Below are 227867 nucleotides of genomic sequence, written 5' to 3' on the forward strand. Positions count from 1 at the left end.
CAGGGAGGCGGCTCACAGCCAGTTCGCCTCCGGGGTGGATGTGGTGGTGCATCTGCGGCGGCGTGACGGCCGCCGGGTGCTGACCGAGATCGCCGTCCCGCTTCGCGGGGCGGACGGACTGGTCCGGATGGAGACCGCCTGCTCGGTGTCCGCCGACGGCGACGTCGTCGCCGGGCCGGCCTCAGGCCGGCTGGAGGCGCTGCTGGGAGCCGACCGATGAGCGGGATGGCCCTCGGGCTGGTCGCCTGCCTGGCAGGTGCCGCGGCAGCGCTGATGATCCGTCCACGGTCCGTGGTCGGATCGCGGACGCCTGGGTGGCGGGTGCCGCGGTGGTCGTTCCTCCTGGTCGCCCTCGTCCCCATCGTCTTCCCGGGCAAGGCGGTCGTCGCGGCTGTCTTGCTCGGGATCGCCACCTTCGGCGGCGTCGCCCTGTGGCGGCGCCGCTGCGAACGGATCGAGGCGGGACGTACGGCTGAGCGGGTGGTCGAGGCCTGCGAGCAGATGGCCGCCGAGCTGGCCGCCGGGCATCCGCCCGGACCGGCGCTGTCGCAGCTCGCGGCGGAGTGGCCGGTGATCGAGCCGGTCGCGGAGGCTCAGCGGATGGGCTCCGACGTCCCTGCCGCCTGGCGGGAGGCCGCCGAGGTGCCCGGGGCGGGTTCGCTCCGGGTCGTCGCCGCGGCCTGGCAGATCGCTCATCAGACCGGCAGCGGTCTGGCGGATGCGCTCGACCGGGTGGCGCTCGACCTGCGGGCGGCCGCCGCCACGCAGCGGGTGGTCGACGGCGAGCTCGGTTCGGCCCGCTCCACAGCCCGTCTGATCGCCGGGCTGCCGGTGGCCGCCCTGGCGATGGGCAGCGGAGTCGGCGGCGACCCGCTGGCATTCCTCTTCGGCTCGCCCGTGGGCCTGGCCTGCCTCGGTCTCGGCCTGCTCCTCGGCTGGCTGGGCCTGTGGTGGATCGAGGGCATCGCGCGTGGGGTCGAGGCGAGATGAGCACCTGGCTCGTGGCGATCGCGCTCGGGCTGGCGGCGGCGTTGCTGCCGGCGCCGACCTCGCCAATTCCCGCACGCGTCGCGGTGCTCGAGGACCGGGGCGAACCCGGCGATCCGGGCGGCTGGATGATGCGTTGGCGGCCGTTGCTGGTGCTCCTCGCCGCCGGCGCCGTCTACACCTTCGTCGGGGGCACCGTAGGCGCTGTGCTCGCGGCCCCGGCCGGCGTCGTCTGCTGGGTCGTCATCGGCCGGGTCGAACCCGCGGAGGTCCGGCGTGAGCGCGAGGCGGCCAAGGCCGACCTGCCGGCGCTGGTCCGCCTCCTCTCCGCCGCGCTGTCCTCCGGTGCGGCGCCCGCGGAGGCGCTGGTGGCGGTCGCGGCCGCACTGCCCGGACCGGCGGCAGCCCGGCTGCTGTCGGCGGCCTCCCGGCTCCACCTGGGAGCCGACCCGGAGAAGACCTGGCGCACCCTGGTCGACGATCCCGCGCTCGCGCCATTGGGCCGCGCGTTGGCTCGGGCCCAGGCGACCGGTGCCCCGGTCGCCACGACGGTCGAACGTCTTGCCGACGACCTCACCAGGAACGCACGCGCCGAGGTCGAGGACCGAGCCCGCTCGGTGGGCGTCAAGGCCGCCGTCCCCCTCGGCATCTGCCTCCTCCCCGCCTTCCTGCTGCTCGGCGTCGTCCCGGTCGTCGGCGGGCTTCTCTCCAACCTCGGCATCTGACCCACCGCCGAGGCGTCACCCGCGTCGGCCGAGGCGTCGCCTGCGTCGGTCGAGCTGGCACCCGAGTGCCGACTCGACCGACGTACGTGACGTCTCGGCGCTCCTGTTTTCCCTGATCAGCGGGCCGATTGTCATCCACAGGGAGGGTTCGGGAGCGGGTTGTCCACAGCCGACGACAAGGCGGTCGCGAATGTCGGCGGAGCGGGTCATTGTCGTCCGTGAACGGCCGTACGGACGGCCATCGATCAGAGGAGACCAACCATGGCCAAGGCACATCTTCGTAAGAACGAGAAGGGGATCACGACGGCTGAGTACGCCGTGGGCACGGCGGCCGGCGCGGGGCTCGCCGGCCTGCTCTACAAGCTGCTCACCGGTGGCTTCGGCAACGACCTGCTCAACAGGCTGTTCCAGCACGTGCTCAGCCTCCTGGGGATCTGAGCCATGGTCCGTGGGCAGCGAGGCGAGCGGGGTGAGCGGGGTGCCGCCACCGCAGAGCTGGTCATGGTCATCCCGCTATTGGTGGCCGTGACCATCGGCCTGGTGTGGCTGCTGTCGGTGGGAGCGGCGCAGATCCAGGTGGTCGACGCGGCCCGGGAGACCGCGCGTGCCGTCGCCCGAGGTGATGACAGCGGCTCTGCCGCCGCCCGCGGACGTCGGGTCGGACCTGCGGGCACCCAGGTGAGCGTGAGCGCCGGCGCGGAGGAGGTCGTCGCCTCGGCGCAGGCCCGGGTCACCGGGCCCGGCGGGATCTTCGGCTGGATGCCGGGCGTGACGGTGCGCGGCGAGGCGGTTGCCGCGACCGAGGCGACACGGGGGGAGCAGTGAGCGCGATTCGAGCCGGGCAGGACGAGCGTGGATCGGCGGCACCTTTCGCGGTCGGCGCGATCGGGCTGCTGCTGTTCCTCGGTGCGGCGCTGGGTGTGGTGGGCGCGGTCTTCGTGGCCCACCGCACCGCGCAGTCCGCGGCCGACCTGGCAGCGCTGGCGGGCGCCAACGCGCTCCAGATCTCCGAGGATGCATGCGCGGCAGCGACGACGATCACCGAGCGCAACGGGGCCAGGTTGGAGTCGTGTGAGGTCGCCGGAGAGGACGTCACGGTCACGGTGCGGGTCGAGGGGCCGCGCTGGCTCGGTCAGCCGGGGGATCCGGTCGCCAAGGCGAGGGCCGGCCCGACAGGGCCGGACTAGTTGGTGGCGTCGTCCTTCGACTCGGGCGCGGCGTCCTGCAGCGACTGGGCCAGCTTCCGCAGATGGCGCTTCTCCTTCATGTTCTTGGCCTGGAGCTTGCCGCCCCACTTGGTGAGCCAGAGACCGAGGAGGAGAAGCACACCGGCGACGAGGCCGATCACGAAGATCGTGGTCGCGCCGACCGGAAGACCGAGCAGAGTGGCGGTCGGGTCATCGAGGTCACCGTTGCCGGTGGTGAAGAGTCCGAGAACGACGAGTGCTGCGGCAACGACGATCAGCACGAGTCCCAAGATCAGCATTTCCCCAGGGTATGCCTATTTCTGCAGCAGGAGACGCAACAACACGATCGCGCCATGCTTGTCGAGGGGGTTGTTCTGGTTGCCGCACTTGGGCGACTGGACACAGGAAGGACAACCGTCGTCGCACTCGCACGCCTCGATGGTCTCCAGGGTGGCGCCCAGCCACTCCCGGGCGGCGCGGAAACCGCGCTCGGAGAACCCGGCGCCGCCAGGGTGACCGTCGTAGACGAAGACGGTGAGCATCCCGGTGTCCGGGTGGGACGCGGTGCTCACGCCACCGATGTCCCAGCGGTCGCAGGTCGCGATCAACGGGAGCAGGCCGATCGAGCAGTGCTCGGCGGCGTGGGCGGCGCCCGGGATGTCCGCCTTCTCCAGGCCAACCGCCTCGAGAGCCGAGGCGGGGACGGTCCACCAGACGGCGGAGGTGCGCAGCGTACGTTCGGGGAGGTCGAGGAGCTCCTCTCCGAGCACCTCGCCGCTCGGCTGCCGCCGGCGCAGGAAGGAGACGACCTGGTGGGTGACGTCGACGTCGCCGTACGCCAGCCGGCACTCTCCCCAGGCGACCTGCTCCCGCTCGGCGACGATCGAGATCTCGGTGATCTCCCGGGCGGACGTGGAGTAGCCGGGGTCGTCGCGGGAGATCACCGCGACGTTCTCCTCCAGGTCGAGCTCGTGCACCAGATAGGTCTCGCCGCGGTGGACGTAGACCGCGCCGGCATGTGCGCTCGCGTGCGAGCTCGCGGCGTCGACCGTGCCGACGACCCGGCCGGTCTCGGCCTCGATCAGCTGCACCTGGGACCCGCCCGAGGAGCGGATGTCGGCGAGATCGGCGGCACGCCGACGGTCGGTCCAGTACCAGCCACGAGGCCGCTTGCGCAGCAGCCCCGAGGCGACCAGGGTGTCCACGATCTCCCGCGCGCCCGGGCCGAAGAGCGGTAGATCCGGCTCGGTGAGCGGAAGCTCCTGGGCGGCGGCACAGAGGTGGGGGCCGACGACGTACGGGTTGGCCGGGTCGAAGACGGTGGCCTCGACCGGCTGTCCGAGAAGCGCATCCGGATGGGTCACCAGGTACGTGTCCAGCGGGTCGTCGCGGGCGACGAGGATGCCGAGGGCGTCGCCCGCACCGCGTCCGGCGCGGCCGATCTGCTGCCAGAAGGCGGAGCGCCTGCCGGGATACCCCGCCAGTACGACCGCGTCCAGTCCGCTGATGTCGATGCCGAGCTCGAGGGCGTTCGTCGCCGCCAGCCCCAGCAGCTCGCCCGACCGCAGTGACGCCTCGATCGCCCGGCGCTCCTCGGGCAGATATCCACCGCGGTAGGACGTCACCCGTCCCGGCAGCGACGGATCGACCTCGGCCAGCTCGGTCGCCGCGGTCATCGCCACCTGCTCGGCGCCGACCCGGGAACGTACGAAAGCCAGGGTGCGTACGTCCGAGGAGACCAGGTCGGCGAGGAGGTCGGCGGTCTCCGCCGAGGCCGCGCGGCGCACGGGCGCGCCGTTCTCGCCGGCATGCGTCGTCAGCGGGGGCTGCCACAGCGCGATCGAGAGCTCGCCGCGCGGTGAGGCGTCGGCGGTCACCGGAAGCACCGGGAGGCCGATCAGCCGTTCGCCGGCGGTCGCCGGCTCGGCGACCGTTGCCGAGGCCAGGATGAACGTGGGCGAGGAGCCGTAGAGCTCACAGATGCGGCGCAGCCGGCGCAGTACGTGCGAGACGTGCGCCCCGAAGACACCGCGGTAGTGATGGCACTCGTCGATGACGACGTAGCGCAGCGACCGGAAGAAGGCCGTCCACCGCTGGTGTCCGGGAAGCAGCGACCGGTGCAGCATGTCGGGGTTGGTCAGGATGTACTCGCCGTAGTCGCGGGCCCAGTCGCGCTGCTCCCGGGTGCTGTCGCCGTCGTGCGTCACCGCACGGACGTCGACGCCCAGCTCGCGCAACCCGGTGAGCTGGTCCTGGGCGAGTGCCTTCGTGGGCGCGAGGTAGAGGACGCCGGCGCCGCGCTCACCACGTGGACCGCGTCCGTCTCGGATCGCGGTCAGCGCGGGCAGCTGGTAGGCCAGCGACTTCCCGGAGGCCGTGCCGGTCGAGACGATCACGTGGCTGCCCTCGTGGGCGGCCTCGGCGGCCACCGCCTGGTGCTGCCACGGTCGCCGGACCCCGCGGGCGACGAACGCCTCGACCACATCTGGCGACGCCCACGTCGGCCAGTCGGCGAAGACGGCCTCGCGGGGCGGTACCTGCTCCAGGTGAGCGAGGCGGTCCTCGCGGCCCGGGACGTCAGCGAGTCGGCGTACGAGATCACCGGTCGCTGTCGTCAACACCTTCATATTCTCCCAGAATCCTGGTGGTCGTCACGCTTGCGGCCCCGCATCCGGCGCACGACGTTGCGAGTTTCTTGCGCGCATCCTGGTGAGCCGTGGTTACATTACGATCGACTCCGGGTATCGGACGCGAGGATGCTCGATACCGGAGTCAGTTGTCTCACGTTCCTTGGCAGGAGAACTTCGAAGTGGATCTGACGCTTGCGACTCGCGAGCTCGACTCGGCCACCGTCGTGGCCGTGGGCGGCGAGATCGACGTCTATACCGCGCCGAAGCTGAGGGACAAGATCACCGAGCTGGTCGCTCGGGGTCACTACGACATCGTCATCGACCTCGAGGCCGTGGAGTTCCTCGACTCGACCGGCCTCGGCGTCCTGGTCGGCGGCCTGAAGAAGGTCCGCCAGCACGACGGCATGCTGCGCCTGGTCTGTACGCAGGAGCGGCTGCTCAAGATCTTCCGGATCACCGGCCTCGCCAAGGTCTTCGACATCCACGCCAGCGCCGAGGGCGCGGCAGCAGGCTGACCCGGCGCCACAGACGACTGAGCGAGGTCGAGCGGCGAGCTTGCTCGTCCGCTCGCGCCGAGCGAGGGAGTGAGCGCGCGAAGCGCGCACTAGGCTCCAGGTGTGAGTGACCTCCCGCACCGGCTCCGTGACGCCCTTCAGCAGGCTGACTTCTCCTACGACTCCGTCGCCGAGCTGCTCGGCCCGATCGCCCACTCCGCGCTCAGCCGCAACGAGACCCTTCCAGGCCGGCGGCGCACTCACGGCGGCTCTCCGCTGGAGACCCTCGTCCGGCTCTTCCTGCTGCAGACGACCGTCTCCCTCGACCACGCCGAGGCGGCCCTTCCCGGGCTCGTCGACCGGCTCGCCGTCGAGGGCATCCTGGAGCAGTCGGTCGGCGAGGTCGCGGCCCGCCTGGACGTGCGCCCGTACGCCACCGATGACACCACCCTGTGGGTCGTCTCCGACCTCACGCCGGGCCTCGATGGCCGCCCGCAGCGCGTCGGCCCCGAGCACGTGCTCGGGATCAGCCCCGCCTCCACCTCCCTCGCCCAGCTGACCATCCGTGACGAGGTCGGCACCGCCCTCGACCTCGGCACCGGCTGTGGCGTACAGGCTCTCCATCTCGCCACCCACAGCGACCGGGTGGTCGCGACCGACGTCAACCAGCGAGCCCTGTGGATCACCGCGTTCAACGCCGCGCTCAACGACGTGGCGGATCGGATCGACGTACGCGACGGGTCGTTCTTCGAGCCCGTCGCCGGCGAGCGGTTCGACCTGATCGCCACCAACCCGCCGTTCGTGATCAGCCCGGCGACCGGCGAGCGCCTCGTCTACCGCGACTCCGGCCTCCCCGGTGACCGGGTGGTCGAGGACATCGTCAGGGCCGCTCCCGGCATGCTCACCGAGGGTGGCTGGTGTCAGATCCTGGGCAACTGGATCATCTCCGAGGAGCAGCCCTGGGACGACCGCCTCGAGGGCTGGCTCGGTGACGAGGTCGACGCGTTCGTGGTGCAGCGTGAGGTGCTCGACCCCGCGGCGTACGTCGAGCTGTGGCTCAAGGACTCCGGCCACCACGGCGCCGAGGACTACCTGACCCGCTACGACACCTGGCTGTCCTGGTTCGAGGAGCAGAAGATCGAGGGCGTCGGGTTCGGCTGGATCAACCTCCACCGCACCGACAGCGCCGACCCGAAGCGCGAGCTGCTCGAGTGGCCCTACGACGTCGAGCAGCCGATCGCGCCGGCGCTCAAGGCATGGGGCGACGCCGCCCGCGTCGAGGTCACCGAGGACTCCACGCTGGTGCTCGCCGAGGACGTCCAGCAGGAGACTGTCGGCCAGCCCGGCGCCGAGGACCCGAGCACCGTCATCCTCCGCCAGCAGCGCGGCCTGCGCCGCGCCCGCCAGGCCGACACGATCGAGGCGGCCTTCGCGGGCGCCTGCGACGGCGACCTGGCCGTCGGCCAGATCCTCGACGCGCTCGCGCAGATCCTCGACCGCGACCCCGCGGTCGTGCGCAGCAGCTATCTGCCGATCGCCCAGGAGCTGGTCAGCGAGGGGTTCCTCCGTCCCGCGCCAGGCACGCCTGGTCCCGCAGCCTGATCAGGCGGCGGCGCACGCTCGAGACGAGCAGATCGGGATAGCCCAGGGGCTCGAGATCGGGCAGGTCGCGCATGCCCCAGGGCCGCTGCGTCCGCCACGGCCAGAAGCCACGGAGCGCGGCCGCCAGCTGCTTGCCGTAGGCCGTCGGCATCCTCGTCAGGCCCAGCCGCTCCTTGAGCGCGGTCGCGGTGACCAGGCCGTTCGGTCCGGCGAGCCCGTTGGCGCCCAGGATGGTCCACACGATCCCGGCGGCCACCTGGGCCGGCTGCGTGGGCCGGTCGACGACCAGCGGGTCGATCTCCCACAGCCGCAGCAGCGCCCGCCGCAACGCGAAGCCCACCTCCTCGACCGGGAAGCCGGCCGCGACCTCGTCGAGCAGCCCGGCCACCGCCTCCAACTGTGTGCGCCCCGCAGCATCCTCCACGACCGGCAGGTCCAGCCCGTCCTCGACCAGCGGGGCGGCATCCAGCGCGGCGACCGCCTCGTGGCCACCGCAGAGCGCGGCCAGCCAGTCCAGCGCCACCTCGTGCTCGGGACGCGGTGGCGTGACCGGCCGGGTCAGCTCCGCCTCCAGTCGCTCCAGGATCATGTTGGTCCTGGTGAGCAGCTGGGCGCACTCGGAGCACACCAGGTGCTCCGGGGGCGTGGCCATACCCTCGATGTAGTCGATGTATTCGGTGTCGATCATCAGCAGAGACCTCTCGGTTGGATGGGTCTCGCCGTCCTCGAAAGACACCCTACGGACGACCACCGACAGAATCGGCGGGGCGACTTCCGGTGGTCGTCGCGGTGACCACGATGAGACACGGATTTCACGCTCCCACTCCCCAGCGTGCTAGGTATTGTCATCGCGGCGCCCAAGGCAACACGCCATGTTGTCCGAGAGCTCAGCGCCGCATGAACCGCGGTGACTGGACCCATGCCGGCTGGAGACACGCGCTAACGTGTCTCGCCAGAGCTTGTCAGTGGTGCCAGGCTCTGCTGCAGTGAGATAAGGACGTCAGTGGCACACAAGTTGGTGATCGTCGAGTCCCCGGCGAAGGCTCAGAAGATCGGCGGATACCTCGGACAGGGGTATGTCGTCGAGGCATCCGTCGGGCACATCCGCGACCTTCCGCAGAGCGCGGCAGACACCCCCGCCAAGATCAAGGACAAGCCGTGGGGGCGCTTCGGCGTCGATGTCGACAACGGCTTCACCCCTTACTACGTCGTGCCCAGCGACAAGAAGAAGCAGATCGCCAAGCTCAAGTCGCTCCTCAAGGACGCCGACGAGCTCTACCTCGCCACCGATGAGGACCGCGAGGGCGAGGCGATCGCCTGGCACCTCCTCGACGAGCTGAAGCCGAAGAAGGACATCCCGGTCAAGCGGATGGTCTTCCACGAGATCACCAAGCCCGCGATCCTCGCCGCCGCCGAGAACCCCCGCGAGCTCGACATGGACCTCGTCGAGGCCCAGGAGTCCCGCCGCATCCTGGACCGTCTCTACGGCTACGAGATCTCCCCGGTGCTCTGGAAGAAGGTCATGCCCCGGCTGAGCGCCGGGCGGGTCCAGTCCGTCGCCACCAGGCTCGTCGTCGACCGCGAGCGCGAGCGGATCGCCTTCCGCACCGCCTCCTACTGGGACCTGGCCGGCACCTTCGACGCCGGCTCCGACCACGACCCGCGGATGTTCCCGGCCAAGATCACCTCGATCGACGGCAACCGCGTCGCCCGCGGCACCGACTTCGGTCCCGACGGCCTGCTCAAGAGCGACAAGGTCGTCCACCTCGACCGCAGCCGCGCCGAGGCTCTCGTGGCCGCTCTCGACAACCAGACCTACGAGGTCCGCAGCGTCGAGTCCAAGCCCTACAAGCGCAGCCCCTACGCCCCCTTCCGCACCACCACGATGCAGCAGGAGGCCAGCCGCAAGCTCGGGATGAGCGCGTCGACCACGATGTCGGTCGCGCAGCGTCTCTACGAGAACGGCTTCATCACCTACATGCGTACCGACTCCACCACCCTGAGCGGCGACGCCATCAGCGCCGCCCGAGCTCAGGTGAGGGAGCTCTACGGCGCCGAATACCTGCCCGATGCTCCGCGGACGTACGCCTCCAAGGTCAAGAACGCGCAGGAGGCCCACGAGGCGATCCGGCCCGCCGGAGACTCCTTCCGGACGCCGGCGCAGACCGGGCTGACCGGCGACCAGTTCCGCCTCTACGAGCTGATCTGGATGCGCACCGTCGCCTCCCAGATGAAGGACGCGGTCGGCAACTCGGTCGCGATCCGCCTCGGCGCGACGGCGACCACCGGCGAGGACGTGGTCTTCTCCGCCACCGGTCGCGTGATCACCTTCCACGGCTTCCTGAAGGCGTACGTCGAGGGCACCGACTCCGCCGACCAGACCTCCGACGACCAGCAGACCCGGCTTCCGAACCTCGCCGAGGGCGAGACGGTCAACGCGGCCAGCATCACCGCCGACGGTCACGAGACCAAGCCCCCGGCCCGCTACACCGAGGCGACCCTCGTCCGTGAGCTCGAGGAGCGCGAGATCGGCCGCCCGTCGACCTACGCGAGCATCATCCAGACGATCATCAACCGCGGGTACGTCTTCAAGAAGGGCACCGCGCTGGTGCCGGCCTGGGTGGCGTTCTCCGTGGTCAGGCTGCTCGAGGAGCACTTCCCCCGGCAGATCGACTACCGGTTCACGGCGAGCATGGAGGAGATCCTCGACGAGATCGCCAAGGGCGCCAAGGACATGACCACCGAGCTCGGGGAGTTCTACTTCGGCTCCGAGCGGGTCAAGGGCCTCAAGCCGCTGGTCGACGGTCTCGGCGACATCGACGCCCGCGAGCTGGCGACCTTCCCGGTCGGCGGCCCGGAGTCCGGCGTCAACCTCCGGGTCGGTCGCTACGGTCCCTACATCGAGGGCCCCGGCGACGACGGCACCCCGTTCGCGGTCCGTGCCAATGTCCCCGACGACCTGCCTCCCGACGAGCTCACCCTGGAGAAGGCCAAGGAGCTCTTCGCCAACCCGGCCGGCGAGGAGCTGAACCTCGGCGTCCACCCCGACACCGGGCTCACCGTCGTCGCGAAGAGCGGCCGGTTCGGTCCGTACGTCACCGAGCAGCTCCCCGAGGACGCCAAGAAGGGCGCCAAGCCCCGCACTGCCAGCCTCTTCAAGAGCATGAACCTGCAGACCATCACGCTCGAGGACGCGGTCAAGCTGCTGACCCTGCCCCGGGTCGTCGGCACCGCCGCCGACGGCGAGGAGATCACCGCCCAGAACGGCCGCTACGGGCCGTACCTGAAGAAGGGCACCGACTCCCGCACCCTGAGCTCCGAGGACCAGCTGCTCACCATCACCCTCGAAGAGGCCGAGCAGATCTACGCCCAGCCGAAGCAGCGGGGCCGCGCCGCCGCCAAGCCGCCCCTCAAGGAACTCGGCCCCGACCCGGTCTCCGGGCAGCCGATGATCGTCAAGGACGGCCGCTTCGGTCCCTACGTCACCGACGGTGAGTACAACGCCACCCTCCGCGCCGCCGACGACCTGGAGACCCTGACGGCCGAGCGCGCCGCCGAGCTCCTCGCCGAGAAGCGCGCCAAGGGCCCGGCGAAGAAGACGACCAAGCGGACGACGAAGAAGACCGCCAAGAAGTCCACGGCGAAGAAGTCGACCACGAAGAAGTCCACGGCCAAGAAGACGACCAAGAAGGCTGCGACGAAGAAGTCGTGATCAGGTCGATCTGAGCGTGGTGCGAAGCGAACGCCTGACTTCTCAGGCGTTTCCTACGCCCGTCAGCCGAGCGCCCCGGCGACCTCGTCGTAGTCCAGCCGGTCCGAGGCGATGTAGAAGAGCCGGGCGCCGGGGGAGACGGGCAGATCCCACGACGGGCTGACCTGGATGCCGTCGACGGTGCGGACGGCCAGGAGAGTGGCACCGTGGCCGCGCCCGAGGGCTCCTTGCCATGCCTCGACGGTCGCCGTGGCACCCCCGGAGGGGACCGTGAGCGAGTAGGTGCCCTTGCCGCCGGCGGTGGCGAGCTCCTGGTAGACCTCCGCGATCCCGGGGTCGCTGAGCTCCTCGGCGATCAGCTGGGTGTTGTGCCACTGGATGCAGTGGACGGTGGTGTCGATGCGGAAGATGGTGCGCTGCACGCGCAGGTCGCGCAGGGCGACGATGGTGTGCACCGAAGGAGCCGACGTGTGGGCGGCGACGGTGAGCGTGACCGCCTCGTTGTCGTCCCGCGCGTCGATCAGCACGCTGTGCGCACCGGCCAGCCCGGTCCGGCCCAGCACGGAGAGGTCGGTGAGGTCGCCGCGTACGAAATGGAGCCGCTCCTCCCCGGCCAGCGGGTGCTCGGAGAGCTGGTCCTCCCAGGTCGCGAGCACGACCTCCCGTTCGGGCTCGGAGAGCAGCTCGGTGAGAAGCCGCTCGGTACGGCCGGCGGTGTAGCCGAGCAGCACGATGTGGCTTCGTCCGCTGAAAGAGATCTCTCCACGCATGCGGCGTCCTTTGGCGTTCTCGATGATTGCCGAGATCCGGCTGAACAAGATGGCGAGGGTGGTGATGGAGCCGAAGACGACGTACGCCCCGACGAGCCGGCCGCCGGTCGTCTCGGGGAAGAAGTCGCCGTAGCCGACGGTGGTCGCGGTGACCAGGAACCACCACCAGTAGTTGGCGGGGTGCACGATGTCGCTGCCGGGCTGGGCCACGGCCATCGCGATCCAGCCGGTGACGAATACGAAGCAGATGATCGCGAGCGGGAGCACCCAGGCGGAGTGTCGCGAGGTGCGCCGGACGAGTCGGATCAGGAAGTACATCAGTAGCCCACCCAGCCGTGCCGGGCGTAGTCCAGGATCGCCGGATCCAGCAGCGTGGTGACCGAGGTCGGCCGCTCGGCGCGGTCCGGCGGGAACGAGGAGGCCGCCGCGAGCACGGCGTCACTGGCGTAGCGGAGCCCGCCCGGTGCCTCGTCGTCGAGGGCGAGCTCGGGGGCTGTGCCACCGCGGGAGGCGAGGACGTAGCCCCAGTTGCCGAAGGAGGGTACGTCCGCCTGGTAGGGCGTGGTCCGGTAGCCGGCCTCGGCGAGGGTGTGCCGTACGGACCAGAACGCGTCCGGCGCGAAGAACGGGCTGCCCGACTGCACGACCAGCCGCGCTGCCGGAGCCATCAACCGGGAGATCATGCTGTAGTTCTCGACCGAGTAGAGCTTGGCCAGCGCGGTCGAGTCGGGGTCGGGAAAGTCGGCGATGACCACGTCGAACGGCGCCCCCGAGTAGTCACGGACCCAGGAGAACGCGTCGTCGGCGACGTACGTCAGCCGGGGGTCCTCCAGGGAGCCCGAGGTCAGCGACGAGACCGGGTCGTAGGAGCGCGCCAGCGACACCACCGCCGGGTCGAGGTCGACCAGGGTCACCGACGACACCGACCGGTAGCGCAGCACCTCGCGCGCCGCGAGCCCGTCCCCGCCGCCGAGGATCAGCACCCGCTGGTGGGTCCCGTTCATCGCCGGATGGACGAGCATCTCGTGGTACCGGTATTCGTCCAGGGACGAGAACTGCAGGTCACCGTCGAGAAAGAGGCGTACGTCGTCGAACTCCGGCCCGAACGGAGCGCCGCGGGTCACCACGATCTCCTGGTAGTCGGAGCGCTCGGCGTGGATGATCGGGTCGCGGTAGAGCGCCTGCCGGGCGTTGAGCTCGAAGGCGTCGGCCGTCACCGCGGTCGCACCGAGCGCGACGGCCAGAGCGCCGCAGACCGCCGTGACGAGCCCCCGGCGCCGCCGGGTCCCCGCCAGCGCGACCCCGACCGTCCAGGCCGCGAGCACGTTCAGGGCAGCGGTGGCCACGGTGCCTACCAGCAGCCCCAGCGTCGGCAGCAGCACGAACGGGAACGCCAGCCCGCCGATCAGCGCCCCCACGTAGTCGACGGCGTTGATGTCGGCGACCGCGAGCGAGGCCTGCTGGCGCCGCAGCCGCTGGAGAAGCTCCATCAGCAGCGGGATCTCGGCGCCGACCAGGGCGCCGATCAGGAACGTCACCAGCAGCATCATCGGGGTGTAGAGGTGCAGCCACGCGAACGAGGCGTACAGGGCCGGCACCGAGGCGCCGCCGACCGCGGCGAGCGCGATCTCCACGCCCACGAACGCCCGCAGCGGCCGCGCGGTGAGCGGCTTGGCGAGCACGGCGCCGACGCCCATCGCGAACATCGACACCGCGATCACCAGCGACGTCTGCGCGATCGAGTTGCCGAGCAGATAGCTCCCCAGCGTCACCAGCGCGAGCTCGTAGACCAGCCCGCACGCCGCGCAGACGAACACCGCCGCGAGGACGAGCAGCCGGGCCGCCCGTCCCGCCGGCAGCGCAGGCAACGAAGGGAGGGACAGGCTCACGTGATCGAGGCCGCCACGATCACGCCGACGGAGAGCTGCACCGCGACCGCGACCCAGATCGCCGGGTCGTCCTTGTCGTCGGTCATCAGCTCACCGAGCCGACCCGGGGTGAGCAGGTCGAGGATCACGAACGCGACCGCGAGCAGGGCGATCCCGATGAGCCCGTACGCAGCGGTCTCGGCGAGCCCTTGGAACGTGTCCGCCTCCGCGGTGTAGATCGAGGTGGCCACGATCGTGGCGATCGCCAGGACCGAGGAGCCGAGCAGCAGCGCGGGGTCGCGGCGGTGCTCCACGAAGATCAGCTGGCCCAGCTTGCCGGGCGTGAGCAGGTCGATCACGTAGAAGCCGATCACCAGCAGGACCAGCCCGAGGGCGGCGAAGGCGACGGTGGACAGCAGTCCGCTCATGAGGTCAGTCATCGGTTCATCTCCAGGTCTGAGGTGGTCACTTGCCGAATCCGCTGCCGCCGCCGCGGAAGGAATCACCGCTGCTGCCGCCGCTGCTGTTGCGGCCGTAGTAGCTGTTCCAGCCCCACAGGCCGATCACGGTGCTGTGGTGCCGGTAGCCGCGGTCGTACTCGTAGAGGGTGATCGTCGATCCCGAGGGCGTACGCGGCTCCACGACCACCAGCCAGTCGTCGTCGTAGCGCAGGTAGTGGTTGAAGCCCTCGGCCCGGTTCTCGTCGGCGTCGGTGCCGCTCGCGATCTGGTTGGCGACCGAGGACACCGAGCCGTCGTCCTCGAAGACGATCCCGGCATCGCTGTCGGGGTCGGAGCCGCTGACGTGGTCGAAGTTCTTGCGCAGGTACTTCTCGGGGTTGTTCCCGTCGCCCGCCACGACGATGGCGATGATGATGGCGATCACGACGCACACCGCGACGATCGCCCAGCCGATCAGCTTGCGGTTCGATCCGTTCGATTCAGACACGTGCGACCTCCTCGGGCCGGTAGCTGGTGACGGTGGCGACGATCTCGCCGGTCTGCGGGTAGGTGTGCCAGGTGCTCCAGGAGATCTGCTGCTCGCCGAGCTCGTCGATCGCCAGCGCGGTCACCGCGTGCGGGTCGCCCGGGAAGTGCGCGACAACGGCGTCGGTACGTCCCTCCAACCGCTCCACGAGCTCCGACGCCCGCTCGGCGAGCTCCTCGGGCTCCAGCTTGGCGACGTAGGAACCGAGGCTGTAGCCACCCTCCGCGTGAGCCGCGGGAAGAAAGGTGGCCTCGGCGATCCCGCACGCGACCGTCTCGTGCAGGAGCGGGCGGTCGTGGCGGCGTACGACGACCTGGTGGCTGGCGCCCAGGACGCTCAGCGTGACGGTCAGGCCGCCCCCGAGCTGCACCGAGCAGGAAGCCAGGGGAGTGCAGGCGACCGGTGCGAGGGTCCAGCGCAGGGTGTCTCCGCGTACGTCCGCGAACGGGACGTCGAGGAGGGTCACTCGTCGTCCAGGGTCGCGGGCCGGTCGGTGGAGGGGTAGACCGTCAGCTCGAACGGCTGCAGAACCTCGCCGAGGGAGGGCTCCCAGTTGCTGCCCCACTTCTCGAAGCCGAGCAGCTTGCCGTCGACCGACTTGTAGTCGGCGTACTCGGCCGTGCCCGACGGCGCCGTGCCGGTCGCGCCGGTGGCGGTGAAGGCGGCCGAGCCCTTCTCCTGCAGCCGGTAGGCGACGCCGCCGACGATGACGTCGCGGTCACCGACGGTGCCCTGCTCGATGTCACCGAGCGGGATCGCGTGCCACAGCGAGACCTCGAAGCTCTCGTCGTCCTCGATCGAGAGCCACTTCTTGCCCTCGGCGTCGTCGATCATGTGCTCGGTCCAGCGGTAGCCGTCCTCGTCGAAGTCGATGCGCCCGCGGACGAACCAGTTGTGGCCCAGGTACTCGACGACGTCGCCGTTGCGCAGCTGGCGCAGCTGGTCGGAGGCGTGCTTGTGCTGGTCGCCGATGAAGTCGTCGGGCTCCCGCTGCGCCGTCGGCTGCTGCCTGCTCCTCCAGAGCAGATAGGCCGCGACCGCGAGCGCGGCCAGCAGCAGGACGATCAGGACGTAGATCACCAAAACTCCTTGAGGTCAGCGTGAGGACGACCCGAACCTTAACCTGGCTCAGGGGCCTTCGACAGCCTCAATCGCCGCACCTGCGGGCGGCGTACCTCGGGCTTGTCGGTCCCACCCCGTAGGTTGGGTGCGTGAGGTTTCCCGGTGTCTACGCCGAGCACGGCGTGTTCGTGTGTTTCGAGGGCGGCGAGGGGTCGGGCAAGTCGACCCAGTCGCGGCTGCTCCACGAGGCGCTGACGGCCCGCGGCCACCGCGTCCTGCTGACCTTCGAGCCGGGAGACACGGCCGTCGGAAAGGACGTACGCCGCATCGTGCTGTCCCCGGAGACCGGTGATCTCGACGACCGGACCGAGGCGCTGCTGTTCGCCGCCGACAAGGCCGAGCACATCGAGTCGATGGTCCGCCCGGCGCTGGAGCGGGGCGAGGTGGTGATCACCGACCGCTACGTCGACTCGATGCTGGCCTACCAGGGCGCCGGCCGGGTGCTGGACGCCGCACAGCTGGAGGAGGTGGCTCGGTGGGCGACCGCCGACCTGCGCCCCCACCTGACCGTGCTGCTCGATCTGGACCCGACCGCAGGGTTCACCCGGTTCGAGGAGCGCGACCGGATGGAGCAGGAGTCGCAGCAGTTCCACGAGCGGGTGCGGTCGGCGTTCGTGGCGCTCGCGGAGCGCAACCCCGACCACTATCTGGTGCTGGACGCCCGCGCTCCGGTCGAGGAGATCCACGCCGCAGTGCTGGCGCGGCTCGAGCCTCTTCTCGCCCAGGCGGTGACGGCATGAACGTCGCCACCACCTCGGTGTGGGACAACCTCGTCGGCCAGCGCCACGTCATCCCCACGCTGCAGACCGCCGCGGCCGGCCACGGCATGACGCAGTCGTGGCTCTTCACCGGCCCACCGGGCTCGGGCCGGTCCAACGCCGCGATCGCCTTCGCGGCCGCGCTGCAGTGCCCTGACGGCGGCTGCGGCCGGTGCCACCAGTGCCACACCGTGCTCACCGGCAGCCACGCCGACGTCAACCTGGTCCGCACCGAGAAGCTGACGCTCGGGGTCGACGAGATCCGCGACCTGGTGCGTCAGTCCGCCCTGAGCCCGGCCGGAAGCCGCTGGCAGATCCTGATCATCGAGGACGCCGACCGGCTCACCGAGCAGGCCAACAACGCCCTGCTCAAGGCGGTCGAGGAGCCCGGCGCCCGCACGGTGTGGATGCTCTGCGCGCCGACGGTCGAGGACGTCCTCCCGACCATCCGGTCCAGGTGTCGCCTGGTCACGTTGACCACCCCGACCGCGCCCGACGTCACCGCCTTCCTGCAGCGCACGCTCGGTGTCGACGAGGCACGAGCCGCCTACGCGGCGCGCGCGAGCCAGGGTCACATCGGCCGCGCCAAGGCGCTGGCCCGCGACGACGACACCCGGCGCCGCCGTGAGCAGGTCGTCGCCTACCCGGCCAAGCTGAGGACCCTGGCCGACGCGCTCCGGGCCGCCGGCGAGCTGGCCGCGGTCTCGAAGGAGGAGGCCGACGCCGTCACCGCCGACCTCGACGCGCGGGAGAAGGCCGACCTCGACGCCGGCTACGGCGTGGTCGACCGGGGCCGCCGTCCGCGTGAGTACGGCCCCGCGCTGGCCGCGCTCGAGAAGGACCAGAAGCGCCGTGCCACCCGCCGTCACCGCGACGTGATCGACCGCGGGCTGATGGACCTGGTCTCCGTCTATCGCGATGCGATCACGCTCGCCGCCGGTGCGCCGGTGACGCTGGTCAACGAGGAGCACCGGCGCGAGATCGAGCAGATCGTCGCGTCCTCGACCCCCGAGCTCAACCTGCAGCGCATCGGCGCCGTCTTCGAGGCCCGTGAGCAGCTGCTGGAGTTCAACGTCCAGCCCCAGCTGGTGCTGGAAGCCATGATGGTGGCGCTGCTGCCGCCCGGAGGAGATCAGTGAACCGCAAAGCCGCTCTCGTCGTGATGTCAGCGCTCGCCCTGACGGGCTGTGGAGGCGGTGGCGGCACCCCGGATGCCGACCGGGTCAGTCCGAGCGCCGAGGCGACCGCGGCCCCTGCGGAAGGGTTGCAGACCTTCTACAGCCAGAAGCTGGACTGGAAGGACTGCAACGGCGCCTTCGAGTGCGCGACCCTCGAGGTGCCGCTCGACTACTCCGACCCCACCGGTCGCACCATCGACATCGCCGTCATCAAGGACCCGGCCAACAAGAAGAAGATCGGCTCGCTGGCCATCAACCCCGGCGGCCCGGGTGGCTCGGGCATCGACTACGCGCTCTACAACAACCAGTCCTTCAGCCCCGCGGTCCGGAACTCCTACGACATCGTCGGCTTCGACCCGCGCGGTGTCGGGCAGAGCACCCCGGTCGACTGCCTCGACGACGACGCCCTGGACGCCTACGTCGCGGTCGACCCCGACCCGGACACCCCTGCCGAGGAGAAGGCCTACGTCGACACCGGCGTGCAGATGGCCAACGGCTGCGCCGCCCAGAAGGACGGCATCTCCGCCCACGTCAGCACCGTCGAGGCGGCCCGGGACATGGACGTACTCCGGGCGGCGCTGGGTGAGGACCAGCTCGACTACTTCGGTGCCTCCTACGGCACCCAGCTCGGCTCGACCTACGCCGAGCTCTACCCCGACCGGGTCGGCCGGTTCGTGCTCGACGGCGCGATCGCCCCGGGCCTGAGCGTGCTCGACGCCAACCTCGCCCAGGCGAAGGGCTTCGAGGTCGCGCTGCGCTCCTACGTCGAGAGCTGCGTCGACGAGGGCAGCTGCTTCCTCGGTGACTCCGTCGACGAGGGTGTCGAGCGCGTCCAGAAGCTGATGGCCGACATCGACGCCGAGCCGCTGCCCGCCGGTGATCGTGAGCTCACCGCGGGCAACGCCCTCTACGGCCTGATCACCCCGCTCTACGTCGAGTCCTACTGGCCCTACCTCACCGACGCCCTCGAGGCGGCGCTGAAGGGCGACGGGTCCCAGCTGATGAGCCTGTCCGACAACTACGCGGGCCGCGACCCCGAGGGTGGCTACATCAACAACACGATGGAGGCCAACTGGGCGATCAACTGCCTCGACGACTCCTCCGGCCTCAGCCCGGAGGACGTACGCAAGCAGCTGCCCGCCTTCGAGAAGGCCGCCCCGACCTTCGGTGCCGCCCTCGCCTGGATGCTCAACGGCTGTGCCGCCGAGAAGTTCAAGGCCACCGAGCCCGAGCCGGAGATCGACGCCGAGGGTTCCAACCCGATCGTCGTCGTCGGCACCACCCGTGACCCGGCCACCCCCTACGAGTGGGCAAAGGAGCTCGCGAAGGCCCTCGACGCCGGCGTACTCGTCTCCCGTGACGGCGACGGCCACACCGGCTACATGCAGGGCAACGGCTGCGTCGACGACGCCATCGACGGCTACCTGGTCGACGGCAAGGTCCCCGACGACGGCTTGGAGTGCTGAGACCGCTCCACGAGCGGATTTACCCGATGTGGGGTGGGTCTTCGTCATGACGCCACCGGCCGATCCCGCAGACTCAGAGGATCACTTCTCGAAAATTCAACGTCGAGAAGAAGGGTCACGAGCACGTGATCATGAACCAGCGAATCCGTTCGATGACGAGAGCTTTCGCTGCCACCGCCGTCGCTTCACTGGCGGTCGCGGTAGCGCCCGTAATAGGTGCCCAGCCGGCGCAGGCAGATACGGCCCCGCTGCCGTACATCGGTGGCTCCGCCACCCTCACCGTCAACGACGTGACGAAGGCCCAGAACTGCGACCTCTACGGGGTCAAGGGCACGAACATCCCGGTCTCCGTGGACGTCTCGTTCGGCGAGAACTACAGCGACGAGTTCACCAACCCGACCGTGAGCTGGGAGGTCACCGTCTTCGACTCCGACGGAGAGGACGTGACCAACTACATCGAGGGCGGCGGATTTTCCGAGGGAGCGGCCGACGGCAACCTCTGTTCGTTGCTTCCCGTCGGTAGTTATCGGGCGGTCGCCTACGTCTTCACCTCGGATGCGGAGGGCACATATACCGACGCTGCCGAGGTCACCGATGCGTTCACGATCCGGGCCGCTCATAGCTACACCCTGTCGGCCAGCCGGTCGGGTACGACGATCAAGGCGCAGGTGAAGGACTACGGCAAGCCCGTGGTCGGCAAGTCGGTCGCGATCCAGCGGAAGTCCGGGGGCAGCTGGAGCACCGTCGCGCACCGCACGACCAGTTCGACCGGCTGGGTCTCCGCTACCGGCGTCCGCGGCGCGACGTACAGGTTCGCCTACGGGGGCAAGTACAGCTCGGCCGTGTACGTCCCGAAGATCACCACCTCCGTCGTGAAGGTGTCGGTGAGCAAGTACGGATCGAAGTCGTATCGCGTCGTCGGAAAGCTGACCGCGGGCGGCAACGCACTGAAGGGCAAGCGGATCTACCTGCAGAAGCAGGTCAGCGGGAGTTGGAGCAGCGTGACGTCGTGCGTGACGAACAGGTACGGAAAGTGCTCGGTCATCACGACGCCGGCCGCCAGCCGCTACTACCGCTGGAAGTTCCGCGGGGACGCCACCAGAAAGGCCGATGTCTCCGCGTCGTTCTACCTGAGGAAGCGCGGCTCCACCAGCACCACCACCTCGGGCTTGGACTACACCTACGCCAACGGGGCTACGGTCTACAACGCCACCTCGGCCAACGACCTCGACTGTGGCCAGATCCCGGCCTACAAGAAGCCGGTACGGATCAACAACAGCTCCGACCCGTGGGGTCTCGACCGGGACAACGACGGCTACGGCTGCGAGTGACCTGAGCCTTCGAAGGGCCGCGCGCTAGCGCCGGTGGACCGGGTCCGCGATGGCCTGGATCCGCTTGGTGGCCAGCTCGATCATCAGCGTGGCGGCGGGGGAGAGGGTGGCGTCGGTGCGATGGACGATGGCGAAGGTGTCGTACGTCCGGGGTCGCAGTGACACCCAGCCGGCCTTCGGCGCCAGCCGGGGGAGCAGCTGCTCGGCTGCTCCCTTGGCGATGACGCTGTCGGCGTAGCCCATCCCGACCAGCTCGACCGCCGTCTCGATGTCCTCGACCTCGATCCGGCTCGGTGGGTTGCGGCCGGTCTCGTGGAGGAGGTTGCGCAGGGTGACCCTGGTGGGGTCCTCCGAGCTCCAGGTCGTGTCGGCCATCACCAGCGTGGCCAGCGAGAGTCTGTGGGGCGTGACCGGCGTCGCCAGGTGCGCCGGATCCGCCGAGATGTAGACGAGCTCGTCGCGGGCCACAGGCGTCACCTTCAGCCCCGGGCCGGAGACGCTGCCGACCAGCAGCATCGCCGCCTCGAGCCGGCCGCGTCGCAGGTCTTCCTGGACCTCGGTGGAGTTCTGCCCGATCAGCTCGACGCGTACGCCCGGGTATCGGTCGAGCACGTCGGCCACCAGCCCGGCCCCGCCGTAGAGCCGCGCGATCCCGAACATCCCGAACCGGATGGTTCCGGTCTCGAACTGCTTCACCGCCTGGACGGCCTTGCGCGCGTCCTCGGCGGCCGCGACCGTACGCTCCGCGTGCGGCCTCAGCTCGTCGGCCACCGCGGTCGGCACCACCCCGCGTCCGACGCGTCGGAACAGCTGGACGCCGAGCGTACGCTCCAGGCCTCTGACCTGCTCCGAGATCGACGGCTGCGCATAGCCGAGCTCATCGGCCGCCGCGGTCAGTGAGCCATGCTCGTAGACCGCGAGGAACACGCGGAGCTGGTGCAGCGACAACATAGAGACATCCTATGTCTTTTCAAGGAAAGATCGTCTACCTCTATGAGTCGCCGACGGTCATCATTGACTCTGGCAATTGACTGGCCACCACTGCGTCCGCAGTCGGTGGTTGATACATGTTCATAGGGGAGTAGAGCAGTAATGAAGCACGGCGTTCGCCGCCTGGGCCGCCTGATCGGCAAGGGGAAGCCCACCCGTACGACCATCGACGAGCACGTCGAGGCGCACCGTTTTAGTGTCGAGCGCGCAGTCTCGGTACACTCATCCGGTCCGCTCAACCAGAGCCGCTTCATGCGGTAACGGATGACGGTACGCCGCCTTAGCTCAGTCGGCAGAGCGTCTCACTCGTAATGAGAAGGTCGTCGGTTCGATTCCGACAGGCGGCTCAGCAAACCCCGGTCTCACCAGCGAAAACGCTGGCCGCGAGACCGGGGTTACTTGATTTTCGACCGCCCGATCGCCGCCTCTACCGCCTTCGGGCGGCGTGGCCGAACGTGCCCGTTACCAGTTGGTGATGTTTGTCAGCGCTCGACCGCGGATGCGTGCTATCACTTCCGTGTGCGGTCCGGGCGCCCACGTTGCTGGAGTACCCCCCACTCGGTCGCGAGGGCGTCCAGGACCGCACGCCAGGCTCGGCTACGCAACGATTTCCCGGGCAGCGACCGGATGTGTCCGGCAGGATGAGGCCATGACGATTCCGGAGTCCGGTGCGGCGGACGCGGCACCTGGTCGCGATCGACCGATCGAGACCCGCAAGCCGCTCGGATATGGGCTGTTCGCCGTTCTGGTGGTCACCTACCTGGCGATCATCCAGGGCGGCGGGATGCTGATGAAGGCGCTGGTCGACGTCGGCGACGACCCGCTGACCACGACGAAGGGCGTCGTCATCACCATGGTGATCCCGCTGGGCGTCGCCCTCGCCTTCGTCTACGGGGCCGCCGCGGCGCTGGGGCGTCTGCGACCGGTGATGCGTGACGACCGACCCGTCAGCCGCTGGGTCATCGTCGTACCGGTCATCTTCGTGGTGTGCATCCTGCTGGCCATCGACTACGGCGCGCTGTCGGAGAAGACCGGCGGATACATCGTGGTCCTGCTGCTCGCGACCCAGCTGGTCGGCTGGGGCGAAGAGGGCATGTTCCGTGGCATCGGGGTCACGACGCTGCGCGAGCACGGGCTGACCGAGGGCAGGGTCGCACTGTGGTCCAGCCTGATCTTCGGCGTCGTCCATCTCTCGAACGCGATCGGCCGAGGTGTCAACGCGATCCCGCAGGCGCTCATCGTGAGCCTGGCCGGCTACTTCTTCTACCTGACCCGCCGCCGAGCCGGCACCAACGCGGTCAACTCGGTGATCCATGGTCTGTTCGACTTCTCGCTGCTCACCGGCACCGCGATCCTCGTCGACCAAGGCGCCTACCTCGGGTCGCTCGCCGGGATCCTGGCCTACGTCGTGACCGGCGCCGTGCTCCTGGTCCGGCGTCACCACATCGACCCGAGCCGCACCTGAGCACCCCGGCGGCTGCAGACTGGGAGTCAGGCGTGATCCGCGGACACGGGCTCGACCGACGGCTCGGTGTGGGGCCCCGCCCACCACACGACGGTGGTGATCACGCCGATCACGAGCAGCGCGCTGGTCAGCCAGAACGGATAGGTGCGGTCGATCCCGGAGAGCCAACCGGAGATCCAGCCGAACGGCGCGGCCGCGAGCATCACCGCCGTGCGCTGCAGCGCCATCACCCGTGACCGCTCGGCCTCGTCGACGTGGAAGGCGACGAGCGACTCCGAGAGCATGAAGAGCATCCCGGCACCGAAGCCGTCGAGGAGGAGGCACACCCCCAGAAGCGCGTACGTCACGACGTCGGCGTCACCCTCGGCGGCGGGGATCAGGACGAGGACCAGCTGCCCGGCCAGATAGATGCCGAATCCCCACAGGGTCGCCTGCTTGAGGTCGTGGCCCGAGGTCAGCCGGCGGATCAGGGTGAAGAGGAAGAGCACCGACAGCAGGGAGCGCACCATCGGGAAGAACGGCAGCACCGGGTCGGGCACGTGCAGGTGCTGGTTGACCATGACCTGCCAGAACGTCCCGTTGACGAGGGTGACCGCCGCGACCAGGGCAGCGATGGCCAGCGCCAGCAGCGAGCCGCGCGAGCGGCCCAGCAGCCTCGCGGCCTCGCGGTAGCCGACGAAGAGCCGCCAGAGACTCTCGTGGCGGGTCTCCTCCATCCGGATCAGCCCTCGGCGGGTCTCGGTGGACGCGGCGTACAGCAGGATGATCTTGGCCAGCATCACCACCGCGGCGTTGATGAAGAGCACCCGCACCGCCGGCTCCAGGCCGAACTGCGCGACCATGAAGGCGGCGATCGGGGCGAAGAGCGCCGAGCAGTCGGCCGCGACCCGCACGAGGGAGTAGATGCCGGTGAGCTGGTCGCGCTCCGCGTCCTCGACCATCAGGCAGTCCCAGGCGTTCGCGGTGACCTGCAGGGCGCCGTTGAGCAGCGAGGCGGCCAGGAAGGCCCAGAAGTCCTGGGCGAACGCCCAGATCAGGCACGGGATCACGAAGGCGATGACGTCGAAGACCGCGTTGGTCAGCCGGCGCCCCATCCGGTCGGTGATGATGCCGCCGGCGAGCCCGAAGAACACCTGCGAGATCATCCCCGCGGTCGCGAGCAGGCCGATCTGCGCGTCGTGCAGGCCGAGGGCGAGCATGAAGACGGAGAGGTAGGGCAGCACCAGCGCCATCGACAGGCCCCACATCGGCTCGGTCCACACGCAGGCGCGCGGGTTGCCGCGGAGATGGATCAGGGTGTGCCACAGGGAGCCGGGGGAGGATGCCACCGGGTCAGTGAACCAGGTGTGATGTCGAAGCCGAAAACGATTTCGCGATGGACGATCCGGCGACGTCCGATTACCGCCGGATATGCAGGTCGGAGCCCCGTTGAGCATGCGTCCGAGACGGGTCGGTGTCACCTGGTTCTCTTGACGACCGCGTCAGCCGCCTGCTTATGTTAGCGCTCACATTCCGTGTGACTGAGGTCACATCGAATGGTGCCCCGGCCCAACGACGACCCCTGGAGCGCGCAGATGGACCTGTCGAAACCGACCGCATACGACCGGCGCCGGAGGCATCTCGCGCGCACCGTCACGGCGCTTGCGTCGCTGCCCCTGATCCTGGCCGGCCTGGTGACCACGGCCCCGGCGCAGGGCGCGAGCGATGCCGGGCTCGTCGTCCACTACCCGCTCGACCAGACCAGCGGCACCACGGTCGTCGACGCGTCGGGGGCCGGCCGCAACGGCACGGTCGCCGGCGGCACGACCTGGCTGGGCGGTGAGGGGCTCGCCCTCGGCGGCACCGACGGGCACGTCAGGCTCCCGAACGACGTGATGGCCGGGCTGACGTCGATCACCGTCTCGCTCGAGGTGAAGATCGCAGCGGACCAGGCCACCCCCTACTTCATCTGGGGCCTCGGCAACACCGGCTCCAACGGCTCGGGCAACGGCTACCTGTTCACGACCGGCAACGCCTACCGGACGTCGATCGCCACCGGCAACTGGAGCACCGAGCAGACCGTCACGGCCGGCCGGAACCTCGCCCGAGACACCTGGAAGACCATCAGCTACACGCTCGCGGACGGCACCGCGGTGCTCTACGAGGACGGTGTCGAGGTCGCCCGCCGCACCGGTGTCACCATCACGCCCGGTCAGATCGGCAACGGGGTCACCACGGCGAACTACCTCGGCCGATCCGTCTACAGCGCTGACCGCCACCTGAAGGGTCAGGTGCGCGACTTCCGGATCTACGACCGTGCGCTGACGGCGGCAGAGGTCCACGACCTGGGCTACGTCACCGACGAGCAGCGCGTCGAGCGCGACCTGGCCTGGCTGGACCTGGGCGACACGTCCCGCGTCGTCAGTGACCTCTCGGTCCCGAGCGCCGGCCCGAACGGCTCCACCTTCTCGTGGGCCTCCTCCGATCCTGCCGTCGTCTCCGCGACAGGTGACGTCACCCGCCCGCCCTACGGCAGTCCCGACGCCGCCGTGACGCTCACCGCCACCGCCACCCACGGCTCCGCCAGCCGGTCCGAGGAGTTCACGGTCAACGTACCGGCCGACATCAGCGACGCCGAGAAGGTCACTCGCGCCACGGCTGCGCTCCGCGTCTGGGACGCCGACGAGATCCGCGGCAACATCACCCTGCCGACCCAGGGTCTGCACGGTACGACCGTCAGCTGGACGTCCAGCGAGCCCGCCGTCGTGACCCCGACCGGCGAGGTCCACCGTCCGGCGTACGGGAAGAACGCGGTCCGTCTGGCGCTCAACGCCACCGTGAGCCTCGGCAAGGTCAAGGAGAAGCGGCAGTTCCGGCTGACCGTCCTGCCGCTGCCGAGGAAGGAGCCCCTCGAGGGCTACACCTTCGCCTACTTCACGGGTGAGGGGACGGCCGACGGCGAGCAGGTCTACCTTGCCGCCAGCAGGGGCAACGACCCGCTGCACTGGGACGAGCTCAACGGCGGTCAGCCGGTGCTGCGGTCGCAGTACGGCGACAAGGGTGTACGTGACCCCTTCATCATCCGCTCCCCGGAGGGCGACAAGTTCTACCTGATCGCCACCGACCTCAAGATCTACGGCAACGGCGACTGGGACGCCGCTCAGCGGCGGGGTAGCCGCTACATCGAGATCTGGGAGTCCACGGACCTGGTGAACTGGTCCGAGCAGCGACACGTCCGCGTGTCCTCGCCCCAGGCCGGGAACACCTGGGCGCCCGAGGCCTACTACGACGAGGGGATCGGCGCGTACGTGGTCTTCTGGGCCTCGAAGCTCTACGACGAGTCCGACCCCGAGCATGCCGGCAACACCCACAACCGGATGGTCTACGTCACCACCCGAGACTTCCGGACCTTCAGCGAGCCCGAGGTGTGGATCGACCCGGGCTACTCGGTGATCGACTCCACCGTCGTCGAGCACGAAGGCACCTACTACCGGTTCACCAAGGACGAGCGGAACAACACCTCCACGACGCCCTGCAGCAAGTTCATCGTCGAGGAGAAGGCGACCTCGCTGCTCGACCTGGACTGGAGCTTCGTCGCGGAGTGCATCGGCAAGGCCACCGCCGAGAACCCGGGCGTCGACCGGGGCGAGGGGCCGACGATCTTCAAGTCCAACACCGAGGACAAGTGGTACCTGTTCATCGACGAGTTCGGCGGCCGCGGGTACGTGCCGTTCGAGACGACGGACCTGGACTCGGGCAACTTCTCGATCTCCAGCGACTACCAGCTTCCCAGCCGCCCCCGCCACGGCACCGTCCTCCCGGTGACCAAGGCCGAGCTGGACCGCATCCGCACCGCCTACCGCGCGTTCTGAGGAGACCATCGTGCAGCGCATCCGCCTACTGACCGCCCTGTCCGCCGCCACCGTCCTGGCCCTGCCCCTGACCTACGCCACGCCCAGCCTCGGCGCGGACGGCCGAACCGCTGCGGCCGAGCCCGACTACACGATCACGGCCCACGCGGGTCAGTCCGGGCCGGAGATCAGCGACACCATGTACGGCGTCTTCTTCGAGGACATCAACTACGCGGCCGACGGCGGTCTCTACGCCGAGCTCGTGCGGAACCGGTCGTTCGAGTTCCTCCCGGTCGACAACCGCTCCTACACCGGCCTGACCGCGTGGACCCCGCGAGCCGTCGGCGGCGGCGCCGGGACCGCCACCCCCGTCAACGACGGCTCCCGGCTCAACGAGCGCAACCGCACCTACCTCCAGCTCTCGCTGGCCAACGCCGGCGGTGGGACGTACGGGGTCTCCAACAGCGGCTGGAACAACGGTGTCGCGCTCGAGGCCGGGAAGCGCTACGACTTCTCGGTCTGGGCACGCTCGGACACCGCGGGCGGTACGCCGCTGACCGTGTCGCTGCAGGACGAGGCCGGCACCACCGCGTACGCCGCTCCGGTCCGGCTCCAGGTGAACGGCGACACCTGGAAGAAGTACGCCGGCACCTTCACCGCGAGCGCCACGACCGACTCCGCTCGGCTGTGGCTGCAGGGCGAGGGTGTCGGGACGCTGCGCCTCGACATGGTCTCCCTGCTGCCCGAGGACACCTTCATGGGCCGGGAGAACGGGCTGCGCAAGGACCTCGCCGAGAAGATCGCGGCGCTGAAGCCGGAGTTCGTCCGCTTCCCGGGTGGCTGCCTCGTCAACACCGGCAGCATGGCCGGCTACGACGCGTCCTCCGACTGGCAGCGCGCCCGGTCGTACCAGTGGAAGGACACCGTCGGCCCCGTCGAGGAGCGCGCGACGAACGCCAACTTCTGGGGCTACAACCAGTCCTACGGCCTGGGCTACTTCGAGTACTTCCAGTTCGCCGAGGACATCGGGGCGATGCCGCTGCCGGTCGTGCCGGCGCTGGTCACCGGATGCGGCCAGAACCGGGCCACCGACGACGAGACCCTGCTGCAGCGTCACATCCAGGACACCCTCGACCTGATCGAGTTCGCCAACGGCCCGGTCGACTCCGAGTGGGGTGCGCTGCGGGCGGAGATGGGGCACCCGGCGCCGTTCGGGCTCACCCACCTCGGCGTCGGCAACGAGGAGAACCTGCCGACGGAGTTCTTCGAGCGGTTCGAGAAGTTCCGTGCGGCCATCGAGGCGCGCTACCCGGAGGTCACGATCATCAGCAACTCGGGCCCCGATGACGAGGGCGCGCTCTTCGACCAGCACTGGGCCCAGAACAAGGCGGCCGGTGTCGACATGGTCGACGAGCACTACTACAACTCTCCGACCTGGTTCCTGCAGAACAACGACCGTTACGACAGCTATGACCGCAACGGGCCGAAGGTCTTCCTCGGCGAGTACGCCTCGCAGGACAACAAGCTCTTGAACGCGCTGTCCGAGGCGGCCTACATGACCGGTCTCGAGCGCAACGCCGACGTCGTCCGGCTGGCCTCGTACGCCCCGCTGCTGGCCAACGTGGACCAGGTGCAGTGGCGCCCGGACATGATCTGGTTCGACAACGACCAGTCCTGGGGCTCCGCGAGCTACCAGGTCCAGAAGCTGTTCATGAACAACGTCGGCGACCGAGTTGTCCCCAGCGAGGCGACCGGCAAGGTGATCCAGCCCCAGCCCATCACCGGCGGCATCGGCCTCTCCACCTGGGCCACCTCGGCGGCGTACGACGACGTGTCGGTCACCGCGCCCGACGGGACCGGGCTGTTCGCCGACGACTTCGCGGACGGGGACGCCGAGGGCTGGAGCTCGCTGGCCAACCGGGGGACCTGGTCGGTCGTCGACGGCGCCTACACCCAGACCGACGCAGCTGCCCAGGACACCCTGGTCAGGGCCGCGGACATCACCGCGAGCGACTACGACCTCGAGCTCGAGGCCAAGAAGCTGTCCGGCTCCGAGGGCTTCCTGATCGCGTTCGGGGTGAAGGACTCCGGCAACTTCTACTGGTGGAACATCGGCGGCTGGAACAACACCCGCACGGTCGTCGAGAAGGCGACCAACGGTGGCAAGGAGACCCTGATCGCCCGGGAGGGCCACTCGGTCGAGACCGGACGCACCTACGACGTACGCATCGAGGTCCGCGGCACCCACGTCCGGCTCTTCCTCGACGGCCAGCTCTTCCAGGAGTTCGACGACGACCAGGTCACCGAGCCGTTCGCGCAGGTGGTCACCCGTGACGCGGCGACCGGCGACCTGATCGTCAAGGTGGTCAACGCCCAGGCCGAGCCGGCCGTCACCCGCGTCGACCTCGGCGTCAAGGTCGCCTCCCGGGCGCAGATGACCGTCATCAGCGGCGACCCGGAGGAGCAGAACACGCGTACGGCGCAGCCCATCAAGCCGGTGACGAGCACGATCCGCGGCGTGGACAGCACCTTCACGCGCACGTTCGCGCCGTACTCCGTGACCTTCATCCGCATCCAGACCCGGTAGGGGAGCATCCATGTCCGACCACCTGAACCACCTCGCCCTCCGAGCCGGCCTCAGCAGGCGCCACCTCCTGCAGGCCGGGGTCGGCCTCGGGGCAGCGGCCGCGCTTGCCGGCTACGCAACGCCCGCCGCCGCAGCACCGGCGGGATCGATGCCCAGTGACGCCGAGATCTGGGGCGTGCCGACCCTCAGCCCGCTGGTCGAGCGCCAGGCCGACCCGTTCGTCACCCGGCCCGTCGACGGCATGTACTACCTGACCGGCTCCGTGCCGGAGTACGACCGTCTGGTGATCCGCGGGTCGGCCTCGCTGGCCGGGCTCGCCACCGCGGCGGAGTCGGTCATCTGGCGCCGCCCGTCCAGCGGGAAGATGGGCGGCCACATCTGGGCGCCGGAGCTGCACCGCATCGACGGCCGCTGGTACGTCTACTTCGCGGCCGGCGACTCCGACGACGTCTTCCGGATCCGGATGTACGTCATGGAGTCGACGCTCCCCGACCCGCGCGACCCGGCGGGCTGGGGTGCGCCGCGGCAGATCATCACGCCATGGCTGAGCTTCGCGCTCGACGCCACCACGTTCGAGCACGCGGGCCGTCGCTACCTGGTCTGGGCGCAGAGCGAGCCCGAGATCGCGGTCAACACCAGCCTCTACATCGCCGAGATGAGCTCCCCGTTCGCGATCAGCACCTTCCCGGCGCGGATCGCGACCCCGACCCGCAGCTGGGAGGTGCAGGGCTACAAGGTCAACGAGGGCCCTGCCGTGCTGGTCCGCAACGGCCGGGTCTTCATGACGTTCTCGGCCAGCGCCACCGACGCGCGCTACTGCATGGGCCTGCTCACCGCCCCGGCGGACGCCGACCTGCTCGACCCGGCATCGTGGACCAAGAGCCCCGAACCGGTGTTCACGACCAACGAGCAGACCGGGCAGTACGGGCCCGGGCACAACTCGTTCACGGTGGCCGAGGACGGGGTGACCGACGTCCTCGTCTACCACGCCCGGGACTACCGCGACATCACCGGAGACCCGCTCTACGACCCGAACCGGCACGCGCGCGTGCAGAAGGTGGTGTGGCACGAGGACGGCACCCCCATGTTCGGCGTTCCGGTCGGGAAGGGCGGGCCGATCGTACGGCTCACCCCGCTGGATGCGCCGGGCTCGTTCGTACGCCACTACGAGTACACCGTGCGGGTGGACCGTGCCCCGAAGGAGCTCGCCGACAGCCAGTTCCGGTTCGTCCCGGGGCTCGCGGGCGACGGGTCGGAGTCGCTGCAGTCGGTCAACTTCCCCGACAGGTACGTCCGGGTCGCCGGTGGCGCCGTCCGGATCGAGCAGGTCCAGCCGGGCCCGGCGTACGCCGCCGAGGCCAGCTTCCGCAGGATCCCGGTCAGGGGCGGCATCTCGCTGCAGGTGGCCACGGACCGCGGCGACTACCTCCAGCACGACCGCGGTGCGCTCACCGTCGGTTCCACCCCCGGACGCCGCTCCAGCACCTTCGCCCTGACCTGACGTCCGCGGCGCTCGTCAGCCGGCCGCGATCTCCACGAGGAGGTCGGCGGCCGGCGCGGGGTGGACGAGCCAGCGGAGGTGGCTGGAGGCGAGGGTGTGGACGGCGTACGGGTTGTCCGGGGTGAGGGCGTCGCCCTCGCGGATCAGCCGGTCCTGCATCGCGGGCGGCAGGCTGACGTCCTCGCTGAGTCGTACGTAGGCACGGGGGACCGTGCCCCACGTCGTGGCCTGGGCGCGGTCGTCCGGCCCGCCGGCGTCGAGGTTCTCGTCGGGCTGGAAGGTGTTGAGGAACGTACGGAACTCGTCGTCGGTGCCGTCGGCCATGAAGGCGTGCTTGAGGCCGGCCAGCACCTCGGGGGAGGCGGTGCGGAAGTTGCAGCGCAGCAGGCCGACGTCGGCGGGGTTCGCGGCCGCGGCTCCGATCAGCACCGAGGCGTCGAAGGAGGCCATCTCCGGCTCGGCGTTGTACGCAACGGCGTCAAGGGACACCGGGGCCCAGGCCGACACGTAGACCATCCGGTCGATCAGGTCCGGGCGGGCGTTGGCGGTCGCGGTCAGGGTGATCCCGCCGCGGCTGTGCGCGACCACGACCACCGGGCCGTGCGCCTTCGCCCGCTCGAGCACGGAGACCAGGTGGGCGACGTTGTCGGCGAGCGTGACGCCCTTGATCCCGCCCGGCGCGGACGCGAGCGCGGCGAGGTCCTGGGGTGCCTGGTAGGCCGCGGGGAAGGTCGCTCCGAAGCCGTGGCCGGGGAGGTCGACCGCCAGCGAACGGAACCCGCGCAGCGCCAGCTCGGCCTGGAGCGGGGCGAACGAGAACGAGTTGGCGAAGGCGCCGTGGACCAGGACGAAGGTCGGCTCGGGGGAAGGCATGGCCGAGACACTAGCGCCGACTCGGCGCGAGCCACCGGTCAATTTCCGAACGGCGCCGACCGTGGTGCGCGGCCCATCGGTGTGCCGCCGTAGACGACCGATCCGTCGGCCTGCTGGTAGGTCAGCCAGGGCTCGGTCTCGGTGAAGCCGACACCCGGCTTGCTGTAGTCGCAGACCCCGTCGGGGAAGACCGCCGCGAGGCGCGACCACTGGGCATCGGTGAGGCCGAACGCGCCGTAGTCGTCGGTGCGGCGCAGCGGCTTCAGGTGGCACTTGGCGTTGTCGGAGTAGTTGTTGTCGCCGGCCACGATCCGCGGGGTCGCGAAGTCGGTCTTGACCAGGTCGCTGACCGGACCGAGGCCGCACACCAGGTCCGAGACCGGATCCACGACGAGGTTGAGCGCGGGATCGAGGACCGGGTTGACGGCACCGTTCAGGCCGTCGAGAGCACCGCCGGTCAGGTCGTCCAGGAGCGGGTCGGCGACCGGCAGGAACAACCCGTCCTCGCTGGAGACGCCCTGCGTCTGGGTGCACCGGTCGTGCAGGTCGCCGGGGCGGTCCTGGACGATCTTGTCCGCCAACGCCACCGTGCGTTTGTCGGCTTCGACGGCCGACAGCCACCGGTCCATCGCGAGCAGCGCCTCCTTGGAGTAGCTCGGGTCGCCGATGAGCGGCGTCACTCCGTACCAGATCACCTGGTTGTCCGCGTGGCCCTGCTCCCGGGTCAGCCGTTCGCGCATCGCCCACGCCCAGCGGGCGTCGTGCGCGACGCCGGGGTCCGGTCCGCGATGGTCGATGATCGCCACCCCGGACAGGTTGCTGGCGGTGTTGACCATGCCGCTGCGGTAGGCGTTGGTGAGCGCCGCCGGGTCGGCGGTGGAGCGCTCCGCCCGCGGCTGTACGTCGATGTCGAGGCCGCCGATCTTCTCGTTGAGATCGACGAACTGCTCGGGCGTGATCGCCCCGGACCGGAGCGCCTCGAGACCGTACTGCACGCCGGTGTTGTCCAGCGGCGAGCCCGCGAAGCCGCGCCCGATCTGCTTCTCCTGAGGTGTCCACACGCTCTCCGGCCGTGGGCCGAAGACGTTGATCGCGCCGTCGATGATCGAGCAGCGTACGCCGCCGGGGTTGCGGGCCGCGTCGTAGCGCTCCTGGTCCCTGACCCCGGCGCAGGGGTGGGTCGGCATGACCGCCTGCTTGAACAGGCCCTCGTCCGCGGTGACGGCGTTGAGCGGCAGCAGGTGGCCCTCGACCGCCGCCCACTGCAGCGGGTTCCAGAACTTGCCGTCGGTGAGGCGCTCGGAACTCTCGAAGTACTTGCGGAGCAGGTGGTAGTCGGAGAACTGCAGGCCGGGCGAGAGCGAGTCGGGGTAGGAGCAGGTCACCACCAGGCCCTGGTAGATCCCGGGGTAGGCGTTGGCGATCGTCTGCTGCGCGATCGAGCCGCCGGAGCAGCCGCTGCCGATCGTGTAGCGCAGGTCGCCGTACGTCTCGACGAGATGCTCCTTGGCCATCATCAGCGACTCGGCCTCGGTGGTGACGTTGCAGTTGTGACCGGTGTTGGCCAGCGCGGTCGAGAGCATCGCGAAGCCACGGCCGAGGGCGACGGTCGGGCTGTCACCGAGGGCGTCGGCGACGACGGGGATGCCGAGGTCGAAGGTGCCGGCGTAGTCGGTGGTCGGGGCGGTGCCGACCTCGTGGTCGACCCCGCAGCTGCCCCCGTGCGGGATGAAGAGCTTGTTGTTCCACTGCTCCTGCGGGCGCCAGCGCTGCCAGGGCTTTCCGGGCTGCCAGAGCACGGCGATCCGGTACTGGTCGCGGTTCTGGTAGCCGGTCTCCACGCGTACGACGAACGGCACGGTCACGCCCTCGTCGGTGGTCGTGGATGCGATGTCACGAGGCGGGTTCGCCGGGTCGTAGGGCTGGAGACTGTCGAGCAGCGGGTTGGTGGACCGGTAGAGCCAGCTGATCGTCGGCTCCTGGTTGCACTGCGCGTCCTCGGCGGTCGGCTGGCAGCGCCACGGCTGCAGCTGCGGCCCCGAGAAGATCGGCCCGCCGCGCGGGTGGTTGGTGATCGTGAGCCAGGCGCCCCGACCGTCGGGAAGGCGGGCGGTCAGCTCGTTGGTGCCGAGCCGCAGGCCGCGTACGACGCCCTCGATCTCGCCGTTGGGCCGCTCGGCGAAGGCGTCGGTGACGTCGCGGTCACCCGTGCGGCTCGAGGCGTGCCGGCTGTCGCTGAGCCACACCCGCAGGTCATCCGGGTCGGCCCCCTCGGGGAGCGTGACCCGCACCAGCGCGTTGTCGTCGAAGACCAGGTCGGCCCGGTTGGAGAGGGTCTCCAGGACGACGTCCTCGGCCGGCGCGGGCGCCGCCGACGCCGGCGTCACGCCGAGCAGCAGGCCGGCGACGAGAGCGGACACCGTCGCGATCGAGGTGGGCAGAGCGCGAGCGGCCATGGCGTGCCTTTCCGAGAGCTGCGCACGTCCCCCGAACAGACGCTCGCCGTGACAGGAGAATGCCCCGTGCCACGGCGAGCGTCAAGGAAGCTGCCGAGGCAGCCTCAGCCGGCGACCGCCTCCCCGCGGGCGACCATGCCGGCCTCGTTGGAGAGCTTGACCTCCTTGAGGAACAGCGCGAGCGCGAGGCCGAGGAGGACCAGCGGCACGAGGTACCAGAACGCGGGTGCGAGCGCCTCGGTGAAGGCGTCGACGACCCAGCCGTGGATCGGCTCGGGCAGCTGGTCGACCGCCGCCGGGGTGAGGCTGTCGCCGGAGAACCCGGCGCCGTCGGCCGGCATCAACCCCGAGGAGGCCATCTTCGCGGCCAGCCCCTCGAAGTTGTCGGTCAGCCGCGTGGTGAACACGGTCGTGAACAGGGCCGTGCCGACGGTTGCGCCGATCTCCCGGAAGAAGTTGTTCGCCGAGGTCGCGGTGCCGAGCTCGTGCGGGTCGACGGCGTTCTGCACGGCCAGGACGATGGTCTGCATGACCAGGCCCATCCCGGCGCCGAGCACGAAGATCATCAGCCCGAAGACGACCATCGACATGTCGCCGGTGATCGTGGTCATCCAGGCGATCCCGGCTGCGGTGACGAGCAGACCGACGATCGGGAAGATCTTGTAGCGACCCGTCTTCGAGATCGCGACACCCGAGCCGATCGCGGTCAGCATCATGCCGGCCATCATCGGCAGCATCAGCAGGCCGGAGCCGGTGATCGAGGCGCCCGTCGACATCTGCAGGAACGTCGGCAGCATCGCCATCGCCGAGAACATCCCCATGCCGAGCACCAGGCCGATCAGCGTGGTCACGGTGAAGGTCTGGTTCTTGAAGAGGCGCAGCGGAATCAGCGGCTCGGGCGCGAGGGTCTCGGTGACGATGAACGCGGCCACCGAGGCGAGCGTGCCGACGAGCAGGCCGAGCAGCTGCGGCGAGGACCAGTCGTAGCCGTCGTGGCCGAGCGACTCCCACGAGGTCAGCAGCACGATGCCGCTGGTCGAGAGCACCATGAACATGATCCCCAGCCAGTCGACCGGCCGCCCGGAGCGGTGCGAGGGCAGCTTCAGGGCGTACCAGGCGACGACGAGCGCGATGATGCCGACCGGCACGTTGATCCAGAAGGTCCAGCGCCAGCCCGGGCCGTCGGTGAGCCAGCCACCGAGGAGCGGCCCGATCACCGCGGAGATGCCGAAGAGCGCACCCATCGGACCCATGTACTTGCCCCGCTCGGAGGCCGGCACGATGTCGGCGATGATCGCTTGCGACAGGATCATCAGGCCACCACCGCCGAGACCCTGGAGGCCGCGGGCGGCGACCAGCTCGGGGAACGTCTGCGCCATCCCGCCGAAGAGCGAGCCGAGCGTGAACAGCGTGACCGCGACCAGGAACGGCCAGCGGCGACCCCACAGGTCGCCGAACTTCCCGTACAGCGGCATCACGATCGCGATCGCCATGATGTAGGAGGTGATCACCCACCCCTGGTGCGCGACCCCGTCGAGCTCGCCGACGATCGTCGGCATCGCCGTGCTCACGATCGTCTGGTCGAGGGAGGAGAGGAACATCGAGGCCATCAGGGCCCCGAAGATCAGCCAGATCGTACGCGGCGTCAGCACGACCAGCGGCTTGTCGGGCGCGTCGGGCGCGACCGTGTGGCTCATGGGTTGGACCTTCCAGGCAGGAGTTGCAGAGGTGAGGACACACGTGTCCCGTGTGCCGTGAGAATCCCGAGAGGTGCGGCTGGTCGTTCTAGTCGTCGAGGAGCAGGCGGAGCTGAGCGACCGCCTCGGGCAGATGCGCCGCCGCATCTCCCGCGTAGCCCGACCGCGCCCAGGCGAGCGCGCTCGACCGCATCAGCAGCCCGGCGACCATCCCGATCGTGTCGTCGTCGACAGGGGAGGGCCGTGCCTTGCGGCGCTCGGAGAGCAGCTCCTCGAACTCGCCGACGACGCGCTGGTGCCAGGCGACGTGCCGTTGCATGAGGCGGGGTTCCGAGGTCAGCAGCCGCATGGCTCGCTCGACCTGCTCGATGTTGGGGGCGGCGTCCTTGAGGAAGCCCGCCACCAGCGTCTCCAGGTCGGTCATCAGCCGTCCCGACGGCCCGCCGGAGACGAACTGCGCGCGCACCTCGGCATCCAGCTCGATCTCCTGGATGCCGAGAACCGCGTCGTCCTTGGAGTCGAAGTAGTTGAAGAACGTACGCGTCGACAACCCCGCCGCGGAGCTGATCTCCTCCACGGTGACGTCATCGAGCCCACGCTCGCCGACCAGTCGCTGAGCGGCCTCGATCAGCGCCAGCCGACGCTCCCGCTTCTGACGCTCGCGGGCGTTCGGAGGCGGGGCAGAGGTGGGCACGGCACTATTCTTGCATTGAGTGCAAGTTGCAGTCAATGCAAGAAAGGTGTGCTGGGGGTTACACCGAGATCAGACTCCGGCGGCCGCCTGGTGGAGCGCGTGGATCTCCTCGACCAGCTCGGGGACGGGCCCGATGACCTCGACAGCCGGCGCGACCTCCTGGATCGGCAGCGCCCGCACCGGCGACTCGCCCGCGCCCCAGCCGGCCCGCCACTGCGTCAGCTGCTCGGAGGACGCGATGTAGACGATCCGCCCGACCCCGGACCAGCCGTGCGCCGCCGAGCACATCGGGCAGTGCTCTCCGGAGGTGTAGACCGTCGCTCCGGCCCGGGTCGCCGGGTCGAGCTGGACCGCGGCCCAGCGGGCGAGCTCGATCTCGGGGTGCGCGGTCGGGTCGCCGGTCGTGTGCTCGCGGTTGCGGCCCTCCTGGAGCGCGTTGCCGGCGCTGTCGGCCAGGACGGACCCGAACGGCCCGTCGCCGTCCGCCAGCGCCTCCGCCGCGAGCTCGAGGCAACGTCGCAGGTGGGTCATGTCGGTCGGGGTGAGTTCGGTGGTCACCGCCCCAGTCTGCGGCCCGGCGCTGCGTACGTCCCCTTATTTCGGGACGGTCAGCCGGCCTCGATCACGGCGCAGGCGATCCGGTCACCGGCGTCACCGGTCTTGGTGGTGTCCTCGTCGGGACCCTCGGGGGCGTAGCGCTCCGGGACGTTGGCGTAGTTGTCGCGGCCCGCGTGGATCATCACCGCGCTGCCGTCCGCGTCCCGGAGGTCGTCGAGGGTGAAGGGTCCGGTGAACTCCAGGCTGGCGGTGCCGTCCTCGGTCACGAGGAGCGCCGGCAGGTCGCCGAGATGCTCGCCGTGGGCGCTGTCGTCGGGGTTGAGGTGGCCGCCCGCGGAGAGGAAGTCGCCGGTCTTCGACGGGTCGTCGGGAGCCGCGCTGTCGGCCTCGCACTTGCCGGTCGTGTGCACGTGGAAGCCGTGGTAGCCGGCCGACAGACCGCTCACCCGGACGCTGATCTGGGTGGCCCCGTCGTCCTCCTCGATCTCGACCGTCCCGACCTTCTTCCCGTCGGGGCCGGCGAGCTCGGCACTCACCTCGTTGCGGTCTCCCGGGTCGGGGTCTGCGTCCTCCCCGCAGGCAGCGAGAGTCAGCAGACCACAGGCAGCGAGCACGGCAGCGGTTGCACGGCGGGACATGGGACACCTCCACGAGAACGGAATCCGGTCACCCCCACCGTACGTCGAAGGGAGGTGACCGGAGCGCAGGGATCAGCAGCCGTCGCGGAGGAGGCCGGGCTGGCGGCCGACGGAGACCTCGATGAACTCGATCTTCGAGTCTCGGGAGTCGCCGGTGAGGAGGAAGCCGATCCAGCGGTCGCCGTCCTGGACGACCCAGGTCGTCTGGCCGTAGTCGTTGGTCTTCTGGGTGCCCGTCCCGTAGGTGTCCTTGAGGACCATGAGCGTGTCGCCGATGGTGATGCCCCGGGCGGTCTCGAGGACGGGCTTGCTCATCCCGAAGGAGCCGATGTTGCCCTGCTGGTCGTGGATGACGTCGATGCCGTCGCCGAGCTGGTCGGCCCACCGCCAGTGCTTCCCCTCGCAGACGGCCTCGCGCTTGGTGTCGCGGGTCATCCAGCCCTGATCGACCAGGGTGCGTACGTTGCCCTCGGCCTTGATCTTCCCGAAGGCCCCGGGCGCCAGCGGGCCGCCCCAGTCGAGCTTCGGCGTCGGCTCGGCCGACGGGGTCGCGGAGACCGGCACCTCCGACGGAGCCGGGGTGGGAGTCGCGGACGGCTCGGAGGACGGAGCCGAGGACGGCGCCGAGGACGGCACGGGCGAGGGCGATCCGGCAGTCGGGGCGGCGTCGCTCCCGCACCCGGCCAGGCCGAGCAGCCCGACCACGGCGGTCGCCGCGAGCGCGGCACGGAGCGGGAGGCGGGATGTGGTCATGGGTGGCTCCTCGTCGGTCGTACGCCCCGAGTGGGCGTTCTGCCGATCCAGACGGTTCACGGCCCGTCCCGGTTGCAGCCGGGACGGGCCGATTCCGTCCGCCTACGCGGAGGCCACCTCCGGGACCGGCCGAGCAGCCCGGCCGGTCCGCAGGAAGAGCAGCGCGACGGCGGAGAGGGCGACCACGACGGCGGCGCCGACGTACAGGTTGACCGGCGTCCACGAGGCGTCGAGCAGGCGCCCGGCGAGCATCGGCGACAGGATGGCCCCGATGCGGCCGATGCCGATCGCCCAGCCCATACCCGTGCTGCGGATCTCGGTGCCGTAGATGGCCGGGGTGATCGTGTAGAGGCCGGCGATGCAGCCGTTGATGAGCGCGCCGACGACGACGCCGATGACCAGCGCGACCGTGAGCAGTGCCGTGCTGGTGATGAACACGACCATCGTCAGCGCCGACAGCACGGTGAAGCCGATCAGCACGACGCGGCTGTCCAGCCGGGAGGCGACGAGGCCGTAGAGCACCGAACCGGCGGTGCCGCCCAGGGCCAGCATCATGCCGGCGGTGACCGCGTCGGCCTCCGACATCCCCGAGGTCACCAGCAGCTGCGGGGTCCAGCTGTTGACGAAGTAGAAGCCGAACATCGTCGCCAGGAAGGCCACCCAGACGAGCAGGGTCGAGCGGCGCAGGTCCGCACCGAGGAGTACGCCGGGGTTGCCGCTGCGACGCCGAGCGGCCGGGCGAGGAGCGGATTCCAGGACGTCCGAGGTGACCGCGGGCTGCCCGAGCCGCCCGAGGATCCGGTTGACCCGCTCCAGCGCCTGCCGCGGCCGGCGCTGGACCAGGAAGTCCACCGACTCGGGCAGCAGCACGACCAGCAGCACCAGCGCGATCCCGGTCGCGACACCGCCGGCGACGAAGACGCTGCGCCAGCCGAGGTCGGCGAGCATGCCGCGCGCGGCCACGCCGCCGAGGGTGGCGCCGATGCCGTAGCCCGCCGTGTAGAGGCCGATCGCCAGGCCGCGCCAGCGCGCCGAGGCGTACTCGCTCGCGATCACGTTGGTGCTGGCCAGGATGCCGCCCACGCCCAGACCGGTGACGACCCGGGCGAGGCCGAGCAGGAGAGCGGACGGGGAGGCGGCGGAGAGCAGCATCCCGGCGGTCGCCAGGCCGACGCTGATCAGGATCAGCGGCCGGCGGCCGATGACGTCGGCGACCGGGGCCAGCGCCAGCGAGCCGACCGCCATGCCGACCAGCCCGGCGCTCAGCAGCACGCCGAGCTCCGAGCCGCTCAGCGCGAACTCCTCGGTCAGCGAGGAGGCGGTGAAGGCCATCGCCATCACGTCGAATCCGTCCAGACAGTTCAGCAGGACGCAGAGCGCGACGACCATCCACTGGTAGGGAGTCATCGCAGCGGCGTCGATGCGCGCACGAAGGTTCATCTCGGGTCTCTTTCGGGGTGGGGGTTCACGGAAGATGCAGGGTCACGGCCGCCAGCTCGGCGGCATCCGCGTCGGCGGAGTCGCCGCGGGCGGCGCGGGCGACGCAGAGGCACAAGGACGCGTACGTCTCCTTCTGCTGCTGGCTCAGGAAGACGTCGCGGTGGTCGATCCGGCCGCTGACGTCGAGCACCTTGACCTGGCAGATCCCGCACTCGCCCTTGCGGCAGTCCCACATCACGTCGACACCGGCGTCCTCGAGCGCGTCGAGCATCGAGCTGTCCTTGCCGACGCGGACGGAGCGGTCGAGCTGGGGGAGGTGCACGACGAAGTCCTCCGCCGCCCAGGCGCCGCTGCTGCCGAACGTCTCGAAGCGCAGGTTCGGCTCCGGCAGCTCGTGGGCCGCCCAGGCGCGACGGATCGCGTCCATCAGCCGGATCGGTCCGCACATGTACATCTCGGTCCGCGTCGCGGCCGGGGAGCCGGCGATCTCGCCGACCAGCGCCTCCACGTCGAGGCGTACGTCCTCGTCGTCGACGAACACCCGGACCCGGTCGCCGTGGGTGTCGGCGAGCTCGTCGAGGTAGGCCATGACGGCACGCCGCCGCCCGGCCAGGACGAGCGTGTAGTCGGCGCCGCGTCGGCGGAGGGTGTCGGCCATCGCCACCAGCGCGGTGACGCCGATGCCGCCCGCGACCAGTACGTAGCGGTCGGCGCCGACCCCGAGCGGGAAGCTCTGGACCGGCCCGGTCATCTCGACCACGTCGCCCGCCTCGAGGCCGTGCATGTGGCGCGACCCGCCGCGAGATGACGGGGCCAGCTGGACGCCGAGGGTGAGCCGGCGGCCGCCGTCCTCGGAGCGGACGACCGAGTAGGACCGCTTCCGGACGTGCCCTGCGAGGTCGAGCCGGAGGTCGACGTGGGTGCCGGGGGCGGCGTGGACGGGGCGGTCGGGGGCGAGCACGATGCGGCGTACGCCTTCGGCGAGGTCGGACGTCTCGACCACACGGCCCTGCTGCCACCAGGTCTGGGTGTTCACTGCCATGGTGGCGGCCTCACTTCGCAGCCGCGGCGGCGGGGAGACCCTCCGCCTGCAGCATGCGGTCCAGGATCCGGCGCACCCACATGCCGCCGGCGTCGATGTTGAGGCTGTAGAACTCGTGGTCCGGGTTGGCGTCGATCGCCCGCTGCTGGGCGGCGAGCATCTCCTCGTCCTCGCCGAAGACGCCGTGGACGCCTTGGCGCAGCTGGGTCGTGATGGTCTGGCTCTCCAGGCGGTAGTTGCGCATGAAGGCCCAGAAGTAGTGCGACGTCCGCGCGGTCTCCGGGGTGATCGTGTTCATCACGAAGCCGTTCACGCCCTGGCTGCGGTCGCCCTCGGGGGCGCCGGTGCCGGCCTTGGCGACGCCGACGTCGATGCAGATGGTCGAGGGGGCCTCGAAGTGGATGATCTGCCAGCGGTCGACCTTCCCGGTGAAGCCGGGGAACTTGTCGCGCATGTTCTTCAGCCAGAACGGGGGCGCGTCGATGTCGCGCATCCAGCGGGTCACGGTGACGTGGCGGTCGTCGTGGCTCACCTCGAACTCGGCCTCGGAGAGCTCGTCCTGCCCGATGCTCGAGCTGTGCACGAATTCCTCGTGGGTGAGGTCCATCAGGTTGTCGAGCACCAGCTGGTAGTTGCAGGGCGCGTAGATCGTCTCGCCGTCGCCGGCCCAGTCCGGTGAGTCCATCTGGTGCATGTCGGGCACGGTGGCGGGGTCGGCGAGGTCGGGGTCGCCCACCCAGACCCACACGTAGCGGTAGCGCTCGACGACCGGGTAGGACGGGACGATCGCGCTCGGGTTGATCGTCTCCTGCGCGGGCATGCTCGTGCAGCGGCCGGCGGAGTTGTAGCGCAGCCCGTGGTAGGGGCACTGGATCTCGTCGCCGAGCACCTTGCCCTTCGAGAGCGGTGCCAGCCGGTGCCAGCAGGCGTCGGCCAGCGCGACCGCGCGGCCGTCGCTGTTGCGCCACAGCGCCAGCGGCACGCCGGCGATGGTGCGGGCGAGCGGCTGCTTCGCGGTCACCTCGTGGTCCCACGCGGCGACGTACCAGGCGTTGCGGGGGAAGTTGAAGATCTTGCTGGCCGCGGTGATCGGCGGGGAATCCAGGATGGTCATGGGGAACTCCCTATGGAGATAGGTGTTGTGCTCGTCACAAACTACCTATCTCTATAGTTAGTGGCAAGGGGCAGGTACGCTCGCCGCACGGTCGCTGCGTGGAAGAGGGGGTCACGATGTCGCTGAGATTCGCGCTGCTCGCGCTGCTCACCTCGCGCCCGATGACCGGCTACGACGTCTCCAAGCAGTTCAGCCAGTCGGTCGCCCACGTGTGGCACGCGCCCGACTCGCAGATCTATCCGGAGCTCAACCGGATGGAGCGCGACGGCCTGCTCGAGTCCGCGGTCGTGCCGTGGGGCAAGAAGGGCACCAAGAAGGAGTACGCCGTCACCGAGGCCGGGGTGCAGGCCTTCCGGGAGTGGATGGACGCGCCCATCGAGATCCGCCGGCAGCGCGAGCCCGCCTACCTCAAGGCGGCCTATCTGGAGTGGGCCGAGCCCGGCGCCGCGCGCGCCGAGCTGGAGCAGTTCCGCGACTACTGGACCGAGCACCTGGCGATGCTCGAGGCCACCCGCGCGACGCTGCTCGACCGCAGCCACCCCACGCTGGCCCGGCGTCTGGAGCACTACGACAAGAGCCAGTGGGACCGGATCGTGCGCTACAAGGTCTTCGCCTACGACGGCCTGATCGACCAGGCGCGCGCCGCGATCGCCTGGGCCGAGCGTGGCCTCGTGCTCGTCGACGAGCTGGAAGGCTCCGCGGTCGAGTCCTAGGCGGGCAGGCGTACGTGGAACCGGCAGCCGGTCGCGGCCGGAAGGTTCTCCACCCAGACCCTGCCGCGGTGCGCGTCGACGAGGCCCTTGACGATGGCGAGGCCGAACCCGGCGCCCTGGGCGCTGGTGCCGTCGGCGCCCTCTGGCGCGGCCGGGGTACGGGCGGAGCTGCCCTGCCAGCCGAGGTCGAAGACCCGCTCCATGTCGCCGGGATCCAGGCCGCCGCAGCCGTCGCTGACGCTGAGGTCGATGCTGCGTACGTCTCCGGGGGCCAGCTGGCAGCGCACCTCGACCGTGCCGTCGGCGGGGGTGTGGCGGATCGCGTTCATCAGCAGGTTGGAGACGACCCGGGACAGGCTGGCCGGGTCGGCGGTGATCTCGAGGCCGTCCTCGACCTGTCCGCCGAGCCGGACCCTGCGCTCCCGGGCCACCGGGTCGGCCCCGGCCAGCGCCTCGCTGACCAGGTCGCCGAGCAGGACCGGCTCGGGTGTCAGGGTGAGCGCCCCGGCCTGGATCCGGGAGAGCTCGAAGAGGTCGTCCACGAGCCGGGCCAGCCGCTCGACCTCGACGCGGATGCGCTGGTGATAGCGGTGCGGGTCGGCCGCGATCCCGTCCTCGAGCGCCTCGGCCATCGCGCGCAGCCCGGCCAGCGGCGTACGCAGGTCGTGGGCGACCCAGGAGATCAGCTCGCGACGGGACTCCTCGAGCCGTGCCTCCCGGGCGCTCGCCTCCTCGAGCCGCCGCTGCGTCTCGGCGAGCTCGGCCGACAGCGACCGGAGCTCCCGTGGCCCCCTCTCGGAGGGCTGCTGATGTCCGCCGAGAGCCATCTGCCGGGCCTGCAGCTGGACGGCTCCTGACCAGCGGACCATCGCGGAGCCGATGACGAACCCGACCAGGATCGCCACGACCACGGCGATCGAGGTGACCACGGTGATGACCAGGAGGTCGTGGCCGGAGAGGAACATCAGCCAGGCGACGGCGAGCACGCCTCCGAAGACCGTCAGCACGGCCACCGTGGCGGCCAGGGTGAGCTGCCAGCGGATCGACCAGCGCCGCGTCAGCCAGGCGACGAGGAGCCCCAGCAGGCCGACGGCGAGACCGGCCCCCGCGGCGACGAGCGAGATCAGGACGGCATCGGCGAACTTCATGCACCCACCTCCGCGGGCTCCCAGCGGTAGCCGACGCCCCAGACCGTGACCAGCCGCTCCGGCCGGGTCGGGTCGGACTCGATCTTCTCCCGCAGCCGGCGTACGTGGACCGTGACCGTCGAGCGGTCGCCGATCGTCCACCCCCAGACGTGCTCGAGCAGGTCCTCCCGGGTGAAGGCCTTGCCGGGGTGGGCGATCAGGTAGCGGAGGAGGTCGAACTCGCGCGTGGTCAGCGCCAGCTCCGCTCCGCCGTTCGTGGCCACCCGACGGTCGGCGTCGACCACGATGGAGCCGTCCGAGACCACGCCGCCCTCGCCGGAGTGGCCGGTGCGCTTGAGCACCGAGTCGACCCGGAGCACCAGCTCCCGCGGACTGAACGGCTTGCCGACGTAGTCGTCGGCTCCGAGCTCGAGCCCCATGATCCGGTCGGCCTCGCTGCCGAGCGCGGTGAGCATGATGATCGGCACCTCGCCGGCCTGCCGCAGACGCCGGCAGACCTCCAGCCCGTCGATGCCGGGCAGCATCAGGTCGAGGACGACGATGTCGGCGGGTCGCTCGCTCATCGCGCGTAGCGCCTGCTCGCCGTCGCCGGCCTCGACGACGTCGTGCGAGCCCGCGCGCAGGTAGGAGGCCAGCACCTCGCGTACGGTGAGGTCGTCGTCGACCACGAGCACACGTGCCATCGGCCCTACTCCTCCTCGGCGATCCGCTGGGGTGAGCGTAGTTCGCCGAGCGCCACGGCGACACCGGCGCACACGCACAGCAGCGCGAACGCCAGCAGCCCCTGGGTGTAGTCGCGGTCCAGCAGCGTCGGGTTGTCCGGCTTCGCGCCGAACCGGCCGAGGACCGGGATCGCGACCAGGACGGTCGGCCCGAGCAGCACCAGCACCGTCACCGCGCCCCGCGCGACCGCCCTCGGCAGCAGCCGGCCGCCGAGCCACCCCAGCGCCAGCACGGCCGGAGCCAGGATCCCGTCGTGGATCACGACCGCGGCCGCCAGCCAGACGACGACCTCGACGATCTGGTCGAGGTCCTGCCTGCTGAGCAGCAGCCAGGCGCCGTACGCCATCCCGACCGTGCCGAGGCCGATCAGTCCACCGCGCAGCCCTCTCATGCCAGCACCTCGATCCGGGATACCCACTTGGTCTGCATGACGCCGGGACGGTCGGGGGCGATGAGCCGGACCGGGTAGCCGTGGTCGATCGAGAGCGTGTCGCCGTCGAGCTCGAGGGCCATCAGGGTCCGCTCGTCGTCGGCGAAGTTCGCGGGCAGCACGGTGTCGGAGGAGGCGCTGAAGGTCTGGATCGACCGGATCCGCACGTCTCGCCCTGGCGGGGCGCCGACCAGGTCGAGCAGGTCACGCAGGCGTACGCCTCGCCACTCGCCCGTCGCGCTCCATCCCTCGACGCAGGCGATCGGCAGGGTGGAGGTCCGCTGCTCCATCGCGACCAGGTCCTGACGGGACAGGGCCAGGGACGTCGCGCCGTGGACGAGCTCGAGGCGGTAGGCGGAGCTGCTCGCCTCGGCCACCACACCGGCCGAGTGGGCCGTGCGGTTGATCGGGATGCCGTGCTTGCGCGAGCGTGGGGAGAGAGCCGCGATGCGGCCGACTCCGGGGACGGTGCCGGCGGTGTAGAGGAAGGCGGCGGCCAGGGCCGAGGTCCCGGCCAGGATCAGCACTCCGCGTCGGCTGACCGGCCCCTGTCTGCGTGCGTTCGGGCGGTCGTGGGCGGTGTCGTCGACGTCGCCGGTCAGGGCGTCGCGGATGATCGGAAGCTTCACCGCGATGTGGACCAGAAGCGCCCCGACGGCGACGAAGGCGAGCGCGTAGTGGGTGGCCCGGAAGCTGAAGCCCCAGGGGTACCACTGCGCGACGTTGAGCAGGCCGGTCGTGAGCTGGACCAGCGAGGTGCTGACCAGGATCGCGATCGAGCCGCGCTCGAGAGCGGTCGGCAGGGCCTCGCGGACCCGTCGCGGCACGGGCTGGAAGAGCTTGGGGAAGACGACCCACAGCTTGATCAGCAGGAGCGGGATCGCGGCGGTCCCGGCGACGACGTGCAGCCCCTGGGTGACCTGGTAGAGCCACGACGGGCTCGTCGGCAGCGGTACCGGCTGGCTGTCGTTCTGGGCGTAGTGGCTGATCAGCCCGGTCGCGAGCGCGACCCCGAAGCAGATCCCGAGCCACAGCCCCACCCGCGCGGCGACCGCGGCGCTGCGCAGGCGCGAGGTGAACGAGTCCTCGGACGGGATCCTCATGACGCCTCCTCGACGAGCACGGCCACCCACCGCTCACCACCGGGCGTCAGCGCCCGGGGTCGCGCCCATGCCGTGCGCAGGGGTTCGGCCTGGCCGAGCTGCGGCAGGGGCGCCAGCCGGGTGACCGCGAACCCGGCCTCGGTCGCGATCGACCTGATCGCGTCGGCGCCGACGGTCGCCCACGGGAACTGGGAGGAGCCACCGCAGTCGCAGACGAGCTCGGCCAGCAGCGGGCCGCTCGGCGTTCCCGGCGGGTGCACCTCGGCGACCACCCGGCCGCCCGGGACCAACAGCCGGCGTACGCGGGCGAGGAGGGCCAGCGGGTCCCCACCGATCCCGAGGTTGCCGTCGGCGAGGAGGGCGGTCGCCCACCACCCTTCGCCGGGAAGGGGTTCGAAGACGTCGCGGCACACCGCGCGACCGCCGCGTGCCTCGGTCTCGGCGACGGCCTCCGGGACGACGTCGACGCCGAGCGACGGCAGGCCGCGAGCCGTGAGCGCGGCGGTCATCCTGCCGGGGCCGCAGCCGAGGTCGATCGTCGGCCCGGCGCAGTAGGAGAGCAGCGCGAGGTCCGCCGCGTCGGCGGTGCGGGTCCAGTCCTCGACCGGCAGCCGCGAGGCCCTGCCGTCGACGTTCACCACCCGGCACCGCTCGCTGGCGAAGGCGTGCCCGAAGGCCGACTCCACCACCGCCGCGGTCATCGGGTCACTCGCGCGATCTCGGCGGCGATCTCGGCGGCGGCCGCGGCGAAGCGGGTCCCGGGGGCGGCTGCGGCGACGGGTGCGACGTCGGCGAGATGGTCGACGTCGCGAAGCCGTTCACCGGCAGCGACCCGGAGACCCCGTGCTTCGAGGGCGGACCGGGTGGCTGCGTACGTCTGGGGGGTGGACATCGGCACGTCGCGCAGGACCGTGGCGGCGGAGGGGTCGCGGAGCGCCAGGGCCCACCAGCCGCCGTCCTCGGCGGGGGCGAGCACGGCGTCGGCCGCGTCCAGGCCGGCGGCCACGGCCAGCAGGCTGGCCGGCGTCACCTGCGGGGTGTCCATCCCGATCTGCACGACCGGGCCGGCGACGTCGGCGTGGGCGTTCGCGAGCCGCTCGCCGAGTCCGCTCCCGCGCTGCGGGGTGACGGTCCAGCCGGCGACGGCCGCCTCGATCTCGTCCGCCCGGAACCCCACGGAGACGTCCCCGGACAGCGACAGCCGGCACCGGTCCGTCCCCACGGCCAGCGCGCAGGCGTCGATCGTGTCGAGCAGCGCGGCCGCCGCGACGGCCGTCGCGGTCGTCTCCCCGACCTCGGCCGCGAGCCGGGTCTTCACCAGGCCCGGAACCGGTGCCTTGGCGACGAGCAGGAGCGTCGCGGTCGTCATGCGAGCACCCGCCAGAAGTCGTACGCCGCGCGCAGGCTGCCGCGCACCGAGCCGGAGACCTTCGAGCGGGTCCCGGCGGTGCGCGGGTGGTAGTCGACGTCGATCTCGTGCACCCGCCAGCCGGCCCGGGCCGCACGATCGAGGAGCTCGACCGGGTAGCCGGAGCGCCGGTCCTCCACGCCGAGCCCGAGCAGCGCCTCGCGGCGGGCCGCGCGCAGCGGGGCGATGTCGCGCACCCGCAGTCCGGTGCGGCGCCGCAGCGCGTTCAGCACGATCCGGTTGCCGACCCGGGCGTGCCACGGCTGGGCGCCCGGGGTCACCGGCCGGCGGCAGCCCAGGGCGAGGTCGGCCTCGTCGCGTCTGATCGTCTCGACCAGCGGGAGCGCGGCCGCGGGATCGAAGGAGCCGTCGCCGTCCATCACCACGACGTAGGGGGCGGTGGCGGCGAGCAGACCGGCGTGCACCGCCGCCCCGTATCCGGGCTGCGACTCCGACACCACCCGCGCCCCCAGCGCGCGGGCCACGTCGGCGGTGCCGTCGGTCGAGCCGTTGTCGACGACGATCACGGACAGCTCCGCCGGCACCCGCGGCAGCAGCTCACGCAGGGCGGCGGCCTCGTCGCGGCAGGGCAGCACGAGGTCGGTCTCGGGATGGTTCTGGGCCATGGAATCGACTCTAGGAACGCCTCGCCCTCGATGGGGCCGGCAGATCTTACGGTCCGATGACGGGGCGCCTCCTTGGCGCTGACCGGGCCTACATCCACCTACGCTCGCAGTCGTGAACTCCTCAGCTCACCGCGCCACCCTGGTGGGGCTCCTCGCCACACTGACTCTCGTGGCCGCGGCCGTCCTCGTGCCGCCGCTCCTCGGCTGGCAGGTGTGGACCCGGGTGCACATCGAGGACGGCACCTTCCCGCCGCTGCACGGGTTTCCGCAGGTCAAGGTCGGGATCGGCACGGTACCCGCAGTCCTGCTCGCCCTCGCCTCGCTGCGCTGGGCCGACGCCGTCGCGACGCGGTTGCCGTGGCGGCGCCTGCTCGTGGTGGCGTACGCCGCCGGGCTGGTGTGGCTGCTGTCGCTGGCGCTCGTGGACGGCGCCGAAGGCATCTCCGGGGTGCTCGGGAGCCGGTCCGAGTACCTCGGCACCGCCCGGGCGGTCGACGACGTGGGCGGCCTGCTGCGGGAGTACGTCGCCCGGATCCCCTACGACGCGTCCGACGGCAACTGGCCGGTCCACATCGCCGGCCATCCGCCCGGGATGGTGCTCTTCTTCGTGCTCCTGGTGAAGGTGGGTCTCGGCGGCGACCTGGCCGCCGGGCTGGTCGTCACGGTGATCGCCGCGACGCTGGCGCCGGCGGTCATGACCACGGTCCGTGTCCTCGGCAGCGAGGCCGGGGCTCGCGCGGCCGCCCCCTATCTCGTCCTCACCCCGTCGGCCGTGTTCCTCGCCGTCTCCGCCGACGCGGTGATGGCGGCGACCGCCGCCTGGGGGATGTGCTGCCTGGCCCTCGCCTGCCGGGGCGGCTTACGCCGCGGCTGGCCGGCGGCAGTCGCGGCCGGGCTTCTCCTCGGCTACCTGGTGATGATGTCGTACGGCCTCCCGCTGGTCGGCGTGCTCGCGCTCGCGGTGCTCTGGCTGGGCAGCGGCCGGCGGTGGGGCTGGGCCCGCGGATGGTGGGTGCTCCCGGCCGCTGCGGTCTCGGCGCTCGGGGTGGTTCTCGTCTTTGCCGCGGGCGGGTTCGCCTGGTGGGAGGCCTACCCGGTGCTGGTCGACCGCTACTGGGACGGTCTCGCGAGTCAGCGTCCGGGGGCCTACTGGACCTGGGGGAACCTGGCCGCGCTCGCGATCAGTGCCGGCCCGCTCGTCGGCGCCGGGATCGGCGCCGCCTGGGCCTCCCGGCGCAACATCGAGGACCGGGTGGTCGTGGGCCTGGTCGCCGCGGCGCTGATCATGGTCGCCCTGGCCGACGTCTCGCAGATGAGCCGGGCCGAGGTCGAACGGATCTGGCTGCCGTTCATCCCCTGGCTCACCCTCGGCTGCGCGCTCCTGCCCGAGCGGTGCCGACGGCCGGGTCTCGTGCTCCAGCTCGCCACCGCGCTGCTCGTCGAGCACCTGCTCCACACGAGCTGGTGACTCACCCCGCGGCGGGGCGCAACGGGGCGGTGGCGAACGCCGGCAGACCGATCTCCGGTAGCACCTCGGCGCGGAAGCCGAGCTCCTTCTCCGCGAGCACCGGTGAGGCGACGACATGGCGTACGTCGCCGATCCGGTAGCGCCCGGTGACCACCGGCGCGACCTCGTGCCCGGCACCTCGCGCGATCAGCGAGGCCACCTCGCTGATCGTGACCGGGTTCCCGGACGCGACGTTGTAGGCCGCCAGGGATCCGGGTGACCGGTCGGCTGTCGCCTCGAGCGCCGCGAGGTTGGCCCGGGCGACGTCGTCGACGTGGACGAAGTCGCGCTGCTGGCCGCCGTCCTCGAACACCTGCGGCGCCTCACCCCGCTCCAGCGAGGACCGGAAGATCGCGGCCACGCCGGAGTAGGGGGTGTCGGCGGGCATGTGCGGCCCGTAGACGTTGTGGTAGCGCAGCGCGATGGCGGTCGCGTCGGCCTGGCGTGCCCACGCGGAGGCGTAGTGCTCCTGGGCGACCTTGCTGGCTGCGTACGAGCTGCGGGGGTCGAGCCGGGCCGACTCGGCCACCGTCGCCCAGGCCAGCGCGCCGCCGCAGAGGTCGCAGTGGTTCTCGAAGTCGCCGGCGTCGAGCGCGGCGCGCGAGCGGGCCGGCGGCACCCGGTCGCCGTGGGCCTCGCAGACGTAGCGGCCCTCGCCGTAGACGACCATCGACGAGGCCAGCACCAGCCGGGAGACGCCGTGCGCGCTCATCGCCGCCAGGAGCGCCGCGGTGCCGAGGTCGTTGTGGGCGGCGTACAGCGGGAGGTCGGCCACCGTGACCCCGGCACCCACGACGGCGGCCTGGTGGCAGACCGCGTCGACGCCGTCCAGCAGGTCGCCCCATGCGCCAGCGTCGCGTACGTCGAGCAGGTGGGTGTCCGGCGGCGCCGGGGCAGAGGAACCATGTGCCATCGGAAGCAGCGCATCGACGCGTACGACCTCGTGGCCGGTCTTCTCCAGAAGGCTGCCGATGGCGGTGCCGATGAAGCCGGCCGAGCCGGTGAGCAGGACCCTCATGGGATCTCGTAGGCGAGCTGCTTGCCGTCGGCCCAGGTCGAGCACGAGCAGCCGGCCGGGTCGGGCAGACCGGCGATCGTGTCGGTCAGGACGGTGCGCATCCGCTCCAGGTTGGCGGCGAAGAGCGCGTAGACGTCGTCCTCGTCGACACCCTCGCCCTCGGCCGCACCCGCGTCCATGTCGGTGACCAGGCACAACGGCGCGTAGCACATCCGCAGCTCGCGGGCGAGCGCCGCCTCCGGCGCCCCGGTCATCCCGACCAGCGTCCAGCCCTGGGCCGCGTGGTGGATGGACTCGGCTCGCGTCGAGAACCGCGGACCCTCGATGACGATGAGCGTGCCGCCGACCTTCACCGACTGGTCGGCGGCCACGTACGCCTTGGCGATCCGCGCGCAGTAGGGATCCGCGAGAGGTACGTGGGTGGCGCCCGTCTCGACATAGCTGGGGATCCGGCGCCAGGTGCGGTCGACGAGCTGGTCGGGGGTGACCAGGTCGCCGGGGGCGACGGCGTCGGGCCGGAGGCCGCCGACGGCGCTGGGGGAGAGCACCTGGGTCACCCCGAGCGACCGCAGCGCCCAGAGGTTGGCGCGGTAGGGGATGGCGTGCGGCGGATACTCGTGGGAGCGCCCGTGTCGGGGCACGAAGGCCACCGACCGGCCGGCGACCGTGCCGACCGTGATCGGCGCCGACGGTGCACCGTAGGGTGTCTCGACGACCACCTCCTCGGCGTCGCTCACGAACTCGTAGAGCCCGGTCCCGCCGATGACCCCGACCTCGGCGCGAGGTGCCTGTCCCTTGTCCAGCCCAGTCATGCCTTCACTCTGCCAGCGCCGAGACACTCGGCAACAGGGCACGATGCATCCGTCACCGATCGGTAATACCTCGCTGGTGCTGTAGGTCTCGACCCGCTTCGCGGGTTCGCAAGCTCACCCGCTGCGCTCGCTCGACCTCCTCCCGTTGCGACCGCGCTCGTTCCTCGCGCGGTCGCAGGCTCGGATGTCGGTGGTCACGGGCACAATGCGATGCCGTGGGGAGACGTACGTCGCTGGGAGTCCTGGTCGTGCTGCTTGCGATCGCCGGCTGGGCGGTCTCGCTGTGGCTACCGGAGGAGGCGCCGGCGACGCGGCATCCGGCGCCACCCGCGACCGAGACCGCGACCGCGGGACCGCCGCCGGGGCCGGCGAGTGTACGCGCGGTGCGCGGTGAGCTTGCTTCGTTGGCGACGGTCGCGAGGCGACCGGAGGGGCTGGTTGCGTACGAGCGCTCGGTGTTCGGCGGAAGCTGGGCCGACAGCGACGGCAACGGGTGCAACCAGCGTGACGACGTGCTCCTGCGTGACGCCCTCGAGGTGCGGACCGGGCAGCAGGGGAGGTGCGACCACGACGTGCTCGCCGGGACGTGGGTGGACCCCTACACCGGCCGGCGCCTGACCTTCACCGACCTGAAGGAGCCCGGTCAGGCCCAGGCGATCCAGATCGACCATATCGTGCCCCTCTCCGAGGCCTGGCGCTCCGGGGCGAGCAGGTGGCCCGAGGACCGGCGCCGCGCGTTCGCCAACGACCTGGACAACCTGCTCGCCGTCGACGGCCCCACCAACATGAGCAAGGGCGACGCCGACCCCGCGGGCTGGCGTCCGCGGAAGGGGTTCCAGTGTGCGTACGCCACCCGCTGGGTCGAGTCCAAGGCACGCTGGTCGCTCGCCGTCGACGACAGCGAGCGACGCGCGCTCGGCGAGATGCTCGGCTACTGCTGAGGGCGGGCGACTCAGACCGCGCGGCGGTAGGCGGCCATCGCGCGGTCGTAGGCCTCCCAGGCCCGCCAGGACTCCAGCGCCCGCTCGCCCTGGGGCTTGAGGCCGTCGACCTTGTGGTAGGAGTCGCCGCTGGCGTACTGCGACTCGCGGCCGGTCACGAGCGAGAGCAGCATCGGTAGGACGCTCTCGTCGGTGACCGTGATCGTGGCGACCCGGAAGGTCTGCCGCACCCACTCGGCGCGCTGGTCCGAGCCCAGGACGAGCACCACGGGCAGCTGCGACGCCCGCGCGATCGCGTCCAGGATCGGCCCGAGCCCGTGCGGGACCCACCGCTCGCCGGGCGGCGGGGTGGGCGCCTTGGGGATGCTCATGGTCGAGGGGGCGGCGGGGACGACGTAGGTCGAAGACGTGTCCGGGAGGATGTAGGTGGATGAGTACGCCGGGATCTGGCCGGTCATCGGGCCGGCGATCTTCTCGACGGCCGGCGCGGTCGCGTCCGGGGCGATGCCAGGCGCTACGTCCGGAGCGACGACCGGAGCGACCTCCGGAGCAGCGACCTGGTCGGAGGTCTTCTCCGTCGCCCTCCGGCGCGGCCTGATCGCGGGGATCTTAGACGTGAACGTGAAGCCGCCCGTGCGGGTGGGGTCGATGTGCTTGCCGGGGACCGGCTCGGGCGCCCGGCCGATGACCGGCGGCGCCGGAGCGGTGGCCGTGGCGACCAGCTCGGCGGCGTGCTTCCCGTGCGGCCGGATCGAGCCGTCGGCGGCGAACTCGAACAGGGCCACCCGCACTCTGTCGGCCCACTCGACAGCGTCCGGCGTGAAGCCGGCCCGGCTGAACAGCGCGACCGTCCGGGCGTCGTAGGCATAGCCCGCGCCGCGTACGGCACAGACGCTGCGGGCGTCGGTCGGAGCACGGGTGAGCACCACCTGCGCGACGATGACGTTGTCGGGCCGGCCGCCGATGATGTCGACGTCGGCTGCGGCCGTGCTGCCCGAGGGGGCGGCGTCGGGCCAGCCGAGCGAATGCAGATGCTCCGCGGCGTACTTCTCGGCTTCTTCGCCCGTTCTGGGCTGCCTCGGGGATGCCAACGTAGGTCCTTCCTCGATCCTCCACTCGGGCCTCCCTGCCCGATCGAGATTGGGGAGGATGATAGGCCCGCGGCGTACGCCCTGTCCGGCGGGGTGGCGAATCGGGTCGCGGTGTTCGCTCCTGGCGGATCGGCCGCGAATGTCGGCGCTCGCCGCTAGCGTGATGTTCATGAGGCGCCCGCATGAGAACGTCGCTACGGTCCTGGTGGATCCGCGCATTCTCGGCGACATCGAGATCGAGCTGATGTCGCTCGACATGCCGCTGTGGCGGGTGTGTGCGGCGCCGATCGTGAAGGACGGGCAGCGGCTCGCGTTCCAGGTCCGCAACAAGCTGCTGATGTCGAAGCGGGGCGAGTGGGACTGCGCCAAGGACTGGGTCCCGGTCTGGATCGGCTTCGGCTCGACCTGGGCGTTTCCCGGTGAGGCGATCCCGTGGCCGGCCCACAAGGCGCTGTGGACGCTCCTGGAGGGCTACTCCGACCACGTCCGCTACAACAAGCGGCTCGGCGGGATCCCTAGGATCCCGCGGTTGCGGGAAGCCTGCTAGCCGCCGGCTCCGATCGCCGTTCGATCTGCTTCCAGGTCGGGTCGATCGCGGGGAACATCGTGACCACGAAGTAGGCGATCCCGCAGGCCACCAGCGCCGTGGTCAGGCCGAACGCGGAGACCAGGCCGCCGCCGAGCAGCCCACCGAGCGGCATCAGCCCCCAGGCGAAGGCCGAGATCAGCGACATCACCCGGCCGAGCACATGCGCGGGGATCCGCTCGAACTGGAGCGATCCGAGGATCGGGTTGATGAACCCGCTGGCGGTCCCGCCGATCGCGAACACCACGAAGACCACCCACAGCGGCGCCCCGAACGCGATCACCAGGAACCGGGGGATCCCGGTGATCAGGAAGCAGACCAGGTACGTCGGGTAGCGCCGCATCCGGTCGCCGATGGCTGCCGCCACGGCCGAGCCGACGGCGGAGAAGCCGGAGAAGGTGGCGAACAGCAGACCGATCGTCTCCGGGCCGGCGTGCTGCTGACCCCATACGGGCATCAGCACGCTGCTCCAGGCCAGGTCGATCAGGTTGGTCAGCGCGACCATGAACGCGATTCCGAGGAGCACCCGGTCGCGGCGGAGGACGTGCCAGCCCTCGGCGAGCTGGGCACCGTACGAGGCGGGGTCCTTCCTCGGCTGCTCCGCGGGTCCCGGGGAGCGGTGCCCGGTCAGCCCGGCCGTCGTCGCCGCGAGCACGAGGGCACCGAGCGCGAACGAGGCGGCGTCGATCACGATCGCGTTCGTCGCGCCGACCAGCCCGATCAGCAGCCCCGCGGCGGCGGCGCCCAGCATCGAGGCGGTGCGCTCGACGAACGAGTGCAGCCCGGTGGCCCGCTCCGTCGAGACGCCGGCCGCCTCGACCAGCTGCGGGATCATCGACGACTTCGCGGCGTCACCGGGGCCGCGCAGTGCGCCGGCGAGGGCGACGAGCGCGAGCAGGATCGAGAGGTGCAGCAGGCCGGCTGCGTACAGCAGGGGGATGAGGCCGACCACGACGGCCGAGCCGAGGTCGCAGGCGATCGCGACGCGGCGTGGGCCGATACGGTCGATGACCGGGCCACCGAAGATCTTGCTGAGTACCAGCGGGGTCATCTCGAAGAGCGCGATCAGGCCGGCCTGGGCGGCGCTGCCGGTCGTCTCGAGCACGAACCAGGGCAGCGCCAGCATCGAGATGCGGGTGCCGACCAGCGAGATGGTCTCGGCGGCGAGCCAGCCGTAGAGGGGGAGCTTCATCGTCAGTCCTTCTCGGGGCCGAGGTGTCCCGGCAGGGCGAAGGTGTGGAACTGGACCGCGACGGGCTCGCCGTCGGGGTCGTCCTCGAACCCGAAGACGACCTCGTTGACCTGCTCCTGCAGCCGGCGGACCTGGCTCGGGGTGAGGCGCACGACCCGGTCGTTGAGGTTGAAGACCTCGCGCCATTCCTTCGAGATGAGCTCGCGCTCCTCGAGCGCCTTCTGGAGCTGCTGGGTGTAGATGGTGACGACGGTCTGCAGATAGGCGCCGAGGGTCTCTTGTCCCTCGGCGGTGTCGGGCACGTCGCTGTCGCCGGTCACGGTCATCTGGTGGGCGGCCTTCCACCAGCGCTCCCGGGCGTTGCCGCGGCTCTCGTCGTCCTCGATGAACCCGTGCTGCGCGAGCTGCCGGAGGTGGTAGGACGTCGCGCCGCTGTTGATCCCGAGCCGGGCGGCCAGGGTGGTCGCGGTCGCCGGGCCGTCGACGCGGAGCATCCCGAGCATGCGCACGCGCACGGGGTGGGTGAGGGCCTTGAGCTGGTCGACTCCGGGGACGATCTCGCGTGCTGCCATGGGTCAACCGTAGACCGCAAAGAGATCTTTGCAAATGGAATTGTGCGATTTCCCTGATATACGAGTAACCCGGTGAACAATGCCTGGAAAGCGCCGTTACCCTGTCGGAGTGACGACAGATGCCGCGCCGCCGACGCCGACCTCCGCCCCGACGGTGGCGATCATCGGAGGAGGAGCCAGCGGTACGCTGACCGCGATCAACCTGCTCCGCCGAGGTGCGTCGGTCACGCTCTTCGAGTCACGGGGAGAGGCCGGCTACGGGGTCGCCTACTCGACCACCGACGCCCGCCATCTGCTCAACGTCCGGGCCAACAACATGTCGGGTTTCCTCGACGATCGTGACGACCTGCTCAACTGGGCGGCGGAGGTCGGCATCGAGCTCGGCCCGATCGACTTCCTGCCCCGCCGCGACTACTCCCGCTATCTGCGCGACCGGCTCGCTCAGGCCGCTGCGGCAGGTCCCGGGGCGTTGGAGACGGTCGGGGAGACCGTCGTCGACGTGGAGCCGGTCGGCGCCGGCTTCCAGGTGCTGACCAGCGACGATGGTGAGGGCCATGTCGCGGACGCGGTCGTCCTGGCGTACGGCAACCCGCCGCCGCAGCCGCTGGCCGGGCTGCCCGAGGCACCGTGGAACCTGTCGGATCCCTGGGACGTCGCCCGGATCAGCGCCCTGCCCGGTGATGCGACCGTGCTGGTCGTCGGCACCGGCCTGACCGCCGTCGACACCACGGTCACGCTCCTCGACGACTCCCCGGCCCGCCGGGTGATCATGGTGAGCCGCCACGGCCTGTTGCCGAACCCCCACGTCGACGACCAGTTCACCTCCTGGGTGACCCCGATCCCCGACGGCCCGCTCACCGCCGACGGCATCGCCGGCCTCGTCCGCGACCAGATCGAGCACGCGGCCGCCCTCGGCGTCGACTGGCGTGCGGTCATCGACGGCCTGCGCGGTCCGACCCAGTCGATCTGGCGCCACCTGCCCGAGCCCGAGCGCCGTCGCTTCCGCGAGCTCTACGCCCGCGAGTGGGAGGTACGCCGCCACCGCATGGCCCCGCGCATCGCCGCCCTCCTCGACACCTACCGGGCCGAGGGACGCCTGGAGATCCTCGGCGGCGGGGTGCTCGGCTGCCGGGCGAACGCCGAGGCGGACGGCGCCGAGAAGCCGGTCGTCACCCTCGCCGACGGCGACCGCGAGGTCACCGCGGTGGTCAACTGCACCGGCCCCTCACCCGACATCACCCGCACCGACAACCCGCTCCTGCTCGCGCTCCAGAAGCGCGGCCTGATCGCCCCCGACCCCCTCCGCCTCGGCATCGACGTCACCGAGGACGGCCGCGTCATCGGAGCAGACGGCAGCGTCGTACCCGGTCTTGTGACCGTCGGCCCGCCCTGCAAGGGCGCCCTCTACGAGGCGACAGCCATCCCCGAGATCCGGGTCCAAGCCGCAGCCGCGGCCGCCCACCTCGCCGCCGAATAGGTGGTTCTGGCGGCCGAGAAATCAGTTGTGGGCGACGAAACTGTCGTTTCGTCGCCCACAACTACAGACTCGGCGCCCAGAACCACCGATTCGGCGGGTGGTCAGCCCAGGTTGAGCTGGCGATCCGTGCGTGCGAACGTCTCGGCGGCGAGCTCGGGGTCGGCGCTGAGCTCGGCACCGGTGGCCGGGATCATCGTCTTGAGCTGGGGCTGCCAGTCGTCCCAGCGGTCGGGGAAGCAGCGGCGCAGGACGTTGACCATGATCGCCGGCGCCGTCGAGGCGCCGGGCGAGGCGCCCAGCAGGCCGGCGATGGTGCCGTCCTCGGCGGTGATGACCTCGGTGCCGAACTGCAGCACACCGTCGGGGCGGATGACCTGCACCCGCTGGCCGGCGATGATCCGCTCCCAGTCCTTGCGGTCGGCGGCGGGGAAGAAGTCGAGGAGGTCGTCGAACTTCTTGCGCGGGGAGCGCAGCAGCTCCTTGACCAGGTAGACGGTGAGGTCCATGTTGGTCAGCCCGGCGCGCAGCATCGGCAGCAGGTTGTGCGGCCGCACCGAGAGGAACAGGTCGGTCAGCGACCCGGTCTTGAGGAAGCGCGGGCTCCAGCCGGCGTACGGACCGAACATCAGGTGCGTCTTGCCCTCGACGTAGCGGGTGTCGAGGTGGGGCACCGACATCGGCGGCGCGCCGACCGCGGCCTTGCCGTAGGCCTTGGCGCGGTGCTGGGTGACCAGCTCGGGCTTGGACGTACGCAGGAACTCACCCGAGACCGGGAAGCCGCCGAAGCCGCGGATCTCCGGGATGGCGGCCTTCTGCAGCAGCGGCAGCGCGTAGCCGCCGGCGCCGACGAAGACGAAGCGCGAACGCAGGTGGTACTTGCCGGACTCGTTGCGGCCGTAGATGTGCCAGAAGCCGTCCATGGTCTGGTGCAGGTCGGTGACCTCGGACCCGGTCTCCAGGTCGGCACCCTTGTCGACCAGGGTGCGGGTCAGCATCGAGGTGAGCGAGCCGAAGTCGACGTCGGTGCCGGCGTTGGTCCAGGTGGCCGCGACGGGCTCCTCGGCGAGCGACTTGGCCGAGCGGCCCTCGAGCAGCAGCGGCGCCCAGCCCCGGATGACCTCGGGGTCGGTGGAGAACTCCATCCCGGCGAAGAGCGGGTGCTGCGACAGCGCCTCGTGGCGCTTGCGGAGGTATTCGACGTTGTCCGCACCCCACACGAAGGACATGTGCGGGACGGTGTGGATGAACTTGTCGGGGTCCGGGATGCGGCCGTTCTCGACCAGGAAGGACCACAGCTGACGGGAGACCTGGAACTGCTCGTTGACGTTGACGGCCTTGGAGATGTCCACCGAGCCGTCGGCCTGCTGCGGGCTGTAGTTGAGCTCGCACAGCGCGGAGTGACCGGTGCCGGCGTTGTTCCACGGGCCGGAGGACTCCACGGCGAGCGAATCGAGCCGTTCGATCATCTTGATGGACCAGCTGGGCTCGAGCTCCTGGAGGAGCACGCCCAGGGTGGCGCTCATGATGCCGCCGCCGATCAGCACTACGTCAAGAGGTTCGTCCACAGGTCTTTTGTCTCGCTTTTGAGGCCGCAATGGTTAATCGGGGTCCTTAGATCGGTCTAACTTGTGGGCAACTTCACTGCCCTGCCCCCGGGATGAGTCCAGCGTGATTCCGTCCTTCATTGTGGCTCACCGCACATGCCGGTGGTAGTTCAGGGTGGAGTTACGCTCGGCCGGTGCCACGCCTCTCTGACTCCCATCGCGCCTGGATCGACGAAGCCGTACGCCGCGTCGAGGCCGACGCCCAGCGCTCCGCCGACACCCATCTGCACGTCGTGCCGCTGCCGGGATGTCCGGGCATCGACCTCTATCTGAAGGACGAGTCCGTCCACCCCACCGGCTCGCTGAAGCACCGCCTGGCGAGGTCGCTGTTCCTCTACGCCGTCTGCAACGGCTGGCTCCACGAGGGCGCGACGGTCGTGGAGGCGTCCTCGGGGTCGACCGCGGTCTCCGAGGCGTACTTCTCCCGGCTCCTCGGTCTCCCGTTCGTCGCGGTGATGCCGCGCTCGACGTCGAAGGAGAAGGTGGCGCTGATCGAGTGGTACGGCGGCACCTGCCACTTCGTCGACCGCGCCGCGGACGTGTACGCCGAGGCCGAGCGTCTCGCCCGCGAGTGCGGCGGCCACTACATGGATCAGTTCACCTACGCCGAGCGGGCCACCGACTGGCGCGGCAACAACAACATCGCTGAGTCGATCTTCGACCAGATGTCGCAGGAGCGGCACCCGGTACCGACCTGGATCGTCGTCTCGGCCGGCACCGGCGGCACCTCGGCCACGATCGGCCGCTACCTCCACTACCGCCGGCACCCCACCAAGCTGATGGTCGCCGACCCGGAGAACTCCGCCTTCTACGGCGGCTGGGAGATGGACACCTCCGACCACGCCACCGGGATGCCGTCGCGCATCGAGGGGATCGGCCGACCGCGGGTCGAGCCGTCCTTCGTCGGCGGGGTCGTCGACGACATGGTCCAGGTGCCCGACGCGGCCTCGATCGCGACGATGCGCTGGCTCTCGAACCGGATGGGCCGCTCGGTCGGCCCCTCGACGGGCACCAACGTGTGGGCATCGCTGGGTGTCGTACGCGAGATGGTCGACGCCGGTGCCCAGGGCAGCGTCGTCTCGCTGCTGTGCGACTCCGGGGATCGCTATCGCTCGTCCTACTACGACGACGGCTGGGTGAGCGAGAAGGGCATCGACCTGGCGCCGTACGCCTCGGCCCTCGCCGACTACGAGCGCACCGGCATCCTCGTCGACCCCTCCTGACGCGCCCAGACCCGCATCCCCGCGGTGACCAGCGCCCACACGCCCGCGACGAGCACGATCTCGCTGAGGATGTAGAGCGGCCACGGCCCGAGCACGTCGAGCAGCGAGTCCGACGGCGGCTTGTAGCGCAGGTAGCCGTAGTTGGCGTCGAGGACGAGGTTGAGGACGTACGCCGCGGCAGCCCATGCCGCCGTGGTCACGACCGCCCAGCCGTAGTCGCGCCAGCGCGGGAGCAGCTTGAGCCCGAAGACCAGGTAGACCGCGGCGAGCACCACCATCAGGTGCATGACCCAGAAGGTGATGTAGCTGACCTCCGGGAAGTCCCTCACGTCCGGGGTGAACACGCCCTGGGTGGTCAGCGTGAGACCCCAGAAGCAGGTCAGCGCCGTCGGGTAGGGATGGTGGGTCCACAGCGCGACCGTCGCCGCCATCCACGCCATGTCGCACAGATGGATCGGCAGATCGATGAACAGGTCGAAGTCGGTGACCCACTCGTGAGCCTGCAGCGGGATGATCGTCAGCGGGATCGCGAGCGCGAATGCTCGGGAGAATCTCGACGGATCCAGGTCGTCCCGCTGCCGCCTGCCCAGCCAGACCACGGCCACGATCCCCGCTGTGAGCAGGGACAACGGCACCAGATGGGTCAGACCGTAAGCCTGCATATCGGAAGTCTGACGCGATTCCCGAAGAAATTCTTCCCAACCCGCGTCATGGGTCGGCGGGTCGTCCGTTTCATCGGCGAGAAGGTCGTCCACCGGTGGGGGGTGGACGACCTCTCACACAAAGTTGGTGGCTGATCCGGGGGGATTCATCAACTGGGTGGAGGTCCCTCTGAATGCACACTGCGGGGGTGGTGTGCAATCAGAGGGACGCCTCGCTTTTGTGGTGTCTCAGCGGGCTGTTCCGGTCACCGCCGTCGCGTAGAGCTCCTCGTCGTGATGGATCTGCGCGACGAGCCCCTGCGCCCGCATCAGGCTCGCGGTGACGGGCGCCTGCTCCTGGCCGGCCTCGATGACGAGTACGCCGCCGGGTGCCAGATGCTTCGGAGCCTGCTCGATCACGCGCCGCTGGACCTCGAGCCCGTCGGCTCCGCCGTCGAGCGCCACGTGGTGCTCGTGATCGCGCGCCTCGGGCGGCATGTTCCGGATCTCGTCGCTCGGGACGTAGGGGGCGTTGGCCACGATCACGTCGAACTCGAGGTCGCGGGGGAGCGGGGCGTAGAGGTCGCCGAGGAGCACCCGGTCCGGCGGCAGGTTCCGCCTGGCACAGGCGACGGCGGCCGCGTCGATGTCGGTGGCCCAGACCTCCGCGCCCTGGACCCGGGCCGCGACGGCCGCGCCCAGCGCTCCGGTCCCGCAGCCGAGGTCGAGAACCCTCCGGGTCGTGCGGTGCGCAATCCCCTGGACAGCGAGGTCGACCATCAGCGCCGAGCGCTGCCGGGGCACGAACACCCCGGGCGCGACCCGGATCCGGAGCCCGCAGAACTCGGCCCAGCCCAGGATGAGCTCCAGTGGCTCACCGGCCACGCGGCGTACGACCATCGCCTCTCGTTCCTGCGGCGAGACCGGTGCTTCTTCGAGGAGGGCCGCCTCCTCCTCGGCGAAGACGCAGCCGGCGGCGCGGAGGCGGGCGACGAGCCCCGAATCGGGAACGACGGAGGTCATCAGAGAATATTGGCACGTGGACGCCCTGACTCCGATCGGAATCATCGTGGCCGCGTACGCCGCGTTCGTGACGATCGCGGCCGTCGTCGGCCTCGTCCTGAAGGCTCCGCGTCCGCGGTGGCTCGATCAGCTAGCGTGGATGCTCGAGATCCTCGCCGTCGTGCTCGCGATCGGGGCGCTGGCGGGCTGGTCGGCCGGGCGCAAGCCGGAGTCGCTGTCGACCTTCCTGGGCTACGTGGGCGCGCTCGTGTGCCTGATGCCGCTGGCCCTGCAGACGATGCGTGAGGACCGCTCGGCCTGGTCCTCGGGCGTGATCGCGGCGGCGGCCCTGGCGACGGGGGTCGTGGCCGTACGCGTCATGATGGTCCGGTGACCGAGACCGCTCCCGCCAAGACCCGTTCCGGTCCACACCTGGTGCTGCTGACCGTCTACGCGATCTTCGTGCTCGCCGCGGGCGCCCGGTCGCTGGTGCAGGTCCTCACCCGCTTCGACGAGGCCCCGATCGCCTACTCGCTCTCGGTGGTCGCGGCGGCGACGTACGTCGCGGGCTGGTTCGCGATCCGCCGGGCTGCTGCCGGGTCGGCGGGCTTCGCGAAGATCATGCTGTGGGTCGAGCTGGCCGGCGTGTTCGTCGTCGGTGTCCTGTCCCTGGTCGTGCCGTCCTGGTTCCCGGATGCATCGGTATGGTCGAAGTTCGGGAGCGGATACGGTTTCGTTCCTGCCCTGCTGCCGATCCTGGGTCTCCTCTGGCTCTGGAAAGGTCGAACTCCAGGGCCGACCGAAGGAGCCTGATGAGTCAGTCGACAGCCACCGCCATCTCGCCTGACTCGGGGGAGCACTGGTCCGCTCCGGGAGCATGGACGGTCGCCGACGGCGTACATCGGATCCCGTTGCCGCTGCCGATGGACGGGCTCAAGGCGGTCAACATCTACGTCCTCGAGGGTTCTGACGGCCTTTCGTTGGTCGATGGTGGCTGGGCGATCACCGAGGGGCGCGCCGCGCTGGAGAGCGGGCTGAAGAAGCTCGGCTTCGCGTTCAGGGACGTCCGGCGGTTCCTGGTCACCCACGTGCACCGCGACCACTACACGCTCGCCTCGGTGCTGGGTGAGGAGTTCGGCGCCGACGTGCTGCTCGGCGCCGGCGAACGGCCCACCCTCGAGCTCACCAACGGCGACCTCGACGGCTGGATCTCGACCGACCGCCTCCTGGCTCATGCCGGCGCACCCGAGCTGGCCGAGAAGTGGGCCGCCAACCCGCCTCCGCCGCCCGATCTCTCGCACTGGCGGATGCCTTCGCGTTGGCTGGAAGGGGACGTACGCCTCGACGTGGCCGGCCGCGACCTCGACGCCGTGCACACCCCTGGTCACACCCAGGGTCACTACGTCTACGCAGACCTGGCCGGCTCGGTCCTGTTCGCCGGCGACCACGTGCTGCCCACGATCACCCCGTCGATCGGCTTCGAGCCGGTTCCGGTCATCGACCCGCTCGGCGACTTCATGGCGTCGCTGACCAAGGTCCGCTCCCTGCCCGACCTGCAGCTTCTGCCCGCTCACGGCCCCGTCGCGACCTCGTCGCACGCCCGCGTCGACGAGCTCCTCGCCCATCACGAGACCCGGCTCGCCCAGTCGCTGGCCTCCTTGCGTCTCGGGCGACGTTCGGCCCTCGAAGTCGCCAACGACCTCGGCTGGACCCGCCACGAGCGCGCCTTCGCCGAGCTCGACTACTTCAACGCCGGCCTCGCGGTCATGGAGACCAAGGCCCACCTCGAGCTGCTGGTCGCTCGCGGTCTCGCGACCCGCGAGGAGACCGAGGCGAGCGTGCTGTTCGCCCCGGTCGACGCCGTCAGCGCCTGAGCCGCATCGGGGTGTGCGGGATGCCGTCCTCGAGGAACTCCTCGCCGTCCTTCACGAACCCGAACTTCGCGTACCAGCCGGCCAGCGGCGACTGGGCGTCGAGGACGATGTCGCGGTCGGTGACGGCCTCGACGGCAGCCTTCATGATCACGTCCGCCAGGCCCTGGCCGCGGTGGGTGGGGGCGAGGACGACGCGGCCGATCCGCCACACGTCACCGTCGTCGAGGATGCGGGCGGTGCCGGCGAGCCGGTCGCCGTCGGTCAGCACCACGTGACGCGTCCCGGGCTCGAGGTCACGGCCGTCCAGGTCGAGGTAGGGGCAGTCCTGCTCGACGACGAAGACCTCCTGGCGCAGCTGCCACAGGGCGTACGCGGTCTTGGGGGTGAGGTCGTCGAAGGACGAGATGGAGACGTCGGTCATGGGTGGATTCTCGCAAGCAAGTAGTGTTGCCCGGAACAGACAGGGGAGGCCGGGAGGCCTGAGAGTGCGGCGAACAGCGCCGCAGACCCTCCGAACCTGCTCCGGTTGACACCGGCGAAGGGAGTCAGAGTGCGCATGCGTACGCCTGCCATCACTGCCACTGCGATCACTGCGGTCTCGGCGCTGCTGCTGTCCGCGTGCGGGGGCACCCCCGCGAAGCCGGACGCCGAGAAGTCGAGCGGCGCCGACGACAAGACCGTGGTGCTGCTGACCCACGACAGCTTCACGCTGCCGAAGGAGGTGCTGGCCGAGTTCACCGAGAAGACCGGCTACACCGCAGAGATCCGGCACGCGGGCGACGGCGGCGAGCTGACCACCAAGATCGCCCTGGACACCGGCAACCCCGACGGTGACGCGGTCTTCGGCGTCGACAACACCTTCGCCAGCCGGGCGATCGACCAGGGCGCGCTGGAGGCCTACACGCCGTCCGAGATCCCCGAGGGCGTCTCTGATTTCAATCTCCCCGGCGACGAGGAGCACTTCCTCACCCCCGTCGACAACGGCAGCGTGTGCGTCAACATCGACACCGAGTGGTTCGCGGCCAAGAAGCTGACGCCGCCGAAGTCGCTCGACGACCTGGCCGAGCCCGCGTACAAGGACCTGCTCGTGACCCCTGGCGCGGCGACGTCGACGCCCGGGATGGCATTCCTGCTGGCGACCGTCGCCGAGTACGGCGAGGACGGCTGGGCCGACTACTGGGGCAAGCTGATGGACAACGGCGCCAAGGTCGTCGACGGCTGGGACCAGGCCTACTACTCCGACTTCACCCAGGGCGGCGGCAAGGGCACGCGTCCGATCGTCGTCTCCTACGACTCCTCGCCGGCCTTCACCGTCAAGGACGGCAAGACCACGACGGCCGCTCTGCTCGACACCTGCTTCCGTCAGGTCGAGTACGCCGGTGTGCTGAAGGGTGCCGACCACCCCGAGGGCGCACAGGCGCTGATCGACTTCATGCTTTCCGACAGCGTGCAGGGGGCACTGCCGGAGAGCATGTACGTCTTCCCCGTCTCCTCCGACGTGAAGCTGCCCGCCGAGTGGGCGAAGTTCGCCCAGCAGCCCACCTCGCCGCTCTCCGTCGAGCCGAAGGAGATCGAGGAGAACCGGGAAGCGTGGCTGGCGACCTGGAGTGACACGATCGCGCAGTGAGCTCCACCCGTCGCGTAGGCACCCTGGTCGCGCTCGCCGCCCTCCCGGTGGCCGTGCTGGCGGTCTTCTTCGTCCTGCCGGTCACGGGGATGGTGCAGCGCGGACTGTTCTTCGGTGGCTCCTTCGACCCGTCCGTGGTGTCCCGGGTCGTGGGGCGCCCGGAGATCCAGCGGGCGCTCTGGTTCACGCTGTGGTCCTCGGGGCTCGCGACGGTGCTGAGCATCGCCCTGGGGCTGCCGGCTGCGTTCGCGCTGCATCGACTGGCGTTTCCGCTGCAGCGCGTCATCCGGGCCGGGCTGCTGGTGCCGTTCGTGCTCCCCACCGTCGTCGTGGGCGTCGCCTTCCGCGAGCTCATCGGCGAGGCGGGGCTGCTCGCATCTCTGGGTCTCGATGGCACGCCGACGGCGATCATCCTCGGGCTGGTCTTCTTCAACGCCTCGGTGGTGATCCGCGCGGTCGGGGCGGCCTGGGAGTCGCTCGACCCGCGACCCGGTGAGGCCGCCGCCGCTCTCGGGGCGTCGCCCTTGCGGGTCCTGCTGACGATCACCCTGCCCGCGCTGCGTCCCGCGATCGTCTCGGCGGCGTCGGTGGTCTTCCTCTTCTGCGCGACCGCGTTCGGGATCGTGCTCACCCTCGGCGGGGTGCGCTACAACAGCATCGAGACCGAGATCTACAAGCTCACGTTCACCCTGTTCGACCTGCCCGGTGCCGCGGTGCTGTCGGTGCTGCAGCTGGTGGTCGTCGTCGGGCTGCTGGTCGTGGCCGGTCGGCTGCGTTCGGTGCCGGATCCCGCGCAGTCCCGGGTCGTCGTACGCCGCCGGCGGGTCTCGCCGCGGGACCTCCCGGCCCTGTTGTCCACGTCGGTGCTGGTCCTGCTGGTGGCCGGTCCGCTGCTGGCGCTGCTGCTCGGGTCGCTGCGGGTCGACGACCGCTGGAGCCTCGGGAACTATGTCGCCCTGCAGACCCCCGGGTTCGACCCGCCGCTGCCGGTGCCGGTCACCACGGCGCTGATGACGTCGCTGGCGGTCGCGGTGCAGGCGACGCTGGTCGCGCTGGTGCTCGGGCTGCTGGTGGCCTTCGCGGTGACCCGTCGGTCCCGGACGCTTGCGGAGCGTCGGGTGCGCGCCGTGCTCGACGGGCTGTTCATGGTGCCGCTCGGGGTCAGCGCCGTCACCCTGGGGCTGGGGCTCTATCTGACGCTCGGCTCGGGCGTCTTCGACTTCCGTGACGAGCCGTGGCTGGTACCGCTGGCGCAGGCGCTGGTCGCGTTGCCCCTGGTGGTGAGGACGTTGGTGCCGGTCCTGGGATCGGTCGACGACCGGCTCCGCCAGGCCGCCGCCGGGCTCGGGGCCGGGCCGCTGCGCGCGGTGATGACCGTCGACGTACCCGCCGTCTGGAAGCCGCTCCTCGCCTCCTCCGGCTTCGCCTTCGCGGCCTCGCTGGGGGAGTTCGGCGCGACGTCCTTCCTCGTCCGCGAGGAGCGCCCCACCCTCCCCGTCGTCATCCTCCGGTTGCTGTCCCGTCCGGGCTCCGACAACTACGGCATGGCCCTCGCCGCCGCCTGTGTCCTCGCCGCCGCCACCGCCGTCGTGATGCTCCTCGTCGAGCGTCTCCGCGTCCCTTCGATCGGAGCACTGTGAACACCGCACCGCCGAAACCGCACCTTTGGGGGCCGAGTCCGCACTTGTGGCGGACGAAACGGCAGTTTGGTTCGCCAGAACTACCGATTCGGCCACCAAAACCACCGCTCCGGCAGGATCGAGGTTGCGATGCTGTCGCTGCGTGAGGTGTCGGTGGCGTACGACGGGAAGCCTGCCGTCGAGGACGTCAGCCTGGAGCTGGCGGACGGTGAGGTGCTGGCGCTGCTGGGGCCTTCGGGCTCGGGGAAGTCGACGCTGCTGCGGGCAGTGGCCGGGCTGGAGCCGGCGACGGGGGAGATCGGCTGGGACGGGCGGTCGATGCGCGGGGTGCCGACGCACAAACGCGGGTTCGCGCTGATGTTCCAGGACGGGCAGCTGTTCCCGCACCTCAGCGTCGCGGGCAACGTCGCCTACTCGATGCGGCTGCGGCGGATCCCGGCCGCCGACCGCGAGAAGCGGGTCGCCGACCTGCTGGAGCTCGTCGGTCTGGGTGGCTACCAGGATCGCCTCCCGGGCACGCTGAGCGGTGGCGAGCGGCAGCGGGTCGCGCTGGCGCGGGCGCTAGCGGTCGAGCCGCGGCTGCTGCTCCTCGACGAGCCGCTCTCCGCGCTCGACGCTGGCCTGCGGGAGCGCCTGGCCGGCGACCTGCGACGGATCCTGCACGAGGCCGGCACCACCGCGCTCATGGTCACCCACGATCAGGAGGAGGCCTTCGCGGTGGCCGACCGGATCGCGCTGCTGCGCGACGGGTGCCTCGTGCAGGAGGGGACCCTCCGTGACGTCTGGGCGAGGCCGACCGACACCTGGGCCGCCCTGTTCCTGGGGTACGCCCGCGTGCTCGAGGGGCCGGCGGCGTACACGGTCCTGAAGGCCGCCGGGCTGAGCCCCGCCGGCGCGGTGGCGCTGCGCCGCTCCGCCTTCGTCGCCGACCCGGCGGGGCCGCTCACCGGCACCGTCGTCTCGGCAAGGGCCACGCCGGAACAGCACCGGCTCGTCGTACGTCTCGACGACATCGGCGAGGTCGACGCGGTCGCCGACTCGGCGCCGGCACCGGGGGAGTCGGTCAGGCTGCGGGTGGAGCCGAACCGGCTGGCCATTCCAGAATCTGTTGTCCCCGAATCGGCAGAGCAGCCACCCGCCATTTAAACTTAGCGGCTATGTATCGCCGCGCTCAGATCTTCCTCGTCAGTAGCGCGCTGATCTTCGGCCTGATCGCAGTCGTGACCGCGCAGATCGTCGACAAGCGCATGCTCGACCCGGAGGGCTTCCTCGGACCGTCCTGGCTCCGGTTGCCCCTCCTCGTCGGAGCCGCCCTGCTCGTCGACCTCGTGCCACGCACGCTGTGGTTGGCGAAGTTCAAGTGGAAGGACATGGGCCCGATCTTCAAGGAGCGGGTCCGCACCCACTGGACCCGTGAGCGCCTGACGCTCGTGGCGATGGGCATCGTCTGCTTCTACCTGGTCTACGTCTGCTACCGGAACCTCAAGTCCTTCCTGCCGTTCGTCGTGCCGGAGACCTACGAGTTCGACCACGAGCTGCACCTGATCGACAAGGCGGTGCTCTTCGGCGCCGACCCGGCGATCCTGCTCCACGACCTCCTCGGCACCGGCTGGGTGGCCTGGTTCCTCTCCTACATCTACATGTGGTTCCTGCCGCTGGTGCCGTTCGCGGTCGCCGCGTGGCTGGTCTGGTCGCGCAACCTGGCCTACGGCTACTGGTTCGTCGCCTCGCAGTGCATCGCCTGGATCCTCGGCACGGTCTCCTACTACTGCCTGCCGACGGTGGGCCCGGGCCTGCAGTACCCCTATCTCTACGCCGACCTGCCGGACACGCCCGCGAGCAGTCTGATGGAGTCGCTGGTCTTCACCCGGCAGCATGTCCTCTTCGACGTCGACGCCAACGTCGTGCAGTCGGTCGGTGGCTTCGCCTCGCTGCACTGCGGCATCACCCTGCTGGTGGCGCTGATGATCCACGCCACGATCAACAACAAGATCGCCCGCTGGGCCGGCTGGATCAACTTCGGCATCACCGTCGTCGCGACCGTCTACTTCGGCTGGCACTACCTCGCCGACGACGTCGCGGGCTGCATGATCGCGCTCGTCGCCTACTACTTCGGTGGCCTTGCGGCCAACCAGAAGTTCCGGCGCAAGGGCGTACGCCGCCTCGTCGCCGAGTCCGAGGCGATCGCCGGGGCCGAGGCGAAGGTCGCACACGAGCTGACCTGATCCGGGCATGATCGGGGCTTAGTCTGGTGGCGTGACCGCCATCGATGCAGCCTCACTGACCGCACTTCTCGACGGGCGATACGCGGGAGTCCGGGAGGACGTACGCAAGTCCCTGATCGAGCGCGCCGACTTTCTCGGCGAGGTTGAGGAGCTGCCGCGGACGGAGTACCGCGAGCGGGTCCGGGAGGTGCTCCTCGACGTCTCCGCGACCGGTCTGACCGGGCTGGGGTTCCCGAAGGAGTACGGCGGCGGCGGTGACGTCGGCGCCTCCATCGCCGCCTTCGAGGAGATGGCCGGTGGGGACCTGTCGCTGCTCGTGAAGTCGGGCGTGCAGTTCGGCCTCTTCGGCGGCGCGATCCTGCAGCTCGGGACCGCCCGTCACCACGACCGCTATCTCGCCGACATCGTCTCCGGGCGCCTGCTCGGCTGCTTCGCGATGACCGAGCACGGACACGGCTCCAACGTGGCCGCCGTCGCGACCGTGGCCACCTACGACCCGGCCACCCAGGAGTTCGTCATCGAGACGACCCGGGAGGATGCGTACAAGGACTACATCGGCAACGCCGCCGCCCACGGCGAGCTCGCGGTCGTCTTCGCGCAGCTGGTCGTCGGCGGCGAGGAGCGCGGGGTGCACGCGTTCGTCGTGCCGATCCGGGTCTCCGGTGCTCCGGCGCCCGGCGTGCGGATCGCGGACGACGGGCCCAAGATGGGGCTCAACGGCGTCGACAACGGGCGACTGTGGTTCTCGGGCGTGCGGGTGCCGCGTACGTCCTTGTTGAACCGCTTCGCCGACGTCACCGAAGCGGGCGAGTACGTCTCCGAGATCGAGTCGGCCGGGCGGCGCTTCTTCACGATGCTCGGCACGCTCGTGCAGGGCCGCGTCTCGGTCGGCGGCGCCGCGATCCGGGCCTCGGAGGTCGCTCTGACGATCGCGGTCCGCTACGCGCTGCGCCGGCGGCAGTTCGAGGCCTCGGCGGAAGCCGAGGAGTCGCTGCTCATCGACTACGGCCAGCACCAGCGCCGGCTGCTGCCGCTGGTCGCGCGGACCTACGCGCTGCGCTTCGCGCAGGAGGTCGTACGCGACGACCTGCACGACGTCTTCTCCGGCGTCACGACCTCCGAGCACGCCCGGCGCGAGCTCGAGTCGCGGGCCGCCGGCACCAAGGCCCTGGCGACGTGGCACGCGACCCGAACCATCCAGGAGTGCCGCGAGGCGTGCGGTGGCGCGGGCTACCTGGCCGCCAACAGGTTCGCGGCCCTGAAGGCCGACACGGACGTCTTCACGACCTTCGAGGGCGACAACACCGTGCTGCTGCAGCTGGTCGCCAAGGGCCTTCTCACCGGTTACTCGAGCGAGTTCGAGGAGATGGACCAGCTCGACCTCGTACGCTTCGTCGCCGGTCTCGCCGTCGAGACCGTCCTGGAGCGCACCGCCGTGCACAAGCTGCTCGAACGGGTCCGCGACGTCGTCCCGATCGCGGGCGAGCGCGAGCCGGACATCCTCGACGCCGACTACCACCTGGCGATGCTGCGCTTCCGCGAGGAGCACATGCTCGCCGGCGTCGCCCGGCGCCTGCAGTCCGGCGTGAAGGCCGGCCGCGAGCCCGGGGAGGTCTTCTCGACCGTCCAGGACCACGTCATCGGGGTCGCTCACGCGCACGTGGAGCGGCTGATCCACGAGGCGTTCCGGGAGAAGGTCCGGGTGCTGCCCTCGGGGCCGGTGCGGGATCTGATGGACACCGTCTGCGACCTCAGCGCCCTCTCGGTCATCGAGGCCGACCGCGCCTGGTTCATGGAGCACGGCCGGCTCTCCTCCGAGCGCTCCAAGGCCATCATCGGCGAGGTCAACCGCCTCTGCCGCGACCTCCGCCCGCACGCGCGGCTGCTCGTCGACGGTTTCGGGGTGCCCGAGGAGCTGCTGCGGGCGAAGGATCTGATCGGCTGAGGGTTGGCTGGGGTGAGCATCCACCGGCACGTCGTACGTGACATAGGCCGCTGACAGTGCGGATCGCCAGCTGAACACCCGCGGGTGGTTGACTGGTCCGGTGGCCAGGCTGATCCTCATCAACGGAATGCCCGGGGTAGGAAAATCGACACTCGCCAGGCGCTTCGCGGCCGACCACCCCGGCACGCTGGTGTGTGACATCGACCTGCTGCGTACGTTCATCAGCGGGTGGAGAGACGACTTCCTCGGTGCCGGTTCCCGGATCCGGCCTGCGGCGCTGGGACTGATTCGCGGATACCTCAGCGAGTCCGGCGACGTGGTGCTCCCACAGCTGTTCGCCAGGGTCAGCGAGCTCCAACGCTTCGAGCGGGCGGCGCACGACGCCGGCGCGGAGTTCGTGGAGGTCATGCTCGAGGCCGTCGAGGACGACGCGCTACGCCGATTTCACGGACGCGATGACGGCAACGATCCCTGGCATCCGATCGTGCGGGAGATCGTGGCGGAGTCCGGTGGCGACGAGCACCTGCGTGCGTACGCCTCCAAGCTGGCCGAGCTGGTGGCGGAACGCCCCGCGACGAAGGTCGTCCCGAGCGTTGCGGGCGAGATCGACGCAACGTACGAATCCTTGCGCGCCGCGCTCGGCGAATGCTGACCGAGTTACCTCGGTGAACATCCACGCCCGCCGACCGAGTCCCCCTTCGACAAGCTCAGGACATCGCCTCGGTCAGCAGACGGACTCAGTGAGCGGTGTTCTTGAACCGGTCGACGGAGGCGGCGATCTCCGACTCCGCGGCGGCCTTGCCGACCCAGTCGGAGCCCTTGACGGTCTTGCCGGGCTCGAGGTCCTTGTAGTGCTCGAAGAAGTGCTTGATCTCGTTGAGCGTCCACTCGTCGACGTCCGCGAGGTCCTGGATGTGGTCGAAGCGGGGGTCGCAGGGGACGCAGAGGACCTTCTCGTCCTGGCCCTTCTCGTCCTCCATGACGTACATCGCGACGGGGCGGGCCTGGACGAGCACGCCCGGGAAGAGCGGGTAGGGGGTCAGGACCAGCGCGTCGAGCGGGTCACCGTCCCCGCCGAGGGTGTCTTCGATGTAGCCGTAGTCTGCGGGGTACATCATGGAGGTGAACAGAACGCGGTCGAGACGAAGCCGATTCGACTCGTGGTCCACCTCGTACTTGTTGCGGGATCCCTTGGGGACCTCGATCAGTACGTCGAACTCCTGCGTCACTTCTCTGCCTCCAGACAAACCCAAAAACGGAATGCCGGACAGTCTGACACCGATCGGCGTCAGACCCGGCATCGAGGAGGATATCCGTGGAGCCTGACACCCCGCCGAAGTGGCCGTCAGAGGAGACGGACGAGGCCCGCGGGAAGCTCGCGGTCGTGGTGCCGCTGGTGCTCGCGCTCCTGGTGGGAGCGGCGGCAGCGGCGTACGCCCTGGGGTGGGTGCGCTATGCCCAGGGAAACGTCGCGCCGACGCCGCCGCCGGCACCGCTGAGCATCGCCACGGTCAGCCCCGCGCCGGTCGCGGGCCAGCAGTCGAGGACCCCCGGAAAGCCTGATCAGGCCGCGCTGCAGCGGGTGATGCGCGAGATGGTCGGCGACAAGCGTCTCGGCCGGCACCTCAAGGCGGCGATCGCGCCGCTCGAGGGCGCGCCGGTGGTCACCCACGGCACCGGAGCCGCCACCCCGGCCAGCGTCACCAAGGTGCTGACCAGTGTGGCGGTGCTGGAGGCGTACGGCCCCGAGCGCAGGTTCGAGACCAGCACCACGCTCCAGGGGAGCACCGTCACGCTCGTCGGGGGAGGTGACGCATCTCTCACCAGCAACGACCTCGACACGCTGGCCGCCGAGACGGCCCGGGAGCTCGGCGCCACCAAGACGGTGAGCCTGGCCTACGACGACAGCCTGTTCGCCGGGCCGGTGCTGAGCCCGACCTGGCGACGCACCTACCTGGGGGAGGAGGTCGGCGGGATCACCGCGCTGCTGGTCGATCACGGCGGGTCCCAGGCGACGGGATACAGCCGCGATCCGTCCCTGCAGGCCGCCGAGCAGTTCAAGAAGGCCCTGGCCAAGCACGGGATCAAGGTCGACGGCAAGCCGGTGCGGGGGACCAAGGCGGGCACCCAGCTCGCGGTACGCCACGGCGACACCCTCCGCGAGATCGTCGAATACACGCTGCAGCACAGCGACAACCAGCTCGCCGAGGTGCTCGCCCGCCACGTCGGGCTGGCAGCCGGCGAGCCGACGTTCGACGGCTCCACCGCGGCGATCACGGCCACGCTGAAGGAGCTCGGCATGGACACCACCGGCCTGGTCCTGCGCGATGGCTCCGGCCTCTCCCGGCAGAACCGGATCCCGCCGACGCTGCTGGTCAGCGCGCTCCAGACCGCCGCCAGCCCCCACCGGCCCGAGCTCGCCCCGGCGATGACCGGTCTCCCGGTCGCCGGCTGGGTCGGCTCGCTCTCGCGCCGGTTCAACTTCGACGCCGAGCCGGGGCGCGGTCGCGTCCGGGCGAAGACCGGCACCCTCACCGGCGTCTCCGGCCTCTCCGGCATCGCGGTCGACGCCCGCGGCACGCCGTTCGTCGTCGTACTCATGGCCGACGGGTTCAAGCCCGAGCAGACCCTGGACGTACGCGACGCCCTCGACGATGCGATGGCGTCGGTCGCGACGTGTCGATGCTCGGCATAGGTTCGGTCGGCTACGGTCGTAGGCATGACCCATCGAGCTGAGGAGCCCAGGCCGTCCGGAGCGACCATGGTCGACTGGGACCTGGCCGTGCGCCTCGGCGCGAAGGTCGCCGGAGACGGCCCGATCGTCTCGCGCAACGAGGCCCGGCAGGCCGTCGAGGAGCTGCGCGAGGACGCCGCGAAGGCGACCGAGTTCGTGCGCGAGTTCACCGGCCTGGACGCGCCCCGCGACACCGCGCCCGTCCTCGTGGTCGACCGCAGGGGCTGGATCCAGGCCAACGCCGACACCTTCGCCCACGTGATCTCGCCGGTGGTCGACCGGATCACCGCGAAGCGCGCGCCGGGTGCCCTCTCCCTGGCGGTCGGCTCCAAGATCAGCGCCGCCGAGGTGGGCGGTCTGCTCGGCTTCATGTCCTCGAAGATCCTCGGCCAGTTCGACCCGTTCTTCGGGCCCTCGGGCCGGCTGCTGCTGGTCGCGCCCAACGCCGTCCACGTCGAGCGCGAGCTCGGCCTGGACCCGACCGACTTCCGGCTGTGGGTCTGCCTCCACGAGGAGACCCACCGGGTCCAGTTCACGGCCAGCCCGTGGATGCGCGACCACCTCTTCGCGCAGATCGAGGGCCTCTCCGAGGCGATGGACCCGTCCTCGATCTTCGACGGCGGCCTGCAGCGCGTCTCCGAGGCGCTCAAGGGCAACGGCAGCATCGTCGACGCCTTCGCCAAGCCCGAGCAGAAGGAGATCATCGACCGGGTCACCGGGATGATGTCGCTGCTCGAGGGCCATGCTGACGTGGTCATGGACGACGTCGGCCCCGGCGTGATCCCGAGCGTCACCACGATCCGCAAGGCGTTCAACAAGCGCCGCCAGGGCATCGGCGTGCTCGACCGCCTGCTCCGCCGCCTCCTCGGCCTGGAGGCCAAGATGGCGCAGTACCGCGACGGCGCGAAGTTCGTACGCCACGTGGTCGACCGGGTCGGCATGGACGAGTTCAACGCCGTCTTCGCCGGCCCCGAGAACCTCCCGTCGAAGGCCGAGATCGTCGAACCGGACGCCTGGGTCACCCGCGTTCTGGCATGAGTCTCCACCCCTCGATCGCAGCCGTACGCCGCCCCGTCCGCGCCACGCTCGAGCAGCTGGAACCGGGCGACAAGGTGATCGTGGCCTGCTCCGGGGGAGCGGATTCGCTGGCGCTGGCGTCCGCGGCGGTGTTCGAGGGCCACAAGCTCGGGCTGCACGTCATCGGTGCGACCGTCGACCACGGGATGCAGGAAGGCAGCGACGCCCAGGCGAGCAAGGTCATCGCCCAGCTCGCCGAGATGGGCGTCGACGAGACCGTCACCGCGACCGTCGAGGTGAAGGCCGACGGCGAAGGCCCGGAAGCAGCCGCCCGGCAGGCTCGCTATGCGGTCCTCGACCAGCTCGCCGAGCGCCTCGACGCGAGCGTGATCCTGCTCGGCCACACCCGTGACGACCAGGCCGAGACCGTGCTGCTGGGGCTGACCAGGGGCTCGGGCGCCCGCAGCCTCTCCGGGATGCGCGCCGCCTTCGACCGCTATCGCCGTCCGCTCCTCGGGACCACCCGGATCGACACCGAGACCGCCTGCCAGATCGAGGGCCTCGACGTCTGGCAGGACCCGCACAACCGCGACTTCGCCTACACCCGCGCGCGCATCCGTCACCGGGTCCTGCCCACGCTCGAGGAGGATCTGGGGCCGGGGGTCACCGAGGCGCTGGCCCGCACGGCCGAGCAGCTCCGCGAGGACGCCGACTTCATCGACGACATCGCCGAGTCGATGCACCGCGAGCTCGGCGGAACCCTCCCGGTCGAGACGCTGGCGCAGTATCCGGCCGCCGTCCGCACCCGAATCCTCCGGATCGCCGCCCTCGCGGCCGGCAGCCCGCCCGCGGAGCTCACCCGCGACCACGTCAAGGCCGTCGACGAGCTGATCACCGGCTGGCGCGGGCAGCGCTGGATCGACCTGCCGGGACACATTCGGGCGCGTCGTACGAACTCTTCGATCGTCTTCGAATCAGGCCCTTTCCCCACCAGCATTTAGAGTGGCGCTCATGGACACCGAGTACGTCGGCGACGACCTCGTGAAGACCCTGTTCACCCACGACGAGATCCAGGCGAAGGTCGAAGAGCTGGCCCGCCGGATCGAGAAGGACTACGAGGGCGAGGAGCTCCTGATCGTCGGCGTCCTGCGGGGCGCGGTGATGATCATGGCCGACCTCGCGCGCGCCCTGAACCGCCACGTCGAGATGGACTGGATGGCGGTGTCGTCCTACGGCTCCGGCACCAAGTCGTCCGGTGTGGTGCGGATCCTGAAGGACCTCGACACCGATGTCACCGGCAAGCACGTGCTCGTCGTCGACGAGATCATCGACTCCGGCCTGACCCTGACCTGGCTGACCTCCAACCTCAACAGCCGCGGCCCGGCGAGCCTCGAGATCGTCACCCTGCTGCGCAAGCCCGAGGCGGTCAGCATGCCGGTCGACGTGAAGTACGTCGGTTGGGACATCCCCGACGAGTTCGTGGTCGGCTACGGTCTCGACTTCAACGAGAAGTACCGCAACCTCCGCGACATCTCGACCCTCGCCCCGCACATCTACAGCTGAGCGGGGCCGATCGGTCCGTCAGCGCGTGGGCCGGATGCTGGCGATCACTCTCACCAGGGTCGCGTCGCTGTCGGCGCCGTCGACATCACGGCCGGCGACCATCACGAAGAGCGCGGTCTTCCCGGCTGCGCGGGGCACCGACACCACGGTGACCTCGAGGGTCGGCACCGCGCACTCCGGGTCCACCGGGGTCGTCGTGGCGGTCACGGCCGTCGCGGTGGTCCTGCCGCCGTCGACCTCGACCGGTCGGGGATCGCCCAGCGATCCGGTCGGGGTCTTGCCGTCCTCGCTCTGACCTGCCGAGACGGCCCAGTGGGTCGCGGTGGCCTCGATGGTCCCCTTGTCGGACCTCGACCCCGGCGTGACGAAGCCGACCAGGGTGTGCGAGCTGCCCGGACCGCACCAGTCGTCCCCGCCGAAGGCGACCCCGTGCATGATCGCCTGCACCTCGCCCTCGCTCGACTCGAACCCGGCGAGCGTCTCGGGGCCCGGCCTCCAGCTGCCGGGTACGTCGTACGCCATCGCGTCCTTGGCCGAGGTCACCGACTGCCACGGACCGGTGGGCTGGGCCATGCTCGGGGTACCCGAGGGACCGGCGGGACTCGGCGTAGCGGCCGCCGAGGTCCCCGGCGCCGCCGACGTGCTGGGCGCCGTCGGAGGTGGTACGTCGCCCGCCGGCTGCGCCACGAGCCGCCAGGCGAGCACGCCGGCAGCCGCCACGAGAACGACCAGGAGCACGAGCAGCGCTACGACGATGATCACGGCGAGACGGCTGCCGGAGCCACCGGTCGGACCCGGTGTCGAGGCTTTACTTTCGGCCATGGCGACACAGTAGGACGGTTTCGCCCCGGCGCCTCGCCGGATCGCCGCTTTCGCTGATGGCAGAACCGCTCAGGTGGGTTCGGGCACGATTTGGCGTGTACCGTCGTTCTAAATGACGAGCACGCTCCCCGGCGTGCGATGTCTGACCCCGTAACGGTTGAAAGAAGCCTGTGAAGCGCATATTCAAAGGTCCCTGGCTGTGGATCATCCTGGCAGTGCTCGGTGTGATCCTGGCTCTGCAGTACCTGGCCCCTCGCAACGGCGGCGACGAGATCACCACCAGCGAGCTGACTGAATACATTCAGAAGGACCAGGTCAAGGAGATCACGTTCGTCGACGGCGACCAGGAGATCAAGGCGACCCTGACCAAGGACGCACGCAAGGGCAGCGCCGAGGTCACCACGTCGTGGGTCGACGGCGACCAGGAAGCGCTCATCGAGATGGTGCGCAAGACCGAGGCCGAGGGTGACAACCTCAAGGAGTTCAACTCCGAGGTGGCCAAGCCCTCCGTGCTCGGCTCGATCCTGAGCTTCCTGCTTCCGTTCGTGCTGATCATCGTGCTGTTCCTGTTCCTGATGAACTCGGTCCAGGGCGGTGGCGGTCGCGGGGTCATGCAGTTCGCCAAGTCCAAGGCGAAGCTGATCACCAAGGACATGCCGAAGACGACGTTCGCCGACGTCGCCGGTGCGGACGAGGCGGTCGAGGAGCTCCAGGAGATCAAGGAGTTCCTGCAGGAGCCGGCCAAGTTCCAGGCCGTCGGCGCCAAGATCCCCAAGGGCGTGCTGCTCTACGGCCAGCCCGGAACCGGTAAGACCCTGCTCGCGCGAGCCGTCGCGGGCGAGGCCGGGGTGCCGTTCTACTCGATCTCCGGTTCGGACTTCGTCGAGATGTTCGTCGGTGTCGGTGCGAGCCGTGTCCGCGACCTGTTCGAGCAGGCCAAGGAGAACGCTCCCGCCATCGTCTTCATCGACGAGATCGACGCCGTCGGCCGTCACCGTGGTGCCGGCATGGGCGGCGGCCACGACGAGCGCGAGCAGACGCTCAACCAGCTCCTCGTGGAGATGGACGGCTTCGACGTACGCGGCGGGGTCATCCTGATCGCGGCCACCAACCGTCCCGACGTGCTCGACCCGGCGCTGCTGCGCCCGGGCCGCTTCGACCGCCAGATCCAGGTGGACGCTCCCGACCTCGCCGGTCGCGAGAAGATCCTGCAGGTCCACGCCCGCGGCAAGCCGCTGGCCGGCGACATCGACCTCGACTCGGTCGCCCGACGGACCCCCGGGTTCTCCGGTGCCGACCTGGCCAACGTGCTCAACGAGGCCGCGCTGCTGACCGCTCGCAGCGACCAGAAGCTGATCACCAACAAGGCTCTCGACGAGGCCATCGACCGCGTGATCGCGGGCCCGCAGAAGCGCACGCGCCTGATGAGCGAGCAGGAGAAGCTCATCACCGCCTACCACGAGGGTGGCCACGCTCTGGTCGCCGCGGCGCTGCCGGGGCCGGACGTGGTCCAGAAGATCACGATCCTGCCGCGCGGCAAGGCGCTGGGCTACAACCTGGTCATGCCCGACGACGACCAGTACAGCCAGACCCGCTCGTCGATGCTCAACAAGCTCTCCTACATGCTCGGCGGCCGTGCCGCGGAGGAGCTCATCTTCCACGACCCGACGACCGGCGCCGGCAACGACATCGAGAAGGCGACCAACCTCGCCCGCGCGATGGTCACCCAGTTCGGTATGACCGAGCGCCTGGGTGCGATCAAGCTCGGCGAGTCCAACGGCGAGCCGTTCCTGGGGCGCGACATCGGCCACCAGCGCAACTACTCGGAGGAGGTCGCGGCCATCGTCGATGACGAGACCAAGAAGCTCCTCGCGACCGCTCACCAGGAGGCCTTCGACATCCTCGAGGAGAACCGGGACGTCCTCGACAACCTGGTCCTGCAGCTCCTGGAGAAGGAGACGCTCTCCAAGCAGGAGGTCGCTGAGATCTTCGAGCCGCTGCGCCGCCGCGACCCGCGTCCGGCCTGGACCGGCTCCGACACCCGCCGCCCCTCGGACCGCCCCGCGGTCGAGATCCCGCAGTGGATCGTCGAGCGCGACAAGGCCGCGGTTGCCAAGGCGATTCGTTCCGCCTCACAGAAGTCCGCCAACGGTGTCGACCTCAGCAAGCCGACCGAGGCCGGCTCGCCCGAGGCCACCCCGCCCGCCTGATACGGAACACATGTCCGAGACCTTCGATGATGTAGCGCCCGTCCACGTCCCCGAGCGGGACGTGGCGGACGTTCCTCCGTTCGACCAGAAGCGGGCCGAGGCGGCCGTGCGCGAGCTGCTCTACGCGATCGGGGAGGATCCCGACCGCGAAGGGCTGCTCGAGACCCCCGCCCGGGTCGCCCGCGCCTACCAAGAGGTGACCCGAGGGCTCCACCAGGAGCCCAAGGACGTGCTCACCACGACCTTCGACCTCGGCCACGACGAGATGGTCCTGGTCCGCGACATCGAGCTGTGGTCGATGTGCGAGCACCACCTGGTGCCGTTCACCGGCGTCGCCCACGTCGGCTACATCCCGGCCGAGTCCGGCAAGATCACCGGCCTCTCCAAGCTGGCCCGGCTCGTCGACGTCTACGCGAAGCGACCGCAGGTGCAGGAGCGGCTCACCACCCAGGTGGCCGACGCTCTCACCGAGATCCTCGAGGCCCGCGGCGTCATCGTGGTGATCGAGGCCGAGCACCTGTGCATGACGATGCGCGGCGTCAAGAAGGCCGGCGCCCGCACGATCACCAGCGCCGTACGCGGCACGATGCGCTCCAACGCCACCACCCGGGCCGAGGCGATGGCCCTGATCCGGGGCGGAACCAGGTAGCAGCCCCTGGGTAGGGTCGTCCCCGTGAACGAGCGCCAGCGAGTGAATCATGAAGTCATCACGCGGCCGCGTCCGTATTCTGGCGCTTGCGCTACGGAGGTGGCCGCGTGAAGGTCATGGGGATCGTCAACGTCACGCCCGACTCGTTCAGCGACGGCGGACGGTTCTTCGCGACCGATGATGCGGTGGCCCATGGCCACACGCTCCTGGAGCAGGGCGCGGACCTGCTCGACATCGGCGGCGAGTCGACCCGGCCCGGAGCGACCAGACCGCTGGTGGCCGACGAGCTGGCGCGGGTGGTGCCGGTCATCGAGACGCTGGCCGCGGAGGGGGCGACCCTCTCGGTCGACACGATGCGTCCCGAGGTCGCGGAGGCGGCGCTGAAGGCCGGGGCCAAGATCATCAACGACGTCTCGGGCGGTCTGGCCGACCCGGGGATCCTGAAGGTGGCGGCCGACCACGGTGCGACGTACGTCGTGATGCACTGGCGCGCGCACGGCGCGGAGATGCAGCACCAGGACCATCTCGTCTACGCCGACGGCGTGGTCGCCACGGTGAAGCAGGAGCTGGAGCAGCGGATCGAGGCGGCGCGGGCAGCGGGGATCCAGGACGACAACATCGTGATCGACCCGGGCCTGGGCTTCTCCAAGACGGCCGACGACAACTGGCGGCTGCTGGCCGGGGTGGAGGAGTTCCACAAGCTCGGCTACCCGGTGCTCATCGGAGCGAGCCGTAAGACTTTCCTCGGCCGCCTGCTGGCTGCCCCCGACGGCACGCTGCGTCCGGTGACCGAGCGGGAGAGCGCTCATGACGCGATCACCGTGTTCCTGGCGCAACGCGGTGTCTGGGCGACACGTGTTCATGACGTACGTGCTGCCAAGGACGCCCTTGCGGCGGCAGCGAAATTGGGGAGTATTCGATGAACATTGAGGAACCTGCCGACGAAATCCAGATCCTCGGTCTGGAGTGCTACGGACACCACGGGGTGTTCGACTTCGAGCGCCGTGAGGGGCAGAAGTTCATCATCGACCTGGTCATCGGCACCGACTCCCGCAAGGCGGCGGAAACGGACGACTTGCAAGACACCGTGGATTACGGAAGTCTCGCGATGGCGGTCAAAACCAATGTTGAGCGCGACCCGGTGGACCTCATCGAAACGCTTGCCCAGCGGATCGCGGACATTTGCCTTGCAGACATCCGCGCACTTTGGGTACGTGTTACGGTTCACAAACCGGGGGCGCCTATCGAAGCGACGTTCAAAGACGTCACCCTGACGATCACCCGGAGGCAGAGCACGTGACAGAGGTACCCAACCCGTACATCATCGACGCCGACACGCTCACCGGGGAGATGCGGCCGATCCGACGGGCGGTGCTGTCCTTGGGCTCCAATCTCGGGGACCGGTTGGCAAATCTGCAGGACGCGTTGAACACGCTCGCCGAGACCCCGGATGTCTGGGTGACCACGATCTCGCCGGTGTATGAGACCGAGCCGGTCGACTCGCCCGAGGGTTCCGACCTCTATCTCAACGCCATCGTCCTGGCCGACACCACGCTCACCCCGACGCGCCTGCTCGAGCGTGCGCTCACCATCGAGGACGCCTACGGACGCTCGCGCAGCGGCATCTTCAACGAGCCGCGCACGCTCGACATCGACGTCATCTCGGTCGGCGACAAGATCCTCGAGGAGGAGTCGCTGACCCTGCCGCACCCGCGTGCTCACCAGCGTGCCTTCGTGCTCAAGCCGTGGCTCGACCTGGAGCCGAGCGCCGACCTTCCGGGCGTCGGTCCGATCGCCGAGCTGCTCGAGCAGTCGGACCAGACCGGCATCACCCGCCGCGACGATCTCGTCCTCGAGCTCTGAGCCGGATCTGAGCACGACACCGGAGGACCCCGACCGGGGTCCGGAGAAGGATCCCGTCGACGACGAGCGCCGGCTCCGCCCGATGTCGGGCGGAGCGATCACGGCATGGGCGGTCATCGGAATCGTCGGCGGCTGGCTGGCCCATCCGGTGCTGGAGGCCTGGCTCGGAGTCGCCCCGGTGGTCACCTGGGCGCAGCCGTTGGTGCTGCTGCTGATCGCCGGAGTCCTGGGCGTGACCGCCTGGATCACGCACCGTCAGCTGCAGGTACGCGGCGAGCGGATCGAGGCTCATCAGGCGGTCAACCGGCTGGTGCTCGCCCGTGCCTGCACCCTGGTCGGTGCGCTCCTCGCCGGGGGCTATCTCGGCTACGCGGTGAGCTGGCTGGGCTACGACGCCAGCACCGCGGCGGGCGAGCGACTGGTGCGCTCGGCCCTCGCGGCGGTGGCCGGCATCGCGATCGTCATCGCCTCGCGACTCCTCGAACACGCGTGCCGGGTCCGCAAACAGGATGAAAACTAGCCGTACCGTGGAAGCATGCCATCCCCATCCGCAACTTCAGTCACACGCAGGCGTCAGCGCAGCACACGCCTGACGGTCGCTGTAGCCCTGCTGGCGCTGGCCGCCATCACGATCACCGCCGCGGTGGCCTCCGGGTCCTGGCTGGTCGTCGTGCTCGCTGCCGTTCTCGGGCTCGCCTGTGGCGCTGCCGCTACCAAGATCACCCACTCCGAGCTTCTCCAGACCCGTCGCGACTGGGCGCGTGACCGCGCCGAGCAGGCCCAGGCCTACCGCGTCGAGTCCGAGAAGCGCGCCGAGGAGAACGCCGAGTTCCGCGCGCACATGGACGCCAAGCTCGCCGACCGTGTCCAGGCCGTCGAGGAGCTCGAGGCCGCTCTGGCCGCTGCTCACCAGCGTGCCGCCGACGCCGTCCGCCGTCGTGGCGAGGAGGCCCGCCGGGCCGCCCAGGCCGAGGTCCGCGGTGAACAGCTCGAGGCCCGCCTCCAGGCGGTCGAGGCCGACGCCGCCGAGGCGGCCATCCGGGTCGCCGAGCTCGAGTCCGAGCTGGACGCCGTTCGCGCCGAGCTGGAGGCCGAGCGCACCAGCTGGACCCGGGCTCAGTCGGCCTGACCGGCGCCCCACCCACAGATGTACGGATGGTGACGAAGCGCCAACATCGTCACCGCCCACCAGCCTCCCCACGCGTGAAAGAACGCCGCGACGGCCAAATCGATACTCGGGCGGGTAACTGTCGGGCTGCTCGCTCGTTATGATTTTTCCGAACGGGTAACGCGACCGTCGGGTCTCCGCGCTCTGCGGCGACACTTCGACACGGGTCGCTGGAAAGGGGAAGCCGGTGACGTTGATCGCCGAACGGGCAGTCACGATCACTGAAGGCCTCGCCTACCTACGCGATCTGATGGCCACGTACGCGAAGAGGACGCCGGTGACCTCGGTCGCCGTCCTCGGGAATGCTCCTCTGGGGCCCAGCGACGCCCGGGCCGACGCGATCGACGACTCCGATCTCGTCATCCGGGTCAACAGCTTCGTGCTGGACGTCCCCGGTGAACCGCGCTGTCAGGGATCGCGGGCAGACGTCGTGATCTGGAACCGGATCACCCGCCCGACCCGGTTCACCTTCGACCGCTACCGCGAGCGCCTCTATCTCCTCGCGGAGCCCATGCGCTTCCACGGCCGCCCCGAGGTGTGGCCGATGTCGTGGCCGCCCGACCTGGGTTTCCTGCCTCTCCCCAACGCGGAGGTGCTCCCTCGTATCGGTGACGAGCTCGACATCCCCTGGCGGACCGAGAAGCTGGCGCCGACCACCGGCTTCACCGCCGCGTGGCTGGCCTTCCACCTGTTCCCGGAGTCCGAGATCAGGATGTCCGGGTTCTCGTTCATCGACAATCCCGGCCAGACCGAGTGGATCTACCAGGTCGGCGGGTCCTCGCCGGTGGCTCCGGAGCACCGGATCGAGGCAGAGGCGCGTGTGATGACTGACTGGCTCAAGGAGGAACGGGTGTCTCTATGGCGTTGAAGCGACTGCGCGGCGAGGTCATCAAGAAGGTCCGGTCCGCTGCCGAGGCGGAGGAGTCGCGGGCCATCATCGAGGAGCTGCGCGCGATCACCGATCGGCAGCGGGTACGCATCGGAGACCTCGAGCGCGAGCTTGCTCGGGTGAGCCCGCAGGTCGCTGCTCTCGAGGCGCGCCTGGAGACCCTGCGCGACACCGTGGAGCGGGGCAACATCGCAACGACCGCCGCGGCGGGCGGCGACGTCGACACCGCCGCGATCTGGGCCGAGATCCAGCGTCAGCAGGAGCAGGTGCGCGCCCGCATCACCGCAGCCATGCGTTTCGAGGAACGGCTGCGACGGCTCGAGGACGGCAACCGCGTTGGCTGAGAGCATGTCGCAGGCTGCCCTGAGCATCGTCATCCCGTTCCACAACGTGGCGCCCTACTTCCAGACCTGCTTGGAATCGCTTCGCACCCAGACCTTCTCGGACTTCGAGGTGGTCATGGTCGACGACGCGTCCACCGACGGATCCGCGGAGATCGCGGAGCGGTTCGCCTCGATCGACCCCCGGTTCCGGGTGGTCCGTACGCCGAAGGTCGGTGTCGGCGTCGCGCGGAACATCGGCATCGAGAACAGCCGGGGTGACCTGCTCGCGTTCGTCGATGCCGACGACTACGTCCCGGAGTATGCCTACGAGCTGATGACCGACACGTTGGCCGAGACGGGTTCGGACTTCGTCGCGGGCAACGCTCGCCGCTTCGACTCGGTGTCGGTCTGGCAGTCGTGGTCCCACCGCCGCCCGTTCGTCACCGCCCGGAAGTCGACACACTGCAGTCGCACCCACATCCTGGGCATCGATCGCTACATCTGGAACAAGGTGTACCGGCGCGACTTCTGGGACTCGGCCGGTCTCAGCTATCCGGACATGCTCTACGAGGACTACCCGGTCGCCCTCGCCGCCCACATCCGCGCCCGACAGGTCGACATCCTCGCCGACCCCGTCTACTACTGGCGGCAGCGCGACGGTGGCGAGGCATCGATCACCCAGAGCCACTGGCATCTGGACAACCTCGAGGACCGCGTACGTTCCGCCGAGATGCTCTTCGACATGGTCGAGGAGCAGGCTCCCTACCTCTCCGACCTGGTGAAGTCGCATCTCACCGCGACCGATGTCCAGGTGCTCGCCCGATCCATCGAGGACCATCCGGCCGAGGAGGCCGGACGCATCTTCGACCTCGCCGGGCGCTACCTGGCGCGCATCGACGATCGGATCCTCGATCGGCAGGGCCCGTTCGAGCGACTCGTGTTCGACCTGCTGCGCCGCCGTCAGCGGGACGCGCTGACGGCGCTGACCCGCTACCGGGCCGAGAACGGCACCCAGGCGCCGCTCGCCCGTCGCCGGGACGGCTGGTACGCGAAGCTCCCGTCCTTCGGGGACGCTGCTGTCGGCGTCCCCGACTCGGTGTTCCGCCTGTCTCCGGCCTACATGAAGGCCAAGGCCGTGGCGACCGAGGCCTGGTGGAGCGGCTCCCGGATCGAGGTTCGGGTCAACATCGGTGCCAACACCCTCGCGCTCGCGCCGCGTACGCGCTTCAAGGTGTGGTTGGAGAGTCCGGCCGGCGTCAGGATTCCGGTGGATCACGTCGCCCGGCCGCGGGCGATCGCGTTCGGCCAGGTGGACAGGTCCACGCTCGAGCTGAGCATCGATCCCTCGCGCCTGGCGGGCGATCGCCAGTGGCGCCTCATGATCGGCATCCGCAACCGCGATCTCCGCGACGTGATCCAGGTGACGACGTCGGGCGACGGACGGGAACGCTGGCAGGGCTGGCGCCGCATCGGCAACCGCTGGTGCCGCCCAGGACGCCTCCCCGGGGGCTTCGGGCTCACCGTTCGCGACCTGCCGGACGCCTGGGTGGACCACGCCACCGACCTCGGCGACGAGATCGAGATCCGGGGTGCGTTCCGGGGCGCTGCTCCCGCGAGCGCGGAGCTGACGCTCACCGGTCGCGGTGGCTCGGTGGTGACCCACCCGTTGACGATCGGCGAACGCGGCGAGCGGGGCATCACCCCGTGGCGGGTGACGGTGCCCGTCGGCGCCGTTCTCGAGCGGTCCGGGCTGGACATGCCCATGGAGGAGATCGTGCCGACCCGGGTGAAGCTGACCCGGAAGGGACGTACGTCTCCGCTGCCGGTGCACCCGGACTTCCTCGGTTCGCGATCGCTGATGAAGGGGCGGGCGGTGAACGCCACCCGCGACCCGAACGGCTCCTTCGTCATCACCGCGACGCCCGACCGCCCGGTCGTGCACGACGCCTGGTGGCAGGGTGAGGATCTGGTCCTGCGTGGCCCGGACGGTCCCCGGCTGGAGTCGACCGGTGCGGTGCTCCGCACCTGGCCGACCCCGGAGAAGCCGCTCGACGTCCCGCTGGACGTGGTCGATCGCGACGGGGTCTTCCTGATCACCGTGCCCGCCGGTACGTTGCGGAGCACGGCGATCGAGCACGGTGCCTGCGAGACGGCACCGTGGTCGCTGCTGGACGGCCGCGAGCACAAGCCGATCGTGGTGGCCCGCGAGCTCAGCGAACGGGTGCCTCAGCCCGCCGCGAACGAGGCGGCGAAGCTCGAGTTCGGCTGGTCGGACGAGATCCACCTGCGGCTCGCGCCGGTCACGCCCACCGCGTGACCGGCTGACGCCTGGTCGGGCCGCTAGCGCCTGGCCAGGCGTCGGAGCGCGGCGCGAACCCTTCTCAGCACACGGGCCGCGCGCCGGGCCCCGGGGACGCGCCCGAAACCGGCCCGCGCCCGCCCGGGGACGGCCGTCGCGCGCCGGGCGACCCGGTTCATGGACGTGGCCTGACGAGCGCTCAGCTGGTCCTCCAGCTCCTTGATGCGACTGTTCAGGGCCGTGACGTCGCGCCGGGCCGCCGTGCGAACCTCGTGGGTCATCGTCTGACGCTGACGCATCTGCTGCTTGAACCAGGTCACCTGACCGCGCAGCGCCTCGTTCTCGGCCATCAGCTTCCGCAGCTCGCTCGGGTCGGCGTCCTGCGGCGCCTGCCGGCCCGCGACCACGGGTGCCATGCCGTTCGACGAGAGCGAGGACTCGCGGCGCTGACGCACGCGGCGGACCTCCGCCGGAGTCACCGAGAGATCGACGGTCGCCGCGAGCAGGACGGCGAGCTCGTCCCGGCCGCGACCGGCCGGCCACGGGTGACGCCACCCCGCCACGCAGAGGTACGCGGCGAGCTCGTCCAGCAGCCCCAGCAGAATCTCGTCAGCGGACTCGCCGAGCTTCACCGTCGACTCGTGAACAGGGACGACCTGGTCGGCGTCGAGGCCGATCTCGTCGACCTGAAGACCGCACCATCGCTCGGGAGCGCCGGCCACGGCGTCGCGCAGCCGGCGTACGTGATGGCGCAGGCCGGACGCGTCCCGGCGGGCGGAGTCGCGCATGGCCTCGATCAGCCAGGACCGGTCGGCAGCCGTCCAGGACGTCTCGTCACCGGTCCGGTCGACACCGAGGACGGACGGCACCGGGGCGAGACCGCGCGCGACCAGCCAGCCACCGGCAGCCGCCGCGGCCCCCAACGTGTCCAGCGTCTGGCCCAGCGCCGGCTGGAGCTCACGCAGCGTGGGGGTGTCGGCGGGGCGGCCGTGAGCGACCGCGAGCGCCACCGAGCAGGCCTCGGGAGCCGCGGCCAGGGTCGGAGAGTCGACGTCGGGCCACAGCGTGTATCCGCGACCCGCGAACCGTGCGCTCGCGTCCGCGAGGCTCAGCGGGTTCCCGCGATCGTGGACGGGGAACGACCAGTCGGCGTTGTCGTCGGAGGCCTCGGGGGTCACGGCCCTGAGCTGCGCGAGCGGCGATCCCGGGTTGGGCACGACCAGCGCCAGGCGAGAGCCGCCCGGTGCGATGCCGGCGAGGTGCTCGGCGATCGCCTGCCAGTCCGCGGGGTCGGCGTCGATCGTCGCGACCCGGCCGAGCCCGTCCAGCGCGAGCACGGCGTCGACCGGCCGATCGGGGGTCCACGCCCGCAGGTCACCGCAGACGACGTCCACGGACCTGGCGGCGTACCGCTCGGAGACGAGGTCGGCGTCGGCGTGCGTGCGCACCACGACCGTGGTCGTCGCGGCCGCGTCGACGGCCGCGTCGAGCAGGTCGAGGTCGTGCGGGCCGACGACGAGCAGGTGCGACGCTCCGCTCGCCGTCGCCACGGCGAACCGGGTCAGGACCGGTCCGCGGGGGAGCGGTCGGGTCCCTGTCAGGTCGGACCAGTCGTACATGTCGCCGGGGACGACGCTGTAGGCGGCGGTCTTCGCAGGCGTGTCGGTGTCGTTCATGCAGTGATCTCCCATCCGAAGAGCGCGCGCAGCTCAGCAGGCGACGCCATCGCATCCAGCCCGAGCTCGCGCACGGTCGTGGCGCGTACTTCCTCTGCGTCGGTCTCCACCCCGTGGAACTCGGGGAACAGACGCCTGGCCTGCTCGTTCCCGTCCCTGACGCTGGCGTCCCGGACGTCGGCGAAGGTCATCGGGTCACCGTAGACCGCGACCTCGGAACCGACCGAGGCACCGTAGAAGATCGCCGTGGTCAGCCGGTTCGACGCGACCCGGCGGTGACGGATCTGCTCCGCGTACTGCTTGTGGAGGAAGCGGATGTCCGTGCCCTGGCGCAGCGTGCCTCGCTTGCCGTGGCAGATGACCCGGAAGCCGGCGTCCTCGTAGCGGCGGCGGATCTCCGGCATGTCGTACTCGATCCAGTAGAGACAGACGGTCACCGGGCCGTCCTCGGTGTCTCGGATCTCCGCGATCAGCCGGTCGTGGTCGCCGCTGACCTCGCCGTGGTCCCAGGTGTGGAACGGGTAGAAGATCGTGCCCTCACGCTCGTCGGCCGGCGGGATGGGCTCGACGTCCTTCTTGAGCTCGAGCAGGTAGTTCCACGGGGCGCCGATCACGGCGTAGTCGCGCCAGCCGGCCGCCTGACCGCGGCGCAGGTTCGCGTGGGACCAGACGAACTTGGGGAAGCCGTAGGGCGGCGCGTGACCCGGGCCGAAGCCGTGCAGGAGGTTCCAGCCGTGCTGGAGCACTCCCCAGATCGGACGCGGCTCCTCGAACGGGAGGCCGCAGTACTCCGAGAGGATGTGCGCATGTCCGTACCAGTGGTTGCTCGTGTCCAAGTCTCAGTCTCCGAGAGGTAGCGAACGGATTCGGTCGGTCTTGACCGCGACCAGGAGCACCGAGGACCCGAACGGCAGGTCGAGCCGGGGCAGCATGCGCTCGTCGATGCGGGTGGCGCCGAGCAGCACCTTCTCGACCCCGGGGGAGACCTCGGGGAGCGGTGCGACGCCGCCGTCGGGAAGCTGCCGGGCGCCGGCCGCACCGCGCTCCTTGAGTCGGGTGACCAGGCGCTGAGCGGCGAACATGGGGAACGTACCCGCGAAGCCGTACGTCGCACGCACCGGCGACAGCCCGGCGGCCCTGACCGCCGCCACCGCCCGCCGCCGGGTGTAGCGCCGGTGGTGGTGGTTGTGGTCGTCGTGGCTGGTCCAGGCCCAGTTGTACGCCGGCACCGACATGAGCAGCCGCCCGCCGGGGGCGAGCACGCGCTGGATCTCGGCGAGGGCGGTGGCCTCGGGCTCGCAGTGCTCGATGACGTCGAAGGCCGCGACCACGTCGAAGGAGCCGTCGGCGAACGGCAGTCCGGTCGCGGAGCCGCACACGCCGCCGTCGACCAGGCCACGTGGGTCGACGTCCAGCGAGACGTGGTGCTCGGCGGTGCCCCGGAGCCAGGTGACGCTCGGCCCGTCGGCGCTGCCGACGTCGAGGAGGCGGCGTGGTGCCCCGACGTACGGCTTCATGACGGTCTCGAGGATGCGGGTGCGCGCCCGGTACCACCAGTAGTCGCTCTGGGCGATCGAGGGAGAGCCGCCGGACCTGGTGCCGAGCAGCATGCCCATGTCGGTCATCGGATGGAGATCTCGCTCACGTGGGTCGGAAGTGCGGAGGTAGCAGCAGAGTAGGCCAGTGCGATCTCATCGGCGATGCGACGCACGCCAACGGCGAAGGGCGTTTGCGTCCGTTGGTCGAGCTCCGGCCACACGACGCTGCGGACGCGCAGGTCGCGCACCTGGCCGGGCGTGCCGGCCCCCGGGATGCGCAGCCTCGCCCGTCGTCGGAAGACCCGGTTGATCTCTCCGATGACAGCCGCGAGGGTCACCCCGGTGCCGGTGGCGAGGATCTTGACGACGGCGTTCGATCCGGAGCGTTCGACCTGCTCGTGGAGCCCGTCGAGGGCCTCGACGACCATCTCGGCGCAGTCGCCGACGTAGAGGTAGTCCCGGATGGTGTCGAAGGAGACCCAGACCGGCAGCGGTGTGCCGCGCAGCTGGGCCAGGCACAGCTGAGAGACCAGGCCCTGGGGCTTGGAGAGCTTCTGGCCGGGCCCGTAGAGGTTGGTGATCCGGCCGAGCAGCGCCACCGACCCGGTCTCGGCGCAGAACTCGGTCAGTGCCTCCTCCATGGCCAGCTTGGCCCTGCCGTACGCCACCAGCGGGCGAGCCTCGGAGACCTCGGTGAACGGGGGCTCGGCCGAACCGGCGTAGACGCCGCCGGCGGAGGACGCGAAGAAGAACGCGAGCCGGGTGGTGGGCAGTAGCGCCGCGCGCAGGTCGGTGAGCACGTCGCGGAAGAGCGACACCTCGGTCTCGAGCTCGTCCGCCGGGGTGGCCACGAAGCCCGCGCCGGCGCACCAGGCGATGTTGACGCGGCCGTCCGGCGCGGAGCCGAGGAAGGCGGCGAGCTCGGACCTCAGGACGGAGCGGGCGGCGACCGGGTCGTGCCAGGGCACGCTCGCCGTGCGGACCGGCGCCCCGGAGCGCTCGAACGCGGTGCGTACGTGGCGGCCGAGCAGGCCGCCGCCACCGACGACGAGCGTGGGCGGTCCGGACGGGCTGACGGCGCCGGTCACTCGGGGCGACCGGGCCGGGGTCCCTCGCGAAGCGGGCCGTTCGCGGGGTCGCTGACGATGACGTAGAGCGGCTTGCCCATGGCCATGTTGACGGAGACACCGAGGTATTCCGCGATCACGCCGAGGGTGAGCATGATGGCGCCGGAGCAGACCAGGACGGCCGCCATCAGCGAGGTCCAGCCCTGCACCGGGACCCCGCCGGCGAGACGGGCGACGACCAGCGCGACCGCGAGGACGATGCCGGAGGCGGCGAGCAGGGCTCCGCAGATGCTGACCGCACGCAGCAGCCGGGTGCCGCCGGTGAGCACCATCCGCCAGAAGTGCGACATCAGGGAGCGGTAGTTGTAGCCGGAGGGCCGCTCACCCTCCTCGCGCAGCTCCACCGGGCAGGTCGCCACGTCCGAGATCACCCAGCTCAGGGCGACGTCGAGGTAGACCCCGTTGGCGGCGTAGGCGGACACGCTGCGGCCGTACTCGCCGAGGATCAGGCGGAAGCTGTTGAACTGCCGGGCGCTGCCACCGGGCATCAGGCGGTCGATGACGACCTTAGAGCCGCGCGACGTCAGGTTGCGCAGCGGACCGTGGGGTGCCGCGTTGGTGGGGCGGGCGTAGACGAGGGCGGCCCGCTCCTGGAGCGCGGTGTCGAGCATCGGCCGGATGTAGGCCGGGTCGTGCTGGCCGTCCTCGTCCATCGTGACGATCCAGTCCGATCCCGACGAGGCCAGGCCGGCGAGGGTCGCGGCGTGCTGGCCGAAGTTGCGGCTCAGCCAGATCGGCCGAACGATGTCGTACTTCTCGGCGAGCTGTCGCATGGCGAGATCGGAGGCGTCCGGGCCGTGGTCGTGGACCAGGAGGATCTCGGTGACACGTCCCTGGTGCCCGTCCGGGGTCACGAACGGTTCGGCGAGATCGACGATCTCGCTCACCACGTCCGGAAGCGTCTCGGCGCCCCGGTAGACCGGGATGACGACGGAGACGGTGTGGGTGAGGGACATCGCTAGGAAAATAGCGCATCCGGAGGGTCTTGGGTGTACTCCATGTAGGCGTTTTGTTGGCATGATCGCCCGCGTGACTGCAGACCCGGCAACCGTGGGCGTCGCACCTGACGCAAAGCCCTCCTCGGACCGCACGTTCTCGGGCCGTGCGCGCTCGGGAGGGACGTGGTCCGGTCTGCTCCCCGGGGTGCTCGTCGTGGGCATGACCCTCGTCCTCGCGATGGTCGTCGCCGGCGTCGCTCTCGGCGACGCCCTCCTCTTCACCGGGTACGTCCTGGCGTTCCTCACGTTCCCCGGCACGGTGGTGTGGCGAGCGGTCGCGAAGCCGGGGCCGGGCCTCGGCAACGACCTGGTGCTCGGCACCATCCTCGGGTTCGTCCTCGAGGCGCCGCTCTACGTGCTGCTGCGAGCGATCGACCTCCCCTCGCTGATCTACGGCTATCCGGTCGCGGTGCTCGTCGTGACGCTGGTCGTCGTCCGGCGCCGTCGACGGGTCGGTCCGGTCGTGGTCGGACGGGCTCACCTGTGGTCCTGGGCCGGAGCGGCGGTGGCGTGCGTGCAGGTTCTTCTGGTCACGAACCAGATGTGGTCCTACAGGCCGCTCGACGCGTTGCGGGCGCCGTACGTCGACGAGCCCTTCCACCTCGCCATCGCCGGCGACCTGCTGCACCACTTTCCCGGCCAGATGCCGTGGGTCGAGGGCACCCCGCTCTTCTACCACTGGCTGGTCTACGTCCACCTGGCGTCGGCGGCGACGGTCACCCACATCGAGCTCATCGTGCTCCTGCGCAGCCTGTCGATCGCGTTGCTCGTGCTGCTCACCGTCGGCGGAGCGTACGCAGCGGCCACACGCCTCACGGGACGGAAGTGGACCGGCTTCGTCGCTGCCCTCGTGCTCGCCATGGGTGCCACTCCGGACTTCTTCGGCTGGACGAGCCTGGTCAGCCCGGCGGAGCTCGCCCTCGACTCCGTCACCCGCGCGTTCTACAGCCCGACGCACGCGTTCGTGATGCCGCTCCAGATGGTCCTGATGGTGCTGGTTGTCGAGATGATCCGGGGTGAGCGGTGGCGGTGGCGGCCGTGGCTGCTGACGGTGGTCGTCATGGTCGCGGTGGCCGGCGCGAAGTCGTCCGCCCTGCCGACGGTGATCGCCGCCCTGCTCCTCGCGCTCGTGGTCGCGGCCGTGCTGCGCCGCTGGCAGGCGGTCCGCACGCTCGCGGTCCTGTTCGGGTCGGCCGTCGCCGTCTTCCTGGTCGCGCAGCAGGTGTTCTACGGCGGCGGCACCCGGGCGACGACGATCGATCTCAACGGAAGCACCGTCCAGCGGCTGGGGATCCTGATGCTGCCGGAGGGGGAGACCCTCCCCGGGTCAGCGCCGGTGTCGATCTGGATCTGCTTCACCGTCGGGTTCGTCCTCGGTGCCGTGCCGCTGATCATCGGCCTGGTGCGCGGCGGCTGGCGCCGCCCCGACTTCGTGTTCCTGATCGGCCCGTGGGCCGCCGGGGCCGGTGCGTTGATGGTCCTGAGCCACCCGGCGCTGAGCCAGGCCTACTTCCTCCTGGGCGCCGCCGGGTTCTTCGCCGTGGCCACCGCCGTCGCGCTCTCGGACCTCCTCCCTGTCGACCTGCCACGGCGCGACGTCGTGCGGATCCTCGGCTGCGCCGCTCTGGGCTGGCTCGTGCTCGTGGCCGTGAGGCTGATCGTGGGCGGCAAGATGCCGGCCACCGGCTCGGTCTTCACGCCGACGTTGCTGACCCAGCTCGCGGTCGGGTTGCTGGTGCTCGCCGTCGCGGTCGTCCTCGTGCTCGTGTACGCCAAGCGCACGACGGTCGCGGCGATCCCGGCGGTCGTGGCGCTGATGCTGGGAGTCGTGCTCGCCGGCGCACCGCAGACCACCGCGCTCGCGGTCGCCGGCCCCTGGCTTCCCAAGGCTCCCGCCACGGACATCATCGGCCCGGGTGGGATCGCCGCCGCACGGTTCGTCCGCGAGCACTCGCAGCCGGACGAGCTGATCGCGACCAACGCCCACTGCATCGGGCTGCCCGTGCCCGACTGCGACCGCCGGAACTTCTGGATCGCGGGTTATGCCGAGCGGCGGGTCCTGGTGGAGGGCTGGGCCTACATCGACCCGACGGTGGTCGGGCAGCCGTCCACGGACCTCAACAACTCCGCCTACCTGCCCTTCTGGGACCCGCAGCTGCTCGAGGCCAACGACGCGGCCATCACGCGTCCCTCACCGCAGACGATCGGCACGCTGCGTGACGAGTACGGGGTCGACTGGCTCGTCGTCGACCGCCGCTACCTGGCCGACCTCCCCGGCATCCGCCGCGAGCTCGGCCAGCCGCGCTTCAAGGGCGGGCTCTACTCCGTGTTCGACCTGCGCTGACCGGTCACGCCGGTCAACGGCGCAGGAGGCGACGCAGCCGGCCCCGCTGTCGGGCCGCCTCCGCTTCCCTCCTGCGGGCGCGGGCGGCTTCGACCTCCTCTTGGATCTCCTCCGGGATCGTGTGCAGGCCCTGCATGACCAGCTTCACGACCTGCAACACCTCATCGCCCGGGATCTCGGAGTAGTCGCCGATGTTGTAGTCGGGGAAGGTGCTCCGCTCGATCATCTCGGTGAAGGGGAAGCCGCCGAGCTTGCCGATGAGGAGGTTGTCCTCGCGGTAGTCGTCGAGGAGCTCCTGGCGGAACTCGGGGGTCATGTAGACCGCGCTGGTGTTGTTCCACCCGAGCTGGGTGGTCAGGGTGACGAAGTCGCCACGGATCATCTGGATCCACCGCAGCCGGGTGGCCTTCCAGGAGTCGGCGCCCCGGAGCCGGCCCCGCATCGGCGCGGCCGCCACGATCGGAGCCAGGTGCCGTGCGGTCTCGACGGTCCGCCAGCCGGAGCCGACGTTGCTCGAGGCGGCCCCGGTGGCCTTGATCGGGAGCTCGCACGTGCTGAAGAAGTCCGCCACGGCGTTGCCGTCGCGGAGCTCCTTGCGGATGAAGGGGCGCAGCCGGAGGTCGACGTCCGGGATGGCGGTGGTGATGGTCTCGGCGAACTGTCCGTAGTGGAGGAAGCTCATGTCGAGCGGTGACCACTCGCGGAACTCCTCGAAGGGGAGATCGACCAGCTCGGCGTGCTCCGGTCGCATCACCATCAGCCGCTCGACGTAGAAGGCGTTGTAGAACGTGGCCTGGTCGCGGACGTAGTGGACCCAACGGACCTGCGCGCCGGCCTGGCGCGCGTACTCACCGATCGCGCTGATGTGCTCGGGCGTGAGCAGCGAGAACGACTCGCACGAGATCACGGTGGTCTCGGCGCTGCCCGAGGCGATCGACTCGACGAGCTGCTCCCAGGTGCCGAGGGCCGGCATGAAGAGCACCTCGCCGACCAGCTGGGAGTAGAGGTTCTGGTGCTGGATGCTGTGCTCGCCGCGGCCGATGGTGGGGTAGACCACCTCGGGCGGGAGGCTCCCCTCCTTGTTGGCGCGGGCGAGGAAGGACTGGATCGCCGTGCTCCCGGTCTTGAAGGTGCCGGAATGGACGATCAGAGTCTTCTGCATGCAACGCTCCAATTGTCGCTGCTGGGATGGGGTGCGGCGCGACGTCCCGCGTGGTCACGAATCCTACTGGCCGAGGCTCACTGACCGAGCTTCTTCTGCTCGATCTGGGCGTTGATCTCGACCAGCTCGGGATGGGCCTCCAGGAGCGAGACGAGGCCGGCGGCGTCGAGACGAAGCGCGTCGTGGTCCTCGATGAGGATCCGCAGGAGCTGCATGTCCTCGGGGGTGTCGAGCGTGATCCGGTACGCCGAGGCGTCCCGCTCCCACGGCAGGTTGAGCTTGGGCCGGGCGCTGTCGGTGTAGAGCCACGGGGTGACGTGCTCGCGGTGGGGAGTCTCGGTGGCGTTCCGGTCGGCCTCCAGCAGCGCCTCCGCGGAGAAGACCTCGAAGTCGAGCCCTCGCGGATAGGTGCGCTCCAGGGCGTTGCTGGCATAGAGCGCGGGGTCACCGGCGGCCACCCAGGCGTCCACGCCGCGGCGTACGACATCGCCGTCGATCAGGGGGCAGTCGCTGGTCACCCGGACGACGACGTCGGGCTCGAACTCTCGCACCGCCAGCGCGAAGCGGGACAGCACGTCGTGCTCGCTGCCACGGACCACCCCGGCGCCGAGCTTGTCGGCCAGGACGGCGACCGGATCGTCGTCGGCGTTGGTGGTCGTCGCGACGATCACCGCGAGTCCGGCCGCGGTGAGCCGGGTGAGGTGGTGCTCGAGCATGGTGATGCCGGCCGCCTCGCGCAGCACCTTGCCGGGGAGGCGGGTGCTGGTCATCCGGGCCTGGGTGATGACGGCGGTCTTCACAGGATGCCGATCAGGGTCTCGACGACCTGGTCGACCTGGTCGTCGGTCAGGTCGGGGAACAGCGGCAAGGAGAGCTCCTCGGCGTAGAACGCCTCCGCGTTCGGGCACATCCCGCGCCGGTAGCCCAGGTCGGCGTAGACCGGATGCCAGTAGACCGGGATGTAGTTGACCTGTACGCCGATGCCGGACGCCCGCATCTTCTCGAAGACCTCGCGCCGGCGGTCCTCGAGGATGCGCACCGGGTAGAGGTGCCACGCCGGGTCGACGCCCTCGCGCCGGACCGGCAGCCGCAGCCCCTCGACGTCGGCGAGCGCGGCGTTGTAGCGGGCGGTGATCTCCGCACGCCGCTGCTTGAACCCGGCCAGCCTCCTGAGCTGGGAGAGGCCGAAGGCGCACTGCAGGTCGGTGAGCCGGTAGTTGAGCCCGAACTCGTGGACCTCCTGGTGCCACGGCCCCTCGTCCTTGATCCGGAACCGGTCGGCATCACGCATCAGCCCCACGAAGTGGAACTCGTGGGCCCGCTGCGCGATGGCGGCGTCCTTGGCGACGACGGCGCCGCCCTCGGCGGTGGTGAGGTTCTTGGTCGGGAAGAACGAGAGCGTGGTCAGGTCGGCCAGGTCCCCGACCGGGCGTCCGCCGGCGGAGCCGCCGATCGAGTGGGCCGCGTCGCCGAGCGTCAGCGCGCCGACCCGGTCGGCGATCGGCTGCAGCGCGGCGTAGTCGGCCGGATGGCCCGCGTAGTCGACGGCCGCCACGACTTTGGTGCGGTCGGTGACGAGGGCGTCGACGGCGGCCGGGTCGAGGAGGGCGGTGTCCTCCTCGACGTCGGCGAAGACGACCTTCGCGCCGAGCAGCGAGGCCCCCGACGCGGTCGCGACGAACGTCATCGGCGTGGTGACGACCTCATCACCGGCACCCACCCCGGCGGCGGCGTAGGCGATGTGGAGGGCAGCGGTGCCGGAGGTGCACGAGACCGCCCGGTGCCCACCGACCAGGTCGGAGAGCGCCTGCTCGAACGCATCGACCGTCGGTCCGGTGGTGAGCCAGTCGCCACGCAGGATCGCCGTGACGGCCTCGATGTCCTCCTCGGAGACCGACTGGCGGCCGTAGGGCAGCATGCTCAGATCCCCGACTCCAGAACCGCGCGGAGGTCGTCGGCGTCGTACCAGATGTCGTTCTTGTCCGAGGCGCAGTGGAAGCCGTCGGGAACCGGCACGGCGTCCATGATCGGCTTGTAGCCCCACTGCGGGTTCTCGGGCTCGATCACGTAGTACTTCCCGTCGCGGATGCTGACCGCCCGGCGGCCCTCTTCCGGGCTGATCATCTCCTCGTGGAGCTTCTCGCCGGGCCGGAGGCCGATGTCGACGAAGGTCGCGTCGGGGGCGACCGCCTTCGCCAGATCGACGACCTTGTGGGAGGGGATGTGCGGGACGAGCAGCTCGCCGCCCTGCATGAGCTCGAAGGTGTCGAGCACCATCTGCACCGCCTGCGGCAGCGTGATCAGGAACCGGGTGCACCGCATGTCGGTGATCCCGAGCGGCTCACCGCGCTCGGCCATCGCCTTCCACCTCGGGATGATCGACCCGCGCGAGCCGGTGACGTTGCCGTAGCGCACCACGGAGAACCGGGTCTCGTAGGAGGCGGCGTAGTTGTTGCCGAGGATGAAGATCTTGTCGGCCGTCAGCTTGGTCGCGCCGTAGAGGTTGATCGGTGAGGAGGCCTTGTCGGTCGAGAGGGCGACGACCTTCTTGACGCCGGCGTCGATCGAGGCCTCGACGACGTTCTGCGAACCCAGGACGTTGGTCTTGATGAACTCGAAGGGATTGTACTCCCCGGTGTCGACCTGCTTGAGCGCCGCGGCGTGGACGACGTAGTCGACGTCGTGGAGCGCCCGGTGCAGCCGGTCGCGATCGCGGATGTCTCCGATGAACCAGCGAAGCCTCGGGTCGTTGCCGAACAGCTGGCGGCACTCGTACTGCTTGAGCTCGTCGCGTGAGAAGACGATCACGCGCCTCGGGTTGAGGTTGTCGAGGACGTTGCGGATGAACGCCTTCCCGAACGAGCCGGTCCCGCCGGTGACCAGGATGCTGGCGCCATCGAGAGGATGGTTGGCGGGGGACTCTCGGACTTCCGAATTCGGCACGGTCACAGGGATGCTCTCTAGTCTTGACCTCATCTGCAGCGCCAACGATACGGCGCGCAAAAGGTGACAGATGCCGTTCGCCAGAAACGGACGGATCCGGGGGGTTGCACAGACATGTCCATGGGATCGCCCGACGACGAGCGTCTCCGGGTGGCGATGGTGTGCGACGCCGGACCCGGTGTCGGGATCGGGCACGTCATGCGCTGCCTGGCGCTCGGGGAGGAGCTCGTCGCGCGCGGAGTTCCCGTGGTGGTGGTCGCGGACCTCGACGAGGTGCCCTGGGCTGCCGAGCAGGTGCGGCGGCGTGGGATCGAGATCGCGTCACCGGGATCGGGCGATCTCCGCGACGTCCTCGACGCGCTCGCCGGCATCGAGCCGTCGTCGGTGGTCGTGGACTCCTATCTCCTCCCGGTCTCGGTCTACGCCGAGCTGCGGCAACGCTGGCCGCTGCTGGCGCTCACCGACGGCGACCCCGGTGGCCGGGTCGCCGACCTCTTCCTGGACCAGAACCTCGGTGCGGAGTCCTCCGCGTGGACGCTCCCCGAGGGGGCCCGGCATCTCGGTGGGCTCGACTACGCCCAGCAGCGGCGCGACATCGTCCGGCAGCGTCCGAGCGTGGCCAAGGCCGCCGCCGACGAGCACACGCCTCTGCGGGTGCTGGCGTTCTTCGGTGGCACGGACGCCTTCGGGGTCTCGCCGCGGGTCGTGCGCCTGGTCGTGCGCACCGGCATCGCCGTCGACCTGACCGCCATCGCGGCCACCCCGGAGCTGGCCGAGGAGATCGCCGGCATCGAGCCGGCGCCGGGGCAGACCGTCCACGTGATCGGGCCGACCGACGTCCTGGCCGAGCTGGTCGCCGACGCCGACGTGGTGCTCAGCGCCGCCGGCACCTCGGCCTGGGAGCTCTTCTGCCTCGGCGCTGCGGTCGGATTCGTCTGCGTCGCCGACAACCAGCGGGAGGCGTACGTCCGGATGGACGAGGACCGGCTGGCGGTCGGGATCGCCACGCTGGCCGAGCTCGACGGCGATGCCGAGGCTGCGGTGGCCCGGATGCGTGACCTCCTGGGCGACGTACGTCTGCGGGAGCGGCTGCGCGCGGCCTGCTGGGCCACGGTCGACGGCCGGGGGCCGGAGCGCGTCGCCGACGCCCTCCTGGCCCTCGAGCGCGTCTAGACCGATCTAGACCAGGTCCCAGCTCAGCGGCGTGCCGGCCGGGACGTCCTGGGTGAAGGAACGGCCGAAGACGATGTCCACGTCGCCCGGCGGAAGCCCGTCGGCAGGGCGGACGGAGCGTACGTTGTCCGGCCCGACCTTCTCCCCGGCGCGTACGTCGCGGGTGACGAAGAGCGAACGACGGAACCGCAGGCCCTCCCGCTCGGCCGACTTCGGGCCGATCCGGGCCTCGCCGAGCGCCTGCCAGGCGATCCTGGTCTCGCTGACCAGCGAGGCGAACTCGTGCGGCTCCAGGGAGAAGTCGGAGTCGACGGCACCGTCCGCGCGGGAGAGCGTGATGTGCTTCTCGATCACGCAGGCGCCGAGGGCGACGGCGGCGACCGAGGCACCGATGCCGAGCGTGTGGTCGGAGAGGCCGACAGCGACGTCGAGCCCGTCGCGCAGCACCGGGATCCCGCGGAGGTTGGAGGCCTCCGGAGGAGCCGGATAGGACGCCGTGCAGGCCAGCACGACGAGGTCGTCGTTGCCGGTCGCCCGGGCCGTACGCACCGCCGCGTCGATCTCCGCGAGCGTCGCGGTGCCGGTGGAGATGATGGTCGGCAACCCGGTCTCGGCGATCGCCCGGACCAGCGGCAGGTCGGTGATCTCGGAGGAGGCCGACTTCAGCATCGGGACACCCAGCTTGACCAGGAAGTCGACCGCGGTCGGGTCGAAGGCGGCGGAGAAGGGGACCATGCCCAGCTCGGAGGCGAGCGCGAAGATCGGCTCGTGCCACTCCCACGGGGTGTGCGCCTCCTCGTAGAGCTCGTGGAGGCGGCGGTTGGGCCACAGCGGGTGGTCGGCCGAGAGCCGGAAGGCGGGGGTGTCGACGTCCAGGGTGATGGTGTCGGCGGTGTAGGTCTGGATCTTGAGCGCGTGCGCGCCGGCCTCGCCGGCGGCGCGGACGATGTCGAGCGCCCGCTCCAGGTCGCCGCCGTGGTTGCCGGACATCTCCGCGATCACGAACGGCTCGTGCCCGGGACCGATTGTGCGGCCCCCGACGGTGATCTCGTGGGTGGTCATCACTGCTCCTTGCCGGAACGTCGGGTCGGTCGGTCGTCGCGGTGCAGGCTGACCGGGATGGCGGTCACCACGCCGCCGTCGACGGTCTGATCGTAGGGCTCGCCCTCGGTGAACCCGAGCCGGCGGTTCATGGCGCGGACGGACTCGTTGTGGGGGAGCACCTCGCCCTCGAGGAGGTCGATGTCGAGACCGTCCGGCTCCGGGGCGAAGGCGTACGCCACGGCCTCACGCATCACCTTGGTCCACGCCAGCAGCGCGGTGCCGTCGGCGGTGGTGCCGTCGTGGTCGAGGTAGAACCCCCAGGACGCGGACCGGGCGACGGGATCGTGGTCGAAGAAGGTCACCACGCCGAGGGGGCGGTCGGCGTACTCGAACATCAGCACCCGGCGGGTGGGGTCCCGGGCGACCCGGGACCACCAGGCGGCGTGCTCCTCGGCGGTGATCAGATGCTGGTTGATGCTCACCGACCGGTTCGCGTCCTGGTTGCGCCACGTCAGCATGCTCGTCAGGTCGGCGTCGGTCGCCGGTCGTAACATCGGTCTCCTCGGACGTCATGGGATGCGCCCTCACGTTATATGGTCCGAGGCCATGGAGACTCTTGACCGACCGGCGGTCCGCAAGCTCATGGGCGAGGTGCTGGCCGTGCAGGGAAAGACCCTGCCCGCTGACGACACGGCGAAGCTGGCCGACATCGGCTTCCGCTCCCTCGACTTCTCCGAGCTCGCGCTCCGGGTCGAGGACGAGATCGGTGACGAGCTCAACTTCGAGGCGGCCGGACTCCGCTCGATCGAGACGATCGGAGACGTGCTCGACCTGCTCGTGGAGATCCAGGGGCAGTGATCGCCGACAACCTCGTCGTCGACGCCCGGACGGGGAGGCGTACGACCTGGGGTGAGCTCGTCCAGCAGGCCGGCCCACGGCCCTCGCCGACGGCCCACGTGGTGGAGCACAGCGTCGACGCGCTGCCAGCGGTCGCCGCGTTGGAGGACGGCGGCGAGCTGCTCGTCGTGGCCGCCGGACGGCTCGACGAGGCGCTGGCCGAGGAGCTGCGTGGGGCGGGGTTCGACCTGGCCGCCGGGGACGACGTCCAGGCGGCCACGAGTCACCGCGCAACCGAGGACGGCCGGGTCTGGCTGCTCACCTCGGGGTCGACCGGCCGGCCCAAGCGGGTCGGTCACACCCTGGCTTCGCTCTCGACCGTGACCGGCGAGCTGGCTCCGCGCACCTGGCTGTGCCCCTACTCACCTGGCACCTACGCCTGGTGGCAGGTGATCACCCTCGGGCTCGGTGTGCCCGGTCAGGACCTGGTGCTCGTCGATCCCGCCGACCTGGACGACTGGGTGACGCCCGCGCTCGAGCATGGTGTCACCGCGGTCTCCGGGACCCCGACCTTCTGGCGGCGTACGTTGATGCGCCACGGCGCCGAGCTGCGCAAGCTTCCGCTCGAGCAGGTCACGCTCGGTGGTGAACCGGTCGACCAGGCCGTGCTGACCCAGCTCGGCGAGGTCTTCCCGGACGCGCGCGTGTCCTGGATCTACGCCTCCTCCGAGGTCGGCGCCTCGATCGTCGTCCACGACGGCCGCGCCGGGTTCCCGGTGGAGTGGCTGGGTCGCGAGGTCCCCGGCCGCCCACGGCTGGCGGTGGCGGACGGTGAGCTGGTGATCACCTCGCCGCACCACGGCGTCGACGCCTCGGGCACCGAGCTGGCCGGCGCCGTACGCACCGGCGACGCCGCCCGCATCGAGGACGGCCGGGTGCTGGTCACCGGTCGCCTGGACCGGGACGAGCTCAACGTCGGTGGCTCCAAGGTGTCCGCCGGTGCCGTCCGGGACCTGCTGCAGTCCCACCCGGACGTGGCCTGGGCCTCCGTACGCGGCCGGAAGGCGCCGCTGGTCGGCACCATGGTCGTCGCCGACGTGGTCGCCGGCCAGGGCTCCGACGTGAACCCCGACGACCTGACCCGCTGGGCGGCCGAGCGGCTGCCCGAGTACGCCGTGCCCCGGCGTATCAAGATGCTTGCCGAGATCCCGGCCAAGGAGACGCTGAAGAGCGATGTCTGACTTCCCACCCATCCCGCCGGTGTCCGTGGTGCTGGTCTCCGGTGCCTCGCGCGGCCTCGGTCTGGCCATCGTCACCGACCTGCTCGAGCGCGGCGTCAAGGTCGCGGCCTTCGCGCGCACGGTGACCCCCGAGCTCGAGGCGCTGGCCTCGAAGTACCCCGACGCCACCCATGTCGGCTCGGTCGACGTGACCGACGAGAAGGCGGCCCAGGCGTTCGTCAAGGAGGTCGAGGGAAAGCTCGGCGTCATCGACGGCCTGGTCAACAACGCCGCGATCGGCCAGGACTCGCTGCACGTGCACACCTCCTCCGACCGGATCGCCCAGATCATCGAGACCAACCTGACGGCGCCCCTGGTGCTGACCCGGTTCGTGCTGCGGCGGCTGATCGGCAAGGGCCTGAAGGGCCGGGTCGTCAACGTGACCTCGATCTGCGGCCAGCGTGGCTATCAGGGCCTCGTGGCCTACTCGGCCACCAAGGGCGGTCTCGACGCGGCGACCCGCTCCCTGGCCCGTGAGCTCGGTGGCCGGGTGCTGGCCAACGCCGTCGCTCCCGGGTTCTTCGCCTCGGAGATGTCCGCGGTGCTGGGGGCGAACCAGCTCGAGTCGATCGCGCGACGGACGCCGTCGGGTGCGATGACCACTCCCGAGGACGTCGTCCCGACCGTCCGGATGCTGCTGCTCGAGCAGACCAACATCAACGGCCAGTCGATCGTCATCGACGGCGGCGGCTCGATCTGATGCTCCGCGACCAGCTCAGCGTCGGCAGCGATGCCGAGCTGGCGGGATATCGCGCCCGCAGCCACCTCCACGACGGCCGGGTGGTCGCCTGGACGGGTTCCTACGACGTCCCCGTGGCCGTCGACGGCGAGGTGGAGCGTACGGTCCCGGCGGCCCTGGCGCGGCGGTTCGGCGCCGATGGGTTCTGGGAGCGATGGACCCGGGCGGAGTGCGTCGCGAAGCTCACCGGCCGCGGCGTCGTCGACCTGGTCGACCTGATGGCGGCCGAGGTGCCCGGCACCGGCGTGCGCCTGAGCACCCTGCGTCTACCGGGCGGGATCGTGGTGTCGGTCGGTCGGCTGGGCGATGCCCCGAATTCCTGATCCGTTCACGGAATCGCCATAATCCTCCGGGTGATTCGCACCGAGATCCAGGCGCTGAGGGCGTTCGCTGTCAGCGCTGTCGTCCTGTTCCACCTGTGGCCCAACCGACTTCCCGGGGGCTATATCGGTGTGGATGTCTTCTTCGTGATCTCGGGGTTCCTGATCACCTCACACCTGCTGCGGAGCCAGGAGAAGGGGCGCCTGAGCCTGGCCGACTTCTGGGCCAAGCGGGCGCGGAGGCTGTTGCCCGCGGCGTACCTCGTCCTGGTCGTCACCGCGATCGGGACGCTCCTGTGGGTGCCGAAGGTGCAGTGGCAGACGTTCTTCCTCGAGATCGGTGCGGCGGCGATCTACATCGAGAACTGGGAGCTGGCACGCAACTCGGTGGACTATCTCGCCGCGCAGCACGCCGCTTCGCCGGTGCAGCACTACTGGACGCTCTCGGGCGAGGAGCAGTTCTACCTGATCTGGCCGCTGCTGGTGCTGCTCGCCGGCTGGATCGCCGCGCGCAGCGGTGCCGACCGGCGCCGGATGACGGCGATCATCCTGGGCCTGGTCACCGCCGTCTCGCTCGCCTTCGCACTCTGGTGGACCGTCGCCTCGCCGGAGACCGCCTACTTCATCACGCCGGCACGTGCCTGGGAGTTCGGGCTGGGCGCAATGCTCGCCTTCGTCCCGGTCGTCGCCGGCCGCGACAACCTCCGAGCCGCGGTCTCGTGGGTGACGCTCGCGGTCCTGACGGCGAGCTGTTTCGTGCTCGGCCCGACGACGCCGATGCCGGGCTTCGCCGCGGTCGTGGTCTGCGTCGCCACCGCCGCACTGATCTGGGCGGGCAACTCGGCCGCTGCCTGGTCGCCCACCCGGATCGGTGACCTGCGGCCGGTCCAGTGGCTCGGCGAGATCTCCTACTCGCTCTACCTGTGGCACTGGCCGCTCATCATCCTGACTCCCTACGCCCTCGGCGTCGACCACCTGGGCCTCGTCGAGCGGCTCCTCGTCGGCGCGGCCTCCGTCCTGCTCGCGGCGGCGACGAAGTACTGGGTCGAGGACCCGGTCCGTACGCATCGCAGGCTCGTGCACCACCCCGGCCGCAGCCTGGCCGCCACCGGTATCGCGGCGGTCCTGCTCGTCGGCGTCAGCAGCGCGGGGTGGGGGTACGTCGAGAAGCAGAACCGCGAGGACGCGGCCCTCGCCGCCGAGATCACCGAGGACGCCCCGCGCTGCTTCGGTGCGGCCTCCCGCGCGCCGGGTGCGAAGGACTGCCCCAACCCCGAGCTCGATGGCGTGCTGATCCCGACCGCGGCCGGCGTACGCGAGGACTGGCCCGACTTCCCGGGGTGCGACGAGCAGCTGCTCCAGCGGCCGTTGAAGGGGTGTGCCGTCGGCGAGCGAGCGCCCGGTCGCCCGCACATCGCCGTGATCGGCGACTCGCACAGCCGGGTGCTGATGTCGTCGCTGGAGACGCTGGCGGACCGCGGCATGCTCTCGGCCGAGCTGTTCTGGGGCAGCGGTTGCTCCTGGACGGCTGGAGAGCCGTACGTGAAGACCACCGAGTTCAAGGACCAGTGCCGTTCGCTCAAGAAGGACCTCGGCGCCAAGCTCGAGAAGAACGCCACGGACTACGACTTCGTGATGACCACGGCGTGGTCGAAGCTGATCACCGGTCCCAAGCCGGAGCGGGTCAAGGCGGTCAAGGACGCCTGGAAGCCGGTGCTGAAGCAAGGCGTGCCGGTGGTCGCGGTCCGCGACAACCCCACCTCCGGTGAGACCCGCGAGGATCAGCCGGCCTGTGTGGAGGAGGCCGGTGTCGCGCGCGCCAACGAGGAATGCAGCCTCGACCGGAAGAAGTCGTACGACTCGATCTTCGACCCGTTCGGCCCGGCGGCGCGCCAGTCCAAGAACGCCCATTTCATCGACCTGACCCGCTTCTACTGCGACGAGGACAAGTGCCCCGCGGTCATCGGTGGGGTCAACGTCTACCGCGACCGCGACCACATCAGCGTGACCTACGCCGAGACGCTGGCGCCCTACATCTACCGCGAGCTGCGCGGCTTCGGGTTGATCGACTGAACCGACGGGCGGTTCGGCAGAACCGACGGGCGAGGCGGTTTATCCTTAACCGTCGCGACCGGGTCGGGGCCGGCCGATGAAGCCGCCCCGCACGTCATGGAGCGACGGGTAACCGGCACGGCAGCTCGGACGCACGGCCACTGGGTACGAAGACGAGGTGGCTGTGCACAACCCTGATCGAGCAGCGAACGACGTGGCCCCGGCGGGCGGTGGTCCTGTCCTCGCCAACCTATTTCCCGATCCGGGCCTGCGCGGATCGCCGGTGCTGACCGCCGATCTCGCCCCCGACGGGCATCACCGCCTCGGGCCCGGCGACTGGATCTACGTGCACAAGCACGGCCGCGCGAGCCTGGTCGACGACGGCGACGTGCGCGCGGTGCGTATCGAGGGCAACGGCGCCAGCAACGACACCCACATCAGCCCGGGCGGGCGTGACGGTGGGCTACGGCTCGGCATGTCACCCGGGCGCACGTACACGTTCGCCGCTGATGTCGAGCTGGAGGCACCGCTCGGGGGCGTGCTGCATCCCGACGCGCTCCGGATCGTCGCCGGCTGGGAGGCGGACGGACAGCGGACCTGGCGCGGCGCCCGGTCCGCCGCCGCACAGAACGCGCCTGGGCGCACCCGTCTCGCGGTGACCTTCAGGCTGCCTCCGGAGGTCGACGGTGCCTGGGTCCGGCTGTTCTGCGGTGCGGCCAAGGGCGCCGTGCAGTGGTCCCGCTTCCAGCTGTCGGAGGGGGCGAACGGACGCGTCTTCCTCGATGCCGCCGCTGCGCCGCCCGCCGGCCTGATCGCCCGCTGGGATGGAGAGCCAGACGCCTCCGCCTCGGAGCTGGTCATCCCGGACACCCTCGCCCCGGATCTGCTGGACGACCTGCTTGCCGGGTGGGTGCAGCTCGAGGCCTTCGAGGCCTCCGCGCGTGCCGCGGCCGCGGTCGTTCCCGGCTCCGACCTCGCCTCTGCGCTGGGGCAGGCACGGGAAGACGCGTGGGCCGAGGCCCTCGAGCTCAGCGAAGCGGCCGTGGACAAGGAGCCGGAGGCGCTGGCGCCACGGCTGCTGATGGGCGCCGCCGCCGCGAGACTGAAGAAGCCCGAACAGGTCGTCGCGGCGCTGACCCCGGTCTTCGAGCGCCCGGCCGTCGATGCGACCACCTGCTACGCCCTGGGTCGGGCCTGCCATCAGCTCGGCCGACTCGACGAGTCCGCCGAGGCCAGCCGGGTGGCGATGTCCAAGGATCCGAGGATCGACGACGGTGCCGCCGCGGAGCTGTTGGCGGCGTCCCCCGGTACCGTGCCGGAGCGGGTCGCCGTCCGGAGGTTCGTGAGCGCGCATCTCGACCAGATCAGGAGGATGGCGCGAGCCAGCCGTGCCGACAAGAACGGCGACATGCCGTACGTCTTCGTCTACTGGGCACAGGGCATGGAGGCTGCGCCGCCGATCGTCCGGGCCTGCTACGAGCGGCTGAAGCGAGTGCCGGGGATCGAGCTACGGCTCATCACCGAGGCGAGCGTCCCGTACTGGGTCGATCTCCCGAACCACGTGAAGCAGCGCGTGCCGGCCACGAAGGCCGCGTTCTCGGACTGGCTGCGGATCGCGCTGCTGAAGGAGTACGGCGGCATCTGGGTGGATGCGACCTGCTACGTGACCGGTGACCTGGACGTCGTCGACGAGCTGGTGGGTGACCGCCGCTTCTTCGCCTTCAGGTACAACGATGCCCGGATCTCGAGCTGGTTCCTCGCGGCTCGCAACAACTCCTACATCGTGCACATGATGCACGCTGCCCTGGAGGTCTACTTCCGGTCGCACGACAAGGTGACCCACTACTTCTTCTTCCACGACCTCTTCGAGGCCTTGGCCCAGCTCGACGACCGGTTCGGCGAGATCTGGGAGACCAAGGGGCAGCACCGACCCACCAGCGTGCCCCACCAGCTGCAGGGTCTGCTTCGCGGACCGTCGGGGACCGGCGAGGACATCGCCGCGATCCATGGTTCGTTCGTGCACAAGCTGACCTACAAGCTCAAGGCGCACGAGGTCGGTCCCGACACCGTCGCCGGAGCGCTCGTGAGGGGTGACTACGAGGGGAATCTGGTGCGAGCGGAGGAGCCGAGAAAGCGTCGGTTCCCCGGGCGGGGGTGAGGCGACGCACAGGTGAACGCGGGGAATCCGCCAGGGGACGCGGGGTTGGACGATGAGTGGGCCGCGTGGAAGAATCCGCCCCTATGTCTCGCACAGTTGTCACCTTCGGAACCTTCGACGTCTTCCACGTCGGTCACCTTCGAATCATCGAGCGTGCTGCCGAGCTGGGTGATCGACTCGTGGTGGGGGTCTCGGCCGATGCGCTGAACTTCAGCAAGAAGAACCGCTATCCGGTCTTCAGCGAGGACGAGCGGCTTGCGATCGTCTCCGCGCTCAAGCCGGTGGACGAGGTCTTCGTCGAGGAGAGCCTCGAGCTCAAGCGTGACTACCTGATGAAGTTCGAGGCTGACGTGCTGGTCATGGGGGACGACTGGGCCGGCCGGTTCGACGAGTTCAAGGACATCTGCGAGGTCGTCTACCTGCCGCGCACCCCGGCGATCTCGACGACGGCGCTGATCGAGAAGATCAGCACGACGTAGTGCGTGGGTCGATGGCGCTGCACCATCGATCGTCCGTCCCCCCGACCTGAGAGTTCCCATGGTTTCCACGACCTTTGCGGCGTTGGCACGTCGATTCCGTACGCCGCTCCGCGATCTTCCCGGTACCAACGTGCTCTTGCCCTCCCTCGGCTACTTCGGCGGCATCGAGGCGAACCGGCTCGCCATCGGCGTCCGAGGACCGGTGTCGTCGATCCGGATGCACGTCCCCGACGACGTCGAGGGACAGGTCGACCTGCGGGGCATCGAGCTCTACGACGGAGGGGTGCGCGTCCCCGTCGAGCGCGGGAACGCCGAGATCACCCAGAGCTCCGTGGCGCCGACCCAGCCTGCGGGTGCGGACCCGTTCACCTACGGGACGCTGCGGACCACGAAGGAGAAGGGCGCGTGGTGGTCGGTGACCTTCCGCGAGCCGATCGCTGCCGACGAGGTGAGGGTCTACAACCGTCGCGACCGATGGGGTGACCGCTCCCGGCGCCTCTCCGTCGAGGTCACACCGGCGGACCACGGCCAGCCGACCGTCTTCACGGTCGACTCCGACGCGGTGATCGCCGACACCTTGCGAGTGCTGAGCCGGATCACGGGCCTGCGGGTGGACAAGTCGGTGCTCCGGACGGCCGACGGCGCCCGAGCGACGAGGCGCGAGATCCTCGATACGCTGGCGCGCCGGGCGGGCGAGGGTCTGCTGACGGCGGACGCCGAGGAGCAGCGCCTGCTGGCATCGGTGCTGCCGACGAGGCTCCCGGCCCAGCGGACGCTGTCGGATGCCGCCTGGCAGCTGCTGGGACACCTGCTCGCGGCGGAACGACTCCGCGTGCACGGCACGGCGACGTCGATGATGGCGTTCTCGGGTGTCCTGCGCAGCCGCGACGAGCTGGGCCGGCTCGAGCGCGAGGTCAATCGGGCCAGCGAGATCCTCGGCGGCGAGCAGTCGGTGGTGACCCGCCACGGGCTGCGCGACCTCGGGCTGCTTCGCAAGCGCTCGAAGGAGTACGTCACCGCCATCGTCCGCGCGACGGAGATGCTTTCCGGCCTCGGCCAGGACGCGATGCTCGCCTACGGCACGCTCCTCGGCGTCGTACGTGAGGGCGACTTCCTCGCCCACGACGACGACGTGGACATGCTGACCCCGATCCATGCCCCGTCGCTGGAGGAAGGCCGGGCGATGCTCGGCGACCTCCACGAACGGATCACCGCCCAGGGCTGGAGCGTGCACCGGCCGGGCGGGGGGATGAACTTCCACGTGCGCGACCCGGAGACCGGGCTTCACATCGACGTGTTCCCGATGATCGTCGGGGGTGAGAAGACCTCGCTGCACATGGAGCAGATGGTGATCCGGCCCATCGACACCACGCTGCTGCTGCCCTCGGTCGGGCAGACGTTCAAGGGCGCGGAGGTGCGCGTCCCGGCCGACCCCGAGGGCTTCCTCGAGGAGCGCTACGGCACGACGTGGCGTACGCCCGACCCATTCCATGACTGGCCCTGGACGCTGACCGACTAGATTCTGCTAGGACCCCACGTGATCGACGCTCTCGAGGCCACGGCCTCCAAGACCGACGCTTCCAAGACCGACACCGCCAAGCCCGACGCGACCAAGCCCGACGCTGCTCCGAGGACGCCTGCCAAGGCGCCCTCCCTGGGCCGGATGGCGGCCCTCGACGGCCTCCGCCTGCTCGCCGCGGTCGCGGTCATGCTGTATCACTTCACCGCCCGCGAGAATCCCGCGTGGGGCGAGGGGACGGTGCCGCCGGACATCTTCCCGGAGCTCTCCCGCTACACGATGTTCGGCCAGTTCGGTGTCGATCTCTTCTTCGTCATCTCAGGGTTCGTGATCCTGATGTCCGCCTGGGGCCGGCCGGTGTCCGCCTTCGTGACCTCGCGAGTGACGAGGCTCTTCCCGGCCTACTGGGCGGGGGTGCTGCTGACCGCGTTCCTGCTCGTGGTGCTCTGGCCGGAGCGCAAGGAGGTGCAGCTCAGCGACATCGCCACCAACCTGACGATGGTCCAGAGTGCCTTCGGGGTGAGCAGCGTCGACGGCGTCTACTGGACGCTCTGGTTCGAGCTCCGCTTCTACGTGATGATCGGTGTGCTGCTGCTCGTCGGGCTCACGGGTGCCCGGGCGCTCGCCTTCGCCGCGCTGTGGCCGACCGCTGCGGTGATGGCCGACACCGCCGGGTCCGGGTTGCTGGCCAACCTGCTGCTGGCCGAGTACGCCCCGCTGTTCGCCTGCGGGATGGCGATGTACATGGTCGCCCGCGACCGCAGCTCGATGCTTGCCTGGCTGGTCCTGGCGCAGAACGTCGTGCTGAGCGTGACCTGGTGCGCCGGAAACACCCGAGACCGGTTGATCGGGTGGACCACCCTGGAGCCGACGGTCATGCAGTGTGTCCTGATGACGCTCGGCTGCATCGGACTGGTCGCGCTGGTCACCCTGACCCCGCTGCGACGGCTGAACAGCAGAATCCTGACCACGGCGGGCCTGCTGACGTACCCGCTCTACCTGATCCACCAGTACTGGGGCTGGTGGATCATCAGCGGCCTCCACAACGACCTCCCGCCCTACGCCGTGCTGGCGATCGCAGGGGGCGTCGCGATCACTTTGGCCGCGCTGGTCCACGTCCTCGTCGAGCGGCCGTTGGCGCCGATCCTCAAGCGCGGGATCGCCCGATCCTTCGCCAGCCTCGCCGCGCAGGAGCGACAGGTCTCGACCCGAGAGCGGGTGTGAGCTCAGACCCGCAGGACGTACGGGTCGACGCCGCTCAGATCGAGGTCGGGGATCTCGATGGAGGTGCCGTCGGCGCTCCGCGGGACGCGGCCGTGCTCGGCGATCCAGGCCGCCACATGCTTGGCGACATCGTGCCGGTCGTTCTCCACGAGCCAGCCGAGGAGACGCTGGCCCGGCGGAAGGTGGGTATCGGCGAGCGACTGCCCGGACCAGATGTCGCGCACCATGGCGACGAGCAGATCCCACCACTCGTCCGAGGCGGTCGGGATCGCCGCGAAGTAGCGTCGCAGGTCGCCCGGCAGGGTCTTGCTCAGGAAGGTCTCGAGCACGGCAGGAGAGCCGCCGTCGGCGACGTACTTCTCGACGGTCGCCAGCGACATCCTCTTGGTGGTGTGACGATCGCGCAGGTCGGCGACGGTCGAGCGCTGCTGGGTGATCGAGGTGCCGTCGGTGCGGATGCGCCAGTGGTAGACGAAGTCCGGGATGACGTCGAACGCCCTCGCCCTCAGGTAGGCCTCGGTCAGCGTGGGCTGGTCCTCGTAGCGCAGCCCTTCGGGCCAGGAGAGCTCGGCGTCGTCCCAGAACGTACGCCGGTAGACCTTGTTCCACGCGAAGACGTCGCCCAGGATGCGCGGGTCGGCGTCGATGGTGGTGCGTAGCCGCGCCGGGTTGTGGAAGCGGTGCATCCAGGTCGGCTCGGTGTAGTCGCCGTCCTCCCACCGGTAGATCGACCCGGTGACGAAGTCCGATCCAGTCCTCTCCAGCGTGTGCACCATGGTCGCGTAGGCCTTCGGCGGCACCACGTCGTCGGAGTCGGCGAAGGTGATGTAGTCCGCGCCCGCCAGGTGCCGCAGACCGATGTTGCGGGCGGCACCGAGGCCGTGGTTCGCGGTGCGGCGGACGCTCACGCGGGGGTCGCGCTCGGCGTACTCCTCGGCGATCACACCGGTCATGTCGGTCGAGCCGTCGTCGACGACGACCACGTGCAGGTTCTTGTAGGTCTGGCCCAGGATGCTGTCGAGGGCGGCGGGGAGCAGCGGCGCGATGTTGTAGGCGGGTACGACCACGCCGAGCATCGGCCGGCTGCGCCTCAGTCGCATGCCTCCGCCGCGGACAGCAGCGCGTCCACGGCGCGGGAGGCGGCGGCGCCGTCGTCCCAGGGGGCGAACTTCTCCCGGAAGGCCGCGCGCGCTCCGGCGTAGGCCTCGTCGGCGGCCGGTCCGGCGGCCAGGTGGGCGATCAGGGACTCGTTGTCGCTGAACAGCGGTCCGGGAGCGGCCTCGGCGAAGTCGAAGTAGAACCCGCGAGAGGCCTCGTACTCGGCCAGGTCGGGCACCAGGAACAGCTGCGGTCGGTCGAGGATCGCGAAGTCGAACATCACCGACGAGTAGTCCGTCACCAGGACGTCCGCGGCCAGGAACAGGTCGTTGATGTCCGGGTAGAGCGTCACGTCGCGGATCCGGCCGGCGAGCTCCGGGGCGACCGAGGCGCCGCCGGAGGTGTTGACGTGGCCACGCACGAGCACGGTGACGTCGGGCAGGGCCTCGACGACCTGCGCCGGGTCGAGGTAGAGCACCTTGGAGAAGGTGTCACGCCAGGTCGGGGTGTAGAGCAGCACGCGCTGGTCGTCCGCGATGTCGAGACGCCTCCGGATCGCCGCCCGGGCCTCGTCACGGTCATCGGCGGCGAGCACGTCGTTGCGCGGGTAGCCGGACTCGAGCACCTCGCCGTCGAACCCGAAGGCCCGCGGAAGGATCTCGGAGCAGTAGGGGCTCGGGCTGATCAGCCGGTCCCAGGCGCGTGCCTCGGCATCCATCGTCTTCATGTAGAGCACCGAGAGCCCGCCCTTGGGGTCGGTGATGTCCTTGGCGATGCGCTTGAGCGGAGTGCCGTGCCAGGTCTGGATGTACGCCTGACCTGCTGCCTTCCGGAAGAAGAACGGCCAGTTGTCGTTCGTGACCAGATAGCGCGCGCGAGCCAGCAGCTCGAACCACTCCTCCGAGAAGCGGACGACCGACCGGATCCCGTCGGGGACCAGAACCGAGCGGTCGTTGATGCTGTAGACCGGCTCCGGGCCGTCACCTGCGCGGTGACGGGCGAGCAGCTCCCGCGCCATCGCCGCGGGGGAGTCGCCGGCCATCTTGCCCTTGAACGTCTCCAGCAGGACGACGGGAAGGCGCGAATCGAGACGCTGCTCCAGGTAGCGATCGCGCAGCTGCTGCTGCCTGCGTCCGGCGCGTACGTCCACGGGCAGGGCGTGCGAGATCACGATCAGGCCCCACGAGTTGCTGATGCCGATGCGCACCGGAGCGCCGTGGATCTCGATGTCGATCGGGCCGTCCGCGCGCAGCGAGGTGGCGACCTTCAGGTGGGCGAACTCGCGCACCGCACCGGTCGCGTCGAGGAGCTGCAGCTCGTAGCGGCCGGTCGGCAGCGCGGTGCGACCGAGCTGCCAGGCGTTGCGCGCGACCGGGAGCTCGATCTCGAACTCTCCGGCCGGAAGGGTGGCGCTCGCGATGGCGTCGGCGCGGCCCGAGGTCAGTTGCAGACGGTGGTCGGCGGCACCGAGGCTCACGCCGCGGAGCACCAGGCGCTCCTCGGTCGCGTCGATCGCGGTGATGTGCACCGACGGCTGGCGGTGGGTCACCCGGACGGTGTTGCCGCCGCTGCGCACGACGTACGCCTTTCCGGGGGCGGCCCCGGCCTCGGAACCGAGGACGTTGGCCTCCTCCGACCAGCGGACCGGGACGTAGGCGCCGGAGGTCAGCTTGACCTCGAGCTCGCGCGAGCGCCGCGGCTGGAACAGGACGGTCAGTGCGCCGTCAGCATCACGGCCGACCACCTTGCCGAAGTCGGGAGAGACGATCGGGTTGCGCGCGGGGCCGACGACGGTGAGCTCGACGGAGCCGTCGGGAGTGATGCGGTGGCCGTCGGTGCGGGCCCAGTCGTCGTAGACGTGCACGCGGAACCCGTTGGCACCGCTGCCACCGAGACGGACCAACCGGTCGGCCAGGACCCGACCCTCACGGAAGCCGGCCGGGCCCGACGGCACCTGGCCGGTGATGCCGGAGACCCGGGTGAAGTCACCCTGGGTGTGCTCGAAGTCGAACACCAGGTCCTGCTGGCCGGCGGGGGTCACCTCGGCGAGCTTCTGGGCGTCGATCCGGGCCTCGAAACCGGAGCCGGCGCGGTCCTCGTAGGCGCGGTTGGCGACTTCGTCGAGCCACGGGTCGGTGAACCGGGTCACCGGGACCTCCACCTCGACGCCGTCGCCGTCGCCGCCGTCGCCGCCGTCGCCACGCAGGTGCAGCCGGAGCTCGTGCGGGGCGTAGTCGTCGGTGAGGTTCTGCAGGAAGGCGGCGCCGCGCAGCACCAGGTCGGAACCGTCCCAGGCGGCCGAGGTCAGCTGCACGCGGGGAAGCAGATCGACCTCCTCGACCCGGAGCGTCTCGGGCGGGAGCGTGCCGCGCTTGTCGAGACCCTCGGGGAGCACGAAGACCGGTCGGCCGTCGGCGACCCCGATCGGACGGCCCGACTGGAACTGCTGGAACCATCCGCGCAGGTCGTCGACCAGCTCGAAGTCGTCGTGGCTCAGGGCCCAGGAGACGACGCGGTTGCGGAACTGGAGGCGCGCCCAGGTCTCCTCGGGGATCTCGTCGCGCAGGAACGCCAGGCGCTCGCGTACGGCATCGGCGTACTCGGCGTTGCCGGCGCCGATCGCGGCCTCGACGTAGTTGGGGAAGTCGTAGTCGAGCAGCTTCACGAACCAGGTGTTGCGCACCTCGGTCGGGGCGTCGTGGACCAGCTCGGCGCAGCGGTCCTGGCTGAGGATGCGGTCGGCGAGGTCCTGCAGCGTCGCCTTCTGCTGGGTGATCGAGGTGCCGTCCTCACGCGTACGCCACAGGTAGACGCAGCGGTCGAGGATGTCGAAGGTGGCGTTGAGATAGGCACGGGTGATCGGGACCTGGTCCTCGTAGCGGACGCCCTCGCTGAACTGCAGCCCGTGCGACTCCACGAAGCTGGTGCGGAAGACCTTGTTCCACGAGGTGATGTCGAGCAGCGCCCAGGGCTCGTCCTCGATGGTCAGGCCGGTGCGGGTCTTCCGGGTCAGCTTCTTCACCCAGTTGGGGCGGGTCGCCTTGCCCTGCTCGCCACGCTCGAAGGCGGCGGTCACGAAGTCGGAGCCGGACTGCTCGAGCAGCTCGACCATCGCCTCGTAGGACCCGGGGAGGATGATGTCGTCGGAGTCGGCGAAGGCGACGTAGTCACCGCGGACGTGCTCCAGGCCGGTGTTGCGGGCCGCGCCCAGGCCGCCGTTCACCTTGGTGACGATCTTGACCCGCGGATCGCGACGGGCGATGCGGCGTACGACGTCGGCGGAGCCGTCCGGGGAGCCGTCGTCGACGACGATGACCTCGAGCGCCTGCAGCGACTGGGTCAGGATGCTGTCGAGCGCAGCGCCGACCCACTGCTCCACGTTGTAGATCGGCATGACCACGCTGAGGACCGGCTTCGGGGCGAGCCCGACGGCATACCTCGCACGGCGCGCCTCCTGGCGGGCAACGCGGGCCACGCGCCTGGAGTCGACGTTCATCGTCCGGTCGATCGCGTCGGCGACGCGATGGGCCGCACGGCGGCGCGGGCTCATGGCTGACAAGGAGGGGGACCCTTCCCACAGGGATACAAAGAAGTCGGCTGATGAGTGTAAGCGTTCAGTTCCCGTTCACCTGAATCAGTGGGGGTGGTCATCGTGTCGTCTGAATCACCCTCGTGTCCGGCGTGGTGCCAGGACGGGTATGGGTGTCGGCAGGAGGGGTGACGCGTGCCACACCCGCGAGATGTTTCGGAAGGGTGACCGGCGGCGTACCTTTGTTTCGGCTCGGTCACGGTGGCCGAGCACGCAGGCACAACGTCTGGTACCCAACCCGGCTCCGCTCACAAGGGGGAGTGGTCGGAGGGACTGGAACGAAAGGTCTACCACCATGAACCCACTCAGGGTGGGCGTCGTCGGCGCGGGTCGCGTCGGGGCCGTCCTTGCTGCAGCGCTTCGCTCCGCGGGTCACTCGATCGTCGCGGTGGCCGGAGAGTCCGACGCCTCTCGCGCACGCATCGCCTCGCTTCTCCCGGGGGTCCCGGTCGAGAAGCCGACCGCGGTCGCCCGTGCGTGCGACCTCCTTCTGCTCACCGTCCCCGACGACATGCTCGGCAACGTCGTCCGGACGATGACCGACGCCGGCGCGATCCGGCCCGGGATGTACGTCGCCCACACCTCCGGCCGCCACGGCCTGGCCATCCTCGAGCCGGCCGCCGCGATCGGCGCCCACGTGATGGCCGTCCACCCGGCGATGACCTTCTCCGGCACGTCGGTCGACCTCGCCCGGCTCTCGGGCTGCGTCTTCGGCCTGACCGCCGCCTCTCCCGCCGACCGGGCCTTCGCCGAGGCGCTGGTCCACGACCTCGGCGGCAACCCGATGTGGGTGCCCGAGGAGATGCGGACGCTCTACCACGCCGGGCTCGCCCACGGCGCGAACCACCTGGTCACCCTCGTCACCGAGGCGATGGAGATCCTCGCCGCGGCCGGCGCCACCGACCCCGCGGGGACGCTCCGCCCGCTGCTGACCGCCGCCCTCGACAACGCCCTGGACCACGGCGACGCGGCACTGACCGGCCCGATCGTCCGCGGCGACGCCGGCACGGTGGCAGCCCACCTCGACGACATCCGCACCAACGCGCCGCAGACCCTGGCCTCGTACGTCTCGATGGCGCGAGCCACGCTCGACCGGGCCGTCTCCGACGGGCGGCTGCTGCCGATCCGGGCGCTCAAGATCAAGAACCTCCTCGACGAGGCCGACCGCGCCGCCGTACAGCCGCTGCCGCGTCCCGCCCACCTCTGGAACCAGTGATGACCGAGATCGCATCCACTCGCGAGGAGCTCGCGAAGCTCCTCGACCCTGCCCGCCGCGACGGCGCCGTCGTCGGCTTCGTGCCGACGATGGGCGCGCTCCACGAGGGGCACGCCTCGCTGATGCGGGTCGCCCGTGAGCGGGTCGGCGGAGGTCCGGTCGTCGTCTCGATCTTCGTCAACCCGCTGCAGTTCGGCGCCGGTGAGGACCTCGACCGCTACCCGCGCACGCTCGAGGCGGACCTGGAGGTCTGCGAGCGCGAAGGCGTCGACGTCGTCTTCGCGCCGTCGGTCGACGAGGTCTACCCCGGCGGGCTGCCGCAGGTGACCGTGGCCCCCGGCGAGCTCGCCGAGGTGCTCGAGGGCAAGACCCGGCCGGGCCACTTCGCCGGCGTGCTCACCGTCGTCGCGAAGCTGTTCGGTCTGGTCAAGCCCGACGTCGCCGTCTTCGGCGAGAAGGACTACCAGCAGCTGACGCTGATCCGCCGGATGTCGGCCGACCTGTGCCTCGGTGTCGACGTCGTCGGCGCGCCGACGCAGCGCGAGCCCGACGGCCTGGCCCTCTCCTCGCGCAACCGCTACCTCTCGCCCGAGCAGCGGGAGGAGGCGACGACGCTGTCGCGGGCGCTCTACGCCGCGCAGCGTGAGGCCGCCGCAGGTGTCGAGTCCGCGCTCCAGGCGGCGCGCGCCGAGCTGCGCCGGACGAAGGGGGTCGACCTCGACTACCTCGTGGTCACCGACCCCGCGCTGGGGGCGCTGCCCACCGACCCGGAGCCGGGCACCGAAGCCCGGATCCTCATCGCCGCCCGGGTCGGCACGACCCGACTCATCGACAACATGAGCCTCACGATCGGAGCATCCCGATGACTCGTCTGCGCACCATGATGACCGGCAAGATCCACCGCGCCACGGTCACCCAGGCAGACCTCCACTACGTCGGCTCGGTGACCGTCGACGCAGATCTCCTCGACGCCGCGGACATCCTCCCCGGCGAGCTGGTCTCCATCGTCGACATCACCAACGGTGCCCGCCTGGAGACCTACACGATCGCGGGTGAGCGCGGGTCGGGCGTCCTGGGGATCAACGGCGCCGCCGCCCACCTGGTCCACCCCGGCGACCTCGTCATCCTCATCGCGTACGCGCAGATGACCACCGAGGAGGCCAAGGCGTTCGAGCCGCACGTCGTCCACGTCGACGAGGCCAACCACATCGTCGCGCTCGGCTCCGACCGGAGCGAGCCGGTTCCAGGGACCGACCAGATGCGTGGACCGCTCGTTCTCACGCAGTAGCGTGCCGCTATGAACATCGAGCTGCTCTCCGCCCGCGATCCGGGCTGGACCGAGTGGGCGGACGTGATCGTGGTGGGCTCGGGGATCGCCGGGCTCACCGCGGCACTGCGGCTGAAGGACCAGGTCGAGCGGGTCGCCGTCGTCACCAAGGACGTGCTCCAGGCAGGCTCGACGCAGTGGGCCCAGGGCGGCATCGCCGCCGCGCTCGGCGAGGGTGACACCCCCGCTCAGCACGAGGTCGACACGCTCGTGGCGGGCGCCGGGGCGTGCGACCTGGAGGCCGTACGCGTCCTGGTCGGCGAGGGCGCCGAGGCCGTCCGTGAGCTCATCGAGTGGGGCGCCGACTTCGACAAGGACCCCGAGGGCAACCTGTCGCTCACCCGGGAGGGCGGCCACCGCCGCGACCGGATCGCGCACGCCGACGGCGACGCGACCGGAGCCGAGATCCAGCGCGCGCTGATGGAGGCCGTCCGGCGGGCTCCGGAGATCCTGGTCTTCGAGCACGCCATGGTGGTCGACCTGCTGACCGCCGCCGACGGCGGCGTCGCCGGCCTCACCATCCACGTGATGGGCGAGGGCGACCCCGACGGCGTCGGGATCGTGCGTACCCGGGCCGTCGTGCTCGCCTCCGGCGGCCTCGGCCAGGTCTTCTCGCAGACGACCAACCCCGCGGTCGCCACCGCCGACGGGATGGCGATCGCGCTGCGGGCCGGTGCGACGCTGCGCGACCTGGAGTTCGTGCAGTTCCACCCCACGGTGATGTACCTGGGTGAGGACTCCCGTGGCCAGCAGCCGCTGATCTCCGAGGCAGTACGCGGCGAAGGCGCCTTCCTGGTCGACTGGGACGGCAACCGGCTCATGAAGGGTGTCCACGAGCTCGAGGACCTGGCGCCACGCGACATCGTCTCCAAGGCGATCATGAAGCGCATGCTCGAGACGGGCCGCCCCAACATGTGGCTCGACGCCCGTCATCTGGGCCGTGAGTTCTGGGAGAAGCGGTTCCCCAACATCCTCGCCTCCTGCGAGCAGCACGGCGTCGACCCGTCTGTTGATCTGATTCCCGTCGCCCCGGCGTGCCACTACGCCTCCGGTGGTGTGCGCACCGATCTGTGGGGCCGTTCGGACGTGCCCGGTCTCTACGCCACCGGAGAGGTCGCGTGCAGCGGTGTCCACGGCGCCAACCGGCTCGCCTCCAACTCGCTGCTCGAGGGGCTGGTCTTCTCCCGCCGGATCGCCGAGGTGCTGCCCGGGGAGCTGCGCCAGCTCGAGGATCCTGCCCCGGGTGCCGGCCGCGTGCTCGTCCCCGGCACCACCCTCAAGCAGCTGCAGGAGACGATGACGACCAAGGTCGGGGTCCTCCGCAACGCCACCGGCCTCGCTGAGGCGATCGACGAGCTCGAGCAGCTCGGGAGTGAGCCGGCGACCGAGATCGACCCCGCCGCCTGGGAGGCGACCAACCTGCTGACCGTCTCCCTCGCCCTGGCGAAGTCCGCGCTGCTGCGCAAGGAGACCCGCGGGTCCCACTGGCGCGAGGACTTCGCCGAGCGCGACGACGCCGGGTTCGCCGGCCACTTCGACGTTCGGCTCCGGGACGGCGAGACTGTCGTCAGCTTCACCCCGGCCCCAGCGACCGACCGCACCACCACAACCATGGCAGGAGCCTGATGACCATCCGACGCGTGCCCTTCGACGAGATCCCGCAGTCGCTGCGCGAGGAGCTGACCAAGGCCGGCCTGGACGCCGGCGAGGTCTACGACGCCGTCGAGCTCGCCCTCGACGAGGATCTGCCCTCGGCCGCTCCCGGTGAGATGCCCAGCGAGGACGTCACGTCCGTGGCCACGATCGCCCCCGACTCGACCGGGATCGGCGTCTTCGCCGCCCGGGAGGACGGCGTGGTGGCCGGCCTCGGCGTGGCCGAGCTCGTCTTCGCGTACGTCATGGGTGACTCGGTCACGGTGACCGAGCGCGTCAAGGACGGCTCCAAGGTGAAGGCCGGCGACGTCATCATGCGGATCGCCGGGCCGACCCGCGGGCTGCTGACCGCGGAGCGTACGGCGCTCAACTACGCCTCCCACCTCTCCGGTGTCGCCACCGGTGTCGCGGCCTGGACCGAGGCTCTGGAGGGCACCGGCGCGCAGGTCCTCGACACCCGCAAGACGCTGCCGGGCTTCCGGGCCCTGGAGAAGTACGCCGTGCGCTGCGGCGGCGGTGCCAACCACCGGATGTCGCTGTGCGACATGGCGCTCGTGAAGGACAACCACATCGTCGCCGCCGGCGGCGCGGTGCAGGCCTACGAGGCCGTGAAGTTCGCCTACCCGGACGTGCCGATCGAGGTCGAGGTGACCACGCTCGAGGAGCTCAAGGCGCTGCTCGACGCCGGGTGCGGCCGGATCATGCTCGACAACATGTCGACCGCGATGATGAAGGAGGCCGTCGAGATCACCGCCGGACGTGCGGTGCTCGAGGCGTCCGGCGGCCTGACTCTCGACCGGGCCCGCGAGGTCGCCGAGACCGGTGTCGACTATCTCTCCGTCGGTGCGCTGACCCATTCGGTGAAGGTCTTCGACATCGGCTTCGACCTGTCCGAGGGCTGAGGCGCTCCGCCATGTCCCTGCTCGCTGTCAACATCGGCAACAGCCACACGGTTCTCGGGCTGATCGCCGATGGCGTCGTGTCCGCGGACTGGAAGGTCTCCACGCTCGAGCACCGCACCGCCGACGAATGGTGGGCGCTGCTGCGGGGGATCCTCGGCGATGCGTTGGTGGCGAGCGTGGACGGCGTGGTGGTGTGCGCGACCGTGCCCTCGGTCCTGCACGAGTGGCGCGAGATGCTCGCCCGCCATCTCGGCTCGGTCGAGAGCGTGGTGGTCGAGCCGGGCGTACGCTCCGGTATCCCGATCCTCATGGACAACCCGCGCGAGGTCGGCACCGACCGGATCGCCAACGCGGTCGCGGCCGTGGCGCTCCACGGCGGCCCCGCGATCGTGGTCGACTTCCGCGGCACGGCGACGACCTTCGACGTGGTCAACGCCTCCGGCCAGTACGTCGGCGGCGCGATCCTGCCGGGGATCGAGCTGTCCCTCGAAGCGCTGGGGCGGCGTGGCGCGCAGCTGCGGAAGGTCGAGCTCGCCCGGCCGCGGTCGGTGATCGCCAAGAACACGGTCGAGGCGCTGCAGTCCGGAATGGTGTTCGGAGTGGCCGCGCAGGTCGAGGGTCTGGTCGCCCGGATCATTGCCGAGCTGGGTGTCTCCGCCGACGAAGTGACGGTGATTGCGACCGGCTATCTCGCGGAGTTCGTTCTCGATGAGAGTAAATGCTTCTCGGTGCATTCTCCGTGGCTGACGATGCAAGGTCTGGAACTGATATTCCAGAGGAATGTCGGCCGTTAGCGTTTTTCGGTATGCCACCCTGTTGATTCATCTGGATGATATGTAATGCTATGCGCATCTCGCTTAACCGCGGGGCCTATATTCGGCCCGTTTCCGGGTGAAGAGCAGTGAAGGTAGGAACATGGCTAAGAAGGTTCAGATCATCCTCGAGGATGACATCGACGGCTCGGAAGCTGCGGAGACGGTGTCTTTCGCCCTGGACGGCACCTCTTACGAGATTGATCTCAGTGACGCCAATGCGGCAAAGCTCCGTGATTCTCTCGCGCTCTTCATCGGTCACGCCCAGAAGGTGAGCGGCCGTCGCGGCAGCGCCAAGAAGGCTCCCGCCGCCGGCGGGTCGACCCCGAAGGTCATGCGCGAGTGGGGGAAGGCCAACGGTTACACCGTGCCCGACCGTGGCCGCATTCCGGCCGAGGTCCGGGCTGCTTTCGAAGCGGCTCACTGAGCGGCTGATCTCGCCGCACCGAACGACCGGCTGCCGTGCCCTCCGGGGCGCGGCAGCCGTCTTTGTGTCGTCGTCCGTGTGGGCGGCGCTGTCCGGCGTACGGAACGCGTGTTCGCTCTCAGCGCACGGATCGCGTTGTGTTGTCGGGAACGCGTAGGCTGTCTGCGGGGTTGAATCTTGGTGACGCCCCAGAATTCTTAGGAGAGATGCGTACATGTTCGAGCGGTTCACTGACCGAGCCCGCCGGGTGGTCGTGCTGGCCCAGGAAGAGGCCCGCATGCTCTCCCACAACTACATCGGGACCGAGCACATCCTGCTCGGCCTGATCCACGAGGGCGAGGGCGTCGCGGCCAAGGCTCTCGAGTCCCTCGACATCTCGCTCGAGGCGGTCCGCAACCAGGTCGAGGAGATCATCGGCCAGGGGCAGCAGGCACCGTCCGGGCACATCCCGTTCACGCCGCGTGCCAAGAAGGTGCTCGAGCTGTCCCTGCGCGAGGCGCTGCAGCTCGGCCACTCCTACATCGGCACCGAGCACATCCTGCTCGGCCTGATCCGTGAGGGCGAGGGCGTCGCCGCCCAGGTGCTGCAGAAGCTCGGCGCCGACCTCAACCGGGTCCGCCAGCAGGTCATCCAGCTGCTCTCGGGCTTCCAGGGCAAGGAGGGCCAGGCCGGCACCTCCGGCGCGACCGCGTCGACCGGCACCACCTCCACCGAGGCTCCTTCTTCCAGCCTCGTGCTCGACCAGTTCGGCCGCAACCTGACCCAGGACGCCCGCGAGGGCAAGCTCGACCCGATCATCGGTCGCGAGGGCCAGATCGAGCGCGTGATGCAGGTGCTGTCGCGGCGTACGAAGAACAACCCGGTCCTCATCGGTGAGCCCGGCGTCGGCAAGACGTCGATCGTCGAGGGGCTGGCCCAGGACATCGTCAAGGGCAACGTGCCCGAGACGCTCAAGGACAAGCAGATCTACACCCTCGACCTGGGTGCGCTGGTCGCCGGCTCGCGTTACCGCGGTGACTTCGAGGAGCGCCTCAAGAAGGTGCTCAAGGAGATCAAGACCCGCGGCGACATCGTGCTGTTCATCGACGAGATCCACACCCTCGTCGGCGCCGGTGCGGCCGAGGGCGCGATCGACGCCGCCTCGATCCTCAAGCCGATGCTGGCTCGTGGTGAGCTGCAGACCATCGGTGCGACCACGCTCGACGAATACCGGAAATACCTGGAGAAGGACGCCGCTCTCGAGCGCCGTTTCCAGCCGATCCAGGTGCCGGAGCCGTCGATCGCCGTCGCGATCGAGATGCTCAAGGGCATCCGTGACCGTTACGAGGCCCACCACCGGGTGACGATCACCGACGAGGCCCTGGTCTCCGCGGTGACCCTGGCCGACCGTTACATCTCCGACCGGTTCCTGCCCGACAAGGCGATCGACCTGATCGACGAGGCGGGCTCGCGTCTGCGCATCCGCCGGATGACGGCCCCCGCCGACCTGCGGGAGTACGACGACAAGATCGCCGACGTGCGCCAGCGCAAGGAGGCCGCGATCGACGGCCAGGACTTCGAGGCGGCCGCGCGTCTGCGCGACGAGGAGAAGCAGCTCATCGCCAAGAAGGCCGAGCGTGAGAAGGCCTGGCGTGCCGGCGACATGGACGAGGTCGCCGAGGTCGACGAGGAGCTGATCGCCGAGGTTCTCGCCGTGGCGACCGGCATTCCGATCGTGCAGGTCAACGAGGAGGAGTCCCAGCGCCTGCTGCGCATGGAGGACGAGCTCCACAAGCGCGTCATCGGCCAGGACGAGGCGGTCAAGGCCCTGTCCCGCGCCATCCGACGCACGCGTGCCGGTCTGAAGGACCCGAAGCGCCCCGGCGGTTCGTTCATCTTCGCCGGTCCGTCTGGTGTCGGTAAGACCTGGCTGTCCAAGACGCTCGCCGAGTTCCTCTTCGGTGACGAGGACGCGCTGATCCAGCTCGACATGTCCGAGTTCGGCGAGAAGCACACCGTCTCGCGGCTCTTCGGTTCGCCTCCGGGCTACGTCGGCTACGAGGAGGGTGGTCAGCTCACCGAGAAGGTGCGCCGCAAGCCGTTCTCCGTGGTCCTCTTCGACGAGGTCGAGAAGGCTCACCCGGACATCTTCAACTCGCTGCTGCAGATCCTGGAGGAAGGTCGCCTGACCGACTCCCAGGGCCGCGTGGTCGACTTCAAGAACACCGTCATCATCATGACGACCAACCTCGGCACGAGGGACATCGCGAAGTCGGTCAACCTGGGCTTCTCCCAGGCCAGCGACGCCGCGGGCTCCTACGAGAAGATGAAGTCGAAGGTCTCCGACGAGCTCAAGCAGCACTTCCGTCCGGAGTTCCTCAACCGTGTCGACGAGGTCATCGTGTTCCCGCCGCTGTCGCAGGAGCAGATCATCTCGATGGTCGACAACATGATCGGTGCCGTCGAGATCCGCCTGAAGGACCGCGACATGGGCATCGAGCTCACCACGGCCGCGAAGAAGCTGCTCGCAGAGCGCGGTTTCGACCCGGTCCTGGGCGCCCGTCCGCTGCGCCGCACGGTGCAGCGCGAGATCGAGGACGTGCTCGCCGAGAAGATGCTCTACGGCGACATCGGCCCCGGCTCGATCGTCGTGGTCGACGTCGAGGGCGAGGGTCCGGCCGCGAAGTTCACCTTCGAGGGTCAGAAGCGCTCCTCCATCCCGGACGTACCTCCTCTCGAGGGCGCGACCGTGACCGATATCGAGCTCCCCGACCAGGATGAGCCGATCAACATCGAGAAGCCGAAGCCCGACTCGGAGTAGTCGGTCAATAGCGACGCCCCGGCCGTTTAGGCCGGGGCGTTTGCTTTATCCCCCGCCGAGTCGGCAGAAATGCCGGCCGAGACGTCAGTTGTGGTGGCCGAGACGGCAGTTGTGGCGGACGAAAGTAGAGTTTCGTCCGCCATTTCTGCAGTTTCGGCTGGAGGTGGGCTGGAGGTTAGGGGAGGGCGAAGAAGTCCGGCTCCACCTCGGCGGCCAGATTGTCCTTCAGCAGGCCATCCAGGGCTCGTTTGCGTTGGGCCTCGTCGGACCAGACGACGTCGAGGCGGCTGCGGTGGACGGGGGAGTCGGCGTCGCGGAGCACGGCGAGAAGCCGGCCGCGACACTGGCGGTCGGTGCCCGCCCAGGTCTGGACCTTGCGAGGAGGGCCGTCGTACGCGGGGTGGCCGGCGGCGCGCCAGGCGCACTGGTCCGTGACGGGGCAGCGGGCGCAGGACGGGTTGGCGGCCGTGCAGACGAGGGCGCCGAGCTCCATCACGGCGACCGACCAGGTGGCGGCGGTGGGCTCGTCGTGGGGGAGTACGCCGGCGGCGAGCTCGCGCTCGGCCTTGTTGACCGACTGGGCGGGGAACTCGACACCGCTGAGCGTCCTGGCGAAGACGCGGCGTACGTTCGTGTCGAGGACGACGTGGCGCTTGCCATAGGCGAAGGTGGCGATGGCCGCCGCGGTGTAGTCGCCGACGCCCGGGAGTGCGATCAGCTCGTCGTAGGAGTCCGGCACCTCGCCGCCGTGCTGCTCGACGATCGCGGTGGCGGCGGCATGCAGGCGCAGCGCGCGACGGGGGTAGCCGAGGCGCCCCCAGGCGCGTACGGCCTCACCGGTCGGCTCCGCGGCCAGGTCGGCCGGGGTCGGCCAGCGCTCCAGCCAGGCCTCGTGGATCGGCAGCACGCGGGAGACCGGGGTCTGCTGGAGCATGAACTCGCTGACCATCACCGACCACGGAGTCGCGGTGGCGGATCGCCACGGGAGGTCGCGGGCGTTGGCGTCGTACCAGTCCAGAACGGCGTCATGGAGTTCGGTCACACCCCGATTGTGCCGTGCGACAGGTATTGCCACGGAGTGGCACCCCGAAACCTGGGCGAAGGGTCATTACGGTGTCGCCTATGGCCCGTGCGAGAAGGAGTGGAGGACGACTGCCGGCCTCGGTCTACTGGCGCCGGCGGCTGGCGGTGCTCGGCATCGTCATGCTCCTGATCGTCGGGATCTCGCGCTTCTTCCTCAACGGATCCGACGCGTCGGACGACACCGCGACCCCGGTGGCCGACGAGCCCACCGCGACGGTCACGGTCACGCCGACGCCCAGCGCGGAGCCGTCGAAGAAGGCGGGGAAGGTGGGCGGTGGCAACAAGCCCGCGAAGCCGAAGAGCAGCGCGCCGCCCGAGCCGACCGGCGAGTGCTCGCCCTCCGACATCGTCGTCGAGCCCGCCGTCACCAACGGCTACTCCTACGACAACGTCACCATCCCGCTGCAGCTGCGCACCGTGAAGGCGACCGCCTGCACCTGGAAGCTGTCCGCGGACGCGCTCCAGGTGCGGATCTCGCAGAAGGGTGGCGACCTTGTCTGGTCCACGGTCGACTGCCCCAAGGCGGTGCCGACCAAGGAGATCGTCGTACGCCGCGACGTCGTCACCACGCTGCCCCTGACCTGGACCGGCCGCCGGGTCGTCGCCGGCGAGTGCACCGGTCACGGCCCGTGGGTGAAGCCGAACTTCTTCACGATCGTCGCCGCCGCCCTCGGTGGCGAGCCGTCATCGGCCACGTTCGGCCTCTATAAGCCGGGCACCGCCCTGTCGCGTACGGAACCGGACTCCCCGGTCAGCCGATAGCCGAGACGTCGGCCAGGTCGGCCGAGACGTCACTGACGTCGGCCGAGTTGGCAGCGCGTGCCAGCTCGGCCGACGCGACTGACGCTTCGGCCGACCGGGCCGACGCCTCGGCCGACCGGGCCGACGCCTCGGCGAGGGGTCAGACGTAGCGCTCGAGGATGGTGGACTCGGCGAGGCGGGAGAGGCCCTCGCGGACCGAGCGGGCGCGGAGCTCGCCGACGCCCTCGACGGCCTGGAGGTCGTCGACGCTGGCGGAGAGGAGCTTCTGCAGGGTGCCGAAGTGGTCGACGAGGCGGTCGACGACGGCGGGTGGGAGCCGGGGTACCTTCGCGAGGAGGCGGTAGCCGCGCGGGGCGACGGCGCCATCCAACGCGTCCGATGTGGTCAGGCCCAGGACGCGGGCGGTGGCGGCGGGGTCGACGAGCTCGGCGGAGTTGAGCGCCTCGAGCTCGGCGAGGAGCTCCTCGGGCGAACGCGCGCGACGGCCGCGGGGAAGGTAGTCGCGGATGACCATCTCGCGCTCAGCATCGACGCCGGTGATGAGCTCCTCCAGCTGGAGGGACAGCAGCCGGCCGTCGGTGCCGAGCTCGAGCACGTAGTCCTCGATCTCGCGGGCGATACGGGTGACCATCTCGAGGCGCTGGGCGACGACGGCGACGTCGCGCACGGTCACCAGGTCCTCGATCTCCAGCGCCGACAGGGTGGAGGCCACCTCGTCGAGCCGCAGCTTGTAGCGCTCCAGGGTCGCCAGCGCCTGGTTGGCGCGGGAGAGGATCTGGCCGGAGTCCTCCAGGACGTGGCGGGTTTCCCCGACGTACGCAGCGATGATCTGCATCGACTGGGACACCGAGATCACCGGGTGACCGGTCTGCTTGGCGACCCGGTCGGCGGTGCGGTGCCGGGTGCCGGTCTCGGTCGAGGGGATCGTGTGGTCGGGCATGAGGTGGACCGCGGCCTGCACGATGCGGCTCAGCGAGTCGTCGACGATGATCGCCCCGTCCATCTTGGCGAGCTCGCGCAGGCCGGTGGAGGTGAACGGCACGTCCAGCGTGAAGCCACCGGTCGAGATGGCATCGACCATCTTGTCGTGGCCGAGCACGATCAGCGCGCCCGTGCGGCCGCGAAGGATGCGCTCGAGCCCGTCACGCAGCGGTGTTCCGGGCGCGATCAGAGCGAGCGTCTCGCGCAGTCGGATGGAGTCCGCGGTGCGGTCGGCGGGCACGAGATTCCTTTCGGAGTGGGATGGGGTGATTCTAACCGTGGATCCAACCGTAATGCCGAGAACGATCGGCCACGAGTCACCAAGCCGATCACACCAAGCGGAGGAATTCCAGCGCGGCACTGATGCTGTGGACCTCAAAGACACGCATCCCGTCGACTTCACGCTCATTCGGGCGATTGGGCACCGGAGTCCCGGGATCGGCCGGGACGACTGCGACCGTGAACCCCAGCCGCGCCGCCTCGGAGAGCCGCTGGTCGAGGTCGCGCACCCGTCGCAGCTCGCCGGCCAGGCCGATCTCACCGAGCGCCACCACGCCGCGTGGCGTCGGCGTGCCGGTGTGGCTCGAGGCGACCGCGAGCGCCATCGCCAGGTCGGCGGCCGGGTCGCTGATCCGGGCCCCGCCGACGGTCGAGGCGAACACGTCGCGGCCCGAGAGACCGACCCGCGCGTGGCGCTGCAGCACGGCGAGGATCATCGCGAGCCGGGAGCCGTCCAACCCCGAGGTCGTACGCTTCGCCCGCTCCTCCGCACCCAGCACGGTCAGCGCCTGGATCTCGGCGAGCAGCGGCCGGCGACCCTCCATCGTCACGGTGACGCAGGTGCCGGGGACGGAGACGTGATGGGTCTCCACGAAGAGACCCGACGGGTCGGTGACAGCGACGATGCCCTCCGAGGACAGGTCGAAGCAACCCACCTCGTCGACCGGGCCGAAGCGGTTCTTCATCGCCCGCACCATCCGGAACCGTGAGTCCCGAGCACCCTCGAAGTGGAGGACCACGTCGACCAGGTGCTCCAGCACCCGTGGCCCGGCGATCGCCCCGTCCTTGGTCACGTGGCCGACCACGACGGTGGTGATGTTGCGGGTCTTGGCGACCCGGATGAGCGCCGCCGCCACCTCGCGCACCTGGGTCACGCCACCGGGGACGCCCTCGACCCCGGAGGCGCCGATGGTCTGCACGGAGTCGACGACGATCAGGTCGGGCCGGGTCTCCTCGATGTGGGTCAGCACGGCGCCGAGGTCGGTCTCGGCGGCGAGATAGAGCTCGTCCTGGATCGCGTTGGTCCGGTCGGCCCGAAGCCGCACCTGCGAGGCGGACTCCTCACCGGTCACGTAGAGCGCCCGGCGCCCATAGCGTGCCGTCTGCGCGGCCACCTCCAGCAGCAGCGTGGACTTCCCGACGCCCGGCTCACCGGCCAGCAGGATCGCGGCTCCCGGCACCAGCCCGCCGCCGAGCACCCGGTCGAGCTCCGGCACCCCCGACGTACGCCGCTCCGACTCGGTCACCGACACCTTCCCGATCGGCACCGCCGCGGTGGAGACGGGGGCCGCCGGCGTACGTCCGATCGGGGCCGCCGTCTCGGCGACCGACCCCCAGGCCTGGCACTCGCCACAGCGACCGACCCACTTCCCGGTCTCCCAGCCGCACTCCGAGCAGCGGTAGGTGGCGCGTTTGGACGAGCGTGCGGTAGCCATGGCCAGCAACTTAGACCAAGGCACCGACATCCGATCCTGCGTCGCCGCGAGGCACGAGCGGCGGCGCAACGGGAGGAGGTCGAGCGAGCGCAGCGGGTGAGCCCGCGAACCCGCGAAGCGGGTCGAGACCAACATTGACCCTGAAAGCGTCCCAAGGGGCCGGCAGTCGTTACCATGGCTTGGAACGATCCAGAGTTCCACATCGGCATCAAGGGAGGCAGAGCGTGGCGGTGCCGCGTTCCGGCGGTCATATCTCGGCCGCTCCGCCGACCCTGGCGGACGTCGCGGAGCTGGCCGGCGTGTCCCGGCAGACGGTGTCCAACGCGGTCAACAACCCTGACCTGCTGCGTGCCGACACCCTGGCCCGGGTGCAGGACGCGATCGACAAGCTGGGCTACCAGCCCAACCGCGCCGCCCGGAGCCTGCGGACACGAGCCAGCCATCTGATCGGCCTGCGGATGCCCGCCCTCCAGGAGGGCACGGCCAACGCGATGATGGACCGGTTCGTGCACAGCTTCGTGGAGGCCGCGGCCGAGACGGGCTATCACGTGCTCCTCTTCTACGGGGACCCCGCCGACCCGCTCGACGGCTACGACGAGCTGCTCCGCTCGACCGCGGTCGACGCGTTCGTGGTGACCGACACCCACCTCGGCGGCCAGCAGACCACCTGGCTGCAGTCCCGCCGAGCACGGTTCGTCTCCTTCGGTCGCCCGTGGACCCAGCCCGACGCCAAGCATCCCTGGGTCGACGTCGACCTCGCCTACGGTGCCGAGATCGCGACCGAGCACCTGATCGAGCGCGGCCACACCAAGATCGCTTGGATCGGCTGGCACAAGGACTCGCTCCTGGGCGAGGAGAGGCGAAGCGGTTGGATCCACGCGATGCACACCCACGGCCTCTCGACCACCGGCCTGGCCTCGCGAACCGAGGACTCGATCAGCTCGGGCAAGGCGGCAGCCGACGCGATCCTCGACGAGACCGAGCCGACCGCGCTGGTCTGTGCCTCCGACACGCTCGCGATGGGCGTGCTCCACTCGCTCTTCGAGCGGCGCCTGCGGCTCGGCGAGGATGTCGCGGTGGTCGGCTTCGACGACTCCCAGGTCGCGCAGACGGTGCCGCCGGGGATCACGTCCGTACGTCCTCCGCTGGAGGAGGCCGCGCGCGAGCTGGTCAAGGCGCTCGAGGAGTTGCTGGCCACTCCGTCCTACGCCGCGCCCGGCGTGATGCTGAAACCGGCCCTGACCGTCCGCGGGTCTTCATAGCCAGACCGATCCGCGGGACGATGGCGTCATGGGAACTGAGCAGATCGTCGTCATCGGTGCTGGTCTCGCGGCGGTCAGCGCCATCGAAGCCCTTCGCGACGAGGGGTACGCCGGCCGTCTGACCCTGGTGGGGAAGGAGCCGGAGCTGCCCTACGAGCGACCGCAGCTCTCCAAGGACTTCCTCTCCGGCGCCAAGGAGTTCAAGCTCTCCCACGACGAGGCGTGGTTCGCCGAGAAGGACGTCACCGTCCTGACCGGCACCACCGCGACCGCCCTGGACCTGGACGCCGGGACCGTCACGCTCGACAACGGCGAGGAGCTGCGCTTCGACCAGCTGCTCCTGGCCACCGGCGCCGACCCGAGGACGCCGCCGATCCCAGGCGTCGAGAACGCGATGACCCTCCGCACCGTCGAGGACACCCGCCGCCTCAAGGAGGCGATCGAGCCCGGGACACGGGTGGTCGCGGTCGGCGGCGGCTGGATCGGGCTCGAGGTCGCGGCATCGGTGACTGCGCTCGGCGGGAAGGCGGTGGTTCTCGAGGCGGCCGCGCAGCCGCTGCTCAACGTCCTCGGCCCGACCCTCGCCGAGCACGTCGCCGCCCTCCACACCCGTCACGGCGTAGAGGTCCACACCCAGACGACTGTCGAGGCGATCGAACCCGGGCTCGTACGCACCAGCGCCGGCGAGATCCCCGCCGACATCGTGCTCGTCGCCGTCGGAGCCGCACCGGCCACGAGCCTTGCCGCCGACGCCGGCCTCGAGGTCGGCGACGGCATCGTGGTCGACGAGGGGCTGCGTACGTCTGATCCTCGGGTCTTCGCCGCGGGCGACGTCGCGCTCGCGAAGCACACCGTGCTCGGCCCGCTGCGGGTCGAGCACTGGGACAACGCGATCAAGCAGGGCCGGCTGGTGGCCCGGTCGATGCTGGGGAAGGACGGTGCCTACGACTGGCAGCCCTACTTCTTCACCGACCAGTTCGAGTTCTCCATGGAGTACGTCGGCCGCTCAGCCCCCGAGGACGAGGTGATCCTCCGCGGCGACACCGAGGGCGACGCGTTCATCGCCTACTGGCGGCGCGGCGCCACCGTCACCGCCGGCATGAATGTCGGGATCTGGGACGTCAACGACAAGCTCCGCAAGCTGGTCGGGACCGATGCCGATCCCGACCAGCTCACCGATATGTCCTGATCTCAGCGGATCGCGCTCACCAGCGCATCGGTCGCGGTGCGGACGACCCCACCTCGGCTGGTGCCTGCGTACAGCCACCTGCCGTCCTGGCTGACCGCGAGATCGCGGATGTCGAGCGCGGTGAGGCCACCCGACGCCGGCTGCCACGTCCTGCCCTCGTCGGTGCTGACGAAGGCCCCGGCGCCCGAGGCGAGGACCCCGTCGCGGACGAGGTCGGTGCTGCCGGCGATGAGCACACGCACGGCCTTGCCCGGTCTGCCGCCGGCGTCGGCCGAGACCGCGACGTCGACCGAGGCGACCGCGCCGACCGCCGCGCGCAGGTTCGGGATCGCCGACCTGTGGAACTTCTTCCCGCCGTCCGTGCTGACCAGCGCGCCGCCGTCCGTGCCCGCGAGCACGACATCCTTCTCGACGGACAGCGAGCGGACGGGGCCGTCGGCGACCTTCGTGAGCGTCGCGCCGAGGTCGTCCGAGCGGTACAGGCCCTCGCTCGCGGCGATCCACAGCCGCTCGGGCCGGGATGCATCGAACTCCACCGTGCGGATCGAGAGGTCGTACGGATGTGTGGTCCACGTGGCGAACCCGTCGGTCGAGACGAGGAGGCCGTGCTCGGGCTCCGCGCCGTACGTCACCGCGACGGTGCCCGCACGCACCGGTGACACCGCGACGTCTCCGACCTCGACGTGGGGGCCGACGCGGGTGTCGGTGCCGTCGAGCGAGCGGCGGATCAGCTGCGTGCCGAGGAAGCCGTCCTGCCGGACCCACCACACGTCGCGCGCACCGACCGGCGACTGCTCGACGTCCAGGGCCGTCAGGCCGATCCAGCCCTCGTCGCCGGTCAGACCCCAGTCGAGAGCGCGGCCGGTACCGAGATCGCCCTGCTTGCGCTCCTTGATCCCTTGGGCGTCGCCCGTACGCAGCACGGGCTCCTTCGCGGCATCGGCGCCGACCGCCAGGCTCCACGTGTTGCCGCCCGCCAGCGGATACCTCGTCCAGGCGTCGCGGTCCTCACCCCAGACGCCGGCGCTCGTGGTCACCACGAGCCCGTCCCCGCCCTGCCACGCGTCGACGTCGCGTACGTCGCGCGTCCCCTCGGGCAGTGCGACCGGCGTCGCGGTCGCGCCGTGGTCGGTGCTGGCGTACAACCGGTCGAAGAAGCGCAGATAGGTGGTGTCGCCCGCCACCGACAGGCCGAGCGTGTAGGCGCCGGGCACCGGCTGCGACGACTTCCAGGTGGCCCCGGCGTCATCGGACCGCAGCACGGTCGCATCCTCGGTGTCCCACACGGTGGCGATCACCGTGTCGCCCGCGACCGCCACGTCCGAGAGCGAGCCGATGCTGCTCTCCGGCGCCAGGACCTGCGTGACGGTGCCGCGTGCCTGACCGGTCAGGTCGACCCGCCACACTCCGTCGAACGTCTGCACGTACGCCCGTCCGTCAGCCACCGCCAGGTGATCGACCGACTCCGTCCAGCCGGTCGGCACGAGGTCCCAGGTCCGGCCGTGGTCGTGGCTGAACCGCAGCCCCGTGGCGGTCGCGACGGCGACCGTGGAGCGGTCGGCGCTCACCGCCTGGATCTGCTCGTCGGGGAGTGACGTCACCTCCCAGCTCTTCCCGCCGTCCGCGCTGTGCAGCAGCCGGCCCTGGTACGTGGCGTCGAGCACGTCGCGCCCGGCCATGCCGTTCACGGCGAGCCAGAACCCGCCGGGCACGGCCGGGTCGGCCGCCGGCAGGCCGACGCCCGCCGCGACGGGCATCGAGCGCACCCGCGTCCAGGTCTGGCCGCCGTCGCTCGTCCAGAACGGGCTGACGCCGTCCTGGACGACGTGGATCGCCGTGCCGGCGCGGTCCGGCGAGGTCACCGTGAGCCCGCCGGTGAAGATCGGGCCCACCTGCTCCCAGTCGCCGCGCCTGTCGGTTCCGAGCGCTACGAGAGACCCGGTGCCGCCGAGTCGCCGTCCCTCGGAGGTGGTGCCGGTCGCGTCGATCCGGTGGACGCCTGCCTCCCGCAGCTCGAGGTCGGCGGCGTACCAACCGGGTCGGCCGTCCTGCGGCAACAGCGTCACGGTCGTGCGCCGGCCCGAGGGGGCCACGACGTCGGCGGACGGACGGTCCAGCGCCGCCGGCGCCTGCACGACGACGCGCGTCGCGCTGTCGACGACATCCGGTGTCGCTCGGACGACGAGCGGGCGCACCAGCAGCGCGTACGGCACGCGCACGCTCGCGGCGCCCTTGCCGGCGCCGGTGGCGACGAGCTCACCCGACACCTCGCCGGACCGGTCGCGGTGGCCGGGCGTGAGGGTGATCCTCACCTCGGCCCTGCCGCCCGGCTTCAGCGTGAGCGACCCGGCCGACAGATCCACGCGGCCGTCGCTGACCGCGGAGGTCTCGGCGCGCAGCTTCAGCCTCTGCGTCGTCCTGCCCGAGTTGGTCAGCGTGACGGTGGCCGTGCGCGAGCGGACGTCGCCCGCCGTGTCGGCGAGGCCCAGCGAGAGCGCGTCGGGCGAAGCGGTGACGTCCTGCGCCACTGCGCGGTCGACCGCGAGGGCGCCCGCTCCCTGGGTGAACGGGCTGACGTCGGCATCGGTGCTGTCGAGCTCCCGTGCCGACCCGATCAGACGGGCGCGGATCTTCAGGGCCGACTCGTCGGGGTGGGCCTGGCGTACCAGGGCCGCGGCACCCGCGACGTGCGGTGCGGCCATCGACGTTCCGGACAACCGGTACGCGTTGCCCTCGATGCCCTGCCAGGCGGGGATGTCCGAGCGGATCTCGACGCCGGGGGCGACGATCTCGGGCTTGACGGCCGTGCCGGCCGGACCACGCGAGCTGAACGACGCGATCAGGTCGGTGGCGTCCTTCCCCGTGATCGTCGCGGTGACCTTGCCGTCGAGCACGGCCCGGCGGATGTTGCCGTAGTCGCCGCCGTAGAGCGACATCATCACGAGCGTCGTCCGGCGCTGGTCCCAGCCGGCCTGGGCCGTGAGGTCACCGCTGCCGCTGGCGTCGGTCTCGAAGCCACCCATCGGGCCGTCGCCGGTCCCGGCCTCGGCGTTGGTGGGCTGGTAGACGAGCGCTCCGACCGCGCCCTGCTGCTCGGCGAGCTCGGAGAGATACATGTCGTAACCGGTGACGGCCTGCGCCGTCGGGCTCTGATAGACGACGATCGCGCCGGTCACGTCGCCGACGCGCTCGTAGTCCTCGGGAGTGCCCGAGCCCACGTCGATCACGCGCGCGGTCACGGGCTTGGGGCCGGGATTCGCGGACAGCGGGTAACGGCGCATCGAGCCGGCCGGCACGGTGGCGCCGCGGAGGGTGATCGACGGCGTACGGATGCCGGTGGTCGAGGCGCCGACCGCGATCACGCTGGGCGCGCTCGCGGGCGAGCCGACGGTCTCGTCGTACGGCCCGGAGTTGCCCGCGGCGGCGACCACCACGGTGCCCGCCTCGACCGCTGCCGTCGAGGCGCGGGCGAGCGGGTCGTCGTCCTCCACCGGGCCGCCCAGGCTCATGTTGACGACGTCGGCGGGGTGCGCGCCTGTCGGGTCGACCGCGGCCTCGAAGCCGGCGAGGACGTCGGACATCATGCCCGAACCGCTGGCGTCGAGCACTCGCCACGCGGTGATCGAGGCGTCGGGTGCCACGCCGGTGGTCGTCTCGGCCCCCGTCCCGGCGACGATGCCGGCGACATGGGTGCCGTGGTAGTGCTCGTCCATCGGGTCGTCGTCGCCGGCGACGAAGTCGTAGCCACCGACGACCTTGTGGCCCTCGCCGAAACCGCCGCCCAGGTCGGCGATCCCGTAGTCGACGCCCGTGTCGATCACGGCCACGGTCATGCCCTCGCCGCGTAGCGCGGTGCCGTCGGCGCCCTTCTCCTCCCAGACCGCGGGGGCGCCGGTGGACGGGACGGAGTCGATGGTCAGCGCCTGCATCCGCACATCGCGGGTGACGTACGCGACGCCGTCCGCGGCGGAGAGCTCGTCGAGGCTGCGCTCGGGCACCTCCGCGATGACCGCGTTGATCAGGCCCGTGACGCTCCGGCTCTCGTCGACCGGGATGCCGTCCGCCCGGAGACGGTCGACAACGGCGTCCTGCTCGGTGGCGATGTCGTTCGCGGCCGCGCTGTAGGTGGCCGACAGAGCGTCCTGGATGCCGACGTCGCCGGTCGCGGATCGTGACTCCGCGATGCGGTCGGCGCCGACGCGCTCCACGGCGCCGGGGCTGTCGAACTCGATGATGACGGCGACGGACTCGCCGGGCTCGGCCGCTGCGCTCATGGGTACCAGGACCGAGCCTGCGAGCACGGCGGGCACCGCCAGCGCGACGGTGACGCCGCGACAGGAAATGGGGGACATGGGTGGCCTTCCGGTGAACGTTCTGAGATCCGCGCATGACGGCTCAGCGCCCATGAAAGCGCTCCGGTGTTTCGACCGCACGCGTGCCGGAGTCCGGCAGCGGCCAACTGGCCGCAGGCGGCCATCACCCAGGTTGCGGGCCTGTCACCTCGACCCGTCGGCCCAGGTCAGACCCAGCCGCGCCGGGCTGCCTGCACCCCGGCCTGGAACCGGTTCGCGGCTCCGAGCCGTCGCAGGAGCAGCTGGCTGCGGCGGCGTACCGTGCGGGTCGAGACGTGCAGCTCGCGGGCGATCACCTCGTCCTTGGCTCCGGACGCGAAGAAGGCGAGCAGCGCTCGCTCCTCCGCCGTCGGGCCCCGTCGCTCGGCCGGAACCGGGCCGCGGTGCGCGGGCTCGTCGGGCGGCACGTCGGCGGCCTGCTCCCAGTGCGCCTCGAACATCTCGCACAGCAGGGCGACGAGCGGTTGGGAATCGGTGAGGATCGCCTCGGGCCGCAGGCCGTCGAGGCGCGTCGACACGAGCGCGGCGCGTCGGTCGGCGATCGCGAGCTTGACCGGCAGCTCGCTCGTGAGCCGCGCCTGCTCGCCGGACTCGACGGCGCGGCGTACCTCGTCCCACGCGCCGGGCCGGTCCAGCGCCGCCGCCGCGTAGACCGCTCGCCAGCGCACACCGCGCGCGATGACCACGGGCTCGAGCGGGTTGAGCGGCGCGAGCACGTACGGCGGCCGGTCGAACGCCATGAACTCCTCGACGGCCTGGTGCTCGAGCCTGTTGTACGCCGCGCCCACCGCGTCGGCACCCACGAGCACGCTGACGCTCGAGCCCGGGCGCTCCGCCGCACCACGGTTCTCGTAGACCTCGGCCAGCAGCGGGATGGCGGCACGGAGCCGGGCGAGCCCGTCCTCCGCACGCTCCGCGACCGCGCGCAGCGCGACCCGGGGGTCGACGGCGGCGAACCGGCCGTCGCCCGCCGCTCGGTTGACCAGTCCGGCCGCGCGGAGCTCGTCGAGCGTGCGCGCGGCCTCGTCCGTGCTGATCCCTAGGGTGCGGGCGACCTCGGCGTCCTCGATCGCTCCGGCGGCGAGGACGGCGCTATAGACCGCCTCGGCCTCGGCGTCCAGACCGGCGACGGCGAGCCCTCCGTGGGCGGCCAGGCCGGGATGCGTGCTCACCGCACCGCCCGGGTCGCGGAGCGGGCACGACGCTCGCGCGTGGGCACGCCGAGCCGCGGTGTGGGGATGAGAGCTTCGAGGTTCACGGCACAACGATGCCACGCGGCGAGCTGGTCGGGACCGATACCGATCCCGACCAGCTCACCGGCTCACCGGCTCGCCGGGCTCAGAAGCACTGCGAGGCGCTGTGGTAGACGCTCGACTGGATGCCGAGGTGGATGTGGTCGCTGTGGTCGGGGTAGCCCGGCCCGAGCACCTGCGGGAACGACTGGCGGGAGGCACGGGCGATGCCGCACATGGTCGTCGCGCTGCTGCCCGGGACCAGGTCCATGGCCCGGCCGTAGAGGTGGTTGCTGTTGGAGGCTCCGCCGACGGCGTCGTTGCACGCCTTCGAGCGGTAGGCCGAGGTCACCCGCAGCGGGTTGTCGCCGAGCCGGTGCCGGATGGCCTCGGCCCGCCACATGGCCTGCATCAGGTTGGCCTTGACCTGCGTGATCGTCACGCCGGAGATCGGCGTCGGCCAGCCGCCGTAGCAGACGTCGTCGACCTCGCTCCAGTCGAAGTGGATCGGGGTGCAGTCGTCGTCCTGGAGCGCGTAGAGCTTGTTGAACGTGTTCGTCCCCGCGACCCCGTCGGCGGCGAGCCCGTAGGCGGCCTGGAAGTTGCGGACCGCGGTCGTCGTCGCCGGGCCGTAGGACCCGTCGATCGAGAAGATCGTGCCGGTGGCCGCCCAGCCGGCGACGCGGATCTGGAGCTGGGTGACCGCGTTGCCCGAGGACCCCTGCTGAAGCGTGCCGCTCCAGGTGTAGCAGGCGTCGGCGTGAGCAGGGGCGGCCGTGGAGGTGATGGCGACCAGGCTGGTCGCCAGCGTGACGAGGAGGGAACCGATGACCGTGCCGAGTCGGCGTGGGGTGAGGCGCATCTGTGGAGCTCCTAACTTTTCCGAGAGGTCCGAGGGGACCCGAGTCGCTCCCTAGAGTGGCCTCCTTTGACGTCGTGTACCTGGATTTCGCGTGAATGTAATCACCAGGGGATGACGCCGGCGTCCTCGAAGTAGCCGCCGGTCGGGCCGTCGTCGGGCAGGGTCGCGAGGCTGATCGCGATCCGGGCGCCCTCCTCGGGCGTGCGTACGCCGCGGAAGCCGTTCAGGTCGGTGGCCACGAACCCGGGGCAGCCGAGGTTGATCAGGATGTTCGTGTCGTGCAGCTCCTTGGCGTACTGGATCGTGACGGCGTTGAGGTAGGACTTCGTCGGGCTGTACGCCACCGAGATCGGCCCCACGGCCAGCGGGTCGTCCGTCGAGGTCTGCCGGGCGAGGGAGCCCACGCTGCTCGACATGTTGACGATCCGTGGCGCGGCGGAGCGACGCAGCATCGGCAGCATCGCGTTGGTGACCCGGACGACGCCGAAGACGTTGGTCTCGACCGCGACCCGCATCTGGTCGATCGAGATCTCGGTCGGGTTCTGCGGCATGCCGCCGGTGACGCCGGCGTTGTTGACGAGCACGTCCAGTCCGCCCTGCTCCTCCAGAAGCCGGGCCGCGGCGGCGACGCTGGCGTCGTCGGTGACGTCCAGCGGCACCCCGAAGGCGTCGACGCCGTTCGCCCGCAGCTTCTCCACCGCGGCCTCCCGGCGGGCGTCGTCGCGGGCGCCGACGCCGACCTTCCAGCCCCGTGCGCCGAGGCCCGCGGCGATCTCGTAGCCGATTCCCTTGTTGGCGCCGGTGACCAGCGCGATCGTGTTCTCGCTCATGTCATCCAGCCTGGCCAGCGGCCGCGGAACACTCCAATATCACCTCGGTGGCCGCCGATACCGCTCGGGTATGTTCCCAGGTCGGAGTAGGGTTGTAGTCATGGAGACCCGGGAGCTTCGCTACTTCGTCGCGGTCGCCGAGGAGCTTCACTTCAGCCGCGCGGCCGCTCGCCTCGGGATCGCCCAGCCGCCGCTGTCACGCGCGATCAGCCGGCTCGAGCGGCGCCTGGGTGGCCCGCTGCTCGAGCGCAACAGCCGAGGCGTCACGCTGACCGACGCCGGCCGGGTGCTCCTCGCCGAGGCCCGCGCGGCGCTCGACGCGGTCGATGCCGCCGAGCGCCGCACCCGCCGCGCCACCGGCGACGGTGCCGAACCGGGCCTGGTCCTGGTCTCCAAGGCCGGAGCCTCGACGGAGCTGCTGACCAAGCTGCTCGACGCCTACGCCGCGGAACCGGGGTCGGTGAAGGTCGAGGTCGACCTGTGCGGCATCGGGGAGCAGGGGCCGAGGCTGCGTGACGGCCGGGCCGACGTCGCCCTGCTGCACCTTCCGTTCGACTCCGTCGACGGGCTCGACTCGGAGGCCCTGCTCACCGAGGGCCAGGTCGCGGTCCTGCCCTCCAGCCACCCGTGGGCGACCCGGTCGCAGCTGCGGCTGGCCGACCTCGACGAGGTCCCGGGCCTTCCGCCGATGCGTTGGCCGTCAGGGGGCGGCTACGACGACGGCCCCGGCCCGGAGGTCCGCGACTCGGCGCAGCTCTATCAGCTGATCGGGCTCGGCCGGGCGTACGCGCTCCTGCCGGAGTCGGCGCGCGCCGAGCAGTATCACGGCGTCGCCACCGTCCCGGTCGTGGACGCGCCCGAGGTCACCACGGTCATCGCCTGGCCGCAGCACAGCCGCTCGCTCGCCCTGGCCACGCTGGTGCAGACCGCGACCCGCCTCTAGCTCTGCTGATCAGAAGCGCTTCCACCAGAGGTTGACCGCGTAGTCGACGTACGTCCCCTGGTGCTCCTCCAGGATCGCGGCCGCGGTCGCGGGGTCGAACTCGATCCGGACGACCGCCTCCAGGTCGGCGCGCGAACCGAAGGACCAGTCCATGTCGACGGGGACGCGCGTCCAGCCGTGCATCGACCAGAACCGCTCCTGCTCGTCGGGCGGCGGGACCTTCGGGTAGCCGCGGCGGAACCACCCGCCGAAGGTCGACCGGGAGCCGTCGTTGTCGATCACCATCGCGACGCCGCCGCGGCGCATCACCCGGTCCAGCTCGCCGAGCCCGGGCTCGGAGCCCGGCCCGAAGAAGTAGGCCCAGCGGGCGTGCATGACGTCGACCGACGACGGCGGGAGCGGCAGCTGCTGCGCGACGCCGTTGTGGACGGTGACGTTCGGGAGTCGTCTCGTACGCCGCCGGGCCAGCGTCACGAGGTCCGGGTGAGGCTCGATGCCGGTGACGGTGCGGGCCTCGTCGGCGAACGTCGGCAGGTAGAACCCGGTGCCGCAGCCGAGGTCGAGGACGTCCCGCCCGGCCCATGGTGCGGCCTCGGCCATGGCGGCCCAGAGCCGGCCGTGCGGGTCGAGCGCACGGTTCTCGATCTCGTACGTCGCGGTGTGGTTCCAGATGTTGGGGCTCGGGATCGCTCCCGTTGCGCCGGGGAGGTCAGCGCGGCTCATGTCTGCTCGACGGGGGGTCTCGACAAGCTCGGGGCCACTACGTTCAGACCCCGGAGGTGGAGGATCGCTCCCGTCGCCCCCGGCAGGTCGAGCCTGGTCAGATCCGGACCTCGCCGCGCGGGGTCACGAACTTGGCGGCCAGCAGGCCGGGGGTGCCGTGCTCGGCGACCCAGTCGATGTGGACGTTCTCGGCGGGCTTGCCGGTCCACGGGTCGACGCGCTCCTTCAGCTCGTCGCCGAGGTAGTCCTTGACCCGCTCGGGGTCGCCGGAGATCTCGAGGTCGGTGAGGGTGATGTCGGAGCCGGCGTTGCCGGGGTGGAGCTCGGGGGTCTCCCACTTGATGAAGTAGGGCAGCTGCGGGTCGGCGATCAGGCCGTTGATGCCGATCTGCTGCCAGTGGAGCTCGCGGCCGTCGGGGAGGTGACGGTTGCCGGGAACGGCCTTGCGGCCGAGGCGCTGCTCGATCGGGGTCATGTCGTCGACGCCGATCACGAAGCCGATCCAGCCGCCACCGAGCGCGGAGCGGGCCTTGACGGCCTGTCCGAACGGGGCCTTGTCGCTGGCCGGGTGCTCGAGCGCCTCGACGACCTCGAGGTAGAGGCCGCCGCGCATCGGGAGGATGTAGTTGCGGGTGCCGAAGCGGGGGTGGACGCCGCCGTCGACGAACTCCTGGCCGAGCAGCTCACCGAGCTGCTTGGCGGTCTGTACCAAGCCATCGGGTCCTGCAGCGTACGAAACATGGTCCAGGCGCATGTAACGATTCTGAACTCTCCCTGAGAGAGAAACCAATCCAGGGTCGCTATCTCTTGATGTCGAGATACACCCGGGGGTTCAGCGCGGGCTCGCGGGATGGAGGGCCAGCGCGGACCGCGACCGGACATGCGCCTCGCAGTGACGGACGAGCTCGGCGTACGCCGCCTTGCCCATCAGCTCGGTCAGCTCGGCCTGGTTGGTGAGGTAGACGGGCTCGACGGCGACGTGGGCCTCGGTGTTTCCGGAGCAGTACCAGTCCAGGTCGTGACCGCCCGGGCCCCAGCCGCGCCGGTCGTACTCGGTGATCGTCACCTCGGTATAGGTCGTCCCGTCGGTGAGCTCGACATCCCGGAACGTACGCCGGATCGGCAGCTGCCAGCACACGTCAGGCTTCGTCTCGAAGTGCTCTCTGCCCTCCTTCGCGGCCAGGATGTGCAGCGCACACCCCGATCCGCCGGGGAAGTCCGGCCGGTTCGCCAGGACGCACGACTCCTGCCCACGGAACTCCGTGACCCGGGTCTTGCGCTCGCCGTCGTCGTCGAGCTCGACCCAGTCGTCCGTCGTCACCGCACGGCCCGGGTGCTGCTCCCAGATCTCCGGCGTCAGCTCGGCGACGAAGCCCGCGGTCCGCGCCTCGTCCTCCTCGTCCGCGAAGTGTGCCCCGAGCGTGCAGCACCCCACGTCCGGCGAGCTCTCGAACATCCCCGGGCAGCCGTTGCCGAAGATGCACGAGTAGGCCGACGTCAACCAGGTCAGGTCGCATCGCATCCGCTCGTCCGGGTCGTCGGGGTTGACGAACTCCACCCACGCGCGCGGGAAATCCAGGGGTACCTCAGGCACCTCGTAAGCCTACGTGGTCGAACGGCGCCGGGATGTTCACCGTGCGATCCACGGACGCAGCTTCTCCGGGTTCCGTACGGCCCAGATGCGGGTGATACGGCCGTCGGTGACGTCGAAGGCATAGACGGAGACGGTGACACCGTCGACCTGGCCGACGAGGCCGGCCTGGCCGTTGACGAGACACTCCTGGAGCGTCACCTCGGGGGCGCGCGCGGCGATCTCCATCCAGGCGCCGGCGATCTGCTCGGCGCCGCTGATCGGCTCGAGGAAGGCCAGCGCGAGGCCGCCGCCGTCGGCGGTGGCGACCGCCCGGGGGTCGAGCAGGCCGACGAGGGCCTCGATGTCCTGGGACTCCCAGGCCTGTTTGAAGCTGCGGACCAGGCCGGCGCGCTCGGCGGCGGAGTGGTCGTGGGAGAGGTCGATGCGGCGGCGGGCGTTGGAGGCGAGCTGGCGGCAGGCGGCCGGGGTGCGACCGACGACGTCGGCGATCTCGTTGAAGGTGTAGCGGAAGATGTCGTGCAGGACGAAGGAGACCCGCTCGGCAGGGGTCATCGAGTCCAGCACGACCAGGAAGGCCATGCTGATCGACTCGTCCAGAGTGACCCGGTCGGCGGGATCGGCCGGCGCGGAGCCGGTGTCGAGCCAGCCGCCCGGCACCGGCTCCGGGATCCAGTCGCCCACGTACTGCTCCCGCCGGGCCCGTGCGGAACCGAGCAGATCGAGGCAGATCCGGCTGGCGACCGTCGTCATCCAGGCGCCGGGGGCGTCGATCGCCTCCCGCTGCTGCTCGGTGAGTGCGTACCAGCGGGTGTAGGTCTCCTGCGCCACGTCCTCGGCCTCGGCGAGCGAGCCGAGCAGGCGGTAGGCGAGGTTGATGAGCTGGCGGCGCTCACCGATCACCTCGGCGAGGTGCGGGTCGGTCATGGCGGCTCCCTTCGGTCTGCATGTCTACAACCGGTCCGACGAAACAGCGACCCGATCTGTGAGACCGGCCTGACACTTCGGTCGCCTGCGTCGTCGGAGGGGCAGCACAGCCACCACGGAAGCACCACGGAGAAGAAGGAGTCCGTACGTGATCAGCATCGGCATCATCATCGGCAGCACCCGCCCCCACCGCAACGGCCCACAGGTCGCCGGCTGGGTCCACGACCTGGCCTCGCGCCGCGACGACGCGACCTTCGACGTGATCGATCTGGTCGATCACCCGCTCCCGCACCTGGACGAGCCGGTGCCGCCGATGTTCGGGCCGTCGGCGAACCAGCACACCCGCGACTGGGCCGCGCGGATCGCCCCGTTCGACGGCTTCGTGATCGTGACCCCGGAGTACAACGGCGGCATGCCCGGCGTCCTGAAGAACGCCATCGACCACGCCTGCACGGAGTGGACCGACAAGGCGGTCGGCTTCGTCTCGTACGGGGTCAGCGGCGGCGCCCGCGCGGGCGCCCAGCTGCGTACGGTGTGCAGCGCGCTGGGGATGGCCGACGTGAGCCGTCCCGTCGAGCTCTCGCTGTTCACCGACTTCGAGAACAACACCACCTTCGTGCCCGGCGACCGTCACGCCGCCACGCTGACCCTGATGCTCGACCAGGTCGTCTCCTGGAGCACCGCGCTCGCCCCGCTGCGGTCCACCGACGGTCTCGTCGGTGCCTCGGAGGTGCGGGCATGAGCGCCGCGGAGGAGGCCGCGATCCGCGGCCGGATCGGGAAGATCATCGAGGGACTGCGGGCCAAGGACCTCGACATCCTGCGGGAGCCGTACGCACCCGATGTCGTCTCCTTCGACGTCGAGCCGCCGCTCCAGCACGTCGGGATCGAGGCGAAGCTCGCGAACTGGGCGAAGGTCTTCCAGGTCTTCGAGACCGTCGACTACGAGATCCGCGATCTGACCCTCACGATCGGCGGTGACGTGGCGTTCGGTCACGCCTTCGGCCGGCTCAGCGGGACCATGAAGAACGGTGTCGCCACGCCCGGGATGTGGGTGCGGGTCACCTACGGACTGCGCCGGATCGACGGCAGCTGGGTGATCACCCACGACCAGGTCTCGGTGCCGTTCGACATGCTCAGCGGCAAGGGCATGGTCGATCTCGAACCGTAAGGGGCGGCCGGCGGTGCGGGCTCCGCGTTTCCTTGTCGGCGGAGTCCGCACCCCGACTCACGTGGCTGTCAGGCCGGATCTCGCCGTATCCGCCAGAAACAGAAGGCGATCAGCGCCCCCGCGACCACGAGAAGAAGCCATGTCTCGATCCATTGCAAGGTCCAGTAGCGATCCGCCGTCTGGTAGACCACGTGGTGCCGGTATCCCGCGTCGTTGATCGCGGCCGCGCAGTTCGCCGGTGGACCCACCTTGCCGGTGCCGGCCTCGTCCGGCATGCAGGACTTGGGAAGCGGCAACGGGGTGGCCACCTGCCCCTTCGAGTCGACGATCTCGTTCGTCACGATCCAGGCACCCGGATCGTCGAGGCGTACGCCGATGCTCAGGATCTCGTCGGTGCCTGGCGAGACACGCATTCCTCGCATGTTGTCCGTCGTGATCTCCAAGGTCTTCTCTTCGGTCGGCAGCAACATCGGTTGCACCAGCAGAGGCATGGCGACCTGCATGGCGATGGTCGCGATGAGTGTGGCGGCCATCGCCGGCACGGTCCGCTTCAGCAACAGCCCAGCTGTGACACCGAAGGCGAAAGCGACCATGGCGAAGCCGATCGGAACCAGGCCTCGTGCGCCGAAGAGCAAGCCGGAGAGCCGGGTGACGCTGAAGAAGCCGGAGTCCTCCGCCCCGCTGTTGATCGCCGCATCGAGCGGGGCGCTCCACCAGCTCGCGGCGAGACTGACAAGCCCGGCGACGAGGGTGATCGCCACGACAACGCCGATCTTGGTGGCGAGCCAGCGCGTCCTGGTGATGCTCTGGTTCCAGATCAGCCGGTGGGTTCCACCTTCCAGCTCGCGAGCGACGAGGGGAGCACCCCAGAACATGCCGACGAGAGCGGGAAAGGCGTACACGACTGCTGCTGAGACGTAGTAGATGCCGGGGTAGACCGAATCCGCGGCGAACGCCTGCGGGAACTGGTCGCCGGCGACGTCATGGAGATCCGCCACGCCCGAACGGGTGAGTGCGAGGGCGGCGACAACCGCGGCCAGCGCACCGAGGATCATCAACGCCTGGGTCCGGAACTGTCGCCACGTGAGCCAGATCATCGGAGCACCTCCAGAGTGGGAGCGGGCGCATGCTTCGAGGCGTTGCGCAGGTAGGTGAGCACGAGGTCTTCAAGGTCGAGGCTGCTCACCGCCCACGAGGGATCGTGGACAGGGCTCTCGGTTCGGACCAACAGGGTGGTCTGCCGGTCGGTGTGACTTGCCGAGATCACCCGTTGGCCCGCGGGCAGGTCGGCCGGGTCACGCCGTGGCCCGGTCAGGCGATGGTGAGTCGCGAGCAGGTCGTCGATGTCACCGGCCACCTGGACACGCGATTCGCCGAGCACGATGAGGTGGTCACAGGCGCGTTCGAGGTCCGAAACCAGGTGGGAGGACAACACCACGCTGAGCTCGTGCTCGGCCACGGCCTCCATCAGCTCCTGCATGAACTCGCGACGAGCCAGCGGATCGAGACTGGCAACCGGTTCGTCGAGCAGCAAGAGCTCCGGCCTCTTCGCCACGGCCAGCGTGAGTGCCAGCTGGGCGCGCTGGCCGCCCGAGAGGCGCCCGGCGCGCTGGTGGAGGTCGAGGCCGATCCTGGCGATCCTCGCCTGTGCCAAGGACTCGTCCCAGCGAGGGTTCAGGCGAGCGCCGAGCCGGAGGTGGTCTTCGACGCTCAGCGCGCCATAGGTGGGCGAGTCCTGCGCGACGAAGCCGACTCGTGCCAGCTGTTCAGGACCGGCGCCCGGTCGGGACCCGAGAACCTCGACGCTGCCCGTAGTCGGTGTGAGCACACCGACCGCCAGGTTCAGCAGGGTGCTCTTGCCTGCGCCGTTCGATCCGACCAGGCCGACAACTCGCCCCGCCGGCACCTCCAGGTTGCAGTCGGACAGTGCCCACCGGCGACCGAACCGCTTGCCCAGGCCGTGGGCTCGTACCGCCGTGCTCACGCGATGTCCTGGACGGCCGAGCTGCGGACCGTGCTCTGGAACAGCGCCTCGATCGTCTCCTCGTCCAGCCCGGAACGGCGTGCCTTGGCCAACCAGCGTTCCAGGCCGGCACGGAGCGATCGCTGCGCGGCGAGGGTGTCCTCACTCATCGTTGCGGTCACGAAGGTCCCGACGCCTGCCCGGGCGGTGACGAGGCCGGCGTGCTCCAGCTCGCGGTACGCCTTCGACACCGTGTTGGGGTTGATCGCCAGCCTTGACACCACGTCCTTGACCGTCGGGAGCTGGTCGCCCTCGCGCAGCAGGCCAAGCCGCAGGGCATGCCGAACCTGCGTGACGATCTGCTGATAGGGCGAGATCCCGGACTGTCCGTCGAGATGAAACTCGATCACCATCAATACCTCATTTCACTAGATAAATAGGACTATAGGAGTGCGGGGCAAGCAAGGCAAGAGAGGTGGACCGGCGACCCGGCCTCGGCGATTCCGGACGGGCGGACCGGGCGGCGTATCCTTGTAGGTGCGGAGCGACCGCTCCGTGTCCAATGTGTGTATCACCTCGCGCTGGCCCCGCCGGCGGACCAAGGCGGCACAGAGCCGCGGTTCGCAGCGGGAGGTTCGAAAGAGATGTCGGAGCAGGGCGAGCAGAGTCTGGTGCGCGCCGTCGGAGGGACGTACTTCCCGCTCGCGCTGGTCGCGCGGCTGCCGTACGCGATGGTGGTCGTCGGGGTGCTGACGCTGGTCGTCGCCGGCCGCGGGTCGCTGGCGCTCGGCGGTCTGAACTCGGCGATGGTCGGGATCGGCGCTGCGGTGTGCGGGCCGATCCTCGGTGCCGCCGTGGACCGGTTCGGCCAGCGCCGGGTGCTGCTGGCGATCAGCGTCGCCAGCACCGCGGCGCTCGGCGCGATGGCCTGGGTGGTCTACAGCCCGCTGCCCGACGCGGCGGTGCTCGCGGTGGCCCTCCTGGTCGGCGCGACCGCCCCGCAGATCGCGCCGCTGTCGCGGTCGCGGCTGGTGGCGATCATCTCCGCCTGCATCGTTCCGGGTCGCCGAGTCCGGGTGCTCAACTCGACGATGGCCTACGAGTCGGCGGCCGACGAGATCGTCTTCATCGTCGGTCCCGTCGTCGCCGGCGTCCTCGCCGTGACGATCGACCCGTGGGCGCCGGTCGTCGCCGCCGCGGCACTCACCCTGGTCTTCGTCTCCGCCTTCGCCCTCCACCCGAGCGCCGCGACCGCACAGGCCTCGGCCGGACGTACGCCGGCTGCGGGCTCCGTGCGCGAGCTGGCCCGCCCGGGCGTGGTCGTCATCGTCGTGGGCATCCTCGGCGTCGGTCTCTTCTTCGGCTCGATGCTCACCTCGCTGACCGCGTTCATGGCCGACCACGGTCGTCCGGAGCAGGCGGGTCTGGTCTACGCCGCGATGGGCGTCGGGTCGGCCGCGCTGGCGCTGGGCGTCGCCGCCTTCCCGGTGGGCTTCACCCCGGCCGCGCGCTGGCTGGTCTTCGGCGGCGTGATGCTCGCGGGCGCCCTCGCGCTCCCGGGCGTCTCCTCGGTGACCGGGATGGTCCTCGCGCTGCTCGTCATCGGCCTCGGCATCGGCCCGACCCTGGTCACCCAGTACGGCCTCGGTGCCCGTCGCAGCCCGGTCGGCCGGTCCGCCACGGTCATGACCATGCTCGGCTCCGCCGTCATCCTCGGGCAGTCGCTGGCCTCCGCGGTCACCGGCGACGTCGCCGAGCGCTGGGGCACCGACGCGGCCCTGCTCCTGCCGGCCGCCGCCGCGCTCGTCGTCGTGCTCGCCGGGGCCGTCAACGCCCGGATCGGGGAGCCTGCCGCCCCCGTCACCGCCGGCTCCGAGCGCGCCACGGCTACGGCCGGCCGCTGAGCGCCTCGGCGACCCGCGTCCGCAGCTCGGGCAGGACGTCGGACACGAACCAGGGGTTGCGCGACTGCCATCGGAAGTTCAGCGGTGACGGGTGGACGAGTGGGAACCGATCCGGCAGAAAGTCGCGGAAGCTGCGTACGCGCTCGGTGAGTGAGCTCTTCCCGTCGAGGTAGTGGCGCTGCGCGTAGTCGCCGACGAGCAACGTCAGACCGATCTGCGGCATGAGCTCGAGCAGGCGCGGGTGCCAAATCGGCGCGAAGTCGGCTCGTGGTGGCAGATCCCCCGTCGCGCCCTTGCCGGGGTAGTAGAAGTCCATCGGCAGGATCGCGAACGCCGTGGGATCGCGGAAGGTGCGTTCGTCGACGCCGAGCCACTCGACGAGACGCCGCCCGCTCGCGTCGTTCCACGGGATACCGCTCTGCTGAGCCCTGATGCCTGGCGCCTGACCGATGATCAGGCACCGGGCTTCCGGATGGGCGACGTAGACGGGCTCGAATCCCGCCGAAGCGGCCCACGCGTTGCTCGGGTCGGCCGTGATCTCCCGGCGGATGCGGTCGAGCTCCAACATGTCGCCATCATCATGGACGTACGGCAATGATCGTCTTTCCTCTGCGACGTTCGGTCGAGTTGAGGGTCGCGACGGCATCGTCGAGGTTGGTGACCGTTCCGATGTTCGTCCGGAGCCGTCCGTCCCGCACTCGCTGCACGATCTCGCTCAGCTGGGCGCGATCGGCCTCGACCACGAAGTCGATCGCTCGGCCATCCGTGGGCCTGGCCTCGACCGGGCCGATGACGGACACCAGCGTCCCGCCCGGCTTGATCAGCGCGGCGGAGGTCTTCTGGACATCGCCACCGATGGTGTCGAAGACGAGATCGACGGCTCCGACATCTGAGAGGGCGTCGTGGTCGAGATCGACGAACTCATGCGCACCGAGGTCGAGCACCTTCTCCCGGTCGGCCGCGCGTCCGGTGCCCACGACGTGCGCTCCGGCCTCGCGCGCGAGTTGAGTCACGAGCGCTCCGAGCGCGCCGCCCGCACCGTGGGCCAGGACACTCTGCCCCGAGGTAAGCCGGCCGTGCTGGAACAGTCCCTGCCAGGCGGTCAGTCCAGAGATCGGCAGGGATGCGCCCACCGTGAAGTCGACCTCCTCGGGCAGCACCGCGAGGTTGCGCGCCTCGAGTGCCACGTAGTCGGCGAGAGCGCCGTCACGGTGCCAGTCGGCGAGGCCGAACACGCGCTGACCCACCTCCAGACCTGTCGTGCCGTAGCCGAGTTCCGTGACCACACCTGCCAACTCGTGTCCCGGGATCGGCGGGGTCCTGTCCCGTCCGGTGCGATCGGCCCAGGTCGAGGGCCAGTCCAGCTCGTCGCGTACGAAGCCTGATGCGTGCACACGGACGATGACGTCGTTGATGGCGGGGGACGGTGCTGGTCGCTCGGTCAGCGACATCCCGGCCGTTCCAGCGGCCTCGTCGGTCACAACGATTGCTCTCATGGTGAATCGCCTTCTTCCTCGGGTGAGCCCTGAGATCGAGTTTGGGCTGGGCAGCCCATTTTTGATTGAACACCGGGAAAAATGGGTTGTCAAGCCCAAAACGGGTATCGTGTGGCGCGTGAACGCCAAGACTGGAGCGTCGGAGCCTCGCAAGCTCACGGGGAAGGGGCAGGCTACGCGCGCGCGGATCCTGGAGCAGGCCGCGAACCTCATCTACGCGCATGGCGTGCACGCGACCAACAACGAGCAGATCCGTCGAGCCACCGGAGTCAGCGGATCGCAGCTCAACCACTACTTTCCGACGAAGGAGAAGCTTGTCCTGGCCGTGATCCAGTGGCAGGCGGAGCGCGTCCTCGCGGTGCATCGCGGTGACGAGTTCGACGGCTTCGACAGCATCGACGCACTCCGGAGGTGGGCGACCTTCTACGTCGGTTACGAGCGCGCTTGTCGAGAGGGGTGCACCCTGGGCTCTCTGGCAAGCGAGATCATCAAGGCGGACCTCGACGTCCGTGACGAGCTCGCCAGTGCGTTCGGTGAGTGGCGAGACGTCTTCCGTGACGGGATGTCGAAGATGCAGCGGCTCGGACGGATGCGGGCCGACGCGGATCCGACCCAGCTCGCCAACCTGCTCCTCGCTGCGTTTCAGGGCGGCATGATGCTTGCCCAGGTCGCTCGGGAGATCACTCCGCTCGAGGACGCGCTGCAGGCGGCCATCGACCACGTGCAGACCTTTGCGACCGAGGTCGACCCGGACGTGGGTGGCGCGGTGGCGGACGGACTAACGTAGACCCATGCGTCTGGGCGTACTCGACATCGGATCGAACACGGGACACCTGCTCGTGGTCGACGCCCACGGCGGGGCGGCCCCGCTGCCGGCGTTCTCGTTCAAGCAGCCGCTGCGGCTGGCGGAGCACCTCGACGACTCCGGCGACGTGACCGAGGCCGGGATCGAGGCGCTGACCGAGTTCACCCGCGACGCGGTGCGCGCCGGGGAGGAGAAGGGCGTCTCGGAGATGCTGGCGTTCGCCACCTCGGCGGTGCGCGATGCCGGCAACTCGCAGCAGGTGCTCGACCACGTACACGCCGAGACCGGCGTCGAGATCGAGGTCCTTCCCGGCGACGACGAGGCGCGGCTGACCTTCCTGGCCGTACGCCGCTGGTTCGGCTGGTCAGCCGGGCGGCTCGCCGTCTTCGACATCGGCGGCGGCTCGCTGGAGATCGCGGCCGGCCTGGACGAGCAACCGTACGTCGCCTGGTCGCTGCCGCTGGGCGCCGGCCGGCTCGCCCGCACCTACTTCGGTGACCGGCCGGCCGAGGAGGAGCTGCGCGACCTGCGCCGGATGATCCGCGCCTCGATCGCCGAGGATGCGGGCAGGATCCTGCGCGACGGCCAGCCGGACATGGCGGTGGCGACGTCGAAGACGTTCCGCTCGCTGGCGCGCATCTGTGGTGCCGCCCCGAGCGGCGAGGGACTGCGCGTACGCCGCCAGCTGCCGCTGGCCGAGCTGCGCCGCTGGATCCCGAAGCTGCTCGAGATGTCCCTCGAGGAGCTCTCCGAGCTGCCCGGGGTCAGCCCTTCGCGCGCCCACCAGATCGTGCCCGGTGCGCTGGTCGCCGAGGCGTGCCTGGACATCTTCGACCTGGAGGCCTTCGAGATCTGCCCGTGGGCGCTGCGTGAGGGGTTGATCCTCGACCGTCTCGACCACCTGTCCTTCATCGGCAGCTCCGATCTCGGACGGTCCGAATAGGAGACCCGCGATGATCTCGCTGTCGACGTCCTCGACCTATCCCGAGTCGACCGCCCACGCCTTCACGTACGCCGCGGAGGTGGGCTACGACGGGGTCGAGATCATGGTGGGCATCGACGCGCTGTCGCAGCAGACGCATGCGGTCAAGCAGCTCGCCGAGCACCACGGCCTGCCGATCGCCGCGATCCACGCGCCGACGCTGCTGTTCACCCAGCAGGTCTGGGGCTTCGAGCCCTGGGGCAAGCTCGAGCGGTCCGCCGAGATGGCCGCCGAGGTCGGGGCAGGGGTGGTCGTCGTGCATCCGCCGTTCCGGTGGCAGCGCGAGTACGCGGCCGGGTTCGTGGAGGGGATCGCCAGGCTGGAGCGCTCGACCGGGCTCCGGTTCGCGGTCGAGAACATGTATCCGTGGCGGGCGGCCCGGCGTTCGACGCCGATGTACCTGCCCCACTGGGACCCCTCGACCGAGGAGTACGCCAACACCACCATCGATCTCTCCCACGCCGCGATCGCGGGCGACGATGTCATCGAGATGGCCACGAGGCTCGGCTCGCGGCTGCGCCACATCCACCTCACCGACGGCACGGGTTCCGCCAAGGACGAGCATCTGGTCCCCGGCCGCGGCCACATGGGCGCCGACAAGTTTCTGCGTCATCTCGCCGCCATCGGGTTCGACGGCGAGATCGTCCTCGAGATCAACACCCGCCGGGCTCGTACCCGCGCCGAGCGCGTCGCCGACCTCCGCGAGTCGCTCGAGTTCGCGCGGGAGCACTTCCAGGCCTGACGCGCCGGTCGAGCCGCGAGCGCCAGCGAGCGTGTCGAGACCAACACAGTCGAATCGAGCGCCGAGGGGACCGTGTTGGTCTCGACACGGATTCGCTCGTTCCTCACGAATCCGGCTCGACCAGCGGCGTGACCGTCAGTCGCGGGCGGCCAGCCAGGACCAGGTGAGCGAGGTCAGGGCGAGGACGAGGACGGAGGTGGCCACGCCCCACCAGCCGACGACGTAGGCATAGCCCAGCAGCCAGCCGAAGAGGCTCGAGCCGCCGTAGTAGAAGAGGTTGTAGAGGGCGCTGGCCTGGGCCTTGCCGACCTTCGCGCGGGCGCCAACCCAGCCCGAGGCGACGCCGTGGGCCCCGAAGAAGCCGGTGGTGAGGACGAAGAGGCCGGTCAGGACCATCGCCAGGTTGTCCGGGAAGGTCATCACGACCCCGACGATCGTGATGACGACGCAGGTCAGCATCACCTTGCGCCGCCCGTGGGTGGCGGCCAGGCGGCCGGCGACCGAGGAGGAGACGGTGCCGCCGAGGTAGGCGAAGAAGATCTGGCTGGAGATCGCCACCGGCAGCCCGAAGGGCTCGCGCTCGAGGCGGAACCCCAGATAGTTGTACGTCGCCACGAACCCGCCCATCAGCAGGGCCGCCTGCCCGTAGAGGACGAGCATGCCCGGGTCGCGGAGGTTGGCGAGCACCCCGTCGCGTACGGATGTGGCCGGCTTGCCGGTGGGGCGCACCCAGCCCTGGGCGCGGGGGATCAGGGTGATCGCGACGATCGCGGCGATCGCCGAGAGCACGCCGCCGGCGGTGACGCCCAGGCGCCAGCCGCCGAGGTCGGCGAACGGGCCGGTGATGACCCGGCCGAGGAGGCCGCCGACGGTGGTGCCGGAGATGTAGATGGCCGCGGCGACGCTAACGTGGCGTACGTGGATCTCCTCGGCGAGGTAGGCGACCGCGAGGGCCGGCACACCGCCGAGCGCGAGGCCTTCGAGGCTGCGCAGGACGAGGAGGGTGGAGAAGCCTGGAGCCAGCGGGGTGAGCAGGCCGAGGACCAAGGAGATCGAGAGCGCGATCTTCATGGCGGGTGCCCGGCCGATGCGGTCGGCGACCCAGGACCAGCCGAGGACGCTGACCGCGAGCCCGAGGGTCGCGGTGGAGACGGTGAGCGCGGCCGAGGCCTCGCTGACCTCGAGCGCGTGCGCGACGGTGGGAAGGATGCCCTGGGTGGAGTACATCTGCCCGAAGGTCGCGATCCCGGCGGCGAAGAGGCCGATCAGGATCCGCCGATAGCCGCTGCTGCCGGCATCGTGCCCCACCCACGAGCGGGTCAGGGCGGTATCTACGGACATCGTTCCCACGGTAAAGCAGGTGCTGGGGGTGGGTGAACCCGCGGGCTGCGTGAGATATCTCTACTCTTGGGGCGATGTCCGCGCTCACTGATCGACTCTCGACGCGTCTCGTCGGTGTCGACGTGGCGCGGTGCCTGGCGCTGCTGGGCATGATGGCGACCCACGTGCTCGATCCGGTCGACGCGACCGGCGAGCTGACCAGGGTCCAGGCGGCGGCCGGCGGCCGGTCCGCGGCGCTCTTCGCGGTGCTCGCCGGGGTCAGCCTGGCGCTGATGACCGGACGTCAGCAGCCCGTGCAGGGCCGGGTGCTCGCCTCCCGGTTGCTGGGGCTGGCCGCGCGAGCGGTGCTGATCGCCGCGCTCGGGCTGGTGCTCGGGTCGCTCGGCACCAACATCGCGATCATCCTGACCTACTACGGCGTGCTGTTCCTGCTCGCCATCCCGTTCCTCGGGCTGCGGGCGCGATGGCTGTGGCTGCTCGGTGTCGTCTGGGTCGTCCTCGGACCACTGCTGTCCCAGGTCGTCCGGCCGATGCTCCCGACACGGCAGTTCGAGAGCCCGGAGCCGTCCCAGCTGCTGGAGCCCGGCCGGCTGCTCGCCGAGCTGCTCTTCACCGGCTACTACCCGGCCGTGCCGTGGCTGGCCTACCTGCTGATCGGGATGGCCATCGGCCGCATCGACCTGCGCAACCGGCTCGTGGTCTCGATGCTCTGGACGGGCGGCGTCATCATCTCGGTCTCGGCCACCTGGCTGTCCGGGAGGCTGACCCGGTTGCCGTCGGTGGCCGAGGTGTTGCTTCGTGCCTACCCGGGGATGGACATCGACGACGCGCTGACCTCGATGAGCCACGGTCTCTACGGGCAGACGCCGGTCGACGGCGGCTGGCAGTGGCTGCTGATCGTCGCGCCGCACTCGTCCACGCCGTTCGACCTGGCGCAGACGATCGGCAGCTCGATGTTCGTCATCGGTGCCTGCCAGATGATCGCGCTGCGGCTGCCCGAGCGGTGGCGGGTCGGGATGGCGGTGCTGTTCGGCGCCGGCACGATGACCCTCACCCTCTACACGCTGCACGTGGTCATGAGGACCGAGGCGGTCTGGCCGCCGGAGACCCCCGACACGTACGTCCTGCATGTGCTCGTCGTGATGGCGATCGGCGCCCTCGTCACCGCGTGGGGTCGCCCGGGGCCGCTGGAGTGGCTCGTCGGTCGCCCCGCGGCCTGGCTGCGCCGGACGGAGCCCCGTCGCGAGCGGACGCTGTCGGGTTAGCGTGCTCCCATGAGTACGGCACCGCGGCGAGGACGCAGGCCAGGTTCGCCGGACACGCGGGCGGCGATCCTGGCGGTGGCTCGTCAGCGCTTCGCGCAGCAGGGGTACGCCGCGACCTCCGTCCGCGGGATCGCGACCGAGGCCGGGGTCGACTCCGCTCTGGTGCACCACTACTTCGGCACCAAGGAGGACCTCTTCGTCGCCTCGCTGGAGCTGCGGGTCGATCCTCGAGACGTCGTGCCCGTGGTGGCTGCCGGGGGTCGCGATGGTGTGGGGGAGCGGCTCATACGTCTCCTCCTGAGCGTCTGGGACGACGAGGAGTCCCGGCTCCCGCTGATGGCGTTGATGCGCAGCGCCTTCGAGCCGGAGGGGAAGGCTCTGGTGCCGGACGCCTTCGGCAGGCTGATCCTGGGCCCGGTGAGCGAGGCACTCGAGCTCGACGAACCGGAGCGACGGATCACGTTGGTGGCCTCGCAGCTGGTCGGGCTGGTCGCGCTGCGCTACATCGCGCGGATCGAGCCGCTCGCCTCGGCGCCCCCGGAGACGCTGGTGGCGACGTACGCGCCGGTGGTCCAGGGCTATCTCACCGGGCCTTTGCCCTAGTCCTCTTGCGCGCGGCGCCGTGGCGTGCCACATTTCATCATGTGATGAATAACGTGGTGGAGGCCTCCGGTCTCCGAGTCGTACGCGGGAAGCGCGAGGTCCTCCATGGCCTCGACTTCTCCATCCGGGCAGGTGAGGTCACCGGGCTGCTCGGACCGTCGGGGTGCGGCAAGACGACGTTGATGCGGGCCCTGGTCGGCGTGCAGGCGAAGGTCACCGGGACGCTCACCGTCCTCGGCCGCCCGGCGGGCTCGGCGGCGCTGCGCCCGCGGATCGGCTACGTCACCCAGGCGGCCAGCGTCTACGACGACCTGACGGTCACCGAGAACCTGAGGTTCTTCACCCGGGTGCTCGGGGCGCCACGGTCCTCGGTCGCCGAATCCATCGAGACGGTCGACCTGACCGACCACAAGGACCAGGTCGTCCGCGATCTCTCCGGTGGTCAGCGCTCGCGGGTCGGCCTCGCCGCCGCCCTGCTCGGCTCGCCGGACCTGCTGGTGCTCGACGAGCCGACCGTCGGGCTCGACCCGGTGCTCCGCGAGCAGCTGTGGGACACCTTCCGCGACCTGGCCGCCGCGGGGGCCGCGGTCATCGTCTCCAGCCACGTGATGGACGAGGCCGAGCGCTGCGACCGGCTGCTGCTGATGCGCGAGGGTGCCTTCCTCGCCGACGGCAGCCCCGCGGAGATCAAGCAGAAGGCGAGCGCCGACGACATCGAGCAGGCCTTCCTGGCCCTGGTGAAGGGAGCAGCGCGATGAGCCTGCGACGAACCCTCGCGGTGACCGGGCGGGTGCTCGCCCAGATCCGGCGCGACCACCGGACCCTGGTGATGCTGGTGGTCCTGCCGACATTGCTGATGACGCTGCTGTGGTGGATGTACGAGGAGTCGCCCGCGCCCATCTTCGACCGGATCGGACCGGCCCTGCTGGCGATCTTCCCGTTCATCGTGATGTTCCTGGTGACCTCGGTGACCACGCTGCGCGAACGCTCCTCCGGAACGCTCGAGCGGCTGCTCGCGATGCCCCTGGGCAAGGGCGACTTCCTGCTCGGCTACGCCCTCGCGTTCGGGCTGTTGGCCGCCGTCCAGTCGGGGGTCGCGGTGGCGGTGAGCGTGGGTCTGCTCGGTCTGGACATCACCGGATCGGTCGCCCTGCTCGTGGTCGTCGCGATCGTCGACGCCGTCCTCGGCACCGCGCTCGGGCTGCTCGTCTCGGCCTTCGCGACCACCGAGTTCCAGGCGGTGCAGTTCATGCCGGCCATCGTGGTCCCGCAGATCCTGCTGTGCGGACTCCTGGTTCCGCGCGACTCGCTGCCGGGCGTCCTGGAGGCCATCTCCGACGTACTCCCGCTCTCCTACGCCGTCGACGCGATGACCCATCTCGTGACCTCCGCCGACACCGGTGACGTCTGGACCGACCTGGCCGTCGTCGGTGGATTCGTCGTCGCCGGTCTCGCGCTCGGCTCGGCGACGCTGCGGCGGCGTACGCCCTGATCGCCGAGGCGTCGCCCGCGCTGGCCGAGACGTCGCTTGCGTCGGCCGAGATGGCAGTGGGTGACGCCTCGGCCGACGGGGCTGACGCCTCGGTCGACGGGGGTGACTTCTCGGCGGGATTGTGAGGTGGTGAGCGGAAGTTGACGGAAGGGGTACGGAGAGCGGATCGGCGCGAAACGTTGACACCGGAATGTAGAGGTCGCCCACCCCCGACCTGAAACGGTGTGAGTACGTGACCGACACCCACTGTCCTTACTGCAGTCTGCAGTGCGGGATGACCCTTGTCCGCAAGGGTCCCCGGCTGGAGGTCAGTGAGCGCTCGTTCCCCGTGAACGAGGGTGCGCTGTGCCGCAAGGGGTGGACAGCGGCGGGACTGCGCGGCAGCCGTGAGCGGCTGACGACGCCGATGGTGCGCGACCGGGCGACGGGGGAGTGGAGCGCGGCGACGTGGGACGAGGCGCTCGACCTGGTCGCCTCGAAGCTCTCCGACCTGCGCGAGGTCCACGGTGCCGACGCGAACGCCGTCTTCGGTGGCGGTGGGCTGACCAACGAGAAGGCCTACCAGCTCGGCAAGTTCGCCCGGGTCGCCCTCGGCACCTCCCAGATCGACTACAACGGTCGCTGGTGCATGAGCTCCGCGGCTTCGGCCGGCAACCAGGCCTTCGGCGTCGACCGCGGGCTGCCGTTCCCGCTGGCCGACATCGAGAAGACCGACGTCTGCGTGCTGGTCGGCTCCAACCTGGCCGAGACGATGCCCCCGGCGGCCCGCCACCTCGACCGGCTGCGCGAGAACGGCGGCAAGGTCGTCGTCATCGACCCGCGGCTGACCCCGACCGGCGAGCGTGCCGACCTCTTCCTCCAGCCGGTACCCGGCACCGACCTGCCCCTCGCGCTCGGTGTCCTGCACCTGCTCGACGCGGCCGGCGCGGTGGACGAGGACTACATCGCGGAGCGGACCACGGGCTTCGAGGACGTACGCCGCTCCGTGGCCGCCTGGTGGCCCGAGATGGTCGAGCGGGTCAGCGGGGTCGAGGCCGCGCAGCTGCGCGAGCTGGCCTCCCTGCTGGCGAACGCGGAGAAGGTCATGGTCCTGACCGCGCGCGGCGCCGAGCAGCACGCCCAGGGCACCGCGACCGTCCTGGCCTGGCTCAACGTCGCACTCGCGCTCGGCATGCCCGGCAAGGCGTACGCCGGTTACGGCTGCCTCACCGGACAGGGCAACGGCCAGGGTGGCCGCGAGCACGGCCAGAAGGCAGACCAGCTCCCCGGCTACCGGATGATCGACGACCCCGCGGCCCGCGCGCACGTCGCCGCGGTCTGGGGTGTCGACCCGGAGACCCTCCCCGGCAAGGGCCGCTCCGCCTACGAGCTGCTGGACGCGCTCGGCACCCCCGAGGGCCCCAAGAGCCTGCTCGTCTTCGGCTCCAACATCGTCGTCTCTGCCCCGAACGCCACCCACGTCACCGAGCGCCTGGCAGCGCTCGACCTGCTCGTCGTCGCCGACATGGTGATGAGCGAGACCGCGGCCCTGGCCGACGTGGTGCTGCCGGTGACCCAGTGGGCCGAGGAGACCGGCACCATGACCAACCTCGAGGGCCGGGTCATCCTGCGCAACCAGGCGATCAGCGCTCCCGACGGGGTCAGGAACGACCTCGACATCATCACCGGCCTCGCCACGCGCCTCGGTGCCGCCTCGACCTGGTCGACCGACCCGGAGGAGATCTTCGAGGAGCTCCGAGCCGCCTCGAAGGGTGGCAAGGCCGACTACAGCGGCATCACCTACGACCGCATCCGCGAGGAGGACGGCGTCTTCTGGCCGTGCGCCGAAGGCACCGAGGGCACCCCGCGCCTCTTCGCCGACTCCTTCTTCCACGCCGACGGCCGGGCCCGCTTCATCGACGTCGACCACCGCGGCGCGGCCGAGCAGCCGAGCGCCGGCTATCCGCTCCACCTGACCACCGGCCGGGTGCTCGCGCAGTACCAGTCCGGAGCCCAGACGCGGCGGATCAAGGACCTTCCCGACGAGGGCGCCTTCGTCGAGATCCACCCGCTGCTGGCCGACCGCGTCGGCGCCCACGACGGCGACCCGGTCGTCGTCCGGACCCCGCGGGGCGAGATGAAGGCGCCCGCCCGGATCGTGACCACGATCCGCCCGGACACGGTCTTCGTACCGTTCCACTGGATCGGCGCCAACAAGCTCACCAACGACGCCCTCGACCCCTCCAGCCGGATGCCGGAGTTCAAGGTCTGCGCCGCGGCGGTGAGCGCATGAGCGAGCAGTCCGTCGGTCGAGCCGCGAGCGCCAGCGAGCGTGTCGAGACCAACACAGTCCCGACGAGCGCGACAGTCGACCGTGTTGGTCTCGACACGGATTCGCTCGTTCCTCGCGAATCCGGCTCGACCAGCGGTCGGCGGATCGTCATCATCGGCGGCGGCATGGCCGCGGCACGCCTCGTCGAGGGACTGGTCGCGCGCGGCCTCGGCCCGCAGACGACCGTGCTCGCGGAGGAGCAGCACGTGCCGTACAACCGGATCCTGCTCTCCGCCGTGCTCGAGGGCACCCACCGCCCCGGAGCGCTCGCGCTCCGCGAGAAGCAGTGGTACGCCGACCGCGGGGTCGACCTCCGCCTGAACAGCCTGGTCGTGGACATCCACCGCGACACCAAGACCGTCGAGCTCGCCGACCGGACGAGGGTTCCCTACGACGCAGTGGTGCTGGCGACCGGGGCCATCCCGACCCTGCCGCCGATCCGCGGCGTGGTGCGGATGGACGGTTCGATGGACCCGCGGGTGCAGGCGTTCCGCAGCCTGGACGACTGCGCGCGACTGCTCGACACCCTCCGTGACAACCCGCGCATCCCGCGCAGCGCGGTGATCGTCGGCGGTGGCCTCCTCGGCCTCCAGGTCTCCCGCGCCCTGGCCGTACGCGGCATCGAGACCGAGATCGTCGAGGGCCGCGACCACCTGCTCAGCAGCCAGGTCGACGCGTCGGCCGGCAAGGTGCTGAAGCGGTCGATGGCCAAGCTCGGCACCCAGGTCTACCTCGGCGCCCGGGCGACCCGGCTGACCGAGGAGGGCCTCAAGCTCGACAACGGCTACACCCTCGAGACCGACCTGGTGGTGCTCACCGCCGGTGGCCGTCCCCGCGCCAACCTCGCCCGCCGCGCCGAGCTCACCGTCAACCGCGGCATCGTGGTCGACGACCAGCTCCGCAGCGTCGACGACCCCGACGTCTACGCGATCGGCGACTGCGCCGAGCACAACGCGACCGTCACCGGCTTCGTCTCGCCCGCCTGGGAGCAGGCCGGGGTCCTCGCCGACGTGCTCGCCGGCAACCAGGCGGCCTACGAGGGTCACCGGGTCGTCGCCCGCCTGCGCGCCACCGACCTCGACGTCTGCGTCCTCGGTGAGCCCGAGAACGAGACGGGCGAGGTCGTCGAGATCGCGAACCCGGTCAAGGGCACCCACCGCAAGCTGGTCGTACGCGACGGCCGCATCGTCGCCGGCGCCCTCGTCGGCGACCTGAGCCGGGTCGGCCTGATCACCCAGGCCTTCGACCGCCAGACCGTCCTCGGCGAGCACGAGGCCGGACAGCTGCTGCTGCCCGAGCCGTCCTCGTCGGGCTCCGGGATCCCGCAGCTCCCCGACGACGCGGAGGTGTGCGCCTGCGCCGGAGTCAGCGCCGGCCGGATCCGGGCGTGCCGGTCCCTCGAGGACGTACGCGACTCCACCCGTGCCACCACCGGCTGCGGTGGCTGCGCGCCGACCGTACGCCAGCTCCTGGCCACCCGGCCCAGTGGCAGCCAGCTCAACGCCAGTCAGATCAGTGCCAGCCAGATCAGTAACGGGCAGCTCAGTGTGGAAGGAACAACATCATGAGCCCTCACCTCCGCAAGAAGGTCGTCGTGGTCGGCCACGGCATGGTCGGTCACCGCTTCGTGACCGCCGCCATCGAGCGCGGTCTCACCGAGACCCACGACATCGTCGTCCTCGGTGAGGAGCCGCGTCCGGCGTACGACCGGGTCGCCCTCACCAGCTTCTTCGAGGTCGGCGCCGAGGCACTCTCCTTCCTCCCCTCCGGTGCCTACGAGGACCCGCGGGTCACGCTGCGCACCGGCACGAGCGTCGTCGAGATCGACACGGCTGCCCAGACGGTGATGCTCGCCGACGGTGAGGAGATGGCGTACGACGAGCTGGTGCTCGCCACCGGAGCGGCACCGTTCGTGCCGCCCGTGCCGGGCGCCGAGCTCGGGAACGTCTTCGTCTACCGCACGATCGAGGACCTCGAGGCGATCCGCGAGGCCGCGAAGACCGCGAAGGCCGGCGCCGTGATCGGCGGTGGCCTGCTCGGGCTGGAGGCCGCCAACGCGCTGCACCAGCTCGGGGTCGAGACCCACGTGGTCGAGCTCGCGCCGCGGCTGATGGCCGTGCAGGTCGACGACGCCGGCGGCAACACGCTCAAGCGCCACATCGAGAAGCTCGGCCTCACCGTCCACACCGGGGTGATGACGGAGTCCATCTCGCCGGACGCGGTGGTCTCGGTCGTCGACGAGGACGAGAGCGGCATCCTCGACGGCAACGTCAGCGCGCTGAAGTTCAAGGACGTGGAGGAGCCGCTGGCGGTCGACATGGTCGTCTTCTCGGCCGGCATCCGGCCGCGGGACGCGCTCGCCCGAGCGGCCGGTCTGGACCTGGCCGAGCGCGGCGGCGTGCTCGTCGACGAGCAGTGCCGGTCCTCCGACCCGCACGTGTGGGCGGTCGGCGAGTGCGCCGCGCCCGGCGGGAAGATGTACGGCCTGGTGGCCCCCGGCTACGACATGGCTGAGGTCGTCGCCGACGCCCTGCTCGGCGGCGCCGGCACCTTCACCGGTGCCGATATGTCGACAAAGCTCAAGCTGCTCGGCGTCGACGTCGCCAGCTTCGGCGACGCCCACGGCACCACCGACGAGTGCCTCGAGCTGACCTACTCCGACGCCGTCGCGGGCGTCTACAAGAAGCTCGTGATCAGCGAGGACGGCACCCGCCTGCTCGGTGGCGTGCTGGTCGGCGACGCGAGCGCCTACGGGCTGCTCCGGCCGATGGTCGCCTCGGGCATGACGCTTCCGGAGAACCCGGAGGAGCTGATCCTCCCCCAGTCCACGGGCGGTGGGGGAGGGATCCAGCTTCCGCCGGAGGCGCAGGTCTGCTCGTGCAACAACGTCACCCGGGGTGACATCGAGGCGGCCGTCGACAACGGCTGCGAGAGCGCGGCGGACGTCACCAAGGCCACCAAGGCGGGAAGCACCTGCGGCTCCTGCAAGGTGCAGGTGAAGAAGATCGTCGAGGACTACTTCACCGCCCAGGGCAAGACCGTCGACACGAGCCTGTGCGAGCACTTCGCGATGACCCGCGCCGAGCTCTTCGACGTGGTCCTGATCCACGGCTACAAGACGTTCGACCAGATCATCGAGGCCCACGGCACCGGCCGCGGCTGCGACCTGTGCAAGCCCGCCGTCGCCTCCATCCTGGCGTCGCAGCTCAACGGCCATGTCCTGGCCAAGGAGAACCGCAAGCTCCAGGACACCAACGACGCCTACCTGGCCAACCTCCAGAAGAACGGCTCCTACTCGGTCGTCCCGCGCATCCCCGGCGGCGAGATCACGCCGGAGGGCCTGATCGTGATCGGCGAGGTGGCCAAGGAGTTCGGCCTCTACACCAAGATCACCGGTGGCCAGCGCATCGACATGTTCGGCGCCCGGATGGAGGACCTGCCGGCGATCTGGAAGCGCCTCGTCGACGCCGGGTTCGAGTCGGGCCATGCGTACGGGAAGTCGCTGCGTACCGTGAAGTCCTGCGTCGGCTCCACCTGGTGCCGCTACGGCGTCCAGGACTCCGTCGGTCTCGCGATCATGCTGGAGACCCGCTACCGGGGGCTGCGCTCGCCGCACAAGCTCAAGGGCGGCGTATCCGGGTGCGCCCGCGAGTGCGCGGAGGCCCGTGGCAAGGACTTCGGTGTCATCGCCACCGAGAAGGGCTGGAACCTGTACGTCGGGGGCAACGGTGGCGCCATCCCGGCCCACGCCCAGCTGCTCGCCGGTGACCTGAGCACCGAGGATCTGGTCCGCTACCTCGACCGCTTCCTGATGTACTACGTCCGCACCGCCGACCGCCTCCAGCGCACCTCGACCTGGATCGACTCCCTTGACGGCGGCCTGGACCGGGTCCGCGAGGTCGTGATCGACGACGTCCTCGGCCTGGGCACGGAGCTCGAGGCCGCGATGGCCACGCACGTCGACGGCTACTTCGACGAGTGGAAGGCGACGATCGAGGACCCGGAGAAGCTCAAGCGGTTCGTCTCCTTCGTCAACGCCCCCGAGATCCCGGACCCCAACATCTCCTTCGGGTCCACCCGTGGCCAGATCGTGCCGGACGTCGCGGACGGCCCGGCTGTCGTCGGACCGGTGGGGCTCGGTGCCACCATCCCTGTCGGCGCACCCAACCTGGAGGAGTCGCGATGACCCAGACGCAGACCCAGACGTACATCTCCGTCTGTCGCCTCGACGACATCGACCCCGAGACCGGCATCGCCGCGCTGGTCAGGGGCGAGGCGGTGGCCGTCTTCCGGACCCTCGACGACCGCGTCTTCGCGCTGTCCAACTTCGATCCGTACGGCCACGCCTCGGTGCTCGCCCGGGGCATCGTCGGCACGCGTGGCGAGGTGCCGTTCGTCGCATCGCCCCTGCTCAAGCAGCCGTTCGCGCTCGAGACCGGTCTGTGCCTCGACGACCCGTCGGTGTCGGTCCCGACCTACGAGGTCGACGTCGTCGACGGCGAGGTCCGCATCGGGGCCCGCCGGGACTAGATCGTGCCTGTGAGGCCGTGAGCGAAAGTTTGCGCCGACGATCGAGCAGGCCGCGCGCGGTGAAACGCTGTCGCCGCAAGGTGGAAGCATGGCGGTGCACAATGCGCAGGAGATCTACGATGCGGATGTGGAGAGCGGCGCGCTGAGCGGCTTCCGCGTCGGCGTGACCGCGGCGCGGAAGGCCGAGGAGCAGATCAACCTGCTCGAGAGGCGAGGCGCCCAGGTGGTCTGGGCGCCCGCCCTCTCCGTCGACCCCAACCGGGTCGACGCCGGCGCGCTGCGCGCGGTGACCGAGCAGATCATCGGCCAGAAGATCGACATGTTCCTGGCGACGACCGGCATCGGGACCCGCGCGTGGTTCGACGCCGCCGAGGAGTGGGGGCTGCTCGACCGGCTGCTGGAGACGCTCGGCCGTGCCGAGATCCTGGCGCGCGGACCGAAGTCGGTCGGGGCGCTTCGGCGCAGGGGCCTGCGCGAGCTGTGGGCGCCGGAGTCGGAGGAGTTCGACGACGTCCTGGAGCACCTGCGTGGCCGCGACCTCACCGGCAAGCGGATCGTGGTGCAGGAGCACGGCCAGTCGCTGTCGATGGTCGCGCACGCGCTCACCCGGCAGGGTGCCGAGGTCATCAACGTGGTCGTCTACCGGGTCGAGTCGGCTTCCGACCCGGAGCCGATGTTCCGCCTCGTCGAGACGTTGGCCGACGGTGAGCTGGACGCGGTCACCTTCACCTCCGCGCCGGCCGTGGCCGCGTTCATGCAGGCGGCCGGCTCGGTCGGCCTGCGCGACGAGGTCGTGGCGGCGTTCCAGGCCGATGTGGTCGCGGCCTGCGTCGGCCCGGTGACCGCCGCCGCCTTCGAGATGTGGGGCGTACCGACCATGGTCCCCGACCGCTCCCGCACCGCTGCGATGGTCAAGATGCTCCAGATCGAGCTGCCGCTGCGGCGCGAGGGTCTCCTCGTCGAGCTCGCCGGCGGCCACCAGCTGCTGCTCCACGACGACGCAGTGATCCTCGACGGCGCCGAGGTGAAGCTCTCCCCGGCTCCGGCCGCTGTCCTGGGCGCTCTCGTCGCCAACCCCGGCAACGTCGTCTCCCGGCAGGTCCTGCTGGCCACGCTCCCGTCCGGCACCGCCGGCTCCGAGCACGCCGTCGAGATGGCCGTCGCCCGGCTCCGCTCGGCGCTGGGCACCAAGACCATCCAGACCGTCGTGAAGCGCGGCTACCGGCTGGCGGTGGCCTCATGAGGCTCGTCGTCGCCGCCCACGGCACCCGGCAGCTGCTCGGCAACGCCGTCGCCTCGATCATCGCCAAGCGCGCCGGCCGCGTGCTCGCGATGGAGTCGAAGGCTGCGTACGTCGAGCTCTGCGAGCCGCTGCTGACCGACGTCCTGGCGGACGGGCAGCCGTCCGTCGTGGTCCCGCTGCTGCTCTCGACCGGCTACCACATCAAGGTCGACCTGCCGCAGGCCGCCGAGGGGCTGCCGGTGACGATGGGTCGTGCCCTCGGCCCGGACGTGCTGCTCGCCTCCGCGCAGGTCTCCCGGTTGGTCGCGGCGGGTGTCTCGCCTGGTCAGCCTGTGGTCCTGGTCGCCGCCGGCTCCAACGACGCGGATGCCCGCGCCGACATCGCCGCGGCCGGTCGGCTGCTGGAGGAGGCCTGGGGCGGTCCGGTCCGGGTCGCCACCGTCTCCGGCTCCGGAGCCCCGGCGATCGACGAGGTCGTACGCCCCGGCGACGCCGTCTCGCCCTACCTGCTCGCGCCCGGCTTCTTCTCCGACATGGTGCGGGCGCGTGCCGAGGCCGCCGGCGCGGAGACCGTCGCCGACGTCATCGGTCCCCACCCCGACGTGGTCGAGTTGGTCGTACGCCGCGCCGCCGCCCTTCTCGCCGAGGAGAGCTCCGCGCAGGCCGGTTGACGGTTGGTTCAGGTCGTGTAGTCGGCGTTGATGCGGATGTAGCCGTCGGTGAGGTCGCAGCCGTAGACCGTGAACCCACCCGCGGCGATGCCGAGGTCGACCTCGATCGAGACCTCGTCGCCAGACAGATAAGTCGACAAATCCGCCAATAGATTTGCCGAGACCTGGGCGGGGTAGGTCTCGGTGCCGCCGAAGGCGATGCGGACGTGCTCGGGGGAGATGTCGGTCTCCTCGCGGAGCTTGCCGATGGCCATCGCGACCCGGCCCCAGTTGGGGTCGGCGCCGTGGACGGCGGTCTTGACCAGGGGCGAGTTGACGATGGCCTTGCCGACCCGCTTGGCCTGGGCGTCGTCGCGGGCGCCGGTGACCGAGACCGTGATCAGCTTGGAGGCTCCCTCGCCGTCGGAGGCGATCTTCTTCACCAGCGCCAGCGCGGCGTCGTAGAGCGCCGCCTCGAACTCGCCCAGGTCGACCGCGCCCGCAGCCCCCGAGGCGAAGATCGCCGCGGTGTCGGAGGTCGAGGTGTCGGTGTCGATCGAGACCGCGTTGTAGGTGAGGTCGACGACCCGGCGGAAGGCCGCGTCGAGGTCGTCGGCCGGGATCGCGGCGTCGGTGAAGAAGTAGGTCAGCATCGTGGCCATGTCGGGCTCGAGCATCCCCACGCCCTTGGCGATGCCGACGATGGTCGCCCCACCGACGGTCCGGGTCTCGATCTTGGCGATCGTGTCGGTCGTCATGATCGCCGCCGCGGCGGCCTCGAAGTCGGCCTCGCCGGCGGTGCCGGCGAGCTTCTCGAGGGCGGGCGTGAGCACGTCCATCGGGTACTGCACCCCGATCACGCCCGTCGAGGCGACCAGCAGCTCCTCGGGGCGGACGCCGACGATCTCGGCCGCCAGGCGGCGTACCTCCAGGGCGTTGGCCTCGCCCGTCGGACCGGTCGCGACGTTGGCGTTCTTCGAGATGGTCACCATCCCGCGGAACGCGGCCAGGTCCGAGGACCGGGAGAGCAGCACCGAGGCGCCGGCGAATCGGGATCGGGTGAAGACCGCGGCGCTCGTGACCGGGCCCGAGGGGGCGGCGACGACGGCGAAGTCGTCAGCGCCCTCCTTGAGGCCGAGGTTGGCGGTGACTCCGACGAATCCGGCTGGCTGAGGCATGCGGACAGCCTAGAACCAGTCGCGGCCGGGGTGCGCCCTATGTCCGCAACCAGGCGAACGCCGCCGCCTCGAGGATCATCCACGAGCGGAGTACGCGGCCCACGAACGTGATGCCGACGAAGAGCATCAGGTTGGCCTTGAGCGAGCCGTAGACCACCGCGAGGATCGCCAGCGGCGGAAGCCCGCTGAGCGCGGCGACCGCGAGCAGACCGCCGGCGTAGGCGGGCCGGCCCTGCGTACGCCGCTCCCACTTCTCCATCCGCTGCTGCCACTTCTCGCACGACATCTTCTTGCGGACGAAGGGAAGAGAGGTGGTGCCGTGGCCGGCGTAGTACCAGAGGACCTTGGAGCTGGTCTGGCCGATTCCCGCCACCAGGGCGAGGATCAGGGCCGAGAAGGTCAGGTTCGAGGCGGCCACCGCGAGGTAGGTCTCGAAGTTGATGACGGGGAAGAGTCCTCCGGCGAAGGAGGCGGCGAAGGTCCCGAGAATGAGGTCCATCAGGCGACCTCTGGACCGTTCAGGAATTGAAACAATTCAACGTCTTTGTGTTGGGGGATCACTCGCGAAACCTTAGATGTAATCCGTGTCACCATGCGACATCGGCGTCACATCCACATTACGGACCACTCGCCGAAATGAGGCGTTTCTCACTTAAACATGGGGGTCACAAGGGTATCGGGACCGGCTATCGGAACATCGCCTGCGGTTGGATCGATCAATTGTCCAGGCCCGTGATGGATGACCCACTCTGGTGCACGGTACCCCGGTTGGAGGCCTCTTCAACTGGGGTAACGTGCCTGCAATCGGCGAAACTTTTGAAGGGTGTCGGAATGGTTGACGTGGACAAGGTCCTCGATGAGGCGGGGCTGACGAATCCTCATGTGCGGGAGTATGTCTCCTACTGGGCAGGGGTGACCGGAGCCGAGCAGATCGAGGTTGTCAGCGCAGCCGACGACGAGCGGCTTCTCCAGGAGTCCCTGGAAGCTGGTGAGCTCCTCCCGGTGACGGGCGGCCGCTACTACAGCCGTTCCTACAGCAAGGACACCGCGCGCTCCGAGGAGCGCACCGTGGTCGCCACCTCCAACCCGGAGGACAAGGGCGTCTACAACAACTGGAAGCCCGCGGACGAGACCGTCAAGACGCTCACCGAGCGGATGACCGGCGCCTCCAAGGGCAAGACGATGTACGTCATCCCCTACCTGATGGCTCCCGCCGGCAGCCCGCTCGAGGCCTACGCCGCCGGTGTCGAGCTCACCGACAGCCGCCCGGTCGTGCAGCAGATGATCCGGATGGCCCGCGTCGGCATCGACTACATCAACAACCTCGAGGACCCGAACTCGTTCGTCCGTGCGGTGCACGTGACCGGCGACCTGCCCAACCTCGGGCAGGGGACCGACAACGACCAGCGTCTGTTCGCGACGGTCGCCGACCAGCGTACGATCCTGCACTTCGGCTCCTCCTACGGCGGCAACGCGCTGCTGGGCAAGATCGCCCACGGCCTGCGCCAGGCCTGCTACGACGGCCGCGCCTCCGGCAAGTTCCTGGCCGAGCAGTTCCTGCTGCTGGGCATCAAGGACAAGGAGACCGGCGAGGACTTCCACGTCGTCGGCGGCTTCCCCTCGGCCTCCGGCAAGACCAACCTCTCGATGACGCTCTCGCCCGACGCCCTCGGTGAGCGTTACGAGGTCACCTTCTACGGCGACGACATCGCCTGGATCTGGGTCGGCGAGGACGGCAAGCTGCGGGCCTTCAACCCGGAGAACGGCGTCTTCGGTGTCGCTAAGGACACCAACGAGAAGACCAACCCGGGCGCCATCGAGGCGATCCTGCCGGGCTCGGGCGCGATCTTCACCAACGTCGCCTACAACGAGAAGACCCAGGAGGTCTGGTGGGAGGGGCTCACCAAGCACCACCCGGACGACCTCGACGGCTGGATCGACTGGAAGGGCGAGCGTCTCGCCGACCGGCTCGACTCCGAGCTCCGTGAGCCGTGGGCGCACCCCAACTCCCGGTTCACCACGCCGATCTCGAAGGTGCCCAACGCGGCCCCCGACTTCGACGACCCCGCCGGCGTTCCGATCGACGCGATCATCTTCGGTGGCCGCACCCGTGACCGCGAGCCGCTGATCCGCGCGATCACCGACGTGGCCGAGGGCGTCTACGACGGCCTCACCCTGGGTGCCGAGGCAACCGCCGCGGCCGACGGCCTCGAGGGCGTGCTCCGCTACGACCCGATGTCGATGCGTCCGTTCCTCGCCTACGAGGAGGGCGACTACGCCCGCCACTGGCTGAAGATCATCGGTGAGGCCACCGACAAGCCGGTCTTCGCCCACGTGAACTGGTTCCAGCGCGACGCCGACGACGGTCACTTCCTGTGGCCCGGCTACCGCGAGAACGTCCGTGCGCTGCTGTGGCTGCTGCAGTTCAAGAAGGGTGAGGTCAAGGGCCAGCAGAGCCCCGTCGGCATCATCCCGACCGAGGACGAGCTCGACCTGCGCGGCCTCGAGCTGCCGCAGAAGGACCTCGACCGGATCCTCACCCTCGACCTGGCCCGCTGGAAGCAGGAGATGGGCTTCCGCGAGGAGCACCTCAAGCAGTTCAAGCTGCCCGAGGAGATCTGGGAGGCGCACAAGCGCGTCGCTGCTGCGATCGACGAGGCCGCTCAGGCCTGATCGAGACCACAGCCGGGGGCGGCGTACGGAGTTTCATTCCGTACGCCGCCCCTTGATGTTTCGGTGTGCGTCCGTTTCCTACGGGAAGATGAACTTTGTTCTCATCTGGAACAGATGCCCTGCCAGACATTTACGTAGCCGATCTCCGCCACCTAAGGTTCCTGCCCGTGACGATCCCCCTTGACCAGCCGCTTCGTGCGGCCTCGATCACCGAGGCGTACGCGCGGTTCTGGAAGAAGTACGCGACATTCTCGGGTCGCGCCAGCCGCACCGAGCTGCTCTGGCCGATGCTCGTGAACCTTCTGATGCTCATCGTCGCTGTGCTGGCGCGAAACGACGTCGTGAGCCTCGTGATCGGTCTCTACGCGCTGGTCGTGTTCGTGCCGACGATCGCACTCGGTGCACGGCGGCTGCACGACATCAACCGCTCCGGGTGGTGGCAGCTGATCCTGGTCGTACCGATCATCGGCGACATCGTGCTCGCGGTGCTGTGGCTGACCTTCCCGAGCCCCGAGGGTGTCAAGTACGACCTGGCCGCATGATCCCTCGCAAAATTCCCCTAGTTGATCTCGGGGTTGTCCCCGAATGGCAGGCTATTGGCATGAAGTCCCTCGCAGGAGCCGCAGCGAAGCGGCTCGCCTTCGAGACCCTCGGCTGGCTGCTCGTGGTCGCCGGGATCGCCGCGATGGTGCTGCCGGGTCCGGGGCTGCTGATGCTCTTCGGCGGGCTGGCTGTGCTCTCCCGCCAGTACGCGTGGGCCCGCCGCTACGTCGAGCCGGTCCGCCTCCGGGCCCTGCGCGGGGCCGCCGAGGGCGTCGAGACCTGGCCGCGGATCATCCTGTCCACCCTGGGGGCGCTCTCCATCGGTGCCGTCGGCGTCGTCTTCCTGATCAGGCCGCCCGCGCCGCACTGGTGGCCTCTCGAGGCTTCGCTGTGGCTCCTCGGTGGTGACTGGACCGGCGTGACCCTGCTGGGCTCCTGCGTCATCGCCCTCGCCGTCCTCGGCTACTCCTACAAGCACTTCCACGGCCACCCCGACGCCCGCCATCAGCTCGACGAGTCCATCGAGCACACGGGCGAGATGAACAAGGTCGCCTGACGTACGCGAAACCGGCCGTCGGAGGAATCCGACGGCCGGTTTCGCGTCGTGCTAGGCCTTCCGGCCGTTCTTGTCGGTCTCGTCGCCCTGCGGCGCGCTCGGGGTCCAGCCGCGGGACGCGTTGGGATCCAGGACGTCGCTGGCGCTCTCGGTCCAGTCGTCGCTGTAGTCGGCCTGCCAGTCCTGGTCCTGACCGTTCCGCCGGTCGTTCTTCTTGCCACCGCGGCCGCCGGCCCCGCCGACTCCGCCGCGCCCGCCGCGGCTCCCCGCTCCGGTCGGACCGCCCCGGGCGCCACGCCCGCCAGCGCCGCGGGCACCTGCTCCGGCACCTGCGCCACGCGCGCCGGCCCCGGCTCCGCGTGCCCCTGCGCCGGCTCCTGCACCCGCGCGGGCACCAGCGGCGCCCGCCCTGGCGGCTGCCGACCTCGACGTGGCTCCGGGCGTCGCTGCCTTCGCCGACGCGCCGGCTGCGAACTTGCTGGCAAGTGCCTTGGCCACACCGGCTCCGAGCAGAGCCCCACCGCCACCGATCGCGAGCGCGGTCATCCCGCCCGTACCGCCCGCGAGCGGCGCCAGGCCATCAGCCGTCTCCACCATCGCGTAGGACGTCGAGGGCGCCGGCGAACCGTCGGCGTTGATCCACTGGGTGCCGTTCCACTCGGGCGTGTTCTCCGCCTCGTGCGCCGCGATGTTCGCCTTCTCCTGGGCGATCAGCTCGTGGCCCCAGCCGTCGGGGTAGAGGGTTCCGGAGTTGTACTTCTCCATCCGGGCCTTGGATGCCGCGATCGCGCTGTAGGAGCCGGGGGATGACGGGGCGGTCGGTGCGTTACCGCGCTCGGCGTTGGGGTCGTCGGTGATCGCGCGTACCGGGGGCTCAGCCGTGTAGTTGTCGTTGTCGACGACCTGGATCTGCTGGGCCGCCGCCGCTTCGGCGTCCGCAATCGCCTGCTCGCGGGCAGCGTGAGCTGCGCGGTCAGCCTGGAGCGCCTTCTGGTTCTGGACGGCTTGGGCAGAGTCGACCCCGGTGCCGGTCTGCGCGTACTTCGGGTCTGAAGGGTTGGGTGCGGGCCCGTGATTGGTGGGGAGGGACGCCTCGAGTCGGGCGTACTTCTCCTTGGCGGTGCGGGTCGTCGACTGTGCCGCACTCAACGCCTGGATTGCCGCGTCCAATTGGTCGGCTTTATGGCTCAACTTCTGGGCGGAGTCACTGAACGCCCTCTTGGCAGCCTCAGCAGTGTCGGACGTTTCTTCGAACGCTTTCGGAACGTTGTTGGATGCGGCGTCGAGAGACTGTGATACGCGCCGCAGTACTCTCCTGGCCTGATCCCAGTCCGTCAAGCGGTTCTCGACATCGTCGGGATCCGCCTTGGCGACGTACTCCTTGAGTACGGCCATCATCCCGCCCTTGACTGAAGACATCGCTCAGCCCTCCTGGTTCTGGCCGTACTCGGAGCGTGACGCGATCTCCTCAAGCGTCTCGCCAGACAGCGGGAAGAACGGGAAAGGGATATCCGGAAGATTGAGACGCTCGTCCTTCGTCAAGTTCTCGAAGAACGGCTTGTCGATCAATTCGGCTCCCGCGTCCAACTTGCGGATCGCTGCGGCTGAATCTTCGTCAGCGTCTTTGATCGCGCGTACAGCATCATCGAGAGCATCGACGAAATTCACGAGAGCCTCGTTGGTCTCTGAAAGGGTCGAGTTGATCCGATCGGTCGCCCGGTTCATCAGCTTCTCGAGTCGCTCACCGGTGCCACTCCCTCCGAGGGACCCGGCTGCAGGCTTGTCGACGTGGACCTTGTAGACCTCATCCTTCGCCTCCATGAGGACATCTTTGATCCTGTTGACCAGGGTCTCATCGACTCCAGTGGATTTTGATCCTGCCATGTCGGCCTCCCCCGAGTGTGTGCAAGCGGTGGGCAAAGTCTAGACACCTTCCCGCTGATCGTCACGGCCAATGACGACGGTGACGGAGCCACTATCCTGTCCAACATGACTGGATCTCGGACTCGCCTGTCCCGACGCCTTGCCCTGACTACTGTGTCGGTCGTGACCGGCCTCTTGCTCTGCTCGTGCAGTGGCGGAGCGGAGGAACCGTCCGGACCTGGGACGGAGTCCACCTCAGCCAGCCCTTCAGCCTCCGAAACTGCGTCCGTCCCCATGACAGCTGAAGTCGACGGGGCCCAACTCTCCGCCCCCGCCGGTTGGACCGTCGAGATGGAAGACGGGAACCCGATAGTTGGAGCCCCCAAAGACGCCGATGGATACTCGCCTGGCTGGGGCATCTTGGATGCGAACATGACCCTCGCCGCTGACACGGATGAACTTGCGGTCTCGGCACTCAAGATCCTCAAAGGCTCGAAGCCGGATGCCAAGCGCCTCTCAGACGTCGAGTACGCCGGAGTCACCTTCTACCACCTGCGCAGTGAGGATAATGTCAACTCCTACGACGAGTACGGCGCGGTCATCGGGGACTCAGAGGCGAGTGTGGCGTGGACGTTCATCAACGACTTCGCTAGCCGAGAGCAGATGGATGAGCTGATCAATCAGGTGATGCCGACGTTCAAGTTCGAGGGCTGAGGGCGGCCTCGAAGCGTGACGTCATCACCGCGAGACCTCGCTGCCCGCTGTTTCGTCGCAGCCGTTGTATCTGGACTCCTCGCGGTCGTTGTTGGGGCATGTGGGCGTGCCGGCGAGGAACCGGATGGAACTACTTCGTCGCCATCCGCCGACAAATCCGCGACGAGCGCCCAGTCGCCAGCGGCATCACAGATGGCGGAGGTCAACGGCGCCCAACTGTCGGCTCCTGCTGAGTGGAGGGTCGAGCCGGCGCAGTCGTCGAGGATGATCATCAGCGCCCCCAAGGACGATCTCGGCTACTCGCCTGGTTTCGCGCTCTTGCATGCGAACGTCACACTGTCCGAAGACACCGAAGCCCTGGCGGTCAACACACTGAAGCTGCCTGGTGCGAAGCGCTTGGCCGATGCCGAGTTTGGTGGAGTCACGTTCTTCCACGTCCGCGAAGGAAACGATACGAACACCATCGACACCTACGGAGCGGTCGTCGACGGCTCGGCGGTCACCGTTACGTGGACGTTCTTGAACGACTTGGCCAGCCCGAAGCAGATCGATGATCTGGTCAACCAGGTGATGCCGTCGTTCAAGTTCGAGGGCTGAGTTGGGTTTGAGAACGTGAAGTCATCTCGGACGGGCCATGTCGTCCGCAATCTTGCTTTGATCGTCGTGGCGGCGGTCCAGCTGCCGTGCTGACATCCTGCGGTAGTGAGAAGGGCGAGCCAACTGGGCCGGATGCGTCAGCCCCGCCGAGCAGCTCGCCTTCGGAGTCGCCAGCCACGACAGGAGGCTCGGGCGGGACGGCGGGGATCCTCGACGCCGACATCACGCTCGCTGAGACAACCAATGAGTTGGCCAAGGTCAGCATGAAGACTCTTGAGAGCCAAGGTTATGAGAACCTCGAACAACTAGCAGACGCCAAGTTCGGGGGCGTTACCTTCTTCCATATCCGGGGCAAGAGCGGGAACAGGTCCTACGACCAGTACGGCACGGTTATTGACGGCTCCCAAGTGACAGTCGATTGGAACTTCATCAGTGGTTGGCCGATCGGAAGCAGGCCGACGCGCTGATCAATCAGGTGATGCAGACGTTCACGTTCAACGGCTGACCGGGGCGGCCTGTAGTACGCCCGCGGACTGTGTCGGCGGTGCCCGATAGGTTGCGGTCTGTGGTCGTACATCTGCACCGCGCGCCGCGGACCGATCTGCTCGCCGACTCGCTCGGCGAGCTGTTGTCGGTGCCGTTGGGGGATCCGTTCGCGACGGAGGTCGTGGTGGTGCCGGCGCGGGGGGTGGAGCGGTGGTTGTCGCAGCGGCTGGCGCATCGGCTGGGGGCAGCTGAGGGAAGGTCCGACGGGATCTGCGCGGGGGTCGATTTCCGGACGCCCTGGTCGCTGTTCGCCGAGATCGCGGGGACGGGGGACGAGGATCCCTGGGCGCCCGAGTCGCTGACCTGGCCGGTGCTGGCGGCGATCGACGCATCGCTGGACGAGCCGTGGGCGAGGCCGCTCGCGCAGCATCTGGGGCATGGGGATGTGACGGAGGAAGGCGTACGCCGGCGGGGGCGGCGGCTGGCGCTGGCCCGGAGGCTGGCGCGGTTGTTCGCGGCGTACGCGGACCAGCGGCCGGCGGTGGTGACCGACTGGAGTGCGGGGCGGGACACGGACGGGCTCGGCAACGAGATTGCCGAGGACCTGGCATGGCAGCCACCGCTGTGGCGTGCGGTCGCTGAGCTGGTCGGCGGTCCGACGCCGGTGGAGCGGCAGGCGGCCACGGTCGCAAGGCTGAAACAAGCCCCGACGGAGTTCGAGCTGCCGGAGCGGGTCTCCTTGTTCGGGCACACGAGGCTGTCGGCGACCGACGTCGAGCTCGTCGCGGCGCTGGGGGAGCACCGCGAGGTGCACCTGTGGTTGCCGCATCCCTCGGAGGCCCTGTGGGAGGCGCTCGCCGGGCTGGACGGGACGGTCGCGCGGACCGCGGACCGGTCCCACGACGCGGTCGGGCATCCGCTGCTGGCGACGTTGGGTCGGGATACGCGGGAGCTGCAGCGCTCGTTGAACGGGTTCTCCGGAGAGGCGATCACCGACGGCGTGTTCGACACCGACGGCCGGCTGCTCGGGTGGCTGCAGGCGGACATCCGTGGCAACACCGTCGGGGAAGCGGCCGCCCGGGTGCTCGCACCGGAGGACCGCTCGATCCAGGTGCACGCCTGCCACGGCGAGGCGCGTCAGGTCGAGGTGCTCCGGGAGGTGCTGCTGGGGCTGCTCGAGGACGACCCGACGCTGGAGCCGCGGGACGTGCTCGTGATGTGCCCCGACATCGAGACGTTCGCGCCGCTGATCGAGGCCGGGTTCGGGCTCGGCGAGATGATCGGCGAGACCGGACACCCGGCCCACCGGCTGCGGGTGAAGCTGGCCGACCGGTCGCTGACGCGTACGAACCCGCTTCTCGACGTGGCCACCAGGCTGCTCGACCTGGCCGGCGGCCGGGCGGGGGTGAGCGACGTACTCGATCTGGCTCATCTCGATCCGGTGCGGCGGCGGTTCGGGCTCAACGACGATGCGCTGGAGCAGCTCGAGGACTGGGCCAAGGACGCCGGGATCAGGTGGGGCTTCGACGCGGAGCACCGTGAGCCCTTCGGGCTGGAGACGTACGTCGCCAACACCTGGCGCTTCGGGATGGACCGGATCCTCACCGGGGTGGCGATGTCCGAGGACTCGGCGACCTGGCTGGATACGACGCTGCCGCTCGACGACGTGGGGAGCGGGTCGGTCGAGCTGGCGGGTAAGTTCGCCGAGCTCGTCGACCGCCTGGAGCAGGTGACCGACGAGCTGGCCGGGGTGCATCCGCTGGAGCACTGGCTGAAGGTGATCGAGGAGGGTGTCGCCGCGCTGACGTCGGTCTCGGCCAACGACGAGTGGCAGTCCGGCCAGGTGACGAGGGAGTTGTCGCGGGTGCGGGACGCCGCCCGAGGTCACGAGGTCGACGAGCTGCGACTGCCGGACGTGCGGGCGCTGCTGGGGGCGCGGCTGGCCGGACGAGCGACGCGCGCCAACTTCCGCACCGGGACGCTGACCGTGTCGACGCTGGTGCCGATGCGGTCGGTGCCGCACCGGGTGGTCTGCCTGCTCGGTATGGACGACGGAGTGTTCCCGCGGGTCGGGATCACCGACGGTGACGATCTGCTGGCCCGCGATCCGCAGACGGGGGAGCGCGACCTGCGCAGCGAGGACCGGCAGCTGTTCCTCGACGCCCTGCTGGCGGCGACCGAGACGCTGGTGGTGACCTACACGGGGGCCAACGAATACTCCGGCCAGCCGCGGCCGCCCGCGGTGCCGCTCGGGGAGCTGCTGGACGCGCTGGACGCGACCGCGGTCTCCGCAGACGGCAGGCCGGTCAAGGAGGTCGTGACGACCAGGCATCCGCTGCAGCCGTTCGACCCGCGCAACCTGACGCCCGGGGCGCTGGTGGCGGGGCACTCCTTCTCCTTCGACAGATCTGCCGAGGCAGGTGCCGTCGCCGCGGTGTCCGACCGTGTCGAGCCACCCGAGCTCCTGCCCGCGCCCCTGATGCCGACCGCCGCCGGGGACGTGACGCTCGAGGAGCTGCTGGCCTTCTACCGCGGGCCGGTGCGCGCGTTCTTCCGCGACCGGCTGGAGCTGGCGTTGCCGCGCGACGACGACCCGCTGTCCGAGGCGCTGCCGGTCGAGCTCGACGGGCTGGGGCAGTGGTCGGTGGGTGACCGGCTGCTCCACGACCTGCTCGCCGGCATGTCGGAGGAGCAGGCGACGCAGCAGGAGTGGCGACGCGGCGTACTTCCGCCGAAGTGGCTCGGCTGGCGCATCCTCACCGACGTGATCACCAAGGCGAAGCCGATCGCGGCCGAGGCGCTGCGCGTGCGCCACGCGGGCATCTCCACCGGACAGGCGCGCGCCGTCGACGTCGAGGTCGACCTCGGCGACGGACGCCGCCTGACCGGCACCGTCCCGCAGGTCTACGGCGACCGGCTCGTCCCGGTGACGTACTCCCGCCTGGGCGCCAGGCAGCGGATCGAGTCGTGGGTGCAGCTGGTCGCGCTGGCCGCCTCCGACGAGGACCGGGCCTGGAGCGCCTGGACGCTGGGCCGTCCGGGCAACTCCAGGTCGCGTACGCCGTTCGGGCTCTCCCAGCTCGGGCCGCTCGACCACACCGCGGTCGATGTGCTGCGTGACCTGGTGCGGTTGCGCGACAAGGGGCTCTCCGCGCCGCTCCCCCTGCCGCTGAAGACTTCGCTCGCCTACGCCCGCCAGCGGCGCACCCAGGCCGGCGTCGACGACGCGCTCTACAAGGCCGGCTGGGAATGGAACGACGGACGGTTCGAGGGCGAGGAGTCCGACGTGGAGCAGGTGCGGGCCTGGGGTGCGAAGTCCGCGATCCCGGGCCTCGGCGACCCTCCGGAGCCGGGCGAGGAGTTCGACGGGGAGACCTCCCGGTTCGGCGCGCTCGCGATGCGCGTCTGGTCGCCGTTGCTTCAGGCCGAGCAGGGGAGCTGGTGACCGTGGACGGATTCGACCTGACCGGCCCCCTCCCGACCGGGACGACCCTGATCGAGGCCTCGGCCGGCACCGGGAAGACCTTCACCATCGGTGCTCTGGTCACCCGCTATGTCGTCGAGGGGGAGGCGACGCTCGACGAGATCCTGGCGATCACGTTCGGCCGGGCCGCCTCGCAGGAGCTGCGCGACCGGGTGCGCTCCCACCTCGTCGAGGCCGAGCGGGCGTTCGCGGCCGCAGTCGCCGGGCGGCGTCCGAGCCCGCTCGACGCCCACCTCGAGCTGCTGCTGGACGTGCCCGACGACGAGGTCCGCGTACGCCACGAGCGCGTGCGCGACGCGCTCGCCTCCTTCGACGGGGCCACGATCGCGACCACCCACCAGTTCTGCCAGCTCGTGCTGCGATCGCTCGGCGTGGCCGGTGACACCGACGCCGGCGCCGAGCTGGTCGAGTCGCTCGACGAACTGGTCGTCGAGGTCGTCGACGACCTCTATCTGAAGTGGTTCGGCGAGGCCCGGGAGCGGCCGCCGTTCGACCGCGACGACGCGCTCGGGCTGGCGCGCACCGCGGTCGAGGACCCGCAGTCGGTGCTGGCCCCGGCGCCCGCCGAGGACCCGGTCGCGGGTGCTCGGGTGCGGTTCGCCGAAGCGGTGCGGGACGAGGTCGACCGGCGCAAGCAGATGCGCGGCGTCCTCTCCTACGACGACCTGCTCTCCCGGCTCGCGGTCGCGCTGGAGGACGCGTCCGCGCCCGCACGGGCGCGGATGAGGCAGCGGTGGAAGATCGTGCTGGTCGACGAGTTCCAGGACACCGACCCGGTGCAGTGGCAGGTGCTGTCGCGAGCATTCTCAGACCACGCGACTTTGGTCCTCATCGGCGACCCGAAGCAGGCGATCTACGCCTTCCGCGGCGGTGACGTCCTCACCTACCTGGCGGCCGCCCGGACGGCCGAGACGCAGGCGACGCTCGACACCAACTGGCGCAGCGACGCACCGCTGGTCGAGCGGCTCCAGGTGGTCCTTCGTGGTGCCGCCTTGGGCTCGCCCGAGATCGTCGTGCACGACGTCAAGGCCCATCACACCGGCTCCCGGCTGGTCGGGGCCCCGCATCCTTCGCCGTTCCGCATCCGCCGGGTCGGCCGCAGCGGCTTCAAGCTGACTCGCGGCAAGATGGTCACGGCCGGCGACGCCCGCAACCACATCGCCCGGGACCTCGCCGGCGACATCGCCGAGCTGCTCGGCTCGGACGCGACCTGGTGCGACCGGCCGGTCCAGGCCGGGGACATCGCGGTCATCGTCGCGATCCGCTCCCACGGGCTGCTGGTCCAGCGCGTACTGCAGGAGCACGGCATCCCGGCGGTGATGGCCGGTGGCGGAGACGTCTTCCTGACCCCCGCAGGTGAGGACTGGCTAGCGCTGCTGCAGGCGCTCGACTCGCCCCACCGGGCGCCGCTGGTGCGGGCGGCCGGGCTGAGCGTGTTCTTCGGCTACACCGCGAGCGAGCTCGACGCGGGCGGCGAGGCGCTGACCTCCCGCATCGCCGACACCCTGCGTGGCTGGGCGCTGCTGCTGCGCGGTCGGGGTGTGGCCGCGCTGATCGAGGCGGCGGAGGAGCGCGGCCTCACCGCGCGCGTGCTGCAGCGCACCGACGGGGAGCGGCTGCTCACCGACGTACGTCATCTCGGGCAGCTGCTCCACGACATCTCCGTGCGCGACTCGCTCGGGCTGCCCGCGCTGCTGACCTGGTTCCGTGACGAGCGGCGGCGCTCGGCCGCCACCGAGCGGCCGCGGCGGCTCGACTCGGACGCCGCGGCGGTGCAGATCGTGACGGTGCACGGCTCGAAGGGGCTGCAGTACCCGATCGTCTACCTGCCCTTCGCCTACGACTTCTTCGTGCGCGACCCCGAGGTCGCCCGTTTCCACGACGCCGACGGCCAGCGGACGATCGACGTCACCCGCACCGGCGCGCAGTGGGCGCAGCATCTGGCCCGCCACCAGGACGAGGAGCTGGGGGAGGAGCTCCGTGATCTCTACGTCGCGCTGACCCGGGCGCAGTCGCAGGTCGTCGCGTGGTGGGCGCCGACGGCCAACACCGCCACCGGCGGACTGCACCGGTTGCTGTTCGGACGGCAGCCCGGCGTCACCGAGGTGCCGGCGTCGCAGGAGGTCTTCGACGACGCCTACGCCGAGCGGGTGCTCGGACTCATCGAGAAGATGGGCGGACCGACCGCCGAGCCATCGGTCGTGGCGACGGCCGTCGCGTCCGTGAGGCCGGAGACGACCGGCGTCCTCGCCGCGCGGGCGTTCACGCGCGAGGTGGACGCGGAGTGGCGGCGTACGTCCTACTCCGGGCTGATCCGCGTCGACGAGGGCGTCGCCCCGACCTCGGAGCCGGAGGTCGAGGGCACCGACGACGAGCCGGTCGCCGACGACGCCGATCTCTCGCCATCGGAGGTCGAGCTTGTCGAGACCCCGGAGGAGCACCTCTCGCCGATGGCCGAGCTGCCCAAGGGCGCCGGGTTCGGCTCGCTCGTCCACGCGGTCCTCGAACACACCGACCCCGAGGCCCCTGACCTGGGCGAGGAGCTGCTGGCGAAGACCCGCGAGCAGCTGCGCTGGTGGCCCGTCCCGGCCTCGGCCGAGGACCTGGCGACCGCGATCCTGCCGCTCAACCTGACCCCGCTCGGCCCGCTGGCCGACGGGCTGACGCTGGCCCAGATCCCGCTGCGCGACCGGCTGCGCGAGCTCGACTTCGAGATCCCGCTGGCCGGTGGTGACGCTCGGGGGCCGGGTGCGCCGGACGTGCGACTGAGCGACCTCGCCCCGCTGCTGCGGGCGCATCTTCCGGCGGACGACCCGATGGTGACGTACGCCGGCCGGCTGGAGGCTCCGCCCTTGGGCGAGCAGTCGCTGCGGGGCTACCTGAACGGTTCGGTCGACGTGGTGCTGCGGCTGCCGAGCGGCCGGTTCGTCGTGGTCGACTACAAGACCAACTTCCTGGGCGTGGAGGCGATGGACTACACCCAGCCGAAGCTCGCCGAGGCGATGCTGCACTCCCACTACCCGCTGCAGGCGCTGCTCTACTCCGCGGTGGTGCACCGCTTCCTGCGTTGGCGCCTGCCCGGCTACGACCCCGAGACGCATCTCGGCGGCGTGCTCTATCTCTACGTCCGCGGGATGCTCGGTCCGGACACTCCTGTCGTCGACGGCATCCCGACCGGCGTCTTCACCTGGCAGCCGCCCGCTTCCCTGGCGGTCGCACTGTCCGACCTGCTGGATGGAGGCACGGCCGCATGATCGAGCGCTGGGAGTCCGACGACCCCTTCGACGCACGCCTGGCCCGGTCCGCGACCGGCCTGTTGGAGTCGTTCAACAAGGAAGGCGTCCTGACCGCCGCGGACGTACACGTCGCGACCCGCGCCGCCGCACTCGCCGGCGAGGAGCGCGACCAGGTGCGACTGGCGGTGGCGCTGGCGGTCCGCGCGGTCCGGCACGGGTCGGTGTGCGTCGACCTGGCCGCGCTGCGGGAGACCGAGGAGACGCTGCCCTGGCCGGCCGCCGACGGCTGGCTGGAGGCGGTCGCCGACAGCCCGCTCGCCGCGCAGTCCCTGGTGCAGGTCGAGGACGGCCTGCTCTACCTCGACCGTTATCACCGCGAGGAAGGACAGGTACGCGACGACCTGCTCGCCCGCCTGGCCTCACCCCGACCCGTGGCCGATGAGGCGCTGCTCGACGCGAGCGCTGCCCGGCTCTTCCCGGGCGAGGGCTACGCCGAGCAGCGCGCCGCCGCCCTGGCCGCCGCCCGGCAGTCGACGACCGTGCTCACCGGCGGCCCCGGCACCGGCAAGACCACGACCGTGGCCGGGCTGCTGGCGCTGCTCACCGAGCAGTCCCCGACCCCGCTGCGGGTCGCGCTGACCGCTCCGACCGGCAAGGCGGCCGCGCGGCTGCAGGAGGCGGTCGAGGGCGCCCAACGGGCACCGCAGTTCACCGACGACGACCGAGCCCGGCTTCACGGCCTGACCGCGTCGACCCTCCACCGGCTGCTCGGCTGGCGGCCCGGCTCCTCGACCCGCTTCAAGCACCACCGCACCAACCGGCTGCCGCACGACGTGATCGTCGTCGACGAGACGAGCATGGTGTCGCTGACGATGATGGCCCGGCTGCTCGAGGCGGTGCGCCCGGAAGCACGGCTGATCCTCGTGGGCGACCCCGACCAGCTCGCCAGCGTCGAGGCCGGGGCGGTGCTCTCCGACCTCGTCGCCGGCCTCGCCGTGCGCTCGCCCGAGGCGGTTGCCGCGCTCCGCACCACCCATCGCTTCGGTGGCGCGATCGGTGCCCTCGCCGCGGCGCTCCGGGACGGCGACGCCGACGCGGCGCTCGAGGTGCTGAAGTCGGACGATCCCGCGGTCGAGCTCGTCGACCCTGCCGACGAGGCCCGGATGGCCGAGGTCGAGCGCGGCCTGGTCACGCACGCCGTCGCGCTTCACGAGGCCGCGCTCGCGGGCGATGCGGGGGGCTGCGTACGGATGCTCGACGAGTCGCGTCTCCTCTGCGCCCACCGCGACGGACCCTGGGGCGTCGCCCACTGGAACCGGCAGATCGAGCGCGGCCTCGCCGAGACCACCGGCGAGCCGCTCGGCATCGGCTGGGGCCACGAGTGGTACCCGGGCCGCCCCGTCCTCGTCACCGCCAACGACTACGGCCTCGGTCTCTTCAACGGCGACACCGGCGTCACCTACCAGGACGGCTCTGGCGACCTCCGCGTCGCGATCGCGGGCGGTGCGACCTACGCGCCGTCGAGACTCGGCGACATCGAGACCCTGCACGCGATGACCGTCCACAAGTCCCAGGGAAGCCAGGCCCGGTCCGTCACCGTCCTGCTCCCGCCCGACGACTCGCCCCTGCTCACCCGCGAGCTCTTCTACACCGCGGTCACCCGGGCCCAGGAGCGCGTACGCATCGTCGGCACCCCCGACGCCGTCACCGCCGCGATCACCCGCCGAGCCCAGCGCGCCTCCGGTCTCCGCCAGCGCCTCGGCCACGAGTAGGCGCGCGTCAGGACCTCGCGATGGAGGTGGCGAGGGAGGCGAGGTGACCCAGGCGGGCGAGCTCGGAGTCGAGGAAATCGGGGCCGCCGCGGCGGCCGATGATGACGATCTCGTTGCCGTCGATGCGGGCGCCGGCGAACATGTTCTCGTCCTCGCCCTCGACCTCGATCCGCTCGGGGCGGTCGAGCTCGATGAAGGGGACGTTCTCGGGCGCGCCGTCGGTGGAGCGGGCGATGCCCTTGACGCGGTGGACGCGGATGGCCCAGTCGGCACGGAAGGTCAGGGGCAGGACATCCACGAGCCGGTCGAGGGCCTCATGAGAGTTCTCGGTGAGGTCCTCGACCGCCTCGAGGTCGAGGAAGAGGTTACCGCCGGCGGCGTAGCGGGAGATCCAGACGACCTGCACGCCGTCGAGCTCGTTGCACGCCGAGACGATGGAGTCCGGCATCGTGCCCGGAGAGGTCTCGAGAAGCACGTCGTCGACGGCGAGTCCCTCGGCCTTGTTCTTCTCGACGATCTCGATCGCCTCGATGTCGCCGCCGGCTTCACCGATGGCAGAGGCGAGGCGACCGAGTGAACCCGGGACATCAGGCAACTCGACGCGTAGCAGGAACGGCATGGCCATAGACCCTAGCGCCGCGAACCGACAGCCGTGGCACTGTCCCGGTTACACACCGGTCAATTGGTGACCTGTTAGCCGGCAGGCTCCAGCAGGAAGAGCGGGAAGATCCGGGACGTGTTGGGCTGGTATTCGCCGTACGTCGGCCAGGTCTTCACGGCGTAGTCCCACCACTCGTCGCGCTCGGCCCCGGAGAGCTCGCGGGCAACGTACGCCTTCTTGGTGCCGCCGTCCTGGAGCACCATGTCGGGGTACTTGCGGAAGTTGGCCACCCACGCCGGGTTCTTGTCGCTGCCGCCCATCGAGGCGACCGCGAGGTACTTCCCGTCGCGCTCGACCCGCATCAGCGGGGTCTTGCGGATCGCGCCGGTCTTGGCGCCGCGGTTGGTGATCAGGATGATCGGCTTGCCGTCGCGCTCGAGGACGTTGGCCTCGGCGCCGTTGGAGGCCTCGAACGCGGCAACCTGCTCGCGCACCCAGTCGGCCGTGCTCGGGACGTATTCACCTTGCAGTTCGGTCATGCCCACTACAACACCGCGACACAGCACCTATTCCGAGAGGGCCGGATCAGGCGAGGGCCTTGTCGATCTCGCGGTCGAGATGCGACTTCGGCCGTGCGCCGACCATCTGGAGCACCGGCTTACCGCCCCGGAAGAGGAGCATCGTCGGCACCGCCATGACCCGATAGTCGGCGGAGGTGGCCGGGTTCTCGTCCTGGTTGAGCTTCACCACCCGCAGGCTCCCGGCCCGCTCGGCGGCGATCTTCTCGAGGATCGGCGCGAGCTGACGGCACGGCGGGCACCATTCGGCCCAGATCTCCACGAGCACCGGCGTCTCGGACATGAGTACGTCCTCGACGAACCGGGCATCGGTGATGTCCTCGATCACGGCGGTCTGACTCATCGCTTCTCTCCTTCGGGGTGATAGGACTCGGCTTCGTGCAGCAGCCCGGCGAGCTCGCCGCGCAGGGCGGTCAGCTCGGCGACCCGCCGGTCGATCTCGGCGATGCGCTGCCGATACGCCTCGAGCGAGGCGGGGCACACGTCGGCTCGGTCGTTGCCGGCGCGCAGGCAGTCGACGAACGGCAGCGTCTCCTCGGCGGTGAGGCCGAGGGAGAGCAGCGCCCGGATCTCCCGCACGACCTGCACGTCCACGTCGGCATAGTCGCGATACCCGTTGCCCGCCCGCCGTGGCGCGAGCAGTCCGCGCGACTCGTAGTAGCGCACGGCTTTCACCGTCACACCGGCCCGATCCGCGAGCTCCTTGATCTGCACGCGTACGACCGTAGACCTTGCCCCTGGGGGCAAGGTCAAGCCTGCGATCATCCGGCCGGATAACCTCACCCTCATGAGCGCAATCGAGGGAGTCTCCGACACGTTCGACCCGAGCCGCTGGGACGAGGTGAAGGGCTTCGAGGATCTGACCGACCTGACCTATCACCGGGCCAAGGAGCACGGCACCGTACGCATCGCCTTCGACCGCCCCGACGTGCTCAACGCCTTCCGGCCGCACACGGTCGACGAGCTCCTCCGCGTGCTCGAGCACGCCCGCACCTCCGCCGACGTCGGCTGCGTCCTGCTCACCGGCAACGGACCCTCGGAGAAGAACGGCAAGTTCTCCTTCTGCACCGGCGGCGACCAGCGCATCCGCGGCAAGGCCGGCTACCAGTACGAGGAGACCGATGCGTACGCCGCCGGCCGGACCGGCGCGGAGGAGCCCACCCCGATCGACAAGGCCAAGCTCGCCCGCCTGCACATCCTCGAGTGCCAGCGACTGATCCGCTTCATGCCGAAGGTCGTCATCTGCGTCGTCCCCGGCTGGACCGCCGGCGGCGGCCACTCCCTCCACGTCGTCTGCGACCTCACCCTCGCCTCGCTGGAGAACGCCCGCTTCAAGCAGACCGACGCCGACGTCGGCTCCTTCGACGGCGGCTACGGCTCGGCCTACCTCGCCCGCCAGGTCGGCCAGAAGTTCGCCCGCGAGATCTTCTTCCTCGCCGAGGAGTACTCGGCCGAGGACGGCGTACGCATGGGCACCGTCAACCGCGCCGTCCCGCACGCCGAGCTCGAGGACGTCGCGCTCGAGTGGGGCCGCAAGATCAACGGCAAGTCGCCCACCGCCCAGCGGATGCTGAAGTACGCCTTCAACCTGCTCGACGACGGCCTCGTCGGCCAGCAGATGTTCGCCGGCGAGACCACCCGCCTGGCGTACATGACCGACGAGGCCCAGGAGGGTCGCGACCAGTTCCTGGAGAAGCGCGAGCCCGACTGGTCGCCCTATCCCTGGTACTACTGATCTACGCAACCACGCGGCGCTAGCCGTCGGCCGGCCTCCGACGCGTCACCCGGCAGGGTCGACCAGCGGAGCCCCGCCCATCACCCGTCCGTGGCGTACCGCGCGAGCATCGTGCGCACCGCGTCCTCGACGACCTCGGTCGTACGTGCCTGGCTCACCGTCCATCCGGGGATGAGGAGGCGGGGCCAGAAGAGATAGTTCGAGATCATCCCGAGGAGCTGGGTGGTGGCCAGGTCGAGATCGTCGACCGCTGCCGTGCCCGCCTCGCGCTCGGCGTCGAGATAGCGGCGGACCGACGCGAAGTAGGGCATCTTGCCCTGGGCGAACTGGGCCTGCGCGAGCTCGGGGAACCGTGGGAGCTCGGCGATGACGATCCGGAACAGATCGGTCATCTCGGGGCGGGTCAACAGTGCCGCGTAGCGGTGGCCGATGGTCGTGAGACCGGCCGCCAGGTCGCCGGCCGGCGGTACGTCGAGCTCGTCGTCGCTCGCCCAGGACTCGGTCACGATCGCGTCGAAGAGCGCTGCCTTGGTGGGGAACTGCTTGAACAGGGTGGCCTTGGAGACCCCGGCACTCTCGGCAACCCGCGCGAGGGAGGCGCGGTCATAGCCGAGCTCGAGGAACAGCGTCGTCGCCGCGCGCACGATCAACGCACGCTTCTCCTCGGCCACACGCTGGTGATACGTCGAGGGGGCGGACTCCATGGACCCATCATAGCGAGGTGAGTGGCTTGACTCACCATTGGTCGTCTGCCTACCCTCGTTGCGAGGTGAGTCACTCGACTCACCATTGGACTCGTCTCGAGGAGAACCTCATGACCACCTTCCACAACCAGACCGTCCTGGTCACCGGCGGCACGGGCGGGCAGGGTGCCAGCCACGTGCGCGCCTTCCACGCCGCAGGTGCCAACGTGGTGATCGGCGACATCGACACCGAGCGCGGCGCCACTTTGGCTGCCGAGCTCGGTGAACGAGCCCGGTTCGTACGCCTCGACGTCACCGACGAGAGCTCCTGGGCGGCCGCGATCGCGGCGGCCGAGCAGACCTTCGGCCCGGTCGCGGTCCTCGTCAACAACGCCGGGGTGCAGAACCCGCCCGCCGTCATCGAGGACACGGACCTGCGCACCTGGGCCCGCATCCTCGACATCAACCTCACCGGAGCGTTCCTGGGTATCAAGGCGGCGGCACCGGCGCTGCGCCGTGCGGGCGGGGGCGCCATCGTGAACATCGCTTCCACGTCCGGCGTCGGCGGCACGGCCCACTACGCCCCCTATGTCGCCAGCAAGTGGGCCGTGCGAGGCCTGACCAGGACCGCCGCCCTCGAGCTGGGTCGCGACAACATCCGGGTCAACGCCATCCATCCCGGTGTGATCGCCACGCCCTTCATCACCGAGCCCGCGGCCGGCAGCGACGCCCCGATCTCCGACTTCTACTCGCCGGACCCGTTCGCAGTGCCACGGCTGGGGGAGCCGGCCGACGTCACTCGCCTGCTGCTCTTCCTCGCCTCGTCCGAGGCGTCCTTCATCACGGGGTCGGAGTACGTCGTCGACGGCGGACTCCTCCTCGGCCCGGCGCTGAAGCACGAGGCCGCATGAGCGTCGACGATCTCTCGTTCCTGCCCGATCCGGTACGTCGCGCCATCGAGATCACTCCGGCGGCCGGGACCAGGGAGCGCATCGTCGACATCACCACCACCGGACGACGGACGGGGCTGCCCAGGCGGATCGAGATCTTCTTCTACCGTGCCGGCGGCCGCACCTACCTCTGCAGCGGTGCCGGCGGAGGAGCCACCGGCTGGTATGCCAACCTGCTCGCCGACCCCGCCTTCACCTTCCATCTCAAGCACGGCCTCCGGGTCGACCTGCCCGCGCGGGCCACGCCCGTCACCGACCCGGCCGAGCGCCACGCCGTCCTCGCAGCGGTGGTCGACGACCTCAACCAACCGCACGACCCGGGCACGATTCGCCCGACCCGGCTCGCCGACTGGCTCGACAGCCGGCTCATGCACATCGAGTTCGACGCCCCTGCTTGATGCCGGGGCGGGGCGCTGGAGGAATCAGTCGGAGCGCTTGGGCGGTGATGGCGGCGCCCAGCCGTCCTCGTCACGGATGGCGCGCATGATCCGGTGGCTGATCTCGCGCAGCTGCCGGGCCTGGGGCTTCGTCAGGCGGTCGAGGACGAGCCGGTGGACGACCTGCACATGACCGGGGGTCGCCTGCAGGACCTTCTCGTGCCCGGGTTCGGTGAGGATGGCCAGCGTGTAGCGCCCGTCGGCGGGGTCGGGGGTGCGGCGCAACCATCCCCTGGACTCCATCCGCACCGCCGCGCGTGAGAGCCGTGAGAGCGTGCTGTTCGCGTAGCCGGCCAGCACGCTCATCCGGAGCGTGCGTTCGGGTGCCTTGGCCAGGGCGTACAGGACGCCGTACTCGAAGTGGGTCAGCTGGGCGTCCCGCTGGAGCTGGCCGTCGAGGGCCGGCGGCAGCCACTCCAGCACCGTCGCCAGGGCGGCCCATGTCTCGAGGTCGTCGCCGGTGAGCTCCGGGTGGGTGGCGGTGGTGGGTCTGCTGGCGTCGGGCATGCCCGCAGCGTACGCGAACCGGGTGCCTCCGCGCTGCGTTGTTGACTTGCTCGGGAAAGTCATCCGACCTACCTTTGACTTGCTTGAGCAAGTGAACTGAATGCCGGAAGCGGCAATGGAGGTAGGAATCATGGACCTGGGTCTGGCCGGCAAGAGGGCCTTCGTGAGCGGGTCGACGCAAGGCATCGGCTATGCGATCGCGCGAGAGCTGGCCGAGGAGGGGGCGGCTGTCGTCGTCAACGGGCGCACCGCGAAGCGCGTCGACGCGGCGGTCGAGCGGCTGCGGGGCGACGTACCGTCGGCGGACGTCAGTGGGATCCCGGCCGACTTCGCGGACCCCGGTGAGGTGCGCGCGCTCGTGGAGTCGCTCGGCCGGGTCGACATCCTGGTGAACAACGTCGGCGTCTTCGAGGTCAGTGCCTTCCAGGAGATCTCCGACGAGGACTGGCAGCGTTACCTCGATGTCAACCTGATGAGCGGTGTCCGCCTCTCGCGGCACGCGCTGCCCGCGATGCTGGCCGGCGGATGGGGCCGGATCATCTTCGTCAGCAGCGAGTCCGGCGTGAACGTCCCGGCCGACATGACCCACTACGGGGTGACCAAGGCCGGCATGCTCGCCCTGGGCAACGGTCTGGCCAAGCTCACCCGCGGGACCGGCGTCACCGTGAACACGATCCTGGGTGGGCCGACGTACTCCGACGGCGTCGCCGAGGCAGTCGCGCAGATCTCCCGTGCGCAGGGGATGCCCGCCGACCAGCTGAAGAGTGCCATCGCGGCGGGCAACACGACCTCGTTGCTGGAGCGCTTCATCGAGCCCGACGAGATCGCCCACCTCGCCACCTACCTGGCCAGCCCGCTCTCCTCGGCCACCAACGGTGCCGCTCTACGTGCCGATGGAGGAGTCCTGACCGGCATGCTCTGAAGCCGGTCCGACACCTGGTCTCAGCGGGGCAGCGCGGCGAGATCGCTCAGCTCACGTTGATAGGCGCTGTAGGTCTCGCGTAGGGCTGCCGCCGGCCAGTCCGCCGGGCGGAGCTCGACGGGGAGGAGCGGGTCTTCGCTGAGGTGGCGGACGATCGCGGCGGCCGTGGCGAGACGCAGCGCGGGCTGGGGTGTGGCTGCCAGGAGCTCGAGCAGACGCTCGCCTTCGCGTGCCCAGCCGCCGAGATCCCACAACGAGGCGGCGAGCTCGACCGGATCCTGCTCCGGTGTCGCTGTGAAGTCACGCAGCACCGGGTCGGAGAAGCGCGGACGCTGAAGGTTGGCCGGCCGGGTCCAGACCCCCTCGCGCAGCTCGGCGAGCCGGTGCGCCTTGAGAGCGTCGCGCAGTACGGCGCGCTCGGGGCCGGGGCGGCCGGCGGCGACGACGACGGCCATCTCCCAGGAGCCGTCCCACGGCTTGTCCGCCGTGTGCACCGCTTCGTCCTGATGGGCCTGGCGCTGGACGAGCCGCTCGCCGAGCCGGTAGCCGGCCCCCGTCCTGCGCAGGTCGCCGTCGCTGACGGCGCGGGCGGCCGCGACCCGCACCGTCGCTGGTGCGATGCCGAAGAACTGCCCCGCGCGGGCGAGGTCGGCGGGAGTCAGCGGGTTCGGGTGCGCGCCGAGCATCAGGCTCAGGATGGTGGAGCGGGCGGAGAGCGGAGCCAGTTCATCGCGCACGGTAGCCACCCGGGCATCCTCTCATGCAACATTCATGGACACGGTTGTTGCGAATTATGTAACATCCTGATCATGACCAGCACGCACGAGGCCCACTCCACCCACGTGGTCACCAACCAGGTCCCGCCGTTGGCGGGGCACAACACGGCCGGTGACCCGGTCCTGCGCGAAGGCCTCGAGCGCGAGGGCGCCGCCTGGGCGCTCCCGGAGATCGACGAGCTCGGCCGTCTCGCCGGCAGCGCCGAGGCGCAGGAGTGGGGCCGGCTGGCGGAGCGGGTGCCGCCGCGTCTGCACACCCATGACCGCTACGGGCACCGGGTCGACGAGGTCGAGTACGTCCCGGCGTACCACCAGCTCATGCGGACCGCGGTCGAGCACGGTCTGCACGCGGCGCCCTGGGCCGACGACCGCCCCGGCGCCCACGTCGCGCGGGCCGCGAAGTTCTACACCTGGAACGTCGACGCCGGTCACGGCTGCCCGATCTCGATGACCTACGCCGTGGTCCCGGCGCTGCGGGCGAACCCGGAGCTGGCGACGAGGTTCGAGCCGCTGCTGACCAACCGGGAGTACGACTTCGGCCTGCGTGACCCCGAGACCAAGCGCGGTCTCATCGCCGGGATGTCGATGACGGAGAAGCAGGGCGGCTCCGACGTACGCGCGAACACGACGACCGCGACCGCGCAGTCGGACGGGACGTACGTCCTGCGCGGTCACAAGTGGTTCACCAGCGCTCCGATGAGCGACCTGTTCCTCACCCTGGCCCAGACCGAGGCCGGCGTCTCCTGCTTCCTCGTCCCGCGCGTCCTGCCCGGCGGCGAGCGCAACGCGATGCGGTTCATGCGGCTCAAGGACAAGCTCGGCAACAAGTCCAACGCCTCCTCCGAGATCGAGTACGACGCCGCGACCGGCTGGCTCGTCGGCGAGGAGGGTCGCGGGGTGCGCACGATCGTCGAGATGGTCAACATGACCCGCCTCGACTGCGTGATCGGCTCCTCGGCCGGCATGCGCACCGCGCTGACCATGGCGGCGCACCACGCCAGCCACCGCTCGGCGTTCGGCAAGCTGCTGATCGACCAGCCGGCGATGCGCAACGTGCTGGCCGACCTGCAGGTCGAGTCCGAGGCGGCGACGACCGCGATGCTGCGGCTGGCAGGTGCCAACGACCGGGCGATCCGCGGGGACGAGGGGGAGGCCGCGTTGCGCCGGATCGCCCTCGCCGTCACCAAGTACTACGTCTGCAAGCGGGCGCCCTTCATGGTCAACGAGGCCCTGGAGTGCCTGGGCGGCAACGGCTACATCGAGGACTTCGACGTGGCGCGCATCTACCGCGAGATGCCGCTGCTCTCGATCTGGGAGGGGTCGGGCAACGTGGCCGCGCTCGACGCCCTGCGAGCGCTCGCGAAGGAGCCGCACACCCTGGACGCGTTCCTCGCGGAGGCCGAGCTCGCCGCCGGTGCCGACGCCCGCTACGACGCCGCGCTGGACCGGCTGAAGAAGGAGTTCACCTCTTTCGACGACCTCGAGCTCCGGGCCCGGCGGATCGTGGAGCAGCTGGCTCTGGTCTTCCAGGGCTCGCAGCTCCTGCGGCACGCACCGGCAGCCGTCGCCGACGCGTTCTGCTCCTCGCGTCTCGGCCGGGACTGGGGCGGCGCGTTCGGCACGCTGTCGCCACGTGGCGACCTCGACGCGATCCTCGAGCGGGCGCTCCCGGCATGACGGTCGAGGTCACCAAGGACGGTCCGGTCACGACGATCGCGATCAACCGCCCCGACGTACGCAACGCCGTCGATCGAGCGACGGCGGAAGCCCTGGTCGCCGCGTTCGAGGAGTTCGACGCCGATCCCGAGGCCGCCGTCGCGGTGCTGCACGGCGAGGGCGGAACCTTCTGCGCCGGCGCCGACCTGAAGGCGGTCGCGGGCGGCGACCCCAACCGGTTCGAGCCCGACGGGCACGGCCCGATGGGTCCGACCCGGATGCGCCTGGGCAAGCCCGTCATCGCCGCCGTCGCCGGCCATGCCGTCGCCGGCGGCCTGGAGCTGGCGATCTGGGCCGACCTGCGAGTGGTGGAGGAGGACGCCGTCTTCGGTGTCTTCTGCCGGCGCTGGGGCGTACCCCTCATCGACGGCGGCACCGTCCGGCTGCCACGGCTGATCGGCACCAGCAACGCCATGGACCTGATCCTCACCGGCCGCCCCGTCGGCGCCGGGGAGGCGCTACGGATGGGGCTGGCGAACCGCGTCGTGCCACCCGGTCAGGCGCTCGCGGCGGCGCAGGACCTGGCCCGTCAGCTCGCCGCCTTCCCGCAGACCTGCATGCGGCACGACCGGCTCTCCGTGCTGGAGCAGGAGGGGCTCGGCGAGCAGGACGCCCTGGCCGCGGAGTATCGCCACGGCGTCGTCTCGGTCACCACCGACACCGTTGCCGGCGCAACCCGGTTCGCAGGCGGAGCCGGGCGTCACGGTTCCTTCGGCACCGACTGAGTGACGTACTGGCCCATCAGCACCTGGATCAGCCGACGACCGACGGACATGGCGTGGGTGCGGTCGGAGCCGGCGAGTCCGAGGAGCGGGTCCAGGCCGCGTACGTGGGGGCCGAGGGCGATGTGCGGAAGCAGCATGATGATGGCGGCGACGAGCGCGTCGCGGTCGGTGTCCTCGCGAAGAGCGCCGATGGCGATGCCGAGATCGATCATGCCGCCGATGACCTCGAGGTAGTCGACGTAGACGGCCTCGCGGACGGCGGCGAGTGCGCTCGGGTTGTGCTCGAGGTTGGCCGAGACCAGCATCTGCCGGTGGCGTGGCTGGTCGTAGAAGTAGTCGATCCAGGCATCCATGAGCAGGTTGACCGAGCCGATGTAGTCGGTCATCCACGGGAGGTCGACGCTCGCCGCCTCCATCGCCACCCGGATGTCGTGGCTGGCTCGGGCGATCAGATGGACGAAGAGATCGGACTTGTCGGGGAAGTACTGGAACAGGCTGCCCTTCGAGATCCCGGCCTCACGACAGATGGTGTTGAGGCTGGCCGCGTTGTAGCCCCGGACCCCGAACTCCTCCTCGGCCGCGCGGCGCACGGCATCGCGTTTGGCCTCCGGGAGGCGCTCCCAGGTCGGCGTAGGCACTGGCGCCACCCGCCCCCTCTCATGGCTGGACGCTCGCATCGTAGCGTGCTCCGCTCGGGTCCCTTGACCGTGCTGCGGCGGCGCCCCTAGTCTGTGACCGCTGGTCATATGACCACTGGTCACGTTCGGGCGGAGGCGCGATGTCGAGCACGGGGAATGACATTCTGAGGCGCCGATCCCAGGCGGTCGCCGAGGCGGTGGCGTCCCGCTTCGCGCCGACGACCTACACGCAGGTGGACCGCGTCGGTCGCACCGAGGTACGGCTGGCGATGCCGCACTGCCTGGTCGAGTTCGAGCTGGACTGGATGGACGACCTGGTCGAGGTCTTCATCCGGCCTCTGGGGTCGGGGAGGCCTGCTCGGCAGCGGCTGGTCGGGATGCTTCCCGCCTACGAGCGCGCGCTCTTCGAGAGCGAGACCAAGCGCGCGGTCGGACGCGGCGGCCTGCGCGGCATGGCAGCCCAGATCGACGCCGCCGCGCGAGCCTTCGAGCGGTTCTACGTCGACACCCCGGCCGGCCGCGAAGCCAGCTCCTGACCGCGGGCGCTCACCCCAGCGGCAGCGGGGCGCTCTCCTTGGTGTTGCCGAAGGCGAACGTGGTCTCGATCGAGGCCAGGGCCGGCATGGTGCGGAGGTTGTCGCGCAGGAACTGCTCGTAGGTCTCGAAGGACGGCGTGACGATCTTGAGCAGGTAGTCGTGATCGCCGGCCAGGACGTACGCCTCGGTGATGTCGGGGATGGCACGCAGGTGCTCCTCGACGGCCTCGACGGCGGCGTTGGTGTGGGTGGCCATCTTGATGCGCACGAACGCGGTGATGTTCATGCCAACGGCGTGCGGGTCGATGACGGCGCGGTAGCCGCTGATCACGCCGGCCTCCTCCAGGGCTCGTACGCGGCGCAGGCACGGCGAGGGGGAGAGGCCGACGCGGTCAGCGAGCTCCTGGTTGGTCAGCCGGCCGTTCTGCTGGAGCTCCCAGAGGATGTGCTTGTCGGTCTCGTCGAGGGCGCGCATGGTGGCAGATTCTGCCACCTATCGACATGAAGGTGGCAGATCCGGCAATCATATGCGCCTCGGTTTTCCCTATCGTGGCGCGCCATGGGGATGCGACAGGAGAGCGGCACGCCAGCGCTGGCCGGGTGGGCTGCACTGGGGATGACGGTCGTTCTCTGGTCGTCGTTCGCGCTGAGCACGCGCGGCATCGGCGGGTCCAGCCTGACCGTCGCCGATGCCGCGTTCCTCCGGTTCGTGACCCCGGTCGTCCTGCTGGCCCCGCTGCTGCCGAGCACGATCCGAGCCGTACGCCGCGAGCGGCCGCAGGTGCTCGCCCTGCTGCTCGTCGGTGGGCTCCCGCACTTCCTCGTCTTCGCGTTCGGCGCCCAGCTGACCAGTGCAGCGCTCACCGGGATGCTGGTCCCGGGCACGGTGCCGCTGTTCGTCACGCTGCTGGCGATGGCCCACGGCCGGACCTCGATCCCGCCGCGGCGGCTGGCGGCGCTGGGGCTGATCACGGCGGGGGTCGCGGTGAGCGGGTTCCTGGTCGGCGGCGGCGCCTCGCTCGGCGGGGTCGGTCTGCTCCTCGTCGGCGGGTTCGCCTGGGCCGTGTTCACGTCGGGTCTGCAGCGTACGAGCCTCACGCTTCTGCAGATGGTGCTGACGATCTGCACCGTCTCCAGCCTGGCCGCGATCGTCCTGGCGGTCTCCGGTGCGATGCCGTCTCATCTGCTCGCCGGGACCGCCGCGGCCGGTGACGTGGTCGCCCTCACCGCCCTCCAGGGCATCGGGACCGGCCTGATGTCGACGCTCTGCTACGCCTTCTCGGTCAAGGCGCTCGGCAGCAGCCGCGCCTCAGTGGGTGGCGCGGTGAGCCCGGTGCTGACCGCGGTCGTCGCGGTCCCGATCTTCGGCGAGCGGATCGGCCTCGGGCTCGCCGTCGCCCTGGCGCTCATCGTGGCCGGTGTGGCGACGTTCAACGTGATCGGTGCGGCGCCCTCATCGGCCGACGATGCGACCCGACTCGAACCGGAGGACGTGGTCGGCGGCGGCGATGCTCTCCTCGTCATGGGTGACGCACACGATCGTGGCCCCGCGCGCGGCCTCCTCGGCGAGGATCTCGCGGGTGCCCTGCCGGCTGGCGGCGTCGAGCCCCGCGGCGGGTTCGTCCAGGAGCAGGATCTCCGTCTGCTGGACGATGCCCTGAGCCAGTAGCGCACGCTGGCGCTGTCCGCCGGAGAGCTCGCCGAACGTACGCTGCTCGAGGCCGTTGAGGCCGACCCGGTCGATCGCCTCGGCGATCGCCTGCTCCCGCTCGGCCCGCCGGACCCGGCGGCTCCGGCGGCCCCAGGTTCCGATCGCGACGACGTCGCGGACGGTCACCGGCAGCGTGTCCGGGGTCGAGGGCCGCTGGACGACCAGGGCGAGCTTTCCGTGACGGGTGATCGCGCCGCGTCGAGGGTTGTGTACGCCGGCGAGAAGCTCGACGAAGGTCGACTTCCCCGACCCGTTCGGCCCGGCGACGGCGGTGACCGTGCCGGGCGAGAAGTCCGCGCTGACCTGGTGGATCACGTCGTGGCTGTCGTAGCCGAAGCAGACGTCGTGGGCGGACAGGAGCGGCGAGGCGGTCTGGTCGTGGGGGAGCACATGCCGCACTATATCAATTGGTAATCATTCTCATTAATGGTTAGAGTCCCGCTCCGTGTCATCGATCATCGAGCCGTTCCGGACCGACTTCATGCTGCAGGCGTTGGCCGGCGGGGTGCTGGTGGCGGCCATCTGTGGGGTCGTCGGCACCTGGGTCGTGATCCGGGGAATGGCGTTCCTCGGCGAGGCGATCGGGCACGGCATGCTGCCCGGCGTCGCCCTCGCGACGGTCCTCGGCGCGCCCGTCGTGCTCGGTGGCGCGGTGAGCGCGATCGTGATGAGCGCGACGATCGGAGCGCTCCAGCGCCGTGGCCGGCTGACGTACGACACCAGCATCGGGCTGCTGTTCGTGGCGATGCTCTCGCTCGGCGTCATCATCATCTCCCACTCGCGCAGCTTCGCCACGGACGCGACGGCGATGCTGTTCGGCGACGTACTCGCCATCGGGCCCGACGACATCACCGTCCTCGCGATCGCCCTGGCGGTCACCGTCGCCGTCGCCGGCGGGTTCCACCGGGCGTTCGTCGCCTCGGCCTTCGACCCCCGCATCGCCCGTACGTTGGGCCTGCATCCGCAGCTGGCGCAGGTCATGCTCGTCGGTCTGGTGACCCTCGCCGTGGTCGCGTCCTACCAGGCGGTCGGCTCGCTGCTCGTGATCGCGCTGCTGCTCGCACCGGCCGTGGCCGCCGGCCGGTGGACCACCAGGATCCCCACGACCATGGCCTGCGCCGCCGCCATCGGTGCCGTCGCGGTCCTCATCGGCCTGACCGCGTCGTGGTACGCGGGCACCGCCGCCGGTGCGTCGATCGCCTGCGCCGCGATCCTCACCGCGGTCGTCTCCGGGCTGCTCCGCAGCGGCCTCGGTCTCCTTCGACGTCTGTCCCCCACCTCCGAAAGGACCTCATGCACCGCAGGACACTCGCCGGCATCGTCACAGGGCTGACGCTGACCGTCACCACGGGATGCGGCAGCAACGCGGCCCCCGCTGACGACGCCGATCCCGGCTCCGGGAAGGACCACGGCGCCGTCGAGGGTGCCCAGGAGGTCGCCGAGCCGCAGCTGCACCTGACGACGATCGACGCCGAGGGTGCGGTCGGCCAGCTCGATCTCATCGCGGGCAGCTCGGCGAAGGTCGGGACGATCGGAGCGCCCAGCGCCGTCGACAGCGACGGCCGCTACCTGTTCGCGACCACCGGCGACGGCGTCGAGATCGTCGACAGCGGCATGTGGACCTGGGACCACGGCGACCACTTCCACTACTACCGGGGCGAGCCGAAGCTGCTCGGCACGGTCGAGGGCGGCGAGGCGACGGTCGCGACCGGTCCGCTGTCGACCGCCGGGTCGACCGGGGTGTTCTTCGCGGGGAGCGGCGAGGCGGTCCTGCTCGACAACGAGGCCCTCGCCGACGGTGAGGTGCGCGAGCTCTTCCGGCTCGACGTCGAGCCGCACGCGGGGCTGGTCGCGCCGTTCGGCGACGGAGCCCTGGTGACGGTCGCCGATGGCGGTGAGGTCACCGGGCTGAGCTATCACGACGCCGACGGGGACATAGTCGGCGAGCAGGTGCCCTGCGCTCGGGCGAGCGGCACGATCACCACCAGGGTCGGTGTCGTCGTGGGCTGCGCCGATGGCGCGGTCCTGGCAACGGAGTCCGACGGTGAGCCCGGCTTCGAGCGGATCGACTATCCATTGGGCATCTCGGCCCCGCGGGCCTTGGCGTTCGACGGTCGCAAGAGCCGCCCGACCGTCGCGGCGCTGTCCGGGAAGACCGGGATCTGGCTCCTCGACACCCGCGAGCGGAGCTGGAGCCACCTCGACGCGGGGGTACCGCTGCGCCAGGTGGTCGCTGCCGACGACGAGGACGGACACGTCCTCGCGCTCGACACCGCCGGCCGGGTCCGCGTCTACGCCGCCGAGGACGGCAAGCAGCTCGCGGCGACCGATCCGCTCGTGGACCTGAGCGACGCCACGGGAGTCGACCTGGTCGTCGACCAGGAGCGGGCCTACCTGAACGTGCCGGCCGACGGGGTCGTCCACGAGATCGACTACGCCGACAAGGCACGGATCGCGCGGACGCTCGAGACGCCCACCGCCCCGGTGTTCTTCACGGAGACGGGCCGATGAGGCGCCTGATCGGCGTCGTGGCCGTCGCGATGACGCTCTCCGGGTGTGCCGGGGCGGGCGCCGACGACGACCGCCCGCACATCGTGGTGACCACCAACATCCTCGGCGACGTCGTCGCGAACACGGTCGGCGACGCCGCCCGGGTCACCACGCTGATGCGGCCGAACGCCGACCCGCACTCCTTCGAGATCTCCGCCCGCGAGGCCGCGACGATGCGTGACGCCGACCTGATCGTCTCGAACGGGCTCGGCCTCGAGGAGGGGCTCCAGCGCCATCTCGACCAGGCGGCCGAGGCCGGCGTCGAGACGTACGTCGCGGGGGAGCAGATCGACGTCCTCGACTACTCCGACGGCGAAGCCGAAGGCACCCCGGATCCGCACTTCTGGACCGACCCGGCGCGGATGCGCGACGTGGTCGACGGCCTCGAGGCGGCGGCCAAGGACATCGACGGGATCGACGAGACCGCCGTGGAGCAGGCAGCGGCTGCGTACCGGACCGAGCTCGACCAGCTCGACCGGGAGATGACCGAATCCTTCGGGAGCATCCCGGAGCAGCACCGCAGCCTGGTCACCAACCACCACGTCTTCGGTTACCTGGCGGACCGGTTCGGGTTCCGTGTCGTCGGTGCGGTGATCCCCGGCGGGACGACCCTGGCCGCACCCAGCGCTGCGGACCTGCGCGACCTGACCGCGGCGATCGAGCAGGCGGACGTACCGACGATCTTCGCCGAGTCCTCCCAGCCCGACCGCCTCATCCAGGTGCTCGCCGACGAGGCGGGCGTCGATGTCGAGGTCAGCGAGCTGTTCACCGAGTCCCTGACCGAGAAGGGCCAGGGCGCCGACACCTACCTCTCCATGATGCGCGCCAACACCGAGCGCATCACCAGCGGGCTCTCACCCGGGCCCACCGATTGAAAGGCACACCATGCACACCCCACAGAACCGTGCCCTCCGAGCCGTCACGGCGGTGGCCGGCATGTCGCTGGCGCTCTCGGCGTGCGGCTCCACCGCCGAAGGCGAGGAGCCCACGGCAAAGGCCGACAAGGGCAGCCGCCTCGCGGTGTCCTACGCCAACGGGATCGCCGTCCTCGACGGTGAGACCCTCGAGGTCGTCGACGAGTTCGAGACCGAGGAGTTCGTACGTCTCAACCCGATCGGTGACGGTCGCAACCTCGCCGTCACCACCAGCAAGGGCTTCCAGGTGCTCGACACCCGGACGCCCGAGCTGACCGACCTGGTCTTCCCGGCCGACACCGGCGGCCACGTCGTCCACCACGGCGACACGACGGTCCTCTACGCCGACGGCAGCGGCGAGACGACCATCTTCGACACCGCCGCCCTGGGGGACGCCGGCAAGCTCCCGGAGACCACGACCTGGACCGCCCCCGAGGCCCACCACGGCGTCTCGATCGTGCTCGAGGACGGCACCCTGCTGACCACGGTGGGCACCGAGGAGAGCCGTTCGGGCGCGATCGCTCTGACGCCCAAGGGCAGCAGCTTCGAGCAGATCGCCGCCAACGACACGTGCCCCGGCATCCACGGTGAGGGCACCGCGGCCGACGAGGCGGTCGTCTTCGGCTGCGAGGACGGCGCCCTGCTCTACCGCGACGGTGCGTTCGAGAAGCTCCAGGCGCCCGACGAGTTCGGCCGGATGGGCAACGCGTACGTCTCCGAGACCAGCCCGCTCATCGTCGGCGACTACAAGACCGACCCCGACGCCGAGGGCTACCTGCTCGACATGGTCACGCTGATCGACACCGAGAAGAGCACCCTGAAGACGGTCTCGCTCCCCGAGGGCGTCGAGTACACCTTCCGCGACGTCGCACGCGGCCCCGAGGACCTCGCCTACATCCTCGCCACCGACGGCTCCATCCATGTCCTCGACCCCGCGACCGGCACGATCACCGACGAGTACCCGGTCGTGAAGCCCTGGGAGGGCCCGGTCGAGTGGCAGGACCCGCACCCGGCGATCAAGGTGGACGGCGACATCGCGTACGTCACCGAGCCCGCCACCAACACGGTCCACGCCGTCGACCTGACCTCGGGCGAGATCACCGCCTCCGTCGAGCTCGACGAGCAGCCGAACGAGATCGCCCTGAGCTGACGTCACTCGACGCCGAGTCGGCGCATCTGTCCCAGCTCAGAGTGCCGAGTCGGCGCGTCTGTCCCAGATCCGAGGCCCGAGTCGGCGCATCTGACCCGCGCCTCGATCACGGGCGGGACAGACGCGCCGACTCGGCGGCTTTTCGCGGGACTGACGCGCCGGGTCGTCAGGAGAGGGCTCGGCGGGCGGTGTCCAGGAACGTACGGAAGGATTTGCGGTCTTCCGGGCCGAGGTCGGCCAGCATCTGCTCCTCGAGCTCCTCGACGCGCGGGTCGTAGGTGTCGAGGAAGTCGCGGCCCTCGGCGGTGAGGCTGATCAGCATGCGGCGCCGGTTGTCGGGGTCGGTGCGGCGCTCGATGAGGCCGCGGCGCTCGAGGGCGCCGATGAGGTCGGCGGCCGACTGGGCGCGTACGAACGAGGCGCGGGCCAGGTCGGCGGCGCTCATCGTGGGGCGGCGCTCGAGCACGGAGAGCGCGGTGTACTGCAGGGCGGTGACCCCTGATTCCTTCAGCACGGCGTCGAGGCGGGCCCGCGTGGCGAGCTCGAGCTGCTTGACGACGTAGAGCAGCAGGGGTGCGTCGGTCATGCGGTCATTCAAGCATCGCGGCGCTTGCGGGAGGCGACTACTTCTGAGATTATCAGGATTCCTGTCAATCACGAGGAGTTCATCATGCTCGGAACCCCCCTGCCCGATGCCCTGCGAGTGGAGCGCATCGACGACGTCGCGGTGCTGACCCTCGCCCGTCCGGCGAAGCGGAACGCGCTCAGCGACGAGGCGGTGCTCGGGATCGAGCGGTTCTTCGACGGCCTCGACCCGGACGTACGTGCCGTCGTCATCGACGCGGACGGCGACCACTTCTGCGCGGGGCTCGACCTGGCCGAGATGACCGAGCGCGACACCCTCGCCGGGGTCACCCACTCGCGGATGTGGCACCGGGTCTTCGAGAAGATCGAGTTCGGGCCGGTGCCGGTCGTGGCGGCGCTGAAGGGCGCCGTGGTCGGCGGTGGGCTCGAGCTCGCCGCCGCCGCGCATGTCCGGGTCGCGGAGGAGTCGACCTTCTACGCGCTCCCTGAGGGACAGCGCGGGCTCTTCGTCGGCGGCGGCGCCTCGGTGCGTGTGCCGCGGCTCATCGGCGTCCCGCGGATGGCCGACATGATGCTGACCGGCCGTCGCTACGACGCGCAGGAGGGGCTGGCGCTGGGCCTGAGCCAGTACGCCGTGGCCGATGGACTGGGCCGCAAGACCGCCCTCGAGCTGGCCGGACGGATCGCGCAGAACGCGCCCCAGACCAACTTCGCCGTCGTGCAGGCGCTGCCACGCATCGCCGAGGCCAATCCTCGTGACGGCTTCCTGATGGAGTCGCTGATGGCCGCGATCGCGCAGGGGACCGACGACGCCAAGGGCCGGATGCAGGACTTCCTGGCCGGGCGGGCGAAGAAGGTGACGGACCAGTGAGCATCGAGCAGGGCGACATCGTCTGGTCCCCGCCCGCAGACATCCTCGAGACCTCCCGGGTCGGTGAGTTCCTGGCCTGGCTCGCCCGCGAGCGCGACCTGGAGATGACCACTCACGAGGAGCTGTGGCGCTGGTCGGTGACCGACCTCGACGGCTTCTGGTCGGCGGTGTGGGAGTTCTTCGGGGTGCGGGCGCACGCTGCGTACGACACCGTGCTCGCCTCCCGCGAGATGCCGGGGGCGCGCTGGTTCCCGGGCGCGACCCTCAACTACGCCGAGCACGCGGTCGGCACCGACGAGGACCTCGACCGGGTCGCGGTGCTCGGCCGGTCGCAGACGCGTGACGACGTCGAGCTGACCTTCGGCGACCTGCGCGACCAGGTGGCCCGGGCGCGGGCGGCGCTCGAGAAGCTGGGCGTACGCCGCGGCGACCGCGTCGCCGGCTACCTCCCCAACATCCCCGAGGCCCTGGTCGCCTACCTCGCCACCGCGAGCCTGGGCGCGACCTGGGCATCGTGCGCGAGCGAGTTCGGGCCGCGCAGCGTGATCGACCGCTTCGCCCAGATCGAGCCGGTGGTGCTGCTGGTCGCAGGCGGCTACCGCTACGGCGCCAAGGACGTCGACCGACGTTCCCAGGTGGCCGAGATCCGGGCCGAGCTGCCGTCGGTGCGGCAGGTGATCGACGTGGAGTACGGGGCACACCGGGTGGATGACACGCTCTCCTGGACCTCCCTGCTCGACGCGGAGGACGACGCCGAGCTCGCCTTCGAGCCGGTGCCCTTCGACCACCCGCTGGTGGTGCTCTTCTCCTCCGGCACGACCGGCCGGCCGAAGGCGATCGTCCACGGCCACGGCGGCATCCTGCTCGAGCACCTCAAGAACCACGCGCTGTCGTGGGACATGGGGCCCGACGACCGGATGCTCTGGTTCTCCACCACGGCCTGGATGATGTGGAACGCCCTGGTCTCCTCGCTCCTGGTGCGCTCCTCGATCGTCATGGTCGACGGCAACCCGATGCACCCCGACCTGACCTGGCAGTGGCGGCTCGCGGTCGAGACCGGGGCGACGGTCATGGGTGCCAGCCCCGGCTTCGTGATGGCCTGCCGCAAGGAGGGCGTCGAGCTCAAGGACCTCGGTGACCTGCGGATTCGTGTCCTCGGATCGGCCGGCGCGCCGCTCCCGCCCGAGGGCTACGCCTGGTTGTCCGACCAGCTCCCCGACGCCCAGATCAACGTCGGCAGCGGCGGCACCGACGTCTGCTCCGGCATCGTGCAGAACAACCCGCTGCTCCCGGTCTACGCCGGCGAGATCTCCGGCCGCTGCCTCGGCGTCGACGCCCACGCCTACGACGAGTCCGGCCGCCCGGTGACCGGCACCCTCGGCGAGCTGGTCATCACCTCGCCGATGCCCTCGATGCCGGTCGGCTTCTGGGGCGACTCGGACGGTTCCCGTTACCGCGAGGCCTACTTCGACCACTATCCCGGCGCCTGGCGCCACGGCGACTGGATCCTCTTCCACGACAACGGCAGCTGCCACGTCGCCGGCCGATCCGACGCCACCCTCAACCGCGGCGGCGTACGCCTCGGCACCGCCGAGTTCTACCGCGTCGCCGAGGAGGTGGACGGCGTCGCCGACTCGCTCGTCGTCCACCTCGAGGACCCCGACGGGGGCAACGGCGAGCTGCTGCTCTTCGTGGTGACCGACGGAGGCACCCGTCTCGACGACGCCCTCCGTTCCCGCCTGGTCGGTGCGCTGCGCTCCGCGCTCTCCCCGCGGCACATCCCCGACCAGGTGATCGAGGTGCCCGCGGTGCCGCGCAACCTCACCGGCAAGAAGCTCGAGCTGCCGGCCAAGCGCATCCTGCAGGGGGTCCGCATGGAGGACGTGGCCAGCCGAGACGCGCTCGCGAACCCGGCGTCGCTCGACCCGTTCATCGCGCTGGCCAGGTCCGGCGCTCTGCGGAAGGTGGACGCATGAGGAGCGGTGAGAACGTTCGTACGCTCGGGGTCGTCGGCACCGGCGCGATCGGCGTCAGCTGGGTGGTGCTCGGGCTCGAGCACGGGCTCGACGTGGTCGCCTGGGACCCGGCCGAGGGTGCCGAGGAGCGCTTGCGCGCCCAGGTCCCGGAGGGGCCGCTGCGGTTCGCGGGCGGCCTCGCCGAGGTCGGACGCGACGCCGACCTGGTGCTGGAGAGCGGACCCGAGCGCCTCGACGTCAAGCGCGAGATCTTCGCCGCGCTCGACGAGGCGGCACCGGCGGATGTGCTGCTGACCAGCAGTTCCTCGGGCCTGATGCCGAGCACCTTCCAGGACGCTTGCTCGCAGCATCCGGAACGGGTGCTGGTCGCCCACCCGTTCAACCCGCCGCACCTGGTGCCGCTGGTCGAGGTCGTCGGCGGCGCGGCGACGTCGAAGGAGGCCGTCGAGGCCGCCCTGGAGACCCTGCGCCACCTGGGCAAACGCCCCATCCACATCCGCCGCGAAGTGCCCGGCCACGTGGCCAACCGGCTCCAGGCGGCGCTCTGGCGCGAGGCCTACCACCTCGTCGACCAGGGCATCGTCTCCGTCGCCGACATCGACACCGCGATCGCCGACGGCCCGGGGCTGCGCTGGTCGCTGCTCGGACCCTTCGCGACCCAGCACCTCTCCGGCGGTCCCGGCGGGCTGGGCCATGTGCTCGAGCACCTCGGCCCGCCCATGGTCGACTGGTGGGACGACCTGGGTCACCCCGAGCTCACCACCGGCCTGATCGACAAGCTGGTCGACGGGGTCGACGAGGAGCTCGACGGGACCTCCGCCGAGGACCTGGTCGCACGCCGCGACCAGGCGCTGCGGCGACTGCTGGAGATCAAGACCGACCTCGGGCTCAGCTGACACCCGAGCCCACGAGACGAACGAGGATCGACATGTTGGACAGCGGCATCGGATCGTGGCCCGCCCGCCGGGCCCGGATGACCCCTGGTGCGCGGGCGTTCGTGCAGGACGACGCGGTGGTGACGTACGCCGAGGTCGACCGCCTCGTCGAGGCGGTCGCCCGCGGGCTGCGTGCCCGCGGCGTCGCGGTCGGCGACCGGGTCGCCTTCCTCGGCCTCAACTCGATCGAGCTCGCGGTGACGCTCTTCGCCACCGCGCGGCTGGGAGCGGTCTTCCTGCCGCTCAACACCCGGCTGGCGCCGCCGGAGCTGGCCTGGATCCTGACCGACGCCGAGCCGGCGCTGCTGATCCACGCCGACGACTTCGACGAGGCGGTCGCGACCCTCGACCTGCCGAGCCATCGGTTCACGGCCGCCGGTGGACACGGCCTCGACGCCCTGGCCGTCGAGCCGGCGGGGGAGCGGGCCGAGCGGATCGACGTCGAGGTCGGCCTCGACGACGTCTTCATGATCCAGTACACCTCCGGCACCAGCGGCCGCCCCAAGGGCGTGATGTTGACGCACGGCAACATCGCCTGGAACGCGTTCAACCTGCTCGTCGACGTCGACATCCGCTCCGACGAGATCGCCCTGGTCACCGCCCCGCTGTTCCACACCGCCGCGCTCAACCAGGTGCTGCTCCCGACCTTCCTCAAGGGTGGGACGTCCCTGATCGCCGCCCGCTTCGACCCCGCCAAGGCGATCGCGACGATCGAGCGGGAGCGGGTCACGCTGCTCTTCGGCGTCACCTCGATGTACCAGGCCCTCGCCCAGGAGCCGACCTGGGCGAGCGCCGACCTCGACAGCCTCCGCTCGGCCCTGAGCGGGGGCGCGCCGATCCCGCGTACCCTCCTCGACACCTGGCAGAGCCGCGGCCTGCACATCATCCAGGGCTACGGCCTCACCGAGGCCTCCCCGGGGACGACCATGCTGCGGGCCGGCGACGGCCTCGAGAAGCTCGGCTCCGCCGGCACCCCCTGCTTCTTCACCGACGTACGTGTCGTCGCGCCCGACGGCGAGGACGCCACCCCCGGCCAGCCGGGTGAGGTGCACGTCAGCGGCCCCAACGTGACCCCCGGCTACTGGCACAACGGCGCGGCGACGGAGGCTGCCTTCGACGGGCCCTGGCTGCGTACGGGCGATGTCGCGGTGCTCGATGACGACGGCTTCCTCTACGTCGTCGACCGGGTCAAGGACATGTTCATCAGCGGCGGCGAGAACGTCTACCCCGCCGAGGTCGAGCAGGCCGTCTACACCCATCCCGACGTCGCCGAGGCGGCCGTCATCGGGGTTCCCGACGAGCGCTGGGGCGAGGTGGGCAGAGCCGTCGTCGTACGCCGCCCCGACTCCGCCCTCACCCAGGACGACCTGCTGAATCACCTCGACGGACGGCTCGCCCGCTACAAGATCCCCAAGGCCGTCGTCTTCGTCGACGAGATCCCGCACAACGCCTCCGGAAAGCTGCTGAAGTCCCGGGTGCGCGAGCTGTACGGCACCCCGGAAGGAGCCACCCCATGACCGGCCGCTACCAGCCCCGGATCGACACCCGAACGATCCGCGCCCTCGACATGCACGCCCACGTCGAGGCCGACCACCACGGCCACCTCTCGCTCGACCAGGAGCTGATGGACGCCAGCGCCGCCTACTTCCGCGGCGACCACCCGCGCACCCCGACCGTCGACGACCTCGCCGCCTACTACCGCGAGCGGGACATGGCCGCGGTGATCTTCACCGTCGACGCCTCGACCGGCCTCGACCACCCGCCGCTGTCGAGCGAGGAGATCGCCGAGCGCGCGACCGAGCACGCCGACGTACTGATTCCGTTCGGCTCCGTCGACCCCCGCAAGGGCGAGGTGGCCGTGAAGCAGGCCAGGAGGCTGGTCGAGGACTACGGCGTACGCGGCTTCAAGTTCCATCCCGGCCTGCAGGCCTTCTCGCCCGCCGACCCCGAGTTCCGCCCGCTCTGGGCGACACTCGACGAGCTCGGCGTGGTCGCCCTGTTCCACACCGGCCAGACCGGGATCGGCGCCGGCCTCCCCGGCGGCCGCGGGATCAAGCTGCGCTACTCCGACCCGCTGCTCCTCGACGACGTGGCCGCCGACTTCCCCGGCCTGCAGATCGTGATGGCGCACCCCGCCGTCCCCTGGGTCGACGTGCAGATCTCGATCGCCACCCACAAGGCCAACGTGCACATCGACCTGTCCGGCTGGTCGCCGAAGTACTTCCCGCCGCAGCTGGTCAAGCAGCTCAACGGCCCGCTGCGCCACAAGGTCCTCTTCGGCTCCGACTTCCCGGTGATCACGCCGGACCGCTGGTTCGCCGACCTCGAGAAGCTGGAGATCAAGGACGAGGTCCGCCCCCTGCTCGTGAAGGACAACGCGATCCGGCTTCTCGGACTGGGATCCTGACCACCGGAGCACACCATGCCGAACTCGAGGACCATCTCCGCGGACATCACCGACATCGACGAGGCGCGCGCGGTCGGCGGCGAGCTCTTCTATCCCCACGACGTCAGGGTCACCGATCGCGATGACCGGTTCGGCGTCCATCTTGCCGTACGCTCCTTCGGCGCGGTCACGGTCGGCAGGCTCTCCTACGAGTCCGCCGTGCGCGTCGAGACGGGCCCGCTCTGCGACGGCTATCAGGTCAACGTCCCGGCCACGGGCGCTCTCAGCACCGCCTACGGTCAGGACACCGTCATCGCGACGCCGACCATGGCGGTCGTGCACGGCCCGCACCGGCCGACCCGCCTGGAGGGATGGGGCGGCGGCGAGGACGTCATGACGATGAAGCTGGATCGGTTCGCCGTCGAGGACACCCTCGAGCGGCTCCTGGGTCACCCGCTGCGAAGCCCGCTCGAGATGGCGCCGGGCCTGGCGGTGGACCGCGGCCCCGGCCAGGAGCTGTGGCGGTTGGCCCGCGTCCTCGTCGACCAGGTGTACGGCGTGGACGGGCATGGGCCGGACGTGGGCGGATCCGTCTTCGATGCGTCGCCGTTTGCCGACTCGCTCGCCCAGAGCATCATCACCGGTCTGCTCTACGCCCACGAGCACAACTACGCCGAGGAGCTGCGGCATCCGACCGCCGCCGGTGGTCCGACGGCGATCCGGGCAGCGGTCGCCTACATCGAGGAGCACGCCGCCGAGCCGATCGGGGTCAGCGATGTGGCGGTCCACGCCGGGCTCTGCATGCGTGCCCTCCAGCAGGGTTTCGCCCGACATCTCGAGACCACTCCCAGCGCGTTCCTGCGACAGGTGCGGCTGGGACGGGTTCGCGACGCTCTTCTCGCGAGCGACGCCGACGCGACGACCGTGGCCACGGTCGCCTCGAGCTGGGGGTTCTTCAGCCTTGGCAGGTTCGCGGCTCAGTACCGAGAGGCGTACGGCGAAGCGCCGTCGCAGACGTTGCGCCGAAAGCTCTGAAGAGGCGGTTCGCGTAGCGAACAGGACCGTTCGCCTTCTGGATTTCCGCAGGGTCTCGACCTCCCTAGCGTCGGAGTGACAGCCGTCACGCCGACCAGGAGGACCCGATGTCCCGCACCTTGCCACCCGACCTCACCGAGCAGGGCCTCTGAGATGCCCGCGACGTACGAGGACCAGCAGCTCTTCATCGCCGGCCGCGAGGCCGCCTCGGCGGCCGGGCGCCGGATGGACGTCATCGACCCCAGCACGGGAACCGTGCTGACGACCGCTCCTCTCGGCGACGCGGCCGACATCGACGCCGCGGTCGTGGCGGCGCGACGCGCGTTCGACGAGGGTCCGTGGCCGCGGATGAGCGGCCGAGACCGAGCCCGGATCCTGCACCGGGTCGCGGACCTGATCCGGGAGCGGGCCGACGAGCTGGTCGAGATCGAGAGCCGCGACGTCGGCAAGCCGGTCACGCTGGCGCGACACGTCGACGTCGAGACCGCCGCCCAGCAGTACGAGTACTGCTCCGCGCTGGCGCAGACCCTCGACGGCTCGGTGCGAGACACCCCGATCCCCGCGCTCGCCTACACCCGGCGCGAGCCGCTGGGCGTGGTCGGCGCGATCACGCCGTTCAACTTTCCGCTCATCCTGTCGAGCACCAAGATCGCGGCCGCGCTGGCGGCCGGAAACACCGTCGTGCACAAGCCGGCCGACGACACCCCGCTCAGCGCTCTGTTCATGGCCCGGCTGCTCGTCGACGCCGGGGCGCCCGAGGGCGTGCTCAACGTCGTGACCGGAACCGGCCCGGAGGCCGGCGACGCGCTGCTGCGCCACCCGGGAGTCGACAAGATCGCGTTCACCGGCTCGACCGCCGTCGGCCGCCGGGCCGCGAGCGTTGCCGGCGAGCACCTGAAGCCGGTCACGATGGAGCTCGGCGGCAACGGCGCGCACCTGGTGTTCGCGGATGCCGACCTCGAGTCGGCCGTCGGTGCCGTGATCAAGGCGTTCGTGTTCAACACCGGCCAGTTCTGCATGGCCGGTCCGCGGCTCCTGGTCGCGGCCGAGGTCCACGACGCGGTGGTCGAGGTGCTGCGCCAGGCGGTCCCGGGCGTACCCCTGGGTGACCCGCGGGACCCGGCCACGGTGATCGGCCCGATGGCTGGCGACCAGCACCGCAAGAAGGTCGAGGAGTACGTCGCCCTGGCCCGTCAGGAAGGTGGCCGGATCTTCACCGGCGGTGGCCGCCCCGAGCTCACCGGCGACCTCGCCGGCGGGTTCTACGTCGAGCCCACCGTGATCACCGGTCTGCCCGCGGACTCACGAGTCGTCAACGAGGAGGTCTTCGGGCCGGTCCTCACGGTGCAGTCCTTCGCCGACGAGGCCGAGGCGGTCGCGCTCGCCAACTCGACGGCGTACGGCCTCGCCGCCGGCCTGCACACCCGAGATCTCGCGCGGGCGCACCGCGTCGCCGGGCGGCTCGACGCCGGCATCGTCTGGGTCAACGACTGGGCGATGCTCGACCCCGCCGTGCCGTTCGGCGGCGTCAAGCAGTCCGGGTTCGGCCGCGAGTACGGCCCGGAGGCGCTCGAGGCGTACACGAAGACCCGATCCGTCGTCATCTCCCTTCCGACCCCACCTCAGGAGGAGTCATGAGCACCACGACCCAGGCCGCGGTCGTCGAGTCCGCCGGCGCGCCCTTCACGGTCGGAGAGGTCGAGCTCGACGCGCTCCGTCCCGACGAGATCCTGGTGCGGATGGTCGCCGCCGGGCTCTGCCACACCGACCTCGGCGTGGCCAGCGGCGGGCTGCCGTTCCCGCTCCCGGGCGTTCTCGGGCACGAGGGCGCGGGTGTCGTCGAGGAGGTCGGATCCGGAGTACGCAGCCTCGTACCCGGCGACCAGGTGCTGCTCTCGTTCAGCTCCTGCGGCACCTGCGGCCGATGCCGTGACGGCCATCCGGCCTACTGCGACGTCTGGCTTCCCGCCAACCTCATCGGAGGTGCCCGCATGGACGGGACCTCGCCGGTGCGGAGGAAGGGGGAGCCCGTCGGGGGCCACTTCTTCGGGCAGTCCTCCTTCTCCCGCCTCGCGGTCGTCGACGAGCGCAGCGCCGTACGCGTCGGGCCTGAGGCCGACCTGTCCCTGCTCGCACCGCTCGGCTGCGGCGTGCAGACCGGGGTCGGTGCGGTCTGGAACGTGCTCGCTCCGCGTCCCGGTTCCTCGGTGGTCGTCCTCGGCGTGGGGGCGGTCGGCCTGTCGGCGGTCATGGCCGCGCGGCTGACGCCGGCCACCCGGATCATCGCGGTGGACCGGGTGGCCGAGCGCCTCGAGCTGGCGCATGAGCTGGGTGCGACCGACGTCGTCGACGCCGGCCAGGTCGGCGACCTGGCCGGGGCGCTCACCGAGCTGACCGGCGGCGCCGACGGTGTCGTGGAGACCACCGGCAACCCGGGCGTGCTCCGCCACGGCATCGACGCCCTGGCCCCCCGCGGCACCGCCGTCATCGTCGGGGCCCCTCCGTTCGGCACCGAGGTCGGGATCGACGTCAACGCGATGCTGGCCGGCAAACGGGTCGTCGGGCTGACCCTCGGTGACGCCGAGACCCGCACCCTCATCCCGGCACTCGCGCGCCTGGTCGTCGACGGGCGGCTGCCGCTGGAGCGGCTGGTCCGGCACTACCCCTTCGAGGAGATCCAGACCGCCGTCGCCGACATGGTCTCGGGCGCCACGGTGAAGCCGGTCCTCACCTTCTAGCCCGGTCGAGGTCCGCTCGCGGGTCTCCTTGACAGGCGTGACGTACATCACTCAGAATCGACAGGAATCCTGATAAACAGGAATCCTGAATGGAGCCCCCACAATGACCCTCACCTCCGGTGGTAGCACGACCGGTCCACGTACGCAGATGGGCCGGATCGTCGCCAGCAGCTTCACGGGCAGCTTGATCGAGTACTACGACTTCCTGCTCTACTCCACCGCCTCGGCAGTGGTCTTCAACGAGGTCTTCTTCTCGAACCTCGACCCGGTCACCGGCACGATCGCGTCCTTCGGCACGTTCGCCGCCGGCTATCTGGCGCGCCCGCTCGGAGGCGTGGTCTTCGGTCACTTCGGCGACCGGCTCGGTCGCAAGAAGATGCTGGTCCTGACCATGCTGATCATGGGTGTGGTCAGCTTCCTGATCGGCTGCCTGCCGACGTACGGGCAGATCGGGGCGGCCGCGCCGGTTCTCCTGGTCCTGCTCCGGGTCGTCCAGGGCGTCGCTATCGGCGGCGAGTGGGGCGGCGCGGTGCTGATCACCGCCGAGCACGCCACCTCCCGGCGCGGGCTGTGGGCCTCGTTCACGAATGCCGGTGCCCCGGCCGGCATGGTCCTCTCGACCGCGGTGATGGCGGTGATGGCCTCGGTCACCACGCCCGAGCAGTTCACCGCGTGGGGCTGGCGGGTGCCGTTCCTGCTCAGCATCGTCCTGCTCGCGGTCGGTCTCTGGATCCGGCTGAGTGTCACCGAGTCCCCGGCCTTCGAGGCGATGAAGGACCGCAGGGCCGAGGCGAGGACGCCGCTGCTGGAGGTCCTCCGCGACCACCCGCGTACGCTCCTGCTGGCCGTCGGTGTCGGCCTCGGTGCCTTCGTGGTGCAGGGCACCCTGACCACGTTCCTGATCTCGTACGCCCTCGGGGCCGGCTTCGAGCGACCGACCGTGCTCAACGCGCTGACGGTCTCCTCGGCCGGTGCGGTCGTCGGCATCCTCGGCTGGTCCGCGCTCACCGACCGCGTCGGCCGCCGCCCCGTGGTCCTCACCGCTGCCATCGCGACCGCGGTCTTCGCGTACCTGCTCTTCCCGATGCTCGACAGCGGCTCGGTCGCGCTGCTGGTGCTGGCGGTCGTCCTCGGGCAGTCGGTCATCCACGCCGCCTTCTACGGCCCGCTCGCCGCGCTGATGAGCGAGGTCTTCAAGACTTCGTCGCGCTACACCGGCGCCTCGCTGGGCTATCAGCTCGCCGGCATGGGCGCGGGGCTCTCCCCGCTCCTGTTCGCATCGCTGCAGAAGGCCGGTGCGAGCACGGTCATGCTCTCCACGGTCATCGCAGCCTTCTGCCTGCTGAGCGTGTTCTCCCTGATCAGGTTGGGGGAGACCAGCTCGCGAGAACTCGTCGACGCCTGAGGTCCCCATGCAGCAGAGCCCGCCGTGCGAGTCGCGGCGGGCTCTGCTGTCTCATCTGTCCCGGGCCGGCCGGCGAGCCGCCAGGTATTCGGCGGGCATGCCCGGCCCTGGCCGCACCACGACCTGCTCGGGCGGGACGTCCCCGTGCCGCTCGCACGTCGTCTCGACGTGGACCGGCTCGCCGCAGTCGGCGTGCAGGTAGTCGATGGGTCGTCCGTCGGGCGCGAACCAGGTGTCGCCCCACTCGGTCAGCGCGATCAGCGCCGGCCGCAGGCCCTGGGCCATCGCGGTGGGCCGGTAGTCGCCGGCGTCGTCGCGCGTCATCAGGCCGGCCTCGACGAGCGTGGCCAGGCGCGTCTTCAGGATGTTGGTGGCGATGCCGAGGTTGTGCTGGAAGTCGCCGTAGCGCGTCACGCCGGCGAATATCGCGTCCCGCAGGATCAGCAGGGTCCAACGCTCGCCGACCACTTCGAGGGATCGGGCGATGGAGCAGATCTGGCCGTCGTACGTCTTTCCGAGCACGGGACGACTCTAACAAACCACTTGCATGATGAAAGTGTGGGCGCCTACGGTGGTGCTTGCATGATGCAAGTCACGTTCCGAGGAGACAGCCATGAGCGACCTGACCGCAACCTTCACCGTCGATGCCACCCGTCAGCAGGCGTACGAGGCCATCAACGACGTACGTTCCTGGTGGGGGCACCACATTGCCGGGCCCACCGACCAGGTCGGGGCCGAGTGGTTCTACCTGGTGCCGGACATCCACTACTCCAAGCAGCTCGTCAAGGAGCTGGTCCCGGGTGAGCGCGTCGTGTGGGAGTTCACCGACGGCTATCTCGACTTCATCGCGGACAAGAAGGAGTGGATCGGCACCACCGGCCGCTTCGACATCGCCGTCGATGGCGATCTGACCCGCGTGACCTTCACTCACGAGGGACTCGGGCGTGGGGACGAGTGCTTCGACGTCTGCTACGACGCCTGGACCCACTACATCACCGTCAGCCTCAAGGGCCGGATCGAGTCCGGTCAGGGCACCATCCGCACGCAGGACGAGGACAAGGCCGCCGTGGGGCGATAGCGCCGACCTGACCGAGGGTGCACCGTCGCCCTGGTATTACTGAACCATGCTGAAGACCTGGCTCGGCCGCGGTCGTCTGGCGTTGTACGTCGCCGCGACCGTGCTCGGGATCGTGGAGGCGGCGGTCCTGACCACCGACCCCTACGAGGTCGCGGGCGGGGTCGCGCTGCTGGTCGGGTTCACACATGCCGCCTCGATCCCGCTGGCGCTCCGGCGTCCGGTGGAGGCTGCCGGCCTCTCCCTGGTCGCGGTGACCGTGGCCGCGCTGGCGATCGTGAGGCAGGGCGAGAGCGGATGGCCGTGGATGATCCCGCCGCCGACACTGACGCAACTGGTCGTGCTGGTGGTGCTGACCCTGGTCGCCGGGTGGCGGCTGGCGGCGATCACCCTGGGTATCCAGGTCGCTGCCGGAGTGGTGCTGGCCGTGGTCGGGATGGCCTGGAACGACCTCGTCCCCTCACTCATCGAGGTGGCCAACTTCGCCTCGCTCGCGCTGCTGATGGGAGCTCTCGCCACGGTCGCCAGGCGGCTCTCGGAGTCACGCAGCGCGCTGCGCGAGGAGCACGAGCGCCGCTCGGTGGTGGAGGAGAAGGCACGCATCGCCCGCGAGCTGCACGACGTGATCGCCCACAACATGTCGCTGATCACCGTGCAGGCCAGATCGGCGCCGCACCGGGTCGACGACGTCAGCCCGGCGGCGGAGGCCGAGTTCGCCGAGATCGCCGACCTGGCGGCCTCGGCGCTGCGGCAGATGCGCGGGGTGCTCGACGTGCTGCGTACCGAGGAGGGGCAGTCGGGCCGGGTCCCGGTGCCGGACATCGGCGGGCTGGCCGATCTCTTCGAGTCGGCCCGCGGAACCGGGCAACGGGTCGAGGTGCGCGGTGAGCTCCCGGAGGTCACCGACGTCGCGCCCGAGGTCGGCACCGCGGCCTACCGGATCGTGCAGGAGGCGCTCACCAACGCCCGCCGCCATGCCCCCAGCGAGGTGGTCGGCGTCGACCTGACGCTGGGGGAGGAGGATCTCGAGATCCGGGTCGCCAACGCGCTGGACGGGGCCGGTCCCGCCGAGGCCACCGGAGGTGGTCACGGGCTGATCGGGATGCGCGAGCGCGCCGCCGCCGTCGGTGGCAGCCTCACCGCCGGAGCGGTCGAGGGGGAGTTCATCGTCCAGGCCCGGCTCCCGGCCCGAACCGCGGTGCGTACGCCCACGCTGAGCCAGGACAAGAAGAACGGTAGAAAGACCCCGTGACGGTGAAGATCGTGGTCGTCGACGACCAGGCGATGGTGCGCTCCGGCTTCGTGGCGCTGCTCAGCACCCAGCCGGACATCGAGGTCGTCGGCACCGCAGCGGATGGCTCTGAGGCGTTGCAGGTGGTGCGGCGTACGCATCCCGACGTGGTGCTCATGGACGTCCGGATGCCGGTGATGGACGGCATCGAGGCGCTCCGGCAGCTCTCCGAGAACCCGGCCACGGCCCAGACCAAGGTGGTCATGCTGACCACGTTCGACGCCGACGAGTACGTCCACGAGTCGCTGCGTCTCGGCGCCAGCGGGTTCCTCCTCAAGGACGCCTCGCCCGACGAGCTCGCCTCCGCGATCCGGGTCGTCCACGCCGGCGAGGCGCTGCTCTCACCCTCGGTGACCCGGCAGGTGATCGCGCAGTTCGCCCGCGCCCCGCGCAAGCGCAAGCAGGACCCGCGCCTCAAGCAGCTCACCGAGCGCGAGCGCGAGGTGCTGGAGAACATCGCCCGCGGCAGCTCCAACAGCGAGATCGCCGCCGAGCTCTTCCTCGCCGAGCAGACCGTGAAGACCCACGTCAGCCGCATCCTCGGCAAGCTCGGCCTGCGCGACCGCGCCCAGGCCGTCGTCTTCGCCTACGAGAGCGGCCTGGTCGCGCCGCACGTCTAGGGGACATCCCGCACTACCCCGGTAGGGGGTCGAATGGCTCTCGGGAGTGACGCGCCGGCCGACACCTGATTCCTACCGTCACGGCCATGACAGTTGTGACGCCGCTCAGGTACGGCCTCAACGAGGCCGACGGAACCATCGGACCCCGCCTGCTCGCCTGTGACCCGCCGGGAGGGGCGCGGGTCGTGGAGGTCTTCGGGGACGCCGCCATCGCCGACCACATCGCCGTCGTCGTGCCCGGCAACGGCCACCACCTCGGCAACTACTTCACCAGCACCGAGGCCCACAGTCCGCGCTCCCGGGGGCAGCTGCTGCTGCGTACGATGCACCAGATCGCGCCCGAGAGCCGGTCGGCCGTGGTGGTCTGGCTGGGCTACCACTCGCCGCCGGAGTGGTACAACGCGATCACCAACGGGCCCGCTTATGCCGGCGCCAGCGACCTCGCCGCCCTCACGCACTACCTGCCGCGCGCCGCGCACCTCACCCTGATCGGGCACAGCTACGGCTCGACCGTCGCCGGCCTGGCGCTGGCCAGTGCCCGCGCCGAGGACTGCGTGGCGCTGGGCAGCCCCGGGATGGGTGTCGTGCATCGCTCCGAGCTCGGGTCACGCACCCGGCTGTGGGCGGCGTACGGCGAGACCGACCGGATCCGGCTGGTCCCGCAGGTACGCCTCGGCCGCCTCGGTCTGGGGCGTGGCCCGCTGCACCCCGAGCTGGGTGCGACCCGGTTCGGGACCGGTGACATCCCCGGCCACTGCGGCTACTACGCCGAGGGCAGCGAGTCGCTGCTCAACATCGCCCGGATCGCTCTGGGTCGCTACGAGGAGGTGACGACTGCGTTGGCCTCGACACGCCGCCGTTCGTCCCTCACGACGTCGGCTCGACCGACAGAACTGGAGGCAGCAGCATGATCACCGACGAACCCGCCATCTGGACCCAGGGGCTCCGCAAGAGCTACCCCGGCCGTGGCGCCGCCCTGGACGGCATCGACCTCGCCGTCCCGGCAGGCACGGTCCACGGCCTGCTCGGCCCGAACGGGGCCGGCAAGACCACGACCGTACGCATCCTGGCCACCCTGGCCAGCTTCGACTCGGGTCAGGCCTGGGTCGCCGGCCGCAACGTCGCCCGCGACCGGGCCGGCGTGCGCGCACGGATCGGCATCGCCGGCCAGTACGCAGCCGTCGACGGCGTCCTGAGCGGCCGCCAGAACCTGGAGATGTTCGCCCGCCTGCACCGGATGCGGGCCCGCGAAGCGCGTGCCCGAGCCGACGAGCTGCTCGAGCGCTTCGACCTCGTCGAGGCCGCCGGCCGACCGGTGCGCGGCTACTCCGGCGGCATGCGGAGGCGGCTCGATCTCGCCGTCAGTCTGATCCGCAGCCCGCGCGTGCTCTTCCTCGACGAGCCCACCACCGGGCTCGACCCGCGCAGCCGGATCGAGGTCTGGGACGCGGTTCGCGAGCTGGCCGACTCCGGCACGACCGTGCTGCTCACCACCCAGTACCTGGAGGAGGCCGACCGGTTGTGTTCACGCATCACGATGGTCGACCGCGGCCGGGTCGTGGCCGAGGGGACGCCCGCCGAGCTCAAGTCCAGCGTCGGCGGCCGCGACCTCGACGAGGCGTTCCTGCTGATCACCGAGGGGGCCTGATGACCACCCTGACCGAACCCACCGTCCACGGATCACGCATCACGTGGGCGACGGTCGACACCTGGGTGGTGGCCAAGCGCCACCTCCTCCACCTCGTACGCCGCCCCGACGAGCTCCTCGGCACCCTGATGATCCCGGTGATGGCCGTGGCCATGTTCGGCTTCGTCTTCGGCGAGGCCTTCGGGGTCGCGATGGACGTGCCGGGGGCCGAGTACCGCGAGTTCCTGCTCCCCGGTCTCTTCGCGCTCACCATGGCGTTCGGCATCGGCAACACCACGATCTCCGTCGCCGAGGACGTACGCGGCGGGGTGCTGGACCGGATGCGATCCCTCCCCATGTCGCCGGTCGCGGTGCTGGCCGGGCGCGCCCTGGCGGACGTGATCCTGGCCGTGGTGGAGCTCAGCATCCTGCTGGCGCTCGGGACGCTGTTCGGCTGGCAGGCCCATCTCGGGCTCGGCGGGGTGATCGCCGCGCTCGGACTCCTGATCCTGCTCAGGATGGCCTTCTCCTGGGTCGGCATCCTGCTCGGCCTGCTGGTCAGCGGCCCGGAGGCAGCGATGAAGTACTTCGCGCTCGTCTTCCCGCTCGCCATGGTCGCCGACACCATCGTGCCGACCGACCTGATGCCGGGCTGGCTCGCCCTCCCGGCAGAGTGGAACCCGCTGTCCTCGACCGTCATCGCCACCCGCGAGCTCTTCGGCAACACGGCCGGCCCGGCCACCACGTGGGTCGGCGAGCACGCCCTCACCATGGCCGTCCTCTGGCCGGTCGCCATCATCGCGATCTGCCTGCCGCTGGCGATGGCTCGGCTGCGCCGGCTGGGACGGTGACGACGATGACCACGCTCCCGAGCCAGGCGCACCGCCAGGTCAACGCCTACACCGAGCTGATGGGCCGGGTCAGGAAAGAAGGTCTCCTGGAGCGGTCCCCGAGGACGTACGCCCGGCGGGTTGCCCTCCTCGGCTCCGGCTTCGCGCTCGCTCTGATCGCCCTGCTCGCCCTCGGACAGACCTGGTGGCAGCTGCTGGTCGCGGTGGCTTTCGGGGTCCTGTTCACCCAGACCGCGTTCCTCGCCCACGACGGCGCGCACCGCCAGATCTTCGCCTCGGGCCCGAAGAACGAGTGGGCCTCCCGCATCCTCGGCAACCTGGTCGTCGGGCTGAGCTACGGCTGGTGGATGCGCAAGCACACGCGCCACCACGCCAACCCGAACAAGGTCGACGCCGACGAGGACATCCGCCCCTCGGTCCTGCTGTTCACCCCCGAGGACGTGGAACGACGTACGGGTCTCAAGCGGTGGCTCACCGCCCGCCAGGGATGGCTCTTCTTCCCGCTGCTGACGCTCGAAGGCGTCAACCTCCACCTCGGCGCCGTCCTCACCGTCATCAAGGATCGAGACCTCAAGCATCGGCGTACGGAGGCAGCGTTCCTGGCAGCGCGGCTGATCGGGTGGCCGGTGCTGGTCTGCTCGGTCCTGGGCCTCGGCCTCGGCGCGGCGTTCCTGGGCGTGCAGCTCGCCGTCTTCGGCGTCTACATGGGGGCCAGCTTCGCCCCCAACCACAAGGGCATGCCGCTGGTCCCGCGCGACACCAGGATCGACTTCCTCTCCCGCCAGGTCCTGACCTCCCGCAACATCCGCGGCGGACGCTGGGTCGACCTGCTCATGGGCGGCCTCAACCTGCAGATCGAGCACCACCTCTTCCCGAGCATGCCGAGCAGCAGCCTTCGCCGCGCCCAGCCCCTGGTCCGCGCCTACTGCGCCGAGCAGGGCGTCCCCTACACCGAGGCCGGTCTCCTGGAGTCGTACGCCATCGTCGTCCGCCACCTCAACCGCGTGGGTCTCGGCGACCGCGATCCGTTCGCCTGCCCGTTCGTCGCGGCCAACAGGACGGGCTGAGCGGGCAGGCCCTACGGAGTCGGATCGACCGGCACCGCTGCCCGGACCCGTCCGTGATCGGAGTAGTCCGCATCGACCTCCACGGTCCCGGCGCCACCGAGCTCCCTCTCCCACTCCCGCGTGAGGGATTCGGTCTCGCCCTCCTCGCGAGCCCGCCGGTCGAAGGTGACCCCGATGACGTACCCGTCGTCGGACCAGACCAGCACCCCGTCGACCTCGGCCTCGAAGCGTTCGCCGCCGGGCAGGATCAGGTCGATGTGCTCGCTGTCGTAGTCGCGCATCCCGGGGAAGTCCTCGTTGTCCTCGGGCAGGCTGGAGAGCTGGACCGGTTCGCGCAGGTCGAGCTCGATGGTGTCGGGGTCGCGGACGAGCTGACCCCAGACCACGAGCACAGCGACGAACAGCACCGGGATCGCGAGCACGCCGACGCCGGTCCACGCCAGCGGCCTCGGATTCTTGCCGGACGTCCGCACCACGGCGGCCGCGACGAGCAGGACGAGTGCGACCGCCACGAAGATCAGGAGCACGGCCGCGACGACGATGATCAGAACCGCACCACCCGCACCCATGTGCTCAGTATCCCGGCCGCGGCAGTGCCCCGCACCGGCATATGCGCCTACCCGACGGTGGCGACGATGCAGATTGCCAGGGTGGAGAAGTAGACGACGCCGGCGAACATCGCGTGGAAGCTGACCCGGACCGGCAACCGACCCTTGAACATCGAGCGGATGGCGAGCTTGTAGGCGTTGACCGTGGAGAGGTGGCTGCCGCCCATCGCTCGCGTACGCCGCAGCAGGATGTTGTCGCCGAAGCCGTTGCCGATGGTGATGAGGAGGAGGGCGGCCCACGCCCACAGGACCTGGTCGGCCAGGACGTACGTGATCCAGGAGGCCACACCGAGGACGGAGAGCACTACGTGGGTGACGACGACCCGAGGGTGCGCGCGGCCGTGCCCGAGCCAGCCGGTCAGCAGCAGGACTCCGACCGCGGCCTGGACGAGCCACGCCACGAGGACGACGTACGACATGAAGCGACCGTACGGGCCCTCGTGGCGTGCCGGACGGGCCGAGCCGACGATCCCCGATAGAGGGGAGGGGGCCGGTCAGAACGGGGTCAGCGTCACCGTCATCTCGGAGGCGTTGTCCTCGACGTACGAGGCGAAGCCGCCGACGTCGTCGAAGGCGAACCCGTAGGCCTTCCCGTCGACCGTGTGGTCGTGCATCGCCTTGCTGTACGCATGGACGGGCGCGCCCTGGTAGAACCCGCCTGCGTCGCCGGTGGGCTGGTCGGCGGAGGCGAGCAGCGTGGTCCGGTTGAAGCCGGCTCCGAGCACTGCCGCGACCGGACCGGTGATGCCGTCGTTGGGGGCGGCCAGGGCGCCGTCGCAGAAGAGCACGTCCCGGGTCGACGGCCGGCTGAACGCCTTGACCCCGCCGTCGAAGACGAACTGGTCGCCGCTGACCCGGCCGGTGAAGGTGGTGTTGTTCGCCCTCACCACGAGCGGCTCGCCGACGTACTTCGACCACACCTGGTCGATGTAGGAGTCGAAGAACGTCGTGGAGAACCTCCCGGCGTTCAGTCCGTGTCCCGGCGCGAGGATCCGGCGGTCGTCCACGACGAGCGAGCCGAAGTCGGGGGAGGCCGAGACGGCGGAGAAGATCTTCGCGCGGCCGCCCTCGACGAGGGTTCCGGTGGTCGGCGACTGCTCGCCGGTCAGCGCGATCGAGAGCGGCACGCTGAACATGTCGACCATGGTGGTGTTGCAGTAGATCCGGCCGCTCTTGTAGGTGAACTCGACGCAGTCGTGCAGCACGCCGTAGCTGGGGTCGGACTCGACCCAGGCCGCCGGGTAGGCGAGCGCGTTGCCCTCGTTGACCTTGAACTTCAGCTTGTCGCCGAGCGAGAAGTAGATCCGCCCGGACATGTCGGCGGGGATCTGGGAGAGCGTGTCGCCGCTGCTCGAGAACGGGATCGCGTAGTCGGCGTAGCCGTCGGCGCCGTTGTCGGCGAGGGAGACGGGCACCAGCGTGCCCTCGGGCGTGACCCGGGACTGCTCGCCGGTCGCCAGGTTGGTGCCGACGACGTAGAAGTGGATGGAGGCGTTGTCGTAGGCACCGGTCCGGTTGACGAAGCGGAGCCGGATCGTGGCCTGGGCGCCGATGCCCTGCGGACGCATCGCATGGGCGGCCTGCCCGTTGGGTCCGCCGAGGAGCGGCACGGCGAAGGCGGCAGAGGTGGCGGCTAGTACAGATCGTCTGGTCAGCATGGGACCTCCCGAGTGGGGAACTGTAGGAACCCGAATTACAGTAAGGGGCCTTTACAGTAAAAGTCCATACTCTCGTCGGGCGGGCCTCGTGACAGCGTCGGTTCGATCACAAATACCGATCGAGTGACCAAAACGGCGGTTCGGGGGCAGCGGATGTTTCGTCAACCTCGCTAGCCTGAATGCTTGTGAAAGTTGTCGTGCTCACCGGAGCCGGGATCTCGGCCGAGAGCGGTCTCGCCACCTTCCGGGACGCCGACGGGCTCTGGCAGGGGCACCACGTCGACGAGGTCGCCACGCCCGAGGCCTTCCGTCGCGATCCCGCGACGGTCCACCGCTTCTACGACGACCGCCGCCGCGAGCTGCGGGCGGTGGTCCCCAATCCGGCGCACGTCGCGCTGGCCCGGCTCGAGCAGGTCCTGGGTGACGAGCTGCTGGTCGTCACGCAGAACGTCGACGATCTCCACGAGCGAGCCGGCTCCCGCCGGGTCGTGCACATGCACGGCGAGCTGCTCTCGGCGCTCTGCGACTCGTGTCAGGGCAGGTTCGCCTGGGACGACGACCTCGCCGACGCGCCCGCCTGCCCGGGCTGCGGCAACGACACCCTGAGGCCCGACGTCGTGTGGTTCGGAGAGATGCCCTACGACCTCGACCTGATCGAGCGAGCGCTCGTCCAGGCCGACCTCTTCGTCGCCATCGGCACCAGCGGCGCCGTCTACCCGGCCGCCGGTTTCGTACGCATGGCCGCCCTCGCCGGGGCCAAGACGCTCGAGCTCAACCTGGACCCGTCCGAGACCTCGCACCTCTTCGACGACGCCCGTCAGGGACCGGCCGGCAAGCTGGTTCCGGAGTGGGTCGCCGACGTACAGGCCCTCTCGCGTTGACCCCTTCGTAATTTCTGTCACGATAGGCCGCGTGCTTCGCCATGCCGTGCCTACGACCGCCCTCATCGTCGCGCTGACCAGCGCTCTCGCCGGCTGTGGCGAGGGGGAGGGAAGCCTGTCCCAGGCACGCGACTACGCGAAGGAGCCCGGCAACCAGATCGCCGAGGACGCCCGCACCGCGATGCACGACATCGACACCGTCCACGTCGAGGGTGACGTGCTCGATCCGCGGGGCACCAAGATCACCGTCGACCTCGACGTCTCCGCCGAGGACAGCTGTGTCGGCAAGGTCAGCATCGGCGACGGCGAGATCTCGCTGCGCTCCATCGCCGGATCGGCCTGGTACCAGGGCGACGAGGAGTTCTGGAAGGCGATCGCCCCGGCCAAGGGCGAGGGCGAGCGCATCGCCAAGCGGGTCGGCGAGAAGTGGGTGAAGCTCGAGGGCGAGATGGCCAGCCTGCGCGCCTTCTGCAGCATCGACAGCCTCACCGCCCAGATGGTCCCGGCCGAGGCCGAGGCGCAGGCGATCGGCCCGGCGATGGCCGCTGACGGCCCTGCCGTGCGCCTCGATGTCACCCATGGCGAGACCGAGAGCCGGACGTACGTCCTGGCCTCGAAGCCCCACCGGATCGTGAAGTGGACCCAGGGCAGCTCCGGTGAGCTCACCTTCTCCGACTTCGACAAGGAGTTCCAGGTCGAGGAGCCCGCCCCCGGCGAGGTCTTCGACCTCGCTGAGCTGGAAAAATGAGAACAACGGCGCCTCTGTTCTCACTTTTCGCGAAATGTGAGAACAACTCGATTGGAATGAATCCTCGGTCGTGAGGATTGCTAAGTAATGTGCCCACCTCGACGACCAGACCAACGCGCAGCTCGGTAGGACTTCGTAGCGAACGCGGGCCGATCCTGCTCGCGGTGATGGTGTCGCTCAGCCTGGTCGCGATCGACATGACGATCCTGGCGACGGCGGTGCCGAGCGTGGTGAAGGATCTCGGCGGCTTCGAGCAGTTCCCGTGGCTCTTCTCGATCTATGTGCTGGCCACCGCGGTGACCACACCGCTCTACGCCAAGGTCGCCGACCGGCTCGGGCGCAAGCCCGTGATGATCGCCGGGATCCTGGCCTTCCTGGTCGGGTCGCTGCTGTGCGGCCTGGCGTGGTCGCTGACCGCGCTGATCGTCTTCCGGGCGATCCAGGGCATCGGGGCCGGGGCGATCCAGCCGATGGCGATGACGATCGTCTCCGACATCTACACGCTGGAGGAGCGGGCGGTCGCGACGTCGTACGTCGCGTCGGTCTGGGCCACCGCCGCCATCGTCGGGCCCACCCTCGGCGGCGTCTTCGCCGACTACCTCGACTGGCGGCTGATCTTCCTGATCAACCTGCCGATCGGGGCGGTCGCGCTGTGGCTGCTGCGTCACTTCCACGAGAACCGCCGGCCGGCCGCGACGAGCGCCATCGACTGGGCCGGCGCCGGGCTGCTGACGGTCGCCGGCGTCGCGCTGCTGCTCGGGCTGCTCGAGGGCGGTCACGCCTGGGCCTGGTCGTCCGCGCCCTCCTACCTGATCTTCGCCGTCGGCATCGTCGCTCTGGTCGCCTTCGGGTTCGTCGAGCGGCGCGCCGCCGACCCGGTGCTGCCGCCGTGGGTCCTCGGCCACCGGGTCCTCGCGCCGGCCAACGCCGCCAGCCTGATCGTCGGGGTCGTGATGCTCGGGCTGACGACGTACGTCCCGCTCTACGCGCAGAGCGTGCTCGGTCACTCGGCGGTCGTGGCCGGGTTCGCGCTCGCCGGGATGAGCATCGGCTGGCCGATCGCGGCTGCCACGGCCGGCCGGATCTACCTCGCGAAGGGGTTCCGGGTCGCGGTCGGGCTCGGCGCCCTGCTGGTCCTCGTCGGCGGGGCTGTGCTGGTCACGGTCGGCGAGAGCTCGTCGTTCTGGCACCTGGCGATCCCGTGCTTCGTGCTCGGTCTCGGCTTCGGCTGGTCGGTCAACCCGGGCGTCGTCGCCGCCGGGTCGGCGGTCGACTGGGAGGTCCGTGGGGTGGCCACCGGGTCCAACATGTTCGCCCGCTCGGTCGGCTCGGCGCTGGGCGTCGCGCTCTTCGGTGCGGTCGCGAACGGGCTGGTCAGGCAGGAGTACGCCGGGGGAGAGGTGCCGCCGCTGGAGGCCCTTCCGCCGGACGTGCTCGCGCCGGCGCTGCACGTCGTCTTCCTCGTCGGCCTGGTCGTCTCGGTTCCCCTGCTGCTGGTCGCCTGGCGTACGCCGGTCAGGATCCGGCAGGACTGAGCTCAGATTGCATCCTGGAAGGGTTACCACCGAGTAACCACTGCGTCGTAGACTCCGATGCATGCTGAAGCGCGACCACTATGAGGAAGACCACGAGGACTTCCGAGCCTCCGTCCAGCAGTGGCTGGAGCGTTCGGTCAAGCCCCACACCGACAAGCACATCGCCGACAAGGCGCTGCCCCGCGAGTTCTGGCTGGAGGCTGGCGAGAACGGCTTCCTCGGGCTCGCGATCCCGGAGGAGTACGGCGGCGCCGGCGCCGACGACTTCCGCTTCAACGCGGTCCTCGCCGAGGAGCTCGCCAAGATCGGCGCTGCCTACCCGACCTGCGTCGGCATCCACTCCGACATCACCGCTCCCTACCTGGTCCGCCTCGGCACCGAGGAGCAGAAGCAGCGCTGGCTGCCGGGCGTGGCCTCCGGTGAGATCCTGCTCGCCATCGGCATGACCGAGCCCTCCGGTGGCTCCGACCTGGCCGCGCTGAAGACCACCGCCGTCCGCGACGGCGACGAGTGGGTCATCAACGGCTCCAAGACCTTCATCACCAACGGCTACTCCTGCGACCTGGTCATCACCGCGGTCCGCACCGACCCGGAGAAGGGCGCCAAGGGCATCACCCTCTTCGCGATCGAGGCGACCAAGGAGGGCTTCTCGCGCGGCCGCAAGCTCGACAAGGTCGGCATGGAGGAGTCCGACACCGCCGAGCTCTTCTTCGAGAACGTACGCGTCACCGACGCCGAGATCATCGGCGAGCTCAACCGCGGCTTCATCCACATGATGGAGGAGCTCCCGCAGGAGCGCGTCTCGTGCGCGGTCGCCAACATCGCGCAGGCCAAGCAGATCCTGCTCGAGACCGTCCAGTACGCCAAGGACCGCAAGGCCTTCGGTCAGTCCATCGGTGCCTTCCAGCACAACAAGTTCCTGCTCGCCGAGCTGGTCACCCAGATCGAGGTCGCCGAGGCGTACGTCGACAAGTGCGTCGCCGCGCACGCCCGGGGCGAGCTCACCCCGGTCGAGGCGTCCAAGGCCAAGTGGTGGTCCTCGCAGGCGCAGTCCGAGGTCCTCGACCACTGCGTCCAGATCCACGGCGGCTACGGCTTCATGAACGAGTACCGCGTCGCTCGCGCCTGGCGCGACGCCCGCGTCACGAAGATCTGGGCCGGCTCCAACGAGATCATGAAGGAGCTCATCGGCCGCGACCTCGGCTTCTGAGTCTCAACATTTCGTACGCCGCGAGGGGCGGTCACCGTGAAGGTGGCCGCCCCTCGTCGTTCATGCTCGCAATCTGGGCTGAACTTACTAAGGTGACCCAGTGATCACCGGCGAGCTGAAGAGCAAGATCGATCGAGTCTGGGACGCCTTCTGGTCGGGTGGCATCTCCAATCCGCTGGAAGTGATCGAGCAGATCACCTACCTCCTCTTCCTGCGTCGCCTGGACGACCTGCAGACACTCGCCGAGAAGAAGGCTCGCGTGACTGGCACTATCGAGGACCCGAGGTTCCTCCCCGACCAGGAGCACCTGCGCTGGAGCCGGTTCAAGAACGAGGAGCCGGCAGTCATGTACCAGACCGTCTCCACCCAGGTCTTCCCGTTCCTCCAGAAGTACGGCCAGCAGGTCGGCGGCGACAACACGACCTACTCCGACCACATGAAGGACGCCCGGTTCACCATCCCGACCCCGGCGCTGCTCTCGAAGGTCGTCGACATGCTCGACACCATCCCGATGGACAAACGGGACACCAACGGCGACCTCTACGAATACATGCTCGGCAAGATCGCCTCGGCCGGCCAGAACGGCCAGTTCCGTACGCCGCGCCACATCATCCAGCTGATGGTCGACATGACCGCGCCGCAACCAGACGACGAGATCTGCGACCCGGCCTGCGGCACCGCCGGCTTCCTCGTCGCGGCCAGCGAGTACGTGCGCAGCACCCATCCATCCACGCTCACCGATGCCAAGCAGCGTGAGCACTTCCACCGCTCGATGTTCCACGGCTACGACTTCGACAACGTCATGCTCCGCATCGGCTCGATGAACATGCTCCTCCACGGCATCGAGGCCCCCGACATCCGCTATCGCGACTCCCTCTCCGAGGGCACCGTCGAGGATGCGGACAAGTACACGCTGATCCTCGCGAACCCACCTTTCGCCGGCTCCCTCGACTACGAGTCGACGAGCAAGGACCTTCAGCGCGTCGTCAAGACCAAGAAGACCGAGCTCCTCTTCCTGGCCCTTTTCCTCAAGCTGCTGAAGCCAGGCGGCCGCGCTGCTGTCATCGTTCCCGACGGTGTCCTCTTCGGCTCTTCCAAGGCCCACAAGGACCTCCGCAAGACCTTGGTCGAGGACCAGAAGCTCGACGCCGTCATTAAGCTCCCATCCGGTGTCTTCAAGCCGTATGCCGGTGTCTCCACCGCCATCCTCTTCTTCACCAAAACCAACTCAGGCGGCACCGACCACGTCTGGTTCTACGACGTCCGCGCCGACGGCTTTTCGCTCGACGACAAGCGCAACCCGATCGACCCCAACGACCTGCCCGACGTCCTGAAACGCTGGAAAGCTCTGGGTGCAGAGGCTGACCGCGCGAGGACCGATCAGTCCTTCCTCGTCCCCAAGGACGACATCGTCGCCCAGTCCTACGACCTCTCCCTGAACCGCTACAAGGAGATCCAGCACGAGGAGATCGAGCATCGCGCCCCGCTTGACATCATCGCCGACATCGAGGCCCTCGACGAGGAGATCGCCAAGGGGATTGCGGAGCTGAAGGGCATGCTCTCGTGAAGACGGTCCCGCTTGGCGATGTTGTCGACTTTCGCGCAGGCGTGGGATTTCCACCACGACTGCAAGGCCGCACGGCGGGGGACTATCCCATGGCGAAGGTCGGAGATATCTCCCGGGCAGGCCGATCGGGAGCGGGCGCGCTCGTCAACGCGGATCACTTCGTAGATGAGTCGGACCTGACAACATTGAAGGCCAAACCGATCCCGGCTGGCGCCGTCCTCTTCGCCAAGATCGGAGAAGCCATCAGACAGAACCACCGTGTCATCGCTGGCCGTCCGCTGCTTGTCGACAACAACGCCATGGCCGCGATCCCACGGTCATCGGAGCTCGATGCGCGTTATCTGTACAGATTTCTCCAATCGGTCGACTTCTACGGACTTGCCTCCTCGACGACGGTTCCGTCTCTTCGGAAGTCTGACCTAGTGCGGGTGGCAATCCCGCTCCCATCCCTCGATGAGCAA

At 70.2% G+C, this 227867-nt stretch carries 214 protein-coding genes, 1 tRNA gene, 2 pseudogenes and 1 riboswitch (1 of these 218 running past the window's edge); of the genes and pseudogenes, 129 read left to right on the plus strand and 88 right to left on the minus strand.

Annotation, left to right across the window (positions count from 1 at the left end; genetic code table 11):
• The 6 genes and pseudogenes from HD557_RS00005 to HD557_RS00030 form a co-directional block, all read left to right on the plus strand.
• Window positions 1-220: pseudogene (locus HD557_RS00005) on the plus strand (TadA family conjugal transfer-associated ATPase); the annotation flags it as partial.
• Window positions 217-990 carry a type II secretion system F family protein gene (locus HD557_RS00010; RefSeq protein WP_196872368.1) on the plus strand — a complete coding sequence of 258 codons (774 nt, stop codon included), beginning with the start codon at window positions 217-219 and terminating at the stop codon, window positions 988-990. The pseudogene HD557_RS00005 and the gene HD557_RS00010, both read left to right, overlap by 4 nt.
• Window positions 987-1712 (plus strand): type II secretion system F family protein, encoded by a 726-nt coding sequence (locus tag HD557_RS00015; RefSeq protein WP_231380113.1) that lies wholly within the window; start codon window positions 987-989, stop codon window positions 1710-1712. The genes HD557_RS00010 and HD557_RS00015 overlap by 4 nt, the downstream gene beginning before the upstream one ends.
• A gap of 261 nt (window positions 1713-1973) precedes the next feature.
• Complete coding sequence (locus HD557_RS00020) at window positions 1974-2150, plus strand: DUF4244 domain-containing protein (protein ID WP_141801821.1); 177 nt, start codon at window positions 1974-1976, stop codon at window positions 2148-2150.
• A gap of 3 nt (window positions 2151-2153) precedes the next feature.
• A complete protein-coding gene (locus tag HD557_RS00025; protein WP_196872369.1) occupies window positions 2154-2537 on the plus strand; it encodes a TadE family protein in 384 nt (127 codons plus the stop codon).
• Window positions 2534-2899 (plus strand): Rv3654c family TadE-like protein, encoded by a 366-nt coding sequence (locus tag HD557_RS00030; RefSeq protein WP_307785515.1) that lies wholly within the window; start codon window positions 2534-2536, stop codon window positions 2897-2899. The genes HD557_RS00025 and HD557_RS00030 overlap by 4 nt, the downstream gene beginning before the upstream one ends.
• Here the strand turns inward: HD557_RS00030 and HD557_RS00035 are convergent.
• Window positions 2896-3198: a hypothetical protein gene (locus tag HD557_RS00035; RefSeq protein ID WP_196872370.1), complete on the minus strand. Its 303-nt coding sequence runs from the start codon at window positions 3196-3198 to the stop codon at window positions 2896-2898. The genes HD557_RS00030 and HD557_RS00035 overlap by 4 nt on opposite strands.
• A 15-nt stretch (window positions 3199-3213) precedes the next feature.
• Window positions 3214-5526: a DEAD/DEAH box helicase gene (locus HD557_RS00040; RefSeq protein ID WP_196872371.1), complete on the minus strand. Its 2313-nt coding sequence runs from the start codon at window positions 5524-5526 to the stop codon at window positions 3214-3216.
• A 182-nt stretch (window positions 5527-5708) separates the two neighbouring features.
• Between HD557_RS00040 and HD557_RS00045 the strand changes: the two genes are divergently transcribed.
• Window positions 5709-6044 carry an anti-sigma factor antagonist gene (locus HD557_RS00045; RefSeq protein WP_008355077.1) on the plus strand — a complete coding sequence of 112 codons (336 nt, stop codon included), beginning with the start codon at window positions 5709-5711 and terminating at the stop codon, window positions 6042-6044.
• A gap of 102 nt (window positions 6045-6146) precedes the next feature.
• Entirely contained in the window at window positions 6147-7625 is a 1479-nt protein-coding gene (locus HD557_RS00050) for a DUF7059 domain-containing protein (protein WP_196872372.1), read from the plus strand.
• On the opposite strand, the gene HD557_RS00055 is transcribed toward HD557_RS00050, so the two are convergent.
• Window positions 7573-8313: a hypothetical protein gene (locus HD557_RS00055; RefSeq protein WP_196872373.1), complete on the minus strand. Its 741-nt coding sequence runs from the start codon at window positions 8311-8313 to the stop codon at window positions 7573-7575. The two genes, HD557_RS00050 and HD557_RS00055, sit on opposite strands and share 53 nt — an antisense overlap.
• A 315-nt stretch (window positions 8314-8628) precedes the next feature.
• Between HD557_RS00055 and topA the strand changes: the two genes are divergently transcribed.
• On the plus strand, window positions 8629-11337 hold the full coding sequence (gene topA / locus HD557_RS00060; protein ID WP_196872374.1) for a type I DNA topoisomerase: 2709 nt from the start codon (window positions 8629-8631) through the stop codon (window positions 11335-11337).
• Window positions 11338-11399: 62 nt separating this feature from the next.
• On the opposite strand, the gene HD557_RS00065 is transcribed toward topA, so the two are convergent.
• Genes HD557_RS00065 through HD557_RS00090 form a run of 6 tightly spaced genes read right to left on the minus strand, consistent with a single transcriptional unit; the run spans window position 11400 to window position 16042 of the window.
• Window positions 11400-12425, minus strand: coding sequence for an ion channel (locus tag HD557_RS00065; protein ID WP_196872375.1), 1026 nt, complete (start codon window positions 12423-12425; stop codon window positions 11400-11402).
• Window positions 12425-13996 (minus strand): polyamine aminopropyltransferase, encoded by a 1572-nt coding sequence (locus HD557_RS00070; protein WP_196872376.1) that lies wholly within the window; start codon window positions 13994-13996, stop codon window positions 12425-12427. The genes HD557_RS00065 and HD557_RS00070 overlap by 1 nt, the downstream gene beginning before the upstream one ends.
• Window positions 13993-14415, minus strand: a complete 423-nt coding sequence (locus HD557_RS00075; protein WP_008355066.1) for a DUF350 domain-containing protein — start codon at window positions 14413-14415, stop codon at window positions 13993-13995. The genes HD557_RS00070 and HD557_RS00075 overlap by 4 nt, the downstream gene beginning before the upstream one ends.
• Window positions 14416-14440: 25 nt before the next feature.
• Window positions 14441-14923: a DUF4247 domain-containing protein gene (locus tag HD557_RS00080; RefSeq protein ID WP_196872377.1), complete on the minus strand. Its 483-nt coding sequence runs from the start codon at window positions 14921-14923 to the stop codon at window positions 14441-14443.
• Entirely contained in the window at window positions 14916-15428 is a 513-nt protein-coding gene (locus HD557_RS00085) for a DUF2617 family protein (RefSeq protein ID WP_196872378.1), read from the minus strand. The genes HD557_RS00080 and HD557_RS00085 overlap by 8 nt, the downstream gene beginning before the upstream one ends.
• Entirely contained in the window at window positions 15425-16042 is a 618-nt protein-coding gene (locus HD557_RS00090) for a DUF4178 domain-containing protein (protein WP_008355061.1), read from the minus strand. The genes HD557_RS00085 and HD557_RS00090 overlap by 4 nt, the downstream gene beginning before the upstream one ends.
• 131 nt (window positions 16043-16173) lie before the next feature.
• Between HD557_RS00090 and tmk the strand changes: the two genes are divergently transcribed.
• The 4 genes from tmk to HD557_RS00110 all read left to right on the plus strand — a co-directional run bounded on the left by tmk (window position 16174) and on the right by HD557_RS00110 (window position 20817).
• Window positions 16174-16824, plus strand: a complete 651-nt coding sequence (gene tmk, locus HD557_RS00095) for a dTMP kinase (protein ID WP_196872379.1) — start codon at window positions 16174-16176, stop codon at window positions 16822-16824.
• On the plus strand, window positions 16821-17981 hold the full coding sequence (locus HD557_RS00100; protein WP_196872380.1) for a DNA polymerase III subunit delta': 1161 nt from the start codon (window positions 16821-16823) through the stop codon (window positions 17979-17981). The genes tmk and HD557_RS00100 overlap by 4 nt, the downstream gene beginning before the upstream one ends.
• Window positions 17978-19486, plus strand: coding sequence for an alpha/beta hydrolase (locus HD557_RS00105; protein WP_196872381.1), 1509 nt, complete (start codon window positions 17978-17980; stop codon window positions 19484-19486). The genes HD557_RS00100 and HD557_RS00105 overlap by 4 nt, the downstream gene beginning before the upstream one ends.
• A gap of 152 nt (window positions 19487-19638) precedes the next feature.
• Window positions 19639-20817: an excalibur calcium-binding domain-containing protein gene (locus HD557_RS00110; RefSeq protein ID WP_196872382.1), complete on the plus strand. Its 1179-nt coding sequence runs from the start codon at window positions 19639-19641 to the stop codon at window positions 20815-20817.
• 24 nt (window positions 20818-20841) lie between these two features.
• Here the strand turns inward: HD557_RS00110 and HD557_RS00115 are convergent, their stop codons facing one another.
• Window positions 20842-21768: a LysR family transcriptional regulator gene (locus HD557_RS00115; protein WP_008355050.1), complete on the minus strand. Its 927-nt coding sequence runs from the start codon at window positions 21766-21768 to the stop codon at window positions 20842-20844.
• A gap of 313 nt (window positions 21769-22081) precedes the next feature.
• Here HD557_RS00115 and HD557_RS00120 point away from each other — a divergent pair.
• Window positions 22082-22154: transfer RNA gene (locus HD557_RS00120), tRNA-Thr, on the plus strand.
• A gap of 302 nt (window positions 22155-22456) precedes the next feature.
• Window positions 22457-23272, plus strand: a complete 816-nt coding sequence (locus HD557_RS00125) for a CPBP family intramembrane glutamic endopeptidase (RefSeq protein WP_196872383.1) — start codon at window positions 22457-22459, stop codon at window positions 23270-23272.
• A gap of 26 nt (window positions 23273-23298) precedes the next feature.
• Here HD557_RS00125 and HD557_RS00130 read toward each other — a convergent pair whose 3' ends face one another.
• Window positions 23299-24600 carry an MFS transporter gene (locus tag HD557_RS00130; RefSeq protein WP_196872384.1) on the minus strand — a complete coding sequence of 434 codons (1302 nt, stop codon included), beginning with the start codon at window positions 24598-24600 and terminating at the stop codon, window positions 23299-23301.
• A gap of 246 nt (window positions 24601-24846) precedes the next feature.
• Between HD557_RS00130 and HD557_RS00135 the strand changes: the two genes are divergently transcribed.
• Genes HD557_RS00135 through HD557_RS00145 form a run of 3 tightly spaced genes read left to right on the plus strand, consistent with a single transcriptional unit; the run spans window position 24847 to window position 31190 of the window.
• Complete coding sequence (locus tag HD557_RS00135) at window positions 24847-27123, plus strand: immunoglobulin-like domain-containing protein (protein WP_231380115.1); 2277 nt, start codon at window positions 24847-24849, stop codon at window positions 27121-27123.
• Window positions 27124-27133: 10 nt separating this feature from the next.
• Window positions 27134-29689: an alpha-L-arabinofuranosidase C-terminal domain-containing protein gene (locus tag HD557_RS00140; protein WP_196872386.1), complete on the plus strand. Its 2556-nt coding sequence runs from the start codon at window positions 27134-27136 to the stop codon at window positions 29687-29689.
• A 10-nt stretch (window positions 29690-29699) separates the two neighbouring features.
• Window positions 29700-31190, plus strand: a complete 1491-nt coding sequence (locus tag HD557_RS00145) for a family 43 glycosylhydrolase (protein ID WP_196872387.1) — start codon at window positions 29700-29702, stop codon at window positions 31188-31190.
• A gap of 15 nt (window positions 31191-31205) precedes the next feature.
• On the opposite strand, the gene HD557_RS00150 is transcribed toward HD557_RS00145, so the two are convergent.
• The 10 genes from HD557_RS00150 to HD557_RS00195 all read right to left on the minus strand — a co-directional run bounded on the left by HD557_RS00150 (window position 31206) and on the right by HD557_RS00195 (window position 42455).
• Window positions 31206-32063, minus strand: coding sequence for an alpha/beta hydrolase (locus HD557_RS00150; RefSeq protein ID WP_196872388.1), 858 nt, complete (start codon window positions 32061-32063; stop codon window positions 31206-31208).
• 38 nt (window positions 32064-32101) lie between these two features.
• Window positions 32102-34519 (minus strand): DUF6351 family protein, encoded by a 2418-nt coding sequence (locus tag HD557_RS00155; protein ID WP_196872389.1) that lies wholly within the window; start codon window positions 34517-34519, stop codon window positions 32102-32104.
• Between the two features lie 104 nt (window positions 34520-34623).
• The gene (locus tag HD557_RS00160) at window positions 34624-36216 is read right to left on the minus strand and encodes an MDR family MFS transporter (RefSeq protein WP_008355037.1); all 1593 of its coding nucleotides are present in this window, start codon (window positions 36214-36216) and stop codon (window positions 34624-34626) included.
• An 88-nt stretch (window positions 36217-36304) separates the two neighbouring features.
• Window positions 36305-36910 (minus strand): TetR/AcrR family transcriptional regulator, encoded by a 606-nt coding sequence (locus HD557_RS00165; protein ID WP_008355034.1) that lies wholly within the window; start codon window positions 36908-36910, stop codon window positions 36305-36307.
• A gap of 69 nt (window positions 36911-36979) precedes the next feature.
• A complete protein-coding gene (locus HD557_RS00170) occupies window positions 36980-37468 on the minus strand; it encodes a nucleoside deaminase (RefSeq protein ID WP_196872390.1) in 489 nt (162 codons plus the stop codon).
• 50 nt (window positions 37469-37518) lie between these two features.
• Window positions 37519-38106 carry a superoxide dismutase family protein gene (locus tag HD557_RS00175; RefSeq protein ID WP_196872391.1) on the minus strand — a complete coding sequence of 196 codons (588 nt, stop codon included), beginning with the start codon at window positions 38104-38106 and terminating at the stop codon, window positions 37519-37521.
• Between the two features lie 72 nt (window positions 38107-38178).
• On the minus strand, window positions 38179-38859 hold the full coding sequence (locus HD557_RS00180; protein WP_196872392.1) for a hypothetical protein: 681 nt from the start codon (window positions 38857-38859) through the stop codon (window positions 38179-38181).
• A gap of 102 nt (window positions 38860-38961) precedes the next feature.
• Complete coding sequence (locus HD557_RS00185; protein WP_196872393.1) at window positions 38962-40299, minus strand: MFS transporter; 1338 nt, start codon at window positions 40297-40299, stop codon at window positions 38962-38964.
• 25 nt (window positions 40300-40324) lie between these two features.
• Window positions 40325-41341: a PDR/VanB family oxidoreductase gene (locus HD557_RS00190; protein WP_196872394.1), complete on the minus strand. Its 1017-nt coding sequence runs from the start codon at window positions 41339-41341 to the stop codon at window positions 40325-40327.
• Between the two features lie 10 nt (window positions 41342-41351).
• The gene (locus tag HD557_RS00195; RefSeq protein WP_008355019.1) at window positions 41352-42455 is read right to left on the minus strand and encodes an aromatic ring-hydroxylating dioxygenase subunit alpha; all 1104 of its coding nucleotides are present in this window, start codon (window positions 42453-42455) and stop codon (window positions 41352-41354) included.
• Window positions 42456-42571: 116 nt separating this feature from the next.
• On the opposite strand from HD557_RS00195, the gene HD557_RS00200 reads away from it, so the two are divergent.
• Window positions 42572-43168: a PadR family transcriptional regulator gene (locus HD557_RS00200; protein ID WP_196872395.1), complete on the plus strand. Its 597-nt coding sequence runs from the start codon at window positions 42572-42574 to the stop codon at window positions 43166-43168.
• On the opposite strand, the gene HD557_RS00205 is transcribed toward HD557_RS00200, so the two are convergent.
• The 7 genes from HD557_RS00205 to HD557_RS00235 are packed head-to-tail and all read right to left on the minus strand — an operon-like array spanning window position 43165 to window position 48606.
• Window positions 43165-44316, minus strand: coding sequence for a sensor histidine kinase (locus HD557_RS00205; RefSeq protein ID WP_008355015.1), 1152 nt, complete (start codon window positions 44314-44316; stop codon window positions 43165-43167). The genes HD557_RS00200 and HD557_RS00205 overlap by 4 nt on opposite strands.
• Window positions 44313-44999, minus strand: coding sequence for a response regulator transcription factor (locus HD557_RS00210; protein WP_196872396.1), 687 nt, complete (start codon window positions 44997-44999; stop codon window positions 44313-44315). Before HD557_RS00210 ends, HD557_RS00205 begins: the two co-directional genes overlap by 4 nt.
• Before the next feature lie 5 nt (window positions 45000-45004).
• A complete protein-coding gene (locus HD557_RS00215; protein ID WP_196872397.1) occupies window positions 45005-45430 on the minus strand; it encodes a hypothetical protein in 426 nt (141 codons plus the stop codon).
• The gene (locus HD557_RS00220; RefSeq protein WP_196872398.1) at window positions 45427-46572 is read right to left on the minus strand and encodes a molybdopterin-dependent oxidoreductase; all 1146 of its coding nucleotides are present in this window, start codon (window positions 46570-46572) and stop codon (window positions 45427-45429) included. The genes HD557_RS00215 and HD557_RS00220 overlap by 4 nt, the downstream gene beginning before the upstream one ends.
• Window positions 46569-47273, minus strand: coding sequence for a methyltransferase domain-containing protein (locus HD557_RS00225; RefSeq protein ID WP_196872399.1), 705 nt, complete (start codon window positions 47271-47273; stop codon window positions 46569-46571). Before HD557_RS00225 ends, HD557_RS00220 begins: the two co-directional genes overlap by 4 nt.
• Window positions 47270-47941, minus strand: coding sequence for a TIGR04282 family arsenosugar biosynthesis glycosyltransferase (locus HD557_RS00230; RefSeq protein WP_196872400.1), 672 nt, complete (start codon window positions 47939-47941; stop codon window positions 47270-47272). Before HD557_RS00230 ends, HD557_RS00225 begins: the two co-directional genes overlap by 4 nt.
• A complete protein-coding gene (locus tag HD557_RS00235; protein ID WP_196872401.1) occupies window positions 47938-48606 on the minus strand; it encodes a glycosyltransferase family 2 protein in 669 nt (222 codons plus the stop codon). Before HD557_RS00235 ends, HD557_RS00230 begins: the two co-directional genes overlap by 4 nt.
• A 112-nt stretch (window positions 48607-48718) precedes the next feature.
• On the opposite strand from HD557_RS00235, the gene HD557_RS00240 reads away from it, so the two are divergent.
• Window positions 48719-50074 carry a hypothetical protein gene (locus HD557_RS00240; RefSeq protein WP_196872402.1) on the plus strand — a complete coding sequence of 452 codons (1356 nt, stop codon included), beginning with the start codon at window positions 48719-48721 and terminating at the stop codon, window positions 50072-50074.
• Window position 50075: 1 nt separating this feature from the next.
• On the opposite strand, the gene HD557_RS00245 is transcribed toward HD557_RS00240, so the two are convergent.
• A complete protein-coding gene (locus HD557_RS00245; protein WP_196872403.1) occupies window positions 50076-51131 on the minus strand; it encodes an NAD-dependent epimerase/dehydratase family protein in 1056 nt (351 codons plus the stop codon).
• Window positions 51128-51943 carry an S-methyl-5'-thioadenosine phosphorylase gene (locus HD557_RS00250; protein WP_196872404.1) on the minus strand — a complete coding sequence of 272 codons (816 nt, stop codon included), beginning with the start codon at window positions 51941-51943 and terminating at the stop codon, window positions 51128-51130. Before HD557_RS00250 ends, HD557_RS00245 begins: the two co-directional genes overlap by 4 nt.
• 215 nt (window positions 51944-52158) lie before the next feature.
• On the opposite strand from HD557_RS00250, the gene HD557_RS00255 reads away from it, so the two are divergent.
• A complete protein-coding gene (locus tag HD557_RS00255; RefSeq protein ID WP_196872405.1) occupies window positions 52159-52884 on the plus strand; it encodes an HNH endonuclease family protein in 726 nt (241 codons plus the stop codon).
• A gap of 11 nt (window positions 52885-52895) precedes the next feature.
• On the opposite strand, the gene HD557_RS00260 is transcribed toward HD557_RS00255, so the two are convergent.
• Window positions 52896-53975: a restriction endonuclease gene (locus HD557_RS00260; protein WP_196872406.1), complete on the minus strand. Its 1080-nt coding sequence runs from the start codon at window positions 53973-53975 to the stop codon at window positions 52896-52898.
• 169 nt (window positions 53976-54144) lie between these two features.
• On the opposite strand from HD557_RS00260, the gene HD557_RS00265 reads away from it, so the two are divergent.
• A complete protein-coding gene (locus tag HD557_RS00265) occupies window positions 54145-54522 on the plus strand; it encodes a hypothetical protein (protein ID WP_196872407.1) in 378 nt (125 codons plus the stop codon).
• Here the strand turns inward: HD557_RS00265 and HD557_RS00270 are convergent.
• Together HD557_RS00270 and HD557_RS00275 are read right to left on the minus strand one after the other, a co-directional pair.
• A complete protein-coding gene (locus HD557_RS00270) occupies window positions 54491-55753 on the minus strand; it encodes an MFS transporter (protein WP_196872408.1) in 1263 nt (420 codons plus the stop codon). The genes HD557_RS00265 and HD557_RS00270 overlap by 32 nt on opposite strands.
• A 2-nt stretch (window positions 55754-55755) precedes the next feature.
• A complete protein-coding gene (locus HD557_RS00275; protein WP_196872409.1) occupies window positions 55756-56325 on the minus strand; it encodes an ArsR/SmtB family transcription factor in 570 nt (189 codons plus the stop codon).
• 109 nt (window positions 56326-56434) lie between these two features.
• Between HD557_RS00275 and HD557_RS00280 the strand changes: the two genes are divergently transcribed.
• Window positions 56435-57802 (plus strand): FAD/NAD(P)-binding protein, encoded by a 1368-nt coding sequence (locus HD557_RS00280; protein WP_307785516.1) that lies wholly within the window; start codon window positions 56435-56437, stop codon window positions 57800-57802.
• A gap of 101 nt (window positions 57803-57903) precedes the next feature.
• Here HD557_RS00280 and HD557_RS00285 read toward each other — a convergent pair whose 3' ends face one another.
• Window positions 57904-59367, minus strand: a complete 1464-nt coding sequence (locus HD557_RS00285) for a malate:quinone oxidoreductase (RefSeq protein WP_008354984.1) — start codon at window positions 59365-59367, stop codon at window positions 57904-57906.
• Between the two features lie 173 nt (window positions 59368-59540).
• On the opposite strand from HD557_RS00285, the gene HD557_RS00290 reads away from it, so the two are divergent.
• The gene (locus HD557_RS00290) at window positions 59541-60629 is read left to right on the plus strand and encodes a PLP-dependent cysteine synthase family protein (RefSeq protein WP_008354983.1); all 1089 of its coding nucleotides are present in this window, start codon (window positions 59541-59543) and stop codon (window positions 60627-60629) included.
• Here the strand turns inward: HD557_RS00290 and HD557_RS00295 are convergent.
• Together HD557_RS00295 and HD557_RS00300 are read right to left on the minus strand one after the other, a co-directional pair.
• Window positions 60593-61291 carry a YwaF family protein gene (locus HD557_RS00295; RefSeq protein ID WP_196872410.1) on the minus strand — a complete coding sequence of 233 codons (699 nt, stop codon included), beginning with the start codon at window positions 61289-61291 and terminating at the stop codon, window positions 60593-60595. The two genes, HD557_RS00290 and HD557_RS00295, sit on opposite strands and share 37 nt — an antisense overlap.
• Window positions 61292-61519: 228 nt before the next feature.
• The gene (locus HD557_RS00300) at window positions 61520-62293 is read right to left on the minus strand and encodes a putative protein N(5)-glutamine methyltransferase (RefSeq protein ID WP_231380117.1); all 774 of its coding nucleotides are present in this window, start codon (window positions 62291-62293) and stop codon (window positions 61520-61522) included.
• Between the two features lie 16 nt (window positions 62294-62309).
• Between HD557_RS00300 and HD557_RS00305 the strand changes: the two genes are divergently transcribed.
• From HD557_RS00305 to HD557_RS00315, 3 genes are read left to right on the plus strand one after another with little or no spacing between them, the layout of a single operon-like run.
• Window positions 62310-62666 (plus strand): hypothetical protein, encoded by a 357-nt coding sequence (locus tag HD557_RS00305; protein WP_196872412.1) that lies wholly within the window; start codon window positions 62310-62312, stop codon window positions 62664-62666.
• Window positions 62663-63085, plus strand: coding sequence for a hypothetical protein (locus HD557_RS00310; RefSeq protein ID WP_008354974.1), 423 nt, complete (start codon window positions 62663-62665; stop codon window positions 63083-63085). The genes HD557_RS00305 and HD557_RS00310 overlap by 4 nt, the downstream gene beginning before the upstream one ends.
• Window positions 63085-64146 carry an MBL fold metallo-hydrolase gene (locus tag HD557_RS00315; RefSeq protein WP_196872413.1) on the plus strand — a complete coding sequence of 354 codons (1062 nt, stop codon included), beginning with the start codon at window positions 63085-63087 and terminating at the stop codon, window positions 64144-64146. Before HD557_RS00310 ends, HD557_RS00315 begins: the two co-directional genes overlap by 1 nt.
• On the opposite strand, the gene HD557_RS00320 is transcribed toward HD557_RS00315, so the two are convergent.
• Window positions 64136-64567: a GNAT family N-acetyltransferase gene (locus HD557_RS00320; RefSeq protein WP_008354970.1), complete on the minus strand. Its 432-nt coding sequence runs from the start codon at window positions 64565-64567 to the stop codon at window positions 64136-64138. The genes HD557_RS00315 and HD557_RS00320 overlap by 11 nt on opposite strands.
• Window positions 64568-64598: 31 nt before the next feature.
• Window positions 64599-64707, plus strand: a riboswitch (TPP riboswitch).
• On the opposite strand from HD557_RS00320, the gene HD557_RS00325 reads away from it, so the two are divergent.
• The 6 genes from HD557_RS00325 (at window position 64703) to HD557_RS00350 (ending at window position 72235) form a co-directional block, all read left to right on the plus strand.
• Window positions 64703-65773 (plus strand): thiamine ABC transporter substrate-binding protein, encoded by a 1071-nt coding sequence (locus tag HD557_RS00325; RefSeq protein ID WP_040754586.1) that lies wholly within the window; start codon window positions 64703-64705, stop codon window positions 65771-65773. (Overlaps the previous riboswitch by 5 nt.)
• Window positions 65770-67413 (plus strand): ABC transporter permease, encoded by a 1644-nt coding sequence (locus HD557_RS00330; protein WP_196872414.1) that lies wholly within the window; start codon window positions 65770-65772, stop codon window positions 67411-67413. The genes HD557_RS00325 and HD557_RS00330 overlap by 4 nt, the downstream gene beginning before the upstream one ends.
• A 129-nt stretch (window positions 67414-67542) precedes the next feature.
• Complete coding sequence (locus HD557_RS00335; RefSeq protein ID WP_196872415.1) at window positions 67543-68559, plus strand: ABC transporter ATP-binding protein; 1017 nt, start codon at window positions 67543-67545, stop codon at window positions 68557-68559.
• 11 nt (window positions 68560-68570) lie between these two features.
• Window positions 68571-69638 (plus strand): phosphatase PAP2 family protein, encoded by a 1068-nt coding sequence (locus HD557_RS00340; RefSeq protein WP_008354962.1) that lies wholly within the window; start codon window positions 68571-68573, stop codon window positions 69636-69638.
• Between the two features lie 31 nt (window positions 69639-69669).
• The gene (locus tag HD557_RS00345) at window positions 69670-71583 is read left to right on the plus strand and encodes an acyl-CoA dehydrogenase family protein (RefSeq protein WP_196872416.1); all 1914 of its coding nucleotides are present in this window, start codon (window positions 69670-69672) and stop codon (window positions 71581-71583) included.
• Between the two features lie 100 nt (window positions 71584-71683).
• Window positions 71684-72235, plus strand: coding sequence for an AAA family ATPase (locus HD557_RS00350; protein ID WP_196872417.1), 552 nt, complete (start codon window positions 71684-71686; stop codon window positions 72233-72235).
• Between the two features lie 85 nt (window positions 72236-72320).
• On the opposite strand, the gene HD557_RS00355 is transcribed toward HD557_RS00350, so the two are convergent.
• Window positions 72321-72812, minus strand: a complete 492-nt coding sequence (locus tag HD557_RS00355) for an inorganic diphosphatase (RefSeq protein WP_008354957.1) — start codon at window positions 72810-72812, stop codon at window positions 72321-72323.
• An 86-nt stretch (window positions 72813-72898) separates the two neighbouring features.
• Here HD557_RS00355 and dacB point away from each other — a divergent pair, with 86 nt between their 5' ends.
• Genes dacB through hpt form a run of 4 tightly spaced genes read left to right on the plus strand, consistent with a single transcriptional unit; the run spans window position 72899 to window position 76897 of the window.
• Window positions 72899-74278, plus strand: a complete 1380-nt coding sequence (gene dacB, locus HD557_RS00360; RefSeq protein WP_196872419.1) for a D-alanyl-D-alanine carboxypeptidase/D-alanyl-D-alanine endopeptidase — start codon at window positions 72899-72901, stop codon at window positions 74276-74278.
• Window positions 74279-74302: 24 nt separating this feature from the next.
• On the plus strand, window positions 74303-75355 hold the full coding sequence (locus HD557_RS00365; RefSeq protein ID WP_231380118.1) for a zinc-dependent metalloprotease: 1053 nt from the start codon (window positions 74303-74305) through the stop codon (window positions 75353-75355).
• Window positions 75352-76335 (plus strand): tRNA lysidine(34) synthetase TilS, encoded by a 984-nt coding sequence (gene tilS, locus HD557_RS00370; protein ID WP_196872420.1) that lies wholly within the window; start codon window positions 75352-75354, stop codon window positions 76333-76335. Before HD557_RS00365 ends, tilS begins: the two co-directional genes overlap by 4 nt.
• Window positions 76336-76345: 10 nt before the next feature.
• Window positions 76346-76897, plus strand: a complete 552-nt coding sequence (gene hpt, locus HD557_RS00375; protein WP_040754785.1) for a hypoxanthine phosphoribosyltransferase — start codon at window positions 76346-76348, stop codon at window positions 76895-76897.
• 18 nt (window positions 76898-76915) lie between these two features.
• Here hpt and HD557_RS00380 read toward each other — a convergent pair whose 3' ends face one another.
• Window positions 76916-77719, minus strand: a complete 804-nt coding sequence (locus HD557_RS00380) for a hypothetical protein (RefSeq protein ID WP_196872421.1) — start codon at window positions 77717-77719, stop codon at window positions 76916-76918.
• A gap of 170 nt (window positions 77720-77889) precedes the next feature.
• On the opposite strand from HD557_RS00380, the gene ftsH reads away from it, so the two are divergent.
• The 10 genes from ftsH to HD557_RS00430 all read left to right on the plus strand — a co-directional run bounded on the left by ftsH (window position 77890) and on the right by HD557_RS00430 (window position 87138).
• A complete protein-coding gene (gene ftsH, locus HD557_RS00385) occupies window positions 77890-79929 on the plus strand; it encodes an ATP-dependent zinc metalloprotease FtsH (RefSeq protein WP_008354946.1) in 2040 nt (679 codons plus the stop codon).
• A gap of 10 nt (window positions 79930-79939) precedes the next feature.
• A complete protein-coding gene (folE, locus tag HD557_RS00390; protein ID WP_008354945.1) occupies window positions 79940-80578 on the plus strand; it encodes a GTP cyclohydrolase I FolE in 639 nt (212 codons plus the stop codon).
• Window positions 80579-80694: 116 nt separating this feature from the next.
• Complete coding sequence (gene folP, locus HD557_RS00395; RefSeq protein ID WP_196876260.1) at window positions 80695-81501, plus strand: dihydropteroate synthase; 807 nt, start codon at window positions 80695-80697, stop codon at window positions 81499-81501.
• Complete coding sequence (folB, locus tag HD557_RS00400; protein ID WP_196872422.1) at window positions 81498-81878, plus strand: dihydroneopterin aldolase; 381 nt, start codon at window positions 81498-81500, stop codon at window positions 81876-81878. Before folP ends, folB begins: the two co-directional genes overlap by 4 nt.
• Window positions 81875-82441, plus strand: coding sequence for a 2-amino-4-hydroxy-6-hydroxymethyldihydropteridine diphosphokinase (gene folK / locus HD557_RS00405; RefSeq protein WP_196872423.1), 567 nt, complete (start codon window positions 81875-81877; stop codon window positions 82439-82441). Before folB ends, folK begins: the two co-directional genes overlap by 4 nt.
• A gap of 82 nt (window positions 82442-82523) precedes the next feature.
• The gene (locus HD557_RS00410; protein ID WP_196872424.1) at window positions 82524-82961 is read left to right on the plus strand and encodes a DUF3180 domain-containing protein; all 438 of its coding nucleotides are present in this window, start codon (window positions 82524-82526) and stop codon (window positions 82959-82961) included.
• 15 nt (window positions 82962-82976) lie between these two features.
• On the plus strand, window positions 82977-83570 hold the full coding sequence (locus tag HD557_RS00415; protein ID WP_196872425.1) for a hypothetical protein: 594 nt from the start codon (window positions 82977-82979) through the stop codon (window positions 83568-83570).
• 226 nt (window positions 83571-83796) lie between these two features.
• Window positions 83797-84477 carry a hypothetical protein gene (locus HD557_RS00420; RefSeq protein ID WP_196872426.1) on the plus strand — a complete coding sequence of 227 codons (681 nt, stop codon included), beginning with the start codon at window positions 83797-83799 and terminating at the stop codon, window positions 84475-84477.
• Window positions 84468-84842: a hypothetical protein gene (locus HD557_RS00425; RefSeq protein WP_008354928.1), complete on the plus strand. Its 375-nt coding sequence runs from the start codon at window positions 84468-84470 to the stop codon at window positions 84840-84842. The genes HD557_RS00420 and HD557_RS00425 overlap by 10 nt, the downstream gene beginning before the upstream one ends.
• 4 nt (window positions 84843-84846) lie before the next feature.
• Window positions 84847-87138 carry a glycosyltransferase family 2 protein gene (locus HD557_RS00430; RefSeq protein WP_196872427.1) on the plus strand — a complete coding sequence of 764 codons (2292 nt, stop codon included), beginning with the start codon at window positions 84847-84849 and terminating at the stop codon, window positions 87136-87138.
• Window positions 87139-87161: 23 nt separating this feature from the next.
• Here the strand turns inward: HD557_RS00430 and HD557_RS00435 are convergent, their stop codons facing one another.
• The 5 genes from HD557_RS00435 to HD557_RS00455 are packed head-to-tail and all read right to left on the minus strand — an operon-like array spanning window position 87162 to window position 92417.
• Window positions 87162-88796, minus strand: coding sequence for a hypothetical protein (locus tag HD557_RS00435; protein WP_196872428.1), 1635 nt, complete (start codon window positions 88794-88796; stop codon window positions 87162-87164).
• Window positions 88793-89632 carry a hypothetical protein gene (locus tag HD557_RS00440; RefSeq protein WP_196872429.1) on the minus strand — a complete coding sequence of 280 codons (840 nt, stop codon included), beginning with the start codon at window positions 89630-89632 and terminating at the stop codon, window positions 88793-88795. Before HD557_RS00440 ends, HD557_RS00435 begins: the two co-directional genes overlap by 4 nt.
• A 3-nt stretch (window positions 89633-89635) precedes the next feature.
• Window positions 89636-90421 carry a class I SAM-dependent methyltransferase gene (locus HD557_RS00445; RefSeq protein WP_196872430.1) on the minus strand — a complete coding sequence of 262 codons (786 nt, stop codon included), beginning with the start codon at window positions 90419-90421 and terminating at the stop codon, window positions 89636-89638.
• The gene (locus HD557_RS00450; RefSeq protein WP_008354918.1) at window positions 90418-91422 is read right to left on the minus strand and encodes an NAD-dependent epimerase/dehydratase family protein; all 1005 of its coding nucleotides are present in this window, start codon (window positions 91420-91422) and stop codon (window positions 90418-90420) included. The genes HD557_RS00445 and HD557_RS00450 overlap by 4 nt, the downstream gene beginning before the upstream one ends.
• The gene (locus HD557_RS00455; protein ID WP_008354916.1) at window positions 91419-92417 is read right to left on the minus strand and encodes a glycosyltransferase; all 999 of its coding nucleotides are present in this window, start codon (window positions 92415-92417) and stop codon (window positions 91419-91421) included. Before HD557_RS00455 ends, HD557_RS00450 begins: the two co-directional genes overlap by 4 nt.
• A 73-nt stretch (window positions 92418-92490) precedes the next feature.
• On the opposite strand from HD557_RS00455, the gene HD557_RS00460 reads away from it, so the two are divergent.
• Window positions 92491-94803 carry a hypothetical protein gene (locus HD557_RS00460; RefSeq protein ID WP_196872431.1) on the plus strand — a complete coding sequence of 771 codons (2313 nt, stop codon included), beginning with the start codon at window positions 92491-92493 and terminating at the stop codon, window positions 94801-94803.
• 13 nt (window positions 94804-94816) lie between these two features.
• Here the strand turns inward: HD557_RS00460 and HD557_RS00465 are convergent, their stop codons facing one another.
• From HD557_RS00465 to pseB, 4 genes are all read right to left on the minus strand, one after another.
• A complete protein-coding gene (locus HD557_RS00465) occupies window positions 94817-95965 on the minus strand; it encodes a hypothetical protein (RefSeq protein WP_196872432.1) in 1149 nt (382 codons plus the stop codon).
• A 77-nt stretch (window positions 95966-96042) separates the two neighbouring features.
• Window positions 96043-96765 (minus strand): cytidylyltransferase domain-containing protein, encoded by a 723-nt coding sequence (locus tag HD557_RS00470; protein WP_196872433.1) that lies wholly within the window; start codon window positions 96763-96765, stop codon window positions 96043-96045.
• A complete protein-coding gene (locus HD557_RS00475; RefSeq protein WP_196872434.1) occupies window positions 96762-97883 on the minus strand; it encodes a DegT/DnrJ/EryC1/StrS family aminotransferase in 1122 nt (373 codons plus the stop codon). Before HD557_RS00475 ends, HD557_RS00470 begins: the two co-directional genes overlap by 4 nt.
• Window positions 97884-97885: 2 nt before the next feature.
• Window positions 97886-98908: a UDP-N-acetylglucosamine 4,6-dehydratase (inverting) gene (pseB, locus tag HD557_RS00480; RefSeq protein ID WP_008354908.1), complete on the minus strand. Its 1023-nt coding sequence runs from the start codon at window positions 98906-98908 to the stop codon at window positions 97886-97888.
• A gap of 114 nt (window positions 98909-99022) precedes the next feature.
• Between pseB and HD557_RS00485 the strand changes: the two genes are divergently transcribed.
• On the plus strand, window positions 99023-100081 hold the full coding sequence (locus HD557_RS00485) for a PseG/SpsG family protein (protein WP_231380120.1): 1059 nt from the start codon (window positions 99023-99025) through the stop codon (window positions 100079-100081).
• A gap of 6 nt (window positions 100082-100087) precedes the next feature.
• On the opposite strand, the gene pseI is transcribed toward HD557_RS00485, so the two are convergent.
• Window positions 100088-101143: a pseudaminic acid synthase gene (gene pseI / locus HD557_RS00490; protein WP_196872437.1), complete on the minus strand. Its 1056-nt coding sequence runs from the start codon at window positions 101141-101143 to the stop codon at window positions 100088-100090.
• The gene (locus tag HD557_RS00495; protein ID WP_196872438.1) at window positions 101143-101679 is read right to left on the minus strand and encodes a GNAT family N-acetyltransferase; all 537 of its coding nucleotides are present in this window, start codon (window positions 101677-101679) and stop codon (window positions 101143-101145) included. Before HD557_RS00495 ends, pseI begins: the two co-directional genes overlap by 1 nt.
• 52 nt (window positions 101680-101731) lie before the next feature.
• Between HD557_RS00495 and HD557_RS00500 the strand changes: the two genes are divergently transcribed.
• The 9 genes from HD557_RS00500 (at window position 101732) to HD557_RS00540 (ending at window position 111733) form a co-directional block, all read left to right on the plus strand.
• Window positions 101732-101983 (plus strand): phosphopantetheine-binding protein, encoded by a 252-nt coding sequence (locus HD557_RS00500; protein WP_008354901.1) that lies wholly within the window; start codon window positions 101732-101734, stop codon window positions 101981-101983.
• Window positions 101980-103203, plus strand: coding sequence for an AMP-binding protein (locus HD557_RS00505; RefSeq protein WP_196872439.1), 1224 nt, complete (start codon window positions 101980-101982; stop codon window positions 103201-103203). The genes HD557_RS00500 and HD557_RS00505 overlap by 4 nt, the downstream gene beginning before the upstream one ends.
• Window positions 103196-103942 (plus strand): SDR family NAD(P)-dependent oxidoreductase, encoded by a 747-nt coding sequence (locus HD557_RS00510; RefSeq protein WP_196872440.1) that lies wholly within the window; start codon window positions 103196-103198, stop codon window positions 103940-103942. The genes HD557_RS00505 and HD557_RS00510 overlap by 8 nt, the downstream gene beginning before the upstream one ends.
• Complete coding sequence (locus HD557_RS00515) at window positions 103942-104304, plus strand: 4-phosphopantetheinyl transferase family protein (RefSeq protein WP_196872441.1); 363 nt, start codon at window positions 103942-103944, stop codon at window positions 104302-104304. The genes HD557_RS00510 and HD557_RS00515 overlap by 1 nt, the downstream gene beginning before the upstream one ends.
• 30 nt (window positions 104305-104334) lie before the next feature.
• Window positions 104335-106374, plus strand: a complete 2040-nt coding sequence (locus tag HD557_RS00520; protein ID WP_196872442.1) for an acyltransferase family protein — start codon at window positions 104335-104337, stop codon at window positions 106372-106374.
• Window positions 106375-106531: 157 nt separating this feature from the next.
• Window positions 106532-108511: a capsular polysaccharide synthesis protein gene (locus HD557_RS28855; RefSeq protein WP_196872443.1), complete on the plus strand. Its 1980-nt coding sequence runs from the start codon at window positions 106532-106534 to the stop codon at window positions 108509-108511.
• A gap of 83 nt (window positions 108512-108594) precedes the next feature.
• A complete protein-coding gene (locus HD557_RS00530) occupies window positions 108595-108990 on the plus strand; it encodes an adenylyltransferase/cytidyltransferase family protein (RefSeq protein ID WP_008354890.1) in 396 nt (131 codons plus the stop codon).
• 82 nt (window positions 108991-109072) lie between these two features.
• Window positions 109073-110509: a LicD family protein gene (locus HD557_RS00535; protein WP_196872444.1), complete on the plus strand. Its 1437-nt coding sequence runs from the start codon at window positions 109073-109075 to the stop codon at window positions 110507-110509.
• An 18-nt stretch (window positions 110510-110527) separates the two neighbouring features.
• Entirely contained in the window at window positions 110528-111733 is a 1206-nt protein-coding gene (locus HD557_RS00540) for an acyltransferase family protein (RefSeq protein ID WP_008354887.1), read from the plus strand.
• A gap of 2 nt (window positions 111734-111735) precedes the next feature.
• Here the strand turns inward: HD557_RS00540 and HD557_RS00545 are convergent, their stop codons facing one another.
• Together HD557_RS00545 and HD557_RS00550 are read right to left on the minus strand one after the other, a co-directional pair.
• Window positions 111736-112833: a glycosyltransferase family 2 protein gene (locus HD557_RS00545; RefSeq protein ID WP_008354885.1), complete on the minus strand. Its 1098-nt coding sequence runs from the start codon at window positions 112831-112833 to the stop codon at window positions 111736-111738.
• Complete coding sequence (locus tag HD557_RS00550; RefSeq protein WP_231380121.1) at window positions 112824-116381, minus strand: bifunctional glycosyltransferase/CDP-glycerol:glycerophosphate glycerophosphotransferase; 3558 nt, start codon at window positions 116379-116381, stop codon at window positions 112824-112826. Before HD557_RS00550 ends, HD557_RS00545 begins: the two co-directional genes overlap by 10 nt.
• Window positions 116382-116715: 334 nt before the next feature.
• Here HD557_RS00550 and HD557_RS00555 point away from each other — a divergent pair, with 334 nt between their 5' ends.
• The 8 genes from HD557_RS00555 (at window position 116716) to HD557_RS00590 (ending at window position 125557) form a co-directional block, all read left to right on the plus strand.
• Window positions 116716-117636 (plus strand): Rossmann-like and DUF2520 domain-containing protein, encoded by a 921-nt coding sequence (locus HD557_RS00555; protein ID WP_196872446.1) that lies wholly within the window; start codon window positions 116716-116718, stop codon window positions 117634-117636.
• The gene (panC, locus tag HD557_RS00560; RefSeq protein ID WP_196872447.1) at window positions 117636-118502 is read left to right on the plus strand and encodes a pantoate--beta-alanine ligase; all 867 of its coding nucleotides are present in this window, start codon (window positions 117636-117638) and stop codon (window positions 118500-118502) included. The genes HD557_RS00555 and panC overlap by 1 nt, the downstream gene beginning before the upstream one ends.
• Window positions 118499-118924: an aspartate 1-decarboxylase gene (gene panD, locus HD557_RS00565; RefSeq protein WP_008354878.1), complete on the plus strand. Its 426-nt coding sequence runs from the start codon at window positions 118499-118501 to the stop codon at window positions 118922-118924. The genes panC and panD overlap by 4 nt, the downstream gene beginning before the upstream one ends.
• 9 nt (window positions 118925-118933) lie before the next feature.
• Entirely contained in the window at window positions 118934-120589 is a 1656-nt protein-coding gene (locus HD557_RS00570; protein ID WP_196872448.1) for an L-aspartate oxidase, read from the plus strand.
• The gene (gene nadC / locus HD557_RS00575; protein WP_196872449.1) at window positions 120589-121518 is read left to right on the plus strand and encodes a carboxylating nicotinate-nucleotide diphosphorylase; all 930 of its coding nucleotides are present in this window, start codon (window positions 120589-120591) and stop codon (window positions 121516-121518) included. Before HD557_RS00570 ends, nadC begins: the two co-directional genes overlap by 1 nt.
• Window positions 121519-121529: 11 nt before the next feature.
• Window positions 121530-122312 carry a type III pantothenate kinase gene (locus tag HD557_RS00580; RefSeq protein WP_008354873.1) on the plus strand — a complete coding sequence of 261 codons (783 nt, stop codon included), beginning with the start codon at window positions 121530-121532 and terminating at the stop codon, window positions 122310-122312.
• 121 nt (window positions 122313-122433) lie between these two features.
• On the plus strand, window positions 122434-122757 hold the full coding sequence (locus HD557_RS00585) for a histone-like nucleoid-structuring protein Lsr2 (RefSeq protein ID WP_008354872.1): 324 nt from the start codon (window positions 122434-122436) through the stop codon (window positions 122755-122757).
• A 214-nt stretch (window positions 122758-122971) separates the two neighbouring features.
• On the plus strand, window positions 122972-125557 hold the full coding sequence (locus HD557_RS00590; RefSeq protein WP_196872450.1) for an ATP-dependent Clp protease ATP-binding subunit: 2586 nt from the start codon (window positions 122972-122974) through the stop codon (window positions 125555-125557).
• 175 nt (window positions 125558-125732) lie between these two features.
• Here the strand turns inward: HD557_RS00590 and HD557_RS00595 are convergent, their stop codons facing one another.
• Window positions 125733-126599: an A/G-specific adenine glycosylase gene (locus HD557_RS00595; RefSeq protein WP_307785517.1), complete on the minus strand. Its 867-nt coding sequence runs from the start codon at window positions 126597-126599 to the stop codon at window positions 125733-125735.
• An 80-nt stretch (window positions 126600-126679) separates the two neighbouring features.
• On the opposite strand from HD557_RS00595, the gene HD557_RS00600 reads away from it, so the two are divergent.
• Window positions 126680-127402 (plus strand): hypothetical protein, encoded by a 723-nt coding sequence (locus HD557_RS00600; protein WP_008354866.1) that lies wholly within the window; start codon window positions 126680-126682, stop codon window positions 127400-127402.
• 139 nt (window positions 127403-127541) lie between these two features.
• On the opposite strand, the gene disA is transcribed toward HD557_RS00600, so the two are convergent.
• Complete coding sequence (gene disA, locus HD557_RS00605; RefSeq protein WP_008354865.1) at window positions 127542-128624, minus strand: DNA integrity scanning diadenylate cyclase DisA; 1083 nt, start codon at window positions 128622-128624, stop codon at window positions 127542-127544.
• A gap of 88 nt (window positions 128625-128712) precedes the next feature.
• Window positions 128713-130098: a DNA repair protein RadA gene (radA, locus tag HD557_RS00610; RefSeq protein ID WP_196872452.1), complete on the minus strand. Its 1386-nt coding sequence runs from the start codon at window positions 130096-130098 to the stop codon at window positions 128713-128715.
• 224 nt (window positions 130099-130322) lie between these two features.
• On the opposite strand from radA, the gene HD557_RS00615 reads away from it, so the two are divergent.
• Complete coding sequence (locus tag HD557_RS00615; protein WP_008354861.1) at window positions 130323-131360, plus strand: LacI family DNA-binding transcriptional regulator; 1038 nt, start codon at window positions 130323-130325, stop codon at window positions 131358-131360.
• A 28-nt stretch (window positions 131361-131388) separates the two neighbouring features.
• Window positions 131389-132549, plus strand: a complete 1161-nt coding sequence (locus HD557_RS00620; RefSeq protein ID WP_196872453.1) for an NAD(P)/FAD-dependent oxidoreductase — start codon at window positions 131389-131391, stop codon at window positions 132547-132549.
• Between the two features lie 2 nt (window positions 132550-132551).
• Here HD557_RS00620 and HD557_RS00625 read toward each other — a convergent pair whose 3' ends face one another.
• From HD557_RS00625 to HD557_RS00640, 4 genes are all read right to left on the minus strand, one after another.
• Window positions 132552-136901: a S8 family serine peptidase gene (locus tag HD557_RS00625; RefSeq protein WP_196872454.1), complete on the minus strand. Its 4350-nt coding sequence runs from the start codon at window positions 136899-136901 to the stop codon at window positions 132552-132554.
• Window positions 136902-137068: 167 nt separating this feature from the next.
• Complete coding sequence (locus HD557_RS28860; RefSeq protein ID WP_196872455.1) at window positions 137069-138073, minus strand: LuxR C-terminal-related transcriptional regulator; 1005 nt, start codon at window positions 138071-138073, stop codon at window positions 137069-137071.
• Between the two features lie 166 nt (window positions 138074-138239).
• Window positions 138240-138995 (minus strand): M15 family metallopeptidase, encoded by a 756-nt coding sequence (locus HD557_RS00635; protein ID WP_008354850.1) that lies wholly within the window; start codon window positions 138993-138995, stop codon window positions 138240-138242.
• A gap of 101 nt (window positions 138996-139096) precedes the next feature.
• Window positions 139097-139825 (minus strand): SDR family oxidoreductase, encoded by a 729-nt coding sequence (locus HD557_RS00640; RefSeq protein ID WP_196872456.1) that lies wholly within the window; start codon window positions 139823-139825, stop codon window positions 139097-139099.
• Window positions 139826-139925: 100 nt separating this feature from the next.
• Here HD557_RS00640 and HD557_RS00645 point away from each other — a divergent pair, with 100 nt between their 5' ends.
• Complete coding sequence (locus tag HD557_RS00645; RefSeq protein WP_196872457.1) at window positions 139926-140768, plus strand: LysR family transcriptional regulator; 843 nt, start codon at window positions 139926-139928, stop codon at window positions 140766-140768.
• 9 nt (window positions 140769-140777) lie between these two features.
• On the opposite strand, the gene HD557_RS00650 is transcribed toward HD557_RS00645, so the two are convergent.
• The 4 genes from HD557_RS00650 to sigJ all read right to left on the minus strand — a co-directional run bounded on the left by HD557_RS00650 (window position 140778) and on the right by sigJ (window position 144009).
• Entirely contained in the window at window positions 140778-141491 is a 714-nt protein-coding gene (locus tag HD557_RS00650; protein WP_196872458.1) for a class I SAM-dependent methyltransferase, read from the minus strand.
• 97 nt (window positions 141492-141588) lie between these two features.
• A complete protein-coding gene (locus HD557_RS00655; protein ID WP_196872459.1) occupies window positions 141589-142245 on the minus strand; it encodes a VOC family protein in 657 nt (218 codons plus the stop codon).
• Between the two features lie 78 nt (window positions 142246-142323).
• On the minus strand, window positions 142324-143085 hold the full coding sequence (locus tag HD557_RS00660; protein ID WP_196872460.1) for a hypothetical protein: 762 nt from the start codon (window positions 143083-143085) through the stop codon (window positions 142324-142326).
• A gap of 36 nt (window positions 143086-143121) precedes the next feature.
• On the minus strand, window positions 143122-144009 hold the full coding sequence (gene sigJ / locus HD557_RS00665) for an RNA polymerase sigma factor SigJ (RefSeq protein ID WP_196872461.1): 888 nt from the start codon (window positions 144007-144009) through the stop codon (window positions 143122-143124).
• Window positions 144010-144157: 148 nt separating this feature from the next.
• On the opposite strand from sigJ, the gene HD557_RS00670 reads away from it, so the two are divergent.
• Window positions 144158-144751: an NADPH-dependent FMN reductase gene (locus HD557_RS00670; protein WP_196872462.1), complete on the plus strand. Its 594-nt coding sequence runs from the start codon at window positions 144158-144160 to the stop codon at window positions 144749-144751.
• Window positions 144748-145179, plus strand: coding sequence for a YybH family protein (locus HD557_RS00675; protein WP_196872463.1), 432 nt, complete (start codon window positions 144748-144750; stop codon window positions 145177-145179). The genes HD557_RS00670 and HD557_RS00675 overlap by 4 nt, the downstream gene beginning before the upstream one ends.
• 68 nt (window positions 145180-145247) lie before the next feature.
• Here HD557_RS00675 and HD557_RS00680 read toward each other — a convergent pair whose 3' ends face one another.
• Genes HD557_RS00680 through HD557_RS00690 form a run of 3 tightly spaced genes read right to left on the minus strand, consistent with a single transcriptional unit; the run spans window position 145248 to window position 147555 of the window.
• Window positions 145248-146276 (minus strand): ABC transporter permease subunit, encoded by a 1029-nt coding sequence (locus HD557_RS00680; RefSeq protein ID WP_008354831.1) that lies wholly within the window; start codon window positions 146274-146276, stop codon window positions 145248-145250.
• On the minus strand, window positions 146273-147163 hold the full coding sequence (locus HD557_RS00685) for an ABC transporter ATP-binding protein (protein ID WP_196872464.1): 891 nt from the start codon (window positions 147161-147163) through the stop codon (window positions 146273-146275). Before HD557_RS00685 ends, HD557_RS00680 begins: the two co-directional genes overlap by 4 nt.
• Window positions 147160-147555 (minus strand): GntR family transcriptional regulator, encoded by a 396-nt coding sequence (locus HD557_RS00690; protein ID WP_008354826.1) that lies wholly within the window; start codon window positions 147553-147555, stop codon window positions 147160-147162. The genes HD557_RS00685 and HD557_RS00690 overlap by 4 nt, the downstream gene beginning before the upstream one ends.
• Before the next feature lie 231 nt (window positions 147556-147786).
• On the opposite strand from HD557_RS00690, the gene HD557_RS00695 reads away from it, so the two are divergent.
• Window positions 147787-149046, plus strand: a complete 1260-nt coding sequence (locus HD557_RS00695) for an MFS transporter (protein ID WP_196872465.1) — start codon at window positions 147787-147789, stop codon at window positions 149044-149046.
• Here HD557_RS00695 and HD557_RS00700 read toward each other — a convergent pair.
• On the minus strand, window positions 149030-149614 hold the full coding sequence (locus HD557_RS00700; RefSeq protein ID WP_008354822.1) for a uracil-DNA glycosylase family protein: 585 nt from the start codon (window positions 149612-149614) through the stop codon (window positions 149030-149032). The genes HD557_RS00695 and HD557_RS00700 overlap by 17 nt on opposite strands.
• 10 nt (window positions 149615-149624) lie before the next feature.
• Entirely contained in the window at window positions 149625-150542 is a 918-nt protein-coding gene (locus tag HD557_RS00705) for an NADP-dependent oxidoreductase (protein ID WP_196872466.1), read from the minus strand.
• Window positions 150543-150564: 22 nt separating this feature from the next.
• Here HD557_RS00705 and HD557_RS00710 point away from each other — a divergent pair, with 22 nt between their 5' ends.
• From HD557_RS00710 to HD557_RS00720, 3 genes are read left to right on the plus strand one after another with little or no spacing between them, the layout of a single operon-like run.
• The gene (locus tag HD557_RS00710) at window positions 150565-151329 is read left to right on the plus strand and encodes a TetR/AcrR family transcriptional regulator (RefSeq protein WP_008354819.1); all 765 of its coding nucleotides are present in this window, start codon (window positions 150565-150567) and stop codon (window positions 151327-151329) included.
• 4 nt (window positions 151330-151333) lie between these two features.
• Window positions 151334-152290, plus strand: a complete 957-nt coding sequence (locus HD557_RS00715) for a Ppx/GppA phosphatase family protein (protein WP_196872467.1) — start codon at window positions 151334-151336, stop codon at window positions 152288-152290.
• Window positions 152291-152300: 10 nt separating this feature from the next.
• Complete coding sequence (locus HD557_RS00720; RefSeq protein ID WP_196872468.1) at window positions 152301-153071, plus strand: sugar phosphate isomerase/epimerase family protein; 771 nt, start codon at window positions 152301-152303, stop codon at window positions 153069-153071.
• 135 nt (window positions 153072-153206) lie between these two features.
• On the opposite strand, the gene HD557_RS00725 is transcribed toward HD557_RS00720, so the two are convergent.
• On the minus strand, window positions 153207-154412 hold the full coding sequence (locus HD557_RS00725; protein WP_196872469.1) for an MFS transporter: 1206 nt from the start codon (window positions 154410-154412) through the stop codon (window positions 153207-153209).
• Between the two features lie 74 nt (window positions 154413-154486).
• Between HD557_RS00725 and HD557_RS00730 the strand changes: the two genes are divergently transcribed.
• The 10 genes from HD557_RS00730 to HD557_RS00775 all read left to right on the plus strand — a co-directional run bounded on the left by HD557_RS00730 (window position 154487) and on the right by HD557_RS00775 (window position 166527).
• Window positions 154487-155677, plus strand: coding sequence for a heparan-alpha-glucosaminide N-acetyltransferase domain-containing protein (locus HD557_RS00730; RefSeq protein ID WP_196872470.1), 1191 nt, complete (start codon window positions 154487-154489; stop codon window positions 155675-155677).
• Window positions 155678-155686: 9 nt separating this feature from the next.
• Window positions 155687-156280: a TetR/AcrR family transcriptional regulator gene (locus HD557_RS00735; protein WP_196872471.1), complete on the plus strand. Its 594-nt coding sequence runs from the start codon at window positions 155687-155689 to the stop codon at window positions 156278-156280.
• A 44-nt stretch (window positions 156281-156324) separates the two neighbouring features.
• Entirely contained in the window at window positions 156325-157038 is a 714-nt protein-coding gene (gene ccmA / locus HD557_RS00740; protein ID WP_196872472.1) for a heme ABC exporter ATP-binding protein CcmA, read from the plus strand.
• Window positions 157035-157772 carry an ABC transporter permease gene (locus HD557_RS00745; protein WP_196872473.1) on the plus strand — a complete coding sequence of 246 codons (738 nt, stop codon included), beginning with the start codon at window positions 157035-157037 and terminating at the stop codon, window positions 157770-157772. The genes ccmA and HD557_RS00745 overlap by 4 nt, the downstream gene beginning before the upstream one ends.
• Before the next feature lie 232 nt (window positions 157773-158004).
• Window positions 158005-160044 carry a molybdopterin oxidoreductase family protein gene (locus tag HD557_RS00750; protein ID WP_196872474.1) on the plus strand — a complete coding sequence of 680 codons (2040 nt, stop codon included), beginning with the start codon at window positions 158005-158007 and terminating at the stop codon, window positions 160042-160044.
• Window positions 160041-161651 (plus strand): FAD-dependent oxidoreductase, encoded by a 1611-nt coding sequence (locus HD557_RS00755; protein WP_008354805.1) that lies wholly within the window; start codon window positions 160041-160043, stop codon window positions 161649-161651. Before HD557_RS00750 ends, HD557_RS00755 begins: the two co-directional genes overlap by 4 nt.
• On the plus strand, window positions 161648-164269 hold the full coding sequence (nirB, locus tag HD557_RS00760) for a nitrite reductase large subunit NirB (protein ID WP_008354803.1): 2622 nt from the start codon (window positions 161648-161650) through the stop codon (window positions 164267-164269). Before HD557_RS00755 ends, nirB begins: the two co-directional genes overlap by 4 nt.
• Window positions 164266-164613, plus strand: a complete 348-nt coding sequence (gene nirD, locus HD557_RS00765; RefSeq protein WP_008354801.1) for a nitrite reductase small subunit NirD — start codon at window positions 164266-164268, stop codon at window positions 164611-164613. Before nirB ends, nirD begins: the two co-directional genes overlap by 4 nt.
• An 88-nt stretch (window positions 164614-164701) precedes the next feature.
• Entirely contained in the window at window positions 164702-165856 is a 1155-nt protein-coding gene (locus HD557_RS00770; protein WP_008354800.1) for a uroporphyrinogen-III synthase, read from the plus strand.
• Window positions 165853-166527 (plus strand): sirohydrochlorin chelatase, encoded by a 675-nt coding sequence (locus tag HD557_RS00775; protein ID WP_196872475.1) that lies wholly within the window; start codon window positions 165853-165855, stop codon window positions 166525-166527. Before HD557_RS00770 ends, HD557_RS00775 begins: the two co-directional genes overlap by 4 nt.
• An 8-nt stretch (window positions 166528-166535) precedes the next feature.
• On the opposite strand, the gene argJ is transcribed toward HD557_RS00775, so the two are convergent.
• Both argJ and HD557_RS00785 read right to left on the minus strand, forming a co-directional pair.
• Window positions 166536-167684 carry a bifunctional glutamate N-acetyltransferase/amino-acid acetyltransferase ArgJ gene (gene argJ, locus HD557_RS00780; RefSeq protein WP_196872476.1) on the minus strand — a complete coding sequence of 383 codons (1149 nt, stop codon included), beginning with the start codon at window positions 167682-167684 and terminating at the stop codon, window positions 166536-166538.
• Window positions 167685-167721: 37 nt separating this feature from the next.
• Window positions 167722-168183, minus strand: coding sequence for a hypothetical protein (locus HD557_RS00785; protein WP_008354794.1), 462 nt, complete (start codon window positions 168181-168183; stop codon window positions 167722-167724).
• 332 nt (window positions 168184-168515) lie between these two features.
• Between HD557_RS00785 and HD557_RS00790 the strand changes: the two genes are divergently transcribed.
• From HD557_RS00790 to HD557_RS00800, 3 genes are all read left to right on the plus strand, one after another.
• Window positions 168516-170357 (plus strand): phosphoenolpyruvate carboxykinase (GTP), encoded by a 1842-nt coding sequence (locus HD557_RS00790; RefSeq protein WP_196872477.1) that lies wholly within the window; start codon window positions 168516-168518, stop codon window positions 170355-170357.
• A 167-nt stretch (window positions 170358-170524) separates the two neighbouring features.
• Window positions 170525-170899, plus strand: coding sequence for a DUF805 domain-containing protein (locus tag HD557_RS28520; protein WP_008354791.1), 375 nt, complete (start codon window positions 170525-170527; stop codon window positions 170897-170899).
• Window positions 170900-170958: 59 nt separating this feature from the next.
• Window positions 170959-171456 (plus strand): PGPGW domain-containing protein, encoded by a 498-nt coding sequence (locus tag HD557_RS00800; protein ID WP_008354790.1) that lies wholly within the window; start codon window positions 170959-170961, stop codon window positions 171454-171456.
• 51 nt (window positions 171457-171507) lie between these two features.
• Here HD557_RS00800 and HD557_RS00805 read toward each other — a convergent pair whose 3' ends face one another.
• Both HD557_RS00805 and HD557_RS00810 read right to left on the minus strand, forming a co-directional pair.
• On the minus strand, window positions 171508-172605 hold the full coding sequence (locus HD557_RS00805; RefSeq protein ID WP_196872478.1) for a hypothetical protein: 1098 nt from the start codon (window positions 172603-172605) through the stop codon (window positions 171508-171510).
• 273 nt (window positions 172606-172878) lie between these two features.
• Window positions 172879-173340, minus strand: a complete 462-nt coding sequence (locus tag HD557_RS00810) for a hypothetical protein (protein WP_196872479.1) — start codon at window positions 173338-173340, stop codon at window positions 172879-172881.
• A 273-nt stretch (window positions 173341-173613) separates the two neighbouring features.
• Between HD557_RS00810 and HD557_RS00815 the strand changes: the two genes are divergently transcribed.
• The 6 genes from HD557_RS00815 (at window position 173614) to recD (ending at window position 183608) form a co-directional block, all read left to right on the plus strand.
• Complete coding sequence (locus HD557_RS00815; RefSeq protein ID WP_196872480.1) at window positions 173614-174033, plus strand: hypothetical protein; 420 nt, start codon at window positions 173614-173616, stop codon at window positions 174031-174033.
• A 192-nt stretch (window positions 174034-174225) separates the two neighbouring features.
• Window positions 174226-174630, plus strand: coding sequence for a hypothetical protein (locus tag HD557_RS00820; protein ID WP_196872481.1), 405 nt, complete (start codon window positions 174226-174228; stop codon window positions 174628-174630).
• Window positions 174631-174716: 86 nt separating this feature from the next.
• Window positions 174717-175097, plus strand: a complete 381-nt coding sequence (locus HD557_RS00825; RefSeq protein WP_196872482.1) for a hypothetical protein — start codon at window positions 174717-174719, stop codon at window positions 175095-175097.
• Window positions 175098-175195: 98 nt separating this feature from the next.
• Window positions 175196-178561 carry an exodeoxyribonuclease V subunit gamma gene (gene recC, locus HD557_RS00830; RefSeq protein WP_196872483.1) on the plus strand — a complete coding sequence of 1122 codons (3366 nt, stop codon included), beginning with the start codon at window positions 175196-175198 and terminating at the stop codon, window positions 178559-178561.
• Window positions 178558-181854: a UvrD-helicase domain-containing protein gene (locus tag HD557_RS00835; protein ID WP_307785518.1), complete on the plus strand. Its 3297-nt coding sequence runs from the start codon at window positions 178558-178560 to the stop codon at window positions 181852-181854. The genes recC and HD557_RS00835 overlap by 4 nt, the downstream gene beginning before the upstream one ends.
• Window positions 181851-183608 carry an exodeoxyribonuclease V subunit alpha gene (gene recD, locus HD557_RS00840; protein ID WP_196872484.1) on the plus strand — a complete coding sequence of 586 codons (1758 nt, stop codon included), beginning with the start codon at window positions 181851-181853 and terminating at the stop codon, window positions 183606-183608. Before HD557_RS00835 ends, recD begins: the two co-directional genes overlap by 4 nt.
• A 7-nt stretch (window positions 183609-183615) precedes the next feature.
• On the opposite strand, the gene HD557_RS00845 is transcribed toward recD, so the two are convergent.
• The 4 genes from HD557_RS00845 to HD557_RS00860 form a co-directional block, all read right to left on the minus strand.
• Entirely contained in the window at window positions 183616-184227 is a 612-nt protein-coding gene (locus HD557_RS00845) for an amino acid-binding protein (protein WP_008354783.1), read from the minus strand.
• Between the two features lie 74 nt (window positions 184228-184301).
• Window positions 184302-184748: a nitroreductase family deazaflavin-dependent oxidoreductase gene (locus HD557_RS00850; RefSeq protein WP_008354782.1), complete on the minus strand. Its 447-nt coding sequence runs from the start codon at window positions 184746-184748 to the stop codon at window positions 184302-184304.
• A 46-nt stretch (window positions 184749-184794) separates the two neighbouring features.
• The gene (gene trxA, locus HD557_RS00855; protein WP_231380125.1) at window positions 184795-185130 is read right to left on the minus strand and encodes a thioredoxin; all 336 of its coding nucleotides are present in this window, start codon (window positions 185128-185130) and stop codon (window positions 184795-184797) included.
• Entirely contained in the window at window positions 185127-185501 is a 375-nt protein-coding gene (locus HD557_RS00860; RefSeq protein WP_008354780.1) for a MerR family transcriptional regulator, read from the minus strand. Before HD557_RS00860 ends, trxA begins: the two co-directional genes overlap by 4 nt.
• Before the next feature lie 73 nt (window positions 185502-185574).
• Here HD557_RS00860 and HD557_RS00865 point away from each other — a divergent pair, with 73 nt between their 5' ends.
• The gene (locus HD557_RS00865; RefSeq protein ID WP_008354779.1) at window positions 185575-186522 is read left to right on the plus strand and encodes a 1,4-dihydroxy-2-naphthoyl-CoA synthase; all 948 of its coding nucleotides are present in this window, start codon (window positions 185575-185577) and stop codon (window positions 186520-186522) included.
• 80 nt (window positions 186523-186602) lie between these two features.
• Here HD557_RS00865 and HD557_RS00870 read toward each other — a convergent pair whose 3' ends face one another.
• A complete protein-coding gene (locus tag HD557_RS00870) occupies window positions 186603-187226 on the minus strand; it encodes a TetR/AcrR family transcriptional regulator (protein WP_008354778.1) in 624 nt (207 codons plus the stop codon).
• Window positions 187227-187336: 110 nt separating this feature from the next.
• Here HD557_RS00870 and HD557_RS00875 point away from each other — a divergent pair, with 110 nt between their 5' ends.
• Both HD557_RS00875 and HD557_RS00880 read left to right on the plus strand, forming a co-directional pair.
• A complete protein-coding gene (locus tag HD557_RS00875) occupies window positions 187337-188116 on the plus strand; it encodes an SDR family NAD(P)-dependent oxidoreductase (RefSeq protein ID WP_196872485.1) in 780 nt (259 codons plus the stop codon).
• Window positions 188113-188553, plus strand: coding sequence for a nitroreductase/quinone reductase family protein (locus tag HD557_RS00880; RefSeq protein ID WP_008354776.1), 441 nt, complete (start codon window positions 188113-188115; stop codon window positions 188551-188553). The genes HD557_RS00875 and HD557_RS00880 overlap by 4 nt, the downstream gene beginning before the upstream one ends.
• A 24-nt stretch (window positions 188554-188577) precedes the next feature.
• On the opposite strand, the gene HD557_RS00885 is transcribed toward HD557_RS00880, so the two are convergent.
• The gene (locus tag HD557_RS00885) at window positions 188578-189099 is read right to left on the minus strand and encodes a MarR family winged helix-turn-helix transcriptional regulator (protein WP_008354775.1); all 522 of its coding nucleotides are present in this window, start codon (window positions 189097-189099) and stop codon (window positions 188578-188580) included.
• A gap of 130 nt (window positions 189100-189229) precedes the next feature.
• Here HD557_RS00885 and HD557_RS00890 point away from each other — a divergent pair, with 130 nt between their 5' ends.
• On the plus strand, window positions 189230-190021 hold the full coding sequence (locus HD557_RS00890; RefSeq protein ID WP_196872486.1) for an SDR family NAD(P)-dependent oxidoreductase: 792 nt from the start codon (window positions 189230-189232) through the stop codon (window positions 190019-190021).
• A gap of 20 nt (window positions 190022-190041) precedes the next feature.
• Here HD557_RS00890 and HD557_RS00895 read toward each other — a convergent pair whose 3' ends face one another.
• Window positions 190042-190767 (minus strand): PaaX domain-containing protein, C- domain protein, encoded by a 726-nt coding sequence (locus HD557_RS00895; RefSeq protein ID WP_196872487.1) that lies wholly within the window; start codon window positions 190765-190767, stop codon window positions 190042-190044.
• 63 nt (window positions 190768-190830) lie between these two features.
• On the opposite strand from HD557_RS00895, the gene HD557_RS00900 reads away from it, so the two are divergent.
• On the plus strand, window positions 190831-192474 hold the full coding sequence (locus HD557_RS00900; RefSeq protein ID WP_196872488.1) for an acyl-CoA dehydrogenase family protein: 1644 nt from the start codon (window positions 190831-190833) through the stop codon (window positions 192472-192474).
• Window positions 192471-193238, plus strand: coding sequence for a crotonase/enoyl-CoA hydratase family protein (locus HD557_RS00905; protein ID WP_196872489.1), 768 nt, complete (start codon window positions 192471-192473; stop codon window positions 193236-193238). Before HD557_RS00900 ends, HD557_RS00905 begins: the two co-directional genes overlap by 4 nt.
• Here the strand turns inward: HD557_RS00905 and HD557_RS00910 are convergent.
• A complete protein-coding gene (locus HD557_RS00910) occupies window positions 193214-193876 on the minus strand; it encodes a TetR/AcrR family transcriptional regulator (RefSeq protein WP_196872490.1) in 663 nt (220 codons plus the stop codon). The two genes, HD557_RS00905 and HD557_RS00910, sit on opposite strands and share 25 nt — an antisense overlap.
• 140 nt (window positions 193877-194016) lie before the next feature.
• Here HD557_RS00910 and HD557_RS00915 point away from each other — a divergent pair, with 140 nt between their 5' ends.
• A complete protein-coding gene (locus HD557_RS00915) occupies window positions 194017-194412 on the plus strand; it encodes a hypothetical protein (protein ID WP_196872491.1) in 396 nt (131 codons plus the stop codon).
• Window positions 194413-194422: 10 nt separating this feature from the next.
• Here the strand turns inward: HD557_RS00915 and HD557_RS00920 are convergent, their stop codons facing one another.
• Window positions 194423-194887: an Lrp/AsnC family transcriptional regulator gene (locus tag HD557_RS00920; protein WP_196872492.1), complete on the minus strand. Its 465-nt coding sequence runs from the start codon at window positions 194885-194887 to the stop codon at window positions 194423-194425.
• 438 nt (window positions 194888-195325) lie between these two features.
• Between HD557_RS00920 and HD557_RS28525 the strand changes: the two are divergent.
• Window positions 195326-195829 (plus strand): annotated as a pseudogene (locus HD557_RS28525) (EamA family transporter); the annotation flags it as partial.
• A 36-nt stretch (window positions 195830-195865) separates the two neighbouring features.
• Here the strand turns inward: HD557_RS28525 and aztA are convergent.
• Window positions 195866-196513, minus strand: a complete 648-nt coding sequence (gene aztA, locus HD557_RS28530; protein ID WP_307785519.1) for a zinc ABC transporter ATP-binding protein AztA — start codon at window positions 196511-196513, stop codon at window positions 195866-195868.
• A gap of 55 nt (window positions 196514-196568) precedes the next feature.
• On the opposite strand from aztA, the gene aztB reads away from it, so the two are divergent.
• The 4 genes from aztB to aztD are packed head-to-tail and all read left to right on the plus strand — an operon-like array spanning window position 196569 to window position 200737.
• On the plus strand, window positions 196569-197456 hold the full coding sequence (gene aztB, locus HD557_RS00930) for a zinc ABC transporter permease AztB (protein WP_196872493.1): 888 nt from the start codon (window positions 196569-196571) through the stop codon (window positions 197454-197456).
• Window positions 197417-198634, plus strand: coding sequence for an ABC transporter (locus HD557_RS00935; RefSeq protein ID WP_196872494.1), 1218 nt, complete (start codon window positions 197417-197419; stop codon window positions 198632-198634). The genes aztB and HD557_RS00935 overlap by 40 nt, the downstream gene beginning before the upstream one ends.
• A complete protein-coding gene (aztC, locus tag HD557_RS00940; RefSeq protein ID WP_196872495.1) occupies window positions 198631-199548 on the plus strand; it encodes a zinc ABC transporter substrate-binding protein AztC in 918 nt (305 codons plus the stop codon). The genes HD557_RS00935 and aztC overlap by 4 nt, the downstream gene beginning before the upstream one ends.
• Window positions 199549-199558: 10 nt before the next feature.
• On the plus strand, window positions 199559-200737 hold the full coding sequence (gene aztD, locus HD557_RS00945; RefSeq protein WP_196872496.1) for a zinc metallochaperone AztD: 1179 nt from the start codon (window positions 199559-199561) through the stop codon (window positions 200735-200737).
• Between the two features lie 166 nt (window positions 200738-200903).
• Here the strand turns inward: aztD and HD557_RS00950 are convergent, their stop codons facing one another.
• Window positions 200904-201323, minus strand: a complete 420-nt coding sequence (locus HD557_RS00950) for a MarR family winged helix-turn-helix transcriptional regulator (RefSeq protein ID WP_196872497.1) — start codon at window positions 201321-201323, stop codon at window positions 200904-200906.
• Between the two features lie 84 nt (window positions 201324-201407).
• On the opposite strand from HD557_RS00950, the gene HD557_RS00955 reads away from it, so the two are divergent.
• The 9 genes from HD557_RS00955 (at window position 201408) to HD557_RS00995 (ending at window position 212668) form a co-directional block, all read left to right on the plus strand.
• A complete protein-coding gene (locus HD557_RS00955) occupies window positions 201408-202193 on the plus strand; it encodes a crotonase/enoyl-CoA hydratase family protein (protein ID WP_196872498.1) in 786 nt (261 codons plus the stop codon).
• Window positions 202190-204169 carry an acetoacetate--CoA ligase gene (locus HD557_RS00960; RefSeq protein ID WP_196872499.1) on the plus strand — a complete coding sequence of 660 codons (1980 nt, stop codon included), beginning with the start codon at window positions 202190-202192 and terminating at the stop codon, window positions 204167-204169. The genes HD557_RS00955 and HD557_RS00960 overlap by 4 nt, the downstream gene beginning before the upstream one ends.
• Complete coding sequence (locus HD557_RS00965) at window positions 204166-205065, plus strand: 3-hydroxyacyl-CoA dehydrogenase NAD-binding domain-containing protein (protein WP_196872500.1); 900 nt, start codon at window positions 204166-204168, stop codon at window positions 205063-205065. Before HD557_RS00960 ends, HD557_RS00965 begins: the two co-directional genes overlap by 4 nt.
• Before the next feature lie 32 nt (window positions 205066-205097).
• Window positions 205098-206621 (plus strand): acyl-CoA synthetase, encoded by a 1524-nt coding sequence (locus tag HD557_RS00970; RefSeq protein WP_196872501.1) that lies wholly within the window; start codon window positions 205098-205100, stop codon window positions 206619-206621.
• Window positions 206618-207511 carry a 4-hydroxyphenyl-beta-ketoacyl-CoA hydrolase gene (gene couO / locus HD557_RS00975; RefSeq protein ID WP_196872502.1) on the plus strand — a complete coding sequence of 298 codons (894 nt, stop codon included), beginning with the start codon at window positions 206618-206620 and terminating at the stop codon, window positions 207509-207511. The genes HD557_RS00970 and couO overlap by 4 nt, the downstream gene beginning before the upstream one ends.
• A gap of 15 nt (window positions 207512-207526) precedes the next feature.
• Window positions 207527-208525, plus strand: coding sequence for an AraC family transcriptional regulator (locus HD557_RS00980; RefSeq protein ID WP_196872503.1), 999 nt, complete (start codon window positions 207527-207529; stop codon window positions 208523-208525).
• A 153-nt stretch (window positions 208526-208678) separates the two neighbouring features.
• Complete coding sequence (locus HD557_RS00985; RefSeq protein ID WP_196872504.1) at window positions 208679-210163, plus strand: aldehyde dehydrogenase family protein; 1485 nt, start codon at window positions 208679-208681, stop codon at window positions 210161-210163.
• Entirely contained in the window at window positions 210160-211263 is a 1104-nt protein-coding gene (locus HD557_RS00990) for an NAD(P)-dependent alcohol dehydrogenase (protein WP_196872505.1), read from the plus strand. The genes HD557_RS00985 and HD557_RS00990 overlap by 4 nt, the downstream gene beginning before the upstream one ends.
• A 103-nt stretch (window positions 211264-211366) precedes the next feature.
• Window positions 211367-212668 carry an MFS transporter gene (locus HD557_RS00995; protein WP_196872506.1) on the plus strand — a complete coding sequence of 434 codons (1302 nt, stop codon included), beginning with the start codon at window positions 211367-211369 and terminating at the stop codon, window positions 212666-212668.
• Between the two features lie 51 nt (window positions 212669-212719).
• On the opposite strand, the gene HD557_RS01000 is transcribed toward HD557_RS00995, so the two are convergent.
• Window positions 212720-213190, minus strand: a complete 471-nt coding sequence (locus HD557_RS01000) for a winged helix-turn-helix transcriptional regulator (RefSeq protein WP_196872507.1) — start codon at window positions 213188-213190, stop codon at window positions 212720-212722.
• A gap of 91 nt (window positions 213191-213281) precedes the next feature.
• On the opposite strand from HD557_RS01000, the gene HD557_RS01005 reads away from it, so the two are divergent.
• From HD557_RS01005 to HD557_RS01035, 7 genes are all read left to right on the plus strand, one after another.
• Complete coding sequence (locus HD557_RS01005; RefSeq protein WP_196872508.1) at window positions 213282-213746, plus strand: SRPBCC family protein; 465 nt, start codon at window positions 213282-213284, stop codon at window positions 213744-213746.
• A gap of 46 nt (window positions 213747-213792) precedes the next feature.
• Window positions 213793-214995 carry a sensor histidine kinase gene (locus HD557_RS28865; protein ID WP_196872509.1) on the plus strand — a complete coding sequence of 401 codons (1203 nt, stop codon included), beginning with the start codon at window positions 213793-213795 and terminating at the stop codon, window positions 214993-214995.
• Window positions 214992-215654, plus strand: a complete 663-nt coding sequence (locus HD557_RS01015) for a response regulator (protein ID WP_008354702.1) — start codon at window positions 214992-214994, stop codon at window positions 215652-215654. Before HD557_RS28865 ends, HD557_RS01015 begins: the two co-directional genes overlap by 4 nt.
• A gap of 86 nt (window positions 215655-215740) precedes the next feature.
• Window positions 215741-216565, plus strand: a complete 825-nt coding sequence (locus HD557_RS01020; RefSeq protein ID WP_196872510.1) for an alpha/beta hydrolase — start codon at window positions 215741-215743, stop codon at window positions 216563-216565.
• Entirely contained in the window at window positions 216562-217302 is a 741-nt protein-coding gene (locus HD557_RS01025) for an ABC transporter ATP-binding protein (RefSeq protein WP_196872511.1), read from the plus strand. Before HD557_RS01020 ends, HD557_RS01025 begins: the two co-directional genes overlap by 4 nt.
• Window positions 217302-218132 (plus strand): ABC transporter permease, encoded by an 831-nt coding sequence (locus tag HD557_RS01030; RefSeq protein ID WP_196872512.1) that lies wholly within the window; start codon window positions 217302-217304, stop codon window positions 218130-218132. The genes HD557_RS01025 and HD557_RS01030 overlap by 1 nt, the downstream gene beginning before the upstream one ends.
• A 5-nt stretch (window positions 218133-218137) precedes the next feature.
• Window positions 218138-219199: a fatty acid desaturase family protein gene (locus HD557_RS01035; protein WP_231380129.1), complete on the plus strand. Its 1062-nt coding sequence runs from the start codon at window positions 218138-218140 to the stop codon at window positions 219197-219199.
• A gap of 11 nt (window positions 219200-219210) precedes the next feature.
• On the opposite strand, the gene HD557_RS01040 is transcribed toward HD557_RS01035, so the two are convergent.
• The 3 genes from HD557_RS01040 to HD557_RS01050 all read right to left on the minus strand — a co-directional run bounded on the left by HD557_RS01040 (window position 219211) and on the right by HD557_RS01050 (window position 221465).
• Window positions 219211-219768: a hypothetical protein gene (locus HD557_RS01040; protein ID WP_196872514.1), complete on the minus strand. Its 558-nt coding sequence runs from the start codon at window positions 219766-219768 to the stop codon at window positions 219211-219213.
• A gap of 47 nt (window positions 219769-219815) precedes the next feature.
• Entirely contained in the window at window positions 219816-220226 is a 411-nt protein-coding gene (locus tag HD557_RS01045) for a hypothetical protein (protein WP_196872515.1), read from the minus strand.
• A gap of 75 nt (window positions 220227-220301) precedes the next feature.
• Window positions 220302-221465, minus strand: coding sequence for a beta-1,3-glucanase family protein (locus HD557_RS01050; RefSeq protein ID WP_196872516.1), 1164 nt, complete (start codon window positions 221463-221465; stop codon window positions 220302-220304).
• A gap of 179 nt (window positions 221466-221644) precedes the next feature.
• Between HD557_RS01050 and HD557_RS01055 the strand changes: the two genes are divergently transcribed.
• From HD557_RS01055 to HD557_RS01080, 6 genes are all read left to right on the plus strand, one after another.
• Complete coding sequence (locus tag HD557_RS01055; protein ID WP_196872517.1) at window positions 221645-222346, plus strand: NAD-dependent deacylase; 702 nt, start codon at window positions 221645-221647, stop codon at window positions 222344-222346.
• A 31-nt stretch (window positions 222347-222377) separates the two neighbouring features.
• Window positions 222378-223094 carry a hypothetical protein gene (locus tag HD557_RS01060; protein ID WP_196872518.1) on the plus strand — a complete coding sequence of 239 codons (717 nt, stop codon included), beginning with the start codon at window positions 222378-222380 and terminating at the stop codon, window positions 223092-223094.
• Window positions 223095-223261: 167 nt separating this feature from the next.
• Window positions 223262-224629, plus strand: a complete 1368-nt coding sequence (locus tag HD557_RS01065; protein WP_231380130.1) for an MDR family MFS transporter — start codon at window positions 223262-223264, stop codon at window positions 224627-224629.
• A 61-nt stretch (window positions 224630-224690) separates the two neighbouring features.
• Window positions 224691-225839, plus strand: coding sequence for an acyl-CoA dehydrogenase family protein (locus HD557_RS01070; RefSeq protein ID WP_008354678.1), 1149 nt, complete (start codon window positions 224691-224693; stop codon window positions 225837-225839).
• 100 nt (window positions 225840-225939) lie between these two features.
• Complete coding sequence (locus tag HD557_RS01075; protein ID WP_196872520.1) at window positions 225940-227406, plus strand: class I SAM-dependent DNA methyltransferase; 1467 nt, start codon at window positions 225940-225942, stop codon at window positions 227404-227406.
• A 41-nt stretch (window positions 227407-227447) separates the two neighbouring features.
• Window positions 227448-227867, plus strand: partial view of a restriction endonuclease subunit S gene (locus tag HD557_RS01080; protein ID WP_307785730.1) — the beginning only. Its footprint extends 705 nt past the window's final position; 420 of the gene's 1125 nt are visible here — the first part of the coding sequence; the start codon lies at window positions 227448-227450; the stop codon falls past the right edge of the window.

This window comes from Nocardioides luteus (assembly GCF_015752315.1).
GTDB lineage: Bacteria > Actinomycetota > Actinomycetes > Propionibacteriales > Nocardioidaceae > Nocardioides.

Bases quoted from the DNA above. Each gene is read 5' to 3' on its own strand.
- folP (WP_196876260.1), top strand. From the start codon at position 80,695: ATGGGGATCGTCAACGTCACGCCCGACTCGTTCAGCGACGGCGGACGG.
- HD557_RS00510 (WP_196872440.1), top strand. From the start codon at position 103,196: ATGTCTGACTTCCCACCCATCCCGCCGGTGTCCGTGGTGCTGGTCTCC.
- HD557_RS00980 (WP_196872503.1), top strand. From the start codon at position 207,527: ATGCCGAACTCGAGGACCATCTCCGCGGACATCACCGACATCGACGAG.
- HD557_RS00905 (WP_196872489.1), top strand. From the start codon at position 192,471: ATGACGGTCGAGGTCACCAAGGACGGTCCGGTCACGACGATCGCGATC.
- HD557_RS00635 (WP_008354850.1), bottom strand. From the start codon at position 138,995: ATGCGCCTCACCCCACGCCGACTCGGCACGGTCATCGGTTCCCTCCTC.
- HD557_RS00500 (WP_008354901.1), top strand. From the start codon at position 101,732: ATGGAGACTCTTGACCGACCGGCGGTCCGCAAGCTCATGGGCGAGGTG.
- HD557_RS00755 (WP_008354805.1), top strand. From the start codon at position 160,041: ATGAGCGAGCAGTCCGTCGGTCGAGCCGCGAGCGCCAGCGAGCGTGTC.
- HD557_RS00850 (WP_008354782.1), bottom strand. From the start codon at position 184,748: ATGACCGAACTGCAAGGTGAATACGTCCCGAGCACGGCCGACTGGGTG.
- HD557_RS00235 (WP_196872401.1), bottom strand. From the start codon at position 48,606: ATGGCCCAGAACCATCCCGAGACCGACCTCGTGCTGCCCTGCCGCGAC.
- HD557_RS00640 (WP_196872456.1), bottom strand. From the start codon at position 139,825: ATGAGCGAGAACACGATCGCGCTGGTCACCGGCGCCAACAAGGGAATC.
- HD557_RS01050 (WP_196872516.1), bottom strand. From the start codon at position 221,465: ATGCTGACCAGACGATCTGTACTAGCCGCCACCTCTGCCGCCTTCGCC.
- HD557_RS00265 (WP_196872407.1), top strand. From the start codon at position 54,145: ATGAGGCGCCCGCATGAGAACGTCGCTACGGTCCTGGTGGATCCGCGC.
- HD557_RS00800 (WP_008354790.1), top strand. From the start codon at position 170,959: ATGAAGTCCCTCGCAGGAGCCGCAGCGAAGCGGCTCGCCTTCGAGACC.
- HD557_RS00880 (WP_008354776.1), top strand. From the start codon at position 188,113: ATGAGCGTCGACGATCTCTCGTTCCTGCCCGATCCGGTACGTCGCGCC.
- HD557_RS00820 (WP_196872481.1), top strand. From the start codon at position 174,226: ATGGCGGAGGTCAACGGCGCCCAACTGTCGGCTCCTGCTGAGTGGAGG.
- HD557_RS00680 (WP_008354831.1), bottom strand. From the start codon at position 146,276: ATGATCTGGCTCACGTGGCGACAGTTCCGGACCCAGGCGTTGATGATC.
- HD557_RS00425 (WP_008354928.1), top strand. From the start codon at position 84,468: ATGGCGTTGAAGCGACTGCGCGGCGAGGTCATCAAGAAGGTCCGGTCC.
- HD557_RS00650 (WP_196872458.1), bottom strand. From the start codon at position 141,491: ATGAGCCGCGCTGACCTCCCCGGCGCAACGGGAGCGATCCCGAGCCCC.
- HD557_RS00720 (WP_196872468.1), top strand. From the start codon at position 152,301: ATGATCTCGCTGTCGACGTCCTCGACCTATCCCGAGTCGACCGCCCAC.
- HD557_RS00935 (WP_196872494.1), top strand. From the start codon at position 197,417: ATGCACCGCAGGACACTCGCCGGCATCGTCACAGGGCTGACGCTGACC.
- ccmA (WP_196872472.1), top strand. From the start codon at position 156,325: ATGAATAACGTGGTGGAGGCCTCCGGTCTCCGAGTCGTACGCGGGAAG.
- HD557_RS00545 (WP_008354885.1), bottom strand. From the start codon at position 112,833: ATGCGACTGAGGCGCAGCCGGCCGATGCTCGGCGTGGTCGTACCCGCC.
- HD557_RS00040 (WP_196872371.1), bottom strand. From the start codon at position 5,526: ATGAAGGTGTTGACGACAGCGACCGGTGATCTCGTACGCCGACTCGCT.
- HD557_RS00250 (WP_196872404.1), bottom strand. From the start codon at position 51,943: ATGACTGGGCTGGACAAGGGACAGGCACCTCGCGCCGAGGTCGGGGTC.
- HD557_RS00150 (WP_196872388.1), bottom strand. From the start codon at position 32,063: ATGCCTTCCCCCGAGCCGACCTTCGTCCTGGTCCACGGCGCCTTCGCC.
- HD557_RS00705 (WP_196872466.1), bottom strand. From the start codon at position 150,542: ATGAGAGCAATCGTTGTGACCGACGAGGCCGCTGGAACGGCCGGGATG.
- HD557_RS00380 (WP_196872421.1), bottom strand. From the start codon at position 77,719: ATGGCCGAAAGTAAAGCCTCGACACCGGGTCCGACCGGTGGCTCCGGC.
- HD557_RS00320 (WP_008354970.1), bottom strand. From the start codon at position 64,567: ATGACCGACGTCTCCATCTCGTCCTTCGACGACCTCACCCCCAAGACC.
- HD557_RS00110 (WP_196872382.1), top strand. From the start codon at position 19,639: ATGACGAGAGCTTTCGCTGCCACCGCCGTCGCTTCACTGGCGGTCGCG.
- HD557_RS01025 (WP_196872511.1), top strand. From the start codon at position 216,562: ATGATCACCGACGAACCCGCCATCTGGACCCAGGGGCTCCGCAAGAGC.
- HD557_RS00055 (WP_196872373.1), bottom strand. From the start codon at position 8,313: ATGATCGACACCGAATACATCGACTACATCGAGGGTATGGCCACGCCC.
- HD557_RS00455 (WP_008354916.1), bottom strand. From the start codon at position 92,417: ATGTCCCTCACCCACACCGTCTCCGTCGTCATCCCGGTCTACCGGGGC.
- HD557_RS01035 (WP_231380129.1), top strand. From the start codon at position 218,138: ATGACCACGCTCCCGAGCCAGGCGCACCGCCAGGTCAACGCCTACACC.
- HD557_RS00700 (WP_008354822.1), bottom strand. From the start codon at position 149,614: ATGTTGGAGCTCGACCGCATCCGCCGGGAGATCACGGCCGACCCGAGC.
- HD557_RS00600 (WP_008354866.1), top strand. From the start codon at position 126,680: ATGGCCCGTGCGAGAAGGAGTGGAGGACGACTGCCGGCCTCGGTCTAC.
- HD557_RS00530 (WP_008354890.1), top strand. From the start codon at position 108,595: ATGTCTCGCACAGTTGTCACCTTCGGAACCTTCGACGTCTTCCACGTC.
- HD557_RS00075 (WP_008355066.1), bottom strand. From the start codon at position 14,415: ATGACTGACCTCATGAGCGGACTGCTGTCCACCGTCGCCTTCGCCGCC.
- couO (WP_196872502.1), top strand. From the start codon at position 206,618: ATGACCGGCCGCTACCAGCCCCGGATCGACACCCGAACGATCCGCGCC.
- aztC (WP_196872495.1), top strand. From the start codon at position 198,631: ATGAGGCGCCTGATCGGCGTCGTGGCCGTCGCGATGACGCTCTCCGGG.
- HD557_RS00020 (WP_141801821.1), top strand. From the start codon at position 1,974: ATGGCCAAGGCACATCTTCGTAAGAACGAGAAGGGGATCACGACGGCT.
- HD557_RS00920 (WP_196872492.1), bottom strand. From the start codon at position 194,887: ATGCGCGCCCTCGACGAGACCGACAAGCACATCCTCTGGGAGCTCCAG.
- HD557_RS00335 (WP_196872415.1), top strand. From the start codon at position 67,543: ATGCTGTCGCTGCGTGAGGTGTCGGTGGCGTACGACGGGAAGCCTGCC.
- HD557_RS00125 (WP_196872383.1), top strand. From the start codon at position 22,457: ATGACGATTCCGGAGTCCGGTGCGGCGGACGCGGCACCTGGTCGCGAT.
- HD557_RS00485 (WP_231380120.1), top strand. From the start codon at position 99,023: ATGTCCATGGGATCGCCCGACGACGAGCGTCTCCGGGTGGCGATGGTG.
- HD557_RS00690 (WP_008354826.1), bottom strand. From the start codon at position 147,555: ATGGTGATCGAGTTTCATCTCGACGGACAGTCCGGGATCTCGCCCTAT.
- HD557_RS00100 (WP_196872380.1), top strand. From the start codon at position 16,821: ATGAACGTCGCCACCACCTCGGTGTGGGACAACCTCGTCGGCCAGCGC.
- HD557_RS00900 (WP_196872488.1), top strand. From the start codon at position 190,831: ATGACCAGCACGCACGAGGCCCACTCCACCCACGTGGTCACCAACCAG.
- HD557_RS00135 (WP_231380115.1), top strand. From the start codon at position 24,847: ATGGACCTGTCGAAACCGACCGCATACGACCGGCGCCGGAGGCATCTC.
- HD557_RS00515 (WP_196872441.1), top strand. From the start codon at position 103,942: ATGCTCCGCGACCAGCTCAGCGTCGGCAGCGATGCCGAGCTGGCGGGA.
- HD557_RS00210 (WP_196872396.1), bottom strand. From the start codon at position 44,999: ATGGCACGTGTGCTCGTGGTCGACGACGACCTCACCGTACGCGAGGTG.
- HD557_RS00770 (WP_008354800.1), top strand. From the start codon at position 164,702: ATGGCGGTGCACAATGCGCAGGAGATCTACGATGCGGATGTGGAGAGC.
- HD557_RS01040 (WP_196872514.1), bottom strand. From the start codon at position 219,768: ATGGGTGCGGGTGGTGCGGTTCTGATCATCGTCGTCGCGGCCGTGCTC.
- HD557_RS00065 (WP_196872375.1), bottom strand. From the start codon at position 12,425: ATGTACTTCCTGATCCGACTCGTCCGGCGCACCTCGCGACACTCCGCC.
- HD557_RS00035 (WP_196872370.1), bottom strand. From the start codon at position 3,198: ATGCTGATCTTGGGACTCGTGCTGATCGTCGTTGCCGCAGCACTCGTC.
- nirB (WP_008354803.1), top strand. From the start codon at position 161,648: ATGAGCCCTCACCTCCGCAAGAAGGTCGTCGTGGTCGGCCACGGCATG.
- HD557_RS00985 (WP_196872504.1), top strand. From the start codon at position 208,679: ATGCCCGCGACGTACGAGGACCAGCAGCTCTTCATCGCCGGCCGCGAG.
- HD557_RS00745 (WP_196872473.1), top strand. From the start codon at position 157,035: ATGAGCCTGCGACGAACCCTCGCGGTGACCGGGCGGGTGCTCGCCCAG.
- HD557_RS00865 (WP_008354779.1), top strand. From the start codon at position 185,575: ATGAGCGCAATCGAGGGAGTCTCCGACACGTTCGACCCGAGCCGCTGG.
- HD557_RS00295 (WP_196872410.1), bottom strand. From the start codon at position 61,291: ATGCAGGCTTACGGTCTGACCCATCTGGTGCCGTTGTCCCTGCTCACA.
- HD557_RS00580 (WP_008354873.1), top strand. From the start codon at position 121,530: ATGTCCCTGCTCGCTGTCAACATCGGCAACAGCCACACGGTTCTCGGG.
- HD557_RS00025 (WP_196872369.1), top strand. From the start codon at position 2,154: ATGGTCCGTGGGCAGCGAGGCGAGCGGGGTGAGCGGGGTGCCGCCACC.
- HD557_RS00570 (WP_196872448.1), top strand. From the start codon at position 118,934: ATGAACATCGAGCTGCTCTCCGCCCGCGATCCGGGCTGGACCGAGTGG.
- panD (WP_008354878.1), top strand. From the start codon at position 118,499: ATGACTCGTCTGCGCACCATGATGACCGGCAAGATCCACCGCGCCACG.
- HD557_RS01055 (WP_196872517.1), top strand. From the start codon at position 221,645: ATGCTTGTGAAAGTTGTCGTGCTCACCGGAGCCGGGATCTCGGCCGAG.
- HD557_RS01065 (WP_231380130.1), top strand. From the start codon at position 223,262: ATGGTGTCGCTCAGCCTGGTCGCGATCGACATGACGATCCTGGCGACG.
- HD557_RS00245 (WP_196872403.1), bottom strand. From the start codon at position 51,131: ATGAGGGTCCTGCTCACCGGCTCGGCCGGCTTCATCGGCACCGCCATC.
- HD557_RS00915 (WP_196872491.1), top strand. From the start codon at position 194,017: ATGTCGAGCACGGGGAATGACATTCTGAGGCGCCGATCCCAGGCGGTC.
- HD557_RS00435 (WP_196872428.1), bottom strand. From the start codon at position 88,796: ATGAACGACACCGACACGCCTGCGAAGACCGCCGCCTACAGCGTCGTC.
- HD557_RS00810 (WP_196872479.1), bottom strand. From the start codon at position 173,340: ATGGCAGGATCAAAATCCACTGGAGTCGATGAGACCCTGGTCAACAGG.
- HD557_RS00870 (WP_008354778.1), bottom strand. From the start codon at position 187,226: ATGGAGTCCGCCCCCTCGACGTATCACCAGCGTGTGGCCGAGGAGAAG.
- HD557_RS00995 (WP_196872506.1), top strand. From the start codon at position 211,367: ATGACCCTCACCTCCGGTGGTAGCACGACCGGTCCACGTACGCAGATG.
- HD557_RS00875 (WP_196872485.1), top strand. From the start codon at position 187,337: ATGACCACCTTCCACAACCAGACCGTCCTGGTCACCGGCGGCACGGGC.
- HD557_RS00730 (WP_196872470.1), top strand. From the start codon at position 154,487: ATGTCCGCGCTCACTGATCGACTCTCGACGCGTCTCGTCGGTGTCGAC.
- HD557_RS00845 (WP_008354783.1), bottom strand. From the start codon at position 184,227: ATGCCGTTCCTGCTACGCGTCGAGTTGCCTGATGTCCCGGGTTCACTC.
- HD557_RS00695 (WP_196872465.1), top strand. From the start codon at position 147,787: ATGTCGGAGCAGGGCGAGCAGAGTCTGGTGCGCGCCGTCGGAGGGACG.
- HD557_RS00725 (WP_196872469.1), bottom strand. From the start codon at position 154,412: ATGTCCGTAGATACCGCCCTGACCCGCTCGTGGGTGGGGCACGATGCC.
- HD557_RS00625 (WP_196872454.1), bottom strand. From the start codon at position 136,901: ATGTCCCCCATTTCCTGTCGCGGCGTCACCGTCGCGCTGGCGGTGCCC.
- HD557_RS00590 (WP_196872450.1), top strand. From the start codon at position 122,972: ATGTTCGAGCGGTTCACTGACCGAGCCCGCCGGGTGGTCGTGCTGGCC.
- folE (WP_008354945.1), top strand. From the start codon at position 79,940: ATGTCCGAGACCTTCGATGATGTAGCGCCCGTCCACGTCCCCGAGCGG.
- nadC (WP_196872449.1), top strand. From the start codon at position 120,589: ATGACCATCCGACGCGTGCCCTTCGACGAGATCCCGCAGTCGCTGCGC.
- HD557_RS00225 (WP_196872399.1), bottom strand. From the start codon at position 47,273: ATGACCGCGGCGGTGGTGGAGTCGGCCTTCGGGCACGCCTTCGCCAGC.
- HD557_RS00145 (WP_196872387.1), top strand. From the start codon at position 29,700: ATGTCCGACCACCTGAACCACCTCGCCCTCCGAGCCGGCCTCAGCAGG.
- HD557_RS00430 (WP_196872427.1), top strand. From the start codon at position 84,847: ATGTCGCAGGCTGCCCTGAGCATCGTCATCCCGTTCCACAACGTGGCG.
- HD557_RS00655 (WP_196872459.1), bottom strand. From the start codon at position 142,245: ATGCGCCTGGACCATGTTTCGTACGCTGCAGGACCCGATGGCTTGGTA.
- HD557_RS00270 (WP_196872408.1), bottom strand. From the start codon at position 55,753: ATGAAGCTCCCCCTCTACGGCTGGCTCGCCGCCGAGACCATCTCGCTG.
- HD557_RS00275 (WP_196872409.1), bottom strand. From the start codon at position 56,325: ATGGCAGCACGCGAGATCGTCCCCGGAGTCGACCAGCTCAAGGCCCTC.
- HD557_RS00970 (WP_196872501.1), top strand. From the start codon at position 205,098: ATGTTGGACAGCGGCATCGGATCGTGGCCCGCCCGCCGGGCCCGGATG.
- HD557_RS00185 (WP_196872393.1), bottom strand. From the start codon at position 40,299: ATGAACCTTCGTGCGCGCATCGACGCCGCTGCGATGACTCCCTACCAG.
- HD557_RS00645 (WP_196872457.1), top strand. From the start codon at position 139,926: ATGGAGACCCGGGAGCTTCGCTACTTCGTCGCGGTCGCCGAGGAGCTT.
- HD557_RS00200 (WP_196872395.1), top strand. From the start codon at position 42,572: ATGTCGCTGAGATTCGCGCTGCTCGCGCTGCTCACCTCGCGCCCGATG.
- HD557_RS00735 (WP_196872471.1), top strand. From the start codon at position 155,687: ATGAGTACGGCACCGCGGCGAGGACGCAGGCCAGGTTCGCCGGACACG.
- HD557_RS00195 (WP_008355019.1), bottom strand. From the start codon at position 42,455: ATGACCATCCTGGATTCCCCGCCGATCACCGCGGCCAGCAAGATCTTC.
- recD (WP_196872484.1), top strand. From the start codon at position 181,851: ATGATCGAGCGCTGGGAGTCCGACGACCCCTTCGACGCACGCCTGGCC.
- HD557_RS01030 (WP_196872512.1), top strand. From the start codon at position 217,302: ATGACCACCCTGACCGAACCCACCGTCCACGGATCACGCATCACGTGG.
- folB (WP_196872422.1), top strand. From the start codon at position 81,498: ATGAACATTGAGGAACCTGCCGACGAAATCCAGATCCTCGGTCTGGAG.
- HD557_RS01045 (WP_196872515.1), bottom strand. From the start codon at position 220,226: ATGTCGTACGTCGTCCTCGTGGCGTGGCTCGTCCAGGCCGCGGTCGGA.
- panC (WP_196872447.1), top strand. From the start codon at position 117,636: ATGACCGAGATCGCATCCACTCGCGAGGAGCTCGCGAAGCTCCTCGAC.
- HD557_RS00815 (WP_196872480.1), top strand. From the start codon at position 173,614: ATGACAGCTGAAGTCGACGGGGCCCAACTCTCCGCCCCCGCCGGTTGG.
- trxA (WP_231380125.1), bottom strand. From the start codon at position 185,130: ATGAGTCAGACCGCCGTGATCGAGGACATCACCGATGCCCGGTTCGTC.
- HD557_RS00410 (WP_196872424.1), top strand. From the start codon at position 82,524: ATGTCGGGCGGAGCGATCACGGCATGGGCGGTCATCGGAATCGTCGGC.
- HD557_RS00445 (WP_196872430.1), bottom strand. From the start codon at position 90,421: ATGACCGACATGGGCATGCTGCTCGGCACCAGGTCCGGCGGCTCTCCC.
- radA (WP_196872452.1), bottom strand. From the start codon at position 130,098: ATGGCTACCGCACGCTCGTCCAAACGCGCCACCTACCGCTGCTCGGAG.
- HD557_RS00955 (WP_196872498.1), top strand. From the start codon at position 201,408: ATGCTCGGAACCCCCCTGCCCGATGCCCTGCGAGTGGAGCGCATCGAC.
- HD557_RS28865 (WP_196872509.1), top strand. From the start codon at position 213,793: ATGCTGAAGACCTGGCTCGGCCGCGGTCGTCTGGCGTTGTACGTCGCC.
- HD557_RS00775 (WP_196872475.1), top strand. From the start codon at position 165,853: ATGAGGCTCGTCGTCGCCGCCCACGGCACCCGGCAGCTGCTCGGCAAC.
- HD557_RS00790 (WP_196872477.1), top strand. From the start codon at position 168,516: ATGGTTGACGTGGACAAGGTCCTCGATGAGGCGGGGCTGACGAATCCT.
- HD557_RS00715 (WP_196872467.1), top strand. From the start codon at position 151,334: ATGCGTCTGGGCGTACTCGACATCGGATCGAACACGGGACACCTGCTC.
- HD557_RS01020 (WP_196872510.1), top strand. From the start codon at position 215,741: ATGACAGTTGTGACGCCGCTCAGGTACGGCCTCAACGAGGCCGACGGA.
- HD557_RS01005 (WP_196872508.1), top strand. From the start codon at position 213,282: ATGAGCGACCTGACCGCAACCTTCACCGTCGATGCCACCCGTCAGCAG.
- pseI (WP_196872437.1), bottom strand. From the start codon at position 101,143: ATGACCACCCACGAGATCACCGTCGGGGGCCGCACAATCGGTCCCGGG.
- HD557_RS00675 (WP_196872463.1), top strand. From the start codon at position 144,748: ATGAGCGCCGCGGAGGAGGCCGCGATCCGCGGCCGGATCGGGAAGATC.
- HD557_RS00230 (WP_196872400.1), bottom strand. From the start codon at position 47,941: ATGACGACCGCGACGCTCCTGCTCGTCGCCAAGGCACCGGTTCCGGGC.
- HD557_RS00990 (WP_196872505.1), top strand. From the start codon at position 210,160: ATGAGCACCACGACCCAGGCCGCGGTCGTCGAGTCCGCCGGCGCGCCC.
- HD557_RS00190 (WP_196872394.1), bottom strand. From the start codon at position 41,341: ATGGCAGTGAACACCCAGACCTGGTGGCAGCAGGGCCGTGTGGTCGAG.
- nirD (WP_008354801.1), top strand. From the start codon at position 164,266: ATGACCCAGACGCAGACCCAGACGTACATCTCCGTCTGTCGCCTCGAC.
- HD557_RS00950 (WP_196872497.1), bottom strand. From the start codon at position 201,323: ATGACCGACGCACCCCTGCTGCTCTACGTCGTCAAGCAGCTCGAGCTC.
- sigJ (WP_196872461.1), bottom strand. From the start codon at position 144,009: ATGACCGACCCGCACCTCGCCGAGGTGATCGGTGAGCGCCGCCAGCTC.
- HD557_RS00115 (WP_008355050.1), bottom strand. From the start codon at position 21,768: ATGTTGTCGCTGCACCAGCTCCGCGTGTTCCTCGCGGTCTACGAGCAT.
- HD557_RS00475 (WP_196872434.1), bottom strand. From the start codon at position 97,883: ATGCTGCCCTACGGCCGCCAGTCGGTCTCCGAGGAGGACATCGAGGCC.
- aztD (WP_196872496.1), top strand. From the start codon at position 199,559: ATGCACACCCCACAGAACCGTGCCCTCCGAGCCGTCACGGCGGTGGCC.
- HD557_RS00465 (WP_196872432.1), bottom strand. From the start codon at position 95,965: ATGCAGAAGACTCTGATCGTCCATTCCGGCACCTTCAAGACCGGGAGC.
- HD557_RS00175 (WP_196872391.1), bottom strand. From the start codon at position 38,106: ATGTCCCGCCGTGCAACCGCTGCCGTGCTCGCTGCCTGTGGTCTGCTG.
- HD557_RS00555 (WP_196872446.1), top strand. From the start codon at position 116,716: ATGAACCCACTCAGGGTGGGCGTCGTCGGCGCGGGTCGCGTCGGGGCC.
- HD557_RS00180 (WP_196872392.1), bottom strand. From the start codon at position 38,859: ATGACCACATCCCGCCTCCCGCTCCGTGCCGCGCTCGCGGCGACCGCC.
- argJ (WP_196872476.1), bottom strand. From the start codon at position 167,684: ATGCCTCAGCCAGCCGGATTCGTCGGAGTCACCGCCAACCTCGGCCTC.
- tilS (WP_196872420.1), top strand. From the start codon at position 75,352: ATGAGTCTCCACCCCTCGATCGCAGCCGTACGCCGCCCCGTCCGCGCC.
- HD557_RS00785 (WP_008354794.1), bottom strand. From the start codon at position 168,183: ATGGACCTCATTCTCGGGACCTTCGCCGCCTCCTTCGCCGGAGGACTC.
- HD557_RS00205 (WP_008355015.1), bottom strand. From the start codon at position 44,316: ATGAAGTTCGCCGATGCCGTCCTGATCTCGCTCGTCGCCGCGGGGGCC.
- HD557_RS00315 (WP_196872413.1), top strand. From the start codon at position 63,085: ATGAGTCAGTCGACAGCCACCGCCATCTCGCCTGACTCGGGGGAGCAC.
- HD557_RS00550 (WP_231380121.1), bottom strand. From the start codon at position 116,381: ATGAGCCCGCGCCGCCGTGCGGCCCATCGCGTCGCCGACGCGATCGAC.
- HD557_RS00160 (WP_008355037.1), bottom strand. From the start codon at position 36,216: ATGAGCCACACGGTCGCGCCCGACGCGCCCGACAAGCCGCTGGTCGTG.
- HD557_RS00010 (WP_196872368.1), top strand. From the start codon at position 217: ATGAGCGGGATGGCCCTCGGGCTGGTCGCCTGCCTGGCAGGTGCCGCG.
- HD557_RS00415 (WP_196872425.1), top strand. From the start codon at position 82,977: ATGCCATCCCCATCCGCAACTTCAGTCACACGCAGGCGTCAGCGCAGC.
- HD557_RS00585 (WP_008354872.1), top strand. From the start codon at position 122,434: ATGGCTAAGAAGGTTCAGATCATCCTCGAGGATGACATCGACGGCTCG.
- HD557_RS00340 (WP_008354962.1), top strand. From the start codon at position 68,571: ATGTATCGCCGCGCTCAGATCTTCCTCGTCAGTAGCGCGCTGATCTTC.
- HD557_RS00300 (WP_231380117.1), bottom strand. From the start codon at position 62,293: ATGACCTCCGTCGTTCCCGATTCGGGGCTCGTCGCCCGCCTCCGCGCC.
- HD557_RS00015 (WP_231380113.1), top strand. From the start codon at position 987: ATGAGCACCTGGCTCGTGGCGATCGCGCTCGGGCTGGCGGCGGCGTTG.
- HD557_RS00885 (WP_008354775.1), bottom strand. From the start codon at position 189,099: ATGCCCGACGCCAGCAGACCCACCACCGCCACCCACCCGGAGCTCACC.
- HD557_RS00620 (WP_196872453.1), top strand. From the start codon at position 131,389: ATGGGAACTGAGCAGATCGTCGTCATCGGTGCTGGTCTCGCGGCGGTC.
- HD557_RS00215 (WP_196872397.1), bottom strand. From the start codon at position 45,430: ATGAGAGGGCTGCGCGGTGGACTGATCGGCCTCGGCACGGTCGGGATG.
- HD557_RS00325 (WP_040754586.1), top strand. From the start codon at position 64,703: ATGCGTACGCCTGCCATCACTGCCACTGCGATCACTGCGGTCTCGGCG.
- HD557_RS00890 (WP_196872486.1), top strand. From the start codon at position 189,230: ATGGACCTGGGTCTGGCCGGCAAGAGGGCCTTCGTGAGCGGGTCGACG.
- hpt (WP_040754785.1), top strand. From the start codon at position 76,346: ATGGACACCGAGTACGTCGGCGACGACCTCGTGAAGACCCTGTTCACC.
- HD557_RS00495 (WP_196872438.1), bottom strand. From the start codon at position 101,679: ATGTTACGACCGGCGACCGACGCCGACCTGACGAGCATGCTGACGTGG.
- HD557_RS00220 (WP_196872398.1), bottom strand. From the start codon at position 46,572: ATGAGGATCCCGTCCGAGGACTCGTTCACCTCGCGCCTGCGCAGCGCC.
- HD557_RS01070 (WP_008354678.1), top strand. From the start codon at position 224,691: ATGCTGAAGCGCGACCACTATGAGGAAGACCACGAGGACTTCCGAGCC.
- HD557_RS00155 (WP_196872389.1), bottom strand. From the start codon at position 34,519: ATGGCCGCTCGCGCTCTGCCCACCTCGATCGCGACGGTGTCCGCTCTC.
- HD557_RS00965 (WP_196872500.1), top strand. From the start codon at position 204,166: ATGAGGAGCGGTGAGAACGTTCGTACGCTCGGGGTCGTCGGCACCGGC.
- HD557_RS00365 (WP_231380118.1), top strand. From the start codon at position 74,303: ATGACCCATCGAGCTGAGGAGCCCAGGCCGTCCGGAGCGACCATGGTC.